The organism is Pontibacter burrus, assembly GCF_010686685.1.
GTDB lineage: Bacteria > Bacteroidota > Bacteroidia > Cytophagales > Hymenobacteraceae > Pontibacter > Pontibacter burrus.
This window is the reverse complement of sequence record NZ_JAAGWD010000001.1, coordinates 227,027-457,712: the sequence shown is the minus strand read 5'-3', so window position 1 is coordinate 457,712 and position 230,686 is coordinate 227,027. Positions and strand designations below refer to the sequence as shown.

Genomic DNA, 230,686 nt, shown 5'->3' with positions numbered 1-230,686 from the left:
ACAAAAGCCGTGGCTATACGTTATTCTTTGCCTTTCTGTCGCTGCTGCTTATCACGTTTATAGTACTCATCTGCGTGGGCTTAACCAAAGTGCTTGCCAGCGTACTTAACCTGAACGAGCTGTATGTTTGCGTAGGCATTGTAGTGTTTGTATTTGGCTACATGATGTTTGGCGGTGCCAACTCTATGGTGTATACCAACATGGTGCAGGCCGTGCTGATGGTTATAGTTGCAGTTATCTTGCTGGGCTCTGGTTACGAGCACTTCAGCGATGGCGTACATGGTTTCCTGGATAAGCTTACGGCCATAGACCCGGCCCTTACAGCCACTACCAACCCCGAGAGCTTCCTTTTCCGCGATAACTTCGAGATCATCTTCTGCCAGATCATTATTGGTATAGCCATCGTTTGCCAGCCGCATATCATCACAAAATCGCTGCTGCTCAAAAACGAGAAAGATGTTAACCTATACCTTTTTGTGGGCATCCTGATTCAGGGGCTGTTCTTTCTGGTAGTGATTGCCGGCTTGTATGCCCGCCTCACCTTCCCTGATCTGACTATAAACGGCGCAACTATTCCGGTAGACAGTATTATGTCGGCGTATGTGGTGCAGGAGTTCCCGGTATATGTGGGTTTACTTGTTGTGATTGGCTTGATCTCTGCCGGCCTTTCTACTTTAGAAGGCCTGATCCAGTCCGTGTCCATCACTATAACATCTGATATCATCGCTCCTATACTTGGCGATAAGGGCTTAGCCAACAGTGTTTTAATTAACCGTCTGGTAATTATAGCGCTGGCTATAGTTACCATCCTACTTACTTTTGATCAGCTCCTGTACCCGAACCTGAGCGTGGGCATTTTCGCGCAGAATGGTGTTTATGCCTACTTCTCAGCCGCTTTTGTGCCAGTGCTGTTCGGTATGTTCCTGAAACGTGTGCCCCTTATAGCGCCGGTGGCGGCCTCGCTTACTTCCGTAGCCGTGCATTTTGCCATTTACTATGGCGGACTTACTCCTTACATGGATGCCCCGGTGCGCAACCCGGGTATTGCTGCCGCGCTGGCTATAGTTGCCTCGGTGCTTGTGGGCTTAATTCTATACTTTACCTTCCGCAAAGCTGATGATCTGGAGAGCGCTACTGCTACAACACCTGCAAAGAAAGTAGTTTATGAAGAAGAAATTTAGAAATATAATTCTGCTGTCGGGGTTTGGCCTGCTGTTGTGCCTGCATGCACAATGCCAGGCTCCTGCGGCTGTTTCGGCAACTACCAAAACCGATGCCGTTTTCGAGAACCTGAACTATAGGTATCCGGCAAAAAAAGTAAAACTGGCCAACGGCACCACCATTGCCTACACCGACCAGGGCAAAGGAACCGAAACGCTTATTCTGATACATGGCCTTGGAAGTTACCTGCCTGCCTGGAACAAGAACATCGAAGACCTGAGCAAGAACTATAGAACGATAGCTTTAGACCTGCCGGGATACGGCAAATCATCTAAAGAAGATGTGCAGCCAGGCATGGCCAACTATGCGCAAACCGTACTGGCCCTGATGGATAAACTGAAGATCAAAAAGGCCATATTGGTCGGCCACTCAATGGGCGGGCAAATTGCGATTACAGCTGCTTTACAGGCTCCTGAACGGGTAAACAAACTGGTACTCGCCGCACCCGCCGGACTCGAAACCTTTACAGAACAGCAAAAACAGCTTTTTAAGATGACGGTAACCCCGGAAAGCGTGCAAAACACACCAGCCGACAAAGCTGCCGCCAACATTAAAATTAACTTTTACCAGATGCCTGCCGATGCGCAGTTCATGATCGACGACCGCCTGAAGATGGCTGAGTCTGCTGATTTTGGCAACTATAGTAAAGCGGTAGCAGCCAGTGTAGCAGCCATGGTGGATGAGCCGGTTTATGACAAACTACCGCAACTACAGGTACCCACACTTATCATTTTCGGGGAGCAGGATACCCTTATCCCTAACAAATACCTTAACCCGAATTTAACTACTCAGGCAGTTGCCAATATCGGGAAGGAAAAGATAAAGAACAGCCAGGTGATACTACTGCCAGAGGCCGGTCACTTTGTACAGTTTGAGCAGGCTGCCGCTTTTAACAAGGCTGTCCGCGATTTCATTAAATAAGAAACCGAAAACACACATAACCTAAAAAACACAAATTAACTGATCTACTTATGAAAAAGCTTTACTTAATCCTGCTGTCGCTGCTCTGTATTACGGGGGTGGCTATGGCGCAAGGCGGTACCATTACCGGCAAAATAGTGGGTTCCGACTCGCAGGAGCCGCTTATTGGTGCCTCTGTATTGGTGGAGCGCACTGCCAAAGGCGCTACTACAAACACAGCCGGGGAATTTACGATAACAGGCGTGCCTGCCGGCAACTATAGCCTGCGCATTACCTATGTAGGCTATTCTGATAGCAGAGTACCGGTAACTATAGCCGAAGGCGGCACCGTTAACCTGGGCACCGTTTCCATGACTGCATCGGCTATGATGAGCGATGAGATCGTGGTTTCAGCTACGCGTCGCCCTGAGAAACTAACCGAAGCACCTGCTGCCATCAGCGTTATTTCCTCCAGAGACCTGACCGAGCTACCATCTTTCAACATTGGCGAAGTACTGAACAAGGTACAGGGTGTGGAAGTAGTACGCTCTGGCGTAATTGGCGTGGGTATTAACGCCCGTGGTTTCAACAACGCCTTCAACGTGAAAATGTACCAGATGACCGACGGCCGTAACTCTATGCTGCCTGGTGGTACTGGTTTGCCAGCCGGTTTCTACAACACAACTATAAAAGAAGATATTGAGCGTGTGGAAGTTATTCTTGGCCCGTCTTCAGCACTTTATGGCCCGAACGCACACAACGGTATCATCAATACCATCACCAAAGATCCGCGTCGCCACCAGGGTACTACAGTGGTGCTGGGTGCCGGTAACCAGGATGTGCTAAGCGCCCGTTTCCGTCACGCCAGTGTTATCAGCCCTAAGTTTGCTTTTAAAGTGACCGGCGAGTACACACAAGGCAGAGACTTCGAATTCCAGGATACAGTTTACAACGCTACCTTAGGTGCACTGCCTGAGTATGATGTAGACTATAAATTTGATTCCAAGCGTTTCGGATCAGCGCTATACTATAGCCCAACCGAGAAAATCGACATTATCGCGGACTATGGCTTTGGGCAAGGCTCCAACATCGGGGTAACTAACAACGGTCGTAACCAGATCAACGACTGGACCTTCCAGTACCTGCAGGGTCGCTTTGTTACGCCACGCTTGTTTGGTCAACTATACGCCACCTGGAACGATGCAGGTGACACTTACCAGATAAATGCCCGCACCAACAACTACTATGCCCTGCTGGCTGCCGGTGCCACACCAGCTCAAGCACACCAATACTCTAAATCAGGCGCTAAAAAAGACGAGATCTATCCTGGCTCACCGGCTGTTGCCTTCCCTGGTTTTATCGACCTGAGCCACCGCCTGAATGGTGAACTACAGTACAACAACAACTTCGCTGGCTTCGACATCATCACGGGCATTAGTTACCAGCGCGATGTGGCCTACAGCCGCCAGACGTACCTAGATGACAAAGCCGGAAACATCATCCTGAACCAGATTGGCGGGGTAGTGCAGATCGAGCGTAACCTGACGGATAAGTTAAAAGCCCTAGTAGCCGGCCGTGTAGACAACCACGACAACTATGGCACACAGTTCAGCCCGAAAGCCGCTTTAACATACAATGCACTGGGCGGTACTTTCAGAGCTACTTACGGCAAAGCATATTCAGCACCATCTATCCAGTTCCAGGAGTTTTATGCTAACACCGGTGCCCTGGCTATTCTTGGTAACGGTGCAGGTCTAACTATAGAGAACACCGAAACCGGCGCTATCAGAACGATAGACAGACTGGAAGTTGAGAAAGTACAGACGTTTGAAGTAGGCTACAAAGGCACTCCGGTTAAAAACCTGTACTTCGACATCAGCAGCTGGTATGCTAAATCAAAAGACTTTATCTCGCCGCTTACTGCTATTACCCCACTAATGGGCAAAGAGCGTGTTATTAAGAAGGGCGATGTGGATGTGAGAGAATCTGCTGCTACCCTGCTTAACTATTACCTGACGTACCTGAACTATGGCCAGGTAAACTCGTGGGGTACAGACCTGGGCCTTAACTACTATTTCGACGACAACTATAGCATGGGCCTGAAATACTCTTACTTTAACTCTGACATTACCGACAAAGACAACCTGGACAACGATGCCAACGGTGACAAGAAAGTATCGGCTGCGGAAAGCAGCCTGAATGCCGCCAAGCACCGTGTAAACTTCAACATTACAGCGCGTAACCTGGCAAACAACAAACTGTTCTTGTCGCTTAACCTGCGCTACCTGCCTGAGTTCGATTTCTACTCTGGCTCACAGATAGCTGCTGAAAAAGGTGCCGGCTCGCGTGTACCAGGCTTTAACTATAACCATGGCCCGCTGGGTGGCTTCACTTCTGTTGATCTGAGCGGTGGTTACAAGCTTACGAACTGGTCTACGCTGGGTGCCAGTGTATCTAACCTGTTCAACGATGAGCAGCGTGAGTATGTAGGTTCTCCTGTTATCGGTCGCCTGTACTCTGTTGAGCTGCGCTTCGATTTTGGTGGCAAGAAAGAAAGTAAATAGATCAGTTAAAGTTTAATTTGTTCGGAGCGCTCTTTATAGGGGCGCTCCGATTTTTTATAGCACTATAGTTTACACAGCATGAAAAATGTATTGATAACCGGCGGCACCAGCGGCATTGGCCTGGGCATAGCACGCGCTTTTGCGGCACAAGGCTATAACCTGCTCCTAAATGGCCTCGAGAAAAACGGACCCGATATAGCGAAAGAAATAGCCGATACTTATAATGTTAAAGCAGTGCACTCGCCTGCCAACCTGATGCACCCCGAGCAAATACGGGAAATGGTAGCGTTGGCTGAGCAGGAACTTGGGCAGGTGGATGTGCTGATAAACAATGCTGGCATACAGCATGTGGCCCCAGTAGATGAGTTTCCGGAAGACAAATGGGATGCTATTATCTCCATCAACATGTCGGCTTCGTTTCATGCGGCCAAAGCTGTCTGGAAAGGCATGAAGAGCCGGGGGTTCGGGCGGATCATCAACATTGCATCGGCACATGCACTGCGGGCATCGGAATACAAGATTGCTTATGTTACTGCCAAACATGGCATTGCCGGCTTAACTAAAGTACTTGCCCTGGAAGGCGCTCCGCATAACATTACCTGCAATGCTATCTGCCCCGGCTATGTACGAACGCCTTTGGTAGAAGCCCAGATCGCTGACCAGGCCAAAGCGCACCAGATGTCTGAGTCGGATGTAATTGAAAAAGTAATGCTGAAAAAGCAGGCTGTAAAACAGTTTGTAACCATTGATGCCATTGCCAACCTGGCGCTTTATTTAGCTTCGGATACAGCCAGCCAGATGACAGGCGCGATGCTGCCTATAGATGGTGGCTGGTCGGCTCAGTAAAAGAACTATAGTTATAAAAAGAGCGGCATCTTTTCGGGTGCCGCTCTTTTTGTTTATTGCTATATCCTATAGTTAGTTATTACCTCGCAAGAATCTTAAATTCGGTTCTACGGTTTTCCTGGTGCAGCTCCTCAGGGCAGGTTACGCCATCGGCACATTGGTTTACCAACTGAGTTTCGCCGTAGCCTTTGGCTTCCAGCCGCTGTCTCTCAATTCCTCTCGAGATCAGGTAATCTACCGCTGATTTGGCCCTTAACTCCGACAACATTTCGTTGTAGCGGTGCGAATGACGGCTGTCGGTGTGCGAACTCAGCTCAATTCGGATATGCGGATTGTCCTTCAACGTCTCTACCAGTTTATCTAGCTCTAAAGCTGCTTGCTGTGTAATTTCTGCTTTGTCTAGCTCGTAGTAGATGTTCTCCAGTACGATCGGCCTGTTTGGTGTGTCGCGGTTAAACACCATCTCCACTTTTACCGAGTCTTCTGTCGTGCGGCAGTCCGGCGATACTCTTATAGTTTGCGTCAGGTAATTTGGCTTTGAGCCACGGATTGAATAAGTGGCACCGCCATATACTGGAAGAATAAATGTTCCGTCAGAGCTCGAGATAATTTCTATCGGGCGCTCGTTGCTGCCTACTTCGCTTATTACCAATCTTACATTACCTACAGGCACTTCACGTTTTTTACCCCGGTTCTGACTATCGGCTATGTATTCTATCGTTCTGCCAATTACCGTGCACGGAATCCTGTTTTCCTTGAACGTGAAAATATCATCCAGTCCGTCCTGCCCTAATCTGCCCGATGAGATAAGTCCTGTTTTGCCGGAAGGATCCATAGACAGACCAAAGTCGTCATGAGAAGTATTCATAGGGTATTTCAGGTTCTCTACTCCTGTCCAGTTCTTATGCGTGCCTTTGGCTATAAACAGATCCAGACCACCCATGCCCATGTGTCCGTCCGAAGAGAAGTAAAGTTCGCCATTTGGCCCCAGCGTCGGGAAGCTTTCACGACCTGACGTGTTGATCTTGTCGCCGGCGTTTACCGGTATGCCCCACTCGCCATTGGCCTGCCGCTCGCTGTAGTAAATATCTGTCTCGCCGAAGCCGCCCGGCATATCCGATACAAAATAAAGCACTTTACCATCTGTTGTAATGGCTGGATGCCCGATAGAGTATTGCTCTGTTTTGTTAAATTTAAATGGCTTAATTTTCTTCCATTTATCTTTTTTCTTAACAGCAGTATAAATTCCTAAACGGTTGATGTGGGTACCGCCCTCCGTTCCTTTAAACCAGCTGGTAGGATCGGGATTGTGCTGGGTATTTTGTCTTTTAACGGCATGTGTACGGGTAAAAAACAATGTATTGTCCTTTTCCAGAAACACAGCCGGCCCGTTGTGGTAAGCAGTGTTTATAGATGAGGGCAGTGGTACCGGGGTACCCCACGAGGTGTCTGTTTTAGCTGGGGCAAAATACATCTGGATATATCCCTGTCCGGTCCAGGCATACGTCTGGCGCTTATCTGGTCTTGTTCTATCAGAAGCAATGTAAACGCCGTCTTTGGTCCTGAACGGGCTGAATTCAGCCGCATCTGAGTTCAGGCTTCGGGAGGTTTTTATAGTATAAGGCCGCGGGTCACGCATCCACTTCATGGCTGTATCGCAGGAGGCCGCCAGTCGTTTAGCCAGTGCTGCCTGTGCGGGCACTTTCTCGCTGTACATCAGAAACAGTTGCTTAGCCTTGCTATAGTTGCCGTTCCGTTTTGCCGATTCAGCATATAAAAAGTAGTTGGCCGGGTCCGCGCCTGTAAAGTTGATGACCTGCGCATACCAGAATTCTGCTTCTTTCGAGTTATTCAGAATCCGATAGATGTCGGCAATACGCTGTACAACGGGCAGGGTTGGCTCGCCCTGTTCCAGGCTGGCTTTGTACTCGTCCAGGGCCAGGCTAAATTCAAAGTTGCTAAAGTGCTTATCGGCTTTTTGCGTGTCCTGAGCAGTAGCTGTTAGCACCACAAAGTTCAGGGCAAGCATCCATAAGCAAATAGTTCGGGTGATATTATACATCATAGGTTACGCGGAGTAATGGTTCGTCCGAGTTGCTTCCGGAAGATTGAATAGCCCAAAGATACTTCATGCGACGAATAATCGCGCATTTTGGTAAGGCTAACATCATAGGAATACCCGATCCGGAATTTTTGAGTAGCATAAACCTGTGCCATCAGCGCCCAGGCATTACGCTTTTTTATCTCATCCATATTTACATCTGTAAAGATTGGTGCTGAGGTGCGGTAAGAACCACCCAGCCACAACCTGTTATAGATCACGAAGAAGGCATTAAAGTCCAGGTTTGCAGGCCCCCTGAAGTCATCCTTTAACAGAAAACTCGGTTTCAGGCGCAGGTATGGGCCTAAATCAAACATATATCCCGTCGAGAAAAAGTAGTGCCGGCGGGGAGTGGCAATAATTCTTTTATCATCCCTGAAGGGAATCAGGTTAGCAACTGAAAGCCCCGCATAATAACGCTCTGTGTTAAAGAAGATACCCAGCTTTGCATCCGGCAGTATTTCCGATTCGCGGGTCTCTGGTATCGCAATGTCAGGCACATCATCGCCCGGGTTTAGCTTGGTGCCATCCAGCGTGTATTGTGCCACACCGCTTCCCACGCCCAGCGAGAGCTGCGACTTACGGCTCAGGTAAATGCGTACCGCTATGTTGGCATAAACCCCGGTCTGCGACTGCGCACCTGCTGCGTCGTTCATCAGATGCACGCCCCAGCCCAGGCGGTTGTTCTTAGCCGGGCCATCCACACTCAACGTCTGAGTAGATGGAGCACCCTCCAGTCCTGTCCACTGCGACCGGTAGGTGGCATTGATGTTCATAATGTCCTTGCTGCCAGAATACGCAGGGTTAATGATCAACTCGTTAAATATGTACTGCGTATACTGTGGCGCCTGCTGCGCTGCAAGTCGCTGCACTGTTGTTAACCCCAGAAGTATCAGCAGTAAAAAGGGTAATTTTGTTTTCATAAATAGTGCGGTTTATCTGACAATCATCACGTAACCCTTCAGCGCTCTGTATGATCCATCGCAGAGCTTTACACGCCCTATATAATAATAGGTGCCTTCTGATAAATTATCGCCTGTCCAGTTATTCTTGTAAGATTTGGCTTTAAACACTTCTGCTCCCCAACGGTTCAGTACAGTGATTTCATTGTCCGTAAACCGCTCGAAACTGCTTATCACCCAGGTATCGTGGTTGCCATCGCCATTTGGTGAGAACACGTTTGGCACTACTATTTCTGTATCCTGCAACGACTTGTCTGTTCTCATAGCTGCTGGCTCTGTACCGCAAACGCCGTTATCAGCTGCTACACTTATAATACCATCGTATTTGTCGGCCTGTACCATAATAATGTTCGTGCCCTCACCTGCAACTATAGACCAGCCTTCCGGCAATCTCCAGGTATAAGATGTGGCTCCCGGTACCGGATCTACCATGTATTTCAGGCCTTCGCAAGGGTTGCTCAGGTCTTTTATTTCACCCATTGAAGCAAGCTCCATCACGCGCACCTCTTTTAAAGTTCCATTGCTGGCGCCACATCCGTTATTAGCCTTCACTTCAATTTTGCCACCTACCGGGCCAACTGTAACCGTAATCTGGTTAGTGCCCTGTCCGGAGGAGATTCTCCAGGTTGGCGGTACCTCCCAGGAGTAAGAAGATGCATCTTCCACCTCAGTCACTTTGTACACTACATCACGGCCCACGCAAGCTTCGGCAGGCCCTATAATGGAAGCAGGACTAAATGGTTGGGTTGCTACCGGTTTCACAGCAAGTTCGCTGAACTCGCTCTGGGTACAGGCATTTACAGCTCTTACTTTAATAGTTCCCGGCGTACTGGTTACACTTACCAATATGGTATTCGATCCCTGACCTGCTACAAGCTTCCAGCCCAGTGGCACCTCCCACTCGTAACCGGTTGCGCCCGGTACCGGTGCTATGGCATACTGTGTAGTTGGCAGGCTGCTGCAGGCATCCATAGAACCAAGAATCTGCCCTGGCTTGGCTACCTGTGTTGGCATTGTTACTGTTAGAGTGCTGAAGTTACCCAGGCCGCAGGCATTGCCCGCCGCTACTTTTATCTCGCCGCTGTTAGTGCCTGCGTTTACTACAATGCTGTTGGTACCATGTCCGCTTACTATTGTCCAGCCGGTTGGTACGGTCCAGCTATAGTTGGTGGCACCTGCTACTGGCGTTACACTATAAGTAAGACCGTTGGTAGTACTACAGATGGCGCTGGTTCCTGTTATAGTACCGGCAGCCGGTGCACTGGTGGTAACACTTATCGTTTTGGTTGAGGCGCTGCTACTGTTACCGCACGCATTGGTAGCGCTTACCTTTATTTCTCCCTGTGTTGTTCCAGCAGTAACAGTTATTTCGGTTGTTCCCTGACCGGCGGTTATGCTCCAGCCTTGCGGCACTTCCCATGCATAACCTGTAGCACCTGTTACTGGCGCAATGCTATATTTCTGCACACTGCCGGAGCAGGCGCTGGCACTGCCGGTTATAGTTCCCGGAACAGCAGGGACCGTCGTTGTTATCTCTATTTCTCTTGATACAGTTGCCTGGCCGCAGTCGTTTGAAGCGGTTAGCTTTATAGTTCCTTTCGCTGTGCCCGATTTTACTGTAACTTCTATTGTTCCCTGTCCTGAAACTATAGTCCAGCCGGCTGGTACTTCCCAGGTATACTTACTGACATTTGAGCCAGCCGGTACCGAGAACTTCGCTGTTCCTCCCACACAGACTGCCGCATTGCCTGTTATGCCGTTTATGCCCGTAATTGCCCCTGTAATAGGTTTAACATCCAGAGTTGTTGCCGGCCCGGTGCCACAACCATTTCCGGCGGCTACACCTATAGTTCCGGCTGTTGTGCCTGCTTTCACAACAAGGGTATTGCCATTTTGAGACACTATAGTCCAGCCTGTTGGTACTGTCCAGGTATAGCTTGTAGCTCCTGCTACAACAGGCACCGTGTAAGTCTGGTCTTTGCCTGAGCAGGCTGCTGTTGTGCCGGTTATAGTTCCAGGCTTAGCTGGTATAGATTGTGTAACTACAGTTGCTAATTGGGCCGCACTTGTATTACCGCAGGCATTTTTCGCAATCACAGAGATGGTGGTTCCGGTTGATCCTGCAGTTACTGTAATGGTAGTAGTTCCCTGTCCGGAGGTGATAGTCCAGCCTGGGGCGCTCCACTCGTAGCTGGTCGCGCCGGCCACAGGCGCAATGCTGTAGCTGATGCTCTGTTCGCCTCCGCACACTGTGCCGGCTCCTGTGATGGCCCCTGGCGTGGCCGGCGCTTCGGTCGATACCTTCACGGCTTTGCTCTGAGCCGGGCTGGTGCCGCAGTCGTTGGTTGCCGTTACTGAAACCGTGCCGCCTGTTGTGCCCGCTGTTACTTTTATCGTGGCTGTGCCTTGTCCGGACGTGATGGTCCAGCCTGCCGGTACACTCCAGTTATAAGCTGTGATGCCCGCCACCGGCGTTACGCTATAGGTTAAGCTGCCCTGGCCTTTACAGATCTCATCCGGGCCCGTGATCGCAGCTGGCGCAGCAGGCAGGTTAATTTGCGGCTGCACGGTCAGGGTTCTGGCCGGGCCATCGCCGCAGCTGCCTTTGGCTTTTACCGAAATGGTACCGGAACCCGAGCCTACCTTAACTGTGATGGATGTACTGTTCTGGCCTGATACGATCGTCCAGCCAGCCGGCACGCTCCAACTATAGCCGATGGCACCCGCTACCGGATCGATGGTGTAAGTAGCTGTTTGGGTAGAGCAGCCATAAGGCGTGCCTTTGATCGCTGCAGGAGCAGAAGGAACCACATCCGTGATCTGAACCTGTTTTGTTGAACTGCTTGCATTGCCGCAGGCATTCTTTGCTATCACCGTTATAGTTGTGTTGGCAGTTCCTGCATTTACTGTGATACTGGTTGTTCCCTGGCCGGAAACTATAGTCCAGCCTGGTGCACTCCACTCATAGGCTGTAGCACCTGCAACTGGCGCGATGCTATAAGTTACTCCCTGCAAGCCGGAACAAACCGTTGCAATACCTGAAATGGCACCCGGGTTGGCAGGCGCTTCTGTCGAAACTTTTACTGGCAGAATCTGTGCAGTACTTGTTCCGCAGTCGCTGGCTGCAGTAACCGTTACGTTCCCATTACCCGTTCCGGCTGTTACCGTTATAGTTGCCGTGCCTTGTCCTGCTGTTATTGTCCATCCCTGTGGTACCGTCCAAGTATAGGTTTTTACGCCTGCAACCGGTGTTACACTATAGGTAATTCCAGCCTGTGACTTACACACATCGGCAGGGCCGTTTATAGTTGCCGGAGGATTCGGAATGCTTACCTGTGGTTGTACTGCTAAGGTCTGGGCTGGTCCGTCGGCACATGCTCCTTTTGCTTTAACAGAGATCGTACCTGAACCCGAACCTACTTTTACTGTTATCTGCGTCGTATTCTGCCCGCTCAAAATTGTAAAGCCGGCCGGCACAGTCCAGGTATAGCCTGTTGCCCCGGAAACCGGATCTATAGTATAAGTGGCAGTGTGCGTAGCGCAACCGTAAGGTGTACCCTTTATAGCAGTTGGTGCAGGGGGCGGTGTGTTGGTTATCACTACCTGCTTGGTGTTGCTGCTTCCGAGACCACAGGCATTTTTAGCTGTTACCGTTATAGTTGTACCTGAAGTTCCTGGTTTAACAGTAATGCTTGTAGATCCTTGTCCGGAAATGATGGTCCAGCCCGGCGCGCTCCACTCGTAGCTGGTCGCGCCGGCTACCGGGGCAATGCTGTAACTGATGCTCTGCTCGCCTCCGCACACCGTGCCGGCACCCGTAATGGCCCCTGGCGTAGCTGGCGCTTCGGTCGATACCTTCACTACTTTGCTCTGAGCCGGGCTGGTGCCGCAGTCGTTGGTAGCCGTTACTGAAACGATGCCGCCTGTTGTGCCCGCTGTTACTTTTATCGTAGCTGTGCCTTGTCCGGACGTGATGGTCCAGCCAGCTGGTACACTCCAGTTATAAGCAATGATGCCTGCCACCGGCGTCACGCTATAGGTTAAGCTGCCCTGGCCCTGGCAAATGTCATCCGGACCGGTGATGGCAGCTGGCGCAGCAGGCAGGTTAATTTGCGGCTGTACGGTCAGGGTTCGGGCCAGACCATCGCCGCAGCTGCCTTTGGCTTTTACCGAAATGGTACCGGAACCTGAGCCTACTCTTACCGTGATAGAAGTGCTGTTCTGGCCTGAGACAATTGTCCAGCCAGCCGGCACACTCCAACTATAGCCGATGGCACCCGCTACCGGATCGATGGTGTATGTTGCTGTTTGGGTAGAGCAGCCATACGGCGTGCCCTTAATCGCTGCCGGTGCAGAAGGAACCACATCCGTGATCAGGACATCTTTAGAGCTGCTGCCATTGGAACCGCAATCGTTTAGTGCTACTACTATTATTTTACCACCCGCAGTACCTGCCGAAACGGTTATAGCAGTCGTGTTCTGGCCAGAAACTATAGTCCAGCCGGCTGGCACGCTCCAGGTGTAGCCTTTGGCATTTGGAACCGGGTCAATACTATATTCATTTCCTGCAGAGCTAACGCATACAGCATCTGCACCTTTTATAGTGCCTGGCGTTAGTGGTGGATTCTCGACCGGGGTAACTATTAATTTCTGAGCTGTACTTTCGCCGCAATCGTTTAGAGCTTTAACTGTAATCTCGCCGGCCTGTGCAGTTGGCTTAACAGTGATAGTAGTAGTACCTTGCCCGCTCAGGATTGTCCAGCCGGCTGGCACGGCCCAGGTATAGCTGCTGGCATTATTTACTTTAGCTATAGTATAAGTGGTTGATGCGACTGTAGAACACACAGATGCCGGGCCGCTGATTGCGCCCGGTGTGTCAGGAACTTTAAGGACAGGCGTTACATCCAGTACACTTGGCTCGCCCGGGCCGCACAGGTTATATGCCGAAACGCTCAGGCGCTTGGTTCCAGCATCGCCATCAGTGGTTACCACTATAGACGTTCCGTTGTCGCTGACCATCGTCCAGCCAACGGGCAATGTCCATTTGTAACCAACTGCACCCGGCACAGGAGCTATACTATAGGTAGTGGCTTTGTTGGAGCAGAGCTCCAGCGTACCGGAGATGGGACCTGGTTTTGGTGGCACATCCTTTACCACCTCTACTGTAAGTCTGCTTGGCGCGCTGGCACCGCAAATATTGTTTACTGTAACCGAAATGGTACCCGAAGTATTCCCAACCCGTACGGTTATTTCGGATGAGTTTCTGCTGCCCGCAGTTATAACCCAATCAGATGGAACCGACCAGGTATAGGTAGCACCCGCAATCTGCTTGATTTTATACGTATTGGTACTGCCGGCACAAATTGCCGTCGGGCCTTGTATCTCGCCTGCATCCGATAGCACCACGCACAGGTCTGCATCCGATTTGTTGTTAGTCAGGTTTTCGTCTACTGTAGAGCCCGCCACGGTAGCAGTATTCACGATATAGCCGGCCATAGTAGCACGGGCCTTAATTTTCAGCACCTGCACTTCACCCACTTTCAGCTCATCCAGCACCCAAATACCAAAGGTAGGATCGTAAGAGCTGCCCGCTTTTGTGGTATTGGCAGACATAAAGCTCAGGCCGGCTGGCAACACATCGCGCACCATTACAATCTCATCATCCACAGGCCCCAGGTTTCGGATCTCGATCCTGAAAGTTACCGTATCGCCTACCGCATATTTTTTGGGCTCTGTTGTATTTGATTCTTTTGTTTTCTGGATGCTCAGGTCTGTTGGCTGCGATACAATGTTATTGTTCATCTGCACGCTACCTTTCAGGCTCATCACCCGGCCAAGTATAGCAGCATCATCCCCAAGCGTGATGTTTTTATCCGAAACTATATTGCCTTTTATGTAAGCCCCAACGCCTACCTGCACATTTCCAGCTACCACCCACAATACATTGTTAACGGTGGTGCCATTGATCAGGGCTACCGTAACATTCTGATCTACTTTCAGATCGCCGGTAACCTGGAAAACAAAAACTGCATTGGGATTAAAATTGCCGTTCAGGAAAAGCGGGCCGCTTATAGTTGCATTTCCGTTTATGCGGTACACGCCAGGGTTCAGTGCTTCGTCTGACAGGGTATTGGGAAGTGTTCTGGTAAAGCTTTTCTGGAAGTTGGTCTGGTAAATGGTGGCAAGGCTGCTTAGCGCACCCAGGGAAGTGGCGTTGTTTATATGCGTTTTGCCTTTGATGCTGCCTGCCGTAAAACCTGATATAACTGCACCGGTACCTACTCCTACATTACCCTGTACAATAGTGCTTCCGTTATTGGTTACCTTTTCGTCGGCTAATACGTTAAATGCAGAAGCAGCGCCCAGGTCCAGGCCCTGCGCCAATGTATTGGCCACAATGCTGAAGAAAGCAACTGTAAACAGTAATGCCTTCCTGACAACTCTTCCCATTTGGCTAAAAGTATAGGTTCTGCTATAACCCGATTAAGTTTGTTGTAAGATTGTATTTTAACAGCACCTGATAATTGTTACTTGCTGGTAAAAGGTATATTCTAACGTGAATCTGCTTCGCAGCAGGTAACAGGTTTATTCCTCAGGCACTTATTCACAGAAAGTTACATTCATTTTTTTAATATAGTTCTCTGGAGTGTAATTATATTAAATAAATGCAAATTTAAAATTCTATCGCCCTACAGTATCCTTACCTACAGCACACATAGATGTATACTAATATAAGAAAATTATAAATAGCTTCTTCTATCGCAATAAAGAATATTATTAAAATGTCAGTAGACTAAAATACTCTGTAAGAGCGGGTAATATAAAGACAGGAAGTAAACAAGTACATAGAATAATAAAAAAGTGCAGGCAAGGCTGCACTTCTGTAACAATTTCAATTTGTAATATAATTATATTCTACCATATCCATTGTGGGCAGAGTATACGCCGGTCGTTCAATAGCTTTATACCCACTACAACTTCATGCGTTCCGGCACTCACTTTGTTCAGGTTTGAGGTGGTAGCATCGTAAGAGTAAGAAATATCCAGCACTGGACTTACGTAGATACCAACCATACCTACCAGGGCATCATTGTGCCGATAAGCTGCACCAACCCAGAAGCGTTCATCGTAAATAGTTCTCAAACTCACATCAACCGAAGCCGGACTTGGGCTTGCCAGCTTCCACATCACAGACGGGATCACATCCAGTGTGCTGGTAGGCTCGAAGCGGTAACTGGCTGTAGCAAAATAATGCCGCTGCAGGTTCATAGCAGCTTTCTCTTCTTCGGCAGCACTAAAACTGCCTGCATCTTCCAGCAGTTGCGCACCAGCTATACCCACCGAAAAATTTCGGGAATAGAGCCAGAGCCCCAGGTTCAGGTCAACTATACTGTTATTAATTGTGCCACCGCCGATTAGCGGGTCGTTTCCGTTACCCAGTTCCAGATCGTTGGTGTTGATGGAATTACGGATAATGCCTACAGAAGCCCCACCTGAGACATTAATAGAATTGGTTAGCGGCAAATGATACGCATACGAAAAGGAAACTCCTGTACGGCGTAAAGGACCCGTTTTATCAGTATGGAAAACAGCGCCTATACCATGATGCGCCAGCGCCCGGTGATATTGCGTACTGCCTGCACCTTTATTGAGCGGCGTATGAGCTGTTAGATAATAGGTAACCGGTGCACCATCCAGACCGACCCACTGCCGACGGTTGCTCACGCGTATATCCGCATAGTCTTCGATACCGGTAATGGCAGGGTTTAGTATATAGTTGTTGAGCATATACTGGCTATACTGCGGGCGCTGCTGTGCAACTATAGTTGTCGCACACAACAGCAGCAGAAAAAAGGGCAGATATAGGTATCGCTTTTTCATAATTAACGGATGATGGTAACATTGCCTGAAATCGGCTTCTCAGACTTATTCAGGAAAATCATGTAATAGTAGGTGGCTACCGGCAGGTCTTCGCCGTTCAGGGTGCCATCCCACGGCTTGCCGTATCCATTGGAGGTAAACACGATATTGCCCCATCGGTTATATACCTCCACACGCACATCCGGGTAATTCTCAATGTTTTCTATCTCCCAGACCTCGTTCACATTGTCGCGGTTTGGGGTAAAGGCATTGGGCACTTTTATAGCCGGAATAACTGTAATCGTCACTTCATCGGTAGCTGTACAGCCTTCTTCGGTAGTTACAGTTACACGGTAGGTCGTGGTTTCGTTGGGGCGTGCGACCGGATTGGCTACGTTCGGGTTGCTTAAGCTCTCGGCAGGTTCCCACACATAGGTATCACCGCCGGTGGCGCGCAGCTCAATTGTATTCCCCTGTATTATGGTTGCATCTTCGCCGGCATCGGCTACCGGGTCAACTATAGTTACATTAACAGAAGTACGGGTACTACTGGAGCAGCCATTGGCATTTACGGCCTCCACATAATAGGTTACCGGGCCTGTCAGATTAGGTGTGCGGAACTCAGCTCCTTCAAAAATTGGCTCACCACCGGTAGCATCTGTAAACCATTGGTAAATGCCCCCATTGGCATTCTGCACCCGTAAAGTTGCCGAACCGCCAGGGCAGGTTGTAGCATCGCGCACGGTAAGTATAGGCGGTGCCGGTCTTGGGTTTACCGTAATCAGTACAGGCTCTGAAATGGCTTTACAGCCCTGGGAATCTACTATTCTGCGGAACCAAGTGTTTTGCGTTAGCGCCTGCGGTGTATAGTTCTGACCTGTGTTAGTACCTGCCGCTGAGCCAAAGCCGGCATCCGGCCCTGTAATGCTACTTTGCCACAGGTAGGTGTACGTTCCATTACCGCCAATTGGGGTTGTACCAGTAAGGGCAGCCGGCACATCGCCGGAACATATTGTTTGTGGCGAGCTGATACTATTGTTGGCTACGCCCTGGTTAACTGTAATCAGGATGGCTTCGCTTACATCGGCTTCGCAGCCCTGCGAGGTAACCGTACGGCGGAACCAGGTATTTACGCGTAGATTGCCTGGTGTGTAGCTCTGTCCGTTGTTAGTGCCTGCAGCCGGGCCAAAACCAGCAGTAGGTCCGGTAATGCTACTTTCCCATAAGTAGGTGTAAGGACCCGAGCCCCCCGTTGGAGCAGAACCGGTGAGCGGAGCAGGAGTAGTACCCGCGCAAACAGTCTGAGCTGCTGAAATGGTGTTATTGTCCAGTGCTGGCACAATGTCTATCATAACTGCTTCAGAGATAACCGTACAGCCAGCTGATGTAACTACCCTTCGGAACCAGGAAGGCTGCGTGAGCACGCCCGGACTATAGTTCTCTCCGGCGTTATTACCTGGCGCATCCACAAAACCTGTTGCCGGGCCTTCGGTGCTTACCTGCCATTTAAACGTATAGCCAGACCCATCACCACCAGTTACACGGGTGCCAACCAGTGGTTGCGGCACCTGTCCTTCGCAAATATCCTGCGCCTCTGAAATGGTGTTGTTCTGTATTTTTGGTACAGCGTTTACCAGTACCACATTACTTGTATCGGGGGTACAGCTGGCGGCACTTACTAATCGGCGGAACCAGGTTCGCTGCGTTAATGGCTGTGGTGTATAGTCTTCGTTATTGTTCACACCCGGCGCTGGCGCAAAGCCGGCATCAGGGCCCGATGTACTGCTGAGCCAGGTAAACACATAGCCACTGCCCGTGCCACCGCTAGGTGCATTTCCGGTAAGCGGGGCAGGCACATCGCCCTGGCATAAGCTCTGATCTCCCTGAATAATGTTATTCGCTAATGGCGGAACCACAGTTACTTTTACCGGCACGCGGGCACTCGGACAATCTTGCTCGCCTATACTTTCCACGAGGAACGTGGTGGTTTGGGTCAGACCTGTTACTGTAAAGTTAGGCCCTGTAAGCAGGAGCGTGCCCTGTTCGTCGTAAAAGTTATAGTTGCCACCGCCGCCAGTCGGCTCTATTGTGGCATCATCTCCATTACAAACGGTCAGGTCCTGCACTATAGGCGACTCCGGAATAGGAAGCACGGTTATCCGCTGCACAATGGGGGTAGTGCCTGTCAATTCTTCAGAAGAGCCGCATTCGTTCTCAACCACCAGCGACACTTCGTGCACCCCTATTTCTGTAAACTTTATAGTTTGGTTTTGCCCACTCAGCGTTCTGGGAGCGCCGGAAGGGCCTCTTATCGTCCAGGTGGCTTTTTGGATACGGCCGAGGTTAGGATCTACAAACACGTTACCTAAACCGGGCTGCGCTCCTATATTATATTTGTACTCGATTGGCCCGCAGGAAACCGTATCGCCGGGGAGCTGTACCTGCGGCCAGCCCACCACCACCGATTGCGAAGTGGTGTCGTCGTCGCAGCCGTTGGCAACTATAAGCTCAATCTGGTAAATGCCGCTTTCTGTAAATAACAGCGAGAGGGTATCCTGGTCGAAGCCTCCGTGCTCTACTGTAAAGCCAGTTTGGGGTTCTATAGTCCATTTATAGGTGAGACCGCTGCCTGTAGAACTATCGCCGAGGGAGACTATAATGGGTAAACAGGAGCTTGGCGTGGAGGCAGGTTGTTTGTTGAGCACAAAGTTCGCCTTGGGTTCTCTGCTAACAGTATAAACCGTATCAAACACAAACTCACATCCATTGCTGGCTCGTGCCCGGATCGAGATAGGAAAGTCCCCTTCCTCTGTATAAGGATCAGGGTTGCTGATCGGGAAATCGCTTCGTGTGTATAGTTGGTCAGGGCCGCCATCTCCCCAGTTTACAATGTACGTCCGGATATCGGACAAAAAGGGCTCTATAGTTTTGTTCTCGATGTAGGCAAATACCTTTATCTCATCATCTTCAACAGTATCAGGCAAACAGGTTATGAAACCTGATGTATCGGCAAAGGCTGCTTCTGGCATACGGGCCACACGAATTACCTGCGTTACTGTGTCTGACTGGCAACCTTCTTTGTTGGTGGCGATCACTTTAGCATCAAAATTCCGGAAACCAACACCTTTTTCTGTGTAAGTATGTTTCACCTCAGGCCCTCTGTCTGTAGCGCCATCCCCAAAAAACCATGTATAGAAAATATCAGGCTGCGGTGCGTTAATACTAAGTGTAAGTGCTGTTCCTGAACATTGGGTGCCGGCAGGATCAACAAAAAAGCTTGGGCTAGCAGGTCTCGGAGATACCGTTACATCAAACTGGCCGGATGTATTGGCCTGGCAGGCTGTACCAGTAACGCGCACTGTGTAAAAGCCATCGAGGTTAGTAGAGAAAGTAGCTGCCGTTGCTCCTGCTATCTCTATACCGTTACGGAACCACTGGAAAGAGGTGAGCTGAGCGGAGGATACTGCACGAAGTTGTATGGTTTCGCCCTGGCAGAGCGAAGGAGAGCGGTCTGACTCAATTGCAACCTGGCACGACGGCTGTGTTTGCGCAAATGTCACTTGCGACAGCACCAGGCATAGCACCAGCAAAGGCCAGGGAATAATCTTTGACAAAGGTAAGCGCATTAAGCCATTTTTAAAGGGTGAACTTCCAGTAAAGCCATTAAACTGAATGACTTGTATCTTCAGGTTATTAAAGCACCTAATCTGATCAGAGCACTGAGATACAGACTTCTTACACTATCAACGCTTGTTGCTTCCCAAAACTGCATTGGCTGCCTTTAACAGGCATATAGCAGCATTTACCTTCCTTGTTTCAGCAACAACAGGTAGAGGGCAGCTATTAGTACAATCTACATTTTAATTCGTCAGAACAGGGGTAAGCATAGTTCGCCTGACGGACTAAAGCATATAAACGCAAAAAGGCCCTGCAGGTTAGCTGCAGGGCCTCAGATAAGTATAAATTTATACCGTTATTTTGTTAACAGCACTTTACGCACTACACGTAGCTTTTTGGCCTGCACCTGCACCAGGTATAAGCCTGAAGGTAAGTGGCTCAGGTTTACTTCCAGCTCGCTTTGCAAGGCCGGTACCGAAGTGCGGTAAACTGCCTTACCCAACGTGTTGGTAACAACTATAGTTACCTGCTGTAAAGGCTCTTGTGTAGAGATACTGAACCTACCCGTAGTTGGGTTTGGAGCAACTATAACACCCATTGCCAGCTCATCTTCTATAGCCGTTGGCAGTAGCACGGCCTGGAACACATCCGAAGCTGCAGAATAACAATTGTTTGCACCTTGCACACGCACTGTATAGTTACCGGCTTCGGCTATAATTATCGTTTGGGTGGTAGCATCAGCTATCGTTACACCGTCTTTTGCCCATTCGTAAGCCTGGCCGGTTACACTTGCTGTTAGCTGGTTGCCGGTTTGGGTAATTACTGGTTTAGCCGGCACCTCATTCACAGCTATAGTTACTTTGGTTCTTGCGCTCACACACCCCGTAGCATTCACAGCTTCTACATAGTAAGCTGTATTGCTTGTTAGCGGATTTGTAGCAAAGGTTGCTCCTTCATGCACCGGGCTGGATCCTGCTTCACTGGTAAACCATCTATAGGTTACTGTAGATTCGGAGTTGCTAACCTGTACAGTTGCTGATTGACCAGAGCAGATAGTAACAGCAGAAACCACAGGCGCAGCAGGCGTTGCAGATACTGTAATCTTCACTGCATCACTGATATGCTTTTCGCTGCAACCGGAAGTTACAACTCTGCGGAAGTAAGCATCAGAGGTAAGGTTGCCCGGTGTATAGTTCTGACCATTGTTTGTACCAGGTGCAACTATAAAGTTGGTACCATCGGTGCTGATTTGCCACTCATAACTATAAGTGCCGTTGCCGCCTTTAGGCAGAGAGCCCGTTATAGTTTGCGCAAGCTGCCCGATGCAAATTACCTGTGCCTCGCTGATGATATTGTTGGTAACCGGTGCTTCTATCGTTACAGTATGCGTAGCTATTTCGCTCTCGCCACAGTTGTTAGCCACTTTCAGGCTTACTTCACCTGAGTTACCGGCTGTCGTTACAGTTATTTGCGCAGTGCCGGCACCAGCTACTATCGTCCAGTTGGTTGGTACAGACCAGATATAGTTCGTTACGCCTTCCTCAGCTGTAGCAGTATAGGTTACTGTTTCGTCAGCACAAGCAGCTTTTGGGCCGGCTATAGTTGCAACAGCCGGAGCTGCTCCGCTAATAGTTACGGTCGCTTTTGTACGGGCACTTGCAACGCCTTTTGTGTTTACAGCTTCCAAATAGTAAGAAGTAGTGGCTGTTAGCGCTGTTGTAGTGTAGGAGGCACCTGTATGCAGCAGGCTGCCATTTGTTTCGGCATCGTACCACTTGTAGGTTACACCTGAAGCAGGGTTAGTTACTTCTATAGTTGCAGTTGCGCCGGAGCAAACAGTAGCACCAGCTACTACCGGAGCAGCAACTGTCGCTGCTTCAACTATAATCGTTACTTCGTCGGTAAATGAGCAGCTTTCTTTGGTAGCCGTAACGGTGTACACATAAGTACCTGGCGTGATTAGCGTAAGGATTGGGCTAGCTATAGTTGCATCAGATAAACCAACAGCCGGAGACCAGCTATAAGTGTAACCTGTTTCCGCCGCAACGCCTATAGTTACAGTCTGGTCAGCAGAGATCGTTTTATCTTCGCCTGCATGGCCTTCCAGTTCAAACTCATCACAATCTGCCGGGGCCGAAGCTGCTGCATACAAAGCTACGTCATCTACGTTCCAAACTTCATTGCTACCGTTTGCCTTCACTATAAGTTTGGCTTTCACTAGGCTTGTTCCGTTTGGAATGGTTACGCGCAGAATAGACGGGGCTTTATCTGCCGGAAGGTCGCCTTTTTCTGTAAAGATTTTCTCGACTGACGTGCCGGCAGCAGTAGTTATAGTTGCCGTTCCATTCATGCCATAACGAATGTTGTTATCTGTAGCACTTCCAGATATTCTGATATCAGGTTTGGAAGAATAAGCTGCCCCATCAAGTGCAACATACACCTCTATATGGTCAGAGCTTTCTACACCATTTGTTGCGTTTGTAGAGATCGCAGAATTGTAAAGCTCAAAGTAGATATCCTGTCTGCCAGTGACATTCACTTCTGCAAACTCTATTTCCTTTGAAGTACTTGTATTGCCAACCTGGAAACTTTTACCTGTTCTCAGGCGCTGGCCACTCGGCACGCCTGTATTTACATCAGAGCTGCTGAAACCAGATGTTACAACCCAACCATCGTTTGCAGTTCCATTAAAGTCCTGGATTGCAATTACGGCACCATCGCCGGTTGGAGGTGTCGGGTTATTGGCTGCTGATGTGGTAACAGCTAATGACGGAACTGCAGTAGTTTCGTATTGGTTGCCGTTAGAGCAGCTCTCAAATACCTGCACAAAGTACAGGCTACCTGCCTGAAGGCCTGTAACTGTTACGCCGCTGCCTGTTCCGTTATAAATCAGTTTGCTGCCATCTGCTAAAGTTGCCGCCGAACTATAGTTTGCCGAAGCACCATTATACACTGTACCTGCCTGAGGTACAAAAGCAGGCGCTTCGTCTTTACGGATCACAACAATTCTGCCATCGCCGGAGCCGTCGGTCCAGTTCAGGGTAAAACCGTTTTGTGTAACATTTGTAGAGCTAAGTGCTGTAACAGGTGCAGGTACGCCCGTGCAGGCATAATCCGGAGTGGTTGCGCTTATAGTTGGTGCATTGGTTGTGTTGTATGCATTGTCTGATGAGCAAGCTTCGAACGCCTGCACATAGTAAGTAGTGTTAGCCTTAAGGCCGGTTATAGTTACGCTGTTGCCGCTGTTATGATAAACAATTCGCTGGCCATTGCCCTGGTCCGTTGCCGCGCTAAAGTCTGCGTTAACACCAGTATAGGTTCCTGCCGGTGTAAAGTTTACAGCACTGCCTTCGCGCACCACAATCAGTCTCCTGTCGCCGGAGCCGTTCGTCCAGTTTATAGTTAGCGATGAGGTTGATTTTTGAGAAACAGCTAGGTTGCTAAGCTGAGTGGCAGGTGAGCAGTTTACCGGAGCAAAACCCCAGGCTTTTGCCACCAGTTCAGGATAGTCGATATAGGGGTTACGGTTACCTTGCGCCACTTCCGTGCGACGGTTACGCTCACGTTCACGGTCATCAACAGGGTCCTGCAGGTGCCACTGGTACAGCGTGTTAATATCCGCTACTGCCGAAATCACATTTTTACCGGCATCAAAACGTTGCCCGGCGTGCATTGTATAAAAGTAGAAGACAGAACGGGCAAGGTTGCCTTTGTGATCTTCTCGAGGCTCGAACCTGCCTGGCGCATCCTCACTATACTCATCAATATTAGATGTTGGAATGCTGGACTGCGAGTTAAGACCACGCATCCACTTTGTTGTCTGGTTATCCGGGATCTCAGCAAACGGATCGCTGCCACGGTCGCTGTTCCACTGGGTTACGGTCGGGAAAAGGTGGTGGATATCCGAGCGCATTCGTACTGCTTCGTCAAACCACGACTGCGGCACAGTGTGCTCACAATTGATTACGCCTGCATCGGTAGATGTATTTGTCTCACTATATGGTTTGCTAACTTCATAGCCTGAATACACGCAGGTTACTTTGCTGTTATAGTTATCGACGTAGTTGTACATTTTGCCACGGGCGGTACTATAGTCCAGTACAACACGTTTGCCATCGTACCAGTTGGTACGGAGCCAGCTTTTGAGTTCTTCGCCGGAGAGGTTAGCGGGTGGGGCTGTTTGTGCAGCAAGCTGCAGCGCCGCCGACAGTAAAATACTGAGAGCGAGTAAAAATCTCTTCATGTAATGTAACTAAGGGTTGAAGCCACAAAGGTACTTTATAGCATAGGAAATATTACTTCATTTCAATATTAAGTAAAGGTTATCTTTCTGTAAGAAACAAAGCCGCAACTATAACCTATAGTTTAAGCTCATTTCATAAACCAAAAAAGCCTGACTCATTTCTAAGTCAGGCTTTTTATAGTTAGCGGGGTAGAGCATATCTTCTGTTAGTTTACCACTTCTGAAGTTGCAAACTCGTCCATTCTGGTAATAAGGTCATTTTCTACGGTGTATACCTGAACCCACTTTTGTTTCAGTTCTTTTCCTGAGCTTTTTACTCTCTGATGTTCCTGACCTAATACTACCACTTTGTTATTTTCAACTATAAACTGTTGAGGCTCAAAACTGAGGATCTCGGTATTATTGAGAATGCCACTGATAAACTTACGTGCACCGTCTTTGCCTTCGTAAGTACCTTTTGGAATAATTTGAGTACCGTGGTAAATCCAAACTGTATCGCTGGAGACGGTATCTACAAATTTCTCTATGTTACCTTCGCCGAAAGCGGCAAACATTTTCTCTACTACTGATCTTGCTGAGTTTTTCATTTTGATTTCTTTTTGATTGATACTGATGCAAACCTACGCCCCTTTAAGTTTACAAATGGTATGCGTTTCCCTTTTGAAACCAGTTCCCTTTAGGAAACTATAGGTTATTCTGTATCTTCGTAAAAAGCGTTAATAAGCAATCAGGAACATGAAGAAACAAGCCTCCCTTAATACTACAACAAGCTGCAGCTCCCGAATCACTGCTATAAAAGATACGATGGAAATACTGTCTGGTAAGTGGAAGTTTCACATTATCGGCACCTTGTTGCAAAGTGATAAAATGCGTTTCATGGATCTGATCCGGGAAGTTGATGGCATAGGTGCAAAGATGCTTTCAAAGGAACTGCAGGACCTGGAGATGAATCATTTGGTATCACGTACAGTACTAAACACCAAACCAATTACAGTAGAATATAAGATAACCGATTACGGTAAAACGCTTGAGCCGATTATTAATGAAATTGCGAATTGGGGCATGGAATACCGAAAGTTAATCTACAAAGCAGCAAACCAGGAAGATTGATCTCTTAGTTGCTTACAGTAAGTATGCCTGTCATTTTATCGCCAGAAGCTAATGAACTGTAGTTGGACGATAAGCCAAATTATAATTTGCTTACATTATTGTAGCCTTTTTAAAGCGGAAGAGGGATAGGTTTTCCAGGGTCGATGTTAGTTAACTTGCCACTGAGTAACGTGCCAGAATTTCTGAACTCGCTATAGGCTTTGCGCTTTCCTTAAACGGGAATTAGCTTACAAACATCACAGTTGCTACCTTTGAACTAAATCAGTTCTATATCCAGTGATACTTTTTCAGAATTCCTTAGTTAAACTTGACTACGATCCGGCAACTGATATTGGTGTGATTGAATATCCCGACCTGCACGATTACCTACTTCCTGAAATTAAACACAGCATTGACTTGCTGGTAGACGCTATCAGGAGTTATGACGTGAAGCGGCTGGTGCTGGATGGTACAAAGACAGTAGCAACGGTTGATATTGAGCAAGACAGGGCAATAGCAACCTACATGACAGCAGGTCTTATGCGAACGCGGATTCAAAGGTTGGCTCGTATACAGTCGCTTAATAATCTGGTTGATATAAGGGCGCAGAATAATGAAAAGTATGTTAGAGAAACACAGGTTCCTCCCTTCCCCATTCAAGCTTTCAAAAGCAGGGGAGAAGCTATTGATTGGTTATTAGAAAGAATATAATATCGTCTTCCCAGATTAAGCAAAAAGACATGCCATATATAGTAAAACAAACCGCTTTAACCTATTAACGGGCTAAAGCGGTTTGTTTTAAAGGCTTAGAAAAATTTCTTATAAAGTGCCTAATTGCCCTATCTTAAAGTTTTAAAGTAGAAAATTGCCGGATAATACTTCGCCCTACCAATAGCCATATAAAGAAGCCCTCAAATAAAGCTGACCTAACCATAATACTTGCGACAGTCTTAATTCGAAAGCAAACTTTCACTATGGATTTAGATAGCAGAAGAAAAAAAGTGATTCTACAGTAAAACTCGCGTGCTTAACTTTATTGCAACGTACTGCAGTTAGAAGAGGAATTCGGTTGCCTGTAAAACAAGAAGGGCTTGTAAATTTTCACCTACAAGCCCTTATCTTAATCTGAGGTAGCGGGAACAGGACTCGAACCTGTGACCTTTGGGTTATGAGCCCAACGAGCTACCAACTGCTCCATCCCGCACTGTTATTGTGTTACAAAAGTAGTACATCAAAACTTACTTTGCAAGTTCTTATACCAAAAAAGGGCAAAAAAAGTTAAAATTTACTGGTTATCCCAAAGTGGATTTTAGAGTATTTAAGCGAAAGTGGCTGTTGCTCAGAGCGTCCCACCGAATACACCAGCTGAAAAATTCCGGCGCCGGTACTAAAACTTATGCCGCCACCCACACCCGAAGGCCAGCCACTGGCTTTAGATTTCTCCAGTTCGCTGCGGTAATAGGCCTGATCGTAGAAAAGCAGCACGTAAGAGTCGGCGGCGGTAAACAGGCGGTATTCTATAGTTCCGATGGCGTAGGAGGACGCATAAAAGAAGTAATCATCGAAGCCACGAATGGAAGTAAGACCACCTAAGCGGTACATGTCGTTCAGGAAGAGTTGATCGTTCAGAAGTGCTTCGCCCTGCAGCCTGGCCAGTAACGCGCTGTTTTTACTTACCCTGAAGAAGTTTTCGGCACGCAGACTTATACTTAGCTGCGTGCTGCGCATGTCCAGGGTATCGTAAAAGCTTTTCTCGAGGTCGGGGTTGCGCAGCAGGGTTTTGGTGCCTGCAGCAAGGTCCAGCTCTACTAAACGCCCGCGTCTCGGGAAGTAAAAGTCGTCCAGATTGTTCCAGATGTAGTTGAAACCGTAGGTGGTGGTGCGGGCATCGGCTAAATCTAAGTTGCGCAGGCTTTGTGGGTTGGCAGCGCCCAGAATGCGGGAATTACGCCACTCGCCATACACACTAAATTTACCATACTTTAAGGTATAGTAGCCCAGCTGTAATCGTGGTTGTATCGTTATGAAGGACGAATCCTGTTTGAGTAAACTAAAACGTGTGCCTAGCTCGAACGGTGTACCAAACAGATTAGGGTGCAGGTATTCGCCATTTAGGATAACAGAGCCTTTGTTTACGCGCCGCCATTGCAGGCCCAGGCTTTTGCCAGTGCCCCGGATATTACGAATATTCAGGTTAGCTTCGCCGGTAATCAGCAGTTTATCCTGACGAGTGGGGTCGGGCAAGAAACCGACGATACCATCTACCTGGTTGGCTTGCCGGTCTTCTAAAAAGTAAATAGCACGTGCTTTGTCGCGGGCAAAGCGCACCTGTGGCGGCCTGGTTATGCGAATGTAAGGCAAGGCGGTTAGCATACGCTGGGTAGCTTCTATCTGCTCCTGGTTGTAAGGCTGGCCTGGATGAAGCTGTAGGTAACGCATCAGGAACCTAGGCTTTGTTTTGCTGCTGCCCATTACCTGTACCGAGTCGTAGGTAACTATAAAAGCTTTTTCTACCATTAGGGCAGCGTCGATTTTGCCGTTTTCTATAGTTACTGTATCCAGCCACACGCTAGCAAAAGGGTAGCCGTTGCGTTCAGCATAATCCAGTATCCGTTGCTGTAGTTTTACATACTCGGCAGGTTTAAAAGGCACATCGCGGTAAAATTTCTCCCGGAAACCAGATTCGATCAGAATACCTTCGCTCAGGTTGCCGTTACGCAGGCGGGCGTACTCAAAGCGGTCGCCGACATGAAGTTTCACGTGAAGCGTATCATTGCGCAGGTACAAACTGTCGGCAGAGGTGAGCAGGTAAGCATCCTGCTGCATCTGGTACACCAACGCTTTTACTTCTTTTGCTGCTGTTACTGAATCGGGGTGGGTGGTTTGGTAACTATAGCCTCGCAAACGGGGGGCTTCCTGCGGTGTGGTGTGGAGCTTTAGTATAACCTTAGGCTGCGGTGTAATGGGTTGCGTCTGGGCCTGCGCAAACGGCAGCCACAAAAGCAAACACCAAACTACGGCAGCTATTTTATACATTTGTGTTATTACTAGTTGAATTGTTTGATGGCTAAATTGTTAAACTATAGGTGGTCATCAAAATTGGTCATACTAAAGGGAGCTATAGTTTAAGAACAAAGGTAATGGGTTCAACTATACTTTAAGAACCGAGAATTATAGTTTCCAGATCATCAACAATTTAACAAGCCAACAATTTAGCAATTTAACCGTGTCCGGTATCTACTTACATATTCCTTTCTGCAAACAGGCCTGCCATTACTGCGATTTCCACTTCAGCACCTCAATGGGCACTAAGGAGAAAACCATACAAGCCATTGCACAGGAGCTCGAACTCAGAAAAGATTACCTGCAAGGCCAGAAAGTGAAAACGATCTATTTTGGTGGCGGCACACCATCGCTACTCACGCAACCCGAATTACAGCTTTTGCTACAAACTATAAAAAGACTGTTTATAGTTTCGGATGATGCGGAAATTACCCTGGAAGCCAACCCCGACGACCTGAAACCGGAGAAACTACAGGAGCTGAAAGCCGCCGGCATTAACCGCTTAAGTATAGGACTACAGAGCTTTCATGAGCCGCACCTACGCATGATGAACCGCGCCCATAACGCTACTGAAAGCCTGCAATGCGTAAAAGATGCCCAGGCAGCTGGTTTTGACAACATTACTGTAGATCTGATCTATGGTATTCCGGCCCCGGACCACAGCATTTGGCTGCAGGATTTAGGAACACTTTTCTCGCTGAACGTGCAGCATGTTTCCTGCTATGCTCTAACGATAGAACCCGACACGGCGCTGGGCCGCTGGAGCAAAAAGGGTAAGTTCAAACCATCGGAAGACGATTTTACAGCGCAGCAATTTGAGATTTTACTGGAACAGATGGCGCAGCATGGTTTTGTGCAGTACGAGATCTCCAACTTCTGCAAGCCAGGTTATGAATCGAAGCACAACGGCAACTACTGGCGCGGCGTGCATTACCTGGGCGTGGGGCCGAGCGCGCACTCGTTTAACGGCAACAGCAGGCAGTACAATGTGGCCAACAACCGCAAGTACATCGATGCTATAGCCCAGCAAACGATACCTGCCGAAGTAGAAGAACTAACTATAACCGACCAGGCCAACGATTACCTGCTAACCACGCTCCGCACTACCTGGGGCTGCGACTTAACCCGAATGCGCAACGTATATAAATATGATGTGCAGACAACGCACCACTTGTACCTGCAGGAGCTTCAGCAAAAAGAACTGGCTCATATAGTTGATGATGTACTGTACCTTACCGACAAGGGCAAGCTGCTGGCCGACCAGATCACGCTGGACCTGATGGCTGATTAACACTACATATATCCTGTATTATATCTGGCATTTCTAATCTTATAGTTTCTATTCACCGTATGCCTGAATTGCTATAATGCCATCACCCCGATTGTTTGACTGCTCATGCCAACGCTTCAACTTACTATAATCTATGAGTCTGATGACTTTAAGATAGAAGCCGATGACAGGCTCGCATTTATACGCACGGAATGGTTGCGCCCTCTTACCGATGAGCAATTTGTAGTTGAAACCATGCGGGCGCATGTTTTTATTTCCCAACGCAAGGCCGAGAAAGTGCTTGTTAATGCAAAACAGGTGTCGGTGCTGGAACCCAAAACAAAAGACTGGCTTTCTAACACTTATTACAAACTCTTCTCCCACACTGCTCTTAAAAAAATGGCCCGTGTTATGCCCGATAACCTGTTCAAGAAGCTGGCGCTGGCGTCGGTGGTGGCCAGGGCAGATGCCACAGGCGATATTTCGTATGAGATTCAGGATTTTGCCTCGGAAGAAGAAGCAGTTAGCTGGCTGCTGGAAGAGGAATAACTGGCATACTTTTTCCGGATAGCAAGGTTAGGCTTTCCAGATTTTAGCTTATACTTGCTAAAAGCCTGCACATCAAACTATGGAAGCTACCATCACCTACCACGATCAAGTTTATAGTTACGATCCCCTGAAACCGCTGGACATTTCGATGCCACTGCACGACCGACAGTTGCAACCAGAGTGTTTCTGGGCCGAGCCCGTTGCTTTTGATGTGATCCGGGTTGGAAATTTTGTAGGCTCTGTGGCTGACGGTGGCAGCACTAACTATAAGCGTGTGCACATAACCCCGCACGGCAACGGCACCCACACCGAGTGCTACGGCCATATCTCCGCAGATGAGCACGCCACCATCCACAACTGCCTGAAACGTTTCTTATTTGTAGCCAAACTCATAACGATAGCTCCACAAAAACAGGAAAATGGTGATGAAGTAGTGCTGCTGGAAGATGTACGAGAACAGCTACAAGGCATAAAATGTGAGGCTGTTATACTTCGCACTTTGCCTAATACTGACGACAAACTCACCCGCCACTATTCCGGTATCAATCCGCCTTACTTAGAGCATACTATAGGCCAGTACTTAGCCGAGAAAGGTGTGCAGCACTTGCTATTGGACCTGCCATCTGTAGATCGTGAACTGGACGAAGGCAAGCTTTTATGCCACCATGCGTTCTGGCAATACCCAAAGAATACCCGCTGTGGCGCAACTATAACCGAACTCATTTATGTACCGGAACATATCTCCGATGGCTTGTATTTACTGAACCTGCAGATTGCCAGCTTGCAGTTAGATGCCAGCCCTAGCAAGCCTGTGATCTATAGTTTGTCACCGGTGTTTCCGCAACTATAGTTTAGGCTATGGCCCAGATTACCGACACCATCCTGATGATCGAGCCGACCAACTTTTGCTACAACCCGGATGCGGCCGAAACAAACAAATTTCAGAAGCAGGTAGCAGGATTAACCCCAGCAGAAGTTCAGGCCAGGGCATTGCAAGAGTTCCGGCAGATGGTGCAGCAGCTACAGAAAGTGGGTGTTGATGTGAATGTGATCCTCGATGTAGAAAACTCCTGCACTCCGGATTCTATCTTTCCGAACAACTGGTTTACCTCACATCAAAGCAGCCAGTTGGTAACGTACCCGATGGCACCTGTTAACCGCCGGGCCGAGCGACGCCAGGATGTTATCGATCTGCTGATGCAGAAGTATGGCTACAGAGAACACATAAAGCTGGAGTATTTTGAGAATCTACCAGATCCAAAGTTTCTGGAAGGCACCGGAAGCATGATCCTGGACAGGGAGAACAGAATCGCCTACGCCGCTTTATCGCCACGCACAGAATTAGAACCGCTACAGGAGTTTTGTGATAAACTAAACTATAGGCCAGTTACCTTTCGCGCTTATGGTCCCACAGGAGAGCTTATATACCACACCAATGTTATGATGTGCTTAGGGGAAACCTTTGCTATAGTTGGGATGGATGTGGTGGATGATCAGGACCGTGAAAAGCTACGCCAGCAACTGGAAAGCACAGGAAAAGAAATCATCGAATTGACAGCCGACCAAACGCACCACCATTTTGCCGGTAACATGCTGCAGTTGCGTGATAAGCAAAACGAAACGATACTGGTGATGTCTGAGGCCGCTTATCGTTCACTTACAGATGATCAGCTCGCTACACTCAGAAAACACAACGATCACCTGCTATATTTCCCGATTCACCTGATCGAGCAGTGTGGTGGTGGCAGTGTGCGCTGCATGATCGCGGAGCTATTTAAGCCGGAGAAACACTAAATGGCTGGCATTCGGATACGTGCATTATCGCCCACAGAGCAACCACCCATGCACCTGCTTTTACTCGCCGATCCCAGCGAAGAGCTCGTACTTTCATATCTCCATAAAAGCCGGATTTTTGTGGCAGAAAAGGCGGGAACAATAGTTGGTGTGCTGGTACTGCAGCCACAAGGTCAGCAAGCCGAGATTATGAACATAGCTGTTGCAGAACAGCAGCAAGGCCAAGGCATAGGACGCTTGTTGCTGAAGCATGCTATTATGCAGGCCAGCAAGCAAAAAATAAAACAGTTGGTCGTGTGTACCGGCAACAGCTCCTTACCTGCTTTGTCACTTTATCAGGGTTGTGGCTTTAGTGTAGTAAGCATAGACGAAGGTTATTTTCTAAGAGCATATCCGGAACCGATCTTCGAAAATGGCTTACCGTGCACCGATAGAATAAAGTTAAGGCTGGAGCTTTAGCCCCAGCCTTCAGGTAGTTTAGTTGTTTGTAAGGGTGTTGTTTCTAAAATAAAGCCTCTGCCACTTTCCTGACAGATTCTGATTTGCCCATAGAGTAGTAGTGCAGACACGGCACGCCAAAGTCCATTAGCTCTTTCGATTGTTTGATAGCCCATTCTACGCCTACTTGTGCTGCGGCTTTGTTATCCGAGCATTCTTCAATGGCATCAGCCAGCTCACATGGTATTTCGATGTGGAACAGGCTTGGCAGTAAGGTCAGCTGCGATTTTGTGGTCATTGGCTTCAGGCCCGGAATGATCGGCACAGTAATCCCTTCCTCACGGCAGCGTTTCACAAAATCAAAATATTTCTGGTTATCAAAGAACATCTGCGTTACAATGTACTCCGCGCCCAACTCAACCTTCTTTTTCAGCCAACGCAGGTCCGATTTATGGTTTGGTGCTTCGAAGTGCTTCTCCGGGTACCCAGCGACGCCAATACAGAAATCCGTTGGGTTATGGAAGGTCTGTTCATCATCCAGGTAGCGTCCGCAGTTCATATCCACCACCTGCCCGATAAGCTCTGTTGCATAATTATGTCCGCCTGGTTCCGGCACAAAGCGTTGCTCGCTTTTTACGCAATCGCCACGCAGTACCAGCACGTTATCAATGCCCAGAAAGTGTAGATCTATCAGCGCATTCTCGGTTTCCTCTTTGTTAAAGCCCCCGCAGATCAGGTGAGGCACCGTGTCTACTTTATAGTTGTTCTGGATAGCCGCGCAAATACCTACCGTGCCTGGGCGCTTACGTGTCGTGCGTTTCTCCAACAGGCCGTTCTCCCGCTGCTTGTACACATACTCTTCGCGGTGATAGGTCACATCTATAAACGGCGGATTAAACTCCATTAAAGGGTCGATGTGGCTGAACAGGGTCTTCATGTTTTCGCCCTTCAGCGGTGGTAGTATTTCAAAAGTGAACAGCGTTTTGCCGTTAGCATTCCTGAAGTGGTCTGTTACTTTCAATTTATAGGTAAATTGTTAGATGGTTTAATTGTTAAATGGTTGGGTTAGCAACACTAGGTCCAACCACCCCTAACCCCTCCTTATCCAAGGCGGGGAATTTTCTGTCTTTACTATAGTTAATGCACAAATTTTATAGCCACTGCTTACCCCCTTCACTCAAGACCCTTTCAGGATGACAGGATAAAATGGAGGTAAAAGCTCCCCTCCTTAGCTAAGGAGGGGCAGGGGTGGTTAGAATTACACTGTCTGTGGTACTACCGGCTTCGGCTCATAGTTTAGATTTGGCGACAGCCAGCGCTCCAGCTCTTCTTTTGGCATACCTTTACGCTGCGCGATGTCAGCAACCTGGTCTTCGCCTATTTTACCTAAACCAAAATAGCGCGACTCCGGATGCGAGAAGTATAAACCACTCACCGAAGCAGCCGGGTACATGGCCAGGTTCTCGGTAAGTATCACGCCTGATGTTCTTTCAGCATCCAGCAGGTTAAACAGTGTGATCTTCTCGGTATGGTCCGGGCAGCCCGGGTAACCTGGAGCCGGACGAATACCTTTATAGCTTTCCTTGATCAGATCTTCGTTGGTGAGGTTCTCATCTGGTGCGTAGCCCCATAGTTCCTTGCGCACCTTCTCGTGCATCAATTCTGCAAAGGCTTCGGCCAGGCGGTCGGCCAGGGCTTTCACCATAATAGATTTATAGTCGTCGTGCTCGGCTTCATACTGTTCCAGCAATTTCTCTATGCCAAAACCAGCCGATACTACAAACCCACCAATGTAGTCCTGCACGCCGGTTTCCTTCGGCGCCACAAAATCCGAGAAGGCCAGGTTTGGCACGTTTGCACCTTTCTTACCCTGCTGTCTTAGTGTATGAAACTCCGTCAGTACGTTTTCACGTGAATCATCCGCATAAACTTCTATGGTATCATCAGCTTCCACGTTGGCCGGATAGAAACCAACTATAGCACGCGCCTCCAGCAATTGCTTGTCCACAATTTCCTGCAGCATCGCCTGCGCATCGTTAAACAGCTTGGTTGCTTCTGTTCCTAGTTCCGGGTCGTTCAGGATTTTCGGATATTGGCGCTTTAATTCCCAGGTATGAAAGAAAGGTGTCCAGTCGATGTAAGGCACGATCTCTGATAGCGGATAATTGTTGAACACCTTGTTGCCGATGAAGCTTGGCTGTGTAGGCTGTGTAGAGTTCCAGTCTACTTTATACTTGTTGGCGCGAGCTTCTGCTATAGTTGCAAAGGCACGCTCTTTATTCCGCCCCAGGTGGTCTTCGCGTAACTTCTGATATTCTGCTTTGATTTCGGCAATGTAGCTGTCGCGGTTACTGCTGAGCAAGCTGCTGACTACAGTTACACTTCTGGATGCATCGTGCACGTGTACTACCGGACCACTGTACTGTGGCGCTATCTTAACAGCTGTGTGTACCCTGGAAGTTGTAGCTCCACCAATCAGCAACGGAATTTTCATACCGCGGCGCTCCATTTCATGTGCCACATACGTCATCTCATCCAACGATGGCGTGATCAGCCCGCTTAGGCCAATAATATTCACTTGCTGCGCTTCTGCTTCAGCCAGGATCTTATCCAGCTGCACCATCACACCCAGGTCTATTACTTCATAGTTGTTACAGGCCAGCACTACGCCTACAATGTTCTTCCCGATGTCGTGTACGTCGCCTTTAACGGTTGCCATCAAAATCTTACCCTGTGCAGAAGTAGAAGAACCTGCTTTTTCTGCTTCCATGAACGGCAACAAATAAGCCACCGACTTCTTCATTACGCGGGCACTCTTCACGACCTGCGGCAAAAACATCTTTCCGGAGCCAAACAAATCGCCCACCACCGACATACCAGCCATCAACGGACCTTCGATCACATCCAGCGTTTTAGTTGCTTTCTGACGGGCTTCTTCTGTATCTTCCTCAATGTAGTCAACTATACCTTTCACCAACGCATGCTTCAGGCGCTCTTCTACCGGCTCATTGCGCCAGGCATTATCAGCAACAGTAGCAGTTTTTCCTTTGCCTTTTATAGTTTCAGCATAAACAACCAGCTTTTCGGTAGCATCCGGGTGACGGTTAAAGATCACATCTTCGATCAGGTCACGCAGCTCGGTTGGTATTTCGCTGTACACGCCTAACATGCCGGCATTTACAATACCCATGTCCATACCAGCCTGCACAGCATAGTATAAGAACACAGTATGCATCGCCTCGCGCACTACATCGTTGCCCCGGAACGAGAACGACAGGTTACTTACCCCACCACTTACCTGTGCATGCGGCAGGTTAGCTTTTATCCATTTTACTACCTCAATATAATCTACTGCATAGTTATTGTGCTCCTCAATACCGGTAGCAATAGCCAGAATGTTCGGGTCAAAAATAATGTCTTGCGGCGGGAAGCCCACTTCATCTACCAGTATGCGATAAGAGCGTTCGCAAATCTCTTTTCTGCGCTCCAGTGTATCGGCCTGGCCTGTTTCGTCAAAAGCCATTACAACCACGGCGGCACCGTACTGGCGTACCTTGCGGGCAAGTTTCTTAAAGGCTTCTTCGCCTTCTTTTAAACTGATGGAGTTAACTATAGATTTGCCCTGCACACATTTTAAACCAGCCTCGATAACGCTCCACTTCGAAGAGTCAATCATGATAGGTAGTTTGGCAATTTCAGGCTCAGATGCGATCAGGTTGAGGAAGTTGGTCATGGCCTGCTCAGAATCCAGCATGCCTTCGTCCATGTTCACGTCGATGATCTGCGCCCCACCTTCTACCTGCTGGCGGGCAACGGCAAGCGCCTCTTCAAACTTTTCGCCAACTATAAGGCGGGCAAACATTTTGGAACCGGTAACGTTCGTGCGCTCGCCGACATTCACAAAAAGGGTATCAGAAGTTATAGTTAAAGGCTCGAGGCCGCTGTAGCGTGGGAGTGGGGCTACCGGAGAAGGAACGTGCGGTTTATACTTTTGTACCAGATCAGCGATTACTTTCACGTGTACTGGTGTCGTACCACAACAACCACCCAAAATGTTAACCAGTCCTTCTTTCAGGTATTCTTCCACTATAGCTCCCATTTGCTCGGCTGTCTCATCATATCCACCAAAAGCGTTTGGCAGGCCGGCATTCGGGTAAGCACTTATGTAGCAGTCAGAGATGCGCGCAAGCTCTTGAATATGTGTTTTTAACTGGCGTGCGCCCAGAGCACAGTTAAATCCTACGCTCAATATCGGCGCATGTGAGATAGAATTCCAGAAAGCCTCTACAGTTTGGCCCGACAGGGTGCGGCCGCTGGCATCGGTTATAGTTCCGGATACCATGATTGGAAGCTCCTTGCCGCCATCGTTTACAAACTGCTGTATGGCAAAAAGGGCAGCTTTACAGTTGAGCGTATCAAATACAGTTTCTACTAAGAGTAAATCTGCACCACCATCTACCAGCCCGCGCACCTGCTCATAATAGGCTTCCACCAATTGGTCGAACGTAATAGCACGGTAGCCTGGGTTGTTTACATCCGGAGAAAGCGAAGCGGTACGGTTAGTTGGCCCAATGGCGCCCGCCACAAAGCGCTTATGAGAAGGATCTTTTGCTTCTATTTCGTCAGCCGCTTCACGGGCTATCTTCGCCGATTCGTAGTTAAGCTCATAAACAAGGTGCTCCAGGTGGTAATCCGCCATGGCTATAGTTGTAGAGCTAAAGGTATTGGTCTCTATAATATCAGCACCTGCTTCCAAGTACTCGGAATGAATGTTCTTGATGATATCCGGGCGTGTGATCGATAAAAGGTCGTTATTGCCTTTCAGATCGGAGGGATGATCTTTGAAACGCTCGCCACGAAAATCGGCTTCTGTGAGCTTATAACGCTGGATCATGGTGCCCATGGCGCCGTCCAGGACCAGTACTCGCTCTTTCAGTAAATTGTAAATGGGATGGTTGTTCTTCTTCATGATGGTTTCCTTCTCTCGCTTGCGTTTTACTACCGCTCATCAAGAAAGGACACCCGAAGTGAAGGATGGACTATCTTATCTTTTCCGGATAGCATGCTTCCGGAAGGGAATTAGCACCAAGTTTGCCAAGGTTGCTAAGACGTCACAGGGCCCTTTCCCTCGGTCTTTCTTGATAAGAAGCTGCAAGTTACTACACTTATCGGCAAAATGCGAACTTTTGTTTCATTAGAAAATAACTATAGTTGCAAGTTTGCCTTGCTGTTGCCTTTAAAGCAGAAAAGGACACATTAAGTGTCCCTTTCCTAAAAGAGTTTAATTGTATTAACTATAACTCTTTCTGTTTATTTATACGCAGCCTGCAGGCTATAGTTTAGGCTTTGTTCTGAAAATAAAAAAAGGGATGCTTTTGGGCATCCCTTTCGTTTCTGTGTAGCAAGAATTAAGCTTCAGCTTCTACTCTTGGAATTACAGATACGTAAGAACGGTTTTTCTTACCTTTTCTGAATTCTACAACACCATCAACCAGTGCAAACAGGGTGTGGTCTTTGCCCATACCTACGTTTGCGCTTGGGTGGTGCGCTGTACCTCTTTGTCTTACAATGATGTTACCAGCGATGATATCCTGGCCACCATAAATCTTAACACCCAGTCGTTTTGAGTGCGACTCACGACCGTTGTTAGAACTACCAGCTCCTTTTTTGTGTGCCATTTTATTTTACTATTTACTCAGGCCTTAGCCCGAAATGGTTCTACGATAAATTTCCTCTTACTGCTTATCCAATGCTCTCGATCAGAACTTTAGTATAGTGCGAACGGTGACCGATCGTTTTTCTATACCCTTTTCTTCTCTTCTTCTTGAAAATACGGATTTTATCGCCTTTCACGTTGCCAAGGATTTTACCAACCACTTTAACACCGCTTACGAAAGGAGCACCAAGTGTGATGGTTCCGTTATCGTCTGTAAGAAGAACATTGGCGAACTCAACGGCGTCACCTTCATTGCCGGAAAGCTTGTTAGCGTAGATGAACTTACCGCTCTCTACTTTGGTCTGTTGACCTGCGATTTCTACAATTGCGTACATCAGCTTCAATGTATGTTTAAAATTTAGTCTGCAAAAGTACGGCGCTTATATCAAATATGCAAACACTTGTAATTTAAAATGTTCCGCAACTATAGTTGCAGTTGTACACACTGTGGATAACCATGTTGAAATACACACCCCAAAATATTTACCACTGTTAAAAAGCCACTCAACTATAAGAATACCAACTTCTTATACAAAAACAATCTTAAACCCGTTTTCCACAACCAAGCCACTCAGCAGTAACATCAGATGAAGCAACTCCGGAATTTAGCCAGGATATTTGCACTACTCCGCCTCCTGAATTGCACACATTACGTGGATACGCAATTTTCACCAATAAAACACTGCACTTAAACTATATTTTGTAGATAAATTACAACATATCGCCTATAAAATATAGTAAAATAACTATGTTAATAACGATGTGAATTAGATCGCAACCAACAAATAATCAACCACTTAAACATTTGTGCATAAATTGAACAACTTTGCCGGCTGAATCTAAGTTCATTTGTCTATATTTGAACTCAAGATATTACCGGGCGCCAACGGGCACCCGTCAAAACAAAAGTAATTACGGGGTGTTTTCTAAGCTGACCGAACTGGTTACTTACCCCTTCAATCAATAAAACACTTATTTAAAGATTATGGAGCCAATACTGCAAGAGAACCCTAACCGTTTTGTACTGTTCCCGATTCAGCACGACGAAGTGTGGCAGATGTATAAGAAAGCTGAAGCCAGTTTCTGGACTGCCGAGGAAATAGACCTGGGGCAGGACCTGAAAGACTGGGAGAATCTGAATGATGGCGAACGCCACTTCATCAGCCACGTACTGGCTTTCTTTGCTGCATCAGACGGTATCGTGAACGAGAACCTGGCTGTAAACTTCATGAACGAAGTACAGATACCGGAAGCACGCTGTTTCTACGGTTTCCAGATCATGATGGAAAACATCCACGCCGAAACATACTCTTTACTGATCGATACTTATGTAAAGAAGCAAAGCGAAAAGGACTTCCTGTTTAATGCGCTTGAAAATGTGCCGGCTGTTGCAAAAAAAGGCGAGTGGGCTCTTAAGTGGATTGAGAGTGAGAACTTTACAGAACGCCTGATCGCTTTTGCAGCTGTGGAAGGTATTTTCTTCTCTGGTTCGTTCTGCTCTATTTTCTGGCTTAAAAAGCGTGGCCTGATGCCGGGCTTAACCTTCTCTAACGAGCTGATCTCCCGCGACGAAGGCCTGCACTGTGATTTCGCCTGCCTGCTGTACTCTATGCTGGTAAATAAACTGCCGGAAGAGCGTGTGCACGAAATTATACGTGATGCTGTAACTATAGAGCAGGAATTTGTAACAGATGCTTTGCCGGTTGACCTGATCGGAATGAACGCCAAACTGATGAGCCAGTACATTGAGTTTGTGGCAGACAGACTGCTTGTATCATTAGGTTACAGCAAGATCTGGAACTCAACAAACCCATTCGACTTTATGGAAATGATCTCGCTACAGGGCAAGACCAACTTCTTCGAGAAGCGTGTAGGCGAGTACCAGAAAGCCGGCGTGCTAAGCGACAAAGACAAAAATGTTTTTTCGCTGGATGAAGATTTTTAATAATATCAGAACTTCTCTATATTTAAGTGGCGAAGGCAGGACAAGCTCCCGCCTTGCCGCTGAATATACTTTCTAATCTTTACCGGCCAGCTACAGAAGTACAGTGTAGTCCGCATTTGTTGGTCAGGTATCAAAAGGTTTTAGCGCCACCTTTGGGATTCTATCCCTACTATATAGTAAAGGCGTTTTGCTTTATTTATAATCTATTGTACTACAACGGCTTATACCTATCATCGTATGAGCTGGCAGTACCTTACACTTTAAAATTCCGGCTTGCGGCACAAGCACAAGCTTATCAATAATATATCTGTTAAAGAACCCGGGCCCTTTAATCCCGCTAATTGTATACTTTATGTTAGTAGTTAAACGAGACGGCCGGCGCGAATCCGTTAAATTCGACAAAATTACAGCTCGTATCGAGAAGCTGTGCTATGGTTTAAATACCGATTATGTGTCGCCGATTGAGGTGGCCAAGAAGGTAATTGATGGTATTTATGATGGCGTAACAACCGTGGAGCTGGATAACCTGGCGGCAGAAACAGCTGCTTCGCTTACCACCAAGCATCCGGACTATGCTACGTTGGCAGCACGCATTGCAATCTCTAACCTGCACAAGGTTACCAGCAAGTCTTTCTCTAACACCATGAAGCGCCTGTATACTTACACTGACCCTAAGACCGGTGAAAATGCATCGCTTATTGCAAAGGACATCTACGAGATCATCCGCAAGCACGCAGCCCAGCTGGACTCAACTATCATTTACGACCGCGACTATAACTACGACTACTTTGGTTACAAGACCCTGGAGCGTTCGTACTTACTGCGCCTGGATGGTAAAATAGTGGAGCGCCCGCAGCACATGCTGATGCGTGTAGCTGTTGGTATTCACCGCGATGACATTGACGCCGCTATTGAGACATACAACCTGATGTCGGAGAAGTGGTTTACACATGCTACGCCAACTCTATTTAATGCCGGAACGCCTAAGCCACAGCTTTCTTCATGCTTCCTGCTGGCTATGAAGAACGACAGTATACCAGGCATTTACGATACCCTGAAGCAATGCGCCCAAATTTCGCAGAGTGCCGGTGGTATTGGCCTGAGCATACACAACGTACGTGCTACAGGTTCTTACATCAAAGGCACGAATGGTACATCCAACGGTATCATCCCAATGTTGAAGGTGTTTAACGATACTGCCCGCTATGTAGACCAGGGTGGTGGCAAGCGCAAAGGAGCATTTGCTATTTACCTGGAGCCATGGCATGCTGACATCTTCGATTTCCTGGAACTGAAGAAGAACCACGGTAAAGAAGAAAACCGCGCCCGTGACCTTTTCTATGCCCTCTGGACACCAGACCTGTTTATGAAGCGTGTAGAAGAGAACGGCGACTGGAGCCTGTTCTGCCCGAACGAGGCACCTGGCCTAGCTGAGTGCTGGGGCAAGGATTTTGAGCGCCTGTACGAAAAGTATGAGCGTGAAGGCCGCGCCCGCAAAACAGTAAAAGCGCAGGACCTATGGTTCCATATCCTGGAATCTCAGATTGAGACTGGCACGCCGTACATGCTGTACAAAGACCACGCAAACCGTAAGTCGAACCAGCAGAACCTGGGAACTATAAAGAGCTCAAACCTGTGCACCGAGATTATGGAGTACACCAGCGAAGACGAAGTAGCTGTTTGTAACCTGGCCTCACTGGCACTGCCGCGCTATGTAAAAGAGAACGGCGATCACAAAGTATTCGATCACCAGAAGCTGTTTGATGTAACGTACCATGTTACACACAACCTGAACAAAGTTATTGACATAAACTATTACCCAATACCAGAAGCCAAGAACTCGAACATGCGCCACCGCCCGATCGGTTTAGGTGTACAAGGCCTTGCCGATACGTTTATTGCGCTACGCATGCCGTTTGAGAGCGAAGAAGCAAAGAGACTGAACGAAGACATTTTCGAAACGATCTACTTTGCAGCTATGACAGCTTCTAAAGACCTTGCCAAGCGGGATGGTGCCTACGAGACATTTAAAGGTTCTCCACTCTCAGAGGGCAAGTTCCAGTTTGATATGTGGGGTGTAACGCCAAAGTCGGGCCGTTGGGACTGGGATAGCCTGCGCCAAGAAGTAGTAGAACACGGTGTTCGTAACTCGCTGTTAGTTGCACCTATGCCAACTGCTTCTACTGCTCAGATACTGGGTAACAATGAGTCGTTCGAGCCTTATACTTCAAACATTTACCTGCGCCGTGTGCTATCCGGTGAGTTCATGGTGGTTAACAAGCACCTGCTGAAAGACCTGATCGGCCTGGGTATCTGGAATGATAACATGAAGAACCAGATCATTGCAGCTAATGGCTCGGTACAGGATATTCCGAACATTCCGCAGAACATCAAAGATCTGTATAAAACAGTTTGGGAGATCAGCCAGCGTACAGTGATTGATATGAGTGCCGATCGTGGTGCTTACATCTGCCAGAGCCAGTCGCTGAACCTGCACGTAATGAACGTGAACTTCGGTAAGCTGACCTCGATGCACTTCCATGCCTGGAAGCGTGGCCTGAAAACAGGTATGTATTACCTGCGCACCAAAGCCGCTGTAGACGCTATTAAGTTTACAGTAGAGAAACAAGCCGCTGAAACCCTGCAGCCGGTTTATAACCAACAAGACCAAAACCGCAGCGATATGGCTTGCTCACTGGATAACCCAGACGCTTGCGAAGCTTGCGGATCGTAAATAACTAAAGAAGGAGGACCTAGTGTCCTCCTTCTTCTTTTTCCTTCCTATTATAGTTTCTTCCAACGTTACTGCTGACTCCCAATCAGCGGATGGAATACTGTTGCTTATACTTTTAGTCAATTTTAAGAAAGACTCATTGATAACAATGATAGTAGCTTCAATAAATAAAGCTGAAGAAAAGAACAAATTATCAATTCCTGGTCAAGTTTTTTGCAATCACTTCATAGCAATAAGTAAGCATCTTAAAGGAGATATAGATGCTTACGACTTAAAGAAAGTCAAATACTTTACTACTAAATTATTCAATAAGCCCGGCTATGAACTTGATCGTATAAAAAAGCTTTTATGGAATTCATGGAGCACAGAACATGCCCTGCATTTGACAGCGAAACAAGGTAACACAGACTATTGTAAATATGCTCTACATTGGTCCTTCCCTCAAGCGTATTACTCATGTTACCTTAACATGCATGCTTTTTGTTTAGCAATTGGAGATACGAGACAGACGCACTCCGATCTAATTAAAGCATTTGGTGAAAGGGTAATAAAGAACAGCTACCCGAAATCAATTAGCTTTTATGCGGATGGTAATTTTGAAGACTACACTGTTCATAATCTACCTTTACAAAACATTAAATCGGCAATTTCACAAATTAAGAGCGATGCAGATGCACAATCACAAATTGCTACTTTCTTAAAATCTACGAGAACAAACAGTGCAAAATATCACAGAGAAAAGAGACAAAACTCATCAAATCCAATAACTACAAAGGCTGGAACTTTATGCCAAAGCTTTAATAAAGAGCAATGGGAAATAATAACTAACAGGCTTGGACCCACTACTTTATTTAATATTCTTTATAGGTTGCGAATTAAAGCTAACTATAATGATATTGAATCATTTATGCATGCAGATATAAACTTTCAACAATTTCATGAATGTCTAATGGATACTGTAAGCTATTTGAACTTTGTGCACGAGAGCTATTTGGCAAAAGCTGTGGGCTTAAAAAAGTATGCAATGATTTTAAATGGATTCCCAGCACATATGTCTGACAGTTTTGTTAGAAGTCGTTATGAGCAACGTATAATACCTCTTATTAAATAACTATAACTTTAATGAAAAGGCACCTGAACTATACATCAGGTGCCTTCTTTCAACCTATAGTCTATAGTTGCTTATTTATTCCGCACCACAATCTCTACACGGCGGTTTAACTGGCGGCCTTTGTACGATTCGTTAGACGCTGCGGGTTTGGCTTCTCCAACAGAGTGAACTGTAATACGGGCTGCAGCAATATTTCCATTCTGCTCCAGCCAGTTCTTCACGGCCTCAGCACGTTTCTGGGCCAGCTCTTTATTATAACCGGCGCTGCCTTGGGCATCTGTGTAGCCATAAATGCGTACCTGGCCATCTTTGTTGCGCTGTGCAATAGAAGAGCTGATCTTTTTCAGGTTTTCCTCTGCACTTTTCTTGATATCAGACTTATCAGTGTCAAACAGGATGCGCTCTTCTAATACATACACGCTATACTTGTCATTGCCGCGTACCTTTACGTCACTGTCTTTGAACTCAGGCCAGTTCACGTCAGGCAAATTCATGTCGATGTTGTTCCAGTCGGCATCTCCGCTGGCATCAATGTCAACTATAGAGCCGTCGGCAGCTGAATCAGGTTCGTTTTCGTTCTCAAAGGCAACAGCAGTATCGGCAGTAGCTTCAGATGCCTCATTTCTATTGGCTTCTGTTTGCTTGCTCATCTTATCACAAGCAGTCATTGCACTAAGCAGTGCACATGTCAGGTAAAGTATAGTTCTTTTCATAGTTAATGTGTAGGATAGTTATAGTAGAGTAATACGCTATAGTTTAAACTATGACCACACCATGCCAAAAAAAGCTTTACCGGGCGTATAACAGCGATAACTGCTGCAGTTTGTGCTTACACAGAACCGAGTAAACTATACCGTTATGCTGAAGGATGAGAAAAGGCACTAATCTAAAATCTATGCCTGATGCTGTACAGCTATAGGTTCTGACAGCCAGAACATGGCTTCATCAACGTCTGAAAATTCTTTTACTGCCATATCGCCCAGGTTATCGGCGCGTTTTATAATCTGCTCTACAGCCATTTTATTAAACAGGTCTTCTGAAACCACGGCTGCATTACGCCGGACGCTGCTGGCTGCTAATCGAGGCACAACATATGCCACAAACCATTCCTGATCGGCCTGTCGGATTGCTCTTAACTTGCGGTTATCGCCAAGCCAGCGTAGCGGCTTATGTTCTTCAACCAGGTTAAGGCACTGCTGCACATTATCACGAAACTCCCGACCACTCAAAAAACCGTTCCAAACAGCTTTCCCTAACTGTAATTTAAAATCATACGTGATGGTTACTGCATCATTCTGGAAATACGTAATAATCATAACACTAAAAGCTAACTGGAGACAAAGTAACAAACCGTTTCAGGCATTATCAATCTAAAAACAGAGCCTTTCATAGATTAAGACTTAGCTCCTTAACTAATTAAAAATAGTAAGTATAGTTACCTAACAAGAATTTATCAAAGCTGAATGAGCTAAACAGGCGCTATACAACATCTACCAAACCTCACCTGTTTTTATTGCCCCTCTTTTTATGAATCAGAGCTATATAAAAAACCCTGGCTAAAATAACCAGGGCTTTCCCATATAGTTTAGATTAGTTTCTGAGCTTAAAATTACTGCTTCAGGAAGCGGTAAGTATGGCGTGCTTCACCATCCGAAACAGTCACAAAGTACATACCAGCTTTCAGGTTCTGAACTGGCAAAACAAGCTCTGTATCTGTTACACGGCTATACTGCGCCACCGCTTTACCCGAAGCATCCATTACCATAACCTCCGCTGACTGCACAGTTGCCTGCAGCGCAACCGTTACCTTGTCGGTAGCCATAGTTGGAAACACTTGCGCTATAGGTTCACCAGCCTTACGAGCAGCAAACGTAACAACTGCAGTTTTAGAGTAGGTGTAAGTACCATCATAATCAACCTGGCGCAGGCGGTAATAGTTTGTACCTGTTGCAGGCCTGGCATCTGTAAAACTATAGTTAAGCGCAGTGCTGCTCGTGCCGTTACCCGCAACTTCGCCAACTTTGGCAAAGCTCTTGCCATCCTGACTACGCTCTATTTCAAAACGGTCATTATCTTTTTCAGAAGCTGTCGTCCAGGTAAGTCTGGCTGCGCCATGCTGGTTCGTTGCCTTAAAAGATACCAGTTCAACAGGCAAAGGAATAATTTGTTCTTCTTTTCTCCAGGAAAGATTTTGAATAGCGAAGCCCTGACGACCACTGCTGTTTCTTATGGCCGAGGTATTACGGTAAACTATAGTTACGCGTGTAACAGCTCCTGCAAACGAAATAGTCGCATCACCTTCATTAGAAGCATTATCAACAATGTTAAGCCCAGTAAGCGAAGAAGCAGTAGCAGAAAATGAAGCGTTTGATGTTGTCTTAACCTTGCTCTTCGTCATCGGCACTCTGGTTCCGTTATTATATCCTACTATAGTTAACTCATCTATAAACTGATCTTTGGTAACATCCACATCAAAAATAGTGAAGGTCAGGTCTTCTATAGGCTTGTTCAGGTCCAGCTGAATAACTGAGCCGGCAGCAGTGGTAGCACCGGTCTGGACAAATGTAAGGCTTCTGGTACCAGGTCTGAAGGTCTTATCGTCTACCTTAGCAGTTTCAAGCACTACATTTCTGTCCAGCGTTCTGGACCAGCGCAAGGTTACGTCATCAACTTTGTACGGCGAAACAGCATTTAGCCCGGATACTACAAAGGGATCTTCGTTCAGTGGTCGGGTAGCCCAGTCAAACGTTGCAAGACCTGTTTCAGGGGTACCTGTGATCATGATATCGTCGATAGCATAGTAGGCATCCCTCCTGTTTTCCGCATTATACGTTATTCTCCAGTATATTCTCACATTCGGCATACCCATTGCCGCTGCAGGCAGCTCTATTGCCTTGCCGCCATTCACCTTGTTCCAGGCACCATTTACGTTGTTGGTAGATGTATAGAAAGTAATACGGGTTAAGCCACCATTTACGCTGTACTGCAGCTCTACAGGCTCTGTAAGATGAAATGCGGTATTGCCTGAGTTAATGTTATGAGGATTTCTGTACTGCTCCCAGGTAATAGTTGCTTTACTAAACCCCAGCGTTGAAATGTTTATGTAAGCGTTTTTCTCACCGCTTCGGCCAGCTACTGTCTGCAGATATTGCCCTTTTGAGGATTGTGGCAAATTGCTTGGCGTTATTGAAGCAACCGCCCAGGAAGTAGCAGGAACCATAAAAACTCCGGAAGGCACCCCTGTTCCTGAAAAGTTCTCCTGATATAGTATTACCTGAGCAAAAGCACCTAACGAAACAAACATTAAAACAACTAGCAGTGCGGAAATCTTCTTCATATAATTGACTTATGTGTCTATATATGAAATATCTATGCCACAACTTTTCGAGCTCTTTTTTGAACATCCGACTTTAATAAGAAGCAAATATTAAAAAAATCACCTCCTTAATAATCAGGCGATTACAACTACAGACAAGACGTTTTGTGCAAAATAAAAATAACAACAAACTATAGCGGAACATATATATTTAACTATATATTTTCCACATATGGGAATCAAGTCCAATAAATGGGAAATTAAATAAGTTTAAAGTAATAGCTGTAAAGTGGAACTATAGCAGTAAAACTTATAGTTAGGATTAATGCTCAGTAATAGAACTATAGCGGCTTAAATTTCTGACAAGCTGGCACTACAAATAAGTGCAATAGATCTGTTTAAAGCCATAATGGCATTGTTATGCTACTAAACGCTTGTTGCTTATAGTGGCACACGGTTTGCACTAATCCTCTATGAAAACGATAGAGGAGATTGAAATGAACTTGATGAAAAATAAACGCTTTCTAAAGAATATTGCGGAGCATCTTAACTTATTCAACACTATTTCCGGTGGGATAAGCGAGACGCAGGTTACTGTATCCAAATTTGAGAAAGGCGCCGTAATTAAGGTGTGGGCTGCTGGTGTTACCCCTGAATCATTTAAAGTACTGGTGCATAATAACCAGTTAACTATATTTTCGCTGCTGCATAGCGACGATAACCCAGAGCTGCACGTGCCTATGTTTAATAGGGTATTTGTGATACCGCCACAAGTAAATATAGATGAAATAGAGGCTATGTACCACCAGGGGCAACTGCAGGTGAGGCTGCCTTACCACAGCGCTGCCAACAGGCCAAAAGAGATCGAGATAAAACAACTATAAATTAAAAAGGCTACTTAACCAGTAGCCTTTTTTGTTATGCGTTATTATTAATGAATTTCGCTTTTATAATAGAGGTCATATAATCATGCACTTCCACTGTCTCCTGGTCATAGGGGAAAGTGTTATAACTATCGGCAGTGGTTTGCGAAACTCTGCAACCGTTGTTTACCATCATAAAAATAAGCTCGCGCAGGCGGTAAGGGTGGCCGGCTACATTTAAGATACAATCTGTATCGCTGGTTTCAACTCGCAGGAACATGTGTTGCACATGGTTTACATCCGACATTATCTCCTGTTCAAACATAGGCAATCTTTACTATTCGTTGGCTTTGGTTTATACTATAAACCCACAAAAGCTAAAATAGTGCCATCTGCAATGCACCTTTTACCTGATCAAAGCTACCGACGTGGATATTTTTTACGCCATCCGACCACGAATATGATTACCCAGACAGAGTAGATTGGCGAGAGCACAGCAGGTAGGTACGGATCCACAGTTAGCCAGAGTATAAGTTGTATTGCAACTGTTAAAACTGCCCCGATTACCGCAATCCTGAAGTATTTCTTTCCTGGTTCCATGGAGGTTTATACGAGCCTTAAACTATAAAACGAAACAGCAGCTCTTGCGTGAGCTGCTGTTTCTTACAAACTATAGTATAACAATTTAATTTAACCTGGCGGCAGGCATTACTTTGCCTTTGTGGTGCATCAGCATCTTAGTGATCTTGCCGTCAGCATCTTTTTCAAATGTTACCTGAGCCGGTGCTACTTTTACAAAAAACTTATCTTCAGCCTCCGGAAAAATTGCAAAGCTCTCCTGCCCTGCAGCGCCTACATAAAGCAGGTTGTCTTCCAGGGTAACTTTAAAGATCATTTTTGGGCCTACCTGGTACTCGCCAACATAAGCCCCAAGTTGCTCAGCACTTAGCTGCACCATTTTTCTGGCAACAGGCACTTCGTAAGGCGCTCCCATAACTATAGCTGTAATGTCGCTGGAGATAGGGCCATTAATCTGCTGCGATTCATAGTTACTCATTATGGTAATGGAAATGTTATGCGCTGGCAGGCGTATGAGGTTTGCTTTAAAACCATTAATAGCACCACTATGGCTGATGCGTTGTGTTTGATGCACCGAGTCGACAACCCAGCCATAGGCGTAATTCTTCATTACAGGCGTAAACATCTCTTTCTTAGAAGCCTCATTCAGCAGCTTATTCGTTTGCAATGCAGCATCCAACTTAGCCAGGTCGGCAGGGGTGGCGTACATGGCGCCGGCAGCATGGCACCAACTCATGTCTATATATCGTGCTGCTTTGCGCTCCAGACCATCGTTGTTATACCCTTTGGCCAAACCTGCTACCGGTGCACTGAACTCCAGTCCGGCGGTTTGCATCTTTAATGGCTTCAGAATCTGCCTGGCAAGCACTTTGTCATAAGGCTTTTTAGTAACCACCTCTATTACACGGCCAAGTAGGATATACCCCGTGCTGTTATACTTCCATTTGGTGCCAGGCTCAAACTCCAGGGCGTAATCTTTAAAAAATTCGATGATCTGCTGGTTGGTGGCTGGCTTAGTGTTTACGTCTTTCCACAGCATTACATAGTCTGGAAGCCCGGAAGTATGAGTTAAAAGATGCTGCAATGTAATCTTATCGCTGTTTGGGAAGTCGGGCAGGTATTTGCTTAACTTGTCGTGTACATTCAGCTTACCTTGTTCTTGCAGCTGCATAATCAGAATAGCGGTAAAGGACTTGGTAACCGACCCGATCCTGTACTTGATATCCGGACCGTTGGCTATAGTTGCTTCGTAGTCGGCCATGCCGAAGCCTTTGCTGTAAACAGTTTTGCCATGTTGCGTAATGGCTACTGTACCGCTGAAAGTGCCTTGCGCCTGGTGTGCACTCAAATAGGCATCCAGTTTGGCTGTTACATCTTGAGGAATCTGTGCTACTGCCTGGTTATGTAACAGCAGGAGTAACAGGAAAGCTGCCAGTGCTCTGAGGAGGGCAGCAGGTGTGTAGTTGATTTTTTTCATAGTTTTATTTTGTCGCTTAGTGTGCTTTTCTATAGTTTAAGAAAGGTACACGGCACAAATATAAAACACAGTACTATGCAAAACAAGGTACTATACAGCAATAACAACAATTAACCTGAAATTGTTAGTGAACGGAAGAAAATTGCTTGTAGAAATAGGGAATAGGCATAAAAAAACCCGGCTCAGGGCCGGGTATTCATTAAGCGAAAAGCTTCTGCTCGGGAGATTTTTTTCTCCAATATCATCGGTGGATCGTCCTTTTTAGCAACGACCAACGTAAACTTTCCTTTCTCGTCCTGGTAATAAACAAGCGTAGTAAGATCCTCATAACCGATGCTATAGATCTTACGCTTTTTACCAAGGAAATTATATTTATCTAACTCGTAATTCTTCAATAACCTCATATCCCTACTATCTTCTGGTATTTTAACGGTTAAACAAGGGTACATTGTTTCAAAATCCTATAGTTTTACAATGCATTCCTCTAAATAATTATACAATTGATAATGACACACTTAGCATGCAAATATGATTATATTAGCAGACTTTAGTTGTTTTCAGCCCTTGATCAGGCAGGTTTAGCCAACATAATCAATGCCAAACTATACAATCAGAGAGATAACTACTTTGCCACACATGCTGGCGCAATATCCGCTTATAAAACAGTTAAACCCGGATATGCAGGAAGCGGCGTATGAGGCGTTACTAAAGCAAATGCTACCAAACGGGTATCGCATGGCAGGTATTTTTGATGAGGATGGAGTATGCCTTGGACTGTCAGGCTTCTGGATCAATACCAAGTTGTATAGTGGCAAGTACCTCGAAATAGATAACTTTGTGATAGACGCCAGCAGCCGCTCACAGCAACTGGGCAAGCGTCTGGTTGACTGGCTACAAGTTTTAGCTATAAAAGAAGGCTGCCAGACAATTATGCTGGATGCATATTCCAGCAACCAGGCAGCGCATAAATTCTACTTCCGCGAGGGTTTCAATATCAAAGGCTACCATTTTTATAAAACACTGTAATGCAGCAACAAAGCAAATATGGGTTCTGGGTGTGGCTGCTATACTTTGTGCTTTTTGAGCTGGTGGTATACATTGGCCTGAGTTATCTGCTGTCGGGGCTGGGGGAGAGCAACCAATACCAGGAAAACAATACAGTAGTGCCTAACTGGGTGAAAGCTGTAGTATTTATTTTTTTATACCTGCTGTGCCTGTTAATAGCGGTAATGGTAGTAAGTAATATAGTGCCATCAAAACACCGGGGGCAACTGATGCGTTGGGTTTACCTGGGGCTGCTGGGCATGCCGGTTATGCTGTATATTCTTTTTAATTAATTTAGCAGTATAACACCATCTCTACGTTAGTATATAGTATACTGTAACATCATGATCCGAAAACAATTCTATCTGCTACTTATTTGCTGCTTAACCTGCGCCACAACTGCCCTGGCACAAAGAACGCAACCATATTTTATAAAGCTACATACCGGCGAAGTAATAATGGCTAACAAAATACAGCTAAAGTCGCCGCTGTTTAAGTCTAATTATTTCCTGCTGGATGACTCGCTGAGCTATAGTCCTGCTATGGTTACATCCTTCCAGAACAACGATGGCTATTATGCCCGTATAGAGCCCGGTAACCACCCAGATGCTTTTGCCAAGCGCATACTGGAGGGACCACGTATTGATAAGTTCTACACATCGCGCCTGACTTACGAAGGTTACTCTTACTCGCCTTACGGTTATGGAATGCCGCGCACCAGCCGCCGCCGGGTATATTATTTCTCTAAAGATGAAGGCCCACTTTACCACTATAACTACGAAAACCTGCAGATGGCCCTAGGCGACAACCCGTCCAGTATGGTGTTACTGCACCGATACAAGCGTGAAAAGGTAATTGATACAGGTGTAACTATAGTTGGTGCTGGACTTATGGCACTGGGCATTATAAACTCGGAACGAACTATGGAAGGCGACCTTAAACTATCGCCGATGCTGTATGCCGGAGCCGGGGTGCTTGGTGGCCAACTTGTTATTAACCTGTTCCGGAAAGATAAGCTGATGCAGGCCATACAGATCTATAACTACCAGGTAAAGCAGTAGCTGCCAGCCTTATACTTTTAGCTAACTATAGATATTGTGGAGAACTTACTATTGCTGCATGGTGCCCTTGGTGCTGCAACCATGCTGGAACCGCTTAAAAAAACCCTTTCAGGTAGCTACAATGTTTTTACCCTTGACTTTGCCGGCCACGGGGGCACTGCTTTTGCTGCTGAGCCTTTTAGCATAAAACTGTTTGCAGCAAACGTGCTTGATTTTCTGGAGCGTGAGCAGCTGCAGCAGGTACATATCTTTGGCTATAGTATGGGTGGGTATGTGGCCTTATACTTGGCAGCTGAGTACCCGGAGCGCATCAAAAGTGTGTTTACGCTGGCTACAAAATTTGCCTGGTCTGCCGAAGCTGCTGCCAAGGAGGTAAAGCTGCTGGACCCTGAAAAGATAAAAGCAAAGGTACCACACTTTGCAGCCACCTTAGCCGATCGTCATGCTCCGAACAACTGGGAAGAAGTAATGCAGCAAACAGTTGGCCTTATGCTCGGCCTGGGGCAGGAGCCACTGTTAACCCCATCAACATTGGCCAATATACAGCAGCCTGTTCAGGTGTCTGTCGGCGACCAGGATAATATGGTAACGATAGAAGAGACAACCGAAGCTTACCGCCATCTGCCCAATGCACGGTTGCTGGTGTTACCCGCCACCCGCCACCCACTCGAAACTATAAATATTAACCGCTTACAACACGAAATAAACCTTTTCATTACCAGTTTACCAGTACTATAGTTATGCTTCTGCGTTCCAAATCACCCAAATCGCTGTTTTTAAACCTTATCGTTATAATTCTAAGCCTGAGCTTGTTCTCTTGCGCTGGCAGTAAAGCAAGTTTCGGGGAGCGTGGTTATACCGAAGAGGGAAAGGCTTCTTACTATGGACGTAAGTTTCAAGGGCGAAAAATGGCCAACGGTGAGCCTTACCGACGAGGCAAATTAACAGCAGCCCACAAAAAGCTTCCTTTCGGCACAAAAGTGAAGGTTACTAACACTACCACCAACAAGTCAGTAAAAGTAAAAATCACAGATCGCGGACCATTTGTGAGAGGCAGAATCATTGACCTTTCGGAAGCAGCTGCCCGACGGGTAGGCATGATAGATGCCGGAGTGGCACCGGTTAAAATGAAAGTTATACGGCCCGCAACAAAAAGATAAATAGCGCAAACACTATACTTACTTTTTAATTTTATGCGTTAGCAGTAAAAAACCAATCATTCCCCAAAATATACAATCACATACTTGGATATCAGGGAATTAAATTTTACATTTGATCGTGGAAAAAAAGTGGCTACATAACTGTGCAGTTTTACCAACAGCAATTCTAACACTGTTGCTCGCTTTTTCATGCTCTCTGGTTCTGGCAAATAATAATGCTAACAACGGAGCCACGGCCACACAAACTCAAAACCAGCAAACCACGGTACCAACGGCTACCGTTTCAAGCACTGACCCGGCTAAGGCTAAGGTTAAAGCCACAGGTGTTCGCTCCCGCGACAAGTCTGTTCTTGATGCTGAAAGGCTTGATAGCCCGCTATCTTACTTTAAAGAAGCGTTTACTCCGGAAGACGAAAGGTCAAGCAGCGACATGATGCCGGCAATGGTAAGCACAGTAAAAGCGCTTATTGCAACGCTGCTTTCTACCGTAATGTAGCATGCGCTACTTCCCACTACTCTAAAATTTTTCCAGTTAAAGCATTCAAAGCTCTGATACCAGATCTGAAAAGGTTTTGCACGCATTTAATTCGTTATGCTGTCAGCGTTTATCTCAGCAACTATAGTTCAAGAGCTATAGTTATAGCTTCTCAACTATAGTTGTAACCGGTTCTTATAGTATCAATTTCAAACCCTGCTATAAGCCTGCACTATTTGGGTTTTCAGAGAAAGGTAGGTACACCACCTTATACTGGCATTTAATGCTCCCGGATCGGTCTACAGCAATGTGCGCTATAGTTGGTGTTAAACAAAATCGGTGAGCAGGGCCAGCACCAGGCCAAGCAGTGTAGCGATCAGCTTGTTTCGGTTAAAGCTGTGCTCCGGGCTAGTCTCGAACAGAATAGTAGTGGAAATGTGCAGGAAATTACCCGCTACCAGTCCCGTAAGTGCGGTGTACACCATACCGCCATGTGCCTCATGTGCTAGCAACGAGTTGCTTACTAAAATACCTAACGGCGACGCAACCGCAAATACCATCAGCCAGCCAAATGCCTTCTTAAAGTTCTTCAATCGCGACAGCAACACCGACATCAGCGCAAATGCAGCTGGCACGTGGTGCAACGCTACGCCCAGCAACACCGAGTAAAAACTGCCTTGATGATGCATATGCCCAACCGCGCGGTGATCCTGATCAACCAGGATACTACCTTCCAGGAAAGCATGCATGAACAAGGAGCCCAGCAACAGGTAAGGGATAGAGTCGGTTTGATGTGTGTGGGTATGGGTGTGCATGTGCCCATGCTCAATACCATGCGAAAAGATTTCCAGTATAAGCTGCAGAAAGAAGCCGGCCAGTACCCAATAACCAACTGTATGAGCATCCTGGTTGCTGATCAGAACATCAGGCAGCAGGTGTGTTATCGTTATTGTGAACAGGTAAGCCCCACTAAAAGCCAGCGCCATTTTAAGCCAGCGCACATTATCAGGAGGGAACAACTTGACCAGAAAACCAGACAGCACTACAGTAAAGAATAAGACCAGGATGGCTGCTATCATGCGGTAAGTTATTTTTTAAGAACAAAGATCATACGTTCGCTGCTTGCCGGGTTGAAAGGACGCAGGTTATAGTCGCCGAATACTTCTGCAAGCCGGAGCTGTGCCATACCAAAGTATTCTATAAAATCTTCCTGACGCAGTGCACGCACCCGCTCCTCGAATTTATAATCCTGCCCCTTATCAGTAAAGCGGATCGTTTTTACAATAAAGCCATTGTCTACGCCACGGTGTATATGGAACTTGATGCCCTCAACTATTTTTACCTCTTCTGCTACCAGGTTGGCGATGGTCAGGTCGGTATTCATAAAGTCTATAACTAGTTTGCCTCCATGTTTCAGGGCTTTGGCCATGGCATTTAAGGCTACCACATTCTCTGTCTCGTTTTCAAAATAGCCGAAACTTGTAAACAGGTTAAGGATAAAATCGAAGCTTTCAGGTTGATACACTTCACGCATGTCGTGCTCGGCAAAATGCAGGCGCTCGTTCTCGAACTGTTTGGCGTGGGCAATGCTCTGCTCCGACAGATCAAGGCCGGTTACATCGTAGCCTTTCTGGTTCAGGTATACCGCATGGCGCCCTTTGCCACAAGGCATGTCCAGTATCTTTTCGTGAGGCTTCGGGTGCAGGTAGGTCAGCAATTTATCCATAAACTGCTGCGCTTCCAGGTCATCGCGGTGCTGGTAAAGAATATGGTAGTAAGGAGAGTCGAACCAGGTACTGAACCACTCTTGTTCCTGTATGGACATTGCAATGTATTATAATGGCAAAAACGAGTGCAAATATACTTCAAAAATATTTGTTGGTGGGTAATACGCAGTTTTTGCCGTTACATACGAAACAAACTATAGTTATGAGCACAAAAAAACCTGCCGCTGCTGAAACTATAGCAACGGCAGGTTTCCGAACTTATAATTTCTCGGTTAGTCCTGATACTTAGTAGCGCCGGCAGGAGAGTTAGTCTTTACCTCTTCGGCAGTGCTGTCAGCCGGGTTAATCTCGTTTCCGCCACGCTCACGTCCCGGAATTACTTCTTCGCGTGTTTCTTCGTGCTGTACAGTACCATCAGCAGCCACTTCAGGCTTACCAGCATCCGATACGTTAAATGTGTTGCGTGTACCTGGCTCAACAAGGTCAACAGACACTTTCTCACCTGGCCTCAGGTCAGAAGGCGCACCGCAGGAAGCCATAAATAAACCGCAAACCGCGGTAAATACTGCTATTACGTTCTTATTCATTTTTGTATGATTTTATACTTTATCAGGAGCATCTTCGTCTGCTGATCTACAGACAAAACACTAATTTATAACATTTTACGTTTACCCTAGACGTTAAGGTTCCTGGGCGGCCAGCTTAAGCTATCAGGCTCTTGCGGCGCAGCAGGCTTTCCATCAGCTTCACGTCGTTGGTGCCCACAAATATACGATAAGGCAGGTGAATAAAAACCGGAGCCTGGAAAGTACGTGCCAGCCAGCCTTTAAATCCTTTCGGCATTAGATCAGCACTGGCTGGTTTCAGCCACAACAGGAATGCATCATTGCTACGCTCTGCCTTGGCTATCATATCCCAGTTCATGCTCATGCCTTCGCGCTCGTTGCGCTTCATAATGATCTGGCGCTGGTCAATCTCGTAATTCATTTTCTCAAACAGGGCAGTACCTTGCTCTACGCGTGTTACGCCTACTATTTGTGCCGAACGGATGGCCACGTAAATGATCGTCATAATTACGGCACCTACTACCCACCACCACGAGAAGCTGAATACAGCTGGTAGCATGAACAGCGCAAACGGGATCAGGGCGTACCACCACTCGCGGCGCCATACTTTGCCTAATGCTATTTTAGTAAACAGGTCTTTGTCTAACTGGTACTTTTTGGTGCGAATCGTGCCCGGAGCTGGTCCCTGTGGTGCACGAAATCTTTGGTTTAACTGCTGCATTCTTGTTTTTCTGATTTTGTTGCCCTGCTGTTTTCTTCTGCTTCGCTTCTCTGGCTGCAGGGCCTGCCAAAACTATAGTTTGTAAGCCTTCAGGCTCAGGTCAATACTTTTTATAGAGTGTGTAAGTGCACCCACCGAGATATAATCTACGCCACACTCGGCTACGGCACGAATGGTTTCTTCTGTTATGCCGCCGGATGCTTCAGTCTCATACTTTCCACCGATCATAGCCACTGCTTCGCGCATCATCTCCGGAGTCATGTTATCCAACATAATCCTATGGATACCACCTGTTTCCAGCGCTTGCTTCACTTCTTCCAGGTTGCGGGTTTCTACCTCAATGCGCAGGTCTTTGCCTTTCTCCTGCAGGTAACGCTGTGTGGCAACTATAGCTTCCTTTATGCCGCCGGCATAATCCACATGGTTATCTTTCAGGATGATCATATCGAACAGGCCGAAACGGTGATTATGCCCGCCACCTATCACAACAGCCCACTTTTCCATAATCCGGAAATTAGGTGTGGTCTTGCGGGTATCGAGCAGCTTTGCGTTTGTGCCTTTTATCAGCTCCGTCAGGTGATTTGTGTAGGTGGCAATGCCGCTCATGCGCTGCATGCAGTTTAGTACCAATCGCTCTGCTGTAAGTATGCTCTGCGCTTTCCCTTTTACGGTTAAGGCCACATCGCCATATTTTACAGCAGCACCGTCCTGCAACAGTACTTCTACCTGCAATCCGGGGTCAACGGCGTTAAATATGTAACCAGCAAGCTCAACGCCAGCCAGTATGCCTTCCCCTTTCACAAGCAGGCGCGCCTGGTTCTGCGCATCTGCCGGAATAGAGGCCAGCGAGGAGTGATCGCCGTCGCCAATATCTTCGGCCAGCGCCATCGCGATAAACTCGCTTATACTTTTTTCGGTGAGGTATGTCGGTTTCACGGTGCAAAAATAAAAAAAGGCTCGGGATAAACCCCGGGCCTTGCTAAAAATATGCTTGTATATACTTAATCTTTTATAAAATTCATGGATTGTATCTTAGATTCTTTCATTCGTACTAATACTGTGTACGTTCCGCTCTTAGAACTATAGGTACCGATGGCATATTGCTGCCCCTTGTCGGAAGAACCCTGGTGGCTGTAAGTAAAATCTACAGGAGCGTTTTTGCTGAAGAAGTTCTTCATCACGAACTCAGCCTGTGTACTACTATAGCTGGTAGCTTCCTTGCCGTTTAGCGTAAGCTCTACGGTACTGTTAAAGCTGCGGGCCAGGTCTTTGGAAGATCCGGCCTTCATTGCCGACTTAACGCTTTCCATTACACCACCCTGTGCCATGGCTTGCCCTACTGACATAAACGCCACAACCAGAACCAAAGAGAAAACGAAGGCAAACTGTTTAAAATTTTTCATAATGTTGTTTGTAACCTACAGACCTAGAGCTAAAACTATGCCAACAACTATACAATGCGTATAACACCAGAGATTGCGGTGGTTAAGTTATATATAAAATTCAGAACTTACCTGATACACCTTTAAAATTATACTTTACCAACACAGCAGCAGGAATGTTATAGTTGGAGCACGGGATAAGTATACACAAGATTATAGCTATATTTGCAGCATGAACAAGCAGGTACTTTTAGTGATCCTGGACGGGTGGGGAATTGCCACTAATCCAGCGGTCTCGGCCATCCAAAAGGCCAACACTCCTTTCTACGATTCTATTATCGCAAAATATCCACATACCAGGCTGCAGGCTTCCGGCGAAGCCGTAGGCTTACCAGAGGGCCAGATGGGTAACTCCGAAGTGGGCCACATGAACATTGGTGCCGGCCGTGTAGTGTACCAGGACCTGGTATTGATTAACAAAACCATTGCCGACAAAAAGCTGGGCAGTATGCCGGCACTGGCAAACGCTTTTGCCTATGCCCGCGAAAACAAAAAGCCAGTGCACCTTATCGGGCTGGTTTCGGATGGTGGCGTACACTCGCACCTCAACCACCTAAAGGCACTCTGCACTGCTGCTTTCGACGAAGGCCTGCAGCAGGTATACATCCATGCCTTTACCGATGGCCGCGATACCGACCCGAAAGGCGGCGTAAAATACATGAACGACCTGAGCGAGCACATAGACCGCACCACCGGAACTATAGCTTCCGTAATCGGGCGCTATTATGCCATGGACCGCGATAACCGTTGGGAGCGCGTAAAGCTGGCGTACGACCTGATGGTGAAGGGCGAGGGCAAGCCATCATCTAATGTTATCAGTGCCATACTAGAGTCTTACAATGCAGGCGTTACCGATGAATTTATAAAGCCTATCGTTCGTGTAGACAGCAACGGGGAGCCAGTAGCAACTATAAAGGATGGCGATGTAGTGATTTGCTTTAACTTCCGGACAGACCGTGGCCGCGAGATAACGCAGGCTTTGACGCAGCGCGACTTTCCGGAGCAGAACATGCATAAGCTCAACCTGCATTATGTGACCATGACCAACTACGACGATACATTTGAGAACGTATCGCCGATCTTTGATAAGGATAACCTGAACAACACGCTGGGCGAGGTGTTAGAGAAAGCTGGCAAAACTCAGATACGTATTGCCGAAACAGAAAAATACCCGCACGTAACTTTCTTCTTCTCAGGCGGCCGCGAGACCGAATTTGCCGGAGAGAAGCGTTTGCTGTGCCCGTCGCCTAAAGTAGCGACTTATGACCTGAAGCCCGAAATGAGTGCTTACGACCTGCGCGATGTACTGGTGCCCGAACTACAGAAGAAAAGTGCAGACTTTGTTTGCCTTAACTTTGCAAACCCCGACATGGTTGGCCATACGGGCGTATTTGAAGCAGCTGTAAAAGCCTGCGAAGCTGTGGATGAATGTGCCGCCGCTGTGGTAACCACTGCTCTTGAAAATGGCTATGATACTATAGTTATAGCTGACCATGGCAACGCCGACTGCATGATAAATGACGACGGCACACCAAACACCGCCCATACCACAAACCTTGTTCCGTGCGTATTGGTAAGCAATACCTTTAAAGGTGAACTGCACGAAGGTAAGCTGGGAGATATTGCCCCAACTATACTGGAGCTGATGGGAGTTCCGCAGCCACCTGAAATGACAGGAAAATCACTGATAAACCACTAAACCTGGTGAGAAACTATAGTATAGCTTGTATTGTAATGGCCGTAGTGGCACTGGTAGCTTGTGAGCAGCCGGCGCCACACGCTGCCAGTGCTTCTAACTTTAACGTTGCTGCTTACGTGCAGCAGGAAGCAAAGCGCCTGCAGGCAGCACAACCGGCTATACTCAAAACCGTGAAAACGGAGCATGCCCCAACCGAAACCATACAACTTAACCACGTAAACTGGGGTGATGAACTGGCCGTTTTTGAAGACGCCGATATTACCAAGCCCACATTGCAGGAATACTACAGCCGCCAGGAACAAGAGTTACCGGACGGCAGCAAGGCCGTCAGTTACCAGCGTATACCAGATGCCAAAGCACCTGTATCACGGCTGCTTCTGCAAATAAGTCCTTCAGGTAACCTGCAGCGCTTGGAAGCTACCATGCACGACGAAAATCTTCTTTTCTATTCTGAACGTAATGCAATATTAGAGGCCAACCCACAAAACGGGCACCTGCAGAGCTATCGCATAAACGGAGTACAGAAACTGATCTTCAGCGATTCGCTACACTACAGCATCCACGTTAATTTATAGTTTACCCCTGCTACACAGGCAGTTGTAAGGCATAAATTCAGTAGTTTTGTAAGCATTTCTCTTTACTGCTAAAGTTTTTGCTATTTCATACTTTTACTACCTGCTTTTATGCGCTTCTCTGCTCTTTTAAGCTTCGCGCTACTACTGCTTGCGCCTGCCTATGGCCAGCCAGGCAAATACCGGGTTTGCGCTACCGACCAGTACCAGGAGACGCTGGAGCGCCTGGAACCGGGCACTAAACTACAGCAGCAGAAAGCCCGCGATGCAGCGCAACTTTACATCAGCCAGCAGAAGAGCCGAGGCAAAGCCATGCGAAGCGCGGAAATCATCTCTATTCCGGTTGTCTTTCATGTGCTTTATAACAGACCGGAACAAAATATCTCAGATGAGCAGATCCTTTCGCAGTTAGCCGTACTCAACGCTGATTTCAGGAGAACCAATGCAGATAAAATAAATACGCCGGTACATTTTGAAGCTTTAGCAGGTGATGCAGGTATAGAGTTTTGTCTTGCATCTATCGGCCCGGATGGCCTGCCAACTAACGGTATTACCCGCACATTTACCACAACCAGAAGCTTCAACCCGTCAAATAACCGCATTAAACGCGCTGAAGAAGGCGGAGCTGCAGCCTGGGACCGGGACCAGTACCTGAACATATGGATTGGCAATATTGAGGAAAATGTGCTCGGCTGGGCTACTTTTCCGGGTGCACGTATCAGCCCTCAGAACGATGGCGTTGTGCTCCATTTTCAGGCAGTAGGCACTACTCCTTACAACAAAGCCGGCACACAATATAATAAAGGCCGCACTGCCACCCACGAAATCGGGCATTGGCTTGGCCTGCGCCACATCTGGGGCGATGGTAACGCAACCTGCTCCGATTCGGATGGCATCGATGATACGCCTAACCAGCGTGGCCCGACGTACGAATGCCCTTCCGGGATTGAATTATCTTGCAACAATGGTCCCTATGGCAACATGTGGCAGAACTACATGGACTATAGTTACGATGCCTGTATGAACCTGTTCACTAATGGCCAGATTGAATTTATGCAGGCCGTGCTGAGTTCTTCCAGGTCCAGAATCCTGCTCTCGCCAGCGTGTAGCGGCGGGTTGCTTGCCGATTTTGAAGCTGCTACTGATACACTTGTGCGCCGCGATCGTAAAGTTACATTTAAGGATACATCAGTAGGAGTGAGGCCCACAAACTGGCTTTGGGAATTTGAAGGTGGCACGCCTTCTACCTCTACAGAGCAGCACCCTACGGTAAGCTATTTTAAACCGGGTAAGTATAAAGTTTCGCTAACCATAACCAGAGGCAATTTAAGCAGCACCGAAACCCGCGATCAGTATATTGAAGTTACGCCAAACGACCTGACCGTTTACCCTGTTCCGGCATCAGGTTATGTTATAATTGAGCAACCTGCCGCCGTAACGCTGCGTCACGTGGAACTTATAAACCGTTTAGGCCAGGTAGTGCTGAGCGAGGAAGTAACTACCCGTGTGGCCGAACTAAATACAGCAGGCCTGCCGAGTGGTGTTTATTTCCTGCGGGTAAGCGGCACCGAAGGCATTCAGACCAAAAAGATTACCATCATCAGGTAAACTATAGTTTAGTTGCCCGTCAGAGTTACTACAATCCAGCGCTTGGAAGCATGGTTGCGGTGCTCGCACAGGTAAAGGCCCTGCCAGGTGCCCAGGTTAAACCTTCCGTTTGTAATCGGTATAGTTACCGAGCTGCCTAGTATAGCCGCTTTCAGATGTGCAGGCATATCGTCCGGACCTTCGGAAGTGTGTTGGTAGTAAGGCGCGTTTTCAGGCACCATCTTATTAAAATGGCTTTCAAAATCCTGTCGTACGGTCGGGTCTGCGTTCTCGCTTATAGTTAAGCTGGCCGAGGTATGTTTGATAAAGATATGTGCCATGCCCATGCTTATCTCTTCCAGCTCCGGCAACTGCGACTCGACCAGATCTGTAATCAGGTGAAAACCCCGCTGAACAGCAGGCAAACGTATCTCTTTCTGGAACCACATAGTTTTATAGTTTGGGAGTTGGGAAGTTTAGGAGTTTGAGAGTTGAGAAGTTAGAAGGTTAGAAAGTTTTTATAGTTTAAGATCTAACAAATTGTATGTTCTGAAATCTAAATCAGAAAGCTCAAAGAACCATGCACGCTGCAGGCCTTTACTTTTTAACTTATACTTTTCTAACTTTCTAACTATAGATCAGTCTATAGTTCGTTCGTAGGCACCTATATCGGGGTTTGTAATGCTTCGCAATTTGCCTTTCAGGTCCTGGTCTATAGTTTGCAACCTGCGGGCTGCACCACTTGCCGGCGACAACGTATCGAGCTGGAAATTATACTTGCCGGGCTCTTTAAACTTTGGCTCTTGGTTCAGTATGTTACTATTCGTGCTCAGCAGATTGGTGTATCTGGCAGAGCGCAAAAGGTTATTGGTTATCTCCAGGCTTGCGCCAGTTCCCGCATCCAGAAGCAATTCGTCCTTCGCACCGAAATCATCTGAATAAACTATAGTATTGATGAGCCGCAAGCTGGTTGGCTTATCCCGTATCTCAGTGTCCGGTATGTAGTCTGTTATCACGAAAGCGGGGGTTGGCCGTGGCAGCGTGTTATTATAGTTTACAATAGTGGAGTAGAGCACCTCATAGTTGCCGCCACCTAAACCGCCGAAACCAAACTGACCGCAGTTATAGATCAGGGTATTCACGACACGTACATCCGAAGTAAAGGCAACTAAACCATCCAGAAAAGCATGCCCGATAACACACCCTTCTACCAGTGTACCACCTTGCCCGGGATTACCGATCCTTAACCCAAAAGTCGTATTCAGGATATCAGTATACTTGATAGAGTTATTGCTGCTTTGGGCAAGTATCCGGATGCCCTCCCACTGGCCTGGTGCACGCACATATTCTGCTTCGCGCCGGTAACCGCTAAAAGTTACTCGCTGCTCTGGGGTGCCGTTTACGTTCAAAGTTCCGTTTACTAACAGCACTCCCTTACTGCCTGCATAAACACGGGTACCTGGTTCTATAGTTAGCGTAGCTCCCTTATCCAGTAAAACAGTATCTAACAACACATGCGGTAAATTGCTCGTCCAGGTTGTGGTGCCAATCGTTTTCTTCCGGTGAAAGACCGCATTCTGGCCATATGCCACCAGTTTTATAGTTTGCCGCTTCCCGTTTGTATCAAATAAGATAGAGTCTGCTACAAGAAAAGGCAGATTCGTGTCATTGGGGTTTATGTTGACCTTTACCAGAATGTAGAGGCTGTCCTGTCCACGCAGTTCCAGGTTATTACGCACTGGTGTTTCCTGTCCGTTGATGATCAGGTTATAGGCCGAAGAGTTGGCGCCAGCCAGTGTAATGCTGCTGATGCGTACAGCTTTGTCGTTGCGGTTATATACTTTCAGGCGTTTGGTCACGCTGCCCCGCGAAACAAACACCGTATCAAACAACACCGTATCCTGCGAAAATTGAAGCACCGCACCCGGATCTGTAGTCAGCACTTCATCCTTAGGGTCGCAACCAACTATAGACAGCAGGCAGAGCAGTGGCAGTATGGCGAGCAGGTATTTCAAGTTTGATTGTTGGTTATTCGTTATCCGCTTTAGAAAAGAGTGTAGTTAAGCTGATCACTGCGAGTCGTTATACTCACAAATAGTTAAACAGTTCAGCAATTTACCCATTTAACCATTAAACAATTATGCATCCGCAATAAAAAAGGATGCAGTGGTAGCTGCATCCTTTATATAACTTGTTAAGCTTTTGCTTTATTATTCAGCTGTTGCGCCTTCTTTCAGTCTTTCGGCGTTTTCAGCAATACGTAGCTCTTCTACGAAATCATCAATACCGCCATCCATTACGGCAGGCAGGTTATATACTGTGTAACCAATACGGTGGTCGGTAACGCGGCCCTGCGGGTAATTGTATGTACGGATCTTATCAGAACGGTCGCCGCCGCCTACCATGCTTTTACGCTGGGCACCTTCGGCTTCGTTTTTCTTGGCTAATTCTACTTCATAAATACGCGAGCGAAGTACTGCCAACGCTTTATCAAAGTTCTTAAGCTGCGACTTCTGGTCCTGGCACTGCGCCACAATACCAGTCGGGATGTGCGTTAAACGAACAGCCGAGTACGTAGTGTTTACCGACTGACCACCCGGGCCTGACGAACAGAAAAGGTCTTTGCGCACATCGTTCATATCGATTTCCACGTCAAACTCTTCTGCTTCTGGTAATACTACCACAGATGCAACCGATGTATGGATACGGCCCTGCGTTTCGGTAGCCGGTACACGCTGCACGCGATGCACACCCGATTCGAACTTCAGCTTGCCATATACATCTTCGCCGGATACACCAACTATAATCTCTTTGTAACCGCCTGATGTACCTTCTGTAGCATCCATCAGTTCCATTCTCCAACCCTGCTTTTCAGCAAAGCGGCTGTACATACGGTAAAGGTCGCCGGCAAAAATAGAAGCTTCGTCACCACCAGCACCCGCACGAATTTCCATGATGATGTCTTTGCTATCGTTCGGATCTTTCGGGATAAGCAGTTCCTTCAGGGCATCTTCCATAGCTTCGCGCTGCGGGATCAGCTCATCCAGTTCTTCCTTCGCCATTTCACGGAAGTCTTCGTCTTTCTCTGTCGCAATCACCTGTTTGGCGTTGTCGATGTTGCTCAGGATGTTCAGGTACTTTTTATATTCTGTAACGATCTTATCCAGATCCTTATACTCTTTGTTCAGCGCTTTAAATTTCTTCATGTCGCTGGCTACATCCGGCTGAATGAGCAACTGGCTAACCTCTTCGAAACGCTGATTAATAGCTTCTAACTTATCTAACATTGTGTTATGCTGGTTTTAGGCTGCAAAGATACAAAATTGGCTTCTAGATTTGATATTCCTTTTTGCCACTCGTGTATAATTCTGTCGCCTTAATTAATTCTAAACTATAACTTTAAAGCTGTGCGTATAGTTTCAGATAGAGTGGCCACTATTAAAATAAGCCACATTATAGATTTTACCTATAAACGGATAAATTAAATCTATCCAAACTATAGCCCGACTGTCGCCCGAAACATTTACTTTTGACAGTAGTTAATACAGGAGACATTATTATAAACGTACATATCAAATTAAAATAATATGGCTGTAATACTAGCAACCGATAACGATTTTACACAAGTACTGAACTCTAACCAGAGGGTAGTAGTGAAATATTATGCCGACTGGTGTGGCAGCTGCCGCCTGTTTTCGCCCAAGTTTAAGCGCATGTCTGACGACGAAGCATTTGATGGAATAGCGTTTGTGGATGTGAACGCCGAAACCAGCCCTGAGGCACGTAAGCTGGCTAACGTAACCAACCTGCCTTTTTTTGCCGTGTTTAAGAACGGACAACTTGTAGATTCAGTAGCGGCCAGCAAAGAGGAAGCCGTTCGTGAACTGATCCATAAATTAGACGCTTAATTTTAGTAATAAGAATGAAAATACCTGCAATAAAAAAACTGGTTGAAAACTATAAACTGGATGAGCTGATTGCCGCTGAAACAGCTATAGTTGAAGAGCAGCCTTTAGCGATAGAAGTAGAAGGCGACGACGAGGGTGAGCAGCTGACACATGTGTTGGCCGCAGTCTGGATTCTGAACGAAATGAATGACAACGGAGCTGATTTTAAAACAGCCCTTCGTGCATATACTCAGAAAGTGCGTGTATCTATCAGCTAAAGCTATAGTTTGAGCAAAAACAAAAGGCCTGGCTTAGCTGCCGGGCCTTTGCTTTTTATATAACTCAGATGTTATTCTTTGAAAAGAATTCTTCGGCTAACCTGCCACCTTTGTCGGTACAGATGCCCCGCACATAGTACAGGTAAATGCTGCGAAATACTTCGGCCAGGTTATATTTTGCCGGCGGGAAAACGGCAGGGTTTACCAGCATAAAGAACTGCTCCAAAATAATTTTAGTAACCAGTTGCAGGTTTATGTCTTTTCTGAAGTACCCTTCCAAAATACCCCGGTTCAGAATTTCGGCATTCACTTGCTGGTTGTTTTCACTAACGTACCTGATACTGGCATTCCAGGCCTCCGGGTAAAGCTGCAGATCAGTAATAAAAACAGGGTTTATATCTCGCAGACGTATAATGCCGTCCTGTAATAACAGCATAATCTGCTCCACAGGGTTACTCGCTTTGTCCAGCATCGCGGCCTGCTCTTTTTGCTGCTGGGCAATGTCATAACGAACGACCTGCATAATCATGTCCTTTCTGTCGGCAAACAGCTCCTGGTATGTAGGCTGCCTGATATCCAGCTTCCGGACTATTTCTGAATCGGTATTTGCTTCAATCCCCTCGTGCTTAAACAGTTGTAAAAGCTCCTCCAGTATCGTTTCTAAAAAGGTCATGTATTTGCTTTCATATAACAGGCAGTTACCAGAGCAGTACGAAACTATAATTTTGGAGCACTGGCAATACCAAAAATCCTGTAAAAGTATGGATACTTTTTAGTACCTACAAGCAATTACATTACCAGAAATAAGTACAGGCCAATAAAGAAAAGTAGTTGCACAACATAAACCCATGGTGCTAGCGGGTTCTGTTTCCAGGTGTCTGTTCTATGAAAAAAGAGCTGTAGCACAAATGCAAGCCCAAGCCAGCCCAGGTAATTAGAAAGGGGAATCTGATCGTTTTGCCAGCTCCAGAAATCGTACTGCATGGCCACAGGCTCCATAAAAAAATCATAAAGCACCATTAACCCCGCACCAGCAGCTGCTTTTATCAGCAGGTTTTGGCTTAACCTGTTAACTATAGTTCCGGTGGTATAAACCAGCAGCAACCAGTTAAGCCCTATAAGCAGGGGCACATCCCATAGTTTTAAACCAAGAGCAGCGCCATAGTTATAGTTCCCGAAAAGCAGGCCGGTATGAATCCCTAAAACCTCTGCCAGAAAACCTACGACGACTGTTGTTACAGCAAAAGCTATGAAAGGCCAGTTCCAGTGCCTATGCAGACTAAAGAGCAGGACATTGGTAAGCAACAGGTTCAGTGGGGTCAGCTCCTGGAAGTATGTGGGTCGTCCGCTGAACTGCAAGCCCCAGAACCCTACGGCATGAAAAATCACTATCACCAACAAAGCCGCCCAAAAACTAATACGGCGTTGAGGGGGTGTTACAATACGAGGAGCTTCTTCTGTTAAACTTCTGATCATTTACACATGTACGTTAGGTTCGGGCACCAGCTCGCCAACTATTTTAGCCGAAAGCAGGCACAACGGTATTCCACCGCCAGGGTGCACACTGCCACCACAAAAATACAGGCCTTTTATGCTACTGCTATAGTTTGGGTGGCGCAAAAAGGCAGCCATCCGGTTATTGGAGCTGCTGCCATATAAAGCCCCGGCATACGACGATGTACGCTCTTCTATCAGCAAGGGGTCCAGTAGCTGCTCTTCTTCTATCAGGGGTTCTATAGTTTTGCCTAGCCTGTTACTTAGTTTCCGAAGTACTGCCTGCCGGGTTTCAGAGGTTAGCTGCTGCCAGTTCTGCCCCTGGTTATGTGGCACGTTCACCATCACAAACCAATTCTCTGCGCCAGCTGGTGCATCCTGCGGATCAGCTTTAGAAGTAATATTGATGTAAACAGTTGGGTCGGGGCTTATCGTTTTGTATTTAAAGATGTGCTCAAATTCAGTTTTATAGTTCTCGCTGAAGAAGATGTTATGCACATGCAACTGCGGAAAATCTCTTTTAATGCCCCAGTAAAAAATCAGGGCTGAACTTGAACGTGGTTGCTGTAACGTACGCTCCGGTGCTTTATGGTTTGGCAGCAACCGCCTATAGGTTGGCACAATATCCATGTTGCTCACCACTACGTCTGCTTTATAGTTTGCCTGGCTGGTTTCCACCCCGTTTATAGTTTTACCCGATGTCAGTATCTGTTGTACGGGCTCATTAAATTTGAATGTGACACCCAGTTCTTCTGCCAGCTTCACCAGGCTTGCGGCTATACTATAAATACCGCCTTCGGGGTAAAAAGCGCCAATGCCATGCTCCAGGTGCGGAATAATGTTGAGCGTACCGGGTGCCTGGTAAGGATCAGAACCATTGTAAGTAGCAAACCGATCGAGCAGTTGCACAAACCGGTGATCTGAGAACTGCGCCGTATTGGCCTCATGCATTGTGGTCGTTAACCCCAGATCGGGAAGGCATTGCAATGATTTCAGCACATCAGCACTCAAATACGTATCCAGGCGGTGCAACGACTTGTGCAGAAAAGTATCTGCCGTGCCTTTGTAAAGCCGCTCGCTGCGGGCCAGCGCTTTTAAAACTGCCTGCTGCGGCACACCCAGCTGTTGGTTTACCTCGTTTGCAAACCTGCTGGCATCGGCATAGGCTTTCACATGGCTGCCATCCGGCCAGAAGTAATGAGTAATGGGATCGAGGCGGTTATAGGTAAAGTAATTGGCTGGGGTACGGCCAGCTAATGTAAACAGCTCATCTACTAAATGCGGCAATGTGAAAAGCGAGGGACCGGCATCAAACCTATAGTTACCCAACCAGAACTGCTGCATTTTGCCACCAAAAGTATCAGCTGCCTCAAAAACAGTTACGCTATAGTTCTTCAGGGCTAAGCGTATGCTTGTCGCTATACCACCGATACCTGCTCCTATAACTACTGCATTTGCCATTGCTGTTTACTTTACTTGTGCACTTAACTCAAATCGGGCAGAAAAGTTTAGGGAAACAATCTTACCTGAGTGTTCATAGTAAAATGTAGTTATCCTATCATCTCTATAATTGCACCATATATATTCTATTTCCAGTGGGGAAACAGAGCTTACACTTTCCCGAATATTCTCCTGTAAACAGGGCCACGCATCCCAAAACCTGCCAGCATAAACGGGTAAAGCAGTAAATCCAGCAGCTTAGAGCTGGTTTGGTATGTGATGATATCGTGAATGACAGCGTCTGAACCAGCTTTTGTTACCAGGTGTTTGTGGTGCCATAGTTTCAGAGGAGGTGGCAACACTTGTCCCTGATCTATAAAATATGCTTCGGTGTCGGTTATAGTTCTTTCTGTAATCAGGCTGGTCCAGCGGAAGGATTTGACACCCGTCCGTAATTCAACTTCCACCACATCGCCGGGCTCAGAACCGTCGAAGCGCAGCAACTTTAGTTTAGGATAGGGCGGGGCAAGTTTCCGGAACAGCTGTTCATCAAATGCATCAAACACCTGTCTATAGTTTTGTCTTACGTTCGTTTTAAGATGCAGCCGCACGGTTTGATTGTTAGTTGATGGTTGTTGATTTTTATTCAAAACATACTTTGTCATTTCGAGCGCAGCGAGAAATCTAATACAGCTTAAAATCGATCTCTCCTAACACAAGGATGACAAATTGTTACATGAAGAATAACCTCTTCCAACTATAAAAGTTATAGCACAGGCAAACAAAAACGCTGCTATAACTATAGTTGCAGCAGCGTTTTTGTTTAGAATTTCAGCAATCAACGATTAGCAATCATTAGCTCAACAGATTGTCTATATCTTCTTTTGTCAGGCTCTTCATTATAGTTTCATCGGTGCTTATCAGGTCAGTTACCAGCTGTAGCTTACGGTTCTGTAGGGCCAGTATCTTCTCTTCTACCGAATCTTTAGTAATAAACTTGTAAGTAAATACCGTATTCTGCTGCCCGATACGGTGTGCACGGTCTACGGCCTGCGCTTCTACAGCCGGGTTCCACCATGGGTCCAGGATAAACACATAGTCTGCTGCTGTTAGGTTAAGCCCCACACCACCAGCCTTCAGCGAGATCAGGAACACCTGTATCGTTTCATCCTTCTGGAAACGTTCTACCTGCTCGTGGCGGTTTTTGGTATTACCATCCAGGTACGTATAGCTAATATCCCGCTTATCCAGCGAGCGCTTAATTATTTCCAGGTGCTTCACAAATTGACTGAATATCAACACCTTGTGACCCTTGCTTACCACATCCCTGGTTTTGTGAATCACTTCCTTCAGTTTACCGGAACTACCTTCGTACCCAGGGTCGGTCATGAGTGGGTGGTTGGCGATCTGCCGTAGTTTGGTAAGGCCCTGCAAAAGCATGAACTGGGTATTCCCCGGCCCGTTCTCTTCCAGGCTCTTCAGAATTTTATTTCTATAGTAGGACTTGGTTTCTTCGTAGGCAAGCTCCTGTTCCTCTGTCATCTTACAGAAGGTGGTATGCTCTATTTTTTCAGGCAGTTCTTTTGCCACCTGCGACTTATGCCTGCGCAATATAAAAGGTTTTATTAGTGCATGCAGCCGGCGTGTCTTATGCTCATCCTTGTCCTTTTCAATCGGTTTCAGGAATTCATTCCGGAAGAAGTGCTGGTTGCCAAGCAGGCCCGGGTTAATGAACGACATTTGCGCCCACAGATCCATAGTGCTGTTCTCTACAGGCGTACCGGTTAGTATAAGACGGTGCCGTGCTTTCAGTTCCCTCACCGAGCGCGATGTAGTAGAGTCCGGGTTCTTGATAGCCTGCGACTCATCCAGGATGATATAATCGAAATAGTACGTTTTGAGTAGCTCTGCATCCAGACGCATAATGCCATAAGAGGTAAGTACGACATCATATTCAGAGAATAGAGCCACGTTTTTCTCGCGGTAAGTACCTGTATAGTTCAGGATGCGCAGGTTAGGCGTAAACTTCTGTGCCTCATTCAGCCAGTTATAAACCAGTGAGGTAGGCATCACCAGCAAAGATGCGCTTTCAGCTCCGTTCTCTTTGCGTCGCTGCAGCATGGCCAGCGTCTGCACGGTTTTACCAAGGCCCATGTCATCGGCCAAACAACCGCCAAACTTATAGTTTTGCACAAAATGCAGCCAGTTGTATCCTGCCTTCTGGTAAGGGCGCAACTCACCTACAAAGCCTGCCGGCATTGGTTGATCTTCTATAGTTTCGAACTCGCGCAGCTTCTCCAGCTTTCGGTTCATGGTTACGGTAGCCAGGTTACCGTTCTGCAGGTCGTTTACCAATGCCATGTGGTGCCTGCGTAGTTTTAGCTGCTCGTCGCCTTCAGCAAAGGCAAACAGTTCTATGTATTGCGTAAACCACTCATCAGGTATAATACCCACCTGCCCGTTAGGCAAAATAAACTCATTGTTTTTGGTCAGAATGTGGTTTTTGAGTTTAATAAACGGTATCTCAAACTCACCGAAACGAACTATACCATAAATATCGAACCAGTCATTATTCTCGGTTATGCCTACTTCAACGGCTACATCACCTATAAAGTAATGTTTGCCGCTCTTATCTGATTGTTTGATTGTATAGTCCTTGCTTTCCAGTTCAGGTAAATTAGCAGCCAGCCAGGCTACGGCAGCCCCCTTTTCCATCACCGTTCTGCCTGCCTTCAATTCAAGCCCGCGTTTACCAAGCTCCTTGCATATTTCCTTTTCACGTGTTGTATCGCGCGTAAGCCTATGAAAAATATAAGACTCTGCTGTTTTCTCAAGGTCAACGCTCACCTTTTTAGCTTCGGCGGCTGATACTATACTCTTACCATAAACATAACTCAGCTCAAACAAGATCTTGTCCGGCTCACGGTCTGTTATAGCATCTGCAAATAATTCCGGCACGTTCGCCGCTTTTATATTAGAGAATAACAGTTGTGGTTTAGGGGTGTACTTATCAGTCCGGATTTCAAACCCTTTGGCATACACATCAGCTGTTTCAACCAGTTGGGTAACAAATACGCGATAGTAGTTTTCTTCAATGCTGCGTGGTATCGCTATAAACTTCCTGTTCAGGAACGGTTGCAGCTTTTTGCCGTCAATTCCCTTTTCAAAACTGTAGATTATGTCGTTCAGCATCAGCCAGGCAGGTTCGTAGCAGATCAGCGCTGCATTTTTGTACATGAACTCCAGCTTCTGGCCGGCATATTTTATAGTTGGGAAGTAATGGGTATTGTCTTCGTTACGACGGAAGTGGAAGAGTACTGAGGCTTTTTCAGGAGCGAAAGAAAGCTTTTTCCAGGTAGGCTCTCCGTCTTTGCCCATTACAAAAACCTGCTTGTCGCGCAACAGCTCCATTATCTTACCCATGCGCGCCTGCACATATTGGTTTATCTTTTCCTGCAGCGGCTTATCGCCTTTTTCAGCGTCATACACTTTCAGGAAAAAATCAACAACAGATAGTCGTTTGGGAGAGAACTTCTTTATAACAGCATCCTGCTGTATCTGGTCAATGAGCTGTATCAGTTTAAAATCATCTGCATCAAGACGGGATGCAAACTCATCCGCATTCTTACTAGAAACGTTCTGGTGCTGGAAAGTTAGCTGTCCACGTGTATTAATCTGAACTACAAAAGATTCAAAAAGGAAGCCGAGGTACTCATGCTCAAATAAGGAATAAACTACCTGAAAAGGCTGTGTGGTGCTAACATTCATGCCAGATACAATTTCGGACTACGAATTTACCCAATTTTCCGGTCAGAACCTATTGAAAAGGGGCTTTTCGAAGGTATGCTTGGATAATTTATGCCAATAACAGGAATGAGCAGGCCAATGTTTATTAACACCAGACATACTACAGTCTTTCTACCACAAGTGCCTTATAGTAGTATCTATAGAAAGTATAAATTCAGTAGAGAGGGGAGGGGTTATATATTTTCGGTAACAGACATGGCAGCTGCCTTGTTAGCCGGCCTGATAGAAACAAGCAGCGTGATGACGATAATGGCCACACCTGTGAGGATAAAATCTTCTATCTCCATTTTAACGGGATATGCCTCGATCAGGGATGTGGCCATGCCCATGCTTACCAGGCCAAAGGTTTGCTGCAGGTTACATACCAGCATCCCCAGCGATAACCCATAAGCTGCGCCGATAAACGCGACAAGCGCACCTTCAAATAGAAAGATATTCCTTATAGTTGTAGCTGTTGCGCCCATCGAGGCAAGTATGGCAATGTCTTTCTTCTTGTCTATCACCAGCATCGAGAGGGAGAAGAAAATATTAAGCGAAGCGATAAAAAGAATAAAGGCAAATGTTACGAATACAAACAGCTTCTCAACTTTTACAGCACGCAAAAGGCTGGTATGCTGTTCGTCGCTGTTCTGTACCCTGAACTTTGGCCCAAGCAACTCCTGCAGCGAGCGCTTTACCTGTTCAATACGATAGCCTTCCGCTACCTTTATTTCAAGGGCTGTACGTTTCCGGCCGTATTCCATTAGTTCGGCTGCATAGTTGAGCGGCACAAACACATAGGCATCGTCATACTGTCGCTCAATTGCAAAAACACCTCCCGGAAGTATAGGCAAACTGTTAAAGGCACCTTCTGGGTTCATAGGGTTGAACTTGGTGTTGCGCGGATACAGGAATTGCATCGGCACAAACTGGCTGCCCGTTTTAATCGAGAGCTGGTATTGTACGCCACGGCCTACAAGCGCATAGTAGTTGTCGTTATGAATCAGCTGGTGGCTACCCTCCACCACTGAAGTATCAATATCGTTTTGCTGGAAGAAGTTCTCACTTACACCTTTCATCTTAACGACCATTTGCCGGTCGTTGTAGCGCAGTAAGGCATTATCTTCTATCACTTCAGAAACTACAGCTACTCCCGGCATCTTACGAATGCGGTTCATAAACTCCGTATCTGTCTCAAATGCTTTCCCCTCAACTATAGAGATCTTCAGGTCCGGATCGAAGCTGGAGTAAATCTTCCGTATCAGGTCTTCCAGGCCGTTGAATACAGATAAAACAATAATGAGCGCCATAGAACCCACAGCTACGCCTATCATCGCAATATTGGAAATAATGCTGATGATGTTCCGCTTCTTTTTAGAGAAGAAGTACCGCTTTGCTATGAGAAAAGGGACGTTCATTTTTAGCTTTTATTGCTGATTGTTCATCATTCTCTGTTTTATGTTAGACCGAACTATAGCTAATACTAAAACAGCAATCAACAATTTAACAATTAACAATCAATTACTTCCAGGCTTTTACAATTAACCCGGTACCTGATTTATGGTGGTTGTTTACATCCATCCAGTTTAGTACAAGGCTGAACGGGAAGGTAAGCAGGTAATAAAACGGTAGCACGATAAAGAACAGTTTGGAAGTATTCAGCATCAGCATCGGGTACTTCATAGACAGTCGCCAGGAGATTTGCCCGGGCTTGCCATACGAGTAGCGTGCATCTATTTTGCTAAAACCCGCACTGCGTAGTTTCTCCTGTATCTCGTTTATGTTGTATCCGTCGCGTACGTGTTCCTCAATAAAAGATGTTTCGTCGTCGCCATGCACATCAGAGCCACCCTGGTCTGACGGGGTCGAGATAACAAGCATTCCACCTTTACGCAACGATGCATGAAAGTTCTCGAACACTTCCACATCTTCCAGAATGTGCTCCATCACATCCACTGAAAGAATAAGGTCATAGCTATCAGGCTGACGGAAATGGACGAGGTCAGCAATTTTGAATTGCACGTTCTGTCGTCCAAGTGCACGCATGAACTGGTTATTATCTGAAACCTGTTCTTCTTTTACATCTACCGCCAGTATGTTCCACTTCGGGCTCATTCCGGACAGATGGTACGTGTACTGCCCGAAGCCGGCACCAGCATCTAAAATGCAATGCTCCTGTCCACGGCGTTTTGCAGCCCACTGCCGCAGTTCTTTGTGCACATGCCAGGTTCGCAGTAGCAACAGGTCCAGTAAGTTAAAAAATACACGACGCAGGAAAGGCGTTTTGTTAAAAACATCGCCCAGCACCCGCTTTATCGGGTCGTATTGCATAAGGGTGAAGCGAAACTATGGCTATTTATGATCGTTGTCGATGTCTTCGATATAATCGTCGGTATCGTAGTCTTTATCGGCTGGCGGAATTTCAATTCCATCAAAAAGTTTATCAATGTTTGCAGCATATTCTGCTGTATCATCCATATAAAACACCAGCTCCGGTATTATGCGAACCTGGCTTTTAATGCGCTGCGCCAGGTGGTGCCGTATTGTTTTTAAATTTACCCTGATTTCCTGAAGCAGTTCTTCCTTATTTGGGGTCATCATCAGGCTCAGGTATACACGTGCCAGTCCCAGGTCCGGCGAAACCCGAACCGCACTAACCGAGATATAAGAGCCGCCAAAAAGGTGTGTAGTCTCTCTCTGGAATACTTCAGCCAGTTCCTTTTGTATCAGGCGTGAGAATTTCTGTTGTCTTTTACTTTCCATACCAAGATGCAAATATCATATTTATTTCGCATTTTTACCCCAAAAGCGCCTTATTCATTTCGGGTGCTATTGGTTTATAGTTCTCTCTAACTCACTCTTTCCTTGGTAAGTTACTTCAGAAGCATTCTGCCTTCCCGTTTATTCCTGCTGGTGTTGCTCTTTCTGGCTATTCAGTTGCCTCTTTATCTGATGCTTACAGCAGGCACAATGCAAGAGTTTTACTTCATGTTGATAGGGGAGCGTCTTGCTGATGGGTTTACCATGTATAAGCAGCTTTACGATGATACAGCCCCGCTATCTGCCATGGTATACTGGCTGATCGATCTTGTGTCTGGTCGCTCGGTACTGGCTTACCGTATCGTTGCCATTTCGCTGCTGTTGCTTCAGGCACTGGCATTAAATTCTATTCTCAACCGGTATCAGGTTTATGCTAATAAAAGCTACATTCCGGCTCTGCTATACCTGCTAATGGGAAGTGTTACCTATGAGTTAAGTATGCTTACACCTTTATTGATAGGGCATACATTTGTTATACTTTCGCTACCTTACCTGATTACTGTTTCGCGTGAGGGGATTGAAAATAACCGTTTATTTGTTGGGGGTTTCATTCTTGGTCTGGCAGCAATGTGCTACCTGCCTCTGAGCCTGTACATGCTGGTAGGTATTTTCGCGGTTGTACTGTTTGCATCCAATACCTTCAGAAGCATTCTGTTGATGTTGTGCGGCTTCCTGTTCCCTTATGCCGTACTGCTAACCTTTTACTTTTACACAAACACGCTGGATGAATTTCTGGCTCTACACCTGTTCAGGCCATGGCAGTTTAATGTAGCGTTTGCGCTACCACCTGCCGACCTTGCCAAGCTTATGCTACTGCCTCTTCTTGTGCTGGTGTTTTCTGTGTTATCATCGTTGTCACTACCACAGCGCCTGGTTTTTCAGGTTAAATTTCAGCAGGTAATGTGGGTATGGCTTTTGGTGGCTCTACTTTTATGTATCTCCAGCGAGGAGATTTCAGCCAACATTTTTGTGCTCTTGCTCCCGGCCATTGCCTATTTCAGCGAGTACCTTTTTACAGGCAACATGAAGCGCTGGATGATTAATCTGGCATTTTCTCTTTTACTTGTTGCCACGCTGCTTGTGCGTTACCGGGATGTATTGGGCTTAAATCCTATCCTTCAGCTAGCCGATACGCAGCTCATTACCGACACTGACATTCCTGAAACCATTCGCAATGAGCGTGTATTGGTTCTTGGCCCTGATACGCGCTATTACCTGCATAACAAGCCAGCTACTCCGTACCTGAACTGGCAACTTGCGCAGCGGCATTTTGGCAGGTTAAATGAATACGATGCTGTTTACCAGATCTATCAGAACTTCAGAAACGAACGACCCACTTATATTATAGCTGATGATACCCTGATGCAGGAGCTACAGTATAAGCTGCCAACCGTATTTGATGGATACAAGTCTGCGGGATTGCCTAACACCTATACCCTGAAACAATAATTGCCGCTTAGCAGGCGGCAATCTTGTTTACTCTGTTCTGGTGGCGACCACCCTCAAATGCTGTACTTAAAAAGACCTTTACCATCTCTTCAGCTACTTCTTCTGATACAAAGCGGGCTGGTATGCAGAGTACGTTAGCATCGTTGTGCTCTCGGGCAAGCTTTGCCAAATCGGTTTGCCAGCAAAGGGCTGCTCTTATTTCAGGATATTTATTCGCTGTCATAGCAACACCATTGCCGCTTCCGCAAATAAGAATACCAAAATCAGCCTCCTTGTTCACAACGGCTTTTGCCAGCGGGTGCACATGGTCCGGATAGTCTACCGAAGCCTCTGAACCCGGTCCGAAGTCCTGCACCTGGTGCCCTAACTCTTTTAAAAGCTTTATCAGCAGGCTTTTGTATGTAAATCCGGCATGGTCGCCGCCTATTGCAATGTTATAAGCCATCAGATCGTGTTGTTTTGATTAAGTTTCTTTATATCGCTTTTACGGATTGAACGAGATACTATTATACTTGCTTCGTACAGCACCATCAACGGAATAAAGATCAGCATCTGACTGACTACATCCGGAGGAGTAATAATTGCTGCTACAATCAGTATTACGATGATTGCATGTCTGCGGTACAACTTCATCACTTCTGGCGTCAGTAAACCCGCTTTTGTAAAGAAGTAAACTATAACCGGCATCTGAAACATAAAAGCACACGCCAGGCATAGGGTAGTGAGCGTGGATATGTAAGATGAAAGGTCAAATTCGTTTATAATAGATGGGTCTACCTGGTATCCGGCCAGGAAATTGATGGATATAGGAGACACAACATAGTAACCGAACAGCAGGCCCAACATAAACAGCACCGACACGAAAAAAACAGCACCGCGTGAGTTCTTACGCTCCTGCGGGTATAAGCCCGGGCTCACAAAACGCCAGATCTCCCAGAACGCATAAGGGAAAGCACACGCCAGACCAAGTACTACCGATACCAGCATGTGCATCGCAAACTGACCACTCATTTGGCGGCTTTGTATGGTAAACCCTAACTCATCTATGCAAAAGGCCTCCGTACCCAGCGCATTTCCCAGTTCACACATTACCCTATAGCTCAGGAAATCAGTGCGAGCCGGAGCAAGAATAATATCGTGGAATACGAAGCCTTTTGCTAAAAAAGCAATAATAGAAAATACAAAGATCGAGGCTACTGCACGTATAAGATGCCACCTGAGTTCTTCCAGGTGATCAATAAAGGACATCTCTTTTGCTTCTCCGCCCTCTTCCAGAAAATGTTGATCCATCAAAAGAATCTCGTATTAGTAGGCAAACAGCTGATACTGCTGCATCCAGTTATTAACTTCTTTTCTTACTGAAGCTATTTTAGTTTCGTTATCGTGATTAGTCAGCACATCGTCGATAAGCTCTACTATGCGCGCCATATCATTTTCTTTTAAGCCTCGTGTTGTGATAGCAGCTGTTCCTACACGCATACCTGATGTTACGAATGGCGACTTGTCATCAAAAGGAACCATGTTTTTATTGATCGTAATATCAGCTTTCACCAGCGTGTTTTCTGCAAGCTTTCCGGTTATACCTTTTGAGCGCAGATCGATCAGCATCATGTGGTTATCCGTACCACCTGAAATGATGTTATAGCCACGTTCAACAAATGCGTTTGCCATTGCCTGCGCATTTTGCTGCACTTGTTTTACATAACCAAGGTAGTCATTTGTCAGCGCCTCGTAGTATGCTACAGCTTTTGCTGCAATTACGTGCTCCAGCGGCCCGCCTTGTGTACCCGGGAATACAGCGCCATCCAGAATTGAGGACATCATGCGTGTTTCACCTTTTGGTGTTTTAAGTCCGAATGGGTTTTCGAAATCTTTACCCATCATGATCATACCGCCACGTGGCCCGCGAAGGGTTTTGTGTGTAGTAGTAGTTACAATATGGCAATGCTCAAACGGGTTATTTAGTAAACCTTTCGCAATCAGCCCGGAAGGGTGGGAGATGTCGGCCATAAGTAATGCACCTACCTCATCGGCGGCAGCGCGCAGCTTCTTATAGTCCCAATCGCGGCTATAGGCAGAGGCTCCACAAATGATTAATTTCGGTTTTTCACGTCGCGCAGTTTCAACGACCTTATCAAAGTCGATCAGACCAGTTTCCTGTTCTACACCGTAAAACGACGGCTGGTATAGTTTACCAGAGAAGTTTACCGGCGACCCATGCGTTAAGTGCCCACCATGCGACAGGTCAAAACCTAAAATTTTATCACCTGGCTGAAGTACAGCAAGCATAACAGCTGCATTAGCCTGTGCACCAGAGTGCGGCTGTACGTTTACCCAGGTTGCTCCAAAAAGCTCTTTTGCTCTATCTATAGCCAATTGCTCCGATTGATCTACAATTTCGCAACCACCATAATAGCGCTTGCCGGGTAGGCCTTCAGCATATTTATTGGTCATCACACTGCCCATAGCTTGCATTACCTGCTCCGAAACAAAGTTTTCAGAAGCGATAAGTTCCAGGCCGTGCATCTGGCGTTCTTTCTCTTTAGCAATCAGGTCGAATATAGCGGTATCTTTCTGCATCATGATAAGTAAATTATAATAGTTCAAATTTAAGCTATGCCCCTTAATAAACCAATGATTGATTAGTTTATATAGTTTTCGACACCATCGCTACAGTTTACATACGATTAAAAGAAAAGCCAGGCACTGCTATAGTACCTGGCTTTTCTTTTATAAGCTATAGTTTAAATCAATGCTTCATAATTCTAAAGAACTCCTGTTTACCATCAAGTTCTATAGTTACAATATAAATACCTGACATCAGATTATTGTATTTACTTAAAGGTAGCGCGTTCTCCCCAACCTGTACTTGTACTTGCTCAACATAAATCTGCTTCCCACGGATAGAGCTTACTTTAATAAGAGCTATGCCGTTTTGCTGTGCTGTCAGGTAAATTTTAGAATCTGTTGTGATCGGGTTTGGTGCAACCTGCGTTGGCTTAGTAGCCATTACTGGTCTTATAGCCACTGGTCTGCTATATGTAGCAGTACCATCTATATCCACTTGCTTCAGTCTATAGTACTCTGTTTGGCCATTGCCACTATAGTTAATTGTGTAGCTGTAATGGGTAGTTAAAGAACTTGTACCAACTTTACTATCAACCCTGGCCACTTTTCTATAGTTATTCGCATTCCCACTCGACATCTCAATATCAAAGTGCGAGTTATCTTTCTCAGAAGCTGTACTCCAATCTAAATGGATGGCACCATTGATAAGCTTTGCTGTAAAGGATTTAAGTTCTACGGGAAGAGGCGTTATGGCTTCAACTCTTATTTTTCTTTCCGCAGTTGTTCCCTGCACATGCACTATCTCGGCTGCGGTTGTAGTGTTCGCCTCGTCCGGAGTATATTTTACATAAATGGCAGTTGGGACTAATCTGTGATTAACAACATTATTTAGCGTAACAGATTTCCCAAAACCAGACCCAGCATTAGTTGATATCTCAAAAGGGCTATTTGCTGCAACATTTATAGTTACTGACTCTCCATTTTTGAGACCTAAGCCATCCACATTATATTCTTCTGTAGCTGCCTGCCCAAGTTTGAAGGTGACTTCAGGTTTTGTGGTTGAAAGGTAAGCTGGAGATAACTTATACGTTACAGTACTTGTTACTTGGCCATTTGCTGTACGAACAATCAAGCTTCCATTACTAGCCGTAGCTGGCACTATCACTTTTAGCTGTGTATCACTTACGACAGTGAAACCAGTTGTAGTATTTCCACTGCCGACGTAAACCCTATTGGTTCCCGTGAAATTCTCCCCTGTAATAATGATCTCGGTGCCTACAGGACCACTTATAGGGGTAAAAGAAGTGATAGCAGGTGCTCCTGACACGGTAAAGTAACCAGAAGAGTTTGCTCTACCATTTGGCGTGCGCACCTGCACTATTCCCGTAGAAGCTAAAGCAGGTACTACTGCCTTAATTTCTGTATCGCTAACCACTGTAAAGTTCGTTGTTGTGCCACTGCCAAAGTACACCAATGTAGCGCCTGTAAAGTTGATGCCTTTTATCGTTACAGTGGTATTGACCGGGCCAGCGGCAGGGGTAAAGGAATGGATTTCCGGAGCGCCCGTCAGGGTAAAGGTCTCTTTGCTTGTTACCTGGCCCGTAGCTGTGCGCACAATCAGTTTCCCGGTTGTTGCTGTAGCGGGCACCATCACTTTTAACTGCGTATCACTTACGACTGTAAAGTTGGTCGTTGAACCGCTGCCCACATAAATTAAATTTGTGCCCGTAAAGTTCTCCCCTGTGATGGTGATCTCGGTACCAGTTGGACCGGACGTAGGGGTAAATGTAGAAATAACAGGGGCTCCGGTTAATGTAAAGTTAGTAGATGAGTTAGCCCTTCCACTAGGTGTATAAACTCTTATTATTCCTGTAGCTGCGGTAGTAGGCACCACAACCTTAATTTCTGTATCGCTAACCACTGTAAAGTTCGTTGTTGTGCCACTGCCAAAGTACACCAATGTAGCGCCTGTAAAGTTGATGCCTTTTATCGTTACAGTGGTATTGACCGGGCCAGCGGCAGGGGTAAAGGAATGGATTTCCGGAGCGCCCGTCAGGGTAAAGGTCTCTTTGCTTGTTACCTGGCCCGTAGCTGTGCGCACAATCAGTTTCCCGGTTGTTGCTGTAGCGGGCACCATCACTTTTAACTGCGTATCACTTACGACTGTAAAGTTGGTCGTTGAACCGCTGCCCACATAAATTAAATTTGTGCCCGTAAAGTTCTCCCCTGTGATGGTGATCTCGGTACCAGTTGGACCGGATGTAGGGGTAAATGTAGAAATAACAGGTGCATTATCAAGCGTAAATTGACCCGAACTTAGTGCGCGACCGCTATTTGAATATACCCTAACTATACCAGAGGAAGCTACTGATGGAACAACTACCTGTATTTCTGAATCGCTTACAATTGTAAAGTTAGTTATACTAGCGCTACCTATAAGAACAGTGGATGCATCATTAAAATTACGTCCTCTTATTGTAACAACTGTACCAACTGGACCAGAGGTAGGAGAGAATGAGCTGATAACAGGAGCTCCTTCAACAGCAAAATTGTATATGCTTGTCACACGTCCCTGTGATGTATAGACCTGAACCTTACCTGTTGTTGCAGTATTAGGTACTATAGCTTTTATTTGAAAATCATTAACTATTGTAAAATCTGTAATAGAGCCGCTGCCAAAATAAACTCTATCTGCAGTTGTAAATCCGGAACCATTAATTGTAACTTCTGCCCCTGCACGCGCAGAGGCGGGAGTAAAAGATGTTAAGGAGGGAGTACCATTTACAGTGAAGCTGGAAGAGCTAATGCCTGTACCTGTATTCGTATAAACGCGCACTGTCCCACCAATAGCATTAGCTGGTACTTTAACTCTTATCTCCGTGTCATTAACAATAGTAAAATCTGTAGTAGTACCGCCTGCTATATTAATTGAAGTAGCATTATTAAACTTGGTACCATAAATTCGAACTGCTGTACCCACAGGCCCTGAAGGGGGAGTAAAATTAGTTACAGTAGGCAAGTCTGTGACTTCAAAGTTTTGAGCACTGGTTGCTGAACCATGGTTTGCAGTTACGCGAGCAACTCCTCCATATGCTGTTTCCGATATTACGGCTTTAATTTCAGTATCACTAATTACTATAAAATCTGTAACAGAGCCTCCTGCAATACTAATAGAAGCTACACCTGTAAACTTAGAGCCGGATATTGTTACTTCAGTGCCTACTGGACCAGTGGTTGGACTTATAGAACTTATAATTGGAGCACTTGTTACTGTGTAGTTTGTTGTACTTGACCTGGCCCCGAAGCTATTGTGTACCTGAATTCTGCCGGTAGAAGCAGATGCTGGTACATTTACTTTGATCTGACTATCGCTAACGATGGTAAAATCCAAGGTAGACTCGCTACCCACATAAACCATATTAGCAGTCAGAAAACCCGAACCCTGTATAATAATCTCATCACCAACTTTTCCAGAAACTGGAGAAAAGCCAGAAATTGTAGGCGCTGACTGCCCTTGTACCTGCAAAACAACAATTAGTGTCAATATTAATTTTATCAGCAGCGTTCTTATAAGTAGAGCACTATAAGGGTGAGCGTAGAAACGTGCCATAGCTTGAAATTGGGTAGCCAGTATTAATTTATTGTAAGTTAGCTTCTTGCGACATGAAAGTTACCTGCAAAATAAGATAATTTATTCCTTATGATCACAATTATTTATAACTATTTTTTTATAGAATCTAAACCCAAAACGGCAAATTACAATATTATATATAGTTTATACAGCATATTATTAAAACCTTTTCACCAATGTCAGTTGCACATGCAAGCACTTAGTTTTCTGAGTTTTACAACTTATATCATTAAGAAACTGGTCTTAGCAACACCTTCGTTAAATTGAATAAAAAAAATATATTAGACAATATGAAACATTTAAAATCCAATTTTAGGGCATATTTGCTTTGCACTATATGTAATTGTAGAATAAAGAGTTAGTGCAATCAAGCATTTTTGTCTTTTTTGCCTAGTTATTTACCTATTTCTGAGTATTGCTTCTTTGAATTAATCATACCCGAGCTTTAAATTGGACTAATATTCTTATTGAATCTACTTAGCAGAAGAGCTGCTTGAAATAAATTAACTCTTGCGGGCAACAGGGTATGGGCGATCCTGATTTTGCTGTACGAATAATTCTTGTGAGTCAAGGTCAAGCGCAACAAGGTTGCCATAGCTGGCATTTTTGTAGTACACACAACCCGCATCCAGGTTCACTTTATAGTCTGTGTGTGAAACAGATTTTTTAATGCTAAATAAAGCAGTTGGAGTATGACCGTGCAGCAGTCGTTTATAGTTAAGTTTAACCGGGTCCGGATTGTAACCTCTGATGTTGAGCATGGCATCTTTGTCTTTAAAGATATCAGACTGCTTAAAATCAAAACCGGCATGTACTAAAAAATAATCAGGAAGTTCTAAGTAATAAGGCAGCTCTTTAAGAAAAGCTATGTACTTGACTGGCAAGTGCGCTAGATCGCGGATATCGAAACTTTGTAACAGTAGCTCTTTTTCGGTAGGAGTAAGGTTTAAAGCGGCATCGCCCTTTTTGGCAGCATTCAGTAGCATCTGGTCATGGTTGCCACGCAGACACTGCACATTATAATGCTGCTTCTGCAAGTGAACTATAAAATCAATAACGCCTTTACTATCCGGGCCTTTATTTACCAGATCGCCTAAAATGTATAGCTCGTCGGTTTTCTGCAGCTTAAGTTGGTCCAGCACCAGTGCCTTCAGGGTTTGGGAGCAGCCATGAACATCGGTAAGGGCGTAACGGGCCATGAAGATCGGGTAAAGTGATGCTCAGCAAATGTATCAAAAAAATAGCACCTGTTTGATGCAGGTGCTATTTTTATAGTTGATTTTGAAAGTTAGTTATACTTCCCTTTGTCTAAATCAGGTTTATTGGTATTACGGTTATCGTTGTTCTTTAGCACGTTACCGGTGTTTGCCGGGTTTTCATTCTCCCCTTCCGTATACTTGTTTCTTAATTCTTCATTTGTCTCCCCAGTAGGTTTTACACCGGCCTTATCCTGGCCACGACCAGTTGGATTTCCTTTGTTCTCACCGCCTGGCTGGGTGTGCTTATATGATGGCATCTTATCCTCCTTTTCTTAAATTATAAAACAACTTCTTGCCACTTTTCAGCAAGTAAAAAACTGCACTTGTTATCAGGTACCGCGCCCTTCGTCTTCGGTGCGCATGTTATCTGGTGGCGGCGTGCCGTCATCAGAGTAATCATTTACCCCGATAGCTGATGGACCATTACCTGCAGTGTCGCTACCGAAGCCTTCTTTACCATCGCGGTTACCGAAGCCACCACGCTGGTGCTCGTTCTTAGGCGGATCTGCGCCAGGTATAATGTGCCCTTCACGCATTTCCAACTCACTTGTATCTTCTTCAATCACCCGCACCGGGCGCTCATTCGGAGCCTGGCCCTTCAGCGAGTTCATATCTTCTTTATTTTCAGCCATAATTATAAATAGTATAGGTGTCTGCTCACAGGTAGCATTACCCTTTTTACTCCATTTCTATAGTTATGGTTGGGCAATTGCTACGAGCCTACCTGCTTGCCACCGTTTACATGTATCACTTGTCCAGTAACATAAGAGCCATCTTCAGACGCTAGAAAAACATAAGCAGGCGCTACTTCAGATGGCTGCCCCGGGCGCTTAAGCGGTACATTCTGCCCAAACTCCTTTACCTTTTTGGCATCGAACGAAGCCGGAATAAGAGGCGTCCAGATAGGGCCGGGAGCTACTGCGTTTACGCGTATTTTTTTCTCAGCCAGGTTAGCCGACAATGATCTGGTAAAAGCAGTAATGGCTCCTTTGGTAGAGGCATAGTCCATAAGATGATCGCTGCCGCGGTAGGATGTAACAGATGTGGAGTTAACTATAGCACTACCTTCCTTCATGTGCTCCAGAGCAGCTTTCGTGATGTAGAACATCGAAAAAATATTGGTCTGAAAGGTGCGTTGAAGTTGGTCTTTTGAGATATCTGTCAGATCAGTTTGTTCGTGTTGCTCGGCGGCGTTGTTTATCAGAATATCCAGCTTGCCCAGCTCTTTTATAGTTTGCGCTACAGCTTTCTGGCAAAACTTTTCATCTCCTATATCACCGGAAAGTAACAAACATCTGCGGCCTTCCTGCTCTATTAGGTCTTTTGTTTCTTCGGCGTCACGGTCTTCGTTCAGGTAAACTATAGCTACATCGGCACCTTCGCGGGCAAAATGCACAGCTACTGCTCTGCCAATGCCGCTGTCGCCGCCAGTTATCAGGGCTACTTTGCCTTTCAGTTTGTCACTGCCTTTATAGTTATCCCTGATATACTCGGGCTTTGGAGTCATTTTATGTTCTTTGCCGGGCTGAGTTTTCTGTTCCTGTGCCGGCAACGATTTCGGTTTGTTTGCCATAGTTTTAGTAGCTTTATCTCGATTTAATTTTGTGTTAAACTATACGCCTTCAGGTTTCAGGCGTTGCTATACAACAAACTATAGCCTTCGGGTTTAAGCCAAATAACGATACAAACTATGTGGAAAGAAGAAGACAACAAGCTGCGTCGCAATCTTACGTTTAAAGACTTTAAACAGGCCATGCACTTTATGCAACAGGTAGCCGATGTGGCCGAAGAAATGAACCACCATCCGTGGTGGAGCAATGTGTATAACAAGATAGAAATCGAGCTCACTACCCACGATGCAGGCAATATTATTACTGATAAAGATATAAAACTGGCCCAGCGCATCGACCAGATCTATGACCAGATAACAGCCTCCGAAGAATAAATCTGAACATTATAACTATAGTTTGCTGTTGTGGATAAGTGTCTGTAGTTACGGCTATAGTTTACATGGCACAGCAAATCAGCAAGCAATTAAAGTAGTATCTTTGCAGCATGCAGGAACCTGAAAAAACAAACCTATACCTGGTGCCCACACCCATTGGCAACCTGGAAGATATAACGCTGCGTGCCATCCGGATACTGAAGGAAGTTGATGTGATTCTGGCGGAAGATACCCGTACCAGTGGCAAACTGCTGCAACACCTGGGTATAGAAAAGCGCATGCACAGCCACCACCTGCACAACGAGCACAAAGCCACCGCTCATATAGTGGATAGGCTGAAGGCCGGCGAAGTAATGGCGCTGATATCGGATGCAGGTACGCCAGGCATATCGGATCCGGGGTTTTTCCTGGTGCGTGAGTGCCTCAAAAACAACCTGAAGGTAGAATGCTTGCCGGGTGCCACCGCTTTTGTGCCGGCCCTGGTAAAATCCGGCTTCAGCACCGATAGGTTTACATTTGAAGGATTCCTGCCTATAAAAAAAGGCCGCCAGACGCGCCTACAAAGCCTGGCTGAAGAAGAGCGCACCATGATCTTCTACGAATCGCCGCACAGGCTGCTTAAAACGCTGACGCAGTTTAAGGAATATTTTGGCGGCGAACGCATGGTTTCTGTTTCACGTGAAATATCTAAAATGTTCGAAGAGACCCTGAATGGAACACTCGACGAACTGATACAAACTTTTACAACCAAAGCAATCAAAGGTGAATTCGTCATTGTTGTACAGGGTAGTAAATAGCCCTTATATACTTCCTTTCTCAGCCACCCTGACTGGGCTTTTACTGTGGCTGGGCTGGCCTACCAAACCGCTGGCTTTTTTCCTGTTCATCGGTTTTGTGCCCTTGCTATACATGGAGAAAGCTATAGTTGAGAGCGGCAAGCATAAATCGCCGGGATATACCTTCTTTAAGTGGGCTTACCTGGCCATGCTGCTCTGGAACGCCTTTACTACCTGGTGGGTATCGCATTCAACGTTGCCTGGAGGTATAGCGGCTGTGGTGTTTAACTCCGCTCTGATGAGCATTCCGCTGATGGCCTTTTACTTTACCCGCAAATATCTGGGCAACACCATTGGCTACATCTCTTTTATAGTTTACTGGATAGCGTTTGAGCAGTTCCACCTAAACTGGGACCTAACCTGGCCGTGGCTAACGCTGGGCAATGGCTTTGCTACGCTTAACACTTGGGTGCAGTGGTATGAGTATACCGGCTTTTTAGGTGGATCGGTGTGGGTGCTACTGGTAAATGTGCTTATCTTTTTAGTGATCAGGAATTACCCACAGCAGCGTGTAGAGCTGAAGAAACTATGGCTGCCGCTTGCGCTTATAGTTGTGCCTATCGTTATCTCATTTGCTATTCTGGCTACTTACGAAGAAAAAGGCACACCAACCGAAGTGGTGGTCGTACAGCCAAACATCGACCCATACCAGGAAAAATTCTCTGGCCATGAAAACTTCATCTCTTACGAACAACAACAGCAACGCCTGATTAGTCTATCAGAGCAGAAGATCACACCAAAAACCAAGTTTGTTGTGTGGCCGGAAACAGCTTTAAGTCAAGATGGTGGCTACTGGGAAGAGCAACTGAAACAATATCGCTCTATTACCGAACTTGAAAACTTTGTACAAAGCCATCCTAACATAGAGTTAGTTACAGGTATCAGCACCTATACTTTTTATGGGGATAACGGAGACGCCAGCCCGACTGTCCGCCACCTAGAAGGCTTTGGTTACTACGATTCCTTTAATACGGCCATGCACATCAACCGAAGAGGCGAGATCGATATTTACCATAAATCGAAGCTGGTGCCTGGTGTTGAGAAGTTACCTTACCCGCACATCTTTAAGTTCTTAGGCCCATTGGCGATAGATTTAGGTGGCACCGTAGGCAGCCAGGGCAGCCAGGACACGCGCGATGTATTTTATCATTCGCTGGATAGTACCTTTAGCGCCGCACCGGTTATTTGCTACGAATCTATTTATGGCGAATATGTATCGGAGTATGTAAAGAACGGCGCCAACCTGATTTTTGTGATCACGAATGATGGTTGGTGGAGCGACTCGCCAGGTTACAAACAGCACCTGCAATACGCTACGCTACGCGCCATTGAGACCCGCAGAAGCATAGCCCGCTCGGCCAACACCGGTATTTCAGGCTTCATAAACCAGAAAGGGGAGATAACCGACCGTTCCGAATGGTGGGTACAGGATGTGCTGTCACAAACTCTGTTGGCTAATACTGAGCTTACTTTTTATACGCGCCACGGTGAATACATTGGCCACTCCAGTTTATGGTTAGCGTTGCTAGTATTTACAGGCGCGGTTGGGTCAGCCATTATCAACAGAAAAAAACAGAAACCCACAGTAAAAGTAGCGACCCGCGCGTAACTATAAACTTTGCCATCTAACTATAAACTATGGATTTGCAGCAACTTTGCCAGCGTGTAATAGAAATAGCCCGCAGCGCAGGAGATTTTATAAAACACGAAGCCGGGAACTTCGATCGTTCTAAAATAGAACTGAAAGGCTTTAACAACCTGGTGTCGTACGTGGATAAGCAGGCAGAAGAGCAACTGGTAAACGACCTGCGCCAAGCCCTGCCGGAAGCCGGATTTATAACCGAAGAAGAAACCGCTACAGAACGTGGCGATACTTATAACTGGGTAATCGACCCGCTGGATGGTACGACCAACTTTACACACGGCCTGCACCACTTTGCTGTAAGCATCGGTCTGATGGAAGGCGACGAAATAGTGCTGGGCGTGATCTATAACCCGATGCACAATGAGTGCTTTTATGCAACCAAGGGCAACGGCGCTTATCTGAACGAGAAACAGATAAAAGTATCGGAAGCACCAGCGCTGAAAGATTCTCTGATAGCAACCGGCTTCCCGTATTATGACTTTGACCTGACACAGCAATATTTACAGGTATTGGGCGCTTTTATGGGGACCTCGCATGGAGTACGCCGCATTGGTTCTGCTGCACTGGATTTGGCTTATGTAGCTGCTGGTCGTTTCGAAGGCTTTTTTGAGTACAACCTGAATGCCTGGGATGTGGCTGCCGGTGCAGTTATAGTTCAGGAAGCTGGCGGAAAACTGTCTAAATTTACCGAAGGCGGAGACTATATTTTCGGTCGTGAGATTGTGGCAAGCAACAGCAATATCCATAGCGAGATGCTGCAAACTATAGCGCTGCACTGGAAACAACTGCTTTCTTAAACTTTTTATACCCGCTTATAGTTCTTACAGCATATGGTACAGCAAATCATTATTCTTCTTCTTTTTGTAGCGGCAGTGGCATATATAGCCCATATACTATACCGCACCTTTTTTGTTAAAACTGATGGCTGTGCTAAAAGCTGCGGTGCCTGCGGTGGCATCGATTTTAAAAAGATAGAGCAGGAAATGACGAAACGAAAGAATGCTGCCCTGCCCAAAATATAAACTATAGTACGCAACTATAACCTATAAAGCGTTACCCAACCGGTAGCGCTTTTTTTATGTCTGTACCTGTCTGTCTTATCTAAAAGTTATCGTTCAGTATAAACCAAACCTGCTTTTTGCGTATAGTTCTATACCCCTTATCAAATCAAGAAAATATAAAAGAAAGGTATTATGCAAGATAAAGTAGAAGAAAGATCTCTCGTAAACGTACTCAACCGCCTGCGCAATGATGGTTATAAGTGCGATTTTAAAGTATCCGGAGAAGGCAGGCTATGCAACATGGAAAGCCAGGAAGAGTTTGCGCCAGAACAGGTACGCATTGTAGACTTTTACCGCTTCGAAGGTGAAAGCGATCCGGATGACATGTCGATATTGTATGCAATAGAGACCCACAATGGCCATAAAGGCACTATTTCCAACTCCTATGGCCCTTATGCGGACACAAACGTAGACAGCTTCCTGAAACAGGTAGAAGACCTGGGAAAGAACCTCGATAAACGAGATAAATAACAAAGAGCCGGCTGCAAAAGCCGGCTCTTTGGTTTTACAACTATAGTTTATAGTTAGCCGGTTTGTCAGGCATCAGTCCCCGGCAACCTGTTTTCATTTCTTATAGCTACTTTTATAGCTCCCAGCTGGTCGGCTATTTTATCGTCGGGCTTTGTATGGAAGTCGAGCTTGCGCATCGGCAGCGGAATAACAATACCACATGAGTCGAATGCCTTTTTAATGCGGATAATGGCGTCGCTTTTCGCACTCACATAGTCAAACTGCCTGCTGTAGGTTACCCAAAAACGTACTTTAAAATCAATAGAGCTTTCGGCAAATTTATCATACATCACTTCCACGTCGCGGGTTTTTACACGGTTTTTCACTTCCTGCAACGCTTCAATTACAACCTGCTGCACCATTTCCAGGTCTTCGTTATAAGATACACGCACATCCAGGTCGATGCGCCGAATGCCATGGAAGGAGTAATTGGTAACCGGATTCTCAAAAACCATTTTATTTGGCAGCTTTACCAGCTCGCCAGTGACTTTCCGGATATCTACCGTTCTTAAAGAGATGCGCTCAATTACGCCAAAGTAATCGTTGGTTTCGATCATATCGCCTACGCCAAACGGTTTTTGCACGGCTATAATGGTACCGGAAATAAAGTTGGCTGCTATATCCTGAAAGGCAAAACCCAGCGCCAGACCAGCTATACCCACACCAGCCAGCAACGATATTACAATGTTATCCAGCTTAAGCACACTGAGCACCAGCAGGAAACCCACCATTACGATAGACAGGTGCAGCAGGGTAGAGATCAGGTTGTTTAGTGCAGGGCTGTGCGAGAAACGGGCTATTACTTTATCCAGGCCGTTCCGGATAATGCGGGCAACCACAAAGGTAATTACCAGCAGAACCAGCGCCAGAATAAGGTTAGGTAGCATCAGCACCAGGTGATGGCCCCATTGCTCTAGTTTATTGAAAAGCAGCTCAAAAGCTTTATCGATGTCGTTCATAAAGTCTGATTCTGTACCAGGACTAGAAACTAGTATTTATGCCCATACTCTGGTTCCTTCAGTACAGTTGCGGCACATCTCCACTTCTGCCCTGGAGCGCAGCACTGCCTGTCTGAACCGGCTATAGTTTGCACCTTGCCAAACTGCTTTAAAAGCTTCCTCTTTCAGATCACCAAACCTGTACTCAGCATCTTTATCGAAACAGCAGGGTACCACCAGGCCATCCCAGGTTATCACGCAGGAGTGCCACATTTTCCAGCAGTGGTTCAGCAGTTTGTTTTTAATGCTATAGTTGCCGTTGCCGTTGTTTTGGTAGCGGGAGTAGTAATCTATAGTTGGGATGAGCGGTGAGCCGTTTTGGTAATCGTAGATCTGGGCTGTTTTGAATACCACCTCATCTACACCTAGTTCTTTGGCCAGTGCTTTCACATCTTCCAGTTGGTGTTCATTTGGCCGAACCACCAGAAACTGGAACATAATATGTGGCGTTTTCGACTTCAGCTCCTTCTTCCACTTCACCACGTTGCGCGTTCCTTCCAGCACCTTATCCAGTTTGCCGCCAATGCGGTAAGCACTATAGGTTTCCTGGGTAGTGCCATCTATAGAAACTATAAGCCTGTCTAACCCGGATTCCACTGTTTTGCGGGCCGTATCATCATCTAAGTAATGCGCGTTGGTAGATGTAGCCGTGTAAATTCCCTTTTTGCTGGCATAACTCACCATCTCCAGGAACTGCTTGTGCAGGTAAGGCTCTCCCTGAAAGTAAAAGATCAGGTACAGAAGTTTATCATGCAGCTGGTCGATGATGTGGCGGTATAGTTCGGATTGCAGCATGCCGGTAGGGCGGGTAAACGACCGTAAACCGCTTGGGCACTCCGGGCAGCGCAGGTTGCAGGATGTGGTTGGCTCCAGCGAGATACTTACCGGCATTCCCCAATGCACAGCCTTGCCTGTTACGCGCGCATACAAGTAGCTGCTAACCACCTGCACCGCATTAAACGCACGTTTCCACGTCATCTTCGACAAAAAATTCAGTCCGTCTGTGAAGTGTGGTTTCATGTGGTGCGTTTAAGCAGGCTGCAAAAGTTAGGGGCAACCAAAGCCGGCTGCCCCTAAGTTATACGTTATAGCTAAAAAAGCCTAAACTATAGTTTTATCTGCTAATACCTGAAAAGTGCTTTTACATTAGCGCTACCATCTGCTGCTGCTTCGCTAAGGCCATTGTAGCTGCTCACAAACACGCGGCCACCCTGCGCTAGTGTTTTGGTTGCGGCCAGGTTTATCAGGTCGTCATCGCCGCGGTGGTATTCATCGTGTATCACAGCTGTGGCGTTCTTTGCATCGTATCTACCCCAAACTGGCTGCCCCGGAGCAATAAACAGCGTTTCCACACGACCATGCACGGCTTCGGCAGCTACTGTGGCAATGTCTTCAGAGGTAACGCCTGTTCCAGCCACGTTCTCGTAATGCGACAGCGACTCAGTATGCGCTTGCTGCATCAAGGGTTTTACCACTGCCAGCGCTTTCTCGTGTAGTCCATTGCCGTTAGCGGTATCGGCATTTTCATTCACGTTTACATTCTGAGGCACTATATTTTTATACTTGCTATGGTTCCGGAAAATACTGCAGTAATGGTCGACGCCAGCCAATACGAGCGGCACATGCTCGTCGTGCAGGATCTGCTGCAACCCGTTATCTACTTCTATCATAAATTCACGCACGCGCTCATGCTCTTCGTCACCTTTGGTTGCGCCAGCGCCATGCACAATGTTGGAGCCGTTTACTGTAGTAGTTGAGTTTGTAAAATCCTGGTCTTTGCCTTTAACATCAAACTTGAGCGCTTTGGTCATGGTTTCCGGTACAAAAGCAGCTACATCAATCGCCCGGAATTTATCCAGTGTAGCTTCGTAAAAACTGATCTTCTCGCGGTTCAGGCATAGTATAAAGAAGCGGCCATTCTGGCTCAGTAACGGGATAACCGGTGTAAAATAGAACTGATCCAGTACATAAACCACATCCGGCATGGTAATAGGTAATGAATAATGAGCCGAAAATCCTTTTGTAATAAATACAGCAAGTCCTTCGGCTTGGTGTCGCCAGAAGTTGTTGTCTGCTAACAGGTCTTCGGCTGGCTTCACATATTCGTTTATTTCTGCTTCAGGCACATCGTGTCGGGCTAATAAAGCTCTGGCTTCCCTTATCTTGTTTTTAAATAGAATCTGATCATTGCCGTTCAGTGTTTCGTGCCCGGCGCGGTGTGTAGGTATGAATATTGAAATGCACAGCGCATTCTGTGTGTTGTTCTGCACATTGAGCAGTTTCTCAATGTCTTTTTTGTGGATTAATGCCATATGCTTTGCCTTTTAAGTATTTATTAGGTAATCGTTTGTTTTCAAAATCACCTTATTTTTAACGGAGGTGTGATTTTAAAGTACGCAGTAGCTTTGGCAACGGTTATTTTGGGTGATATCTGAGAGGTTTAGAGTTGTTGTCTGGATAAGACTGCAATCCTATAGTTTGCTTTCTCATTTAGAACTATAGTTTGAGAGATCAATCTCAGACTATAGTTAATTCTTTGTCATGTCGAGCGTTAGTCGAGACATCTTATATGTCCTATAGTTGGCTATAGTTGCACCTTGAAACAAGCAGTTTCTTTTATAGTTAGTTCTAATCCTGGGAGCTTTACTAGCTTATAGTTGTCATAGTTGCTTTGGTGCGCTCACGGCCGCGAGGCCTCATCTTCGGGCATCGCGCGGTGTACCTTTCTTTTGCTCGTGCCTCGCAATGGCTGCGCCACCAGAAATCTACAAGGCGCTCAACCCAAAGACTGTGATCTTTCGATAGCTACAACTATAGTTTTGTTTAATAGCTATAGTGCTGTAGCTTTTCCGTAGTTATAGTTCCTTGTGCCAGGCTGCGCCTGCCTGTTCGTGGTTTGTAATTATTGCACTATGGCTCCAACTATAGTAGTAGCAAAGTCCCCCTTCGAAGGGGTAGGGGGATGACAAACTGTAACTATAAAACTATAGCTTCCAACTATAGCAATGGCCAAAAGTCCCCTCTCGGGAGGGGCAGGGGTGGGTTAAAATGTCAACTATAGAACTATAGCTCCAACTATAGCAACAGAAGAAAGCTAACATAAAAACCGCCCGACACCAAAGGCACCGGGCGGTAAAACGGGGTAAGGGTTAGTTGGGATTATTTTGTGCTGGCCTGTCCTTGATTCAGGTAGCGCAGAATATCGTTAGCCGCCTCGCGATCGTTGGGGCGACGGGCTTTTGTTGTTAAAAACCTGCCTTCCTCATCCAGCAGGAAATAAGCCGGCACATCTTTCAGGTCATAACGTTTTACCAGCTCTGCATCCAGTCCTTTTAAATACAGGTGCGTGCCCTGCAGCTGTTTTGTTGTGACTGTCTTGCGCCACTTTTCCTCGTCTTCATCTAGGCTAATATTCACAAACCCTACATTTTTACCCTGCAGCTGTTTGGTAAGTGCCTGCACATGGGGAAGCTCGATCATGCACAAGCCACAGCCAGCCTGCCAGAAGTTCAGGTACACTACTTTGCCCCTGAAATCAGAAAGTGCTACTTCGGAGCCATCTATGCTTTTCAGTTTAAAATCGGGGGCCAGGCTTCCTAAGGCATTTTTGCTGTTTGCTGCCAGGTAGTTTTCCAGATAGGTTATCACTTCCGGGTTTGCACCGCCGGTTTTATAGTTGTTCATCATCTCTTCAGAATAACCGATGTGGCCTTTCTCTATAGACTGTTTCAGGATATGTGCCTGTGCCAATAAGCGTGCTTTGCCTTGCAGTTTCTCGGTAGCCAAACTATAGCTCTTTTTATAGTAAAGCCTATCAGTCTCGGTCAGGCCAGTGGCTTTTGCCAGGTGGGCGGCGTAGTTGCGCAGGAATACCACATAAGCCGGACTTATCGCTAATCCTTTGTTCAGGTCCAACTCGTTTAGGAAACTATAGAAACCTGTTGATGGTGCTACATAGTTTTTACTGGCTCCCACACGCTGGCGTAAAGTTGGGTAGCTCACCTTATCGTTGGCATAACTATAGTCTATCTCCGAAAGGGCAAAGGCTTTAAACTTATCCGAGACCGGGTTCTTGCCTGTATACTTCTCCAGGTTTTTAAGCTGATCTTTTTTGCGGTAGTCCAGAAACTCAGTAAACTCCTTTTCATTCAGCTTGATGTTGTCGGGCAGAACCTGGTAGTCTTCCACTTCATCAAAACGGCGGGTGTATTGTGCCAGGTAATTGTTCTCGTTGGTGCCTTTACCTTCAAACTTTATCGTTTTCAGAAATTTATCGCCGTTAAAGCTCAGGGTTAAACTATAGCCGGGCTCCAGGTAAACCGGCACTACCTCATTTCCATGCACCAACTCAGCCAGCGTCGTTTCAGTTACAGGCACTTCCAGCTTAAAGGTAGTACCAGTAAGTTCTACAGTAGTTTCTTTCTCCTGCGGAATAAGCGGGTTTGGGTACGTGATAACGGTAATATCATCAGAAAGCGGGTTGGTAATTTTGCCGGTAATAATTGTTTTACCTTGCCCAAATGTATCGTTTACCAGCAGCAACGCGACCAGCAGTAACAGTGATTGGATTCGCTTCATAGAAAAGGTCAGAAAATGAAATGTTCAGCTACAGTAGCTCCTTTTTAAGAACTATGTAGCTGAACATCAAATTACTAACTATAAATTCCGGAGCAAACAAATTATTTCAGAAAACCGGCAATGCTCCGTTTTATAGTCCTTCAAGCCTCTTATCCGAAAAGCTCTCCAAAAACATCTTCCAGTTTACTGAAGGCATGCACCTTAATATTGAATTTACTGAAGTCGAGCCCTTTCTTGTTGTATTTGGAGATGTAGATGTCAGTAAAGCCCAGTTTTTCAGCTTCGGAAATGCGGTTTTCCACCCTGTTTACAGCCCGAATCTCGCCACCCAAGCCAACTTCTGCAGCAAAACAGGCTGTACTTGGTATGGCCATATCTTCGAACGACGAAAGGATAGAGGCACACACCGCCAGGTCCAGGGCAGGATCTTCTACTTTCAGGCCACCGGCTATGTTCAGGAACACGTCCTGCGCACCTAATCTATAGCCGCCGCGCTTCTCTAACACAGCCAGCAGCATGTTCAGGCGTTTGCCGTCAAAACCGGTGCTGGTGCGTTGGGGCGTGCCATACGTGGCTGGCGTTACCAGGCTTTGCACTTCAATCAAAAGTGGGCGGTTTCCTTCCAGTGTTGCGCCAATTCCAATGCCACTAAACGCATCTTCACGCTGCGAGATCAGGATCTCCGACGGATTGCTTACTTCGCGCAAACCGGCACCCATCATCTCGTAAATTCCCAGCTCAGAAGTTGAGCCGAAGCGGTTTTTAGTAGTGCGTAAGATACGGTAGGTCATGTGGCGGTCGCCTTCAAACTGCAGCACCGTATCTACCATGTGCTCCAGAATCTTAGGCCCAGCCAGGTTACCTTCTTTTGTAATGTGCCCGATCAGAAAAACCGGCGTGCCGCTTTCCTTTGCAAACTTCAGGAGCTCTGCCGTACACTCACGCACCTGGCTCACGCTGCCTGCACCGGCTTCTATAAACGACGAGTGCAAGGTCTGGATAGAGTCAACTATAAGTACCTGAGGTTGCAGCTGTTCTATTTGCTTAAAGATGTTCTGCGTACCGGTTTCGGTAAGGATAAAGCAGTCTGAAGTAGCAGTTCCAATGCGCTCGGCACGCATTTTTATCTGCTGCTCACTCTCTTCGCCGCTTACGTACAGTACACGCATGCCGCGCAGACTAAGTGCAATCTGCAGCATCAGGGTAGATTTACCAATGCCCGGTTCGCCGCCGATCAGCACCATAGAGCCCGGTACTATGCCGCCACCCAGTACACGGTTCAGTTCCTGGTCTGTGGTGTTAATGCGTTGTTGCTCCTGAAAAGAGATCTCGGCAATAGGCTTAGGTTTGCTTGCTACCTGGGCTGAGCTGCTGCCCACTTTCCAGATGCTGGTAGGGGTGAGTTCTTCGCGTTGTACTACTTCTTCTACGTAAGTGTTCCACTCGCCGCAGGCCGGGCATTTGCCTATCCATTTAGCTGATTGGGCGCCGCAGTTCTGGCAGAAGTAAGATGTTTTTATTTTAGCCATTAATGTTGTTGTTCGTTTTTCCGGATGGTTTATTCCTATCAGTTTAGAACAACTTTAAGGTATAAAACGGTCATTAAAATCGGGGTTTGTGGCACTAAACTTCTGCCGCTACGGGCACTTCCTTAAAGTACACTTTAAAGGTGGTTCCCACATTGTATTCGCTCGATACGGTTATTCTGCCGCCGTTATTTTCGATTATACGTTTTACAATGTAAAGGCCAATGCCTGTACCCTCTACGTGCTTGTGCAGGCGCCTGAACATGCTGAAGAGTTTGTGCAGATGCTCTTTCCTGATTCCCAACCCGTTGTCGGCAATTTCCATTACTACGTAGCCTTTTTCGCGGTAGGTGTTCACTTTAACAACCGGCTGGCGATGTGGTGAGCGGTATTTAATGGCGTTTGAAACCAGGTTGTAGATAATACTGCGCAGGTTTTTGCGGGCATACAGAATGGCATCTACATCAAAGTTAACTTCAAGCTTGGCGTCGGTTTCTTTTAGCATACCACTTATATCCGAGAGCACGTCCTTCAGTACCTGCTCAAACTTAAGCGGCTCCACCTTCGATTGTAGCTCTTTCTGCACCTTCGTAATTTCGGTCAGGTCGGCTATAGTTCCTTTCAGTTTATCGATAGATTGGCTTACTCTGTCCAGCAGCTGCTCGTCTTCTGCATCCAGTTTGCCCTGCACTATATCGCGCAGCAGGGTTATCAGGCCTTCCATGTTCGCAATAGGCGATTTCAGGTCATGCGAGGCAGTGTAAACAAAGTTATCGAGGTCGCTGTTGATGCGGAGCAGTTCATCGTTCTTCTCGCTCAGCTCTTCGTTTGCCGACACAAGTTTGGTGCGGGCTGCTACCAGTTCTGTTACCTCTATGGCAAATATCAGCACTGCTTCAACCTGCCCCCTGCTGTCCAACAGCGGTTGGTATACCGTGTTAAAGTAAGAGGTCTCATCTTTGCGCAAGCCATCAATTTCTATTATAACAGGCACTTCTACGCCAACATATGGCTTGCCTGTAGCAAACACTTCATGCAGCTGGTTAAAGAAGCTTACGCCCTCTGCTTCGGTATGCGCTTCGTAAATAGTTTTGCCTACCAGCGGACGATTACCGTATAGTTTGCGATAAGGGGGGTTGGCCAGCACATACTGGTAGTCGGGCGCACGAACAAGGCCTACCACCGCCGGAACCTCCAGGAAGAGTTTCTGCAGCAGTTCTGCGTTCTGTTTTACCCTGCGGTCGGCTTCCTTAATTTCTGTAATATCAATTATAGAACAGATGTGGCCTAGAAACTCGCCATGCCCTCCAAAACGTGGCGTATTGGTGCCTACCACGCTACGGTATTCGCCATCGCGGCGAAGCAGGCGGTACTCCGTCCTGAATGCTGCTTTGTTAGCCAGTGCCTTCGCATACATTTCTTCAAACATTTCCCGGTCATCGGGGTGTAATGTATGCTCCCAGCCGTGCCTCACAACATCTTCAAACGTGATGCCCGTAAAGTCTGTCCATTGCTTGTTTACATAAGTTACCTGCCGGTCTGCATCTGTTATCCGGATCATTACCGGCGCATTGTCGGCCATAGTTCTGAAGCGGGCTTCGCTTTCAATTATAGTTTGCTGCGCGCGTTTTTCTTCGGTTATATCGCGTACTTCGATAATTGTATAGGTCGGAACTCCACTTTCTATAATCGGGCGAGCTGCTACGGTTACATCGAAGAAAGTACCGTCTTTGCGGATGAACATATCTTCATAGGCACGCATATCATTGTTGGTTGGCAAGGCCCTGTCAATCGGGCATTCATCGATTGGAAATGGGCTGCCATCCGGTCTTGTATGATGGATCATATGATGCAGCGGCTTGCTGCTGATCTCTTCAAAAGTAAAGCCTGTCATTTCTTCGGCAGCAGGATTCATAAACGTACAATAACCGTTTGCATCCATTATAAACAGTGCGGCTGTGGCGTTGTCAGTAATGGTTTGCTTCAGGCGGTTAGAACGCCTCGTGCTCGATAAAGACCAGATAATAAAGAACATCAGGAAGCTGATGATGCTACCGCCTAACAGTATAAAATAGGGAAGGCCGGCATCTGAGGTCTGCGCGAAAGCAGGCTTGGCTGTGCTGTGTATGCGCCAGGTATGGTTGGCAACAGTAATGGTATTGGTTTTACTTAGTTCGCGGCTTTTGTTGTTCAGATGCATTACCGAATCTGTACTGTACAGCAGCGATTCTTCTGTCATGTCGGCGCCATCGTATAGTTCAATGTCAATGTCGTCGTAATCATTGCCCAGGACGGCTTCCACGAAGTCTTTCGCCCTGAATGGACTATACACAAAGCCCTTTATAAGCCGCTGTCGTTCCTTTATCGATTCGGGGTCGGCGTTATCCTGGTAAACAGGAAGGTAAATCAGAAACCCGGACTGCAGGTCATAGCCCGTTTCCTGCACCAGCCGCACCTTACCAGACAAGGCTGGTTGCTTGGTGTCGCGCGCAATCCGCATAGCCGACTGCCGTATCGGCTCACTGAACATGTCGTATCCGAATGCCCGCAGATTGCGGTCTGTAAATGGTTCCAGGTAAACTATAGCACTATAGATAGGCCGCTCGCCTTCCGGGGTAATTTTGTAATCTTTAAACCCCTCCGCTCGGATCTGCTTTAAGTGGCTCTCCATTTCGGCTGGCCTTACAAAATGCGTATAGCCTAAGCCCTGTATACCTGGGTAGTTTGCTTCAAGGTTCAGGGTTTCATAGTACTTCCGCCATGCTTTCCGTTCTACCGTATCTGAGGCAACAAACATAGCCTTTGCGCCTATCAGCACCTGTATATAATCATTCAGCCGGAGCTTAATGTCGTTTGCTGCCTGATTGGCCCTTAACTCAAATAATTTACTGGTGCGTTCTGCGGCCTTGTTACGGGTTTCGGAATACAGGAATAAGGTTACCAGAAAAATCAGCAGGAAAGAGGAGACAGCTATTAAATGATCCTGAAGAAAAGAAGCAATTTTAGCAGGTCTCATAGTTGTAGAGAGTATAAAGGCAGGTTAAAATAAGGGCAGATAGAAGCTAGAATTATAGTACGCTAACCGGCAGAATGTAGCCAAATATACAAAAAACCCATTGCACATCAAGCAAAGGGCTGCACTTTTACACAAGCTTTATATTGTAATATTTAAATAACAAACGTAGCCTGTTGATAATGAAAATTTCACATCTATTATAGTTAAGCAGGCCGTTGAGCGTAAACCAATTTCACAACTATAAGTGCCCTTTTAATGATATAAGGGTATATTTTAAGAAATCAGGCTTAGGCAATTCTGCTACCTAACTACATGCAACAAAAGGCAGCATTTTAAGAAGATTTCCACTGCTGGCTGACTGCTTCTTACCTGATATCAGGATTTAAATTCCGGAAATTGAACATACCCTGTTACCTTTGCAGAAAATTACTGATTATGCTTGATATCTTACGAACCCTGTTGATCAGCTTTGTTGCTGTGCTTGTGCTGCTGCCTGTTGTTCGTTACGCCATCAGACGCCTGTTAATGGGCCACCTGCAACACGTACTAACCCCTGAAGAAGCTAAGTATATGCAGAAGCAGGAATGGAAACTGATCTGGTTGTACTTTATTTTCGCCTGTGTACTAACTGTTTTCAGCGCTGGCATACTGGCCATGATATCCAGTATTATCCACTCAGCTGGCAGTAATTTCCTGCACTTGCTCACGCCTAACTTTGATGCCCTGATTGCGCCGGGCCTGCTACTGGGCTTTACCCTTGCGCTTGTACCCCTGCGCTTATCGCAACGGGCTATACTTAACCACGACTATGACCTGTACAAAGATTACCTGGCGCAGGCAGAAGGCCATCATTCCTTGCGCTTCTGGCGGGTGGCATTCCTGGTAATGCTGGTGTTGGCTGGTACCCTGTCGGCGTTTGCCCTGAAGTGGCAGGTAACTATTTCTGAAAACCATATAACTGTAACCGAACCATTTACTGAAGAGCACAAATACCAGTTCTCAGATATTAGCCGCATCGAGTACCTGGGTAATGAAGGAGAATACATTATCACCTTCAACGACAATGCTCATATCAATACTACCTACCTCAAACCCGTAAAACTCGAGTTGATTGCATTTCTTTCGGAGAAGTCAGGGAAGAAAGTGATTAGATAACAGGATTATAGTTTTAATCTGTTGTATAGAGCTATAGGTAAAGGGTCTTTGTCCTGTAGTTTTTCTTCCTGTCATCCTGAGCATTATCCTGAGCATTCTTGAGACGAGGGTCGAAGAGAGCCAGCGTAGCTGTGAAGGATCTTATATGCCCTTTAGCTAACTTCTATTGTCATTTCGAACGAAGTGAGAAATCTATATCAGCTTATAGCTAACTATAGTTGCTACTGGATACAAGAGTTTCTTTCATAGCTACCTTTTATCCTGGGAGCTCTACTGGCCTACCGTTGTATAGTTGCTTTGGTGCGCTCACGGCCGCGGGGCCTCGTCTTCGGGCATCGCGCGGTGTACATTTCTTTTGTTCGTTCCTCACAATGCCTAACGGCACCAGAAATCTACAAGGCGCTCAACCCAAAGACTGAAATCTTTCGATAGCTACCACTATAGTTTGTTGAGTAGCTATAGTTGCATCGCCTTTTCATGGTTGTAGCTCCAAAGGGACAGGTAAACCTGCCCTGTTCGTGGTCTGGAACTATAAGACCATAATTTAAACTATAGGAACGGGAGGAAAGTCCCCCTTTGAAGGGGGGAGGGGGATGACTAACCCTAACTGTAGGACGATAGCCGCAACTATAGCAATAGCCGAAACTGTCCCCTTGAGGGGACTACAGGGGTGTTCATTCAGCAACTATAGAACTTTAGCCTCAACTACTGCCATGGCGGAAATTCCCCGCCTTAGACAAGGAGGAGGTAGGGGTGGTTGGACTAACGCCAACTATAGAACTATAACCCAAACTATAACATCAAAGCTCCTGTTCTGGATGTAAGTGCACCCGATAAAAGGAGCGATTTGGGCTGGGGAAATCCCCGTTCAGACAAAATCGCTACTACTGATCATTCTCCATTTTAACATTCTGAAAGCATCCCTGTTGGTGATAATAGGAGTTCCACTTCTCTCATTCAATCTATAGTTTGCAGGACACACCGTTTACTATTATTGCCGTATGCCGAAACTATGTGCCTGTAACTTCTGAAGTAATTCGTAACTCTGAAAAGTTTTGTAATTTGCCACAGTTAAACTGATCCTTTAAACCAAACATAAATCGATATGCAAGTTCGCGTAGAGAAAGACACGATGGGCCCGATTGAGGTGCCTGCAGACAAATACTGGGGCGCACAAACGCAGCGCTCGAAAGAAAACTTTACCATTGGCGGCCAACTGATGCCGAAAGAAGTGATCGAAGCTTTTGCTATCCTTAAAAAATCGGCCGCACAGGCTAACGCACAGCTTGGTGTTCTGGCTCAGGACAAAGCAGACATTATCTCTCAGGTTTGCGACGAGATTCTGGAAGGCAAACTGGCTGACGAATTCCCGCTGGTAGTTTGGCAGACAGGATCAGGTACACAGTCGAACATGAACGTGAATGAGGTGGTAGCTAACCGTGCACACGTATTGCTGGGCGGCGACCTGATGGATGAGAAAAAGAAGATCCACCCGAACGACGACGTAAACAAGTCACAGTCTTCGAACGATACCTTCCCGACAGCGATGCACATTGCCGCTTACAAAAAAGTGGTAGAGCACACGCTGCCGTTGGTACAGAAACTACGCGACACACTGCACAGCAAAGCCGAAGCTTACATGGATGTGGTGAAGATCGGCCGTACGCACCTGATGGATGCTACGCCACTTACGCTGGGCCAGGAGCTTTCGGGTTACGTAGCGCAGCTGGACTATGGCATGAAAGCGCTTCGCAACACCTTGCCACACCTGAGCACACTGGCGCTTGGTGGCTCTGCAGTTGGTACAGGCCTTAACACGCCAGCCGGTTACGATGTATTGGTTGCCGAGAAGATCTCTCAATATGCCGGTCATGAGTTCATCACGGCCCCAAACAAATTCGAGGCGCTTGCTGCACATGATGCTATAGTTGAAACTTCCGGCGCGCTGAAGCAACTGGCTGTTTCTTTAATGAAGATTGCTAACGATATTCGTTTACTGGCTTCTGGTCCACGTTCTGGTATTGCTGAGATCCTGATTCCAGAGAATGAGCCAGGTTCGTCTATCATGCCAGGTAAGGTTAACCCAACACAGGCTGAGGCTATGACAATGGTTTGCGCGCAGGTTATCGGTAACGACGTGGCTATCTCGGTTGGAGGCATGAACGGCCATTTCGAGCTGAACGTGTTTAAGCCGGTGATGATCTTTAACCTGCTGATGAGCGCCCAGCTGATCGGCGACGCCTGCGACTCGTTCGACAAGCATTGCGCAATTGGTATCGAGCCAAACACAGCCCGCATTAAAGAGAACCTGGAGAACTCGCTGATGCTGGTAACGGCCCTTAACCCGCACATCGGTTACGACAACGCAGCCAAGATCGCGAAGAAAGCCCACAAAGAAGGCACAACCCTTCGCCAGGCAGCTATCTCCCTTGGTCTGCTAACCAACGAGCAGTACGACGAGTGGGTACGCCCAGAGGACATGATCGGCAGCTTGAAAAAGTAAGAACTGTAGTTTACAGATAAAGGAAAAGCAGCTCCGTTTGGGGCTGCTTTTTTGTTTTGTTCTTGAACAGAGTTATACATATTACTTTACGTATATTTAGTGATTGATTTGATAAGGCGTGGAAAATATATACGAGATTTTATTAACAATCCTACTCTCAGCTGGTGGGGTAGGTGCTATTATACTATCTTTCTCAAGATATATAGCTCAAATTTTTATTAAGAGATATGAGGAAGAGCTTAAAGCTAAATTTCAGAATGAAATAAATCATTACCAATCTCAGTTAGAGATAATTAAACAAACTTCACTAAAGTATAATGATAAGCAATTTGAACATTATAGTCTGTTATGGGCTAGTTTGTATGACCTCAAAGTTCTCGCTGATTCATTATGGAGTATAGCAAATTCAGTTAACCTTGAAAAGTTTTCTAAACAGTTAAGTATTACTCGTACAGAGATTGAAAGATCTTCCCTCTTTATTGAAGATTCACATTATGATGAGCTCATTAATATAATTCATTCATTTTCAGAGTATCAAATTGGAAAATCAAGCTTAATAAAATATAGATCGAACCAGAGTTTTGATGAATTTCAAGTAGGACAAATGATAGATCAAAATGCTAACCATAAAAGCAATTATGAGATTCTAATTCGAACAATAAAAGCTGATTTAAAAAGACAAATGGGGGGTAATTAAACGAGTTATATAAAGAGTAAGCCTAAAACGAAATGAAATATCTTAGAGGAACTATATTATTAATTTGTCTTATCTTGTTTTCTTGTACAGATACTTCCAAATTAAAAGAGCAGGAAGAACAAATTGCAGACCTAAAGGCTCAATTAGAAGCTGCTAATACGAATGATAAGTCTAAAAACATTATAGATCAAACTAGCACAAAATATACTTTAGCTGTTATACAATATAAAACCGGTCCTTACACCTCCATGTCATCATCCGGTGAAACAGGTTTTCTAGATGGTGTAAACAAGTATGTTTATTTATCTGAAATAGAAGAAATTGAAGATCGATATCTAACTGATATCTTTGAACACAAAACTTTAGATAAACTTGAGATCAGCTTGAGAAATGAGTATGAATATATACATTCCGTTACTTCTCGAAAGTTTTATAAGTTTAATACTTATGTAGAAGCGAGTAAATTCAGACGAACTTTAGTTGATTAATTCTTACTGAATAGATATTAATCCCAATAGTGCGTGCTTGTGACTCTTAATTCATTCTCTAAACGTCAAACTATAGTTAGCTCCACCGGAAACCCACCTTCCATCGTATATTCCATATTTAACCTACTCCGCTAGTGCGAGCTTGTAGCTCGTACTTAATTTATACTATGAAAGTAAGACACGAGCTGCAAGCTCGCACTAGCAAGAGGCCAGCAAGACAAATACTTTTCATAGCTGCACAACACTATCTCCAAACATCCAACTATAGTTAGCTCCACCACCAATCCACCTTCCATCGTATAATTCATACATCTCTGCTTCCCTTCATCACCCCAGGTTTTTTAAGCTTTTATATTGTTCTTCTGAAAAGCAGATAAAAGGAGCCTGCCATACTTACCGAGTTCTACATCAAACTATAAGCTACTATGAAAACATTCGACCAGAAATCTATCATTATCACGGGTGCTGCCATGGGCCTGGGGCTGGCGGCAGCGAAAGAGTTGGCAAGCCAGGGGGCTAACCTTACCTTGATGGATTTCAACGAAGCCCAACTCTCTGATGCAGCCGATAACTTAACTAGAGAGTTCTCTTCAGCAAAGATCATTACAGTGGTGGGCGACGCCTCCAATGAAGACGATGTGAAACGCTATGCTTCGGAAACAGAGAAAGCATTTGGCCGCATAGACGGCCTGTATAACAACGCCGGGATAGAGGGCAAGCAGGCACCCATGATCGAGTACGACATCAAGATGTTTAAAAAGGTGATCGACATTAACCTGATGGGTGTGTATTACGGCATGCGCTATGTAATTCCGGTTATGCAGAAGCAGAAGTACGGGCGTATTGTAAATGTGGCATCGGTGGGCGGCATTCGGGGCGTACTGAACCAGGTAGCCTATGTGGCCAGCAAACACGCCGTTTCCGGCATGACAAAAAACGCTGCTCTCGAGTATGGCAAGGACGGCATCATAACCAACGCCATTGCCCCGGGAGCCATCCTGACGCCCATGGTGGCCGAAGCCTTCAGAGAAGTTAATCCTGATGACCCCAAAGCTGCAGAAGCCGAATACGCCAAACGAAACCCAACCAGGCGTTTAGGCTTACCTGAAGAAGTGGCCAAGGTAGTGGCTTTTCTGCTAAGCGAAGCGGCCTCTTATGTTAATGGACAAACTATAGCTATAGATGGGGGTGAGTCGAATATGTATGGAAACCCTTAGCACTAAGAACAGAATTGCTTTCTCATACGGTCATCGCTTCGGGAGCATCCAACATCGGCTTGAAGAAAAAAATGTCGGATAGCGGACTTGGGAAACTATATCCGGATTATTTATAACAAAGAAGCAGCTCCGTTTGTGGCTGCTTCTTTGTTATTCATCTAATTTTAAGCCAATATGCTAAGATAACTATGCAGCAAGTACACTATCTGATTAAATTTGCACGCGAAAAGCCTTTCTTGTAACAAACATCTTATAAGAATTGTAACTAACAAACACTAACGAACACTTATGGAAGTAACCGCCTCATTCTGGATTGGCTTTAACGTATTTGTACTTCTCATGCTTGCGCTCGACCTGGGCGTATTTAACCGGAAGGCGCATGTTGTATCAGTAAAAGAAGCACTGACCTGGTCAGCTGTCTGGATAAGTCTTGCCCTGGTTTTTAATGCCTTAGTGTATTACTGGTTCGGCGAGGCCAAAGCAATTGAGTTCCTGACCGGTTACCTTATCGAGAAATCGCTGAGCATAGATAATATATTCGTGTTTGTGCTTGTTTTCGGCTATTTCCAGGTGCCTGCCATCTACCAGCACAAGATCCTGTTCTGGGGTATTCTTGGGGCATTGGTCATGAGGATAATCTTTATCTTCGCCGGTGTTGCCCTGATCGAGAAATTCCACTGGACCATTTACATTTTCGGCGCTTTCCTGATCTATACCGGTTACAAAATGTTTACAGAGAAGGGGACCACGATCGATCCGGAAAACAACCCGGTTATGAAGTTTGCCAGAAGAATAATGCCTGTTACAAATGAGTTGCATGGGGATAAGTTCTTTGTGAAAGTAGATGGCAAAAAGTATGCTACGCCGCTGTTTCTGGTGCTTATCCTGATCGAAACTACCGACCTGATCTTTGCCGTTGACAGCATTCCGGCAATACTTGCCATTACACAAGACCAGTTCATCGTCTATACTTCAAACGTATTTGCCATCCTAGGTTTGCGTTCGTTGTATTTTGCCCTCGCCCACGTAGTAGACCGCTTTGTTTACCTATCGTACGGACTGGCCATTATACTGGTATTTGTAGGCTCTAAAATGCTATTGGTTGATATCTTCAAGATTCCTACGTTTATATCGCTACTGGTAATTGCGATGGTCCTGATCTTCAGTATTGTCCTGTCTTTTGTGAAAACCAGAAGAGACAATAGAATGAACAATCAGGGGCAATAAGTCTTTCAGAATTTTTAGTGATAGCGCAACTATAGTTTATCTGAAACTATAGTTTGTAGTTAGCAGAACCAAACTCCTTATAAACAAGAGAAGCTACTGGTGAAGTAGCTTCTCTTGTTTATAGGCTATAGTTAAACTATAAGCCTTACTGCGTTTTCGAAGTTTCTTTAAGCGCTTCTGCTACGGTCTCTTTCATAGGTGTGGTCGGGTGACCAATAAGGGTAGAAAGCTGGCGGCTATCGTCATACAGATCGCCTTTAGATGCGGAGATATCCCAACCGGCAATGGCCTGCGCCAGCCCTTCAGGCAAACCGAAACCAGCGAGAGCAGCAGCATAATCGGCCTCAGGCAGATTTTTGTAAGGGATGTCTTTGCCTGTCTGTCTTGAAATTTCTGCAGCCAGATCGTTTAGCGTGTAAGCTTCATCGCCGGCCAGCTCATACACTTTGCCTCTGTGGCCTTCACCTGTCAGAACCGCAACCGCCGCGTCAGCATAATCGGCACGGGCTGCCGAAGAGATTTTACCATCCCCTGCACTGCCAATAAAAGCACCACCGGCAAGAGCACCCTGAATAGAGCCGGTATAGTTTTCGGTGTACCAGCCGTTACGCAAAAATGTAAATTGTATACCCGATGCTCTCAGCATTGCTTCCGTTTCGCGGTGTTCGGCAGCGAGGCTCAGCGACGACGTATCAGCATGAAGCAGACTGGTATACACGATCCATTCTACGCCGGCTTCTTTTGCTGCCTCTATCACGTTTTTGTGCTGGGCCGCACGTTGTCCCACTTCGCTGGATGAGATAAGGAGCAGAATGTTTATCCCCTCTAAAGCACGGTTAAGCGTTTCCGGTTTCGTATAGTCCGCTTCGCGCACCGTTACGCCCAGGTCAGCACCCTTTTGTTGCGAGCGGGCAAGCGCCACAATGTTAGCTTCTGATGTTCGCTCTTTGAGCTTGCTGATTACAAGGCGGCCAAGCTGCCCTGTAGCTCCGGTAATTCCAAATTTCATATGATTTTATCCTTTCCGTTTTAGTATCTTCGGTAGTAATTTATACAACTAATAAGAACTGAGAAGGTTATCAGATGTGAGGTAGTATCTCAATAGTATCGCTGATACCTAAAGGATTAAGGGCAATTTCATACATTCGTGAGGCAGAGGGGTTGAATATAGTTTTAATTCTACACGCTTATACATAATACACCGTATGCTTCAAACTATAGTTTTCGAAACCCGCTGGTTTGGGAGATCCTTTAGCAAGGGCAGCTGGCTGTATGTTGTCCCGTACAAAAAAATAGCGCTCCTCTTCCTGCTGATAATCCACATCGGTAGCTTAAATGCTGCACCCGGGCCCACTGCACCCTCCGGCAGTGCTGTCGCAATAGATAGGCTACCCATCTCTTTTAAAAGCGGGCAATACACCCTGCAGGGCAAACTACTGGTGCCAAAGCATATAGCACAGACTACAGCCAAAATACCGGCTATTGTGTTCTGTGTTGGCTCGGGTGCCGGCTCTACGACCTCCAGCTACGCAAGCTTTGTAGATTCTTTGTTTACAAATCAATTACCGATGGATAGCGTTGCCATTCTGTATTTTGATAAAAGAGGCATAGGCGCATCAGAAGGGAAATGGCACACAGCCGATTTCGAGAGCAGGGCTGCCGATGCAAAAGCTGCTGCTGATTACCTGCAGTCGCTTCCCTTTATAGACAAGAACCGGATAGCGATAGCAGGGCATAGCCAGGGAGGCTGGATAACCCAGATCTGCGTTTCGAAATATCCGGAAACATTTGTCGGAGGCATCTCGCTGGCAGGGCCAACATTTAACGTATGGGAGCAGGTACGAAACGACTACACCAGCACCCTGATGTGCAAAGAGCAGCTAACCGAAGAAGCAGCACGACAAAAGGCGACCAAGAAAACAAAGGTAACTTTTCTTGTGGCGACAGCTTTACCTGTTAAGCCCCAATGGAAACAGCTTAAAGTTATCGGGAAGTTTGAGCCGGGTAAGTATCTTTCTAACATACAAAGGTCATTGCTGCTCATATTCGGCGAAAACGATGCGCTGGTATCTCCTAAATACAGCTTGGCGGAGCTGCAAAAGCTTTACCCAGGCGGCATACCTGCAAACATCCAGACCGCAACTATAGCAGGTGCCAATCATTCATTTAAACTCACAGATCTTTGTCATGAGGGATCAACCAAAGGAATACCTTATGCGGCTGCGACTAAAAACCAGATCAGAGATTGGGTAAGAATAAACCTTCTGAAATAGGCATAAAAAGCAAGATCTTGTATTTCTATAGTTTAACGCTATGCATGAACCTCTAACCGATAAAGCTTACCTGCTGGAGAAGTTTCCCGGCAAAGGCGGCTGGACCTATGCAGCTATACCTGAAATTGCTCCGGACAAACATACCCATTTTGGTTGGGTTAGGGTAAAAGGAACTATAGACGGTTACGAAATAAAAGGCTTCCACCTAATGCCGATGGGCAATGGCAAGCTTTTTCTGCCGGTAAAATCCGAGATCCGGAAAAAGATAAAGAAGCAGGCAGGCGATTGGGTGCAGGTAATACTTTACTCCGACAACACCCCGCAGGAAGTACCTGAAGAGCTGCTGCTTTGCCTGAGAGATGAACCCGCAGCTTATGAGAAGTTTCAGAACTGCACCGATGGCGAACAGAAAGCCATAACTGACTGGATCTATAGTTCCAAAACCGACGAAACCAAGGTAGAGCGCATTGTGCAAACTATAGACAAGCTGCTAAATAACCGGAAGCTGCACGAAAAGTAATCCATCTTATCCCTGAACCACCAGGCAGCGCAGGCAGTATGTAACTATTGATTTTAGCTTAACTCAGGCTGAGAGCATTAGCATACAAACAATTATCTATGGACAAACTTAAAGGAAAAGTAGCGCTGATTACAGGCGCAGATTCGGGTATTGGCAAAGCCACCGCCATTGAATACGCCAGAGAAGGAGCTGATGTGGTTATCTGTTATCATTCTGACAAAGCAGGCGCTGAAGGAACACTTAAAGAAGTGGAGAAGCACAACAGCAAAGGCGTAATATTACAGGTAGATATCAGTGATGAGCAAAAGGTAGAACAGCTGTTTGGGCAGGCACTGAAGCAGTTTAAAACGATCGATATACTGGTGAACAATGCCGCCGTAAATGGCTCAGGCATTAACGTGGCCGATATGAGCACAGAAGTTTTCGACAAGACTATCCGTACCAATCTGTATGGTACCTTCTTTTGTTCCAGGGCTTTTATAAAGCACCGCAAACAGCAGGGTGGCAAAGGCAAGATCATCAACGTATCGTCGGTGCACGAAGAGATTGTTGCTGCCGGCACAGCAGATTATTGCGCTTCTAAGGCGGCAGTTCGTAACCTTGCCCGCACAATGGCCCTGGAATTAGCTGAAGATGGCATTAACGTAAACAATATCTGCCCGGGCATGATTTTAACGCCCATGAACCAGGAAGCCATAGACAATAAGAAAGTGCGTGAAAAAGCTGAACAGAACATCCCAATGAAAAGGGCTGGTAAACCGGAAGAGATTGCCAGGGTGGCGGTTTTCCTGGCTTCTGCTGATGCAGATTATGTTACCGGATCAAGTTACTTTATGGATGGTGGCCTGTCGCAGAACGTGGGGCAGGGTGCATAGGTATACTATAAGTTGGTGCCGGATAAAACGGCCAATATGTCATCTAAAACTTTAAGGTGCGTTATTTGTTTTAGTACAACTTTAGCAAAATATTTAACTCATGAAAATCGCAAAAGATCCATCAGAATATAACAAGCTTACCCCTGAAGAGGAGCGTATTATAGTTCACAAGGGCACGGAATACCCGGGCACAGGCGAGTATGAGCATAATAAAGCAGAAGGTGTTTACTTATGTCGCCGCTGCAATGCCCCGCTTTATACTTCGGAATACAAATTTGAGTCGCATTGCGGCTGGCCTAGTTTCGACGATGAGATAACGGGCGCTGTAAAACGCATACCGGATGCCGACGGCCGACGTACCGAAATTGTATGTGCTAACTGCGGCGGACACCTGGGCCACGTGTTCGAAGGCGAATACCTGACACCAAAGAATATCCGCCATTGCGTAAACTCGCTTTCTATGAAGTTTGTGCCTGTAGAGGAGCTGGAGAAGGGAAATTAAATACACCATGTTCAGGCACAGGGACAAAGTAGAGGAGAACCGGCGGGAAAACGGCAATTATACCTGCTCCAACTGCGGCCTGGTGCTATTCAGCGCAAACTATAAATTTGATGTCGGTTCTGGTTTCCCGAGCTTCTGGGCACAGGTAGGGGAGAACGTGCAGCATAACCCGCTTAACACGTACGGGCGTGAGCGAATACAGCTTTTGTGCAGCCAGTGCAGGCAGCATCTGGGCCATCTGTTTGATGATGCCCGTACACCAACCAATGTGCGCTACTGCATAAATGCCGGGGCGCTGAATTATAAACTATAGCTTACTTAAGAAGACAGATAAATGGAAACAGCAACGTTCGGGAATGGATGCTTCTGGTGTACAGAGGCAGTTTTTCAACAACTGAAAGGTGTGGATAAAGTGGAGTCGGGCTATGCAGGCGGCCATGTGGAAAACCCTACTTACGAGCAGGTATGCAGCGCTACAACCGGCCACGCAGAGGTGTTACAGATAACTTACGACCCGAAGCAAATAAGCTACGAGGAGCTGCTGCGCGTGTTTTGGGAAACCCATGACCCCACTACACTAAACCGCCAGGGCAACGACGTTGGCCCGCAGTACCGCTCCGTTATTTTCTACCACAACGAAGAGCAAAAGCAGCTGGCCGAAAACTATAAACTGGCTTTAGATCAGTCCGGTGCTTTCGATGATCCTATCGTTACAGCTATCGAGCCTTTAACCAATTATTACCCCGCCGAAAAGTATCACCAGGACTATTTCCTGAGAAACGGCAGCCAACCATATTGCGCTTTTGTAGTCCGCCCAAAAGTGGAGAAGTTCCGGAAAGTGTTTAAAGACAAGCTAAAGCCGGAGTATAGTTAATTTGGTTGTTGGTGTTTAGAGGTGTAGATTGAGAATCTATAGTTGATCGGAAAAATTAATTCATAATTCAGCATTCATAATTCACCTTTGGACAGCTATTTCAAGAAACGCTACAACAGCTTTAAATTTGCCTTGCAGGGTATAAACTCGGCGGTGCGTTCTGAGCCACACATGCGCCTGCACGTGTTGTCGGCTATTGGCGTTATTGTTGCAGGCTTCCTGTTTCAGGTTACAAAGCTGGAGTGGTGCCTGCTAGCAGGTAGCATCGGTATGGTTATTACAGCCGAGATCTTCAATACTTCTATCGAAACACTGACAAACCTGGTATCGCCGGAACGGCACCCGCTGGCTGGCAAAACCAAAGACCTGGCAGCAGCGGCAGTTTTGGTAGCGGCCATCACGGCGGCTATAGTTGGGCTTATCATTTTTGTGCCTTATGTGCTTGCCCTTCTCTGATCATGCTTATTTTATCTCCCGGCAGCTAATTGCTATAGTTCAGCAGTACCTCTCTATTCAGAATTAAAATAGTTACCTTTGCAGCCGCTTCGAAAAAAACGGACATGTATACAACGCTGACCCGCATCTTAACTATAGTTTTGCTCTGCCTGGCTGCATCGTGCAAACCAGCCAATACGCCAGAAAAAGCAACAACTCCGCAGGCTCCCTGGTTATCAGATCTTATTCAGCAACTGAAGCAGGATGCACCCGCAAATCCGCCTGCTAAAATCTACCGTTATAGCTATAACAACCAGGAAGTGTATTACCTGACCAGCCGCTGCTGCGATATACCCAGCAAATTATTTGATGCGCAGGGAAACCAGCTATGTGAGCCGGATGGTGGCATAACGGGCAGGGGAGATGGCCGCTGCACCGACTTTTTTGAGAAGCGCCAGCACGAGACTTTAATTTGGGAAGATAAACGAGAAAGATAATTAGAAATGACAGGAAACGACGTACTCAAGAATCTATCGGAATATAACATCTGGGCCAACCAGACCATGCTGGATGTGTTCAGCAGCCTGCCGAGCGTACCAAACAATGCTGCCCGCTTAATGAGCCATGCCCTTAACGCACAGGCCATCTGGATTGCCCGTATTACTGGCACACAAAGCCCGGTAAAAGTGTGGCAGGAGCATAACCTAGAGCAGTTAAAGGAGCTGCACAAATCAGCATCTTACAAAATTGCCGAACTGGTAGCTAACGCCGACGAAGCAGAATTTAACCGCCTGATACACTATACCAACAGCCAGGGCAACGAGTACAGCACCCGCGTACTGGATATTTTAACACATGCGTTTAACCACGCTACTTACCACCGCGCACAGGTTGCCACCGACCTGCGCAAAAATGGCTTCACACCACCTAACACCGATTACGTAACCTACGTGCGCGAGCTGATGGGCCAGGTGTTTTAGGTAGTTAGAATTTTTGACAAACGACGGCTTGATAAAGGATAAATAGCTCAACCCACCCCTAACCCCTCCGAGGAGGGGAATTTTTTCTCAAGTTATAGTTTGGCTATAGTTTATTAGTTCCTGTAGAAGTCAACTATAAAACTATAGTTTGAATAAAACGCCAAGCTGTAATTCCCCTCCTCGGAGGGGTTAGGGGTGGGTTCAATTATAAGAAGCTTACCCCTATACACAAATAAAAAGGAGCTCCAGAAAGAGCTCCTTTTTACATGGAGGGGTTCACAATTTAATTCTTTTATTAACTATAGTTTTTCCTGATGCTTACTCAGGCAGCTCGATAGTCCCAAGGTCTTTGATGGCATTCTGCGATACCGTTACGTTATCAACCTGTTTGTCGTGGGCGCCACCTTCAGTATAGAACTTAACAGTATAGGTGCCTGCGGGTACGCCTTTAATCAGGAAATCGCCGTTGTCATTTGCGAAGCCGCCCAGCGTATCGTTCTGTGCAGAAATCACATAGATGCCCGGCTTATACTCGGCAGGTGTTACCGTACCCTTTATACCACCAGCCACGGCCTGCGAAATCACACGGATAACCGGCTTCAGGTTATAGCCGCCATTGCCTTTTGGCACTACTGATCGGGCTGCATCAAAATCCAGCAGCATCACATAAGTTACATCAGCTTCCAGGTTTGCATTTACTTGTAGTTTTACACCGGATGTTTGTCCGCTTGGCGTTTTCAGGTTAACTATATTTCCGTTTTTAAGCTTTACAGTATTTTCGTCGCCCAGAATAAGCCTGATCTGTGAAATTCTGCCGGCAGGTAGTTCTGCGCTGGCCAACAGGGTGTCTCTTCCGTTTGCAAAGTCCAGCAGGTTGTAAATACCCGGATTGATTTCATCCAGCGTTACCCATCCATCTTCGCCACCATTTGCCTCTCTGTGTACCTGCACCGATTCAATCTCTACATTCACTTCTTCATAGTCGCCGGGAGCATCGGTCATGCGTACCTGTAGTTTTGAAGTTCCTGCACCATTGCTTTCGTTATCGCTTTCGCAGGCACTGAACCAAACAAGACCGCCTAACAGGAAGGGGATGATAAGTTTTCTTTTCATAAGTATTGTATTTAAATGTTTAGGCTCAAATATCTGCGACCAACATGAAGACAACATGAAGGATTGATTCTGCGCTGATTTTTATAGTTTGAGCCCTGTACTTTTGTTGTCGTACCTCTGTGGCACTTCGGGTATAGAACGCCCGTAACAGCCGGAAATTACGTTACCCCTTATATGAAAGATGCCCGAAGTAGCTACTTCGGGCATCTTTCTTTAAATACAACAATTGTATATTATGGATATGCTATAAATTACATTATTTCGTCCCGACTTTGGTGGTATCGGTAGTGGCTGGCTTGGCGGCAGGTTTGGTTTTTGGTTTCAGGAAATCTGAGATCTTATCTGTTGCCTGCTTTTTAATATTCTGCTCGGCTTCCTTGCGTTTCTTCTCCAATTCCTCGCGTGCCTTTTGCTCGGCTTCCTCTTTCTTGCGGTTGAGCTCATTTTTAATGCTGTCGGCAGCCTGAGTTTTACGCTGCTCCAGCTTTATTTTAGCATCATCCAGTTTGCTCTGCACCACATCTTTAACCAGGTTCGTTGCCTGCTCTTTTACACTGCCACTGGCCAGGCTCACACGTGGGTCTGCTAAGGTACCACCTATCTTCAGGTTTAGGGTTACACGCTCCGCTGCCTGTAGTTGCGTTCCGCCGATCATGCTGGCCAGCCTGGTGTTTATTTCCTTGCCTACTTTGCCGGTCGGCACGTTCAGGGCTGTTACATAGTCCAGTTGGCCTTGCATGTTATTACTACCGCCTACACTCATCTGTACATCACCAATCTTAAGGTCGAATGGTTTTATCACCAGGCTGCCATCTATAATCTGTGCATCGATCATCTTATTCTCGATTACAAAGTTCTGTATCTCTTCCAGGTGAGTGAGGCTGGCAATTTTATCTACAATCTTCACATCGCGAACGGCAGCTTTCAATACTTTAATTACGCCTGCACCATCCAGCGTTTTAAATACCGGTGTCATATCCTGCGCCAGTTCGCCGGCAAACTTAAAGTTGGTAGAGAAAGTCCCATCCAGCACGCCAGCAATAGGGGCCAGTACCTTTATCGTGTTAAAGGCATTAAAGGCCTGTTGGAAATTCAAGTTCTGCACATCCAGCGCCATATCGAAAAGCGGCTTACGCAGGTCCTGTGTATTGTAAGTACCGCTGGTAGCAAATGTGCCGCCTAAGGTGTTAAAGGTAACTTTATCCAGGCGCGCTACCTTGTCTTTTACCAGCACACGGCCATTCACATTGTTCAGTTTCAGGTTATCGTAGGCTACCTGTTTTGCATTTACATTGAGCGTAATATCCAGGTTAGCCGGAATCTCTACCACACCTGCCTCTTCGGTGCTGGCAACCGGTTCGCCAGTTTCTTCCACCATCCACTCATTCACATTAAAGTTATTCGAGCTCAGGTTAAAGTTACCGCGCAACGCCTGGTTATCAGCCAGGGCATACCCCAGGTAGTTCGAGATGGTGCCATTTGCCTGAATATCGCTTTTGCCCAGGTGACCGCTCATGTTCTTCAGCTCGATGCGCTCGTTATTGAAAACCGCATTGGCTTTATTTATTTTAATGCCCTGCGGTAGGTCGGTGCTCACAAAATTCAGGTTGCTTACATCCATGGTACCGTTAGCCGTAATGTTATTGTACTTCTCTGCTTCCACATCACTCAGCTTTCCTTTAGCCGCCACATTAGCATTTATTCTACCCGAAACAGTCATGCCTTCCTGCGGGAAGATCTTGGTCAGCTTGGTCAGGTCGAGGATACCTTTAATGTCAAAGTCAAAAGCAGGTTTATCTATCCCTGCTATCAGCGCACGGCCGGAAAGCGGTTCTCCTTCCAGGGTCATGTTAAAGTTCTGAATGTTTATGCGTGTATCGTCGGTGTTTCCTGTCTTGTTCAGAATGTTGGCCACCATGTTCAGGTGCTCGATCGGAGCCGGGAAGTCCTTCGATTTGATATAACCGTTGGTTAGGCGCATGTCGGCATCAATTACCGGCATACTGGTTTTAGAGTAAACTCCTTTGGCGTCGGCATCTACTTTGAGTAAGCCCTGCAAGGCCATGCCCTCAATCGGGAATACCTTCGTCATTTCGGTCAGGTCGATGCTTGCTTTTACATTGCCATCCACTTTCATTGGCTCAAGACCCTCTACCAGCACTTTGGCGTCTATCGGGTTTTTGCCCAGGTCTAAGTGCAGCTGGCGCACATTAACTATCGTGTTATTCGGGTTGCCATCTTTATTATCGATGCGCATATCCACGTTTATGTTGCGTGCAGCCTGTGGCAGGTCCGGATATTTGAACATCCCGTTTATGATCTTCAGCTCCGTACCAAAACCCGGCATCAAAGTATCAACCATGCGGCCTTTAAAATAACCGTCAAAACTCAGCTTACCTTCTGTACTAATATCCTTAAACTGCTCTGTATACATGCCCGGCACTACCGACAACACATTTCTGAAATCAGTTTCGGTGGCTTTAAAGGTCAGGTCGAAGTCAATGGCTTCATCAGGCATCAGGATGGTTCCTTCAAAAGTAAAGGGCAGCTCGTTCAGCCTGATGTTGTTGTCTTTAAAGGTGTATAGCGACTTGTCCAGGTCCATAGCCATCGTTACATCGGCGTTTAGTTTACCATTCTCTATGTAGTTCACGCCATCGTAGGTCATGGTAAAGCGGTCTGAGGTGGTCTTGGAGTCCATGTCGAACACGTCTTTGGCAAAGTCGCCGGAGCCAGTGTGGTTTACATTGTAGGCCGCCATCCCAAAAGGAATACTCAGGTCATCGTAAAACATCGTACCGTTGTTGATCTCCCATTTCTTGATAGCCATGGCAAAATCGCTGGCTACAGTATCGGCTGGCAATTGGGCAGTAGTATCAGGCTTCATGATGTCCCAGTTGGCTTTACCGCTTTTCAGCACGATCAGTCTAACTTTGGGCTCATCCAGCGTAACCGAATTTATCTTCAGCTCATCACCGGTAATCACGCTCATCAGGTCCAGGCCCATCCGGAAGGAGGGGATCTGTGCCAGCGTATCGGTAGCAAAAGAGTCTACACCAACTATAGCCAGGTTCTCCACGCTAAGCGATACATCCGGAAAATCACGGAAAAGCGACAGACTTACATCATCGGTCTGGTAAATAACGTTGGCATTAATATTCTTTGCGATCTCTTTGTCCAGGGTCTGTTTGATTTTATCTTTGAACAGAACAGGGACCAGTGCCGCTACTGCCAGCAGCACTGCCAGAAAGACAAAGAAGCCAATAACTACTTTTTTCATATAGTGATAGATAAAAGGTATCTTATTAAAAATGTATGGTTAAATTTCGTTGTTGAGCCACTAAGCCGATGTTTAACCATTTATTAAACTGGTGATCTGCAAAAGTATAGCCAAAACTATGCAAAAGTTTAAACGCCGAGTAGCATAGCGGGTATTTTTTTAGTCTGGCTTATACTTTATTTATTACTGTATGCTTTCAAAAAAACAGATTCTGTGTATTGCGTTATGGCTTTGTGGCTTTACAGCCACTGCGCAGGATGTACTTTTTTCGCAGCAGTATGCCAGCCGCCTGTACTATAACCCTGCTTTTGCAGGCCTCGGCCACGACTGGAGCGTAAGCCTGCACCACCGAAACCAGTGGCCTGCCCTAAACGGAGCCTTTGTTACCAACCAACTCTCTGCCGATTTATTGTTGCCAAATACAAAAAGTGCAATTAGTCTGCTCGTTCAGCAGGACAAGGCCGGTATTGGCGGATTACAAAAATTACAGGCTGCTGCCGGTTATGCCTACCATACACCTTTAACCGACCGCCTTGCTTTATCGGCAGGCCTGCAGACAAGTATAAACTCGCTGAGCATAAACTATAACAACCTTGTTTTTGGCGATCAGCTTTCGGATAATGGCCAGGTAGCGCTAACATCGGCAGAGGCCAGCACTTTCGAACCTGTTCGTTATCTGAGTTTTAGCACCGGTTTACTGCTTTATACCAACCAGTTACTGTTTGGGGTTGCTGCCTCTCATTTAAATAAACCCGAGTATGGCTTTGCCGAAAAAACCCGCTTACCCATACGGTTTACAGCAAACGCTGTTTATAAATTTTATCTGGATGGATCACCCAATGGCAACAGCTTTGCCGAAAAGAGCGTATCCCCGGCTGTTACCATCATTCATCAGGAAAATTTTACACGTCTGGATGTTGGATTACACACTAATTACACACCGCTATCGTTAGGATTAGTATATAAAGGAGTACCGGCCACGGGCGGTGCAAACCAGGAACAGGCCCTTACCGTAATAGCAGGGCTACAGCTGAATCAGCTTAAAATTGGCGTGAGCCACGATGTAGGTATTACAGCATTTACCCGGCAAAACGGGGGCGCTACAGAAATTTCTGTGGTTTTTGAACGACTTACATCTGATAATATGTTCCGGAGCCGTTCTCGGTCAAAAATAAGCAGACGCATTGTTTGTCCGGCATTCTAATTTTATTTATAATTGCACATTAAATTACGTTACAAGAACCTTATCTAAATTGGGTGCTATTTTATGAGATTTGCTAAGTATTTATCGGCTGCTGTGTTGGGAGGCTTGCTCCTTACGGCCTGTAACAGGGGTGGTAACCCTACCAGCACTAACCCCGGCGACTACAGTACTGCTACCGGTATTGAGTACGGCGAAGATGAAAAAGCCTTTGCTGTAGAGGATTACGCCAATATACAGGGTGGTCCTGGCCTTATATTTATCGAAGGTGGCCGTGCAGTTTTAGGTTCGATGGAAGAGGACGTTGCCATGACGCGTGATAATATTGAGCGTACAGTAACGGTAGCATCTTTCTATATGGATGAGACTGAAGTGGCAAACATCCACTGGCTGGAGTACCTGCACTACATTAAGCAGGATTCTGTTCCTGAAGTTTACCAGGCTGCTCTTCCTGATACGACGGTATGGTCTCGCCAGCTGTCATTCAACGACCCTTATGTAACGTACTACCTGCGCTATCCTGGCTTCCGTTTCTTCCCGGTGGTGGGTGTGAGCTGGTTACAGGCTAACAACTATGCCATCTGGCGTACGGCCAAGGTTAACGAAAACCTGGCTAAAATGGCTAATGGCGGAAACAAAAGAGGCCTGTTTGGCAGAAGAGGCGGAAGTGATTCTCCTGCTGAAGGCGAAAAACCATCTATCGAATCTGGCTACGTGCTACCAAACTACCGTCTCCCAACAGAGGCTGAGTGGGAATATGCAGCACAGGCTATGATCGGTACACAATACTCAGAAGACGAAAACCAGAACAACCGCAGACTTTACCCTTGGGACGGACACCAGGTACGTAACCCGTATGGCAGACAGATGGGTAAGTTTATGGCCAACTTTAAGCGTGGCCGTGGTGACTACGCCGGTATTGCAGGTGCCCTGAATGATGGAGCCATGATCACGGACTATATCTATAGCTATCCGCCAAACGACTTCGGTTTATACAATATGGCTGGTAACGTGAACGAGTGGGTACAGGACGTATACCGTCCGCTGTCTTACCAGGATATGGAAGACCTGAACCCGTTCCGTAGAGATGGTTACCTGGATGAGAAAGAGAACTATGCAAACGCTGATGCCCGTGACTTCCACTCACTGATTAATGACGAGGTTCGTGTTTACAAGGGTGGTTCATGGAAAGATGTGGCTTACTGGTTATCTCCAGGTACACGCCGTTTCATGACACAGGATTCATCTACAGCAACTATCGGTTTCCGTTGCGCCATGATCAACGCTGGTTCAAACAGATAAAAATATACCTAACTACTATTATTTTACCTTTAAAGCCCGGACCAACATCCGGGCTTTAAGTTTTTATAGAACATATGACTACAGAAAATACCGAACACGCACAAATCATAGTTAAGAGCTACAGCGACTTACTGGAGCAGGAGATAGAGGAAGTACTATGGGCTTTTGTACTGGATAAGGAAAACCGCCTGTATCAGATAGACAGTATCCCATTCTACACGTCGCTGATCGCATCAAACGACATTGTATTTGCAGATATAGATCCGGAAACAAAGCAGTTGATTTACCAGAAAACCATAAGCTATTCCGGCCACTCTACGATACAGGTTGTAATGAACTCCGAAACTATAGCAATGGATGAAGTACGGAAAACTTTTAACAAAATGCGTTGTGTTTCAGAAGCAGTCAATGAAGATTTCTTTGTACTGGATATCCCGGACGATGTAGACTATAAGCAGGTGAAAGCTGAGCTCGACAGGCTGGAAGCCGAAGAGATTTTGGAATATGCAGAGCCAAGTTTATCGGATGTACACCGTAAACAGAAAGAACTATAGTTTGGGTTTTTAGACAAAAGACTGTTTGACAATGGACGCCACATATAACCATAAGCTATAGTTCTATATTTTAGCCAGATGCCGTTGGATAGCTCATACTCGCGGGACGCGAGCGAGAGTATCAGAAAAAGACTTGATTAAGATTTCAGTCCTATGTCCTTTGTCTAAAATTCCTTTGTCATAAAACCTACGCCGCAGCTATAGTTACTACACTTACTTCGGAGGCACCGGCATTAAACAGCGCAACAGCGCAGGCTTCCAGTGTGGCCCCGGTAGTAAGCACATCGTCAACTATAAGCACATGCTTACCAGCTATAGTTTCTGGTTTCTTCACTTCAAAGACCTGCTCCACATTTTGCCAGCGGTTAAGCCGGTCTTTGCGGGTTTGCGTGGATGTATTTATAGTTCGTACCAGAATATTTGAAACTGTAGGCACTTCCATAGCGGCAGCTAACCCTAAAGCAAAATGAGCAGATTGGTTATAGCCACGCTTGCGTTGTTTCTGTTTATGTAGCGGCACCGGAACTATCAAATCAAACTGCTCGTGGTAATGGTGATCTTGCAATATACTTCCGTACCGTTGCCCCAGGTGCACGCCCAGCTCTTTGGCACCTTTATACTTTAACTGGTGCAACAGGCGCTGCACGCTGCCTTTATTCTGGAACGTGAAATACGAAAACGCAAACCTGACCGGCACCTTACCCCAGAACCTGCGCTGCAAAGGGTTTAACTCCGTAGCGCCATGCACATGAAAGTCGGTGTAGGGCAACTTTACATTGCACTTTGTGCAGATATATTTCTCACCGCGCGCCAGAACGCCATCACAGGCAAAGCAGCTTTCCGGGAAAAATAAAGCCAGCAGGTCATCAAACATAGTAGCGCCTTCGGGGTTAAGGTTTTGTAATTTTTTTGCCGTAATTTTATAACTATAGTTAAGCTATTTCAGCTAATCAATTCACAACAATGAGTCAGATAGAAGAATTCAACGAATATCGCTCGCGCATGAACGAGCGCATTATGTCTTACGACAATAAAGTAATTAAACGCTTTTTTAACCTGGATACAAACGCTTACGCAGAAGGTGCCCTTGATGTAAAAACAAAGGAAATGCTGGGCCTGGTTGCCTCTATGGTACTGCGCTGCGACGATTGCATTAAATACCACTTAGGTAAAAGCTTTGAAGAAGGCGTTACCGACGAAGAAGTATTTGAAGTGTTCTCTATTGCCAACCTGGTAGGTGGTTCCATCGTGATCCCGCACTTCCGTAGAGCTGTAGAGTACTGGGAAGAATTAAAAGCGCAAAAAGCTTAATTGTTTAATGGTTGTATGGTTAAATTGTTGATATACTTTATAAGAGTAACCATTTAACAATTTAGCCATACAGCAATTTAACTTATGATAGAAGAATCAGATAATTTAGATCATAGATGGACGCAGCTGCGGGCTTTGCTCATGAAGCAATTCGGAAAAAAGCCTGATCTGAATGCCATTCTCTTTCTGATCGGAATACAGGAACTGGGCAAGGGCATTACCGAATTCACCAAAGAAGAAAAGCAGGACCTGATGCACATCGCTACCTGTAAGGTGTTCAGCCTGTCGGGGTATTATGAACTGGAGAGTGTTGACGAAGAAGGCTGGCCGCATTATAAAGCGGTAAAGCCAATTCCGTTTGCCAACCTGAAAGAGCAGGAAAAAATGCTGAAGTGGCACATCCTGGAGTATTTCAATCAGCTGGATTAATTTTTAGGACAAAGGAATTTTTGACGAAGGACAAACGAGTTATAGTTGAAAGTCCTTTGTAAATCGGTCCTTTGTCACATAGTCAAAGTATATAATGAAGATAATTACCTACAATGTTAACGGCATTCGGGCTGCTATAAGTAAAGGTTTTCAGGATTGGGTGAAAGCGGCTAACCCCGATGTATTGTGTCTGCAGGAAATAAAAGCCGACGAGTCGAAATTTGACCGTGCCATTTTTGAAGACATGGGTTATAATGTTTACCTGCACCCGGCCGTGAAAAAGGGCTATAGTGGTGTAGCTATACTTTCGAAGAGCAAACCTAACCATGTGCAGATTGGCTGCGGTATGGATTGCTACGATTTTGAAGGCCGCGTAATTCGTGCAGACTACGATAACTACTCGGTGATGAGCGTTTACATGCCTTCCGGCTCAAGCGGGGAGGAGCGCCAGGGTTTTAAGTTTCAGTGGATGGATGACTTTTATGGCTACATCGGAGACCTGAAACAGACATTGCCCGGCCTTATAGTTAGCGGGGATTATAACATCTGCCATCAGCCAATTGATATCCATAATCCGAAATCGAATGCCAAAAGCTCAGGCTTTTTGCCTGAAGAGCGTAGCTGGATGGGCAAATTTATAGAAAGCGGTTTTATCGATTCGTTCAGGCACTTTAACAAGGAGCCACACAACTATACCTGGTGGAGTTACCGGTCCGGAGCACGTAACAAAAACCTGGGCTGGCGTATTGATTATAACATGGCAACAGATAACCTGAGTGACCGGTTAAAACGTGCCGCTATACTTACAGAAGCAAAACATTCGGACCATTGCCCTGTGTTGTTAGAAATTGACTAACAGCAACATACGAAAATACCCGATTTTATAGTTATATTTAAGAGCACCTGATTTAGATCTTATAGTTTCATATACAGATAATTAGGTGCTCTTGCTTTACGTATAGCTGTAACCGCCCGGCCCCGACAGCGTTAAAGTAGCAAACACCTATGAAACAACAGGATGCACTTACTCAATTAATGCATCAGCTGCAGGAGTTCAAAAAGAAATTTTACCTGAACCTGTTGCTGCGTGGTAGCTTATTTGCTATCGGTCTGTTGCTTTCTATCTACATCATTTACAGCCTGTTAGAGTACGTTTTTTACTTTCCGCAAGCTGTTCGAGCTATCCTTCTCTTTTCCTTCATCGCTATAGTTGTTTATGCTTTTATCCGCTGGATTGTGCAGCCGGTTGCGGCATTAGCAAACCTGAGCAGGTTGTTGTCTGATGAACAGGCAGCGCTGCGCGTTGGTCAGCATTATCCTGAAATAAAAGATAAGCTTCTAAATGCCATTCAGTTAAATAACCTGGATCGTACAAATGAGCTGATAGCGGCAAGCATAAACCAACGTTCAGGCCACTTACTACAGTTTCGTTTTACTGATGCCGTTACATACAAAGAGAACAAACCAATCTTGAAGTATGTTGCCCTGCCTGCTATAGTTGCCCTGCTTATTGCATTGGTTTACCCAGCCATTTTTGTGCAGGGCACTGAGCGTATCATTAACTATAGAAAAGCCTACGCACCGGTTGCTCCTTTCAGGTTTGAAGTGCAGAACGACCAACTGCAGACTTTCCGTGGCGAAGATTTTGAGTTGAAAGTAGCAGTAGAAGGGGAGATGTTACCCAAAGAAGTCTTCATTAACTATAACGGCCGTAGGCAACCAATTCAAAAAACCGCTAATGGGAACTATAGTTATACTTTTAAGCAACCGCTAAAATCAATAAACTTTGAACTGGAAGGTTCCGGGTTTAGCTCCGATAGCTATACTTTAGAGCTGCTGTCGCGTCCAAATCTGAAAGATTTCGAACTACAGGTTCAATATCCTTCCTACTTAAATCGCAAGCTTGAGCTCATCCAGAATACCGGTAACGCTACCGTACCAGAAGGCAGTACCCTCACGTGGAACTTTAAAGCCTCTGAAACCGAAACGATAGCAATTGCTTTCGAGAAGCCGGCTCAGAAACTTCAGGCGAAAAAAACAACTAATGCTTTTACTGCAAGCAAGAAAATTAACGAGAGCCTGAACTATAGTATTCAGTTAAAAAACCAGTACAGCACCAACAAAGAGAACATCAATTACCAGATCACAGCCATTCCGGACAAACACCCTCTCATTACTTTAGAGCAGTTCCAGGATACGGCACTGTATAGTTTCCTGGTGTTGGGTGGCGATGTATCGGATGATTATGGTTTGTCTCGTTTGGCCATTCATTACCGCATCAGCAATCAAAATAACCCAAAGGCAAACTATAAAACTATAGCGCTCCCGGTTGCTCCAAGCCAGGTTAGCCAGACGTATTATTACCAATGGAACACAGCTGCTCTTAACATGAAGCCAGGCGACCAGCTGGAGTACTTTGTGCAGGTGTGGGACAACGATGGCATCCGTGGGCCGAAAAGTGCCCGAACCCGTACGTTTGAATTAAAAGTTCCCAGCAAACGCGACCTGGAGAAAGAACTTGATAGCAATGCGCAATCGGTAGGCAGCCAGATAAGCAAATCGTTGGAGAAGGCAACCAAATTACAGGAAGAACTAGCCAAAAACGAAGAAAAACTAAAAACCAAACGCGACCTGAACTGGCAGGATAAAAAGCAGCTGGAAGACCTGGTAGAGAAGAAGAAGCTACTGGAGCAGGACCTGGCGGCCATGAAGGAAATGTTTGATGAGCTCAACAAAAAGCAGAACATGCTGACCGAGCAGGACAAAGAACTGGCTGAAAAAGCACAGGAACTGCAAAAGCTTATGAATGACCTGCTGGACCCTGAAACCAAGAAACTATACGAAGAACTCGAAAAGCTACTACAGCAGAAGCAAGCCAACGACCTTGAACTACAGAAACTGCTGAGCAAACTCGATAACCGCGAACGCAACCTGGAGCGCGAACTGGAGCGAGCACTGGAGCTATTCAAGCAACTACAGTTCGAGCAAAAGCTGGACAACATTACCGAGAAGCTGAAAGAAATGGGGGAGGAGCAGGAGAAACTGGCTCAGAAAACTGAACAGAAACAGGAAGATAATCAGAAACTGCAGGAGCAACAGAAAGAATTGCAGGAGCAGTTTGAAGAAGTGAAGGAGCAGATGGACCAGCTAAAAGAGATGAATGACATGCTGGAGAATCCTAATTCGATGGATGAACAGGAGCAGGGTGAGCAGCAGATAGAGCAGAACATGCAGCAAAGCCAGCAGCAATTACAAAAACAGCAGAACAAAAAAGCCAGTGAAAGTCAGCAGAAGGCAGGCCAGCAAATGAAGCAAATGGCGCAGAACATGGATCAGATGATGAACTCTATGAGTATGTCCGGCATGCAACAGAACCTGGACAACCTGCGCGACATTCTGGAAAACCTGATCAAGTTATCATTCGACCAGGAAGCTTTGATGAAGTCTTTCCGTACAGTAAACCAAAGCGATCCGCGTTTTATCTCCCTATCGCAGGAGCAGCTTAACCTGCGCGACAATGCCAAAGTGATTGAAGACAGCTTGTTCTCATTGGCTAAAAAGGTATTCCAGATCCAGTCGTTTGTTACCCGCGAAGTGGCTGCTATGAACCAGAGCATGGACAACAGTATGAAAGAACTCCGCGACCGGAACGTAGGCAGAGCTACCGCACAACAACAGCTTGCCATGACGAGCATGAACAACCTGGCCCTGATGCTGAACGATGCCCTGAAGCAAATGCAACAGGCCATGCAGAATATGCAGGGCGGAATGGCCGGCAAACAGAAAGGAAATCAGAAAAAACCTGGCGGTTTAGGCGAAATGCAGGACGCTTTGAATAAAAAAATTGAAGATTTGAAAAAAGGTGGCAAATCAGGTAAGGCACTGTCTGAAGAATTAGCTAAATTAGCTGCGGAGCAGGAGGCTCTCCGGAACGCTCTCCGTGAAATAGAGAAACATGGTACCAAACCCGGCGAAAATGGCAAACAGGGCGAACTGGGAAATATTAGCCGTATGATGGAACAAAGCGAGACTGATCTCGTTAATAAACGGTTGACTGAGCAAACGATCATGCGCCAGCGCGAGATCCTGACTCGTTTATTGGAAGCTGAGCGGTCTATGAAAGAGCGGGAACTTGATAATAAACGAGAAGCCAAAACCGCACAGGACATTACACGTAAACTTCCACCATCGTTCGAGAAGTATAAAAAAGCAAAAGAGAAACAAACAGAATTACTCAAAACTGTACCACCCGCTTTGTCTCCGTACTATAAGCAAAAGGTAAGTGAGTATTTCCAAAACGCTAAATTTTAGTAAACACCTATAGTTACACACGTTAGATTAAAATATGAATCAAGTTAAAATTCAGATTCCTTCCTTAATCGAAAACATCCGCGTAATTGAAAGTTTTATAGACAACTCCAAGGAAGAATTCGAGTTTGAAGATGATATCTATGGCAACATTATGGTTGCTGTTACAGAGTCTGTTAATAACGCTATCCGCCACGGTAACAAGTTCGATAAAGAAAAGAACGTTTACCTTACTTTGCAGGTAGAAGAAAACCAACTGCTATTTGAGGTAGAAGATGAAGGACCGGGTTTTGACTACGAGAACCTGCCAGACCCTACTGCTCCAGAAAACCTGGAAAACCCGGGTGGCCGTGGCATCTTCCTGATGCGCAACCTTTGCGACGAAGTAAACTTCTTTGACCAGGGTAAAAAGGTACAGTTGAAATTTAATATCGCTCCGAGCCAGAATGGATCATCCAATTGAGTTTTATAGCGAAGACGTAGAGTTTTCGCTATCGAACCCGGAGCAGGTTGCAGATTGGATCGCATCTATAGTTGAGCAACACGAGTACGAATTAGCAAACCTTACCTACATCTTCTGTTCTGACGATTACCTACACCAGATAAACGTTGAATACTTAGATCACGACACCCTTACTGATATTATCACTTTTGACAATGCCGATGAAGAAGGCGTAGTTGAAAGTGATATTTTTATTAGTATAGAGCGGGTGCGTGATAATGCCCAAACCTTAGGAATACCTTTCGAGGACGAACTCCACCGCGTTCTCATTCATGGCGTATTGCACCTACTCGGTTATAAAGACAAGACCGAAGAGCAGGAAGTACTTATGCGCAAACAAGAAGATTCTTGCTTATCTTTGCGAAAATTTTAATCGCAAAAGGAATTACCAATCTCTTGTAGATGTTTCACGTGAAACATCTCTAATTTCAGAAATACATGTTTCCAGAATATGATATTATAGTAGTAGGGGCAGGCCACGCAGGTTGCGAGGCCGCCGCTGCCGCTGCCAAAATGGGTTCTAAGGTTTTGTTGGCCACTATGAACATGAACACCATTGCCCAGATGTCGTGCAACCCGGCAATGGGTGGCGTGGCTAAAGGTCAGATCGTTCGTGAAGTGGATGCACTGGGTGGTATGAGCGGTATCATTACCGACGAGACCATGATCCAGTTCCGCATGCTGAACAAATCAAAAGGACCAGCCATGTGGAGCCCACGTGCCCAAAGCGACCGCATGCGTTTTGCCGAAGCCTGGCGCCTAAGCTTAGAGCAAACGGAGAACGTAGACTTCTGGCAGGAGATGGTTACAGCCATTGAGGTAGAGCAGGGGAGAGCCGTAGGAGTACGTACTAGCCTGGGGATAACTATATGTGGAAAGGCCGTTATCTTAACGAATGGCACATTTCTGAATGGTATTATCCACATCGGCGAAAAGCAATTGGGCGGTGGTCGCTCAGCGGAAAAGTCGGCAAAAGGACTGACAGAACAGCTCGTAAGTTTAGGTTTTGAAGCCGGCCGCATGAAGACCGGAACACCGCCACGCGTAGATGGTCGCTCACTGGACTATAGCCGCATGGAAGAACAGTTCGGAGACGAGAATCCTTCTAAATTCTCTTATACCGAAACTACTCCGCTTGCCAAACAACGCAGCTGCTTTATTACCTATACCAATTCTGATGTACATGAGATCCTGAAGACCGGCTTCGAAAAATCGCCGATGTTCCAAGGTCGTATCCAGGGTTTAGGTCCGCGTTACTGCCCAAGCATAGAAGATAAGATCAATCGATTTGCTGACCGTGATCGTCACCAGATTTTTGTAGAGCCGGAAGGATGGAGCACAGTGGAAGTTTATGTAAATGGTTTCTCCAGCTCTCTGCCGGAAGATGTACAATTAAAAGCGCTGCGTAAGATTGTAGGCTTTGAAAATGCCAAAATGTTCCGTCCGGGTTATGCAATTGAGTACGACTTTTTTCCGCCAACACAGTTGAACCTGACACTGGAAACAAAGCTGGTAGAGAACCTGTACTTTGCCGGCCAGATAAATGGAACAACCGGTTACGAAGAAGCAGCTTGCCAGGGATTGATGGCAGGTATTAATGCACATAACAAGATAAACGAAAAAGCTCCGTTTATACTGAAGAGATCAGAGGCATACATTGGCGTATTGATCGACGACCTGGTGAACAAAGGTACCGAAGAACCATACCGTATGTTTACGTCGCGCGCTGAGCACCGCATTTTGCTACGCCAGGACAATGCAGATATACGCCTGACAAGACTTGGATATGAGCTGGGACTGGCTGACGAAAGCAGACTGAAAGCTGTGGATAAGAAGATAGCCGAAACAGCAGAAATCATTGCGTACTTAAATAATAAGCCGATTGAGCCTGGAGATATCAACAGCATGCTGGAGAGTTTAGGTTCGGCCCCTATAGTTGAAAAGCAACGTGCCGGCCAGCTGATCAAGCGACCAAACATTGAGATTCAACATATAGCCGAAGCAGTGCCTGCCATTAAAGAATATTTGAGTAAGTTTAAAGCAGATAGTGTAGAGCAGGCCGAAATTGCAGTGAAGTATGAAAGCTACATCGAGAAGGAAAACACGATGGCAGCAAAAATGAGCGAACTCGAAAACTATATCATTAAAGATAAAATCAACTACCGTAACATACCGGCCTTATCAGCAGAGGCAAAAGAAAAGCTACTGAAGGTGCAGCCTGAAACTATAGGTCAGGCATCCAGGATAAGTGGCGTATCTCCGGCTGATATTTCGGTACTGATGGTATACCTTGGAAAATAAATGAGCTACGAAAGACTGAATAACTGCCCGGTCTGCGGCAAAGAAGAATTCAAGAATTTTTTAGTAGTAACAGATAACTCAGTTTCAAAAGAAAGCTTTGTGATTGTAGAGTGCGAAAACTGTACATTCAAGTTCACAAACCCACGCCCGGATGAAGAAAGTATCGGGAGCTATTATGAATCGGAAGATTATATCTCGCATACCAATACCAAAACCGGCATCATTAACAGAGCCTACCATGTGGTGCGCTCCATCACTACAAAACAGAAAGTAGAACTTATAAACCGTTGTTCACCGGGCAAAGGAGCCATCTTAGACTATGGTTGTGGCACCGGCGTATTTCTGACAGCTTGTAAAAAAGACGGCTGGCAGGTGAGGGGAGTAGAACCTAGTACCCGTGCCCGGGAGCAGGCTGCAGAAACAATAGGGCAAACTATAGCTACCAATCTTAGTGAGCTGCCTGATGAAAAATACCAGTTAATCACATTGTGGCATGTGCTGGAACATATTCATCAGCTGAACGAAACGATAAAAGAACTGATCTCACATTTGACTGATGATGGCACGCTGATAATTGCAGTACCAAATGCAGACTCGCATGACGCAAAACAGTATAAGGAGAACTGGGCAGCCTATGATGTTCCGCGCCACCTGTATCATTTTACGCAGCAAACCATGAAGCGCTTTTTAAAGAAACATAAAATGACTCTGCAGGAAGTGCTCCCGATGAAATTTGATGCCTACTATGTGAGCATGCTGAGCGAGAAACATAAAGAGGGAAAAACAAAAATGATCAGCAGTGTAGTAAACGGATTTAAGTCTAACAACTATGCTGAGAAAAATGGCAACGATTACTCTAGTCTGATCTATGTTGCCAAACGAAAATAAGGATGCAAATAACTGTAAACATACAGTGGAAAAGGCAAGCGCAAGTTTGCCTATTTTCATTTTAAAGGCCTATTCTATGAAAATTATCAACATATCGCTGGCAGCAACTATAGCCTTAGTATTTGCAGGATGCGCCAGCGTAGGGAGCCCCGAAGGTGGAGCAAAAGACACTACGCCACCTACACTTGTAAGAAGCAATCCGGCAGACCAGCAACTGAACGTAAGCACAAAAACTATAACCTTAGAGTTTGACGAGAGTGTGCAGCAAAATAACCTGCAACGCGAACTACTGATAACGCCGAATACACAGAACAAATACCAGGTCAGGTACAAGAACGATGTAATGAACCTGATTTTTGAACAGCCACTGCAAGACAGCACAACCTATATTTTCAACTTCCGGGACGGAATAGCGGATATAACAGAGAAAAACCTGGCCAAAGGTTTAAAGCTATCCTTTAGTACCGGCAACTACATCGACTCCAGCAGAGTAAGTGGAACAGTTGTAAAAATGCTGACACAGGAACCGGAGAAAGAAGCAGTGGTAGCACTCTACAGAGCAAAAGATACGTTGGACATCCGGAAAAGCAGACCTTATTACCAGACACAGGCGGACGCAAACGGAAACTTTACGCTGGAAAATATAAAAGAAGGTAGCTATAGAATTTTTGCCCTGCAGGATGCCAACAAGAATAGCTTGTACGAAGAAATCGAACGCATCGGGTTTAAGGCAGAGCCTATCAATATTACGTCGGACTCACAGCAGGTTAAATTACAAACGGCCATTATAGATACTAAGAAACCAATATCGCTACAGCGCCAGAAACAATTAGACCGTTTTACCCTGACATATACCGAAGGCCTGAGCAGTTTTGTAGTAACATCCACAAACAGAAGAGATACTATAGCAACTAAAATTACCCCAGATGGTAAGACAGCAGAGCTGTTCAGAAGTCAGAAATTCAGTAGTGGAAAACTTCTGGTTGCCGCACTGGATTCTGCCGGAAACAGCAGCGTAGACACCCTTCAGATAGATTTTGGAACAGATTATACACAACGCATACAAGGAGCGCAACTGAAAGTTATCAACGGAAACCAGCAGGCACAAACTTACAGGCCCGGGCAAAGATTGACAATTGAATTTCAGGGGCAGGTAACTATAAAAGGAACTACGCCAATACTGATACAAGCAGATACTGCTAACAGAACACCGCTGCGTTATCCGCAGGACCTGAGACTCGACCGAACGCAAACGGAAATCAGTTTTACAGTACCAAAATTAGCCAGCCGGCAGCAGCCCTATTTAATTGTATTGGACAGCACACAAATAATTCCTGTGCATGACAAAAAATTTCCGATGCAGCCGATTCAGATCACGATAGCAGAAGCGCAAGGTTTAGGAAGTGTACGCGGAACTATAGCACCCAGAACACAAACACATTTTATACTACAGTTGCTGAACGGACAAAACAAAGTAGTAAAAGAACTAAGAAACCAACGCAACTTCATTTTCAGGGATCTGTCACCTGGCACCTATAAATTCCGGGTAATACTGGATAGCAACAACAACGGCAGGTGGGACAGCGGAAGCCCCGACTTTAAAAAAGAACCTGAACAAGTGTACATGCACCCAGACCAGATAGACATAAGAGCAAACTGGGATCTGGAAGATATCAGAATCCAACTATAGAAAAAAGGAGGCCAACGCGGTCTCCTTTTTTTATGCCCTTCTCACATTTCCACGGCTTCCGGGTAAACTATAGACCTTATGTTCCACTGCTTAAAAAGGCATTAGGCGGCACCGAAATAAGGTCAAAATCAAAACAAAATCTGAAAAACGAAAGTTGGTAATAGAAATCCACACGAGGCAGGGGTATAACTGTGGAAAAGCGTGGGTAAAATATTGAAAACATAACAAGCCCGATCAGCGCAACCACTAAAAAGGGGCAAGTTCCACGCAAAAAGTGGAAACAGGTTCATAAATCAACCCCGAAAAAAGAGTTTTCCACGCGTGGAACAAATGTGTAAAAAGAAATGCACATAAATCAGCAAATCGTGGAAAAACCATTTAACAAACTGAACAAGAAAATGATGAAGGAAAATAAACTGTGGAACACCTGTGGAAGGAAATCAAAAGCATAAACAAGTTATAAAACCTGGCCGTGGAACAGCCAACTTATTAACTTATAAACAGCCCTAATGATGAAAAGAGAAAGGATTTAAAATTTAATCTTTTTAAAATAATTAGAAGGTTGAAAGTGTGGAAAGGTGTGGAACATGAAGAAAAATTGGCCTGAAAAGAATTATAAGGAATATATTTAAGGAGAAAATATAAAGTACACGAATGAATTTAGCCCTGAAACTGACACTGCCGTTCGAAGATCCGGTAATGATTTTTATGGTGGTGCTGCTGATAATTTTGGTAGCGCCCATTATACTTAACAGATTACGAATACCCGGAATTGTTGGTCTTATACTGGCAGGCGTCATAATCGGTCCGAACGGATTCAATATCCTGACACGGGATTCAAGTATCATTTTATTCGGAACGGTGGGGCTCTTGTACATCATGTTCCTGGCAGGGCTTGAGATCGATATGTTCGATTTTAAGAAGAACAAAAACAAAAGCCTTGTGTTCGGAGCTTTAACCTTTTTCATCCCGATTATAACAGGTACAGCAGTCTTTCATTTTTTTCTGGACTACGAGCTGATGTCGGCTATCCTGCTATCCAGTATGTTCTCATCGCATACACTCATCGCATACCCGATAGCCAGTAGACTGGGCATAGCCAAAAATGAAGCAGTAACCGTAACAATCGGCGGAACTATAGTTACCGATACAGCGGTGCTCTTGGTGCTGGCAGTAGTAGCCGGATCTGCGGAAGGTAACATAGACATGTACTACTGGATAAAACTGGCGGTATCGCTGGCCATATTCGGAACTATAGTTATGGTGGGTTTCCCGTACATAGCGCGTTGGTTTTTCAGAAATATTGAAGGCGAGAAGGGAGCACAGTTCATATTTGTGCTGACGATGGTTTTTGCTGCGGCTGTGTTATCAGAGCTGGCGGGTGTAGAGGCTATTATCGGAGCTTTCCTGGCAGGCCTGGCACTTAATACCCTGATCCCGCATACATCTGCCCTGATGAACAGGATCGAGTTTGTAGGAAACAATATCTTTATTCCGTTCTTCCTGATCAATGTAGGGATGATCGTGGACATGAGGGTACTCTTCGGTGGAACAGGAGCCTTGCTGATAGCCGGAACTATAGTTGTAATAGCGCTGGTCACTAAATTTCTGGCAGCCTGGGCAACTCAAAAAGTATTTAACTACTCATCCGTACAGCGGGATCTGATATTTGGTTTGAGCAGCGCACACGCAGCAGCCACACTGGCCGTGATACTGGTAGGCTTTAACCTGGGTCTGATAAACGAAGAAGCGCTCAATGGTACAATCCTATTGATTCTGGTATCGTGCCTGGCAAGCTCGTTTATAACCGAAAAGAGCGCTAAGCGACTGGCCATTATTGAAAGCAGGAAGAAACCTGACCTGAGCGAGAAACCAGACAGAATACTCGTACCAATATCAAACCCGAAAAACATCGAGAACCTGATAGACCTGGCCGTGATGCTCAAGAATCCGGATTTTCACGAGCCGATCTATCCGTTGGCGGTGGTAATTGATAACGAGCACGCGGAGGAAGAAATATTTAAGAAGAATAAGATGCTGCAGGAGGCCATTACGCATGCCTCAGCTACAGACAATGATGTGCAGCTGGTATCGAAGCTGGATGTGAACGTGGCAAGCGGTATATTGCGGGCCATTAAAGAGTTGATGATTACAGAGGTAATTCTAGGATGGAACGCGAAGATCACCACGAAAGACAGGGTGTTTGGAACAGTACTCGACAACCTGCTTGAGAATACCGAGCAGATGATACTGGTGAGCAAAATAGCACAGCCACTCAATACTACCCGCAGGCTTATAGTTATTGTTCCGTTAAACGCGGAACTGGAACGTGGCTACCTCAGATGGCTCAGAACAGTAAAAGCTTTATCGGTACAACTGGGCGCAAAAATTGTGTTTGGTGGCAGACGCCGTACGCTAAATAAGATCAGACAATCGCTCATAAAGGGCAAACCTGCAGTAGAAGCTGAATTTGAACCACTAAGTGATTTCAAAGATCTGGAGATCATAAAATCAAAGCTGGCGCAGGACGACATGATCCTGGTGATATCAGCCAGAAAAGGCACTATCTCATATAACAACCAGATGGATTATGTGCCAAGGCTGCTGTCCAGAACCTATAAAGAAAACAGCTTCATTATCATTTACCCGGAGCAGAACCCAGGCGTAACCCAGGACCAAAGCTACGTGAACATCAGCTATACTACAGAAGCATAAAGTAATGCACGAAACTATAGTTTAGGAAAGACGTGGAAGGAAATAAACTATAGCATAGAACGAACTATAAGATCAAGGTTATGGCAGAGCAGAAACAACAGAACAAAGCTTTTAACTATAGCCTTGATTTTAAAAAAACAGATTTCAGGAAACATCCTGAACTATACAGGGTAGGCAAGGGCGAGCAAGGTGTGTTACTGGTAGAACCCTATAAATCGGAAATATTACCGCACTGGCGCTTCAAAACTACTGACATAGCAAAAGAATCGTCGGAGAAGATCTATAGTTTGTTTCTGGATTACCTGGAGCAGCAGGATTTTGTGGGAGCTGACATGGCGCGTAAATTTCTGCAGATGGGCTACACGCGCTCAAGACGTTATGCCAACCATAAGTCCGGAAAGAAATACGACGGACCGGTACCAGACGACAAAAAGGGGCAGAGCGGGGCACATGGCCGTGAAGAACTGCCACGAGAGCTTGATCCGGTTAAGGCCGAGTCGGCGGCAATATTTAAAGCGAAGTGGGAACAGGCTAAAACAAATAAGACCTATATCAGCTTAAAAAAAGCTTTCCAGGAAACTTATGAGAGATGAAATTTATTTAGATGTAACCGTATCATCTCTAATACAGTAATTCACATATCTTTGCATAAAAAGAAACACATCTTAAAGAAATGATCAACAAAGACATCAGGTTAGGAAAAGGACTTGGTAAGATCAGGTTTGGCCTGACAATGAAAGAAGTAGAAGATCTACTTGGCGAGCCAGAAGAAATTGAGACTTCGGATGAGGAGGATGAATTTGAACATGAGGCCTGGAACTACTGGGAAGAAGGTTTTTCGCTATACTTCGATAAAGAGGACAACTACCGTCTGAGCTGCATCGAAACAGCAAACCGCGAGGTGCAACTATGGGATGAGCGCATTTTTGAGATGAGCCAGGATCAACTGAAACAACTGTTCTCTGACCATAACATCGAAAACCCGGAAGAAGAAGAAATGGAAACCGGTGAAACGCGCATCTCGTTCGAAAAAGAAATGATCGACATGTACTTTGACGACGACCAGTTGATTGCTGTAAACTTTGGCGTGTTTATAGATGATAACCTGGAAGTAAAGTGGCCTGAAAAGTAAGCCAATAGACTATAGAAAAGCCCCGGCCGCATAAAGTAGCCGGGGCTTTTAGTTTATAGTTACCAGCTGTAAACTATAGTTAGGAGTTGTTTCGATCTGTGGAAGGCGATAGCTATAGCAGATTGAAATTCTATAGTAACCATAAAAAAAGCCCGGCATTAAACCGGGCTTTTATATTTATTCAATCACTATCCTATTTAAAGAAGAAGCTCTTCAATTCGTCCTGCATGACAGGGTTAATGGCAATTGCCAGAATAAGTGAAATGATCAGACCTATTGTTACAGAGAGAACATCTTTACCGATCAATCTGAACGTTTTGGCAAATTTTTCTCCGCTATCGTGGGCACGCAGGCGCATACCTAGTTCACGGCCGGCCAGCAAACCAACAAATACCCAGGTAGTACTCATCGGTACATTGTTTACTTCTTTAAAGTAGAAAAGTATAAGCGAGTAAACCAGGTCAATAATAGTGGCGCTGCGCACATCGCGTACTTCAGATTTCTCGTTGATCACGTTCTGAATTCTGTCGCCTTTTTTATAGAAAAGGAATCCTAAGCCCAGGAAGATAAAGCCAGTGAAAACAAGGAATTCGTAAATGTTTAGCTGACGTGGCAGGTAAACAGCAATGTTGGCCAGATCCTGAGCAAGCCAGGTGTACCACAGAAAACCACTGATTATCCATTGTGCCCAAACCCAGAACGCATGCGCTTCGCCTTTAATAAAGCGCTTGATTAGTTTGGAAAGCGTGACGTAGATAATGAAAGCTGATACAAAGGCAAGAAAATAACCCGATATACTTTTGCTAAGCATGCTAACTATAGTTCCGGATGTAGCCGAGAATACACTAAGCAGCATAAAGGTGGTAGAAACCGGAATACGGAACCTTGTAAGCAACAACAGAATAATAGGGGAAGCTAACTGCAGGTAAACAAAGCTGGTAGGAGTTTTTTCCAGCCCCGGCGTAGCAAGGCGCTCATACGATACGTCTCCGTTAAAGGCAACCCAACTATAGGTTACAGTTCCGACAAATATCAAACCCATAAACAACCATTGCCAGTACCATTTCTTGTCTTCGTTAGAACCAATAAAAGTACCGATCGTTTGAATGCTGTCGTTGGCAATAGCGGAGTAGCCTGCAAAGGCAAAACCAACCCACATGGCAATGTTAGGGTAAGGGTAAACAGCACCCGCAACTATAAGCGAGAAGGCAATGAAGTATAAGAACTTTTTTTCTTTTTGAAGAACTACATCAACCAGGCTGTAGCGTTTAACAAACTTGTGCGGCTGCGCAGGTAAAACGTGCTTCGCGTGTTTTTTGGTCTTAGGCATCAGTGTGTCTAAAGTGAATAAAAAATAAAAAGTTGCGCAAGTTAGGGAGAATCAAATGTTACGGTAATGTTACCTATGTTATCAAATTGTTAACAAAAAGAAAAAAGCGCATTGTGGGCCAGGAGAGCACATCATGCTGTTATCAAATTCTGTAAATCACCAATGGCACAAGCAATGCTAAAAAAGCTATCTTTGCACTATGGCTACAAAAGAGAAAACTACCGAAGAAAATACCCAGTTAAAAGACATCATTTCGCACGCTAAAGAGTACGGTTTCGTATTTCCGTCGAGCGAAGTGTATGATGGTTTGCAGGCTGTTTATGATTACGGCCAGATGGGCGTGGAGCTGAAAAACAACATAAAGCAGCTCTGGTGGAAATGCATGACGCAACTGAACGAGAACGTGGTTGGCCTGGATGCAGCTATCTTTATGCACCCGCTTACCTGGAAAGCGTCGGGCCACATCGACAGCTTTAACGATCCGATGATCGATAACAAAGACTCGAAGAAGCGTTACCGTGCCGATGTACTGATAGAAGAGAAAGCCGCCCAATACGAAGCTGAAGGCCATTATGAAAAAGCCAGCGAATTGCTTGTGGAAATGGGTAAACTGCTGGGCGCTGAAGACCTGGATGGCGTACGTGAGCTTATAGTTCGGGAAGGTATCAAATGCCCGATCTCGGGTACCACCAACTGGACCGAAGTACGCCAGTTTAACCTGATGTTCTCTACGCAGGTTGGATCAGTAGCTGAAGAGTCGAGTACCATTTATTTAAGACCTGAAACGGCACAAGGTATTTTTGTTAACTTCCTGAACGTGCAAAAAACCGGCCGCATGAAAGTGCCTTTCGGTATTGCGCAGATCGGTAAAGCCTTCCGTAACGAGATTGTTGCGCGCCAATTCATTTTCCGTATGCGCGAGTTTGAGCAAATGGAGATGCAGTTCTTCGTTCGCCCTGGCACTGAGATGGAATGGTACGAGAAGTGGAAAGCTGCCCGCAAGACGTGGCACGAAGCCATTGGTATTCCGGCTGAGAACCTGCGTTACCACGACCACGAAAAGCTGGCGCACTATGCCAACGCTGCTGTTGATATTGAATATAAATTTCCGTTCGGCTTTAAAGAAGTAGAAGGTATACACTCGCGTACGGACTTTGACCTGACGCAGCATCAGGAGCTGAGCCGCAAGAAAATGCAGTACTTCGATAACGATCTGAATGCTGATGGCAAACCATATGGTAACTACATTCCTTACGTGATCGAAACATCGGCTGGTGCTGATCGCCTGTTCCTGATGATACTTTGCAACGCCTACCAGGAAGAAGAGATTACCGAAGGAGATGCGACCAAAACCCGTACATTCCTGAAACTGCATCCTGCCTTGTCTCCTGTTAAAGCTGCCATTCTTCCACTGACTAAGAAAGACGGCCTGCCAGAGAAAGCAACCGAGATCTTTAACTCGCTGAAGTTCGACTTCAACATGATCTACGAAGAGCGCGACAGCATCGGTAAGCGTTACACCCGTCAAGACCTGATCGGTACGCCGTTCTGTATTGCTGTGGATCATCAGACGCTGGAAGACAACACCGTTACAGTGCGTGATCGCGACAGCCGCGAGCAGGTGCGTATGCCAATAGCAGACCTGAGAAATTATATAGATAAAGCTGTTAACTTCCGTAGCATCCTGGAAAAACTGGCGTAACTATAGAACTATAGATAAAGCAAAAGCCGAAGGTTGTAAAGCCTTCGGCTTTTTTGTTTTAGCAACTATAGCCCAAATGTTCCCTGTGGAAAAACAACTATAGAATGCCCTCTTACTGTTTCTAAACCACATTTTATAGTTCAGCTCTCCACCAAACTATAAAGCAGAACTCAACCTAAGTATAGTTTTTTCTGGATTTAAACCCCAACCTTTTAACACAGCTTAAGTTACAAGGCATAAACCCTTAAAATCTTTAGTCTTTATTACTATGAACAAATGGATTACCTATGCCCTGGCATCGTTGTTGATTTTTCAGGTTGGATGCAAGGACGATGACGAAACAACCCCACCCGATGTAGAACTAACCGATGCAGTGTTAGCTGATAAAGTGCTTGTTGAAAACCTGACCTTGCCATGGGAACTGGCCTGGGGTAATGATAACCAGATCTGGTTTACAGAACGCAACGGTAAAGTGAGCCGCTTAAACCCTGAAACTGGTGCTGTAACTATAGTTGCCACGCTGGATGAAGTAGATGCAAGGGGAGAAGGTGGTTTACTGGGCATGGCGCTGCACCCTAACTTTAGCGCTACTCCGGAGGTTTTTCTGGTGTACAACTACAACAAAGCGGGCACCTATACCCAAAAGGTAGTAAAGTTCAAATACAATGGTACTACCTTAACTAACCCGGTGGTACTGCTCGATAACATACCCGCCGCAAACGTGCATAACGGTAGCCGCCTGCTGATTTCTCCGGATATGAAGCTGTTTATAACTACCGGGGATGCCTTTAACTATTTTGCGCCACAGGACCTTAACAACTTAAACGGAAAGGTGCTGCGCATTAACCTGGATGGTTCTGTACCTGCCGATAACCCGATAAGCGGAAACCCGATGTGGAGCTTTGGTCATCGTAATGCGCAGGGGCTGGTTATGGTAAACAACATTCTGTACAGTTCGGAGCACGGCCCAGACATTGACGACGAAATCAACATCATCCAGAAGGCACGCAACTATGGCTGGCCAGACCTGAGCGGCTTCTGCGACCCTAACGAGACAGCCGTTTGTGAAGAATACAATATGGTAGAACCCCTGAAGAGCTTTACGCCAACTATAGCTGTAAGCGGCATGGACTATTACGATAACCCTCAGATACCACAATGGAAGAACTCGCTACTGGTTGCTACGCTAAAAGACAAAACGCTTTACCAGTTTAAACTGAACGAAGCCGGTGACGCAATCACAGAAACAAACGAGTTCTACCGTTCGGCCCATGGCCGCCTGCGCGATGTGCTTGTAGCACCTAACGGCAAAGTATACCTGGCAACCAGCAATGGCTCTAACGACAAAATTGTAGAGATCAGCCGTTCTAATTAACTGTTGATAAACCGGGTAGTTTTTGCTTCTAAACTGCAGTTAAGGCCATTTTATAGTTTGCTTTTCAACTATAGCTGCTGCTCCGTTCCACAAGGAACAAAACCGCAGGCAATATAGAATTGCTGTTTTGACAAACTATAGTTTTTACATGTTTAAGAAAAAGCCCCGGCAAAATCGGGGCTTTTATTGTTGTAGCACTTTTATACTATAGTTATTGTTTGTTTTAACAGATGCCGGTGAGCATTTTGAGTTTATAAGAATGCCCAAAATTGCCTAACTTTACCGGCTTATAAGTAAACTACCAACTATAGCTACAAAACTTATAGTTTATAGTTTAAATATCAGTGATTTCGTGAGATAAAGATAAACCTGAAAACGGTGAAGTATAACGAGTATAAAAATCTGAATTACGCCAGGCTTGGCGAAGACGTGCTGGCTTTCTGGAAAGAGCATAACATCTTCCAGAAGTCTGTGGCGACGCGTGAGGGCAACGATAACTTCGTGTTTTACGAAGGACCGCCATCTGCAAACGGTACGCCGGGTATTCACCACGTAATGGCCCGCGCTGTAAAAGATATTTTCTGCCGCTACAAAACCCTGAAAGGCTTCCAGGTAAACCGCAAAGGCGGCTGGGACACACATGGCCTTCCGGTGGAGCTGCAGGTAGAAAAAGAGCTGGGTATTACGAAAGAAGATATCGGCAAGAAGATAACGGTAGAGGAGTATAACCAGCGCTGCCGCGAAACAGTAATGCGTTTCAAAGATCAGTGGGACGACCTGACCGAGAAAATGGGTTACTGGGTAGACCTGGACAATCCGTACATCACTTTCGAGAACGAGTACATCGAGTCTTGCTGGACACTGCTGAAGCGCCTGTACGATAAGGGTTATCTGTATAAAGGCTATACGATCCAGCCATATTCGCCGGGTGCCGGTACAGGTTTGAGTTCGCACGAGCTGAACCAGCCGGGCTGCTACCAAATGGTAAAAGACACGACAATTGTAGCGCAGTTCGAGCTCAAGAAGATTACCCGCAACATGTTCCTTTTCGAGAACGAAGGGGAGAACGTATACTTCCTGGCCTGGACGACTACCCCTTGGACGCTTCCGGCTAACACGGCATTGGCCGTAGGAAAAGGCATCAAGTACGTAAAGGTGAAAACTTTTAACCCGTATACTTACGCGCCAATCTCAGTTATACTTGCCAAAGACCTGGTAAGCCGCTACTTCAACGATAAAGCCAAAGATATTGCCCTGGCAAACTATAACCCGGGCGATAAACTGGTGCCGTTTAAAGTGGTAGGAGAGTTTGTGGGCGCAGACCTGGCAGGGGTGGAGTATCACCAGCTGATGCCATACGTGCAGCCGGATAAGCCAGCTTTCAGAGTTATAGTTGGCGATTTCGTGACTACGGAAGATGGTACAGGTATCGTGCATATCTCACCTACATTTGGTGCCGACGACTTTAGAGTTGCTGCCCAGAACGACATACCTGCGCTGCTGGTAACCGACGAAAATGGCAAACAAGTACCGATCGTAGACAAGCAAGGTAAGTTTGTGAAAGAGATCACCGACTTTGCGGGCATGTACGTGAAGAACTACGACGGTCAGGATGAGTCTGCTCCGGACTATAAGCCAACCGACGTACTTATCGCTATTAAACTAAAGGAAGAGAATAAAGCCTTTAAGGTAGAGAAATACGAACACACCTACCCGCACTGCTGGAGAACCGATAAGCCGGTACTTTACTATCCGCTGGATAGCTGGTTCATCAAGACAACGGCCGTAAAGGAAAGAATGATCGAGCTGAACAAAACGATCAACTGGAAACCGGAATCTACGGGTACTGGCCGTTTTGGTAACTGGCTCGAGAACCTGGTAGACTGGAACCTGTCGCGTTCGCGCTACTGGGGTACACCGCTGCCGATCTGGAGAACCGAAGACGGTGAAGAAGAAGTTTGTATTGGCTCTATTGCCGAGCTGAGCGAGCGTATAGATGTGGCTGTTAATAAAGGGTATATGGATGCGGCTGTTGAGATAAACGACCTGCACCGTCCTTATGTGGATAACATCGTATTGGTAAGCCCGTCTGGTAAGCCAATGTACAGAGAACCAGACCTTATCGACGTTTGGTTCGACTCTGGCGCGATGCCTTATGCACAGTGGCATTACCCGCTGGAGAACAAGGATATCTTTGAGCAGAACTTCCCGGCAGATTACATTGCCGAAGGTGTTGACCAGACACGCGGTTGGTTCTTTACGCTGCACGCGCTTGCTGTAATGCTGGAAGATAGCGTGGCGTACAAGAACGTAATTGCAAACGGCTTGGTGCTGGATAAGAACGGAAACAAGATGAGCAAGCGCTTAGGCAACGCCATCGATCCGTTTGATATGATTGGCACCTATGGCCCGGATGCCGTGCGTTGGTATATGATCGCGAATGCGCCACCTTGGGATAACCTGAAATTCAATGCCGATGGTGTAGTAGAAACGCAGCGCCGTTTCTTCGGAACGCTGCAGAATACATACTCTTTCTTCGCGCTGTATGCTAACCTGGATAACTTCACGTATGCCGAAGCCGATGTGCCGTTAGAGCGCAGAACAGAAAGCGACCGCTGGATCATCTCGAAACTGAACACGCTGGTACAGGACGTAGACGCTTATTTCAATGATTACGACCCAACCAAAGCTGCCCGCGCTATCCAGGATTTCGTGACCGATGATTTGAGTAACTGGTACGTGCGCCTGAACCGCAAACGTTTCTGGAAAGGCGAGTACAACGAAGATAAGATTGCCGCTTACCAGACACTTTATACGTGCCTGGAAACTATAGCTAAGTTGGCTTCGCCGATAGCGCCGTTCTATACCGAGCAACTATACCGCGACCTGAACCACGTGAGCCGCAAGCACAAGGAAGAATCGGTGCACCTGGCATACTACCCTGAGGTAAGTACATCAGCTATAGATAAAGACCTGGAAGAGCGCATGGCGCTTGCGCAGTCGGTATCGTCGCTGGTACACTCGCTGCGTAAGAAGCACATGATCAAGGTGCGTCAGCCGTTGCAGCGTATCCTGATACCTGTATTGAGCGAGCACACGCGTCACCAGATACAGGCTGTAGAAGACCTGATCATGAGCGAAGTGAACGTGAAGCACATCGAGTACATTGATGATACTTCTGGCATTTTAGTAAAGAAGATAAAGCCTAACTTTAAAAAGCTGGGTCAGGTATTCGGACCGAAAATGAAACTGGTAGCTGCCGCAGTGCAGCAAATGAACCAGGACGACATTGCCAGGCTGGAGCGTGAAGGTGGATTTGAAGTATTGATCGGAGACGATGAAACAGCTTTGCTGACGCCGGATGATGTGGAAATCTCTTCGGAAGACATACCGGGTTGGTTGGTAGCCAGCGAAGGCAAACTAACCGTGGCATTGGATATAACGATAACCGAAGGGTTGAAGCAGGAAGGTATCGCCCGTGACCTGGTAAACCGTATCCAGAACCTGCGTAAGGACACTAACCTGGAAGTACAGGACAAGATCCATATCCTGATGCAGCCATCGGCACCTGAAGTGAATGCTGCCGTTGAGAATTTCAGAAACTATATCTGCACTGAAACGCAGGCCCTGAGTCTGGAGATTGTAGAAGGACTGGCCGACGGCACCTTGCTGGAAATGGACGAGTACCAGATCTACATGCAGATTCGTACTGAAACTGTAGCAGTTTAAACCATAAACGCACCCGTTTGTCTAATACTAACGGGTGCGTTTATTTTTATTAAGTATACTTGCAGCTTAAAAATTATAGCAATTTTAGGTATAAAAGATGTCTACTATCTAAGTACTAATGTCTTAAAACGCTGCTTACCCTACACACATGAAATACTGGAAATTCTACCTGCTCAGCCTTGTTGTGATCCTGATTGACCAGGCCGTGAAGCTGATCGTGCATTACAACATGGAAATGGGCATGCCCGGCGAAATCCATGTGATAGGCGATTTTTTTAAGCTGCACTATACCCTGAACCCTGGCATGGCCTTTGGCGTGGAGCTGGGCTCGGAATATGGTAAACTGATGCTGACGCTGTTCCGCCTGGCGGCCATGTTTGGTATCAGCTATTACCTGTACTACCTGGTAAACCATAAAGCTCCAACGGGATTGATCTGGTGCATTGCCCTGATATTGGGTGGCGCAGTAGGTAACCTGATCGACAGTACATTCTATGGCGTGTGGTTCGATAACGCACCGTATGGCTCATCTACACCATGGTTCCATGGACAAGTAATTGATATGTTTTACCTCGATATCTGGGAAGGAATTGTACCAAACTGGATCCCTTTGTTAGGTGGTAAGCCAATGTCGCTGTGGCCAATCTTTAACGTTGCTGATGCTGCCATCTTTATAGGCGTAATGCTGATCCTATTTAACCAGAAACGCTTCTTTGGCGAACACGAAGAACCAAAGCACGAAACAGTACAGCAAGGCTTCTAAACTAGATAACTATAGACTATAAAAACAGCGGTTGTTCCATGTGGAGCAGCCGCTGTCTGTTTTAAAATCAATATAGAAGTATGGGTTCAGGAGGACCTACTGTTACATACAGTCTTATTAAAACGCTTTTTCAAAGAATTAGAATATCAGACTATAAGCAGCATCCCAATTAAAAAACTTCCACTTAATTTCGTGCTGTTTTGCCATTTTTAAACTTTCAACTATAATCCTTATGAAGTTTTATAAACTTTTAGCAGCCCTAATTCTGTCATTTAGCTTATACTCCTGCTCCTGCGATGATGTAAACCTTGGTAAGCTGGAACATAATGGAGAGTTAATGTCCTTTTTGCCAGCAAAGGGTAAGCGTTATTTCGTGAAATATGAAGAGGTTAAGTTACCATTGGCCTACCAGGCTGCAGATGGCGTTTACCCAATAGTGGTTCCTGTAGAAAAGACGGGCAAAAAACAAACAACAGGCAAGGGAGGCACTTCTGATTGTATAGAGTATTTTACAACAGAAGGGAAAGAATATCCGGGTTACATAGACGGCCAATGTCCGTTCAGCATTAACCAGATGTACACAAAGGATGTGAACCAATATGGTTTTAACAGCATCAGCGATAAAAACCAGGTAGCTGATGTAATTGAGTACATAGTTGGCTTTAATAACAAATTCCCGACTATAATAACCCGGGGCATGAGCAACTACGAAAATTATATGCCATACAGGGTGTTTACGCTCGCCAAAGACCGGGAGAAGCTGCGCCACAAAAAGAATGACATAACGCAGGAATTTCTGGCAACCGTTACACTAAATGGCGTGCAGTACCAGAATGTTTACCACCTATACCTGAACAGCCCGCAATTTACTGAAGACGAAAAGTTCTTTAACCAGCATTACCCGCTCGACTATCCGCAGGGTGTTTTTGTAAAAGAAGGGGTAGGCATTATTCAGGCTTATACAGCCAGTGGCAAACAGATAGATATAACAGTTGAGTAGCTAATACGGCAAAAACTCTTATTTTTACCTGAAGCAAAAACCTGATTTACCTTGACTACGCCAACCCCTATACTTAAAGTCACCGACCTGGAAACGGTTTTCTCCACGCACCGCGGCACTACTAAGGCTGTGGATAAGGTATCGTTTGAGGTATACCCCGGCGAGACGGTGGCTATAGTTGGGGAGTCAGGTTCAGGAAAGTCCGTAACGTCGCTGTCGGTAATGCGGCTTATTAATACGCCGCCGGGCCGGATAGCAGGGGGTACAGCTATTTTCCAGTCAGAGAAGTTTGGGGAAGTAGACTTGTTTCAGCTGCCTGAAAGGCAGATGCAGCAGATACGCGGCAACGATATCAGCATGATTTTTCAGGAACCGATGTCGTCGCTGAACCCGGTTTATACCTGTGGAAAACAAGTAGCCGAAGTGTTGCTGTTACACAGAGATATTTCGGAAAAAGAGGCCAAAGAGCGAACTATAGCGCTTTTTGAGAAAGCAAAGCTGCCCCGACCAGAGAAGATTTACGACGCTTATCCACATGAAATTTCGGGTGGACAGAAGCAACGCGTGATGATTGCGATGGCTATGGCCTGTGAGCCCAGCATACTGATTGCCGACGAGCCAACTACTGCCCTGGACGTAACAGTGCAGGCCCGTATGCTGCAGCTGATTGACGAACTCAGGGTGAAAGAAAACACAGCCGTCCTGTTCATCACCCACGACTTAGGTGTGGTAGCCGAAATTGCCGACCGCATTTTGGTCATGTATAAAGGCAAACTGGTAGAGCAGGGCAAGGTGTTGGATATCTTTACCAATCCGCAGCACCCGTACACCAAAGGATTGCTGGCATGCCGGCCAAAACTCTCTGCAAAGCCGCAATCTATATTGCCTACCGTGTCGGATTTTATGCTGGAAGATGAAAACGGCAACATTATAGAGCGAACGAGGGAAGTATACGAGCCATCGCTGGTAGATGTGGTTAACAACTATGTAAGCACTGTTACGGATATCAAGCATGAACAGGAAAACCGCCAGAAACCACCGCTTATTGAAGTCGAGAACCTGAAAGTTTACTTCCCGATAAAAAAGGGATTTTTTGGCCGCACCACCGATTTTGTAAAAGCGGTAGATGGCGTAAGCTTTACAGTTAATCCTGGCGAAACGATAGGTTTGGTAGGCGAATCGGGCTGTGGAAAAACTACGCTGGGCCGGGCACTCCTCCGATTGGTAGAGCCAACCGAAGGCAGTATTATTTTCAAAGGCCGTGATATTGCCCAGCTTAGTTCTGAGGAGCTTCGCAAAAGCCGTCGCGATTTCCAGATGATCTTCCAGGACCCATACGCGTCGCTGAACCCGATGCACACCGTAGGGGAGGCTATTATGGAACCGATGCGTGTGCATAAACTATACGCTAACGACAAAGAACGCAAAGCTAAAACAATGGAACTGCTTGAGAAGGTAGGACTTACGGCTGAGCACTTCCAACGTTATCCACACGAATTTTCGGGCGGGCAGCGGCAGCGCATCAGTATAGCCAGAGCCCTGGCACTGCAGCCAAAATGTATTATCTGTGACGAATCCGTTTCGGCGCTGGACGTATCGGTACAGGCGCAGGTACTAAATCTGCTGAACAAGCTGAAACACGAGTTCCAGATGACTTACATCTTTATCACACACGACCTTTCTGTAGCAAAATACATGTCAGACCGGATTCTGGTGATGAGCAAAGGCCAGATCGTAGAAAGCGGTACGCCAGAGCAGCTGTACCTGAACCCGAAAGAAGAATATACCCGCACCCTCATAAGCGCTATTCCGAAAGGCGAGGTAGAAGACATTCTGCAGGCCCAGCAAAAACGGGAAATGCTGAAAGCAGGACAACTATAGTTTGTCTTAACCGCACATTAAGGGCAGTTTCCTGATTTACAGGATTGGGCTATTACTATAGTTGGGACCATAGTTCTATAGTTAGTGTAGTAGTGTATTTCGCTGCCGCAAGTTTGCAACCTGTGTCTAACTATAAAGTTGAACTTGTAACTCAACTGCCCGATAAAGGCAGAGAAGTAGTAGCTGTGGCTATAGTTCTATAGTTGCAGTTATCCAACCACCCCTTTATCCCCTCCTTGACTAAGGCGGAGAATTTCTTCTGTTACTGCTATAGTCTGAGCTATAGTTCTATAGTTAACTCTAACCCACCCCTGCCCCTCCCAAGAGGGGAATTGCGGCTGTTGCTATAGTTGATCCTATAGTTTTATAGTTACAAACTACGGACAGGCAGGCGCAGCCTGCCCCTCGGAACTACAACCACAGAAAGGCGATGCAACTATAGCTTATCACACTATAAGAACTATAGCTATTGAAGGATCACAGTTTTTGGGTTGAGCGCCTTTGACTTGTTGCGGTGCCGTCAGGCAACCCGAGCGCAGCGAGGGTAGCAAGAAGGCAGCAGCGCGATGCCCGAAGACGGGGCCCCGCGGCCGTGAGCGCAACAAAGCAAACTATAACACTGTAGGTGAGTAGAGCTCCCAGGATAGGTCGTAACTATGAAAGAAACTGCTTGCTTCAAGGTGCAACTATAGTTAACTATAATACGATAGTCTGAGATAGATTTCTCGCTTTGCTCGAAATGACAGGAGTTGAAACTATAGGACATATAAGATGTCTCGACTACGCTCGACATGACAAATAGGCAACTATAGAACATCTAACATATCCCTCATTCTAATTCACAACATTAACTTAATTTCAAACAAAGTACATTATATAGCGCTTTATCTATAAATTACCCCATAATTGCAACTATAGATTAGCCAAACCACTATATGTGGCGTATAGTATCAAATCTATAAAGGCTAAAAATTACCGGATGCAGCCAAAGAAGCTGTATACCCACAAAATAAAACATGAGAAGTAAACGAGATACAAGAGGCGGCAGAGGAAAAGGTCGCAGCGAAAAAGGTGGCTCCCGCCGTGGCGAGTCATCATCGAGAAGAGAAGAGACTCCACGTGGAAGCTCATCCAGAAGAGAAACAACAGGTGGCGGCAGCCGCAGATCAGGTGATAGGAGAGAAGGATCGGGCCGCAGAGACGGTGGTCGCGACAGATCAGCTAAAGGCATGGTGCTGGAGCTGTTTTCCAGAAACCCTGATACAGAATTTACACTTCGCCAGATTTACCGCCGCTTAGGGGTGGTGGATAAAAAAGGCCGCGAGCTGGTGAACGACATGCTACGTGTATTGCAGCGCGAGAACCGCGTTATAGTTATAGACGAAGACAAGTATACCCTGAACCTGAAGGTAGATATAATTACCGGCAGGGTAGACATGGCCAATAACAAATATGCTTACATTGTAGCCGAAGGCATAGAAGACGATGTGCGCGTGTTCCGGGAGCACCTGAATTACGCTATGGACGGAGACCTGGTAAAAGTAGAAGTACTGCCAACCTACCAGGGCGGGCGTGCCGAAGGCATAGTAGTAGAAGTACTGGAGCGCAAGCGCGAAGAACTGGTAGGCATTCTGCAATTATCGAAAAATTTCGGTTTTGTAGTACCCGACTTTAAAAAGCTGTACTTCGATGTTTTTGTAGGCGAACGCGGCCTGAATGGAGCGGAGAATGGCGACAAGGTATTGGTAAAAATTACCGAGTGGCCTGATAAACCAGGTAAAAACCCAATTGGTGAAATAACGCGGGTATTTGGCCCGGCTGGTGAGCACGAAGCCGAGATCCATTCTATCATGGCGGAATTCGGTTTGCCATTCGAGTTTCCGGAGTCGGTGGAAGAAGAAGCCGAAAGCATTTCAGATAAGATCACGCAGGCCGAGATCAACAAGCGCCGAGACTTCCGGGATGTAACCACCTTCACCATTGACCCTGCCGATGCCAAGGACTTTGACGATGCCCTCTCGATACAGAAGCTGGAGAATGGCAACTGGGAAATTGGCGTGCACATTGCCGATGTAACGCATTATGTAGACACCAGAAGTTTGCTGGAGAAGGAAGCTTTTCACAGAGCAACGTCGGTTTACCTTGTGGATAGAACAGTGCCGATGTTGCCTGAGCGCCTCTCAAACGGCCTTTGTTCGTTGCGCCCGCAGGAAGAAAAGCTGACGTTTTCAGCAGTTTTCGAGCTGGACGATGAAGGCAAAGTATACAGCGAATGGTTTGGCCGAACGGTCATTTACTCTGATCGCAGATTCACCTACGAAGAAGCCCAGGAACGTATTGAATCCGGCGAAGGCGACTTTGCAGAAGAGATCAACATCATGAACAGCATCGCCAAAAAGCTGAAAGACAAACGCTTTAAAAACGGTGCCATCAGTTTCGAAACGATAGAAGTTAAATTCAAGCTCGACGACAACGGCAAGCCACTCTACATTTATGTAAAAGAGCGCAAAGACGCTCATAAACTGATTGAAGAGTTTATGCTGCTGGCCAATAAAAAGGTGGCAGAGTTTGTATACAACTTGGGCAAAGGTAAAAAGCGGCCAACTATGGTTTACCGCACGCACGGCGCCCCGGATCCTGATAAACTGAGCACCTTCTCTATTTTCGCGCGCAAATTTGGCTATAAAGTAGACCCGGAAGGCAACATTTCATCAGAGCTGAACAACCTGGCCGAAGAAACCGAAGGCAAACCGGAACAGAGCGTGCTGCAGAACCTGGCAATCCGGACGATGGCTAAGGCAAAGTACAGCACCGAGCCAGAAGGGCATTTTGGTCTCGCGTTCGCACACTATTCGCACTTCACGTCACCTATTCGCCGTTACCCCGATATGATGGCGCACCGCCTGCTGCAGCATTACCTGGATGGCGGTCCGTCTACAGATAAAGACGAATACGAAGCCCGTTGCCAGCATTCTTCTGAAATGGAGAAACGCGCAGCCGATGCCGAGCGCGCCTCTATTAAGTACAAGCAGGTAGAGTTTATGAAGGATACCATTGGCAACCAATACAAAGGAATAGTGTCTGGTGTCACAGAATGGGGTATATTTGTGGAGATTGAAGAAAATAAGTGCGAAGGCATGGTACGCCTCTCTACCCTGAACGACGATTACTACGAGCTGGATGCCGACAACTATAGAATTATAGGCCGCCAGAACAAGCGTATCATTTCGTTTGGCGACGAGGTTATAGTTGAAGTTGTAAGCGCCAACCTGGCCGAGCGCACCATCGATCTAGAACTGATTGAGACACTGAAAAAATAGAAATACCTCGTGGATATTAGCATCCTGTCCGAAAAATTAAACCATACGTTAGCAACGCTTCGCTACGGCGAGCAACCATCCGAACTATACGAGCCCATTCGCTACATTATGTCGCTGGGTGGCAAACGCATCCGGCCCATGCTGGTGCTTTTGTCGGCTCAAATGTTTGATGATGATATTGAAAAGGCACTTTTGCCAGCTGCAGGGGTAGAGGTTTTCCACAACTTCACGCTCATGCACGACGACATCATGGACAAGGCGCCACTGCGTCGTGGGCAGCAAACCGTGCACGAAAAATGGAATGCCAACATTGCCATACTGAGCGGCGATGTGATGCTGGTGCGCGCTTACCAACTGATGGCGCAAGCTGAGCCGGACAAACTGCCGCGGGTACTGGAGTTGTTCAGCAATACAGCTGCCGAGGTTTGCGAAGGCCAGCAGCTCGACATGAATTTTGAGCAGCGCACCGAGGTAAGCATACAGGAATACATCCGGATGATCACGCTGAAAACTGCCGTGCTGGTAGGGTTTAGCCTGGAGCTGGGCGCTATTTTACAAGGCGCACCCGATGAGGATGCCGAGCACCTGAGGCTGTTTGGTAACAACATTGGTATTGCTTTCCAGCTGCGCGATGACCTGCTGGATGTGTATGGTGATAAAGATAAATTCGGCAAACAGGTAGGCGGCGATATACTGTCCGATAAAAAAACCTTCCTGATGCTGACAGCGCTGGAACAGGCAACCGGAGAGCAGCTGGAAACTATAAAAAGCTGGCGCAACATTACCCAGAATCATACTTCCGAAGCCAAAGTGCAGGCCATTACCACTGTGTACGACCAACTAAGCATCCGTCAGCAGACCGAGCAGGAAATAGACCGCTACTTTAAAGAAGCCCTGCGCCACCTCGATGCCATTGCTGTAGCTGACGAGCGCAAAGCCACCCTGCGCGGCCTGGCCCTGCAGCTAATGGAGCGGGATTCTTAATTGCTGATAGTTAATTGTCAAATTGTTGATAGTTGCATTGTTAAATGGTTAGCTCTGCTATAGTTTAAGACACAAAATATTGCGTCTCTATAACTTTCTTTATTTTTAACTCTTCAACTTTCTAACTTCCAAACTTTCTAACTCTCTAACTTTAAACATGAGCGTTACCATTATTCTGATCATCCTTACTGCGGTTATCTCGTGGTATGCCTTTAGTAACCACGACCTGATGAATAAGTGGATATTTTATCCGTACACGGTTAACCGCGATAATTCCTGGTACCGCTTTATTACGTCAGGTTTTCTGCATGCCGATTTCACGCACCTGTTCTTTAACATGTTCACGCTGATCTTCTTCGGCAGAAACGTGGAGTACACCTTTATGGCCACCTTTGGGGAGACGCCCGGCATCCTGATTTTCCTGCTTATCTACATTGGTGGTATCATTGTTTCGGATATTCCTACATACATCAAGCACCGCCATAACCCGGGTTACAGAGCCCTGGGAGCCTCTGGTGGTGTTGCTTCTGTAGTTTTTTCAAGCATCCTGTTCTATCCTACAAACGATATCTGTTTGTATGCCGTGCTTTGTATCCCTGGCTTTATACTGGGGGTTCTGTACCTGATCTATTCATACTACTCAGGCAAGCGCATGGGCGATAATATAAACCATGATGCCCACTTCTATGGCGCACTGTATGGTGTGGTAATCACCCTGGCCTTTGTGCCACAGGCAGGCCCTTATTTTATCGATCAGATTGCTGGCTGGAGGCTTCCTTTTTAAAACTATAGTTTCCGAGTATAGCTAAACTATATATTACTTTGGAAGGGATCATACGTATAAGGGTTTGAAAACAAACTCTTTTACATATGCGCCCCTCTAAAGCTTTTATATTATTCACCCTGCCCGCCTTTCTGCTTTTAATGCTAAACGTACAGGCCCAGGAACTGGCAGCTGCCACAACTACCCGTACAACTATTCTGGAGAATGTGGTAAAGGAGCGTCCGTTGCTGGGAGAGCTTCTAACTACTGCAGGTTTGCTTCCTGTGCTTTCGGGAGATGCGCCTTACACCTTGTTTGCCCCACCGGAAGCAGCGTTACAGGAGCTTAAAGGTCAGTCGGCGGAGCAGATAAGAACCGTGCTGGCAGGGCATATTGTGAAAGGCAGATACACCGAAAAGGATTTGAAAGACGGCGCAACACTACAAACGCTGAGTGGGCAGTCGATTACCATCTGCCGGAAAAATAATACACTCGTAAACGGAGTAACTATAATCAAGGCCGATACAGAGCTCAAAAACGGGGTAGTGCATGCCCTGAGCGGTGCGTTAAACTACTAACAGATGGCCCGGATCATAGAAGTGCACGGGCACAGAGGGTGCCGCGGCCTTTTACCTGAAAACACCACTCCATCCTTTCTGAAAGCTGCCGAACTGGGCGTGCATGCGCTGGAACTGGATGTAGTGATAACAGGAGATGCACAGGTGCTGGTATCGCATGAGCCGTGGTTTGCCGCCGAGTACTGCCTGAAACCCGATGGCACAACGATAGCTCCCTCCGAAGAGCTGGAACATAATATCTACAGGCTGCCTTACCAAACTATAAAGCAGTACGACTGTGGTTCCAAACCGCATCCGCGCTTCCCGAAACAGCAAAATCAGCCCATGCATAAACCACTCCTTTCTGAAGTTATAGTTGCAGTGAAGGAATATTGTGCGCAGCAAACGATAGCTTGTCCTTATTTCAACATCGAGATAAAATCAACTATAGCCGGCGATAAGATTTTCCACCCAAGGCCGGAGCTGTTTGTAGAGTTACTGCTAGAGGTGCTGGTAAACTATAAACTGACAGAGCAGGTAATGGTGCAGTCGTTTGATGTAAGGCCGTTGCAGGTGCTGCACCACTTAAAACCAACTATAAAACTGGGTTTACTTACCGAGGACAACACGCCGCCCGAGCAGCGCCTGGAACAGTTAGGATTTACCCCTTATGCCTATAACCCCAACTATAGTTTGATTGATGCCAGCCTGATGCTTCTGCTGCAGGAGCAACAAATAAAATGTTTTGCCTGGACAGTGAACGACGAAGCAACAGTGCAAAAAGTGCTGACAATGGGCGTAGATGGCATTATTACAGATTACCCGGATATGGTACAGGAGCAGGTAAAAAGTTTATTGGGGGCTAATAAAACTTTATAAAGTATAAGGCGCTATAACTATAAAATCGTACAAAGCGATAATGTATAGCGTCACTCTACATAGCGGAACCCCGGAAAGCTCCTATGAAAAGGTAGCTAAGAATTCTTGTTATGAGATGATCGTAGATAAGGCCAAGAACCGGGTGTACTTTACAATATTGGGTTACTGGAAAAACAAAACCGCAGTAGAGTCGCTGCTCAAGGACTGGAAGAAAGCGGTGTCGTTTACGCAGCCAAATTTTACGGTACTAACCGATATGCGCACCATGATCACGCACCCGCAGGAGCTGAATGAGCTACACCTGGCCGCACAGCAATTTGTGATAGATTCGGGAGTGAAGCAGGTTGCCAATGTAATGCCTACCGATAAGATAGCACACCTGCAGTTAAACTCCTTTACCTCTAACTCCGAATTACCTTACCGCAACTTCGATTCTATGGACGAGGCCGAAACCTGGCTCAATCAACAGAACAAACCATCACTCAACTAAGCAACTATGTTCCACGTGGAGACGATTGATTGCTGATTGATAATAGTTAATTGTTGGGGTCAGAATTTATATCTCTGACTATAGTTTTCCGCTCAGTTAATCGTAATTAATCGGTTAAATCTTTTTAATCACTGGTCTATAGATACCCTTTGGCCTGCAGGTGAAACAGTTCGGCATATTTACCATTCTGTGCCAGTAGTTCGTCATGAGAGCCTAACTCTTTTAGCTGCCCTTGCTCCAGGAATAAAATTCTGTCGGCCATGCGCACTGTAGAGAAGCGGTGGGAGATTAGCACAGCTGTTTTGCCTGCTATCAGTTCCGAAAAGCGCAGGAATACCTCATGCTCGGCGCGGGCATCCAGGGCAGAGGTTGGCTCGTCCAGTATCAGAAGCTGCGCATCGCGCATGTAGGCACGTGCCAGAGCCACTTTCTGCCACTCGCCACCTGATAGCTCCACCCCTTTGTTAAAGCGCTTACCGAGCACCTGGTCGTACTTATCGGGCAGGCGTTGTATAACCGGGTCGGCCAGGCTTTTTTGTGCTGAGCCCTGTATGCGGTCTTTGTCGCGGATGTTGCTGATCTGACCAATGGCAATGTTATCGGAAGCCGACATCTGGAACCGCACATAATCCTGGAAAATAATGCCTACCTGGTGGCGCAGGTCGTTCAGGTCATAGTCCCGCAGATCGATGCCATCCAACAGAATGCGGCCTTCTGTGGGTTCGTATAATCTGGCCAATAGTTTTACCAGTGTGGTTTTACCGGCACCGTTTTCGCCAACCAAAGCTAGCTTTTCGCCCGCTCTCAGGTGGAAGCTCAGGTTACGCACCGCCCATTTTTCGCTGTTCTGGTACTTAAAACCCACTCCTTCAAACGTAAAGCCATGCTGTATCGGGCGTGGTATAGGTAGCGGGTTGGTTGGGGGCGTTATCTGGGGTTTCAGCTCCAGAAAGTCGAACAGGTCCTGTAAGTACAACGCACTTTCTGCTATCTGCGAGAACCTGGTCATGATGCCCTGCAGCAGGCCGCGCATGTTGCTGAATGAGCCCGCCAGAAAGGTAAGACTACCAACTGTTATGGCTCCTGCCACGGTTTGCACCAGTATAAACACATAAGCGCCATAGTATGCCAACGTACCCAGACCAGACAAGGCGCTTCCCCATACAGCGCGCCTAACTATAAGCGTTTTATTGAGCAGGTAATATTTATCCGAAAGTACCCTGAACCGGTCGGCCAGAAAGCCGGAAAGGTTAAAAGTCTTGATTTCTTTGGCAGTTTCGTCGGAAGCACCAATGTAACGCAGGTAGTCCAGTTCGCGGCGTTCGGGTGTCCAGGAACGGGAGAGAGAGTAGGTTCGTTCGTTAAAGTGTGTTTCGCCGAGGAACGACGGAATAACAGCAATAAGCAGAATAAGGATCAGCCACGGGTTAAACGCGATCAGACCAACTGCCAGGAAGCCTATCGTTACAATATCCTGCAACTGCGACAGCACCTGCGACATGAGCACCACCCGCGTTACCGTTTGCCGCCGTGCCCGTTCCAGTTTATCGTAAAAGGTAGCATCCTCAAACTGTGTCAGGTCCAGCGTAGCGGCATGCTCTATCAGTTGTACCGATGTTTTATTGGAGAACAGGTCGCCCAGCAAACTATCGAGCAGGGTAATACCGCGGCTTATCAGGTCTGAAACTACAGCCAGGCCCAGTTCTGCTGCTATCAACATCCACAGAAAAGACAGGTCTTTCTCGCCGGTTACATCTATCAGCCGGATCACTTCATCAATGATCAGTTTACCGATATACAGCATCGAGAGGGGCAGGGCCGACTTTATCAGGCGAAGCACCAGGTTACCGATCGTCATGGCCGGGCTGGTGTCCCAGATCAGGCGGAAAAATTTAGGCAGATTCTTTAGCGCGCCTACCTGTTCTTTAAGTGTTTTTTTGTCTTCAGCTGCCTTGGGTTGGGCAGCAGGTTTATTTCTGAATAGCTTCATGTATTAATCAAAACTCAACAATAACTATACCATTGGTGGGACATAATGTTTAGGTGGTAGCAACAAGGTGAAAATTGCACAAAAATTTCAGTAGCAGGCAGATATATAAACTATAACACAAAATGTACTATATTTAAAAGTTTATTAAGTATAGAATATGAGACACTTTTACCCTGAAAACAAACTTAGAAAACTTTCTGTTGCACTTCTTTTTCTGGCCCTTATCTGGCAGCACGCAACTATAGCTGCACCACGTAATGTCACGAAGGCGCCCGAACCTACCTGGATCACAAAGCTCCCGCACCGCATTGAAACCAATATTAACATAAATGAAGTAAACGGAGGCTACCATTTTCTGCTGATGGATCAGCAGTACGAGGTTGCCCGGCAGGAGGTGTATTCACACAACATCTATAAATTTACCACCGAAGAGGGCGTACAGAACTCATCAGAGATTCGCATTTCTTTTGATCCGCACCACGAGCAGCTGCAGTTCCATAAAGTAATTGTGTGGCGCAATGGCAAACCCATCGATAAGCTGAACCTGAACAAAGTGAAAGTGCTGCAGCGCGAAAGCGGCATGGACAAAGGCATTTACGACGAAAGCCTGACAGCCGTGCTGGTGCTGGATGATATCAGGGTGGGCGATGTAGTAGAATATGCCTGTACCATAAAAGGAGGCAACCCGGTATTTGGTGGCCGCTTCTTTAACTCGTTTAACCTGCAGGGCTATGACCCTATGGATGAGCGGCTGCTGCGCATTGTAATGCCCGAAAACCGCAAACTCAACTATAAACTATACCTGACTGAGAAAAAGCCAGCCATTAAAACTGTTAACGGCAGCACAACTTACACCTGGCACCTGAAAAACCTGCCGGGTACGGTAGTAGACGATGGTACCCCATCCTGGTACGACCCTTACCCGGGTGTGTATCTATCGGAGTTTAACTCGTGGGCCGAAGTAGTGGACTGGGCGCTGCCGCTTTACGAAATTAACCAGAAGCTAAGCAAACCGCTGTTAGCCAGCATAGACAGCATAAAAAATACCTATGGCAGTGGCGAAGACCGTGTAGTGGCCGCTTTGCGTTTTGTGCAGGACGAAGTACGGTATCTGGGTTTTGAAGCTGGCATAGGTGGTTTTAAGCCCCGGCCGCCTTCAGAAGTGTATGCCAACCGTTTCGGAGATTGTAAGGATAAAGCGTTGCTGCTTTGCGCGATGCTTCGTGAGATGAACATTAAGGCTTACCCGGCGCTGGTAAACTCAAGCACGCAAGAGCATATTGCAGAGCTGTTACCGTCTCCATACGCCTTTAACCATTGCATTGTGCAGGTAGAGTTGCTGGGCGGCAAAACCTATTGGTACGATGCTACCATCAGCAAACAGCGCGGCAACTATAAAAATATTTACCTGCCCAACTATGGCAAAGCCCTGCTGATAAAACCAAACACCAAAGCACTTGCTACTGTTACAGGCCCTGCCACCGACAAGCCGGAAGTGAAGGTAAAAGAGATATTCTCTATAAGTGATTTTACAGGCGATGTGGAGCTGGAAGTACGTACGGAATATGCCGGCTCAGAGGCAGATTACCAGCGCCGCCATTTTTCAACTACTAGCATCAAAGACATCGGGAAAAGCTACCTGAACTTTTATGCCAACTCTTATCCGGAAATTGAGCACAACGAAGAGATCAGGTACGAAGACGATGCATCTGGGAATATCTTCACTGTTTTTGAAAAGTACACAATCCCGAATTTCTGGACTGAACAGGCAGACAACGAGCAGATGCTGGAAGCCTGGTTTACACCGCAGGTACTGCGTAGCTACATTAACCAGCCAAAAACCTCCAAGCGCACTATGCCCCTGGCGGTTGGCTACCCAGTGCATGTAGAGCAAACTATAACGGTACTTCTACCCGAAACCTGGACCATCAGCAACGATGAGCTGACAGTAGAAGATGAGGCTTTTCTTTTCACAAAATCAGAAAAGTATAGCAGTTCGGGCAAAGAGCTGAACCTGGTCTATACATACAAAACCAAGCAGGACCACGTAACAGCCGAAGCTACCAGCCAACACATACGCAAGCAAAAAAGCGTGCTCGATGCCCTGTCATACGGTCTTACTTACCATAAAGGCATAGGAGCAAAGGGCGATACTGCCTGGCCTGTGGTCGCGTTTACACTTATAGTACTGCTGGCAGCAGCCTTTGGTGCCTACAAACTATACCATTGGGACCCTGAACTGCCGGAGAGCTATACAATTGAAGATGGCAGAACTATTGGAGGCTGGCTGATATTGGTCGCTATTGGTTTAATAGCCACACCGTTCAGGTTACTTTTTGGCATACTCAGCGAGCGCTATTTTGATTCTGCCGTGTGGAACAATATACTGGATGCTTCTTCCGGAATTTACTCACCGGAGCTGGCCGGCATACTGATAATGGAGCTGATAGTGAACACGGGATATCTGGTGTTCAGTGTACTGCTTATTTTCATGTTCTTTAAGCGCCGCAGCAGTGTGCCAAGGCTCATGACAATTTATTACGCCGCCAGCCTGGTATTTATAGTTCTCGACTACGCCTTGATCAGTATGCTGGGTTTGGAAGCAGGCAGCGGAGCCGATTCAGCAAAGGAAATCTGGCGGGCTTTTGTAGCAGCGGCTATCTGGGTGCCATACTTCAATCTGTCGCACAGGGTAAAAGCTACTTTTGTGGAGCGCCTGCACCCAGCCGAGCACTACCAGCCTGAGCCGGAAGAAGCAGACGAAGAAGTTGAAGAGAACGTAATAGCATAGCTTACCATTCATGAAATCAGTTTTACTTACCGCATTTTTTATCCTTTTTACGCTTGGTTACACCTCAGCACAAACTATAAAATACTATAGCAAAAGCGGCAGGGTAGAAGTACCAGCTGCAGAAGCGCACTATTTTGAAGTTGAAGAGAAAAACAAGCAGGGATGGGGAGGCATGCGCACACGCTACCTTATATCCGACAGTTCGAAAGTTAGTCTGTTTAACTATAGTAACTTAAACGGAGGCCTTTTTGGGCGGGGTAATTTGGAAGGAATGCATTACGAGTGGCATCCTAACGGAAAGCTTAAAACAGAAGCCGTTTATGTGGCCAACGAACTGCATGGTCCTTATAAAAGCTGGTACGAGAGCGGCCAGCTACATTACATCCAGCACTACCAGAACTATAAACTACAGGACACCCTGAAAGCCTATTACGAAACAGGGGAACTACGGCGCATAGAAGTTTACGATCAGAATGAGCTGGTTTCGGGTAAGTTGTTTGATAAAGAAGGCAAAGAACTGGAGTTTTTCAGAATGGTGGAAATGCCCGCTTTTAAAGGTGGCGAAGAGCAACTGATGAGGCACCTCGCCCGAAATACGGTTTATCCTAAGTCGGCATACAAAAGAGGGGCAGGTGGTTTTGTGATCGTAGCATTTGTGATCAGTAAAACCGGCACTATAAAAGACATTGAAGTAGTGCAAAGCGTAGCTCCTGAACTGGATGCAGAAGCAGTGCGTGTAGTGCAAAATATGCCAACCTGGGAGCCCGCCCTTATAGAAGGCGAACCCGAAGACATGGCATTTACCCTGCCATTCCGGTTCCATGCCAGCACCAAATGGAATAATAAACTATAGTTGCTGAACAATGAGCTTAACCAATACACCGCAGATGGCAGTTTTACTTTCAGCATTAATTATGGTTGTTGCTGTAAACTGTGTCTTAGGCCAATCAAAATCAACAATACTCTTAGACAAGAGAGGAAAAGAAGTACAACTCCATTCAGATGCGCACTATTATGAAGTTGTTAATATAAATGAATCAGGAGGTGGAACTCGTGTCACATATCTAATGGAAGATAGTTCTAAAGTGAGTTTATATACTTATAGTGATCTAAATGGCGGAAGGTTTGAGGGAGGTATTTTAGAGGGACCCTACTATAAGTGGTACAAAAATGGAGAATTAGAATTTCAAGCAGAATATCAGAGAGGCAAATTAACAGGAGCATATAAAAGCTGGTATGAAAACGGACAACTTCGTTACAAAATTGGGTACTTAGATGGTGAAAAGCATGACTCGCTAACAGCTTATTATGAAACAGGAAGACTCCGCAGGATCGAAGTTTATTCATTAGGCAAATTAACTACCGGGCATTTATACAATGAACAAGGCGAAGAAATAGATTTTTTCCCAATGGAGCAGATGCCCGAGTTCAAGGGGGGCGAACAGAGAATGATGAAATGGATTTTTCAGCATGTTAATTATCCCCGTAAAGCTTATAAAGATAACGTAGAAGGTATTGTAATTGTCTCTTTTGTGATTGAAAAGAATGGACGAGTTGATGAAGCCGAAATCATAAGAAGTGTGCATCCGGAAATAGATGCAGAAGCATTAAGGGTAGTAAAGTTAATGCCTAGTTGGAAACCAGGATTACAGGAAGGTAAGCCAGCAAGGGTGCGTTATACATTGCCACTTAAATTCTCCTTGAAGAAATAAACTCTATTCTACTATGAAAAAACTACTGCTCTCTCTTATGCTTAGCGCTTCTGTAACTATAGTTGCCCAGGCGCAAATTAAACTAACGCCTGCCGAGGTAGGAACTATAGAAGCCATAATAGCCACCGGGCTAAAGATCATTTCGGGGCCGAAGGGGCAGCAGCGGGATATGGAAAAGTTTAAGGCGCTTTTTCTGCCAAATGCACAAATGGGTGGCGTATTTTACAAAGGCGACAGCAGTTTTGTGCGGATAACGACTGTAGAGAATTTTGCCACACGCAATGGGCCTGTGTATGCAGAACTAGGCTTTTACGAGAATGTGCTCGGCCTGCGCATCGAGCGGTTCGGTAACCTGGCTACTGCCTTCCAGACCTATGAGACCCGCTATGGCAAAGACGGCAAGGTAGAAGCACGCGGCGTTAATACTTACCAGCTGGTGTATGATAAGGGACGATGGTGGATAGCCAGCCTGCTTTTTACACCCGAAACAGAAAAGAACCCGATACCTGAAAAGTACCTGAAGTAAAAACCATAAACCTATAAAATGAGAAAAGCCCCGTCAAACTGACCGGGGCCTTTTCTCACCTTAAAACAAACTAAACTAATCTAACTTTAACTAACCTTATCTTTATCCCCGAGGGGTATTTTTTAACTTCAGAATTATTGGAATAAAAGAACATGTTTTAGCAGCCACGAAAAAAATCGTAGTATAATTTGGAAGCTTAAATTTTTGTTTCAATATTAGCTTTCCAAACTTATGTCCTTCTCAATTCGGGTGCAAAATTATGATTCCTGTTTCCTAATAGCAAGCAAACAGGCAAATATTTTTTTGTATTTTTCTAAAAGCTCGTTTCCAGCTCACAAAGGCACTTTTTTAGACAATCTATAGTTGCGCACGGCAGCTGTTTCAGGATAATATTATCTGATTTTCTATAATTTAGTTTGGTTTTCAGGCACTGGCTTTGCCGTTGGGTGTAACACAGGCTGCAGCAACAGGAACTATAGTTTTATGCTGTAGCAGATACTGATTTATAGTATCTTTATAGTCTAATCCTGATACCGATGGAAACTACTTACGCCAGCCAGGCCGCAACCCTGACCACCCACGATTTACTGGCCATACTTCAGACTCCGGAAGAATATGAACCCGAAGCCATACTTGCTGTAATAGCGGTATTGGAAGAACGTGGCGTGCAGACTCTGGACCTAGAAGAAAATAAACAGCACGCACAAGCTGTTCTGAATGCAAAACAGGAGCTGGAAGCACTACCTAAAACACCCGCTGAGCGGCTCCGCGGTATGTTGCAGTTGTTTATCCCCCAGCCCGGCTACTACGTTACGCCTATTCTGCTCAACATCAACCTGGCGATCTTTATCTACATGCTGCTCATCGGCATTAGCTTTATCAGTCCGCAGGCAGGGCAGCTTTTCGCGATCGGTGGCAATTACGGACCCTATACTTTATCGGGGCAGTGGTGGCGTCTGCTTACAAGTACCTTTCTGCATGCCGGTATACTGCACCTTTTGTTTAACATGGTAGCGCTGGTTAGTGTGGGCCGTCAGCTGGAATTAATGATCGGGCGCTCCACTTTTATTATAGCTTATCTGCTTTGCGGTATTGCTGGCGGACTGGCCAGTATCTGGTGGGATGGAACTAGAGTAGGAGTGGGAGCCTCAGGAGCCATTTTTGGTATGTTCGGGCTGCTGCTGGTACTCATGGCACTGGAGCGCAAACTTACCTGGGCCGAAAAGCGCGCCATGATGGGCAATATGGGCCTGATTATAGGCGTGAACCTATTGTTTGGCATGAAAGACGGTATCGATAATGCTGCACACGCCGGCGGGTTAGTAGTTGGCATGGTGCAGGGTGTCGTATTAATGCTGCGCTCTGAGCGCCTTATTGCGCCAATCTATAGTTTAAAAGGGAATATAATTACAGCTATAGTTGGGCTTGTGCTGTTTGTTACCGCCTATAACCTGATACCGATTACTGGGCAAATGCGCTACCAATACCTGATGGAGCAGGTTGCCGAAAAAGAAATAGCCGCCATGCAGGTTTTTTACGAAATGGCCGAAACTGATGAAAGCAACATTGATGAACGCTTTGTGCCGAGAATTGAAGCAGCGACAGAACTATGGAGCGAAAGCGAAGCCCTGCTTGAAAGTCTAACGGAGGTAGAAGGGAAAGATAAAGACCATGTGCTTGCCATGCTGGACTATGTGCGCCTGCGGAAGAAATCATACGAGCTGTTTAGCTACGACCTGCAGCATGGTCGCCCTCCTATGAATGAGAGACAGGAAAAAGTTTTATGGGCAGTAGAAGGCTATATTAACGCAATACAGCAAGGTAGGGAAAGCCAGATCGTAAACGCAAATTACCGCAATGTGCAGGAGCTGTTGCAGCTGCACCCAAAAGACCATACTATGGAAGTTGATGGCGAAGCGAAAGAAGGTATGCTGGTTGTGATAGATGGTATTAAGGCTGGTTTTACGCAGGATGGCGCATTAGACGGAATAACAGCTGACCTGGATAAGGACAACATAGAAAGCACTACTATACTAAAAGGAGAGCAGGCAAAAGCTATTTATGGAGAAGATGGTGCCAATGGCGCATTGCTAATCACAACTATGAAATAAGCTATAGTTAGCTCAGATGAGAAATAGTTTATAGTTGCAGCCGCAGTAATGTTAGTTACAGCTATAGTTTGATAAAATCCTGCCGTAGTTCCGTGGCTAACTATAGCATAGTCGCTGCACAATCGGCATGACAACTATAAAAGCAAAACGGCAGGAGCTCTGCTTTAAGCACCTGCCGTTGCAAACAACAAACAACACTCGTTCACTAAACTTTTATAGCTTTTGCAGCAAGCTATTCTCTTTTCAAAACGCCTGCGCTTATAATTTATTATCGTAATTGCTGCTGCAAAACTATTACATAAATAAGCTACAAGGCACTATTGTTTAGGTTATTAGATGAACGGTCGTTCATACGTGCCTGAAAGCCCGGATCCCTCCCTCAACAGTTTATGGAAAAAATCTGCAGCACGAAAAAATAATTTCAGAAGCAGGCAACCTTTCTATAATTGTTGCATCTTTTAGTCAGAATCAGGAAAAGAAAATCAGAAATCAATAAAAATAGAACTATGAAAAACTTTACCAGACACACATCCCTTATCTGTGCCCTGTTACTGGCCTTTCTGTTTGTAAATAGTGCTGCGCTGGCGCAGATTAAAGGCAATGGCAACCTGCAAACGCAAGACAGAAAAGTGTCGAACTTTAACGGCGTTAAAATAAGCGGCGGCTTTGCTGTAGAAATTAAACAGGGCAACAATGCAGGTGTAACTATTGAGGCAGAAGAGAATCTGATGGATAACATCAGAACGGAAGTAAAAAACAACGTGCTGCACATTTACACCGAGGGAAGCATAAACACCAGAAAAGGGCTGAAAGCTTATGTAACAGTAAAAGAGCTGAACAGAATAGACATCAGCGGTGGTGTAAAAGTAGTTGGTCTGTCTAAGTTTAAGGCCGATGATTTCCAGCTTAATATGAGCGGTGGCTCTAACGTTAAACTGGATATTGAGGCTAAAAAGATATTTTCGGATATGAGCGGTGCCAGCAAGGTAACTTTAACCGGCCGTGCCGATGAGTTAAAACTGGATATGTCCGGAGCATCGTCGGTGAATACGCAGGAGCTGGTAGCTAAGCGAGTAAAAGTAGGTGCCAGCGGAGCCAGCAGCGTAAAAGTACATGCTACCGAAAACCTGGTGATAAACGCTTCAGGAGCATCGCACATAGCATATGCAGGCTCTCCTAAAATAGAAGCAGAAACTTCGTCAGCCAGCAGAATATCAAAATTATAAAAGAGAATACAACCACATAAACCTTGAAAAGAGCAGCCTGTTATGGCTGCTTTTTTTATGCTGTCAGGTTTACTGTTTTTCCAGGAGCTGCAGTGTGTTGGTTAGGGCGGCTTTTGAGCCCCACGGGCCGTGACTCGGAACTATAGTTCTGGCTTTCGGGAAGCGTTGCTGCACGTTTTTAATAGCTTTTGGCCAGTTGGTTAGGTCCGCGTCGGCAGTATTGCCCAGGTTAGTGGCTTTTGCATCTTTTACCAGGCATCCGCCAAATAATATCTTCTGTTTGGGCAGGTATACTACCAGGTTATCAGGGGTATGGCCGGCACCCGGGTAATAAACCACTAGTTTCTGATTGCCTATAGTTAGCTCCTGGTCGAGTGGCAGAGTTGTGTCTAAAGTTACTTCACCTTGCGCTGCGGCCAATGCTGCGGTCTGTTCAGAGCCAAAAACAATAATGTTGTTTTGCTGCAGTACCTCAATGCCACCAATGCGGTCGTCGTGCGCATGTGTAACGATACTAAGCTTTACAGGCTGTTTCAGGTTGGTTTTTATCCAGTGCAGCAGCTGTTCGGTTGGTTCGTTTCCCCAGCCCGAATCAATTATCACCGCGCCGTCAGTTGTAGAAACCAGCAAGCCATGTGAGGGGAACCGTACACTGCCCAGCATTTTGTAGGAAGTGTGCACGTAAATATCAGGGGCTATTTTGGTAACCTGTAGTTGTTGTTCCTGCGCCAGCAGTGCATGCAAGGGCAGCAGGAACAACAACAGGTATAGTAACCGCCTTGTCATCTAACTATAGTTAGCGCACCGGCACCGGGAAAACAGGCAGGCTTTCGTGGCCTTCGGCATCAACGGCCTGCACGGCAAAAAAGAAGTTGTCTTTAGAGTAAGGCAATGTAACCTTGGTGTCCTTCACAAAGAATTTTTTCTCCCACATCGGGCTGCTGGTGTCGCGCATCAGCACATAATAACCAGCCGGGCGCTTGCCTTTGGCCGGGGCTTCCCACTGCAGATCGGTTTTGTTTGTCAGGTTTCTGATGTTTACGCCTACTTTGGTTGGTGCATACGGTGCCCAGGCCAGGTTTGCCAATGAGGCCAGGTTAAGCGCTGCATTTTTGCGCATGTATTCATAATCGATAAACTCAGGCAGGTCACCGTACTGGATGCCATTTTCTACGCGCACGTTCTGGTGCTGGTATCTATAGTTCTCGTTCATTTCGCAAACGCGTATGGCCGGGAAACCATTCTGGCTGAAAGGGGTATGGTCGCCGCCGCGCAGGAAACGGTCGTTGCGGTACACCAGTTTTACTTCCAGCTGATCAACATAGCGTTCGCCGGTTTCCTTCATGTAGCGGGCAAGCTGGCGGCTTTCGCTGTCGTTTTCGCGGTTGGTAGAGCGGCGCATGCGAGCTTGTTCTTCGGTTTCAAGAGCTGGTATGCCTTCGCTGAAAATGCGTACCTGCATGTTGTTGCGCAGTTCGGTTTCGTCGGATGAGGAGTTACCGATCATGTCGTTGTTCAGCATCGCGATCAGGTTCCAGTTTTGTGCTTTGGCTTTCTCGGCCAGGTGGCGTGCTCCCATTAGGCCTTGCTCTTCGCCGGTTACGGCCACAAAAATGATCGTTGCCGGAAACTGACGGGATGCCATAATACGGGCCAGTTCCATCACTGCTGCTACGCCAGAGCCATCATCGTTAGCGCCCGGTGCTTTGCCTTTCGTGTCCATGATATCGGTATTGCGGGAGTCCAGGTGTCCGCTGATGATCATCACACGATTGTCGTTCGGGTCGGTGCCTTTGAGGGTAGCCATTACGTTAGCCAGCTCCACATCCTGCGGAATGCGCTGTCCGTTGGCTTTTACAGTATATTTATCCAGCTCTACGGTCATACGGCCACCGGAAGCCTGGGCATATTTCTCGAATTCGGCTTTAACCCATTCCTGGGCAGCGCCAACGCCTTTTTTCTTGTCTTTTGTGGTGCTTAGGGAGTGGCGGGTGTCAAAAGAGGCCAACTTGCGAACCAGCGCTTCCAGGTTTGCGGCAGATATTTCATCCACCATCTTTTTGATTTCTTGGTCCTGCCGAACTATAGTTTGAGCTGTGGTAGTAGCTATAGTTGTAAAGTATAGGCCGGCTATAGTTAGCAGAGCCAGCATACGGGTGAGGTTAAGTTTTAAGGTCATGATAAAGAATAGGTGTAGACCCTAAATATAGATAAGAATATTAAAAAAGCATTATTTGCTTTGTGAGGCTATCGTTTATACTGCTTCCCGGCAAGTCCAGAACTATAGTTTGTAGGCTAGTTTGCAGCGTTCGCCTTTCAATTTGTATAGTTCCTGCTCAACCGAAAGTATTGTTTTGGCCTCTGTAAATTCGGATTGGTAGCGTTGTGACAACTCGCGGCGCTTAATAGCTTCCAGAAAACGGCGGGTATCGTCTTGGGTTTCCAACAGAAGGCCGGGCACTTGGGTGGGTTTGTCGTCTTCGCCTTTGGCTACCATGGTAAAGTAAGAAGTATTAGTATGCTTTACCAGGCCGGTTTTTACATTCTCAGCAATCACTTTTATGCCCACCATCAGTGAGGTATTACCCACATAATTTACCGACGCCATCAACGACACCAGTTCCTGCACTTCTACGGGTTGTAAAAAGTGCACACCATCCACCGTAACCGTAACGCAGTAATTACCAGCATGCTTGGCTGCGCAGGCATAAGCCACCTTGTCCATTAAAGAAAGCAGAATGCCACCATGTATTTTACCGCCAAAGTTGGCATAGCTCGGAATCATGAGCTCCGTCAGGGTAGTGCGCGAGTAGGAGACAGGCCGGTAAGCGGGTGTGGTGGTCATAGCTTATATTTTTCGAAAAGATACGGTAACTATAGCACCATGTTCAAACTATAGAAACACCACATCTTTAACAACCTCGTGGCCGGCAGCGCGGTTCAGTAATTCCACCACCTTGCTTTTGCTCATATTGAGTTCGTGCTTAAGCGGGGCAGAGGTTAAACGTACAAACAGTTTCCCGTCTCTAAAAAACAGTTCCTTGGTTTTAAGGGCGATGGGCTTGCCCATAAACTCTTCCCAGCGCTGAATCAGGTTTACTTCGTTTAGTTTGCCCTCGAGGCGGTAAGCTTGTAGCAGCGCTTTTATACTGTCCCCGATCGGCTGTGTGTCCGCCTTTCGCTTCGCAATCTCTTCCTTCTTCTTGTAGTAGCGCACTTTTGGTAATTATGAATTAGTAATGATGAATTATGAATGGGTGGTTGAATAAATTTAGTAATTAGATTTTTATAGTTCGTTGTTCTTTGCCGTTCTTTCGGATTGCAAATCCTAAAGAACATATTTTTCTGACATTCTTAATTGGCTTGTTTTCTATATAGCTCAATTATTTCCGGCTTAAGATTTTCAGGTTCTCCCAATTTAAAAGTTATACCTAAGTGCTGCTCTATATGCTTCATTTGGTCTTCTCTGCATTTAATCTCGCCCTCAAACCAATTGTCCCAAGCAAATAATATTTCTTCACTATCCTTTTTAAGGATTATGAAATCGAAGTCAATACCAGCATCAAAGTTATCATACTTATAAAGTACCTTCCAGCCTTCATTTCGGAGCATTCTTATAATTCTGCTCCATAACTCTGTTTCGATACCTATAGCTATAACCATGAGTCGGGCTGATAAAATTAATAAATCAACAATTTAAAAATTTAACCATCAGCAATCACCTTCACCACCCCATCCTTTACATCAAATCTACGGATACTTTCTGAGAGGCCTTCGAGTATTTTGTCTGTGCGGTCTAAGTGGGTATCGGTTAAAAAGATCTGGCCGAAGGTATGGGCGGCTACCATTTGCATGAGTTTGGTGATACGCTTCTCGTCGAGGCGGTCAAAGATATCATCGAGCAGGAGCAGGGGTTTGTGGTGCTGGCGTTCGGCCATTACTTCAAAATGCGCCAGTTTCAGGGCAATTACATAGCTTTTCTGCTGGCCCTGTGAGCCAAAGTGCTTCACTGGGTTGCCATCCATCAGAAACACGAAGTCATCTTTATGCGGACCTATAGTTGTGCGCTGCATGGCCATGTCCTTGCGCTCGTTTTGCAGCAGTTGCTGAGCAAAATCTGAACCTAACAGCTGGCTTTTATAGGTGAGCGTAACGGTTTCGGAGCTGTCGGAGATGTGGCGGTAATGCTTCTGGAAAACAGGTACGAACATTTCCAGGAATTTTTCGCGCTCCTGTGCCAGTTGCTGGCCCAGCGGTACCAGTTGCTCGTTTAGTATATGCAGGTAATCGCGGTCGTAGTAGTTGCGCTCGGCAAATTGCTTTAGCAGCGAGTTGCGCTGTTTCAGAATATAGTTGTACTGTATGAGCTGTTCCAGGTAGGTATGGTCCAGCTGTGAGATCAGGCTATCAAAATACTTGCGGCGCTCTTCGCTGCCTTCGCGTATCAGGTCGGTATCATAAGGCGAGATCAGTACCACCGGGAAACGACCGATATGCTCGCTCATCTTCTCATAAAGGGCTTTATTATGCGTTACCGTCTTCTTCTGGCCCTGCTTCAGGCTTACCTGTACGGTGTGTTTGGTGTCATCAACTATAAAGCGGCCTTTTACCATAAAAAACTCTTCGCCCTGCTTTATGCTTTGCGCATCCGAGCTGTTAAAGGCGCTTTTGGTAAGTGACAGGTAATGGATGGCATCGAGCAGGTTTGTTTTGCCGCTGCCGTTGTCGCCAATAAAACAATTTATATGCTCCGAGAAGGCCAGGGAGGCATCGTCGTAGTTCTTGAAAAACAGCAGACTCAGATTTTCGAGGAGCATTGAGTTTCTAATTGATTTCTTTTTCCTTAATTTCGCAGCTAAACCCGTTGTGGGCTGTTGCCCAAGCTGCCAGGTGCTTTTTCTGCCTGAGCGCATAACGGATAAAACTCAGATTAGATATTTACCATGGCTACGAAAGAAAAGGCAAACGCGAAGTCGGCGAAAGCAAAGGTACAGGCTGAACCAAAGTTTTCAAAGGAAACATACATGTGGTGGTTTGAGTCGATGAAACTCATGCGCCGCTTCGAAGAAAAATCAGGTCAGCTTTACGGTCAGCAAAAAATAAAAGGCTTTTGCCACTTGTATATCGGACAGGAGGCCTGTGTGGCTGGTGCCGTTACAGCGCTTACCAAAGACGATAAGTGGATTACAGCTTACCGCGACCACGCACACCCGTTAGCACTGGGCACTGATCCGGGCGCTATTATGGCAGAGATGTTTGCCAAAGTAACGGGTTGCTCTAAAGGTAAAGGCGGCTCTATGCACATGTTCGACAAGAACGTGAACTTTATGGGTGGCCACGGTATAGTTGGTGGTCAGGTGCCACTTGGTGCTGGTATTGCCTTTGCTGAGAAGTATAACAAAACAGGCAACCTGTGCATTTGCTACATGGGTGATGGTGCTGTGCGTCAGGGTGCTTTCCACGAGGCGCTTAACATGGCCATGACCTGGAAACTGCCGGTAATTTTCGTGATCGAGAATAACGGTTATGCCATGGGTACTTCTGTACGTCGTACCTCAAACGTGCAGGATCTGTATAAACTAGGTTTAGCCTACGATATGCCATCTTTCCCGGTAGATGCAATGGAAGTAGAAAACGTGCATACTGCTGTAGCTGAAGCTGCTGAGCGTGCCCGTGCCGGCGAAGGCCCAACCCTGCTGGAGTTCAGAACTTACCGCTACAAAGGTCACTCTATGTCTGACCCTGCTAAGTATAGAACAAAAGAAGAGCTGGAGGACTATAAAGGCCGCGACTCTATAGAAGCTGTAGCAGCTACTATCCTTAAAAATGGCTGGGCTACCGAAGAAGAACTGGACCAGATAGATGAGAAAGTGAAGCAGCAGGTTGCTGATGCGGTTAAATTCGCTGAAGAGTCTCCTTATCCGGACCCATCTGAGCTGTACACAGATATTTATGTAGAGCCGGACTATCCTTACGTGATGGACTAAAATAATTTAGAATTAGGAATTAAAAATTATAAATTTGGTGTTCGGAAAGTACAGGACATAGATTTAAATCCAATTTTTAATTCCTACTTTTGAATTTCTAATTCAATTATACTGATGGCAAAAGAAACAGTACAGAAGCACAGCGAGTTTGAAGAGCTGGTTGAGAACCCGGATGCATTGGCACAGCGCCTTACGCAGTCTGAGGATTTCGTGAAGAAAAACAAGTCGAAACTACTCGGTGTGTTTGCCGCCATTGCTGCCCTTATTGTAGCAGGATTCTTATTTTTTAACTACCGCACTACTCAGAACCAGGAAGCGCAGGATGCGATGTTCCAGGCAGTGTACTACTTCGAAGCAGATTCTCTGAACAAAGCCCTGAACGGTGATGGCCAGTACAAAGGCTTCTTGGCAATTGCCGATGAGTTTGGCAGCACAGATGCTGGTAACCTGGCTAATTTTTATGCTGGTGTAGCCCTGCTTAAAACAGGTAAATTTGCTGAAGCACAGCAGCACCTGCAGAAATTTAAGTCTGATGATTACCTGATGCAGGCACGCGCCTACAGCCTGATTGGCGATGCGCTACTGGAGCAGGGAAAAAATAAGGAAGCTGCTGACCAGTATATGAAGGCTGCTAACCACAATGCGAATCAGTATTTTTCGCCACAGTATATTATGAAGGCTGCCGTAGCTTATGAAGAAGACGGTAACTATAAAGCAGCTGTTGAGGCTTACGACAAGATTGTAAGGCAGTACGTAACATCAGCTGAACTGAACGACGCTAAAAAATACAAGGCACGTGCTGAGGCACTGGCCGGAGGCGCTAACTAATTAACGCTATAGTATAAACTATAAAAGCGCTTTTGTCTTTAACTATAAGGCAAAAGCGCTTCTGTTTTTAACTGCCTTAAACTATAACTATAGTTGTTTGGCTATAGGCAGCATTTAACTATCAACGAATAACGAGTAAGAACAATAAGATTAAAGATGGCAACAGCTTTAAAAAACCTGGACGACTATAGCACGGCCTCCTTCGCCGATATGTCGGATAAGAAATTTGGCCTTGTAGTAGCAGAATGGCATAAAGACATAACCGATGCCCTGAGCAATGGCGCTATCGAAACACTGTTGAAACATGGTGCAAAAAAGGAGAACATCTTTAGAAATACCGTACCGGGCAGTTTTGAGCTTACCTTAGGAGCGCAGTTCCTGGCACAACACGAAGAGATAGATGCTGTGATCTGCATTGGGGTAGTTATTAAAGGCGATACCAAGCACGACGATTATATTAACCATGCAGTAGCGAATGGGCTTACCAATGTGTCGCTTAAATACAACAAGCCGGTATCTTTTGGTCTGGTAACCACCAATAACCTGGAACAAGCACTGGACAGGGCAGGCGGCAAGCATGGCAACAAAGGCGTGGAGGCAGCGGCAGCCGTTATTCACATGCTGAGCTTCTGATTGCTTTTATAGTTATAGTTTTGGCACACAGTAAGTTGGACTGGTTTTTGCAACTTATCAACTATAAATCCGGCAGAAGTAGGTATTAACACGCAAAACCTATGCTTATTTTCCGGAAAGTACTGATACTGTGAACTGAAAAATTTTAAATAAGGTAGTATAGGTAGTAAAGTATAAATTTTACTATTATTTTTGCACAAATTTTAACAAAAGCCGCTTTCTGAGCAGATACAGCAGGGCGTGAGCAGCTTAGCTCATAATAAACTTTAAAGTAAGCCCGGCTGTTAAGGCCATAGTTAGGATAACTTAAAAACGAAATCCAAGCAAGTATACTTAAACGATACAATGAATACGAACGAAGAAAGACAGCGCTATTCCAGAGAAGAGCTGATGGAGTTTGAAGGCATTATTAACGAAAAGCTGACAAATGCTAAAAAGGAAGTAGCGTTTATTAAGGAAACCCTTAGCCGCCGCAACGATACTGGTACTGATAACACGGCATCTCCAACAAAAGTACTGGAAGATGGAGCCGATACAGCAGAAAAAGAAAGCTTGAACCAGTTGGCTTCCCGTCAGATGAAGTTCATCCAGCAGCTGGAGAATGCGCTTATCCGTATTAAAAACGGTACTTATGGCGTTTGCATCGTTACAGGTAAGCTTATACCTAAAGAAAGACTGCGCGCTGTGCCGCATACACAGCATACTATAGAAGCTAAACTACAGCGTAACGACTAGTACTTTTACTCCCTTGAATATTCTGCAGCACCATATACAGGCACTGGTTTTTTGTGCCCAATCTCCTATCAGCATAGAGGAAATACAGCGTTGCTTAACGGAAGCGCTGCAGATGGAAGTGCTGGTAAGCGATGTGCTGGAAAGTATAGAAGCTATAAACGAGCAACTGAACGATGCTGGTTTTGCCTTTCAGATCTACGCGATCGGGGGTGGTTACCAGTTTCTGACGAAGCCGGAATACCAGGAAACAGTAAGCGTTTACCTGAAACAGAAATCAAAGAAAAAATTGTCAGCGTCTGCACTCGAGACGCTGGCAATTATTGCCTATAAGCAGCCCATTACCCGCAGTGCCCTGGAGCAGATACGCGGTGTTGGCTGCGATTATGCCGTCCAGAAATTACTGGAAAAAGACCTCATTGAGATTAAAGGAAAAGCTGATACCATCGGAAGACCGGTGCTTTACGGTACTTCACAAAAGTTTATGGATTACTTTGGTATCAACCACATAAAAGACCTCCCACAGCTGAAAGACTTTGCCACTGAAGAAAACGTAATTGGCGAAGTTGCAGATTAGCGACCAACACAACGAACAATCAATTTTACTGCATATAAGGTACAGTAGCGATACTGCATCAAAAGAAATTAACAATGGCAAGAGATAACGAAAGACCTGCGCGCGGCAATGCCGGAGCAGGAAGAAGAGAGAATAACCGATTCTCGTCTGACCGCCCACGCAACGACCATGGCGAGAAAAAGATTTTTAACAGAAGAGATAAATACGAAGATACAGACCGTCGCTCTTTTAGAGGTGAGCGAGGTGAAGAAGGCGAAAGAAGATCATTTACAGAGCGCCGTGAAGGTGGCGAAAGACGTGATTTTAACCGCGAAGACCGTGGTGAAAGACGCAGCTTTAACCGTGAAGGCGGTGCGCGCAAATCTTTTAACAATGACAGAAGAAATGGTGAGGGCCGTTCTTTTGGTCGTGATAGTGAACGTCGTTCTTTTAACAGAGAAGACGGTAACGAAGGTGGTGAAGTAAAAAGATTCAGCTTTAAGCGCGGAAACGAAGACCGTGAGGAGCGTAGCAGCTTTAAACCACGTCGTGAAGAAGGCGAAGAGCGCAACTATAACCGCGAAGAACGTCGCTCATTTAACTCTGAGCGTGGAGAGCGCAGATCATTTAACGATAGAAGAGAAGGTGGCGAACGCAGATCGTTTGGTGACCGCACCGAAAGAGATGACCGCCGCAACCATAGCTCCGACAGACGTGATGACCGTCGTGCTCCAAAAGAAGAAGGCGGCGAAGAAAAGCGCTCTTTCAGAAACGACCGCGACGATCGCAAGCCGTTCAACAGAGAAGAACGTGGCGAAAAACGCAGCTTTAACCGCGAAGACCGTGGCGAACGCCGAAACTATAGTTCGGACAGAAACGAAGGTGGCGAGCGTCGCTCATTTAAATCAGACAGAAGAGATAACCGCGAAGAAAGGCCTTTCAGAAGAGAAGAGCGCAGCTTTGATGGTGAAAAGAGAAATTTTAAGTCTGAGCGTGGAGGTAAATTCGGAAACAGAGACCGCAAAACGAGCTTCTCTAACCGTGAGGAACTGGGCGAGCCGGAAACGCCAAACTATAACACCAAGCGCTACGAGAACAACCCGCGCATCAAGAAAAGCAACCGCAAAGAAGAGAGCGACGGCACAATCCGCCTGAACCGCTTTATTGCGAACGCCGGCATCTGTTCACGCCGCGAAGCAGATACCCTGATCGAATCGGGCGAGATAAAAGTAAATGGCCAGGTAGTAACCGAAATGGGCTTCAAAGTTCGTCCGGAAGACACCGTGCAGTATGGCAAAAAGATCCTGAACCGCGAGAAACTGGTATACGTGCTGCTGAACAAGCCAAAGGATTTTCTTACTACGACAGACGATCCGGAAGGCCGCAAAACAGTGATGAGCCTGGTAGAGAAAGCATCTAACGAGCGCATCTTCCCGGTTGGCCGCCTGGATAGAAATACAACTGGTTTGTTGTTGTTTACGAACGATGGCGAACTGGCTCAGAAACTGACGCATCCATCAAACGGCGTGAAGAAAATTTACCAGGTAGAGCTGGATAAGCAGATCACGAAAGACGACTTCCTGAAAGTGGCAGAAGGCGTAGAGTTGGAAGATGGCAAAGCGGAAGTGGATGACGTGGCATTAATAGGCGATACAGGCAAGTTCCTGGGCCTGGAGATACACATTGGCCGTAACCGTATTGTGCGCCGCATTTTTGAGCACCTGGGTTACGAAGTTGTATCGCTGGACAGAGTGCAGTATGCAGGCCTTACCAAAAAGGATCTGCCACGCGGCAACTGGCGTTATCTTACTGAGAAAGAGCTTATCCGTCTGAAATACTTTATGTAAGAACCTATGCAGAGCATTGCGGTTGACGTAGGCAACACTGGCACCAAGTACGGTATTTTTGAAGGCGATAAGCTTATAAAGCAAGGCTATTTCCAGGGGGTAAATAACATTTCGGAAGAAATAACAAACTGTACTTTTGCGCATGCCATAGTTGCCAGCGTAGCTGCCGATGCTGCAAACTATAGTTCAAGGCTGTCTGTAACCGGTAAAACAGTAATGTTATCGGGGCAGACAGCCTTGCCTGTTTTAAACCACTACCAAACACCCCAGACATTAGGGGCCGACAGAATTGCAGCAGTTGTAGGGGCAAACTATTTTTTCCCGGGGCAAAACTGCCTTGTGTTTGATGCGGGCACCTGCATTACCCATGATTTTGTAAGTGCAGATGGCAAATATTATGGCGGCGGAATTGCACCAGGTTTAAGAATGAAATTTAAGGCGCTGCATACTTTTACTGAGCGCCTGCCGTTAATAGACCAAATTCCGGATGATTTTCCACTAACAGGGCAGACTACGCAAGAGTCTATTCTGAGCGGCGTTTTGGCGGGTACTATAGCCGAACTTAACGGTTTTATACAAGCTTACACCAAAAAAGCACCGGATTTAACTGTTATACTTTGTGGTGGCGACGCAGGATTTTTTGAAAGTAAATTAAAAGGACGCATCTTTGTAATTCCTGAATTAGTCTTAATCGGGCTTCACAGAATTTTGATTCATAATGTATAAAACTCTTCGCGGTCTGGTTTGCGCTGCTGTCCTATGCTTCTCGTATAGTGCACAGGCACAGAACATCGGTAATGCTCCATATTCACGCTACGGTTTAGGCGAGTACAACTATAACACAGGCAATATCCGGAATGCAGGTATGGCAAATACAGGTGTGGGTGCTGCAAACGTGTTTCAGATAAATACGGCTAACCCGGCATTGCTCTATTATAACGGTATTACTGCTTTTGAACTGGGGCTATCCAGCCAACTGAAAACGCTGAAAAACACAAATCAGTCGCAGACCGACGGAACAGCAAACCTGGCTTCAGTGTCGTTGGCAATACCAATCTCATCCCAGCGCTGGACGGCAGCTCTGAGCCTGCGCCCTTATTCGGACGTATCTTACGATGTAATCTCCAGAAACAGAGTATCCGAAAATGTGACATTCACGCAGGAGTACAAAGGCGAAGGCGGTATCTCTGAACTATACTTTGGTCATGGTTTCCGAATTACGAAAGGCTTAACCATAGGGGCAAGCGCCTCGTATCTGTTTGGTAATATTACCAAAGAATCTATAACATCTGTGCTTGATGGCAGCTTCTCAGACTCAACGGCTTTTACCAACGAGCAGGTAGCATACAGCGAGAAGACCCAATACAATGGCTTGCTGTTTAAAGCAGGAGCAAACTACCGCGGCAAGATCACCGACAAACTATACTTTGGTGCAGGTGCTGTTTACAGCCTTAAAACAGATATAGATGCCGATCGTGATGCTGCTTATGAGCGCCGCACAACTTTCGGAAGCGTTTTGCAGGACAGCCTTTATGCCAGCTCCGCAACAGGCATAGCAACAATCCCGACAAGTTTCACGGCAGGTATCAGCCTCGATAATGGCTCCAACTTTACTGTTGCCGCAGACTACCACGCACAACAGTGGTCAAACTTCAGAAACTTTGACAACAAACAGGAACTTGTAGATAACTATCGTGCCAGCTTAGGTGCTGAATACACGCCGAATGCCAATTCAGTGGGTAATTACTTCGAGCGTATAACTTATCGTGGAGGTCTGTATTATGGTACTACCCCAGTTGAAGTTAACGGTGAGCAGATAAAAGACAGAGGTGTTACTTTTGGAGCTACATTGCCAATAGGCCGCTCTACAATGTACGATCTGTACCTGCTGAATACATCGTTCGGCTACGGTATCAGAGGCACAACCGACAATGGCTTGGTTCAGGAGAATTACTTCCAGTTTAACATAGGCGTAAGCATCAACAGCCGCTGGTTCATCAAACGCAGAATAGAATAAACTATAGCGCTGAATAGAGTTAAATAAAAGGCCGTTGCAAAGCGGCCTTTCTTACGTTATAAAAGGCAGTAAACTATACGGGTGTACAGGATTCGCACAAAATTTGCTAACTTCACCAAAACCACTAACCGGATAATGAAGCTAAACCGCTGGAAATATATACTACTGCTGACACTGGCTATAACAGGTATAGGTTGCCGCGAAGATCTGAAAGATCCCGACAAGGAAGTAAAGTACACAGGTCCGGTAATGGAGAACAAAGACGTATTTACCTTGTACAGCGATTCGGCCAAGCTGATGATCCGGATGAAGGCCCCTGTACAGCAGGAATTTGAGAACGGGGATGGCGTGTTTCCGAAGGGCTTTTATGTGGAGTTTATGCAAACACCCGGTAAAGTTACCTCAACAATGCGCGCCAACTTTGGCCGTCAGGATAAAGGCAAGGAGATATACTTTGCACAGGGCGATGTAAAAGTCCATAATATCCTGAAAAACGAAATTCTGGAAACGGAAGAACTATACTGGGATCGTAGGCGCGGTACAATATATACAGATAAGTTTGTGAAGATCACTACCCCAACGCGGGTAATAACCGGGCATGGCCTGCGCTCTGACCAAAGTTTTGAGAACTATACGATACAAAAAATAACAGGTATGTTTGACCTGGAAGAGTAATGAACCAAAAGCTTTTAAATACCATTTTATTATCATTGGCTTTTGTTGCGATGGTTATAGGCGCGCACAGGAGCATTGAGGAAAAAGATATTGCTGCCAACTACTGGATTTTTATGATTTCGCTGGGGCTGTATATTTTATACAGTTACCTGAAAAGAAAGAGCGGCCCCAAGTAGTGGTGTAACGTTATTATGATAGAACCCGATCAGATAATACTTTTAGTAACAGGCCTGTTGTTGTCCGCATTCTTTTCGGGCATCGAGATTGCCTTTATGTCGGCTAACAGGTTGCAGATAGAGCTTAATAATAAGAACGGTGTGTTATCGGGGCGTATCTTGTGGCACCTGCTGCAGTATCCGTCACGGCTGATGGGTACTACCCTGATAGGTAACACGCTTGCGTTGGTACTATATGGCTTTGCCATAGCGGGCGTCATACACAACGTACTGGATGCTACTTTTCCAAATCAGCTGCAATACGACCTGCTGATACTGTTTGTGCAGATCGTGGTGGCATCGGTATTGGTTTTGCTTACAGCAGAGTTCTTGCCGCGCAATCTTTTTGCAATAAATCCGAACCGGATGCTGCAAATACTGGCGTTGCCTATTTTGCTGTTTTATTACCTGCTTTATCCGGTTGTATTTGCTATAGTTGGCTTAAGTAAACTGGTGGCCGAGAAACTGTTTAAAGTAGAGTTTCAGGACCAGAAACCGGTTTTTGGCTATACTGACCTGAATACTTACATCAAAAGCCGGCTTTACCACTCAACTAAAGAAGATGCGCCTGATGTGAACCCGGAGATATTCCATAATGTGCTGGAGTTTAAGAATGTGAAGGTAAGGGAGTGCATGGTGCCGCGCACCGAAATAGAAGCCGTGGAAGAGAACGACCCGGTAGACCTGCTGCGCCAGACCTTTATCGAGACAGGCCATTCCAAAATACTGGTGTACCGCGATAACATCGACAACATAATTGGTTACTGCCACCAGCTTGATATGTTTAAGCAGCCGAAGAATATCACAGATATACTAGCACCTGTAAGTTTGGTGCCTGAAAGTATGCTGGCCAGTGAGCTGTTTGTAAAGTTTGTAGCAGAGCACCGCAGCGTGGCCGTAGTGCTCGACGAGTTTGGCGGCACAGCCGGTATTATCACCGTGGAGGACGTGATAGAAGAGATTTTCGGAGAGATTGAAGACGAATACGACCTGGATGATACGCTGGAGCAGGCAGCACCTGAAAAAGGCATATACATGCTGAGCGCACGCCTGGAAATAGATTACCTGAACGATAAATACGACCTGGGCTTGCCGGAAGGCGACTACGAAACACTGGGCGGCTTTATTTTCTCGGAAGTAGGAGAGATCCCTTCGCCTGGCGATATAGTGGAACATCCACCGTTCCAGATCACTATCCTGACGATGGACGAGAACAGGATTAATACTGTAAGACTGGTGAAAGTATCAGATTTACAGGGAGAACCGAAGTATTAAACAGAATTGCATAAAATTTTGAATTTTAGCGCGATTAACCTTATTTTGCACAACCTTTTTATAAGTAAAACAAATAATGGCATTAATTAACAAGATTAGAGAGAAGTCTGGTTGGGCGGTAGGCGCTATTGCCATAGGGCTTGGTGTATTTGTAGTAGGTGGTGACCTACTCGGGCCAAATTCAAGACTTCTTGGAAACAGCGCCACAGAGATTGGTGAAATAGCTGGTCAGACAATCGACTACCAGGAGTTTGATAACGTGCTGCAGCCACTAAAGGCCAATTATGAAGCGCAAACAGGACGCTCTGCAAATGAGAACGAAATGGCGATGCTTCGTGAGCAGGCATGGAACCAGCTGATCTTTAAAATTGCCTTAGAGAAAGAATACGAGCGTTTAGGCATAGAGGTATCGGAAGAGGAGCTGTTTGACATGGTACAGGGTAACAACATTCACCCTGCCGTACGTCAGGCATTCACAAACCCGCAGACAGGCGAGTTTAGCCAGGCACAGGTTGTAGAGTACCTGCAGAACATGACGCCGCAGGACAGACCAATGTGGGTAAACTTTGAGCAGGGCCTTGCTACAGAGCGTGTTCGTACCAAGTATAGCAACCTGTTAAGCAAATCTGTTTACGTAACAACAGCTGAAGCAAAGAAATTCTTTAACGCGCAAAGCTCTACAGCTTCGGTTAAGGTAATGTATGTACCATACTTTACAGTTTCTGATTCTGCTATATCTGTTACAGATGCACAGCTTAAGGACTTTTATGAGCGTAACAAGGAGCTTTATAAAATAGAGGATGGCCGTAGCATTGAGTATGTAACAATACCTGTTATGGCATCGGATGAAGACAATAAGCTGTATGAGGAAGAAATGGCGGCAATTACAGATCAGTTTGAAGCTGCAACCAACGATTCTGCCTTCGTAAACGCTAACTCGGATGTGCCTTTCAATGGTGCTTACCTGAACCCGGGCCAGCTACCAGAGCGTCTTCGTAACGAAACGCTTAATAAAGGTGAAGTTTTCGGCCCTTACACAACACTTGATTCTTATACGCTTTATAAGGTAGTAGATGTTAAAGAAGGAAATAAGAGTGCCGCTAGAGCCAGCCACATCTTAATTCAGCCAACTGCTGATACACCGGAAGCTAAGGCAGAAGCCAAAGCAAAAGCTACTGATGTACTGAACCAGATAAAAAAAGGCGCTGATTTTGCCCAGATGGCAAGACAGTACGGATCAGATGGTACTGCCTCTACAGGCGGCGACCTAGGATGGTTTGAATCTGGCCAGATGGTAGCTCCTTTTGAGAAAGCAGTATTTGGTGCCAAATCAGCGGGCTTATTGCCAGAGCTGGTTGAGACAGAATATGGCTACCACATTGTAAGAGTTACAGCTCCTAAAACTAACCGCACTTATAAAATTGCCACTATAGAGAAATCTACAGAACCAAGCGAAGCTACACGCGATGCGGCCTACGCTTTAGCGGATGAGATTTCTGGTACAAGCGAGAATCTGGAAGGGTTCCGTGCTAAAGTAGCAGAGCATAAAGATCTTGTGAAGCAGGATGTGAAAGATATTGGCAAGAACAACATTGTAGCCGGTAGCCTGACAAACGCACGTGAGTTGGTACGCTGGACTTACGACCGCGAAACAAAAGTTGGTGATGTATCGCCTGTATTTGAAATTGGTGATGAGTATGTTGTAGCTGTTCTGACTGGCAAACGTGAGAAAGGCTATGCAAAAGTTCAGGATGTGAAAGATGAGCTTACTGCTGCAGTTCGCAACGAACTAAAAGCAAAACAGATCATCGAGAAAATAAATAAGACCAAAGGCACAGTAGACCAGATGGCAGCGGCTTATGGCCCAGACGCAATGGTTAGATCAGCTGAAGACGTAACATTAGCTTCCGGAACTATACCTGGTATTGGCCTGGAGCCGGTTGCAGTTGGTAAAGCTTTTGCACTGAAGCCAGGCACACGTACTGCTCCTTTCGAAGGTAATGGCGGTGTGATGGTTGTTGAGCTTAATGCCCTTAGCAACGCGCCTCAGGCAGCCGACTTATCAGGTGTGCAGCATCAGCTGGTGAACATGCGCTCTGGTAACGAAGAGAGCAAAGCTTTCGAAGCAATCAAAGAGAAATCTAACATTGTAGATAACCGCGTTAAGTTCTTCTAAGCCGCAGGTTACCGAATTATAAAACGAGCCACTCCGCACAGAGTGGCTCGTTTGCTTTTATAGGATATCTCACGTATAAACTTTACCTTATAACTATAGTAGCAGAACAGGAACTATATCAAGTTCAGGTAAAGGCACGTTGTAAATACACGTATGGCTCAGATCAGAAAAAAATACTTATTACTGGCGCTATGCCTGGGCATGTTGGTAAGCTTGGTTCAGGCACAATCGGCTCAGGACCTGGAGCTGGCACGTGAGTATTTCAGGAAAGGCGATTACCAGAAAGCAGAGGGCTTGTATGAGAAACTGGTAAACGAAAGGCGCTTTTTTGCTGCAGCTTACCCCGACTATCTGAAAACACTGTTGGCACTCCGCAACTATAAGGAAGCAGAAAAGCTGGTAAAGAAAACTATAAAACAGAACCCCGGAAACTATAGCTATGAGGTAGATCTGGGGCTTGTATACCAGGCTGCAGGAGATAAAGCCGCTGCCGAAAAGCATTTCAATAAGATTATAGCACAAACCACACCGGAGTCAACTATAGCAGTAGCCAGCGCCTTTATTCAGAATGAGCTGTTTGACCAGGCCGAGAAAACTTATTTACATGGCCGGGAACTGAGCAAAAACCCACTGGAGAATAATCGACCGCTAATTGCACTTTATACCTACCGACAGAAGAACGAGGCCTTAATTCCGGAAGTGCTGAACCTGTTGCAGGAAAATGAAAGTGAGTTAGGCTATGTGCAGAACATGCTGCAAAACAGCCTGCGCGATGATAAAGCGCTTGATGAGCTGGAAAAGGAACTGATTATGCGTGTGCAGCAAAACCCGGACAAGCTTGGCTATAGTGAGCTGTTGATCTGGCTATATGTGCAGCGAACAGAGTTTTATAGTGCGCTGATGCAGGCCCGGGCAGTAGATAAGCGCACTCGAAGCGGTGGCTCAAGGGTTATGGATTTGGGTGCGATCAGTGCCAAAAACAAAGATTACCAGAGTGCGATTGAAGCTTACGAATATGTGGTAAAGGAGTACCCGGAAGGACCTTATTACCTGGTGGCCCGGCAACGCCTGATCAATGCCCGTGAAGAGCAGGTGCAGAACACCTACCCGGTGGATGTAGAAAAAATACGCGCATTGATAACTGATTATGATGCCTTGCTGACAGAAGTAGGGCGCACGGCTGGTACTGTAGAAGTGCTGCAGCACATGGCCAATCTATATGCATTTTACCTAGATGATAAAGAGAAGGCTATAGCACTGCTACAGGAAGCCATTGCAATGCCTCGCGCTAATCCGAACATGGTTGCAGAAAGCAAGCTGACCCTGGGTGATATTTATTTACTGAAGGGCGAGCCATGGGAAGCTACGCTGCTTTATTCACAAGTGGAGAAATCGCATAAAGAAACAACTATAGGCCACGAAGCAAAACTGCGCAATGCCCGGCTAAATTACTTTAAGGGAGATTTTGAACTGGCGCAAGCACACCTGGATATTCTGAAACTGGCCACAAGCCGGGAAATAGCGAACGATGCCATGGACCTAAGCCTGTTAATAACAGACAATACCGGATTAGACAGCACAACAACTGCGATGGAAGAATATGCAGCAATAGAGTTGTTGGTGTTTCAGAACAAAACACAGGAAGCGGCGCTTAAGAGCCTAGACGCGATGCTGCAAAAGTATCCAGGCCATAGTTTAACCGATGAGATTTACTTTCAGAAAGCAGGTATACAGGAACGTATGGGCAATTTTACGGAAGCCGTCGCCAGCCTGCAGAAAATAGTGGATAATCCACAAATAGATATTCTGAGTGACGATGCTCTTTTTCGGATGGCCTATATTTATGAAGAGAACCTAAAAGACACAAATAAAGCACAGCAATTATACAACGACCTGCTCGTGAAGCACCAGGGCAGCATTTTCGTGGCCGAAGCCCGGAAACGTTTCAGAAAACTTCGGGGTGATGCCGTTAATTAGGATTGGGTTTTGCTATCGTTGAAGCAAAAGTCTATAGTTCAGGTTGTCCAACCACCTCTAACCCCTCAGAGTTACGCTACCTTCGAAATCGCTTCTCGGTAGTCTAAGGCAGAGAATTTATTCTACTACTGCTATATTTAGAACTATCGTTTTATAGTTAGCGTTAGTCATCCCCCTACCCCCTTCGAAGGGGGACTCTCTATCATTGCTATAGTTGGAGTTATAGTTCTATAGTTACAATAGTTATAGACAACGAACAGGCAGGCGCAGCCTGCCCCAAGGAGTTAATGCCACGAAAAGGCGATGCAACTATAGCTATCCATTAACTAAAGTTTTGCTATCGATTGATTTCAGTCTTTGGGTTGAGCGCCTTTGACTTGTTGCGGTGGCGCAGCCAACCCGAGGCACGAGGGTAGCAAGAAGGCAGCAGCGCGATACCCGAAGACGGGGCCTCGCGGCCGTGAGCGCACCAAAGCAACTATAAAACGATAGGTGAGTAGAGCTCCCAGGATCAAAAGTAGCCATAGTACAAACTGCTTGTGGCAAGTTGCAACTAGAGTAAGCTATAGGACATATAAGATGTCTCGGCTAACGCTCGACATGACAAAGGAATAACTATAGTTTGCGATAGATTTCTCGCTTTACTCGAAATGATAACAGAAAAACTTTGACACATAAAGTCCTAAGACAAATGCCCAAAATGAGAGATTGGAAACTATAAAATAGATGTTGCCCTTCGGCTTAAACTAAAGATGAGCAAACCATTTAGCTAATGTTATCAGCTAAAAAAGATGAACAGGATCAAAATAAAAAGAATAAAAAAACCATACATAACTAAATCGAGGGAGTAATCTTTATACTTATTAAAAGTATCTCTGAATCGTTTCATGGTGCAGGGTGTTGTATAAATGCAAAAGTACAAAATTACGAGCGAACACAGGAAGGAAGCAGGCGAAACGCAAACTAAAACCTGCCTAAATTAGTTACCTTTGCAACCGAACAGATAGAGGCACAGCAACACATATGGAGAAAAGGTGGGTATACAAACAGGAAGCTTCCGAAGAGGTAGTAACTAGCCTGGCAGAGAGCTTGAAATTGAGCAAAACACTTGCTAGTATACTTTGCCAACGAGGAATCTGCACCTTCGATGAAGCCCGTACCTTTTTCCGACCATCCCTTGATCATCTGCACGACCCCTTCCTGATGAAGGACATGCACTTTGCCGTTAACCGGCTGACAGAAGCCCTACATCTCTCCGAGAAGATAATGGTTTATGGGGACTATGATGTTGATGGTACCACCTCGGTTGCTTTGATGTATGGTTTCCTGCGCAACTTCACGCATCAGATCGAATTTTACATACCTGACAGGTATAAAGAAGGCTATGGCGTATCAACAGATGGTATAAACTATGCTGCTGAGCAAGGGGTAGGCCTGATCATAAGCCTGGACTGTGGTATTAAATCGGCGGATAAGGTGGCTTACGCAAATAGCTTAGGCATTGACTTTATTATCTGTGACCACCATTTGCCCGATAACGACATACCGCCGGCAGTAGCTGTACTGGACCCAAAACAAATTGATTGTCCTTATCCTTATAAGGAACTGTCGGGTTGTGGAGTTGGATTTAAACTGTTGCAGGCTTTCTGCTTACAAAACGGAGTAGAACTGGAACAACTCTATAGTTACCTGGACCTGGTGGTGGTCAGCATTGCATCCGATATTGTGCCTATTACAGGCGAGAACAGGGTGCTGGCTTATTACGGTTTGCAGCTGCTCAACGGACCTCAGCCCATGCGCCCGGGAATAGATGCACTGAAGGAACTGGCTGGCATTACCAGTGAGATAGATATAAACAGCATTGTTTTCGGCTTTTCGCCGCGCATAAATGCAGCTGGCCGTATGGGCGATGCCAAGAACTCGGTACGTATGCTGTTGGCACAGACTAAGGAAGACGCCTTCCGAATGGCCGATATCATCAACGAATCGAATAAGGAGCGCCGCAGCAAGGACAGCAACATTACCAAAGAGGCCCTGCAGATGATCGAAGAAGACGATTTTTTGCGGAATGCCCATTCAACGGTGTTGTATAAAGAGAACTGGCACAAGGGTGTGATTGGGATTGTAGCCTCGCGGTGCATCGAGAAATACTACAGACCTACTATTATACTTACGCATTCCAATGGCAAAGCGTCTGGCTCGGCGCGTTCGGTGCATGGGTTTAATGTACACAGTGCCATAGAGAGCTGCTCCGACCTGTTGGACCAATATGGCGGCCATATGTATGCAGCTGGGCTAACGTTGCCCATTGAGAATATTCCGGCTTTCAGAGAGCGCTTTGAGCAGTTTGTTGCCAACTCTATTACCGATGAGCAGAAATGCCCGCAGATAGAGATTGATGCCGGTATTCAGCTATCGCAGATAACACGTAACTTCTTTGGCATTATTAAACAGATGGAACCGTTTGGGCCGGGCAATATGCGCCCTGTGTTTGTGTCGGAATGTGTGTATGACACCGGTAGCCTGCGTGTGGTAGGTGATTCGCATTTAAAGCTGCGACTTACTCAAGATGGCTATGCCGCTTTTGACGCTATCGCCTTTGGTTTTGGAGACTTATATCACCGCATTTCGAAAGGTATTCCGTTTGATGTTTGCTATACGATAGAAGAGAACATTTACAGGGGCAACATCACGCTTCAGCTCTCGATAAAAGACATCCGCATTAAATAAAAAAAGCAGCCTCTGGGGCTGCTTTTCTGTTTAAACTAATCTTATAGATAGCTATAGTTATGGTTGCGGTACTCTGTGCTTAAACTGTTGCAGTGGGCTTTGTTCGCTTGCAACTGGCATATCCGGCAGGCAAAGTTGTGTTAGCTGATCCCAATCGCCGGCAAAGAAGTTAATATCCACAGCGGAGTTTATTCCTGCCACAGAGCCACTGTCAGTGTATTGCCAGAACATCCAGTTATCGGTGTGGTGTACTTCGGGCTTTACGGGGCTATAGCGTGCAATCCAGAAATGATAATCCGGAAAATGGCCTTTTAACCATTTTTTGTAGTAGTTCTGGTATGTATAGATAATCGGCTTAACGCCATAATACTTTGTTACAGCCTCAAGCCAGGTTCTGATGTTGGCGCGTAGTTCCTCGCCACTCATGCCGGGTTTTACAACCTCTATATCTAGCACAGGAGGCAGATCGCCGGGCGCAAGCGAAACAGTACTTGTAAAAAGCTTGATCTGGTCTTCTACAGGAGCTTCGGGTTTAAAGAAATGATACGCACCGCGCTTGATGTCGTGGCGCCTGGTTTCTTCCCAGTTACGGGCAAAAAACGGATCGATCCGAAAATCGCCTTGCGTAGCTTTTACGAATGCAAATTTCACCCCAGATTCTTTTACCTGCATCCAATCCACTTCTTTCTGCCACCGCGATACATCAATTCCTTTAAGTGAAGTACTGCTGCTGGCTGTTCTGGCGTCGTTATTGGTTTCGGTAGTTAATACAATAGAGTTGCGTGCCGTAGCAGAGTTAAAACCGGCTGTAGTAACAAGGCAAAGGAGGCCGGTTAGCACAACACGACGTTGTAGAGATTGGAGTAAAGTAAGCATCATAAAAAAAATAGTCGGCTAAAAGTATTTTAATTTATATAACTATCTCCTGAGTTACAAGTCCGTATAGCAACTTTTATACATATTATTACTTAAGTTGAATTGTACAAAAGCTGGGTCCGGACACTTGCAACAACAGGGTGGCCGTTATAGTTGCACTTTGCAGCATGAACCGATTATCCGTAACTTAGCCAAATGATACTGAGAGCAGAACACCTGTTTAAAAAATACAAGGCGCGCCACGTAGTAAACGATGTGAGCGTGGAGGTAAACCAAGGCGAAATTGTTGGCTTGCTGGGCCCGAACGGGGCTGGTAAAACCACGTCGTTTTATATGATTGTAGGCCTGGTAAAGCCGAACTCCGGGAAAATATTTTTAGATACAGAAGACATTACCGCACTGCCTATGTACCAGCGCGCTAAGCGCGGTGTGGGTTACCTGGCGCAGGAGGCTTCTGTTTTCAGGCAGCTGACAGTGGAAGAAAATATCCAGGCTGTGCTGGAAATGACAGATAAAACCAAGCAGGAGCAGCAGGAGAAAGTAGAAGAATTGCTGGAAGAATTCTCGCTGACGCACGTTCGCAAAAACAAGGGGATTGTATTGAGTGGGGGAGAACGCCGCCGAACCGAAATTGCCCGTGCCCTGGCCGTAGATCCGAAATTTGTACTGCTGGACGAGCCTTTTGCCGGTGTAGACCCCATTGCGGTTGAGGAGATCCAGAGTATAGTTGCCAAGCTCAAGAGCAAGAACATTGGCATCCTTATAACTGACCACAACGTAAACGAAACCCTTTCTATTACCGACCGTGCCTATCTGCTATTTGAGGGCAAGATTCTGAAAGCCGGAACCGCTGAAGAACTAGCCGCAGATGAGCAGGTTCGCCGCGTATACCTGGGCAAACACTTCGAGCTGAGGCGTAAAATTTGATCAGTTAGCAGTAAACAGTAAACAGAATTTAGAACCTTCTGATCTTTATTCCGATAAGTATAGCTCTTTTGTATTTTCGGGATGAATGATAACAACCTTTATAATAAATGCTATGCCTTTGCAATCAGAATTGTAAAAGCTTATCAGCATCTTAGTTCAGAGAAAAAGGAGTTTATACTTTCAAAACAACTGCTGCGCAGTGGCACATCTATAGGTGCAAATGTGGCAGAAGCTAATGGGGGTATTTCTACTGCTGATTTTTCTTCAAAGATTTCGCTGGCTTATAAAGAGAGTCTTGAAACAAAATATTGGTTAAGTTTACTCAGAGATACTAATTATTTAGATGGCTTAGTTACTGAAAGTATGTTAAAGGATGTTGATGAACTAAGTAAGATTCTGTTTTCAATTTTGAAATCCACAAGGATCAACCCAAAACATTTAAAGCCTTAGGCTGATTACTGTTTACTAATAACTGTTAACTGATAACTGAATTTGTGGAAATAATAAACTCTATAGTTACCTGGGTAATGAAGAAGCGGATACATGATATTGATCTGTTTCGGAAGTACCCGCATGAGGTGCAGCAGGAACTGTTCCAGAACCTGATAACAAAGGCGAAGGGAACGGAGTGGGGCAAAAAGTACGGTTACGCTGATAAACTGACGGTTCGTGAGTTTCAGGAGCGGGTGCCTGTTAGCACTTACGAAGAACTATACCCCTACATAGAGCGCGTGATGATGGGGGAGCAGAATATACTATGGCCTACCAAAACAGAATGGTTTGCCAAATCGTCGGGTACCACCAATGCCCGCAGCAAATATATACCTGTTAGTCCCGAAAGCCTGGAAGATTGCCACTATAAAGGCGGCAAGGACATGCTCTCTATTTATGTGAACCTGTTCCCGGAGACCAAACTTTTTACCGGCAAAGGCCTGAGCATAGGCGGCAGCCACCGGCCAAGCGAGCTGAATGCTAAGGTAAACTGCGGCGACGTGTCGGCAGTAATTATGCAGAATCTGCCGATCTGGGCCGAAGCTATGCGTACGCCACCGCTTAAAGTGGCCCTGATGGATAAGTGGGAAGAGAAGATTGAAAAGATGGTGGAGCTGACTGTGCAGGAAAACGTGACCAGCATGAGCGGCGTTCCTACCTGGACCTACGTGCTTCTGAAGCGCATTCTGGAAGTTACCGGCAAGAACAACATCCTGGAAGTTTGGCCAAATCTGGAACTGTTTACCCACGGTGCCGTTGCTTTTGGCCCGTACCGCCAGCTGTTTAGAGACATCATCCCTTCGGATAAAATGAACTATCTGGAAGTTTACAATGCTTCGGAAGGGTTTTTTGGGATACAGGACCAGCCGGGCACCGAAGATGAAATGCTGCTGATGCTGGACTATGGTGTTTTCTACGAGTTTATACCCATGGACCAGTTTGACGAAGAGAACCCCAAAACACTAACGCTGGACCAGGTAGAACTAGGCAAAAACTATGCGCTGGTGATCTCAACCAATGCCGGCCTGTGGCGCTATAAAATTGGTGATACCATCCGTTTTACAAACCTGAGCCCATACCGCATTAAAATTTCCGGCCGTACCAAGCACTTCATAAACGCCTTCGGCGAAGAGGTTATAGTAGAGAATGCTGAAACCGCCATCACAAAGGCCTGCAAGGCCACAAATGCTGTTATCACCAACTTTACGGCAGCCCCGGTTTATATGGAGAGCGGCAAGCGTGGCGGGCATGAGTGGATTATCGAGTTCGAGAAAGAGCCGGACAACCTGAAGCAGTTCACATATTTGCTGGACGAAACGCTTCGGGAGGTAAATTCTGATTACGATGCCAAGCGGCAGAATAACATTGCACTACAAGAACCTATTGTTCACGTTGCCCCGAAAGGCACATTTATGAACTGGCTCCGCGATAAAGGCAAACTAGGCGGGCAGAACAAAGTCCCGCGCCTGAGCAACTCGCGCGAATTTTTAGAAGAGATGCTGCATTACATAAAACTATAAACAAACAGCCCCGGCAGGTTTATAACTTGCCGGGGCTGTTTGTTTATAAAACTATACTATTATAAACTATAGTTATAGCCCATTCATAATTTATAATTCCTAATTCATAATTGGGAGCGCAGCGACCCTCTACTCCAGGAAGTTGCTCAGCAGGCTGCCCTCTTTGCGGGCATTTTCGCCGTTTGGCATCAGCGCCTGAATCAGTTTCTTAACCGGCATAGACTGTAGCCACACACGGCCCGTGCCGCGCAACGTAGCTAAGAACAAACCTTCACCACCAAAGATCATCGACTTCAGGCCACCAGCGCGCTGCACACTGAAATCTATACCATCTTCAAAGGCTACCACGCAACCAGTATCTACACGCAGTGTCTCGTTGTTCAGTTGCTTCTCAACTATAGTCCCGCCGGCATGTATAAAGGTCATGCCATCGCCCTGCATCTTTTGTAGTATAAAGCCTTCTCCACCGAAAAAGCCTGCTCCTAAACGCTGGTTAAAATGGATACTCAGCTTGGTACCAAGTGCGGCAGCCAGAAATGCATCTTTCTGCGTGATCAGGGTTCGGTTGCGCACGGTGGTTAGGTCTATGGGTAGGATGGTGCCTGGGTAGGGTGCAGAAAAGGCAACGCGGCTCTTGCCATGGCCCATGTGGGTAAAGTGCGTCATAAACAACGATTCGCCCGTGATCATGCGTGAACCTGCCGATACAAGTTTACCAAAAAAGCCTTGACTGGGATTAGAACCATCGCCCATTTTCGCTTGAAAATCAATGCCTTCTTCCATGTAAACCATGGCGCCTGCTTCGGCAATTACTGTTTCATGCGGGTCCAGCTCTATTTCCAGCACTTGTATGTCGTTACCAAAAATTTTGTAGTCAATTTCGTGAGAGTTTCTCATAGTGTAGATTCAGATTAGTTATAGTGGCAAGATAATAAATTGGCATAAACTATAGCTTTTGAAGCAAGCGTAAGTATAAACTATAGTTAATCTTCTTCCTCGTCATCGTCTGCATCCTTTTTCTTACGCAGCTTCGGCAGGTCCTCCTCGTCGTCAGATACCGAGCTGGTGCCGCGCACAAAGTCCTCGTCGGTTTCTTCCACTTCTTCACTCTCTTCCACGTGATACTCTTCTTCCTCTTCGCGCTTGGCTTTTTCTGCAGCATCTCGCTTCATCAGTTTCTTGTCGTCCACGTTCTTGTTCAGGAACTCGTTAATCTTATCAATGCTATAGTTGGAGATGATCTCGCCGTGCTCATTTACCTTTATTTCAAAGCCTTCCAGGTCTTTGTGCACTTTCGATTTCTTTTTACTCTTATCGGGTTTCTTATTTCTGGCCATGCTATTTTTCATTTAAACTCCCTGATGTATAAGTATAAAAAGCCAAATAGTTGCGATAAAGCCTGATAGCTATAGTGTAAATACTGCCAACTTAAGGCGTTTCACTTCATAAACTGTCATTTCGAACATGCCTGAGACGGGAGTCGAAAGGGACCAGCGCAGCTGTGAGAAATCTATCCAAGATATACAGCGGAATCCTAAATAGATCTCTCCTTTCGTCGAGATGACAGGTTCTGATTAAATTGAAGGCATTGGCTATAGTGTGGACCAACAAAAAAGGCTGACCCTGGTAAAGGGTCAGCCTTATAGTTTATAGCTATAGTTACTTACTGAGCAGTAACGTACTGGCTCAGTTTTGCAATTGCTGTTTCGATGCGAGCTATAGTTTCGTCGTGACCAATGATCTCGATGATCTGCATCAGGTCCGGGCCAGCTTCGGCGCCGGTTACAGCAAGGCGAAGTGCCTGCATTACCTGGCCAATCTTCATGCCGTGGCGCTCCAGTATACTTACCAGTAGTTCTTTTACCGTATCGGCGTTAAAGTCAGCTATAGTTGGCAGTTCATTCTTAAACTCCTCAAATACCGCTACCGACTGTGCATTCCACTTTTTAGAAGCTACTTTCTCGTTATACTCTTCCGGTGCAACAAAGAAATAAGCGGCTTCTTTCCAGAATTCCTGCGGGAAGCTAACACGCTCCTTCATCAGGCCTGCCACCTTCTCTGCTTTTTCAGGTGTGCAAGAGATGTTGTGCTCTTCCAGGGCCTGTAGTAAGTAAACTGCCAGTTCGCTGTCCGGCTTGGCACGCAAGTATTGTTCGTTAAACCAGCGGGCTTTCTGAATATCGAAACGTGTGCCGGATTTTCCGATACGCTCAACTGTAAACTCGTTTGCCAGTTCTTCCATCGAGAAGATCTCCTGCTGCGTGCCCGGGTTCCAGCCCAGGAATGCCAGAAAATTGATGAAAGCCTCAGGCAGGTAACCACTCTCGCGGTAACCAGACGCTACTTCACTTGTAAACGGATCTACCCAACGCAGCGGGAACACCGGGAAACCTAACTTATCGCCATCGCGCTTGCTCAGTTTACCATTCCCATCCGGCTTCAGCAGCAGTGGCAGGTGCGCAAACTCCGGCATGGTATCTTCCCAACCTAAATAGCGGTACAGCAACACATGCAGCGGCGCAGATGGCAACCACTCCTCCCCACGGATCACGTGCGTAATCTTCATCAGGTGGTCATCCACAATATTTGCCAGGTGGTAGGTTGGCATACCATCCGATTTCATCAATACTTTATCATCAATAGAAGAAGAGTGCACCATAACCCAACCACGGATCAGGTCTTTCAGGCGTACTTCTTCTTTGCGCGGTACTTTTAAACGGATCACATACGGTGCACCAGAGTCGAGTAGCTTCTTTACTTCATCTTCGGGCATGGTAAGTGAGTTACGCATGGTCATGCGTGTAATGGCGTTGTACTGCGGCGTAGCCACTTTAGCAGCCTTCAGGCGCTCACGCATAGCATCCAACTCTTCAGCCGTATCAAAGGCATAGTAGGCGTGGCCGTCGTTAACCAGTTGCAGGGCATACTGCATGTACATTGGCTTACGCTCCGACTGGCGGTATGGCGCATACGGGCCGCCGTTCCATGGGCTCTCATCCAGCTCTATACCACACCACTCCAACGACTCACGAATATAGTCTTCGGCACCTGGCACAAAGCGGTTCTGGTCCGTGTCCTCAATACGCAATATCATTTTGCCACCTGTTTTGCGGGCAAGCAGGTAATTGTAAAGGGCCGTGCGCACACCGCCTATATGCAGTGCCCCGGTTGGGCTTGGTGCAAAGCGTACTCTAACTTCTCTTTCCATGTATGGTTATGTATCTCTTATTCTGGCCGCAATTTACAAAATAAACTATGGAATAGTAAGCTAAAATGGCTGGTTTGCCTGCAGGCTATTCTTTAATAGGAGTAGGGCAAGTACAAACAATATCAGGCATTTGCGTATCTGCTTAGTATGCAGTTTTAAAAGCTACCCGCATGGTACGTAAGCGGCTACACATGGTTTGGTGCCTGCTCCAGGAAACATGGCTTGAGTTCCTAGATAACAACTCTTTTCAGAAGGGGGCCGCACTAGCCTACTATACCATTTTCGCGCTTCCGCCCATGATCATCATCATTATCAGTGCCGGAAGTTATTTTTTATCGGAGCAGGTGGTTTCGGGCGAGATATACTATAGGATTAAGGAGCTGATTGGAGCGGAGGGCGCTTATTCGGTACAGAAAATGGTGGAGAACGTAAATGCCTTCGGCAACTTTAACCTGGCAGCTATAGTTGGTGGTGCGGCCTTGTTTATTGCAGCTACAGGCGTTTTCGTATCGTTACAGGATTCACTCAACGAGATCTGGTCTGTAAAACCAAAGCCGAGGCGCGGATTCTTGAAGCTCGTTTTAGACAGAATACTCTCTTTCGGGATGATCCTGACGATTGCCATTATCCTGCTGCTCTCTTTGCTGGCGAATACGGTGCTTGTTATAATAGGCGATTTTTTGACTGTGCGCCTCTCGGGATGGGTAGTCTATATTCTGCACCTCGCTAACCTGGTGTCTGCCTTGGTAATGATGACTTTCCTGTTTGGCTGTATCTATAAGTTTTTGCCCGATGCCAAAATTAAGTGGCGCGATGTGTGGGTGGGAGCTATAGTTACAGCTGTACTTTTCTCGCTGTTTAGGGGCTTGATCGGTTTTTACCTGGGCAAGAACGATGTGGCATCGGTTTACGGGGCGGCTGGTTCGGTAGTGCTGATCTTAACCTGGGTGTTCTTTACCTCGCAGATCATTTTTTTCGGGGCTGTTTTTACGTTTGTGTACTCCCGCAAGTACGGCCACAACATTTACCCGGCTACTTATGCGGTGCGCGTCATCAGGCAGGAAATAGAAGTAGGTAACTCAGCTGTAAACGCAGAGCCCGGAAAACATACCAAAGATGTGTATGGTGAAGAAGCTATTTCCGAAGCAGCTACAGAAGTGGATGAAAATGAAGCAACCCAGGGAGCCAATATTTAAGAGTTTGAAAGTTCGGAAGTTAGAAAGTTTATAAGTTATAAAGCTCTGAGAGAACTATAGTTAAAACAGTGAAAAGGCAGTGATTCCCCTCTTGGGAAGGGCAGGGGTGAGTTAAAATGCAAACTATAAAACTATAATCTCAACTATAGCAGTAGCAGAGGAAATTCCCCGCCTTAGACAAGGAGGGTAAGAGGTGGTTGGACTAACGTCAACTATAGAACGATAGCCAGCACTAGCGGAATTGCCTGTCCCTGTCGGGCCAGTTGGATTGCAAATCCAACATGGTAGGTAAGTCACGGATCGCAGATCCGCGGCAGCAATAATGAAGCAACTATAGAACTATAGTTTGAACTACAGCAAAGGCCTAAATCCTGCAAATCCATTAACCCTGTAAATCCCGATTTAGACAAAAAAGGACAAAAGACGCAGAATTATAGTTCGCTCGTCTTTTGTCCTTTGTCACAATATCTTTTGTCTATAAGACCTATTTCACCGCAATGCAGGAAATCTCTACGTTCACATCTTTTGGCAGGCGGCTAACTTCCACGGTTTCGCGGGCAGGTGGGTTGCTGGTAAAGTAGCTGCCGTAAGTCTCGTTTATCTTACCGAAGTTGTTCAGGTCTTTTACAAAAATGCTGCATTTAACTACGTTGCTGAAATCCATGCCAGCTTCGTTCAGGATGTATTGCAGGTTTTTCATGACCATGTGCGTTTCGTCTTCGATGCTGCCGCTTACCAGCTCGCCTGTCTGCTGGTTTAGCGGAATCTGGCCGGAAACATAAAGTACGCCGTTGGCCATAGTTGCCTGGCTATAAGGCCCGATCGGAGCCGGAGCATTTTGTGAGTTAACGATAGTATGTGCCATTCTGAATAAGTTAAATGTTTATCTTTACCATCAAAAGTACAGATTTATGCGCATACTTGTTTTGGCCGGCCCACAGATGGCCGAAGAGTTCAGGCAAAAGTTTCCGGATACGGGTGATGGCATCCACTATTCGTTTCTGCAGAGCCACAACATTACCGACGAACAGTTAGAGCCATCGGATGTGGTTTTCGACTTTTTGCTGCACGAGCAGCCTGAACGCTTGAGTATGTATGCCCCTGAGCAAGTTGTTTTCTGCAATGCTGCCACCATACAGTTAGCTGCACTCGTTAAGGAATCAGGCGTAGAAAAGCCCTGCACATTAATTGGCTTTAATGGGCTTCCGTCTCTTTTCAACCGGCCGGTGTTGGAGGTTAGCCTCTATAACAAGCGCTCCGAATCAAAGCTGATAGAGATCTGCAACGAGCTGGAGACAGAGTTCCTGGTTGTAAAAGACCGGGTAGGTATGGTTACGCCTCGCATTATCTGCATGATCATTAACGAAGCCTGCTATACCCTGCAGGAGCGCACTGCCAGCAAAGAAGATATTGACCTGGGTATGAAACTAGGGACCAACTACCCGAAAGGCCCTTTTGAATGGGCTAATCTTATCGGCATAGACAATGTGTACAACGTACTGCAGGCCGTGTACAACGACACAAAAGAAGAGCGCTACAAAGTTTGCCCGCTGCTGAAAACTAAATTCCTGAAAGGGGAGAAGTTTGAACTATAGGCCACCTCGATTTTTCAAACTTAATTTTATATGATCAAATTTTTACTTTCTACCTGCCTGTTTTTCTCTTTTGCTACCTATTGTGCTGCACAGGAGTCATCAAATTACCAATTGCTTATTAATGGTAAAGCCGTAGACATTGACCTTGGGAAACCCGTTGACTTCAAAACTGCAAAAGGTGAACAGCTTAAGATCGAGCTGAAACAAAAGGATGTTCTCTTTTATAAAGACGATGTTGTCTCGCTCAATTACCCAAAGGAGTTCTCTGTTTCGAAATCTGTTCCGGATAATAATATTGAGCAATTAGCTATTATGACTGCACATGGCAGCGGTGTGTTGATTCAGAAATATAATGGCCTTAACCCGAGCATTTTAGTAGATATGATGCTGCAGGAAGTTATTAAGGAAAGCATAAACTATGGCTATACCCAAAAAGATCAAAGCTTTGAGAAAAAACTGGTATCGGGTCAGGTGCTGAAAGGTAAAATGGCTACGCTACACTATAAGGGGGATGAACAGACCTATGTGGTAGCTGCTTATGGTGCTAAAGATGAAGGCATACTGGTTTTAACTATGATCAACAGTACCTATGTTGAGCAAGACCAGAAGCTTTTAGATATGGTTTTGAATACATTAAGCTACAAATCACTCTAACCTAAACTATAGCGCATAAAAAAAGGAGACCTGTTTGGGTCTCCTTTTCTGTTTTATAGTAAGTGTAAATTACTCCACTGTTACTGATTTGGCCAGGTTACGTGGCTGGTCAACGTTGCAACCGCGCATTACCGCAATGTGGTAAGACAGCAACTGCAATGGAATAACCGATAACAACGGCATCAGGTGCTCGCTCGTTTCCGGAATCTCGATCACGTGGTCGGCCATTGCAGGTATAGTTGTATCGCCTTCTGTAACAACAGCAATCACTCTGCCTTTGCGGGCACGAACTTCCTGCACATTCGATACGATCTTCTCATAAGAGCTGTCTTTTGTAGCAATTACTACAACCGGCATGTGCTCATCAATAAGGGCAATCGGACCGTGCTTCATTTCAGCAGCCGGGTAACCTTCTGCGTGTATGTAAGAAATCTCTTTCAGTTTCAGGGCGCCTTCCAATGCAACCGGGAAGTTATAACCACGGCCCAGGTACAGGAAGTTAGTTGCATCCTTATAGATAGCTGATATCTCCTGAATCTGTGCATCTAACTGCAGTGCCTGCTCTACTTTAGCTGGTATCTGCTCCAGCTCAGCCATTAACTGGTGCAGCTTAGAAGTTTCCACAGTTCCGCGCTTGCTGGCAATAATCATGGCAATAAGCGTAAGAACTGTTACCTGTGCTGTAAAAGCTTTTGTAGATGCCACCCCGATTTCAGGGCCAGCGTGTGTGTAAGCACCTGCATCAGTAGCGCGTGCTATAGAGGAGCCAACTACGTTACAAACACCGAAAATAGTGGCACCCTTCGACTTAGCCAGTTCTATAGCTGCCAGTGTATCCGCTGTTTCACCAGACTGAGAAATGGCAATTACAATGTCGTTCTCGTTTACAATCGGATTGCGGTAGCGGAATTCTGAAGCATATTCCACCTCAACCGGGATGCGTGCCAGGTCTTCTATCAGGTACTCAGCCACAAGGCCGGCGTGCCATGAAGTACCGCAGGCAACTATAAGTATGCGGTTTGCATTTGCAAATTTGTTCTCGTACTCACGAATACCGCCCATCATCAGGTGGTTGCTTTCCGCAATCATACGACCGCGCATGCTATCCAGGATAGAGCGTGGCTGTTCGTAGATCTCTTTCAGCATGAAGTGCTCGTAGCCTCCTTTTTCTATAGATTCCAGTTCCATTTCAAGGCGCTGGATGTAAGGCGTCTGCTTTACGTCTTCTTTAGTGCGTATGTCCAGTTCACCATCTTTAACTACTGCGATCTCATAATCATTCAGGTAGATCACATCGTTCGTGTACTCTATAATGGGCGTTGCATCAGAAGCAAAAAAGTACTCTCCTTCGCCCACACCTACCACTAGCGGACTGCCTTTACGGGCTGCTACCAACTGGTTCGGATCGTCTTTTGACAATACAACTATAGCATAAGCACCTACTACTTCATGCAGGGCAAGGCGCACAGCCTCAACCAAAGTACAGTTTATAGTGCTACGAATATCTTCAATCAGGTTAATGAAAACTTCAGAGTCAGTATCAGACTGGAACGTATGCCCTTTCTCGATCAGGAGCGTTTTAAGGGATGCATAGTTCTCAATGATACCGTTGTGGATGATGGCGATTTTACCAGAAGTAGAATAATGCGGGTGTGCATTTACATCATTAGGCTCACCGTGTGTTGCCCAACGTGTATGTCCCATCCCGATGTTGCCGTGCACGTCCTTGTCAGCGATAAACGCTTCCAGGTCACTTACTTTCCCCTTCTTCTTGTAAACATTCAGGTCACCATTCATCAGGGCAACACCAGCGCTGTCGTATCCTCTGTACTCCAGTCTTTTCAGGCCCTTAATTACTATCGGACAAGCTTCTCTATGTCCTACGTATGCTACAATTCCGCACATAAGTCTGTTGTGTAAATACTATAATCGATACTGCAAAATAATGGTGCCCGCAAAGGTACCTGATAAAAATATTTAATGGTAAATTATCTAGTCTAATTTAGAGAAATAGATGCGCAGTTTCATGCCTCTTTCAGCAGTATTGCTAAGTACGGCTCTGTAGGGTACGATTTCTCTTGATACAGAAGCTGCCCCTGTGGTGCCTGCAGCAGAGAATCTGGCCGGTGCAACTATAATGCTACTATTAGGTAGCTGGCCAAGCAGGATAGCCTGTACATAAGCAGTTAGGTTAACTGTGTACTGGTTTAGCTTGGTGTTATATGTAAGTTCCGCCGGGTAGTTATTAGAGTTTACGGCAAATGCCAGGTCTTTGGGTACAGTTAATTCTATTCCGGAAGAATTTTCTTTGATGCGGTTGCCATTAGCATAGTACATAGCCAGCTTGGATGGCGGCTTTATGGTGTTGGTCGTGCCGTTCTTAATTGGCAGCACCAGTTCTGCACGGTTTATCACAATGTTGCCATACTTTTCTTTCAGCTTATCCAGATGCGGAATAGTAAGCTTGGTTAACAGTTGCGTGCTGGACTGCAGATACGTCTCGCCATTAACAGCTTCTGATGGAAGAAATGCGTTTTTCTGCAGGTTTTCCAGGGCGGTGCCGGTACGGTCTGCGGTAATGCGTGAAAAGTCTCTGGCTCCGTTGCCGCTAAAGAAGAAAGTATGCGATTTACGGGTAGTGTCGGTACCGTTTTTAAAATAAAGCACAACTTTTGAGTTGCTGCCTAGGTTTGCCGCTATTAGTACACGCGGTGATGCTTCTGTCGGAACTATAGCTAGGCCCTTCAGGTACTGAGAAAACTTTACCTGGTTTTTAAGCGGATCCTTGTTTGACTGGTTCAGCAGTTCCTGCCCGAATGCCCGGTCCAGGTGCAGTTTAGGCAGTCTGTAAAATGATCGCTCTGTTTTATTAGCTGTATCTACAATTTCAGTTAAAAGTTCCGGCTTAAAGGTTATGCTACCCAGCGAGCTGCCGTATGGGATGGATGAGTTTGTAAAATAAGATGCTTTTTCCTGAAAGCCTTCTGTTAAGCGGTGCACGCTAAAAGAAAGCTGCTGGCCCACGCCACCGTAGATTAGATCATAATCAAGTGTAAGGGTAACAGAGTCAAGCAGCGGGTTCTCACCAAAGTTTAGGTCATTCCCTCCCAATGCAAGCTCTGTAAATATAGCAGCCTTTACACTTCCTGCAACCGGGTCCAGGTAACCACCCAGCACAGCACGATCCTGGTTAAACGACAGGATAGAGTCTGTTTGCAGCACAGTGCCGGAGTTTATGGTTAAGGTGTCGGTATAAAAAGTTCCGATCTGGTTTTCGTCTTGTAGGTCTAAGCCTATGTCAGATGGGTCTTCGCAGGATGCAAGTAAAGCAAGTGAAAAGAAGAATAAGGTAAATCTTCTAACGGCTGAGTTCATTATACAGGTTATAGTATGAATCTAAAAGGGTATCGTCGGCACTAACTGTACTAATGTTCTTTGAATTAAAGTCGCTGAACAGTGCATTGATATTTTCGCTGAAATCTTCGTTTGTTTTAATAACAGAGTCAGCATACTCCATACCAATCTTAATAAAGCTGTCGATATCGGCAGACTCCAGGTGGCCCAGCATGCTGTCGTCAATATCCAGCATTTTTACTTTCTCAGCCAGGTCGCCGTCAAATTTATGGGTATAGTTATGGTTATACACCGTAAACATCGACTTAGAGTCTTTAAAGATCGGGTCTTTTTTATAAGTTGTTTTCAGGTACATTGGTATTAAACCGGTCATCCAGTCGTTGCAATGCACAATGTCCGGAGCCCAACCAAGTTTTTTCACCGTTTCCAGCACGCCCTTACAGAAGAAGATGGCACGCTCGTCATTATCCTGGTGAAATTTGTTGTTCTTGTCAACGAAAACGGATTTTCTATGGAAATAGTCTTCGTTGTCGATAAAATATACCTGAAGTTTGGCATTCGGAATAGAAGCCACCTTGATTACCAGTGGTTTCTCATCGTCGCCAACGGCAATGTTAATGCCCGAAAGGCGCACGACCTCATGCAAACGATTCTTACGCTCGTTGATGATACCGAATCTCGGCACAAAAATACGGATTTCCATACCTCTTTCCTGCATAGCCTGTGGCAGCGTATTCAGAAACTCTGCTACTTTTGTGGTTTGAAGGAAGGGAAGGATCTCGGTGGCCGCGTAAAGGATTCGCAATTTAGACATGAGTTTGTAATTAAAAATTAAAAAGCAACAGTATTGGGACGTGCAAAATTAGTATTTTTTATTCTGATTTTCAATTTTATCTGCTGTGACTTACTTTTGCCGGCTTTTACAGTTTCAACACTGAACCACAACATATGCAAGTAATTACGCAGGTAAGCGAGCTTCGCGAAACAATGCAGGCATTGCGCTGCAGCGGCAAAAGCATAGGCTTTGTGCCAACTATGGGTGCCCTGCACGAAGGCCACCTGCAACTGCTGCGTGCATCAGTAAAAGATAACGACATTACGGTGTGCAGCATTTTTGTTAACCCTACGCAGTTCAACAACCCCGAAGACTATAAACTATACCCGCGCACATTAGATGCCGATATAGAGCTGCTGCAAACCACCGGTTGCGATTTTATCTTCTCTCCAAGTCCGGAAGCTATATATCAACAACACACTATGTTGCAGTTTAGTTTCGGTAAGCTGGAACAGGTAATGGAAGGGGAGATGCGCCCGGGGCATTTCAATGGCGTGGCAACTATAGTTGGCAAGTTATTTAACATGGTGCAGCCGCACCGGGCCTACTTCGGGCAAAAAGACCTGCAGCAGGTAGCTATAGTTCGGCAGCTTATACTAGGGCTTGGCTTTGATATTGAGCTGGTATGTTACCCAACTGTGCGCGAAGCAGACGGGCTGGCCATGTCGTCGCGTAACAAGCGCCTGAATGTAGCGCAGCGCGAAACCGCCGTTAGCCTGCACGATGTACTGGAACTGGCAAAATCTCAGCTCAGAACACAGCCTGTCGCAGCTATAAAAGCAACAGTAGCGGAGTACTTAAAAGGCAAACTTGAAGTAGAGCTGGAGTATTTCGAAATTGCCGATCCGCTTACCCTGCAACCCGTAGAACAGATAACCGAAGGAGAGGTAGCTTTATGTATTGCTGCTTTTGTGGGGCCGGTACGCCTGATCGATAACCTGGTAGTGAATCTTAGTGAGGTATGAATTGTTAAAAGTGAAGTAAGGGAGGGCAGGCTTATAGTTTCATAGAATATCTGCTGCCAATTACCTAACTTTGCGCTTTATTTTAGTTACAAACCATGTATATTGAGGTTTTAAAATCCAAGATTCACCGTTGCAAGGTAACCCAAGCTGAACTGCACTATGTGGGCAGCATCACGATTGATGAAGATCTGATGGATGCCGCCAATGTGGTGGAGAACGAAAAAGTTACCATCGTAAACATCAACAACGGCGAGCGCTTCGAGACCTATGTAATAAAAGGTGAACGCGGAACCGGTACCGTTTGCTTAAATGGCCCTGCCGCACGCAAAGTGCAGGTAGGCGATATTGTAATTGTGATCTCTTATTGCAGCATTCCGTTTGCGGAAGCTAAAGCGCATAAACCAACCTTAGTTTTCCCGGATCAGCATAATCGCCTGGTTTAACATGCCTGCATGAAAAAACTGCTCTCTTTTCTCAAGTACGGCTTACTGCTTGGTGTGTCTGCATTTTTAATGTGGTATGCCTTAAAGGAGCTTGACTTTGAGAAACTATGGGCAGAGCTGCAGAATGCCAACTATGGCTGGGTGCTGCTGTCGCTGCTTACTGGCGTAGCTGCCTATCTGAGCCGTGCCTACCGCTGGCAAATGCAGATACGGCCTACCGGCTACAATCCTTCTTTAGCAAATACTTATAATGCCATGATGGTGGGCTATGTAGCCAACCTGGTGTTGCCACGCATGGGAGAAGTAGTGCGTTGTAGTATGTTGCGCCGCTCCGATGGCCTGCCGGTAAACAAAGGGTTTGGTACGGTAATAGCCGAGCGTTTTGTTGACCTACTCATGCTGCTGGCCGCCCTTACCATTACGCTTCTTTCCGAATTTAACCAGATTAAAGATTTTTTCTGGGGCCTTCTCAACGACAAGTACAGTAACCTGGAGCAAACAATGCAGTCGCTTTACTGGCTGGCCTCTATTATGCTGGTTATGACTATAACTTTGCTGCTGATCGGGTTGCGTTACCTAAGTAAGCTGCGCAGCAATGTATTTATCCAGAAAGCGGTGCAATTTATAAAGGGCATGCTGCAGGGTATACTTAGTATAACCAAGCTTGATAACAAGACTGCTTTCTGGGGACATACAATTTTTGTGTGGCTGATGTACTATTGCTCGAGTCTGGTCGTTTTTTATGCGCTGCCAGGTACAAGTCACCTGGGCTATGGCGCTGCGCTATCTGTATTGGTAGTAGGTAGCCTGGGCATGGCGGCACCGGTGCAGGGCGGAGTTGGGGTATACCATTTGCTGGTGCAGGCCACTTTGTTGCTTTATGGCGTGCCTAAAGAGGCCGGTATGGCTTATGCGCTGCTGGCACATACTTCTCAAACGCTTTTGGTAGTTTTAATGGGAGTGCTTAGTTTTATAGCAGGCATGTTGCGTAAGCCAACTATGGCAGCAGCTACCGAACCCGAAACTATAACAAAGCATGAACTCAACCGATAAGATTTATAGTTTACCCGGCCTTTTGGAGCAACTACAGGCTTGGCGCAGCCAGGGGCAGAAGATCGTTTTCACTAACGGTTGTTTCGACTTGCTGCACCTCGGGCACGTAGATTATCTTGAAAAAGCACGACAACTTGGCGATAAATTAGTACTTGGCCTGAACACAGACCGCTCAATTAGCAGTATTAAAGGTCCCGACCGCCCGCTACAGGACGAAATGTCACGTGCGCGGGTTATGGCATCGCTTTTGTTTGTAGATGCAGTAGTGCTTTTCGATAGCGATACTCCCTTAGAGTTAATTAAAGCCGTGCAGCCGGATGTGCTGGTCAAAGGTGATGACTATAGTGTGGAGCAAATCGTAGGGCACGATGTAGTGCAGGCAGCCGGTGGGCAGGTAAAAACAGTTCCGCTTGTTACCGGTTATTCTACTACAAACATTGTAAAGAAAATAGAGAAACAATTAAAACAACCATAGACTAACGAACCATGATCTGGATTATAATGATTGCCATGATGCTTGCAAGCTGGCTTGTGAGTTGGCGATTAAAAAGTAAGTTTCAACAATATTCTCAAATACCGTTAAGTTCTGGCATGAGCGGCCGCGAAGCTGCCGAGCAAATGCTTGCCGATAACGGCATTACCGATGTGCGTGTAATATCCGTAGCCGGTAAACTGACAGACCATTACAACCCTGCTGATAAAACAGTAAACCTGAGTGAGTACGTGTACGATGCCCGAAGCGCAGCTGCTGTAGCTGTGGCAGCACACGAGTGCGGTCACGCGGTGCAACACGCCAAAGCATATAGTTTCCTTAAGTTCCGTTCGGCAATGGTGCCGGCGTTAAGCATCGCCTCACGTTATATGCAGTGGATCCTGTTGATCGGTATCCTGATGCTGCAGACGACTCCTGTTCCGCTGGCAATTGGTGTGGCATTGTTCGCGCTAACAACTGTGTTCAGTTTTGTAACGTTGCCTGTAGAGTTTGATGCCAGTAAGCGTGCACTTGCCTGGATCAGTTCAAACGGAATTGTAACGCAGAAGGAATATGGCATGGCAAAAGATGCACTGAAATGGGCCGCCATGACCTATGTAGTAGCAGCACTTGGTTCATTAGCCACCTTATTATACTATGCGTCTCTGTTAATGGGCCGCCGCGACTAATGAACTATAGTTTATAATATATAAAACGCCACCTCTACTTATGGTATGGGTGGCGTTTCTGTTTTACAGGCGTATAGTTGAATATCATGGCCACAGAGCCGCTGGTTCTGAGTGCTATTTGTGGCAAACACAGCTAAATGTTATCCCCTCTGCAGTATAATTGCATCGTTATAAACAATTATTACCATTCATGTTAAAATTATATTGCTGTATTTTATAGTTTTGCACCCGAAAAGTTATCGTTTTACCTTAATCTGATATATAAAAATATGAACTTTCAGTTAACAGAAGAGCACCTAGCAGTGCAGGAAGCTGCCCGCGAATTTGCACAAACAGAGCTATTGCCTGGTGTAATTGAGCGCGACGAGCATCAGAAATTCCCGGCAGAGCAGATCAAAAAGATGGGTGAGCTGGGTTTCCTGGGGATGATGGTAGACCCTAAGTATGGCGGCGGCGGCATGGACACAGTTTCTTATGTGCTGGCTATGGAAGAAATCTCTAAAGTAGATGCTTCTGCTTCTGTGGTAATGTCGGTGAACAACTCGCTTGTTTGCTGGGGTCTTGAGAAATATGGTAGCGAAGAGCAGAAGCAGAAATACCTGACTCGCCTTGCTACCGGCGAAATCATTGGTGCATTCTGCTTATCGGAGCCGGAAGCAGGTTCTGATGCTACATCGCAGCGTACTACAGCTATAGATATGGGCGACCACTACCTGCTGAATGGTACCAAAAACTGGATCACGAACGGTAGCACAGCTTCTGTATACCTGGTAATTGCCCAGACAGATGTTGCAAAAGGCCACCGTGGTATTAACGCGCTTATAGTTGAGCGTGGCATGGAAGGCTTCGAGATCGGTCCGAAAGAAAATAAGCTTGGTATCCGTGGTTCTGATACGCACTCACTTATGTTTACGGATGTAAAAGTGCCTAAAGAAAACCGCATCGGCGAAGACGGCTTCGGCTTTAAGTTTGCGATGTCTACGCTGGCTGGTGGCCGTATTGGTATTGCTTCGCAGGCGTTGGGTATTGCTTCAGGTGCTTATGAGCTGGCTGTTAAGTATGCTAAAGAGCGTAAAGCATTTGGTGTAGAGATTGCAAAGCACCAGGCTATTCAGTTTAAACTGGCGGATATGGCTACAAACATCGAAGCTGCCCGTTTGTTATGCTTACAGGCTGCTTACGATAAAGACTCTCACGCAGACTATGGCAAGTCGGGAGCTATGGCGAAACTTTTTGCATCAAAAGTGGCGATGGAAACAACTGTTGAAGCCGTTCAGGTTCACGGTGGTTACGGATTCGTGAAAGAGTACCATGTAGAGCGTTTAATGCGCGATGCAAAAATCACACAGATATACGAAGGGACCTCTGAAATACAGAAAATAGTAATTTCGAGAGAACTGCTAAAGTAGATTTAGCTGTAAAAATGTGTTTGTGTGCAGCTTAGGCTATTTATAGGTTTTCTCGAATTAAAATTTATTTTAAAAATTAATTTGAATTTTATAAAGATTAGTCTTAGCTTTAAGCCAAAATTAACGGGTTTATAGTATAAAAAGTTAGTTGGTTACACAATGGAAGATTACAATAAAATTATTGAATCGCTTGGGGTGCGGTTCATTAAGGCTAAGAATCTGGTGTTGCAACAACCATTTACGGTTCGCAACTACTACGATGTTGGCAACAACCTGATACTGCTCCACAAGGGGAGTATAATTTACGGCGAAGAGGAACAACAGGTAGAAGAGGGGGAACTGCTGTTTATTCCGGGTGGCCGTAGCACACGCGTTAAGTATGGCTCTGGAGATGGGAAGGTTATCTCTAACGACGACCTGATCACGAATAAAGAGAAATTCTTTAAGAACAACAGCGACCTTGACCTGATAGGTGATGCGGAAGAAAGTCACAGCTTTGTGAGCTTCGAAGCAAAAGTGTTCGATTCAGTAAACTTCTTTGCATCATTAGACGTGCCTGCATTCCTGATCTCAGGAAACAACAAGCTGGCCAACCTGGTGATTAAAGTGGTGGAAGAGAGCATGCAGGAGCTGCCAGGTAAAGAGCGTCTGATCAATATCTACACAGAGAATATTGTAGTTGAGATCGTGCGTCACATCCTTCGTAACAGAATGTTTGTGGAGCAGCTGGCAACCAACAGCACGTACTTCAAAGATCCACGCCTGATAGACCTGTTCAACTACATTAAGGAGAACTTAGGTGGCGATCTTTCTAACAAGGTGCTTTCTAACGTTGCGAACGTATCTGAGGATTATGTAGGCCAGTACTTCAAAATGCTGACCGGTATTAACCCACAGGATTACATCGAGTACCAGCGTATGGAGCGTGCCGTGTTCTTGTTAAGAACTACCAAGAAGAGCATCCGTGAGATTGGTAAAGAAGTTGGTTACAAAGATACGGCTTACTTCTGCCGCAGATTTAAGATGATGTTCGGTATTCCTGCCGGTAAGATGCGTCGCCGCGAATCAGCGATGAATATCTAAAGCAAGATTATACGTATTGATTACAGAAGAAACCTCGGCCAGAAAGCCGGGGTTTTTTTCTATGTGGTTGCCTACTACAATTACATCGGCGCCGGCATCGAGCGCTATTTTAGCCCTTTCTGGTGTATTAATGCCGCCGCCAACTATAACCGGCACTTCTACGGATTCGCACACGGCAGTAATCATCTCCGCACTTACTGGTTTAGAGGCACCGCTGCCACCATCCAGATACATGTACTTTAACCCAAGCAACTCACCAGCCATGGCAGTGCAGCTGGCTATAGTTGGTTTGTCGTAAGGGATGGGCGTAGTGCCACTCATATATGATGCTGTTGTCTGGCGGCCACAATCTACCAGCATGTAGCCGGTAGGATACACTTGCAAATCACTGGCTTTAAGTATGGGAGCGGAAAGCACGTGCTGGCCGATCAGGAAATCGGCGTTGCGGCCGGAAATTAAAGAAAGCAACAGAATGCCATCGGCTTGTTTGTCGATGTGCAGGCTGTTGCTCGGGAAAAGGATAACCGGAATGCGACTATGCTGTTTTATAAGTTGAATGATGGTTGCCTGGTTCTCGGTTGTAATCAAACTGCCACCTACAAAAAAGAAATCAACGTGGCTGGCTTCGCTAAGCTGCAGCAGGTGCAGGCAACTGGCTTCGTTTAAGTTATCAGGGTCCAGTAAAACGGCAAAATGCTTTCTGCCTGTGCGTTTGCTTTGCTGCGGTTGGTTAAGGTTGTTAAATGGCATGCTTTTCTGAGGCGCTTTTTACAACTGGGTCTGCTTCGGTAGCCGGAACAGCCTTTGCTGCAATATCGTTATTTTCAGGTTCAGATTGCATGCGGTCTGCTGCCTTTTTAGCTATGTAAGCAACAAGTAAAGTTACGCCCTGCTGCATCATCTGGCGGGCAAACGGTGAATCCATAAAGGTTTTAACCAGCCCCGACCCTGCTTTCTTTTGTTTCTTTTGCTTGCCGGTTTCCGTTCTGAACTCTTCCGAAGCAGTGTGCTCAGCAGTAAAGTCTGTTACTGTTCTGTGGGCAACAGGGTCATAGTCCGGAATTGGGTGCGACACCGGTATAGTTCCTGCGCTTTTGGCATTGTCTTTAGCAGTGGTTTTACCTTTTTTTGCCTTTGCTACCTTTGGGGCTTTTTTTTTACCGCCACTAAACATGCGTCTCAGCAGTAAGCCTGCTACAACAACGCCACCGGCAATGGCTACTTTCTTGCCTATCTGCTGCCCCTGGGTTTTGATCTGTTCCACATCACCCATCAGGGCATTTTTATATTCCTCTTTCTGGCGCTCCAGAAACTCCCGTTGGTTATCGAACAAAGGATTGTTAACGTCGCTCATATAGATTCTTCTCGTTTATCGGTCTTATAAATTGTGTTGTCAAAAGTTTTATCGGCCATGCCCTGGAACATCTTTTTATCTAAGCCAACTACAAGTATTACCAACAGCACAATGTAAAATAAAGCGATGATGCCAAAACCCCAGAAAGAGCTGTCCAGAAGGTGGTTTAGCAACAGGCCAAGGAAAATGCTCAGAAATATAAGGCTCAAAAAAGCAAAAAAACCAAGCAGCACACCATGCACCACATTCACAAACGTAGCCTTCAGCTTTTCCTGTATCTCCAGTCGTATAATATCGATGCGGGTATCAATATAACCCATCAGGTTCTCTATAATATTGGTGCTTTTTTCTCGTGTACCGTTATCTTGCATTGCCATAGTTTTATTGTGCTTTTTAGTGCTTACAGTGTATACGCAGGTAGATTCAATTATTTACGTAAAGTATAACTACATTGCTGCCTTATATACCTTAAAGGCCTGAAATGTGTTTTAATTACCTTTGTACATAATTTTTATACTTTGGAGCAGAACTTTTATACCGTACTTGGCATTGCCCCCGCAGCTACACCGCAGGAGGTAAAACAGGCGTATAAACAGCTCGCTATAAAGTACCACCCCGATAAAAACCCCGGAAATAAAGCTGCTGAAGATCGTTTTAAGCTGGTAAATGCAGCGTACCAGGTCCTCTCTAATCCGAACAAACGTGCCCGTTACGACCTTAAGCTGCAGTACCTGCGCGAACGTGAGCGCGTAGTGCAGCAGCAACAGGCCTATTACAACGAGCGCTACCGCTATACCCGCCATCCGGCTCCTGTATCAGAGCGTTATTACCGGCCCATCCGTACCGAAGACCGCAAGTTCGTTCGCAAAGACCTTTATATAACTATAGGTTTTATAGCAGGAATCCTGCTGTTTAGTGTGCTCCTTAAAACGGTTATGGACCACATTGCAAGCGAAGATAAGTATAAAACAGCTTTAAGCTATATAGCTGATGGTAAATATAGTAGCGCTCATAGTTTGTTGTCGGATGCCATTAATTTTAAACCGGAACATTCTGCCGCTTACAAGGAGCGTGGGCGCATTGAGCTGAACGTTTTTGAAGATTACGAAGCTGCACTGCAAGACTTTAACCAGGCCATCGCATACGAAAAGCAGCCATCAGCCGAAGTGTATTTTATGCGGGGTGTAAGCCGGCAGCACCTGGCAAGCTATCAGCAAGCTGAAGAAGACCTTTCTACTGCCATTGTACTTAATGAGAAACTATGGGATGCTTACCTTTCGCGGGGCGAGGTGCGACTGTTCTACCTCAAAAAGTATAAACCTGCCCTCAGCGACCTTTCTACTTACCTGCGCTATGGCACCGATACCAAGAAGCGGGTAGAGGCTTTGACTTACCGCGGTTTTGGTTACTATAAAATTGAGGCCTGGAAGCTATCGGAGGACGACTATCGTCGTGCCCTGGCCCTAGATGAGAAGAACGGCAGGCTACATTGGCTGATGGGTAGGACCAAGATTGAACTACAGGAACCGGACTCTGCCTGTATCTACTTTAACCAGGCTAACGACCTGGGCTACTCTGCAGCGATTCTGGACCTCAGGGCAAATTGTTATTAACTATAGTTAGACTATAGATCGATTTACATCAGCTGTTGCCAGTTTATACTTTCGCTTATAACGCCGGTACTGGTACCAGAAAAATGCAGTGATAGCCGGGGGCAGTATCACAAACAAAATGACATTGAGCTGCTGATAACTGATGCCTAACAACTTGGCGCCCATCACCATCAGTTGCACACATATCCAGAAGATTGTTTCCATAGCTATAGTTGTAAAATGCCTAACTGCATCCAATAGTCGTAAACTATAGTATAGATGCAGGAACAATATAAGAAAAAAGCTATAGAATAGGATAGGGATAACTATAGGTGCGAACTATAAGTCCGGGAAGGGTATAAAAACAGAAAACCCTTGCTGTGCTAGCAAGGGTTTAAGCTGGTGGTGATGATTGGAATCGAACCAACGACACAAGGATTTTCAGTCCTTTGCTCTACCAACTGAGCTACATCACCAGCTCTGTTGTTACCCCGTCTTCCGAAAGGGTATGCAAAAGTAGTAACTAACTTTTAAGTAGCAAACATTCGGCAGAAAAATATTTTAAAAAAGTGCGCAGGTATACATGTTTCTTAATATCCTGCTATCTTTAGCTATAAATTGGTATGTATAACGAATAATTTACCGTGATAGGAATTTCAAACATTATCTTCCTGATTGTGGCTGCCCTGGGCATTGGCCTGTTTGTGTGGCAGATCCGCAAAATCCGAAAAAACATACAGATGGGCCGCGACCTCACCCTTGAGGATAACCCGTCGGAGCGTATCAATAAAACATTGCTGGTAGCTTTTGGGCAGCAGAAAATGTTTAAGCGCATGCTGCCGGCTGTGCTGCACCTTTTTGTATACGTTGGCTTCCTGGTGATCAACATCGAAGTACTGGAAATCATGATCGACGGTATTTTTGGTACGCACAGGATACTGGGTATTATGGGGCCGTTTTATGATGCCCTGATGGCGATAAACGAGATACTAGGTGCACTGGTAATTATTGCCTGCGTGATGTTCCTGTGGCGCCGTAACGTTACCAAAGTGCCGCGCCTGGCAACTGGTGTAGAGATGCGTGCCTGGCCAAAAATGGATGCCAACGTTATTCTGGTTACTGAGATCGTACTGATGCTGGCGCTGTTTGCCTTTAACATCTCCGACCTGAAACTGGCGCAACTGAAGGGAGAAGAATTGGCTGGAGCTTTCCCGATAAGCAGCATGTTTGTAGATGCTTTTAGCTCTGATGCCGGTACGCTGGCAACTATAGCCAGTACAGGCTGGTGGATACACATCATCGGTATTCTGGCGTTCATGAACTACTTGCCAAGCTCCAAGCACTTCCACATCATCATGGCATTCCCGAACGTGTACTTCTCTAAACTGGCACCAAAGGGCAAGTTCACAACTAACCCGGCCATCACACACGAGATCAAAGCTATGCTGGACCCAAGTTACCAGCCACCGGCTCCGGAAGTTGATGCTGAAGGGAACCCTATCATACAGCGCTTTGGGGCAAAAGACGTGGAAGACCTGACCTGGAAACAGTTGATGGACTCTTATACCTGTACGGAGTGCGGTCGTTGTACGTCGGTTTGTCCGGCCAACATTACGGGTAAACTGCTCTCGCCGCGTAAGATTGTAATGGACACCCGCGACCGCATGGAGGAAAAAGGCGAACACCCTGCTATTTTTGATCCGGCTCAGTATGGCAAAGATGCCGGTACCGAGCGCGTGAAGGCGGATACTGAAGAGCGTACCTTATTGCGCGGTTATATTACGCCTGAAGAACTATGGGCTTGTACTACCTGCAACGCCTGCGTAGAATCCTGCCCGGTAAACATCGACCAGCTTTCAACTATCATGGACCTGCGCCGCTACCTGGTGCTGGAAGAATCTGCTGCCCCGGCTTCGCTTAACGCTATGTTCACAAACATTGAAAACAACGGAGCACCATGGGCGTTCCCGGCATCCGACCGCTTTAACTGGGCCGACGAACTGTACTTGCCTTCGAAAAATTAGACAAAAGAATCTTTAGACAATGGACAAAAGATTACATGATAAAGGATTAATAAAAGTCCTTTGTCTTTTGTCAAACTGTCCTTTGTCACAATAAATACTCAGATGGAAGAAAATAAAAGATTAATAAAAGTACCTACCATGGCCGAGATGGCTGCTAATGGCCAGGAGCCGGAAGTGCTGTTTTGGGTAGGTTGTGCCGGTTCTTTCGACGACCGATACAAAAGAGTAACACGTGCCTTTGTGCAGATACTGGAACACGTAGGCGTTAAATATGCTGTATTGGGCACAGAAGAAAGCTGCACCGGCGAGCCGGCCAAGCGTGCTGGTAACGAGTTCCTGTTCCAGATGCAGGCCATTACTAACATCGAAGTACTGAATGCTTACAACATTAAAAAGATCGTAACAGCGTGCCCACATTGCTTTAACACGATTAAAAACGAGTACCCGGACCTAGGTGGTAACTATGAGGTGATTCACCACTCTACGTTCCTGCAGCAGCTCATTAACGAAGGCAAGGTTAAGATAAAAGGAGGTGGCGAGTTTAAAGGCAAGCGCATTACCTACCACGACTCTTGCTACCTGGGCCGTGCCAACGATATTTATGAGGCACCACGCGATGTATTAGCTGCCCTGGATGCCGACCTGGTAGAAATGAAGCGTAGCCGTGCCAATGGTTTGTGCTGCGGAGCCGGTGGTGCCCAGATGTTTAAAGAGCCGGAACCAGGCCGAAAAGATATTAACGTAGAGCGTACCGAGGAAGCCCTGGCTACCCTTGGTGGTGGCAACGGTGTAATTGCTACGGCATGCCCGTTCTGTATGGTTATGATGAACGATGGCGTTAAGAACAAGGAGCAGGAAGATAACGTAAAAGTTTTCGATATCGCAGAACTGATCGCGCAGGCTGAAGGGCTTACTAAATAAATTGCTGCATTGTTAAATTGTTTAATGGCTGTTTACCGGAACAGCTATAAGTAGATCTGATTGCAGAAACTATAGTAAATCGGTACTACTGATAAACAATTTCGTGGATCAACAATTTAACAATCAACAATTCAACCAATAAAGAAATGTACATTCCGTTTGACGAATTGCCGCCCCAGGCGCGCATTTGGATATACCAGGCTAACAGACCTTTAACTGCAGCAGAGCAGACTGAAATAAAGCCACTACTGGAACGTTTTGCTACTGAGTGGAGCAGCCATGGCAAAGGGCTTCAGGCTTCGGCAGCATTACTGCACAACCAGTTTCTGGTGCTGGCAAATAACGAAGATGCGACAGCCGCAAGTGGCTGTTCTATTGATGCCTCGGTAAGGTTTGTGCGGGAACTGGAGCAGCAGTTTAATATTGCGTTCTTCGACCGGACACAGCTGGCTTTTTTGAGGGATGGAGAGGTGCAACTGGTAAGTATGAACCAGTTAAAAGACAGCATAGCCGCCGGCGATATAACGAAAGATACCTTGTATTTCGATACTTTGGTAAATACCTACGGCGATCTGCAGTCTGACTGGCCACGACAGGCGCAGCAAAGCTGGCTTAACCGTTACTTTTAATACAGCGTGATCATACTTAAGCTCATACGTAGATGCTACACATCAGCCGATTACCCCACACTTTAAAGCACCTGTGCCTACTGGTGCTTGTTGCCATGTTTGTAAGTGCCTGTGGTGCTACACAGCAAATAGGCAAAGGCGATAAGCGGTTTGAAATGGAGCAGTACGAAAAAGCGATCGAGTACTATAAAGGTGCTCTTGCCAATTCCAAAAATCCGGGCGAGGTAAACTATAAGATCGCAGAATCTTACCGCCTCTCCAACAGGCTAGCCCAGGCAGAGCCGTTTTACAAAGCTGCTTTAGATGCCGGGTTTAAAAAAGAAGATGCCTATTACTACTATGGCATGGCGCTAAAAGCCAACGGCGACTATGAAGAAGCCCTCAACCAGCTGCAGGATTATGCCCGTATCGGCACTAACTCCAGGTTAAAAGGACTGGCCAGTCGCGAGGTAGAAAACTTTGGCCAGCTGAGCGATATTATGCGCAGCGCACAAGCCTATGAAGTGCAAAACCTGACAGCCCTGAATACGGAGGGCTCTGAATTTGCCCCTTACATTCTGAACGACGAGCTTGTTTTCTCATCTACCCGCGACACCAAAAAACAATACCTGGGCAATGGCGAAGGCTTTATTGATATTTATGCCACACCACTTACTGATTCGCTCTCTACGCTGGGGAGCACAGTACGCAAGTTCGAAAACGTGAACCTGGAAGGCATGCACGATGCCATGGCGACTTTTGCCAACGAAGGCCGCACCATGGTTTTCGCACGTGGCAATGAGGGCACCAAGAAAGGCCGCCAGAACGTAGACCTGTTCGTAACTTACTTTCGCTCCAACGCCTGGACCGAGCCAAAGCTACTGCCTATCAGCGATCCCCGCGCCTGGGATTCTTCACCAGCCTTCTCGCCCGATGGTCGGACCTTGTATTTTTCATCTGACAGAAAAGGAGGTTTAGGTGGTAACGACATCTATAAAGTAACCGTGGATGAAAATGGCCGTTTTGGCTCGCCTGAAAATCTTGGACCAGACATCAATACGCCAGGTAACGAAAGCTTTGTGCACGTAGCGCCCGATGGCACCTTATATATTGCTTCGGATGGCTTGCCAGGCTTGGGTAACTTAGACCTGTTCCGCGTGGAAAATGGCAAGCCTGTAAACATGGGTGCGCCTGTAAACTCGCCCGGCGACGATTTCAGCATTTACTTTCAGAATACAACACGTGGCTTTTTCTCGTCGAACCGTGATGGCGGAAAAGGCGGTGATGACCTGTATGGCTTTGTTAAATCGCAACGCAAGCAGGTTAATTTCTATGTAGATGGTACCGTGTTCCTGCGCCGCGAAGGAGCAAGGCAACAAACTATAGTTCCGAACCAGCTGGTGGTACTGCAGAATGAGCGTGGCCAGAAAATAAAAGAAACTACTTCCGATGCCGAAGGTAAATTCTCTTTCAGCCTTGATACAGCTGCAACCTATTCGCTGATAGCCGAGCGACCGGGCTTTTTTACAGCACGTCAGCGTATTACTACAGTAGGTAAAATGCCATCGCAGGACCAACTGCTCGAAGATGTAACCGATGTGCGCCTGACAGCTACGCTGCTGCTGAACGAGATCGTAAAAGAGAAACCAATTGTATTAGAGAACATCTTCTACGACTTCGATAAAGCTAATATCAGACCGGATGCAGCCATAGAACTGGATAAGTTAGTTGAGATACTGCAGGATAACCCGAACATCTCGATAGAACTGAGCTCTCATACCGATGCCCGCGGTTCTGACATTTATAATCAGGACCTGTCGCAGCGCCGTGCTGAGTCTGCTGTAGAATACATTATTTCGAAAGGCATTGACAGAAGTCGTATCACTGCCAAAGGCTATGGCGAGAGCCGCCCGGTGGTACGAAATGCTAAAACTGAAGAAGACCACCAGCGCAACAGACGTACCGAATTTAAAGTGGTACGTATACAGGAGTAATCAGTGTAGCGCTATACAAGAAAGGCAGCGGGAGTGTATACTTCAGCTGCCTTTTTTCTTTACTTTGATTTGCGCTTTGCATTAGTCAAGTAATCTTAGCAATTCTATAATTTCTTTTTCTGTCCTATACTCACTTTTCTGTCATTTCGAGTGCAGCGAGAAATCTATCTCAGCCTACAGTTCTCCTTTGTCATCCTGAGCGTTAGTCGAAGGATCTTATATAGCCTATAGCTAACTATAGTTGGTGAATTAACACAAGCAGTTCGTGCTATAGCCACTTCCAATCCTGGGAGCTTTACTCACCTATTGTTGTATAGTTGCTTTGGTGCGCTCACGGCCGCGGGGCCCCGTCCTGGGGCATCGCGCGGCTTTCGCTTCCTTCACTCCTAACGTCGCAATGCCTGACGGCACCAGAAATCTACAAGGCGCTCAACCCAAAGACTGATATCACTCGATAGCTACAACTATAGTTGATTGAATGGCTATAGTTGCATCGCCTTTTCGTGGCAGTAACTCCTTGGGGCAGGCTGCGCCTGCCTACTCTCATGCTATAAGACCATAGTTGAACTATAGTAATGACTAAATTCCCCTCTTGGGAGGGGTAGGGGTGGGTTAAAATGCTAACTATAGAACTATAGCGCAAACTATAGAAATAGCACCAGTTTCATCTCCTGTTCTTAGACGAGGGCAGGGGTGCTAATTTTAACAAGGAAGGGCTAGGATGGCTGGGCCAGCAGCATCTATAGAACTATAACTCCAATTATAGCCAACAGTCTCCAGCCTAAAGTATCTACTCTATAGTATATCGGTTGTGCAATAGTTGGCGTTATAGTTAGTTGAGTGGTTAGTACTGAGCATTGCTGTACATGTATGCTTTTTATTTCGGCCAGACTACTACAATCCCGCCTGCTTTGTTAAATTTGTAGGCAAATCATCCCGAACAATGGAAAACAGATATTTGCGCCGTGGCGTGTCGGCTTCTAAAGAGGATGTGCATAATGCCATCAAGAACATCGACAAAGGTATTTTCCCGAAAGCTTTCTGCAAGATCATCCCTGATATTTTAACTGGCGACCCGGACTACTGCAACATCATGCACGCCGATGGGGCTGGTACTAAGTCATCGTTGGCCTACCTCTACTGGAAAGAGACCGGCGACCTGAGCGTTTGGAAAGGTATTGCCCAGGATGCAGTAGTTATGAATACCGACGACCTGCTATGCGTAGGCGCTACCGATAACATCCTGCTTTCGTCTACGATTGGCCGTAACAAGCACCTGGTGCCTGGCGAGGTAATAGCTGCTATTATAAACGGCACTGAAGAAGTTTTACAGTTGCTGCGCGATAATGGCGTGGGTATTTACAGTACCGGCGGCGAAACAGCCGATGTAGGGGACCTGGTACGCACTATAATTGTAGATAGCACCGTAACGGCCCGCATGCGTCGTGACGAAGTGATCAGCAACCACACCATACAGCCCGGCGATGTAATAGTTGGGTTTGCCTCTTACGGGCAAGCTACTTACGAGACCGAGTATAACGGCGGGATGGGCAGCAACGGCCTTACATCTGCCCGCCACGATGTGTTCCATAACTATATTGCCGCATCGTACCCTGAAAGCTTTGACCCGGAATTGCCAGCCGATTTGGTTTATTCGGGCAACTATAAGCTAACCGACGTAGAGCCTGAAACCGGCCTGGAGATGGGTAAACTGGTGCTCTCGCCAACACGTACCTATGCACCTATAGTTAAAGCCATATTGGAGCAGCACCGCCAGCACATACATGGCATGGTGCATTGCAGCGGCGGCGCCCAGACTAAAGTGCTGCACTTTACCGAGAAGGTACACATCATAAAAGATAACCTGTTCCCGACACCACCACTGTTCCGCATTATTCAGGAGCAAAGCCACACCGACTGGAAAGAAATGTACAAGGTGTTTAACATGGGCCACCGACTGGAGATTTACCTGCCCGAGCAATACGCGCAGGAACTGATTGCGATCTCCAAATCCTTTAATGTGGATGCCCAGGTAATTGGCCGCGTAGAAGCTAGCAGCAGAAACGAGCTAACTATAAAAAGCGCCCACGGCGAGTTTTATTACGAAGGATAAGTAGTCGTAACTATAACCATATAAGAGAAACCGCAGGTAAAAAGCTTGCGGTTTTTTTTATATATTTCATTCACGCTATAATTCTTGCGCCCTTAACCTAATCCTTATGAAAACACTTTTCCTATTTCTTCTGCTTTCACTCTCCACAATAGCCGCCGTTGCTCAGGTTAACTCTGATTCAACCCATAAAAATGAACAGCAAAGGAGGGTAACCATTGGTGTAAATGTAAATACCATTTCCTTTCATATTTACTATGAAGCAGATAAAACTCCTGGTGCAGTTAGGGCAGGATATTTTGTGCCGGTTTCTTTAAATGTGGGTTACCAACTCACCGACAGGATAAAATTGCAGGCAGGTTTAGGTTTGGGTGGGGATACGCATGAAGTCACGGAGCAACTCCAAAATGGAGAGCATAACTATAGGTCGAGAACTGTAGCCTTTGCCGTGTCTGTTTCCGGTTATCTTACGTTGCTGAACCTGTATAAAAAGCTGCCAGTGTATGGTATATTGGCTATAGTACCAGCTTATGGAGTTACCACAACCCATGTTACAGAAACAGATGATGAAGGCAGTAGAAACTATATTATAGCAGATAGTGGCTCTGATGTTTTTGCTATAGCTGGCTTAGGCTTTAACTATAAAGTAAGTGAGCGCATTTACGGTAATGTGTCCTACTTCTTCTATAAAACAAACCTTACCGGACCTAATTCCACCTTCTACGATTGGGACTATGGATACCCAGGTGCAAGGAGCTTTATAAAATCTTTAGAATTAGGGATGAACTATAGGCTATAGATATGAAGCGGCTTACTTTCATGTTTCACAAATCTAACCTACCCTTTATGAAAACATTATCCCTATTTCTTCTGCTTTCACTCTACACTTTAGCCGCCATTGCACAAGTTAATCCTGATACAGCTGCCCGGACTTCAAAGCATTTTTATGTAGGCTTAGGACTGACAACAATTACCTATCACATATATTATGACGAACAAGAGAAGTTAGGAGATAGTAAGACAGGGTATTTTACGCCGGTAACGCTGCATGTTAGTTATGCTATTACCGACAGGTTAAATATACAAGCAGGCATAGGTTATGGAGGCAGCAAAGCAAAAAGGGAATGGTCGCCGAATCATAACCCCAACGATCCGGTAAAGTACAAGGACCGCTCTGTAACGCATGTACTGTCAGTGCCTGTCTCTGCAAAGTTCATTTTCTTTAAAGCACTCAGGCGTTTTCCAGTGTATGGCACTTTCACACTGATGCCCTCTTTTGGGTTTTCAAAAGCTGAATCTGAGGAAATAACAGATACTAACACCACAACCACTGTTGTTAAAGTTAACGACATGAATGTGTTTGCAACAGGTGGCTTGGGTTTTAACTATAAGATAAGCAACAGGTTTACTGGCTATGCAGAGTATCTGTTTTATAAACATAATCTAACCGGCCAGAACTCATTCGACTATGATTGGGAGCAGGCATCAACTATAGGGCGAAGAATATTTAAATCCTTGGCTATTGGAGTAAACTATAGTCTGTAACAGCATCTTCTATAGTTGCTTATTTAAGCCGCGGATAATAGACCTTCGGCTTTTTTTATTGCTCATAGTAAAGGCTACAGTTCAGTAAATAAGCAGGTTAAGAAGCTGTGGTAACTACAGTTTCAAACTATAACAGTAAAAACCTATATAACTGGCACAGTAATTGGTTGTGGTAAAGTATAGCGTTTAAACTATACTACCATGAGAAAGCTTCTACTTCCGCTCCTGCTTGTGCTGCTGGCGATGCCGGTACTGGTACAAGCTTCTGTGCTTACCTTTCGGGCACCTGCCGGCGAGCCTTTTTACCTGAAACTGAATGGTAAACTGGTAAACCACAAGGCATCAAACTTTGTGCGCGTCGATCACCTGCGTCCCGGTAAACACCACGTGGAAGTAAAAGTGCGCGATCGTTACCGCGATTACCAGTTGGCTACTAACGTATATGCACGAAATGGCTACGAAACCAACTATAGCATTGATGTAAACCAGCGCAAAGGCAAAATAAAACTTAGGCTGTTAAGCGAAGTGCCGCTGCTGCCACCGCCACCGGTTGTAGTGCCGCGTGTGCCGTATCCGCCTGCAGAGCCTTACCGGCCAGCCCCACCGCGTTACGACGACCGTTATGATAGACGCGATGACCGCTGCGACTACCTGATGAGCCGCCAGGATGTAGACCGATTAGCTGATGCCATGAAGAGCCGCAGCTTCGAGAGCACCAAGTTAACTATAGCCCGCGAAGCCCTGCGCAACAGCAGCATACTGGCCGAAGACCTGAAATACATCCTGCAGCAATTCGACTATGAAAGCACCCGCGTAGAGTTCGCCAAATTCGCCTACGACTACGTCTGTGACCGAGAGCGCTTCTACTACGTGTACGACATCTTCAAATTCGATAGCAGCGTGCGCGAGCTGGAAGAATACACCAGCCGGCGCAGGTAGTTAGAAAGTTAGAAAAGGATAAGTTAGAAAGTTGTAGCAGACCTCACAGTGTCTTGAAGACCTGTGAGTGTCTTGCCAACTATAGAACTATAAGATTTTGTGTTAAAGTTAAAGTGTTAAACAGTTTGTGTAGTTAAAAAGCCGCTCCCGGAAACGGAGAGCGGCTTTTTCTATTTCTGTCGGTTGCCTATATCCAGGTTTCTATAGTTCGGAGCATAGTTGGTTTGATAAGTTACTATGGAGCGAGGGTCCACGCTCGTGCCGAACTACAGTTTGGGCCTCAGGCCCGGTAGGGTTGTAAATCCAACTTTATACATAAGTCATAAATCACAAATCCGCGCCAGCAAGGCTTTCAAGTAAGCGCTAACAACCCACCCCTGCCCCTCCGAGGAGGGGAATTGCTTCCTGCGTGATAGTTTAGCTACCGGCTATAGTTCCCATAGGAGACCAACTATAAAACTATAGTTTCATCAAATCTCAAGTTCGAAATTCCCCTCCTCGGAGGGGCTAGGGGTGGGTTTCAGTTGATCTATCTGTAATAAAAAAAGCCGCTCCCAGAAATCTCCGGAAGCGGCCTTATAGTTTATAGCTCAGAAGTTACCTTTTCTAACTTTTTAACTTCCCAACTTTCTAACTTCGAAACTTACCTCAGTCTGTCTGCAGATCGTACCAGGTCTTCGTCGCGTTTGATGAAGCGGTTGGCCAGGGCATTAAGCAGCAGGGCCAGCATGGGCATATAAAAGCCAGCTTGGTAAGAACCATTGTCGGTGCCGGCAATTAGTGGGTTAGCAACATACGCTGCGTAATAAAACGATGTTCCCAGAAGGGCGGCCAGTACAAGCGAGTTCAGCAGGCCCAGTTTCATCTGGTTCAGGCGGTTGCGGAACTGGAAGATCTCCACCAGCGCTACTACAGCTGCAGCTATAGCCAATAAGCCAATAGCAATGGCGCTTTTAGAGGTTGTGCTTCCAGCAGATGCGGCATCAGCATTCAGTATTTCAGATTTAACTTCCCAGGCAGTAAGTATTACAGTTTCGCCGGTGGCAGCATCGGTTTTAGACCATAGCGGTAGGAACAGCATCGAGATGACAGCTGCTGCCAGCAGAAACAGAAATACGGATTGAATTCTTTGTATCATGTGTAGGTTAATTTAACTTGCAAAGAGATGCAAAATTAGACAAAGACCTGTAAAACTAAAATAATGAATTCAGCTTACATCATAGATATAGTTAGAACACCGGTTGGTAAGTTCGGCGGCAGCCTGAGCACGGTTCGCCCCGACGACATGGCCGCCTTTATTTTGAAGGAACTGATGGCCCGCAACCCGCAGGTGGCCCCGGAACTGATAGAAGACGTGGTGATGGGCGCTGCAAACCAGGCTGGTGAAGATAACCGGAACGTGGCCCGTATGGCTCTGCTGCTGGCTGGCCTGCCCCTGGAGATTGGTGGCATAACCGTTAACCGTTTGTGTGCATCCGGGTTGCAGAGCATTATAGATGCCAGCCGCGCTATTAAAAGTGGCGATGGCGATGTGTACCTGGCTGGTGGGGTTGAGAGCATGACCCGTGCCCCGTTTGTAATGGCCAAAGCCGAAACTGCCTGGTCGCGCACGCCGGAAATTTACGATACAACCATAGGCTGGCGTTTTACCAACCCAACTTTATCAAAACTACACCACCCGTTTGCCATGGGCGAGACAGCTGAGAATGTGGCCGAACGCGAAGGTGTTTCACGTGAAGCGCAGGACGAGTTTGCTCATGGTTCGCAACTAAAGTATAAAGCAGCACACGAAGCTGGTAAGTTTAAAGACGAGATCATCGCTTACCCGGTGCCACAGCGCAAAGGCGATCCGATCATTTTCGATACCGATGAGCATCCGCGTTTATCAACTATAGAAAAACTGGCTACACTGGCGCCGGCCTTTAAAAAAGGAGGAACTGTAACGGCTGGTAACTCATCGGGCATTAACGATGGCGCAGCTGCCTCGCTTATCGTGAGCGAAGAAACTGTAAAACGCCTGAACCTGACCCCAATGGCACGTGTGGTAAGTGTGGGCATAGCCGGCGTAGACCCTGCGCACATGGGCATGGGCCCGGTTCCGGCAACCTTGAAAGCGCTAAAAAGAGCAGGCTTAACTATAAACGATATCGGGCTGGCCGAAATAAACGAAGCCTTTGCCTCGCAGGCGCTGCCATGTATGCACCAACTGGGCATCGATCCGGCTATAGTTAACGTGAACGGGGGCTCTATTGCCATTGGTCACCCGCTGGGGGCGAGCGGCACGCGTATTTCGGCTACGTTACTGCACGAAATGAAGCGCCGCGAAAATGTGCGCTATGGCCTTGCGACGATGTGTGTAGGCGTAGGACAGGGTGCAGCCATTATTTACGAGAAAGTGTAGCCAAAAAAGTAAGTTTAATGCAGCAGGTCTTAGGTTACTAAAAGCATAAGCTGCTCATTTTACTTGAATACGCTATTGCAAAGCACGTTTTATACATGTTGCCATAAGGTGCAGGTGCGGCTAAGGTAAGATGTTTGTTGTGTAAGTAACCAAGCGATTTGTTGAGTCTTATAATCGTTGTGTAAATAGCAGACAGCTATAAAGTGAGTCGAAAGTACCTTTTAAAGCTGTCTGCTATGGAGTATATTTTTTTATGATAAGTTCTACTGCCCGGGCGTTTTTGAGCGCTTTATTTTTTGTCGTTAGTACTGCCTCTTACGCACAAACGCTACCTGTTGGCACTCCTCTCTTAGAAGAAAGGGCAAGGCTACATCAGTTAAGGGGAGAGTTAAATGAGAATATCTCTTTTTTGATAAGACCTTTATATTCCACAGGTGCACCAGTGTCGGATTTTCTTGCATTAACTGCAGATAGTTCCGGCTTTAGCATAAATCAGAATGTACTGTATACAAAAGGCAAGGTTTCTATATCGTTGCTTCCGCTAACATTAAAACAGCAGTATAACTCTCATCATCCGTTCGGCTGGAACGATGGAGCTATGATACCTGCAAAAGGTTACCAGAGCCTGTTGTCTGCAGGGGTATATACTAAAGTTGGCCCGCTAAGCATTCAGCTTCAGCCAGAACTTGTGTTTGCGCAAAACAGTGCTTTTACTACCTTTCCTACCTCCCTGGACGACGATATCTGGAAGAGTTACTATTATGTGTTAAACCGTATAGATGCACCCGAAAGGTTAGCAGAAGGTGTTTACAGCAAGCTTCTGCCCGGGCAGTCCAGCGTACGGTTTAACTATAAGAAACTGTCCTTGGGGGTGTCCACAGAAAATTTGTGGTGGGGACCCGGAGTCAGAAACTCTCTGGTTATGAGCAATACAGCACCAGGCTTCGCACATTTTACTTTTAATACTACTGCTCCGGTAAAAACAAAGATAGGTTCGTTTGAATGGCAGGTGGTAGGCGGCTTTTTGGAAGGCTCGAATATTTTACCGCCCGATACAGCCCGCACTTTTCAGGGACAAAAGTTGTATAACCCAAAACCCGATGGCGACAGATACTTAAATGGCATGGTGGTTACCTGGAATCCGAAATGGACAAAGGGATTACACCTGGGTGTGAGCAGAGCTTTTTACCAATACAGCCATAATGTGACTTCCGACCTGAACGGCTATCTGCCGGTTGTCTCGGCGCTGTTTAAGAGCAACGCAAAAAAAGAAGATGAATTTGGCCGGGATCAGCTTATTAGTCTCTTTGCACGGATGGTTTTGCCAGAAAGCAGAGCTGAGTTCTATTTCGAATATGGCAGAAACGACCATGCCCAGAACATAAGGGATTTTATACTTGAGCCAGAGCACGCAAGAGCTTATTTAATTGGCGTAAAGAAACTGTTCCCAACAGCTACAGGAAGAGAGGTAGAGTTGTTTGGAGAGATTACCCATTTACAAAGCCCTTCCACGCAAAGTGTAAGACCATTAGAAGGTTGGTATACACATTATCAGGTAAGGCATGGGTATACGCACGAAGGGCAAATGTTGGGTGCCGGAATTGGCCCTGGAGGCAGCAGCCAAACTATTGGGCTGAACTGGTTGAGGGGTGCGAACAAGTTTGGTGGAGTAATAGAAAGAATTGTGCACAACAACGACTTCTATTATGATGCCTTCGCAAATCAGAAGGAATATGAGAGGCATTGGGTTGATTTAGCTTTCAGCTTAAATAAGAGCTGGATGAAAAAGCGCCTTATTTATTCCGCCAATCTTGGTTTAGTACGCTCCTTTAATTACAAGTGGCAGTACAACACAATATCAGATGAAGAAGTGAATGCGACTAATGTTCATGCTGCTTTTTCTGTGTCGTTTCTGTAAATCATCATTCAAAAAAATTAGTAAATCCGGGAGCTATAGTTTCAGGTCTGAAAGCTCTTACCAATATTCAGAAGCCTGTTCTGTTAACAGAACAGGCTTCCTGTTTGTAGGTGCATACTTGAAAGAAGATATTTATAACAGTAAATGCGTTTTTGGCACTGCCTTTGTATATAGCAAAACAACATATTAACTGTAGCTTATGAAAAAGGTATTGACAATTGCATTGGTAGCAGTGCTGACGATAGTTGGACAGGCAGCCATAGCCCAGGGAAACAGCCACGCGCAGAGTAAAAGACCTGAGTTTGTAAATGAGAAACACCGCGCCCACGCCGAATGGAAACGCGAAAAAGAGAACGCCAAAAAACATAAAAAGCATAACAAGAAATACAAAAAACACGACGACGATGACCGCTGGAGACGTGATGACGACCGCAGAAGAAGAGACCATGACCGCGACCGCGACAGAAGAGTAAGTGACAGAAGAGATGAAACCTGGGAAAGAACTACCGAACAGCGCCGTGCAGAAGAGAGACGCCGTGTGGAAGAGCGCCGCAGAGAGCAGGATCGTAAGCCAGGCACAGTGCGCGACGTGATCCTGAAAAGAACAGGCGGAAATATTTAACCGCAATAACTGCCTGGGCTGATGCGGCAAGCTAAAAGCTCAGACATTTAACTATAAAATATACCAACAGTGCCCAAAGCCCGGCTATACTTTGTTTAGCCGGGCTTTTTCATGAACTATAGTTTGGGGAATTCGACTATAAACTATAGTTCTATAGTTGCTGTGCATGGGCAATCATATATCGTTGATTTAATATGGCTATAGTTTGGTGACGCATTAAATGGAAATGATAACTTTGTTGCATGCGGTATTTTTTAGAGATCGCCTACGACGGCACACGTTTCCATGGATGGCAGGTACAACCCAACGCCCTATCGGTGCAGGAAGTGCTGGACGACAGCCTGAGTAAAATTCTGCGCGAAACTATAGTTACTACCGGCAGTGGCCGCACCGATACCGGCGTACACGCCAGCCAGCAGTTTGTACACTTTGATTGCAGCCAGCCACTGGACCCGCAACAGGTCGTTTACCGCCTTAACCGCATTTTACCCGACGATATCTCCGCTTACAATTTATATTTAGTACTCGACGAGGCGCATGCCCGTTACGACGCTTTTGCCCGCACCTATCATTACCACATTACGCTCCGCAAAGATCCGTTTAAACGCTACTATGCCTGGTACCACAGCAAGTCGCTGCATGTAGCCAGCATGAACGAAGCAGCTGCTATACTGCTGAAGTATGAAGATTTTACTACATTTAGTAAAGTAAAAGGCGATACCAAACACTACCGCTGTAACCTATACGAAGCTGTGTGGGAGCAACAAGGAGACGAGCTGATGTTTACCATTCGGGCTAACCGTTTTTTGCGTGGCATGGTGCGGCTTATAGTTGGCGCGTTAGTAGATGTTGGGCGTGGAAAGTTAACTATAGCACAGTTCGAGCAGATGATCGCCAGCCAGGACCGGAGCCAGGCCAGCGGTGCTGCACCATCCGAAGGCCTTTACTTAGCCAGGGTAGAGTACCCGGAGCACTTATTACAGAACATCACCCAAAACAAACTATAAATTCTATGCAGTTAGAAGAAGATCATCTGGGGCCGCATTTAAATGGTAAACACCTGCGGCCGGAAAGTTTAATGATGAGTTACGGGTACAACCCCGAGTGGTCAGAAATGGCCGTAAAAGCTCCCATCTACCAAACATCAACCTTCGTTTTTAAGAACGCCGAAGAAGGCAAAGCATTTTTTGAACTGGCATATGGCCTGCGCGACAAAGGTGCCGAAGAGCAAATGGGCCTGATCTATAGTCGCCTGAACAACCCTGACCTGGAGATACTGGAAAACCGCCTGCGTTTCTGGGATGGTGCCGAAGATGCGGCTGTGTTTGCAAGCGGAATGGCCGCCATCAGTACCATGCTGCTGGCCCTGCTAAAGCCCGGTGACGTTATCCTGCACAGCGAGCCTATTTACGGTGGTTCTGATTACTACATCAAAAACATCCTGCCTAAATTCGGTATCCAGAGCATCGGTTTCAGAGCCAATATGGAAGCCGACGAGGTAGCAGAACTGCTCGAGCAATCGGGTGTAGCCGATAAACTGGCGATGATCTACATCGAAACACCTGCCAACCCAACGAACCACTTAGTAGACATCGAAGCCTGCGCTGCCCTGGCTAAAAAACACTCTACCGACGATAAGAAAGTTATAGTTGCTGTGGATAACACCTTCCTGGGCCCACTGTTCTCGCACCCACTGAAGCACGGCGCTGATTTGCTGGTTTACTCTGCAACCAAATACATTGGCGGCCACTCCGACCTGATCGCAGGGGCCTGCTTAGGCTCGGCTGCCATCATGAAGCAGGTGAAAGCCATGCGTACGTTTATGGGATCGATGGCCAGCCCGTGGACTGGCTGGATGCTGATGCGAAGCCTGGAAACGCTGAAGATTCGTATGGAAGCTATGGCGCGCGGCGCAGAAACCGTAGCCGAGTACCTCAAGAACCACCCGAAAGTAGAGCGCATTTACTACCTGGGCGATTTACAGGACAACCCGCAGCAGCAGGCTATTTATGAAAAGCAGTGCTTGTCGGCGGGGTCGATGATCTCGTTTGACATAAAAGGCGGCGAGAGAGAAGCCTTCAAGTTCCTGAACAGCCTGCGCCTGATAAAACTGGCTGTAAGCTTAGGCGGCACCGAATCGCTGGCTGAACACCCGGCCTCCATGACCCACTCCGATATCTCTCCAGCCGACCGCGCTGTGATGGGCATTGGCGAAGGCATGGTGCGTATTTCGGTAGGTGTGGAGCACCCGGAAGATATTATAAATGACATAGAACAAGCACTGGAAAAAGTGCAGGTTAGCGTAAGCAGTTACGCTTAAGGTTCGATTTCAGCTAACGTCAACCCACCCCTAACCCCTCCAGGGAGGGGAATTGCCGAAATTGACTTTTCATAAACTATAGGTCTATAGTTAGTTGTTTAACTGTAACTATAGGATTAGGAAGTGAACTATAGGCTAGAAGGAATTCCCTCCCTGGAGGGGTTAAAGGTGGGTAAAATAAGAAAAGTTTAATTATCGGTAAAAGAGTCGCAGGTGTATAGTTGCGGCTCTTTTGTTTTAGGGGAAATTGATAAATATAGGTATAGTTAAATTTTAGGTGAAACCTGGGTTGGTTATCCGCGTTGAAGTATAGACAAAGTATAATATAGCTTGCTTTTGGCCGCCTTACAAAGCCTGTTGTTAACTGGTCTACAAACTATAGTTGCAGCAGGAGAAAAATCTAAATCCATTGCTATAACAGACCTATAACCTAATGCCTATGCAGGCACCTTTACACCCTGAAACTGCCATCCGGATTCTGAAATCGCTGGTGCGACTAATAAGCTGCCACCGGGCTACAAAGCTATTTTCAGTAACTATAGCTATGCTGCTTGTGGCAACTATAGCACAGGGCTCGCACTTCAGGTATGGCAACGTGAGCTGGCACTGGGTTAACGGCAACACCGTAGAGTTTAAGGTTAGCCAGTCGTGGCGCTACACGGCTTTCTATGCTGAGGTAGGGCAAACGGTAAACCCCGGCGATTTTAATTTTGGCGATGGCACTGCAGCTGCTATTCCGCTTAAAGTTACGGCTGTAAATAAGGTTGACGACTGGATGTACGGAGAAGCGATCATTACCAAAACCTACAATTCTACAGGCAACTATAAGGCTAATTTTACAGGCTGCTGCCGCGTAAGCGAACTCAAAAACAACCCCGAAGGCAGCTGGAACCTGCAAACTATAGTTACGGTGGGTAACGGCAACAGCGCACCGGTAACCACACTACCGGCCGTCGTAAATCTACCACACAGCAAACCCGACGCATCGTTCCAAATGCCGGCCACTGACCCCGATGGCGACGCACTGACTTACCGATTAGCCAGCAAAGAAGAGATGGGTGGTGGCGTCAATCCCGAGGGTTTAACAGTAAACGCAACAACAGGAATTATATCATTCAGCACGGCAGGCAAAGCAGCAGGCGAACTATACAATGCCGCCATAACCGTTACCGACAGTCGCGGCGCCAGCGTTACCACCGATTTTGTGATCCTGATAACCGAGCAATCTACACCGCCTGTATTTGACTATAGTATTACACCGGCACACCAAACCGTATA

Annotated in this window: 198 protein-coding genes, 2 tRNA genes and 1 riboswitch (2 of these 201 cut by a window edge); of the genes, 123 read left to right on the top strand and 77 right to left on the bottom strand. The window is 46.2% G+C overall.

The window, feature by feature from the left end; translation table 11 throughout:
- From GXP69_RS02120 to GXP69_RS02105, 4 genes are all read left to right on the top strand, one after another.
- Window positions 1-1,181, top strand: the 3' portion of a protein-coding gene (locus GXP69_RS02120) for a sodium:solute symporter family transporter (protein ID WP_163911763.1). The gene continues 370 nt to the left of window position 1, outside the view; 1,181 of the gene's 1,551 nt are visible here — the last part of the coding sequence; its start codon lies off the left edge, out of view; its stop codon occupies window positions 1,179-1,181.
- Window positions 1,165-2,142, top strand: coding sequence for an alpha/beta fold hydrolase (locus tag GXP69_RS02115; protein ID WP_163911760.1), 978 nt, complete (start codon window positions 1,165-1,167; stop codon window positions 2,140-2,142). Before GXP69_RS02120 ends, GXP69_RS02115 begins: the two co-directional genes overlap by 17 nt.
- A 50-nt stretch (window positions 2,143-2,192) precedes the next feature.
- The gene (locus GXP69_RS02110) at window positions 2,193-4,685 is read left to right on the top strand and encodes a TonB-dependent receptor (RefSeq protein WP_163911757.1); all 2,493 of its coding nucleotides are present in this window, start codon (window positions 2,193-2,195) and stop codon (window positions 4,683-4,685) included.
- A gap of 78 nt (window positions 4,686-4,763) precedes the next feature.
- Entirely contained in the window at window positions 4,764-5,531 is a 768-nt protein-coding gene (locus GXP69_RS02105) for a 3-hydroxybutyrate dehydrogenase (RefSeq protein WP_163911754.1), read from the top strand.
- 79 nt (window positions 5,532-5,610) lie between these two features.
- On the opposite strand, the gene GXP69_RS02100 is transcribed toward GXP69_RS02105, so the two are convergent.
- The 7 genes from GXP69_RS02100 to GXP69_RS02070 form a co-directional block, all read right to left on the bottom strand.
- Window positions 5,611-7,596: an OmpA family protein gene (locus GXP69_RS02100; RefSeq protein WP_235925528.1), complete on the bottom strand. Its 1,986-nt coding sequence runs from the start codon at window positions 7,594-7,596 to the stop codon at window positions 5,611-5,613.
- Entirely contained in the window at window positions 7,593-8,555 is a 963-nt protein-coding gene (locus tag GXP69_RS02095; RefSeq protein WP_163911751.1) for a PorP/SprF family type IX secretion system membrane protein, read from the bottom strand. The genes GXP69_RS02100 and GXP69_RS02095 overlap by 4 nt, the downstream gene beginning before the upstream one ends.
- A 12-nt stretch (window positions 8,556-8,567) precedes the next feature.
- Window positions 8,568-15,044, bottom strand: a complete 6,477-nt coding sequence (locus tag GXP69_RS02090; RefSeq protein WP_163911748.1) for an ice-binding family protein — start codon at window positions 15,042-15,044, stop codon at window positions 8,568-8,570.
- Window positions 15,045-15,509: 465 nt separating this feature from the next.
- Window positions 15,510-16,475 carry a PorP/SprF family type IX secretion system membrane protein gene (locus tag GXP69_RS02085; protein ID WP_163911747.1) on the bottom strand — a complete coding sequence of 322 codons (966 nt, stop codon included), beginning with the start codon at window positions 16,473-16,475 and terminating at the stop codon, window positions 15,510-15,512.
- A 2-nt stretch (window positions 16,476-16,477) separates the two neighbouring features.
- Window positions 16,478-20,068 carry an Ig-like domain-containing protein gene (locus tag GXP69_RS02080; protein ID WP_235925527.1) on the bottom strand — a complete coding sequence of 1,197 codons (3,591 nt, stop codon included), beginning with the start codon at window positions 20,066-20,068 and terminating at the stop codon, window positions 16,478-16,480.
- Between the two features lie 359 nt (window positions 20,069-20,427).
- Window positions 20,428-24,315 (bottom strand): Ig-like domain-containing protein, encoded by a 3,888-nt coding sequence (locus GXP69_RS02075; RefSeq protein WP_163911741.1) that lies wholly within the window; start codon window positions 24,313-24,315, stop codon window positions 20,428-20,430.
- A gap of 206 nt (window positions 24,316-24,521) precedes the next feature.
- On the bottom strand, window positions 24,522-24,902 hold the full coding sequence (locus GXP69_RS02070) for a nuclear transport factor 2 family protein (RefSeq protein ID WP_163911740.1): 381 nt from the start codon (window positions 24,900-24,902) through the stop codon (window positions 24,522-24,524).
- 148 nt (window positions 24,903-25,050) lie between these two features.
- On the opposite strand from GXP69_RS02070, the gene GXP69_RS02065 reads away from it, so the two are divergent.
- Window positions 25,051-25,425, top strand: a complete 375-nt coding sequence (locus tag GXP69_RS02065; protein WP_163911737.1) for a winged helix-turn-helix transcriptional regulator — start codon at window positions 25,051-25,053, stop codon at window positions 25,423-25,425.
- 276 nt (window positions 25,426-25,701) lie between these two features.
- Window positions 25,702-26,115, top strand: a complete 414-nt coding sequence (locus GXP69_RS02060; RefSeq protein WP_163911734.1) for a hypothetical protein — start codon at window positions 25,702-25,704, stop codon at window positions 26,113-26,115.
- Window positions 26,116-26,535: 420 nt separating this feature from the next.
- Here GXP69_RS02060 and GXP69_RS02055 read toward each other — a convergent pair.
- A tRNA-Met gene (locus GXP69_RS02055) sits at window positions 26,536-26,608 on the bottom strand.
- Window positions 26,609-26,682: 74 nt separating this feature from the next.
- Complete coding sequence (locus tag GXP69_RS02050; RefSeq protein WP_163911731.1) at window positions 26,683-28,440, bottom strand: BamA/TamA family outer membrane protein; 1,758 nt, start codon at window positions 28,438-28,440, stop codon at window positions 26,683-26,685.
- Window positions 28,441-28,630: 190 nt separating this feature from the next.
- On the opposite strand from GXP69_RS02050, the gene hemW reads away from it, so the two are divergent.
- From hemW to GXP69_RS02025, 5 genes are all read left to right on the top strand, one after another.
- Complete coding sequence (gene hemW / locus GXP69_RS02045; RefSeq protein ID WP_163911729.1) at window positions 28,631-29,758, top strand: radical SAM family heme chaperone HemW; 1,128 nt, start codon at window positions 28,631-28,633, stop codon at window positions 29,756-29,758.
- Window positions 29,759-29,863: 105 nt separating this feature from the next.
- Window positions 29,864-30,286 (top strand): hypothetical protein, encoded by a 423-nt coding sequence (locus GXP69_RS02040; protein ID WP_163911726.1) that lies wholly within the window; start codon window positions 29,864-29,866, stop codon window positions 30,284-30,286.
- Between the two features lie 79 nt (window positions 30,287-30,365).
- On the top strand, window positions 30,366-31,136 hold the full coding sequence (locus GXP69_RS02035) for a cyclase family protein (protein ID WP_163911723.1): 771 nt from the start codon (window positions 30,366-30,368) through the stop codon (window positions 31,134-31,136).
- A gap of 8 nt (window positions 31,137-31,144) precedes the next feature.
- On the top strand, window positions 31,145-32,080 hold the full coding sequence (gene ctlX / locus GXP69_RS02030) for a citrulline utilization hydrolase CtlX (protein ID WP_163911720.1): 936 nt from the start codon (window positions 31,145-31,147) through the stop codon (window positions 32,078-32,080).
- On the top strand, window positions 32,081-32,539 hold the full coding sequence (locus tag GXP69_RS02025) for a GNAT family N-acetyltransferase (protein ID WP_163911717.1): 459 nt from the start codon (window positions 32,081-32,083) through the stop codon (window positions 32,537-32,539). It abuts the gene before it with no gap.
- Between the two features lie 43 nt (window positions 32,540-32,582).
- Here GXP69_RS02025 and metF read toward each other — a convergent pair whose 3' ends face one another.
- The 4 genes from metF to rplU all read right to left on the bottom strand — a co-directional run bounded on the left by metF (window position 32,583) and on the right by rplU (window position 38,569).
- Entirely contained in the window at window positions 32,583-33,539 is a 957-nt protein-coding gene (gene metF, locus GXP69_RS02020) for a methylenetetrahydrofolate reductase [NAD(P)H] (RefSeq protein ID WP_163911714.1), read from the bottom strand.
- Window positions 33,540-33,776: 237 nt separating this feature from the next.
- Window positions 33,777-37,487, bottom strand: a complete 3,711-nt coding sequence (gene metH / locus GXP69_RS02015; protein WP_163911712.1) for a methionine synthase — start codon at window positions 37,485-37,487, stop codon at window positions 33,777-33,779.
- 72 nt (window positions 37,488-37,559) lie between these two features.
- A riboswitch (SAM riboswitch) is annotated at window positions 37,560-37,666 on the bottom strand.
- Between the two features lie 260 nt (window positions 37,667-37,926).
- A complete protein-coding gene (rpmA, locus tag GXP69_RS02010; protein WP_163911710.1) occupies window positions 37,927-38,196 on the bottom strand; it encodes a 50S ribosomal protein L27 in 270 nt (89 codons plus the stop codon).
- Between the two features lie 64 nt (window positions 38,197-38,260).
- Window positions 38,261-38,569 carry a 50S ribosomal protein L21 gene (rplU, locus tag GXP69_RS02005; protein WP_163911707.1) on the bottom strand — a complete coding sequence of 103 codons (309 nt, stop codon included), beginning with the start codon at window positions 38,567-38,569 and terminating at the stop codon, window positions 38,261-38,263.
- 650 nt (window positions 38,570-39,219) lie between these two features.
- Between rplU and GXP69_RS02000 the strand changes: the two genes are divergently transcribed.
- From GXP69_RS02000 to GXP69_RS01990, 3 genes are all read left to right on the top strand, one after another.
- On the top strand, window positions 39,220-40,179 hold the full coding sequence (locus tag GXP69_RS02000) for a ribonucleoside-diphosphate reductase small subunit (RefSeq protein WP_163911705.1): 960 nt from the start codon (window positions 39,220-39,222) through the stop codon (window positions 40,177-40,179).
- A 352-nt stretch (window positions 40,180-40,531) separates the two neighbouring features.
- Window positions 40,532-42,913: a ribonucleoside-diphosphate reductase subunit alpha gene (locus GXP69_RS01995; RefSeq protein WP_163911702.1), complete on the top strand. Its 2,382-nt coding sequence runs from the start codon at window positions 40,532-40,534 to the stop codon at window positions 42,911-42,913.
- Window positions 42,914-43,061: 148 nt separating this feature from the next.
- The gene (locus tag GXP69_RS01990; protein ID WP_163911700.1) at window positions 43,062-44,024 is read left to right on the top strand and encodes a hypothetical protein; all 963 of its coding nucleotides are present in this window, start codon (window positions 43,062-43,064) and stop codon (window positions 44,022-44,024) included.
- A 71-nt stretch (window positions 44,025-44,095) separates the two neighbouring features.
- Here the strand turns inward: GXP69_RS01990 and GXP69_RS01985 are convergent, their stop codons facing one another.
- The 3 genes from GXP69_RS01985 to GXP69_RS01975 all read right to left on the bottom strand — a co-directional run bounded on the left by GXP69_RS01985 (window position 44,096) and on the right by GXP69_RS01975 (window position 47,361).
- The gene (locus tag GXP69_RS01985; protein ID WP_163911696.1) at window positions 44,096-44,737 is read right to left on the bottom strand and encodes an OmpA family protein; all 642 of its coding nucleotides are present in this window, start codon (window positions 44,735-44,737) and stop codon (window positions 44,096-44,098) included.
- 180 nt (window positions 44,738-44,917) lie between these two features.
- Window positions 44,918-45,340 (bottom strand): STAS/SEC14 domain-containing protein, encoded by a 423-nt coding sequence (locus GXP69_RS01980; RefSeq protein WP_163911693.1) that lies wholly within the window; start codon window positions 45,338-45,340, stop codon window positions 44,918-44,920.
- Between the two features lie 293 nt (window positions 45,341-45,633).
- Window positions 45,634-47,361: a T9SS type A sorting domain-containing protein gene (locus GXP69_RS01975; protein ID WP_163911690.1), complete on the bottom strand. Its 1,728-nt coding sequence runs from the start codon at window positions 47,359-47,361 to the stop codon at window positions 45,634-45,636.
- Between the two features lie 452 nt (window positions 47,362-47,813).
- Between GXP69_RS01975 and GXP69_RS01970 the strand changes: the two genes are divergently transcribed.
- On the top strand, window positions 47,814-48,224 hold the full coding sequence (locus GXP69_RS01970; RefSeq protein WP_163911687.1) for an Hsp20/alpha crystallin family protein: 411 nt from the start codon (window positions 47,814-47,816) through the stop codon (window positions 48,222-48,224).
- 34 nt (window positions 48,225-48,258) lie between these two features.
- On the opposite strand, the gene GXP69_RS01965 is transcribed toward GXP69_RS01970, so the two are convergent.
- The 3 genes from GXP69_RS01965 to GXP69_RS01955 form a co-directional block, all read right to left on the bottom strand.
- Window positions 48,259-48,528, bottom strand: coding sequence for a hypothetical protein (locus tag GXP69_RS01965; RefSeq protein ID WP_163911684.1), 270 nt, complete (start codon window positions 48,526-48,528; stop codon window positions 48,259-48,261).
- Window positions 48,529-48,888: 360 nt separating this feature from the next.
- Window positions 48,889-50,259 carry a serine hydrolase gene (locus tag GXP69_RS01960; protein ID WP_163911681.1) on the bottom strand — a complete coding sequence of 457 codons (1,371 nt, stop codon included), beginning with the start codon at window positions 50,257-50,259 and terminating at the stop codon, window positions 48,889-48,891.
- Between the two features lie 182 nt (window positions 50,260-50,441).
- Entirely contained in the window at window positions 50,442-50,663 is a 222-nt protein-coding gene (locus GXP69_RS01955) for a hypothetical protein (protein ID WP_163911678.1), read from the bottom strand.
- Between the two features lie 190 nt (window positions 50,664-50,853).
- Here GXP69_RS01955 and GXP69_RS01950 point away from each other — a divergent pair, with 190 nt between their 5' ends.
- The 6 genes from GXP69_RS01950 (at window position 50,854) to GXP69_RS01925 (ending at window position 54,020) form a co-directional block, all read left to right on the top strand.
- Entirely contained in the window at window positions 50,854-51,285 is a 432-nt protein-coding gene (locus GXP69_RS01950) for a GNAT family N-acetyltransferase (protein WP_163911675.1), read from the top strand.
- Window positions 51,285-51,596 (top strand): hypothetical protein, encoded by a 312-nt coding sequence (locus GXP69_RS01945; protein ID WP_163911672.1) that lies wholly within the window; start codon window positions 51,285-51,287, stop codon window positions 51,594-51,596. Before GXP69_RS01950 ends, GXP69_RS01945 begins: the two co-directional genes overlap by 1 nt.
- A 51-nt stretch (window positions 51,597-51,647) precedes the next feature.
- The gene (locus GXP69_RS01940; RefSeq protein WP_163911669.1) at window positions 51,648-52,364 is read left to right on the top strand and encodes a hypothetical protein; all 717 of its coding nucleotides are present in this window, start codon (window positions 51,648-51,650) and stop codon (window positions 52,362-52,364) included.
- A 36-nt stretch (window positions 52,365-52,400) separates the two neighbouring features.
- On the top strand, window positions 52,401-53,102 hold the full coding sequence (locus tag GXP69_RS01935) for an alpha/beta fold hydrolase (protein ID WP_163911666.1): 702 nt from the start codon (window positions 52,401-52,403) through the stop codon (window positions 53,100-53,102).
- A 2-nt stretch (window positions 53,103-53,104) separates the two neighbouring features.
- Window positions 53,105-53,524: a septal ring lytic transglycosylase RlpA family protein gene (locus tag GXP69_RS01930; RefSeq protein ID WP_163911663.1), complete on the top strand. Its 420-nt coding sequence runs from the start codon at window positions 53,105-53,107 to the stop codon at window positions 53,522-53,524.
- 175 nt (window positions 53,525-53,699) lie between these two features.
- Entirely contained in the window at window positions 53,700-54,020 is a 321-nt protein-coding gene (locus GXP69_RS01925; RefSeq protein WP_163911660.1) for a hypothetical protein, read from the top strand.
- A 305-nt stretch (window positions 54,021-54,325) separates the two neighbouring features.
- Here the strand turns inward: GXP69_RS01925 and GXP69_RS01920 are convergent, their stop codons facing one another.
- The 6 genes from GXP69_RS01920 to GXP69_RS01895 all read right to left on the bottom strand — a co-directional run bounded on the left by GXP69_RS01920 (window position 54,326) and on the right by GXP69_RS01895 (window position 58,416).
- Window positions 54,326-55,078 carry a ZIP family metal transporter gene (locus GXP69_RS01920; RefSeq protein WP_163911657.1) on the bottom strand — a complete coding sequence of 251 codons (753 nt, stop codon included), beginning with the start codon at window positions 55,076-55,078 and terminating at the stop codon, window positions 54,326-54,328.
- 8 nt (window positions 55,079-55,086) lie between these two features.
- A complete protein-coding gene (locus tag GXP69_RS01915; protein WP_163911654.1) occupies window positions 55,087-55,824 on the bottom strand; it encodes an SAM-dependent methyltransferase in 738 nt (245 codons plus the stop codon).
- A 174-nt stretch (window positions 55,825-55,998) separates the two neighbouring features.
- The gene (locus GXP69_RS01910) at window positions 55,999-56,313 is read right to left on the bottom strand and encodes a hypothetical protein (protein WP_163911650.1); all 315 of its coding nucleotides are present in this window, start codon (window positions 56,311-56,313) and stop codon (window positions 55,999-56,001) included.
- Window positions 56,314-56,428: 115 nt separating this feature from the next.
- Complete coding sequence (locus GXP69_RS01905) at window positions 56,429-57,013, bottom strand: hypothetical protein (RefSeq protein ID WP_163911647.1); 585 nt, start codon at window positions 57,011-57,013, stop codon at window positions 56,429-56,431.
- A gap of 72 nt (window positions 57,014-57,085) precedes the next feature.
- On the bottom strand, window positions 57,086-57,949 hold the full coding sequence (nadC, locus tag GXP69_RS01900; protein ID WP_163911645.1) for a carboxylating nicotinate-nucleotide diphosphorylase: 864 nt from the start codon (window positions 57,947-57,949) through the stop codon (window positions 57,086-57,088).
- A gap of 65 nt (window positions 57,950-58,014) precedes the next feature.
- The gene (locus GXP69_RS01895) at window positions 58,015-58,416 is read right to left on the bottom strand and encodes a DUF4783 domain-containing protein (protein ID WP_163911642.1); all 402 of its coding nucleotides are present in this window, start codon (window positions 58,414-58,416) and stop codon (window positions 58,015-58,017) included.
- A gap of 211 nt (window positions 58,417-58,627) precedes the next feature.
- Here GXP69_RS01895 and gpmI point away from each other — a divergent pair, with 211 nt between their 5' ends.
- From gpmI to GXP69_RS01880, 3 genes are all read left to right on the top strand, one after another.
- A complete protein-coding gene (gene gpmI, locus GXP69_RS01890; protein ID WP_163911640.1) occupies window positions 58,628-60,154 on the top strand; it encodes a 2,3-bisphosphoglycerate-independent phosphoglycerate mutase in 1,527 nt (508 codons plus the stop codon).
- 5 nt (window positions 60,155-60,159) lie between these two features.
- Window positions 60,160-60,729 carry a hypothetical protein gene (locus GXP69_RS01885; protein WP_163911637.1) on the top strand — a complete coding sequence of 190 codons (570 nt, stop codon included), beginning with the start codon at window positions 60,160-60,162 and terminating at the stop codon, window positions 60,727-60,729.
- Between the two features lie 108 nt (window positions 60,730-60,837).
- The gene (locus GXP69_RS01880) at window positions 60,838-62,334 is read left to right on the top strand and encodes a M43 family zinc metalloprotease (protein WP_163911634.1); all 1,497 of its coding nucleotides are present in this window, start codon (window positions 60,838-60,840) and stop codon (window positions 62,332-62,334) included.
- 8 nt (window positions 62,335-62,342) lie between these two features.
- Here the strand turns inward: GXP69_RS01880 and GXP69_RS01875 are convergent, their stop codons facing one another.
- The 3 genes from GXP69_RS01875 to prfA all read right to left on the bottom strand — a co-directional run bounded on the left by GXP69_RS01875 (window position 62,343) and on the right by prfA (window position 65,600).
- Window positions 62,343-62,762 carry a secondary thiamine-phosphate synthase enzyme YjbQ gene (locus tag GXP69_RS01875; RefSeq protein WP_163911632.1) on the bottom strand — a complete coding sequence of 140 codons (420 nt, stop codon included), beginning with the start codon at window positions 62,760-62,762 and terminating at the stop codon, window positions 62,343-62,345.
- 189 nt (window positions 62,763-62,951) lie between these two features.
- Window positions 62,952-64,328 carry a hypothetical protein gene (locus GXP69_RS01870; protein WP_163911629.1) on the bottom strand — a complete coding sequence of 459 codons (1,377 nt, stop codon included), beginning with the start codon at window positions 64,326-64,328 and terminating at the stop codon, window positions 62,952-62,954.
- Between the two features lie 195 nt (window positions 64,329-64,523).
- On the bottom strand, window positions 64,524-65,600 hold the full coding sequence (prfA, locus tag GXP69_RS01865; RefSeq protein ID WP_163911626.1) for a peptide chain release factor 1: 1,077 nt from the start codon (window positions 65,598-65,600) through the stop codon (window positions 64,524-64,526).
- Window positions 65,601-65,900: 300 nt separating this feature from the next.
- Here prfA and GXP69_RS01860 point away from each other — a divergent pair, with 300 nt between their 5' ends.
- Entirely contained in the window at window positions 65,901-66,221 is a 321-nt protein-coding gene (locus GXP69_RS01860) for a thioredoxin family protein (protein WP_163911624.1), read from the top strand.
- 14 nt (window positions 66,222-66,235) lie between these two features.
- Entirely contained in the window at window positions 66,236-66,478 is a 243-nt protein-coding gene (locus GXP69_RS01855; protein WP_163911621.1) for a DUF6952 family protein, read from the top strand.
- A gap of 64 nt (window positions 66,479-66,542) precedes the next feature.
- Here the strand turns inward: GXP69_RS01855 and GXP69_RS01850 are convergent, their stop codons facing one another.
- The 8 genes from GXP69_RS01850 to rbfA all read right to left on the bottom strand — a co-directional run bounded on the left by GXP69_RS01850 (window position 66,543) and on the right by rbfA (window position 75,961).
- The gene (locus GXP69_RS01850) at window positions 66,543-67,151 is read right to left on the bottom strand and encodes a TetR/AcrR family transcriptional regulator (RefSeq protein WP_163911617.1); all 609 of its coding nucleotides are present in this window, start codon (window positions 67,149-67,151) and stop codon (window positions 66,543-66,545) included.
- A gap of 116 nt (window positions 67,152-67,267) precedes the next feature.
- The gene (locus GXP69_RS01845; RefSeq protein ID WP_163911614.1) at window positions 67,268-67,954 is read right to left on the bottom strand and encodes a carotenoid biosynthesis protein; all 687 of its coding nucleotides are present in this window, start codon (window positions 67,952-67,954) and stop codon (window positions 67,268-67,270) included.
- Window positions 67,955-69,433, bottom strand: a complete 1,479-nt coding sequence (gene crtD, locus GXP69_RS01840) for a 1-hydroxycarotenoid 3,4-desaturase CrtD (protein WP_163911611.1) — start codon at window positions 69,431-69,433, stop codon at window positions 67,955-67,957.
- A gap of 149 nt (window positions 69,434-69,582) precedes the next feature.
- Window positions 69,583-70,023, bottom strand: coding sequence for an SRPBCC family protein (locus tag GXP69_RS01835; RefSeq protein ID WP_163911609.1), 441 nt, complete (start codon window positions 70,021-70,023; stop codon window positions 69,583-69,585).
- Window positions 70,024-70,267: 244 nt separating this feature from the next.
- Complete coding sequence (locus tag GXP69_RS01830) at window positions 70,268-73,180, bottom strand: DEAD/DEAH box helicase (protein WP_163911607.1); 2,913 nt, start codon at window positions 73,178-73,180, stop codon at window positions 70,268-70,270.
- Between the two features lie 212 nt (window positions 73,181-73,392).
- Window positions 73,393-74,616: an ABC transporter permease gene (locus GXP69_RS01825; RefSeq protein WP_163911604.1), complete on the bottom strand. Its 1,224-nt coding sequence runs from the start codon at window positions 74,614-74,616 to the stop codon at window positions 73,393-73,395.
- 103 nt (window positions 74,617-74,719) lie between these two features.
- Window positions 74,720-75,529 carry a class I SAM-dependent methyltransferase gene (locus GXP69_RS01820; protein WP_163911601.1) on the bottom strand — a complete coding sequence of 270 codons (810 nt, stop codon included), beginning with the start codon at window positions 75,527-75,529 and terminating at the stop codon, window positions 74,720-74,722.
- Window positions 75,530-75,550: 21 nt separating this feature from the next.
- Window positions 75,551-75,961, bottom strand: coding sequence for a 30S ribosome-binding factor RbfA (gene rbfA, locus GXP69_RS01815; RefSeq protein WP_163911598.1), 411 nt, complete (start codon window positions 75,959-75,961; stop codon window positions 75,551-75,553).
- Between the two features lie 102 nt (window positions 75,962-76,063).
- On the opposite strand from rbfA, the gene GXP69_RS01810 reads away from it, so the two are divergent.
- Window positions 76,064-77,467: a hypothetical protein gene (locus GXP69_RS01810; protein ID WP_163911595.1), complete on the top strand. Its 1,404-nt coding sequence runs from the start codon at window positions 76,064-76,066 to the stop codon at window positions 77,465-77,467.
- Window positions 77,468-77,474: 7 nt separating this feature from the next.
- Here GXP69_RS01810 and rpiB read toward each other — a convergent pair whose 3' ends face one another.
- The 8 genes from rpiB to GXP69_RS01770 all read right to left on the bottom strand — a co-directional run bounded on the left by rpiB (window position 77,475) and on the right by GXP69_RS01770 (window position 86,498).
- A complete protein-coding gene (rpiB, locus tag GXP69_RS01805) occupies window positions 77,475-77,912 on the bottom strand; it encodes a ribose 5-phosphate isomerase B (protein WP_163911592.1) in 438 nt (145 codons plus the stop codon).
- On the bottom strand, window positions 77,912-78,757 hold the full coding sequence (gene tatC, locus GXP69_RS01800; RefSeq protein WP_163911590.1) for a twin-arginine translocase subunit TatC: 846 nt from the start codon (window positions 78,755-78,757) through the stop codon (window positions 77,912-77,914). The genes rpiB and tatC overlap by 1 nt, the downstream gene beginning before the upstream one ends.
- A 15-nt stretch (window positions 78,758-78,772) precedes the next feature.
- The gene (locus tag GXP69_RS01795; RefSeq protein ID WP_163912903.1) at window positions 78,773-80,047 is read right to left on the bottom strand and encodes a serine hydroxymethyltransferase; all 1,275 of its coding nucleotides are present in this window, start codon (window positions 80,045-80,047) and stop codon (window positions 78,773-78,775) included.
- 169 nt (window positions 80,048-80,216) lie between these two features.
- A complete protein-coding gene (locus tag GXP69_RS01790; RefSeq protein WP_163911587.1) occupies window positions 80,217-83,645 on the bottom strand; it encodes an IPT/TIG domain-containing protein in 3,429 nt (1,142 codons plus the stop codon).
- Between the two features lie 524 nt (window positions 83,646-84,169).
- On the bottom strand, window positions 84,170-84,865 hold the full coding sequence (locus GXP69_RS01785; RefSeq protein WP_163911585.1) for a metallophosphoesterase family protein: 696 nt from the start codon (window positions 84,863-84,865) through the stop codon (window positions 84,170-84,172).
- Between the two features lie 89 nt (window positions 84,866-84,954).
- Complete coding sequence (locus GXP69_RS01780; protein WP_163911582.1) at window positions 84,955-85,182, bottom strand: hypothetical protein; 228 nt, start codon at window positions 85,180-85,182, stop codon at window positions 84,955-84,957.
- Window positions 85,183-85,254: 72 nt separating this feature from the next.
- Window positions 85,255-85,557 (bottom strand): hypothetical protein, encoded by a 303-nt coding sequence (locus tag GXP69_RS01775; protein WP_163911580.1) that lies wholly within the window; start codon window positions 85,555-85,557, stop codon window positions 85,255-85,257.
- A gap of 80 nt (window positions 85,558-85,637) precedes the next feature.
- Entirely contained in the window at window positions 85,638-86,498 is an 861-nt protein-coding gene (locus GXP69_RS01770; RefSeq protein ID WP_163911577.1) for an SDR family oxidoreductase, read from the bottom strand.
- Between the two features lie 117 nt (window positions 86,499-86,615).
- Here GXP69_RS01770 and GXP69_RS01765 point away from each other — a divergent pair, with 117 nt between their 5' ends.
- From GXP69_RS01765 to GXP69_RS01740, 6 genes are all read left to right on the top strand, one after another.
- Window positions 86,616-86,870: a 4a-hydroxytetrahydrobiopterin dehydratase gene (locus GXP69_RS01765; protein ID WP_163911574.1), complete on the top strand. Its 255-nt coding sequence runs from the start codon at window positions 86,616-86,618 to the stop codon at window positions 86,868-86,870.
- 110 nt (window positions 86,871-86,980) lie between these two features.
- Complete coding sequence (gene rsmI, locus GXP69_RS01760; RefSeq protein WP_163911571.1) at window positions 86,981-87,667, top strand: 16S rRNA (cytidine(1402)-2'-O)-methyltransferase; 687 nt, start codon at window positions 86,981-86,983, stop codon at window positions 87,665-87,667.
- Window positions 87,633-89,315, top strand: a complete 1,683-nt coding sequence (lnt, locus tag GXP69_RS01755; protein ID WP_317164554.1) for an apolipoprotein N-acyltransferase — start codon at window positions 87,633-87,635, stop codon at window positions 89,313-89,315. Before rsmI ends, lnt begins: the two co-directional genes overlap by 35 nt.
- A 29-nt stretch (window positions 89,316-89,344) precedes the next feature.
- A complete protein-coding gene (locus GXP69_RS01750; protein ID WP_163911568.1) occupies window positions 89,345-90,148 on the top strand; it encodes an inositol monophosphatase family protein in 804 nt (267 codons plus the stop codon).
- Between the two features lie 33 nt (window positions 90,149-90,181).
- A complete protein-coding gene (locus GXP69_RS01745; RefSeq protein WP_163911565.1) occupies window positions 90,182-90,373 on the top strand; it encodes a FeoB-associated Cys-rich membrane protein in 192 nt (63 codons plus the stop codon).
- A 171-nt stretch (window positions 90,374-90,544) separates the two neighbouring features.
- Window positions 90,545-90,883, top strand: a complete 339-nt coding sequence (locus tag GXP69_RS01740) for a hypothetical protein (RefSeq protein ID WP_163911563.1) — start codon at window positions 90,545-90,547, stop codon at window positions 90,881-90,883.
- Between the two features lie 65 nt (window positions 90,884-90,948).
- Here the strand turns inward: GXP69_RS01740 and GXP69_RS01735 are convergent, their stop codons facing one another.
- From GXP69_RS01735 to GXP69_RS01710, 6 genes are all read right to left on the bottom strand, one after another.
- Window positions 90,949-91,881: a mechanosensitive ion channel family protein gene (locus GXP69_RS01735; protein ID WP_163911560.1), complete on the bottom strand. Its 933-nt coding sequence runs from the start codon at window positions 91,879-91,881 to the stop codon at window positions 90,949-90,951.
- Window positions 91,882-91,917: 36 nt separating this feature from the next.
- Complete coding sequence (locus GXP69_RS01730; protein ID WP_163911556.1) at window positions 91,918-92,940, bottom strand: SPASM domain-containing protein; 1,023 nt, start codon at window positions 92,938-92,940, stop codon at window positions 91,918-91,920.
- Between the two features lie 101 nt (window positions 92,941-93,041).
- Window positions 93,042-94,232, bottom strand: coding sequence for a baeRF7 domain-containing protein (locus tag GXP69_RS01725; RefSeq protein ID WP_163911554.1), 1,191 nt, complete (start codon window positions 94,230-94,232; stop codon window positions 93,042-93,044).
- Between the two features lie 847 nt (window positions 94,233-95,079).
- Window positions 95,080-96,498, bottom strand: a complete 1,419-nt coding sequence (locus tag GXP69_RS01720; RefSeq protein WP_163911552.1) for a TlpA disulfide reductase family protein — start codon at window positions 96,496-96,498, stop codon at window positions 95,080-95,082.
- A gap of 149 nt (window positions 96,499-96,647) precedes the next feature.
- Window positions 96,648-98,027 carry a DNA repair protein RadA gene (gene radA, locus GXP69_RS01715; protein ID WP_163911549.1) on the bottom strand — a complete coding sequence of 460 codons (1,380 nt, stop codon included), beginning with the start codon at window positions 98,025-98,027 and terminating at the stop codon, window positions 96,648-96,650.
- Window positions 98,028-98,121: 94 nt separating this feature from the next.
- A complete protein-coding gene (locus GXP69_RS01710; RefSeq protein WP_163911546.1) occupies window positions 98,122-101,040 on the bottom strand; it encodes a CHASE domain-containing protein in 2,919 nt (972 codons plus the stop codon).
- A gap of 435 nt (window positions 101,041-101,475) precedes the next feature.
- Here GXP69_RS01710 and GXP69_RS01705 point away from each other — a divergent pair, with 435 nt between their 5' ends.
- The 6 genes from GXP69_RS01705 to GXP69_RS01680 all read left to right on the top strand — a co-directional run bounded on the left by GXP69_RS01705 (window position 101,476) and on the right by GXP69_RS01680 (window position 108,327).
- Complete coding sequence (locus tag GXP69_RS01705) at window positions 101,476-102,195, top strand: hypothetical protein (protein ID WP_163911543.1); 720 nt, start codon at window positions 101,476-101,478, stop codon at window positions 102,193-102,195.
- Between the two features lie 1,105 nt (window positions 102,196-103,300).
- Window positions 103,301-104,698 carry a class II fumarate hydratase gene (gene fumC / locus GXP69_RS01700; protein WP_163911540.1) on the top strand — a complete coding sequence of 466 codons (1,398 nt, stop codon included), beginning with the start codon at window positions 103,301-103,303 and terminating at the stop codon, window positions 104,696-104,698.
- 118 nt (window positions 104,699-104,816) lie between these two features.
- Window positions 104,817-105,395: a hypothetical protein gene (locus tag GXP69_RS01695; RefSeq protein WP_163911537.1), complete on the top strand. Its 579-nt coding sequence runs from the start codon at window positions 104,817-104,819 to the stop codon at window positions 105,393-105,395.
- Window positions 105,396-105,427: 32 nt separating this feature from the next.
- Window positions 105,428-105,883, top strand: a complete 456-nt coding sequence (locus GXP69_RS01690; RefSeq protein ID WP_163911533.1) for a hypothetical protein — start codon at window positions 105,428-105,430, stop codon at window positions 105,881-105,883.
- Between the two features lie 425 nt (window positions 105,884-106,308).
- Entirely contained in the window at window positions 106,309-107,100 is a 792-nt protein-coding gene (locus tag GXP69_RS01685; RefSeq protein ID WP_163911531.1) for a glucose 1-dehydrogenase, read from the top strand.
- Window positions 107,101-107,388: 288 nt separating this feature from the next.
- Window positions 107,389-108,327: a TerC family protein gene (locus tag GXP69_RS01680; RefSeq protein WP_163911528.1), complete on the top strand. Its 939-nt coding sequence runs from the start codon at window positions 107,389-107,391 to the stop codon at window positions 108,325-108,327.
- A 145-nt stretch (window positions 108,328-108,472) separates the two neighbouring features.
- Here GXP69_RS01680 and GXP69_RS01675 read toward each other — a convergent pair whose 3' ends face one another.
- Both GXP69_RS01675 and GXP69_RS19265 read right to left on the bottom strand, forming a co-directional pair.
- Window positions 108,473-109,336, bottom strand: a complete 864-nt coding sequence (locus GXP69_RS01675) for an SDR family oxidoreductase (protein ID WP_163911526.1) — start codon at window positions 109,334-109,336, stop codon at window positions 108,473-108,475.
- Window positions 109,337-109,514: 178 nt separating this feature from the next.
- Window positions 109,515-109,649, bottom strand: coding sequence for a hypothetical protein (locus GXP69_RS19265; protein WP_317164562.1), 135 nt, complete (start codon window positions 109,647-109,649; stop codon window positions 109,515-109,517).
- Between GXP69_RS19265 and GXP69_RS01670 the strand changes: the two genes are divergently transcribed.
- The 9 genes from GXP69_RS01670 to GXP69_RS01630 all read left to right on the top strand — a co-directional run bounded on the left by GXP69_RS01670 (window position 109,596) and on the right by GXP69_RS01630 (window position 114,786).
- Window positions 109,596-110,600 carry an alpha/beta hydrolase family protein gene (locus GXP69_RS01670; protein WP_317164560.1) on the top strand — a complete coding sequence of 335 codons (1,005 nt, stop codon included), beginning with the start codon at window positions 109,596-109,598 and terminating at the stop codon, window positions 110,598-110,600. The two genes, GXP69_RS19265 and GXP69_RS01670, sit on opposite strands and share 54 nt — an antisense overlap.
- Before the next feature lie 40 nt (window positions 110,601-110,640).
- On the top strand, window positions 110,641-111,120 hold the full coding sequence (locus tag GXP69_RS01665; RefSeq protein WP_163911521.1) for a YdeI/OmpD-associated family protein: 480 nt from the start codon (window positions 110,641-110,643) through the stop codon (window positions 111,118-111,120).
- A gap of 98 nt (window positions 111,121-111,218) precedes the next feature.
- On the top strand, window positions 111,219-111,995 hold the full coding sequence (locus GXP69_RS01660) for an SDR family NAD(P)-dependent oxidoreductase (protein WP_163911517.1): 777 nt from the start codon (window positions 111,219-111,221) through the stop codon (window positions 111,993-111,995).
- 100 nt (window positions 111,996-112,095) lie between these two features.
- On the top strand, window positions 112,096-112,497 hold the full coding sequence (locus GXP69_RS01655) for a methionine-R-sulfoxide reductase (RefSeq protein ID WP_163911514.1): 402 nt from the start codon (window positions 112,096-112,098) through the stop codon (window positions 112,495-112,497).
- Between the two features lie 7 nt (window positions 112,498-112,504).
- Window positions 112,505-112,810: a peptide-methionine (R)-S-oxide reductase gene (locus GXP69_RS01650; protein ID WP_163911511.1), complete on the top strand. Its 306-nt coding sequence runs from the start codon at window positions 112,505-112,507 to the stop codon at window positions 112,808-112,810.
- Window positions 112,811-112,831: 21 nt separating this feature from the next.
- Window positions 112,832-113,371 carry a peptide-methionine (S)-S-oxide reductase MsrA gene (gene msrA, locus GXP69_RS01645; RefSeq protein WP_163911508.1) on the top strand — a complete coding sequence of 180 codons (540 nt, stop codon included), beginning with the start codon at window positions 112,832-112,834 and terminating at the stop codon, window positions 113,369-113,371.
- Window positions 113,372-113,458: 87 nt separating this feature from the next.
- Entirely contained in the window at window positions 113,459-113,827 is a 369-nt protein-coding gene (locus GXP69_RS01640) for a diacylglycerol kinase family protein (RefSeq protein WP_163911505.1), read from the top strand.
- 104 nt (window positions 113,828-113,931) lie between these two features.
- Complete coding sequence (locus tag GXP69_RS01635) at window positions 113,932-114,303, top strand: DUF6970 domain-containing protein (protein ID WP_163911502.1); 372 nt, start codon at window positions 113,932-113,934, stop codon at window positions 114,301-114,303.
- A 6-nt stretch (window positions 114,304-114,309) separates the two neighbouring features.
- Window positions 114,310-114,786, top strand: coding sequence for a DinB family protein (locus GXP69_RS01630; RefSeq protein WP_163911500.1), 477 nt, complete (start codon window positions 114,310-114,312; stop codon window positions 114,784-114,786).
- A 318-nt stretch (window positions 114,787-115,104) separates the two neighbouring features.
- Here the strand turns inward: GXP69_RS01630 and GXP69_RS01625 are convergent, their stop codons facing one another.
- Together GXP69_RS01625 and GXP69_RS01620 are read right to left on the bottom strand one after the other, a co-directional pair.
- Window positions 115,105-115,899: a DUF4382 domain-containing protein gene (locus GXP69_RS01625; RefSeq protein WP_163911497.1), complete on the bottom strand. Its 795-nt coding sequence runs from the start codon at window positions 115,897-115,899 to the stop codon at window positions 115,105-115,107.
- 256 nt (window positions 115,900-116,155) lie between these two features.
- Window positions 116,156-119,179 (bottom strand): AsmA-like C-terminal region-containing protein, encoded by a 3,024-nt coding sequence (locus tag GXP69_RS01620; protein WP_163911494.1) that lies wholly within the window; start codon window positions 119,177-119,179, stop codon window positions 116,156-116,158.
- 190 nt (window positions 119,180-119,369) lie between these two features.
- On the opposite strand from GXP69_RS01620, the gene GXP69_RS01615 reads away from it, so the two are divergent.
- The 3 genes from GXP69_RS01615 to GXP69_RS01605 all read left to right on the top strand — a co-directional run bounded on the left by GXP69_RS01615 (window position 119,370) and on the right by GXP69_RS01605 (window position 122,236).
- Window positions 119,370-120,383, top strand: a complete 1,014-nt coding sequence (locus tag GXP69_RS01615) for a PorP/SprF family type IX secretion system membrane protein (protein ID WP_163911491.1) — start codon at window positions 119,370-119,372, stop codon at window positions 120,381-120,383.
- Between the two features lie 63 nt (window positions 120,384-120,446).
- Window positions 120,447-121,682: a gliding motility lipoprotein GldJ gene (gene gldJ / locus GXP69_RS01610; RefSeq protein ID WP_163911488.1), complete on the top strand. Its 1,236-nt coding sequence runs from the start codon at window positions 120,447-120,449 to the stop codon at window positions 121,680-121,682.
- A 74-nt stretch (window positions 121,683-121,756) separates the two neighbouring features.
- Window positions 121,757-122,236, top strand: coding sequence for a DUF4265 domain-containing protein (locus tag GXP69_RS01605; protein WP_163911485.1), 480 nt, complete (start codon window positions 121,757-121,759; stop codon window positions 122,234-122,236).
- 187 nt (window positions 122,237-122,423) lie between these two features.
- Here GXP69_RS01605 and GXP69_RS01600 read toward each other — a convergent pair whose 3' ends face one another.
- Window positions 122,424-123,110 carry a ComF family protein gene (locus tag GXP69_RS01600; protein ID WP_235925526.1) on the bottom strand — a complete coding sequence of 229 codons (687 nt, stop codon included), beginning with the start codon at window positions 123,108-123,110 and terminating at the stop codon, window positions 122,424-122,426.
- Window positions 123,111-123,199: 89 nt separating this feature from the next.
- Here GXP69_RS01600 and GXP69_RS01595 point away from each other — a divergent pair, with 89 nt between their 5' ends.
- The 12 genes from GXP69_RS01595 to GXP69_RS01540 all read left to right on the top strand — a co-directional run bounded on the left by GXP69_RS01595 (window position 123,200) and on the right by GXP69_RS01540 (window position 137,512).
- Window positions 123,200-123,547 carry a carboxymuconolactone decarboxylase family protein gene (locus tag GXP69_RS01595; protein ID WP_163911482.1) on the top strand — a complete coding sequence of 116 codons (348 nt, stop codon included), beginning with the start codon at window positions 123,200-123,202 and terminating at the stop codon, window positions 123,545-123,547.
- Between the two features lie 84 nt (window positions 123,548-123,631).
- Entirely contained in the window at window positions 123,632-123,976 is a 345-nt protein-coding gene (locus GXP69_RS01590; RefSeq protein ID WP_163911480.1) for a hypothetical protein, read from the top strand.
- Window positions 123,977-124,070: 94 nt separating this feature from the next.
- The gene (locus tag GXP69_RS01585) at window positions 124,071-124,832 is read left to right on the top strand and encodes an exodeoxyribonuclease III (protein ID WP_163911477.1); all 762 of its coding nucleotides are present in this window, start codon (window positions 124,071-124,073) and stop codon (window positions 124,830-124,832) included.
- A gap of 149 nt (window positions 124,833-124,981) precedes the next feature.
- Complete coding sequence (locus GXP69_RS01580) at window positions 124,982-128,287, top strand: DUF4175 family protein (protein ID WP_163911474.1); 3,306 nt, start codon at window positions 124,982-124,984, stop codon at window positions 128,285-128,287.
- 34 nt (window positions 128,288-128,321) lie between these two features.
- Window positions 128,322-128,747 (top strand): ATP-binding protein, encoded by a 426-nt coding sequence (locus tag GXP69_RS01575; RefSeq protein ID WP_163911471.1) that lies wholly within the window; start codon window positions 128,322-128,324, stop codon window positions 128,745-128,747.
- On the top strand, window positions 128,731-129,159 hold the full coding sequence (gene ybeY / locus GXP69_RS01570) for an rRNA maturation RNase YbeY (RefSeq protein ID WP_163911468.1): 429 nt from the start codon (window positions 128,731-128,733) through the stop codon (window positions 129,157-129,159). Before GXP69_RS01575 ends, ybeY begins: the two co-directional genes overlap by 17 nt.
- A 65-nt stretch (window positions 129,160-129,224) precedes the next feature.
- On the top strand, window positions 129,225-131,087 hold the full coding sequence (gene mnmG, locus GXP69_RS01565; RefSeq protein WP_163911465.1) for a tRNA uridine-5-carboxymethylaminomethyl(34) synthesis enzyme MnmG: 1,863 nt from the start codon (window positions 129,225-129,227) through the stop codon (window positions 131,085-131,087).
- Complete coding sequence (locus GXP69_RS01560; protein ID WP_163911462.1) at window positions 131,088-131,975, top strand: class I SAM-dependent methyltransferase; 888 nt, start codon at window positions 131,088-131,090, stop codon at window positions 131,973-131,975.
- Window positions 131,976-132,051: 76 nt separating this feature from the next.
- Window positions 132,052-133,665, top strand: coding sequence for an Ig-like domain-containing domain (locus GXP69_RS01555; RefSeq protein ID WP_163911459.1), 1,614 nt, complete (start codon window positions 132,052-132,054; stop codon window positions 133,663-133,665).
- Between the two features lie 654 nt (window positions 133,666-134,319).
- A complete protein-coding gene (locus tag GXP69_RS01550) occupies window positions 134,320-136,380 on the top strand; it encodes a cation:proton antiporter (RefSeq protein ID WP_163911456.1) in 2,061 nt (686 codons plus the stop codon).
- 80 nt (window positions 136,381-136,460) lie between these two features.
- Window positions 136,461-136,973, top strand: coding sequence for a DUF4385 domain-containing protein (locus GXP69_RS01545; protein ID WP_163911453.1), 513 nt, complete (start codon window positions 136,461-136,463; stop codon window positions 136,971-136,973).
- Window positions 136,974-137,053: 80 nt separating this feature from the next.
- Window positions 137,054-137,512: a hypothetical protein gene (locus GXP69_RS01540; RefSeq protein WP_163911450.1), complete on the top strand. Its 459-nt coding sequence runs from the start codon at window positions 137,054-137,056 to the stop codon at window positions 137,510-137,512.
- A 193-nt stretch (window positions 137,513-137,705) separates the two neighbouring features.
- Here the strand turns inward: GXP69_RS01540 and GXP69_RS01535 are convergent, their stop codons facing one another.
- The gene (locus GXP69_RS01535) at window positions 137,706-138,842 is read right to left on the bottom strand and encodes an inorganic phosphate transporter (RefSeq protein WP_204281879.1); all 1,137 of its coding nucleotides are present in this window, start codon (window positions 138,840-138,842) and stop codon (window positions 137,706-137,708) included.
- A gap of 199 nt (window positions 138,843-139,041) precedes the next feature.
- Between GXP69_RS01535 and GXP69_RS01530 the strand changes: the two genes are divergently transcribed.
- From GXP69_RS01530 to GXP69_RS01475, 12 genes are all read left to right on the top strand, one after another.
- Window positions 139,042-140,544, top strand: a complete 1,503-nt coding sequence (locus tag GXP69_RS01530; RefSeq protein WP_163911447.1) for a glycine--tRNA ligase — start codon at window positions 139,042-139,044, stop codon at window positions 140,542-140,544.
- Between the two features lie 268 nt (window positions 140,545-140,812).
- A complete protein-coding gene (locus GXP69_RS01525; RefSeq protein ID WP_163911444.1) occupies window positions 140,813-141,919 on the top strand; it encodes a PQQ-dependent sugar dehydrogenase in 1,107 nt (368 codons plus the stop codon).
- 378 nt (window positions 141,920-142,297) lie between these two features.
- Window positions 142,298-145,648: an isoleucine--tRNA ligase gene (gene ileS / locus GXP69_RS01520; protein ID WP_163911441.1), complete on the top strand. Its 3,351-nt coding sequence runs from the start codon at window positions 142,298-142,300 to the stop codon at window positions 145,646-145,648.
- A gap of 148 nt (window positions 145,649-145,796) precedes the next feature.
- Window positions 145,797-146,411, top strand: a complete 615-nt coding sequence (locus GXP69_RS01515; RefSeq protein WP_163911439.1) for a lipoprotein signal peptidase — start codon at window positions 145,797-145,799, stop codon at window positions 146,409-146,411.
- A gap of 232 nt (window positions 146,412-146,643) precedes the next feature.
- Window positions 146,644-147,411 carry a hypothetical protein gene (locus GXP69_RS01510; RefSeq protein ID WP_163911436.1) on the top strand — a complete coding sequence of 256 codons (768 nt, stop codon included), beginning with the start codon at window positions 146,644-146,646 and terminating at the stop codon, window positions 147,409-147,411.
- 51 nt (window positions 147,412-147,462) lie between these two features.
- The gene (locus GXP69_RS01505) at window positions 147,463-149,292 is read left to right on the top strand and encodes an ABC transporter ATP-binding protein (RefSeq protein ID WP_163911433.1); all 1,830 of its coding nucleotides are present in this window, start codon (window positions 147,463-147,465) and stop codon (window positions 149,290-149,292) included.
- 1,016 nt (window positions 149,293-150,308) lie between these two features.
- Window positions 150,309-152,612, top strand: coding sequence for a ribonuclease R (gene rnr / locus GXP69_RS01500; RefSeq protein ID WP_163911430.1), 2,304 nt, complete (start codon window positions 150,309-150,311; stop codon window positions 152,610-152,612).
- Between the two features lie 9 nt (window positions 152,613-152,621).
- Complete coding sequence (locus GXP69_RS01495; protein ID WP_163911427.1) at window positions 152,622-153,596, top strand: polyprenyl synthetase family protein; 975 nt, start codon at window positions 152,622-152,624, stop codon at window positions 153,594-153,596.
- A gap of 157 nt (window positions 153,597-153,753) precedes the next feature.
- Window positions 153,754-154,380: a rhomboid family intramembrane serine protease gene (locus GXP69_RS01490; RefSeq protein ID WP_163911424.1), complete on the top strand. Its 627-nt coding sequence runs from the start codon at window positions 153,754-153,756 to the stop codon at window positions 154,378-154,380.
- 86 nt (window positions 154,381-154,466) lie between these two features.
- Complete coding sequence (locus GXP69_RS01485) at window positions 154,467-154,937, top strand: fasciclin domain-containing protein (RefSeq protein WP_163911421.1); 471 nt, start codon at window positions 154,467-154,469, stop codon at window positions 154,935-154,937.
- A gap of 3 nt (window positions 154,938-154,940) precedes the next feature.
- On the top strand, window positions 154,941-155,795 hold the full coding sequence (locus GXP69_RS01480; protein WP_163911419.1) for a glycerophosphodiester phosphodiesterase family protein: 855 nt from the start codon (window positions 154,941-154,943) through the stop codon (window positions 155,793-155,795).
- Window positions 155,796-155,910: 115 nt separating this feature from the next.
- Complete coding sequence (locus tag GXP69_RS01475) at window positions 155,911-156,285, top strand: hypothetical protein (protein ID WP_235925525.1); 375 nt, start codon at window positions 155,911-155,913, stop codon at window positions 156,283-156,285.
- Window positions 156,286-156,421: 136 nt separating this feature from the next.
- Here the strand turns inward: GXP69_RS01475 and GXP69_RS01470 are convergent, their stop codons facing one another.
- On the bottom strand, window positions 156,422-158,275 hold the full coding sequence (locus tag GXP69_RS01470) for an ABC transporter ATP-binding protein (protein WP_163911414.1): 1,854 nt from the start codon (window positions 158,273-158,275) through the stop codon (window positions 156,422-156,424).
- Between the two features lie 157 nt (window positions 158,276-158,432).
- Here GXP69_RS01470 and GXP69_RS01465 point away from each other — a divergent pair, with 157 nt between their 5' ends.
- The 6 genes from GXP69_RS01465 to GXP69_RS01440 all read left to right on the top strand — a co-directional run bounded on the left by GXP69_RS01465 (window position 158,433) and on the right by GXP69_RS01440 (window position 166,641).
- Entirely contained in the window at window positions 158,433-161,066 is a 2,634-nt protein-coding gene (locus tag GXP69_RS01465) for a DUF3857 domain-containing protein (RefSeq protein WP_163911411.1), read from the top strand.
- Window positions 161,067-161,076: 10 nt separating this feature from the next.
- A complete protein-coding gene (locus GXP69_RS01460; protein WP_163911408.1) occupies window positions 161,077-161,919 on the top strand; it encodes an energy transducer TonB in 843 nt (280 codons plus the stop codon).
- 10 nt (window positions 161,920-161,929) lie between these two features.
- Complete coding sequence (locus tag GXP69_RS01455; protein WP_163911405.1) at window positions 161,930-162,778, top strand: energy transducer TonB; 849 nt, start codon at window positions 161,930-161,932, stop codon at window positions 162,776-162,778.
- Between the two features lie 13 nt (window positions 162,779-162,791).
- Window positions 162,792-163,304 (top strand): hypothetical protein, encoded by a 513-nt coding sequence (locus tag GXP69_RS01450; protein ID WP_163911402.1) that lies wholly within the window; start codon window positions 162,792-162,794, stop codon window positions 163,302-163,304.
- A 536-nt stretch (window positions 163,305-163,840) separates the two neighbouring features.
- Entirely contained in the window at window positions 163,841-165,415 is a 1,575-nt protein-coding gene (locus GXP69_RS01445; RefSeq protein WP_163911399.1) for a rhomboid family protein, read from the top strand.
- 506 nt (window positions 165,416-165,921) lie between these two features.
- The gene (locus tag GXP69_RS01440; protein WP_163911397.1) at window positions 165,922-166,641 is read left to right on the top strand and encodes a head GIN domain-containing protein; all 720 of its coding nucleotides are present in this window, start codon (window positions 165,922-165,924) and stop codon (window positions 166,639-166,641) included.
- 69 nt (window positions 166,642-166,710) lie between these two features.
- Here GXP69_RS01440 and bla read toward each other — a convergent pair whose 3' ends face one another.
- The 6 genes from bla to recF form a co-directional block, all read right to left on the bottom strand.
- Entirely contained in the window at window positions 166,711-167,427 is a 717-nt protein-coding gene (gene bla, locus GXP69_RS01435) for a subclass B1 metallo-beta-lactamase (protein ID WP_163911394.1), read from the bottom strand.
- Between the two features lie 10 nt (window positions 167,428-167,437).
- The gene (locus GXP69_RS01430; protein WP_235925524.1) at window positions 167,438-168,820 is read right to left on the bottom strand and encodes a M20/M25/M40 family metallo-hydrolase; all 1,383 of its coding nucleotides are present in this window, start codon (window positions 168,818-168,820) and stop codon (window positions 167,438-167,440) included.
- Between the two features lie 102 nt (window positions 168,821-168,922).
- Window positions 168,923-169,486 (bottom strand): acyl-CoA thioesterase, encoded by a 564-nt coding sequence (locus GXP69_RS01425; protein WP_163911392.1) that lies wholly within the window; start codon window positions 169,484-169,486, stop codon window positions 168,923-168,925.
- A gap of 48 nt (window positions 169,487-169,534) precedes the next feature.
- Window positions 169,535-169,858: a DUF721 domain-containing protein gene (locus tag GXP69_RS01420; RefSeq protein ID WP_163911390.1), complete on the bottom strand. Its 324-nt coding sequence runs from the start codon at window positions 169,856-169,858 to the stop codon at window positions 169,535-169,537.
- 137 nt (window positions 169,859-169,995) lie between these two features.
- Complete coding sequence (locus GXP69_RS01415) at window positions 169,996-170,304, bottom strand: hypothetical protein (protein ID WP_163911388.1); 309 nt, start codon at window positions 170,302-170,304, stop codon at window positions 169,996-169,998.
- A 41-nt stretch (window positions 170,305-170,345) separates the two neighbouring features.
- Window positions 170,346-171,458 carry a DNA replication/repair protein RecF gene (gene recF, locus GXP69_RS01410; RefSeq protein ID WP_163911386.1) on the bottom strand — a complete coding sequence of 371 codons (1,113 nt, stop codon included), beginning with the start codon at window positions 171,456-171,458 and terminating at the stop codon, window positions 170,346-170,348.
- Window positions 171,459-171,584: 126 nt separating this feature from the next.
- Here recF and pdhA point away from each other — a divergent pair, with 126 nt between their 5' ends.
- The 14 genes from pdhA to recJ all read left to right on the top strand — a co-directional run bounded on the left by pdhA (window position 171,585) and on the right by recJ (window position 188,289).
- Complete coding sequence (gene pdhA / locus GXP69_RS01405; protein ID WP_163911384.1) at window positions 171,585-172,628, top strand: pyruvate dehydrogenase (acetyl-transferring) E1 component subunit alpha; 1,044 nt, start codon at window positions 171,585-171,587, stop codon at window positions 172,626-172,628.
- A 114-nt stretch (window positions 172,629-172,742) separates the two neighbouring features.
- Window positions 172,743-173,456: a tetratricopeptide repeat protein gene (locus GXP69_RS01400; protein ID WP_163911382.1), complete on the top strand. Its 714-nt coding sequence runs from the start codon at window positions 172,743-172,745 to the stop codon at window positions 173,454-173,456.
- Between the two features lie 156 nt (window positions 173,457-173,612).
- On the top strand, window positions 173,613-174,089 hold the full coding sequence (gene ribH, locus GXP69_RS01395; protein ID WP_163911380.1) for a 6,7-dimethyl-8-ribityllumazine synthase: 477 nt from the start codon (window positions 173,613-173,615) through the stop codon (window positions 174,087-174,089).
- Window positions 174,090-174,434: 345 nt separating this feature from the next.
- Window positions 174,435-174,824, top strand: coding sequence for a TraR/DksA family transcriptional regulator (locus tag GXP69_RS01390; RefSeq protein ID WP_163911378.1), 390 nt, complete (start codon window positions 174,435-174,437; stop codon window positions 174,822-174,824).
- A 13-nt stretch (window positions 174,825-174,837) separates the two neighbouring features.
- The gene (gene scpB, locus GXP69_RS01385) at window positions 174,838-175,398 is read left to right on the top strand and encodes an SMC-Scp complex subunit ScpB (protein ID WP_163911376.1); all 561 of its coding nucleotides are present in this window, start codon (window positions 174,838-174,840) and stop codon (window positions 175,396-175,398) included.
- 74 nt (window positions 175,399-175,472) lie between these two features.
- Window positions 175,473-177,224: a pseudouridine synthase gene (locus GXP69_RS01380; RefSeq protein ID WP_163911374.1), complete on the top strand. Its 1,752-nt coding sequence runs from the start codon at window positions 175,473-175,475 to the stop codon at window positions 177,222-177,224.
- Window positions 177,225-177,230: 6 nt separating this feature from the next.
- Window positions 177,231-177,950 carry a type III pantothenate kinase gene (locus GXP69_RS01375; protein WP_163911371.1) on the top strand — a complete coding sequence of 240 codons (720 nt, stop codon included), beginning with the start codon at window positions 177,231-177,233 and terminating at the stop codon, window positions 177,948-177,950.
- Complete coding sequence (locus tag GXP69_RS01370) at window positions 177,943-179,241, top strand: OmpP1/FadL family transporter (protein ID WP_163911369.1); 1,299 nt, start codon at window positions 177,943-177,945, stop codon at window positions 179,239-179,241. Before GXP69_RS01375 ends, GXP69_RS01370 begins: the two co-directional genes overlap by 8 nt.
- Window positions 179,242-179,376: 135 nt before the next feature.
- Window positions 179,377-179,916, top strand: a complete 540-nt coding sequence (gene lptC / locus GXP69_RS01365; protein ID WP_163911368.1) for an LPS export ABC transporter periplasmic protein LptC — start codon at window positions 179,377-179,379, stop codon at window positions 179,914-179,916.
- Complete coding sequence (locus tag GXP69_RS18925; protein WP_204281878.1) at window positions 179,916-180,092, top strand: hypothetical protein; 177 nt, start codon at window positions 179,916-179,918, stop codon at window positions 180,090-180,092. The genes lptC and GXP69_RS18925 overlap by 1 nt, the downstream gene beginning before the upstream one ends.
- Window positions 180,093-180,107: 15 nt before the next feature.
- Complete coding sequence (locus GXP69_RS01360) at window positions 180,108-181,406, top strand: hemolysin family protein (RefSeq protein ID WP_163911366.1); 1,299 nt, start codon at window positions 180,108-180,110, stop codon at window positions 181,404-181,406.
- A gap of 76 nt (window positions 181,407-181,482) precedes the next feature.
- Window positions 181,483-183,582 (top strand): peptidylprolyl isomerase, encoded by a 2,100-nt coding sequence (locus tag GXP69_RS01355; RefSeq protein ID WP_163911363.1) that lies wholly within the window; start codon window positions 181,483-181,485, stop codon window positions 183,580-183,582.
- Between the two features lie 153 nt (window positions 183,583-183,735).
- Window positions 183,736-185,559: a tetratricopeptide repeat protein gene (locus GXP69_RS01350; RefSeq protein WP_163911360.1), complete on the top strand. Its 1,824-nt coding sequence runs from the start codon at window positions 183,736-183,738 to the stop codon at window positions 185,557-185,559.
- Between the two features lie 1,023 nt (window positions 185,560-186,582).
- Window positions 186,583-188,289 carry a single-stranded-DNA-specific exonuclease RecJ gene (gene recJ / locus GXP69_RS01345; protein WP_163911357.1) on the top strand — a complete coding sequence of 569 codons (1,707 nt, stop codon included), beginning with the start codon at window positions 186,583-186,585 and terminating at the stop codon, window positions 188,287-188,289.
- Between the two features lie 57 nt (window positions 188,290-188,346).
- Here the strand turns inward: recJ and GXP69_RS01340 are convergent, their stop codons facing one another.
- Window positions 188,347-189,168 carry a glycoside hydrolase family 25 protein gene (locus GXP69_RS01340; RefSeq protein ID WP_163911353.1) on the bottom strand — a complete coding sequence of 274 codons (822 nt, stop codon included), beginning with the start codon at window positions 189,166-189,168 and terminating at the stop codon, window positions 188,347-188,349.
- Window positions 189,169-189,360: 192 nt separating this feature from the next.
- On the opposite strand from GXP69_RS01340, the gene lptB reads away from it, so the two are divergent.
- From lptB to GXP69_RS01325, 3 genes are all read left to right on the top strand, one after another.
- Window positions 189,361-190,092: an LPS export ABC transporter ATP-binding protein gene (gene lptB / locus GXP69_RS01335; protein ID WP_163911351.1), complete on the top strand. Its 732-nt coding sequence runs from the start codon at window positions 189,361-189,363 to the stop codon at window positions 190,090-190,092.
- A gap of 81 nt (window positions 190,093-190,173) precedes the next feature.
- The gene (locus tag GXP69_RS01330) at window positions 190,174-190,542 is read left to right on the top strand and encodes a four helix bundle protein (RefSeq protein ID WP_163911348.1); all 369 of its coding nucleotides are present in this window, start codon (window positions 190,174-190,176) and stop codon (window positions 190,540-190,542) included.
- Between the two features lie 77 nt (window positions 190,543-190,619).
- The gene (locus GXP69_RS01325) at window positions 190,620-192,104 is read left to right on the top strand and encodes a GH3 auxin-responsive promoter family protein (RefSeq protein WP_163912893.1); all 1,485 of its coding nucleotides are present in this window, start codon (window positions 190,620-190,622) and stop codon (window positions 192,102-192,104) included.
- 129 nt (window positions 192,105-192,233) lie between these two features.
- Here GXP69_RS01325 and GXP69_RS01320 read toward each other — a convergent pair whose 3' ends face one another.
- The 3 genes from GXP69_RS01320 to gltX form a co-directional block, all read right to left on the bottom strand.
- Complete coding sequence (locus tag GXP69_RS01320; protein ID WP_163911345.1) at window positions 192,234-193,001, bottom strand: TIGR00266 family protein; 768 nt, start codon at window positions 192,999-193,001, stop codon at window positions 192,234-192,236.
- Between the two features lie 86 nt (window positions 193,002-193,087).
- Window positions 193,088-193,441, bottom strand: coding sequence for a hypothetical protein (locus GXP69_RS01315; protein WP_163911342.1), 354 nt, complete (start codon window positions 193,439-193,441; stop codon window positions 193,088-193,090).
- A gap of 326 nt (window positions 193,442-193,767) precedes the next feature.
- Window positions 193,768-195,312, bottom strand: a complete 1,545-nt coding sequence (gene gltX, locus GXP69_RS01310; RefSeq protein WP_163911339.1) for a glutamate--tRNA ligase — start codon at window positions 195,310-195,312, stop codon at window positions 193,768-193,770.
- A 170-nt stretch (window positions 195,313-195,482) separates the two neighbouring features.
- Between gltX and GXP69_RS01305 the strand changes: the two genes are divergently transcribed.
- Window positions 195,483-196,508 (top strand): YihY/virulence factor BrkB family protein, encoded by a 1,026-nt coding sequence (locus tag GXP69_RS01305; protein WP_163911337.1) that lies wholly within the window; start codon window positions 195,483-195,485, stop codon window positions 196,506-196,508.
- 484 nt (window positions 196,509-196,992) lie between these two features.
- Here GXP69_RS01305 and GXP69_RS01300 read toward each other — a convergent pair whose 3' ends face one another.
- A complete protein-coding gene (locus tag GXP69_RS01300) occupies window positions 196,993-197,373 on the bottom strand; it encodes a RidA family protein (protein ID WP_163911334.1) in 381 nt (126 codons plus the stop codon).
- A 46-nt stretch (window positions 197,374-197,419) separates the two neighbouring features.
- On the opposite strand from GXP69_RS01300, the gene GXP69_RS01295 reads away from it, so the two are divergent.
- Together GXP69_RS01295 and GXP69_RS01290 are read left to right on the top strand one after the other, a co-directional pair.
- Entirely contained in the window at window positions 197,420-198,103 is a 684-nt protein-coding gene (locus GXP69_RS01295; RefSeq protein ID WP_163911331.1) for a 3-hydroxyacyl-CoA dehydrogenase family protein, read from the top strand.
- A gap of 30 nt (window positions 198,104-198,133) precedes the next feature.
- A complete protein-coding gene (locus GXP69_RS01290; protein WP_163911328.1) occupies window positions 198,134-198,757 on the top strand; it encodes a hypothetical protein in 624 nt (207 codons plus the stop codon).
- Window positions 198,758-198,826: 69 nt separating this feature from the next.
- Here the strand turns inward: GXP69_RS01290 and glmS are convergent, their stop codons facing one another.
- The 3 genes from glmS to GXP69_RS01275 form a co-directional block, all read right to left on the bottom strand.
- Window positions 198,827-200,662, bottom strand: coding sequence for a glutamine--fructose-6-phosphate transaminase (isomerizing) (gene glmS, locus GXP69_RS01285; protein ID WP_163911325.1), 1,836 nt, complete (start codon window positions 200,660-200,662; stop codon window positions 198,827-198,829).
- Window positions 200,663-200,749: 87 nt separating this feature from the next.
- Window positions 200,750-202,132 carry a DUF4270 family protein gene (locus tag GXP69_RS01280; RefSeq protein ID WP_163911322.1) on the bottom strand — a complete coding sequence of 461 codons (1,383 nt, stop codon included), beginning with the start codon at window positions 202,130-202,132 and terminating at the stop codon, window positions 200,750-200,752.
- Entirely contained in the window at window positions 202,116-202,925 is an 810-nt protein-coding gene (locus GXP69_RS01275) for a glycogen/starch synthase (RefSeq protein ID WP_163911319.1), read from the bottom strand. Before GXP69_RS01275 ends, GXP69_RS01280 begins: the two co-directional genes overlap by 17 nt.
- Window positions 202,926-203,059: 134 nt before the next feature.
- On the opposite strand from GXP69_RS01275, the gene panC reads away from it, so the two are divergent.
- The 7 genes from panC to GXP69_RS01240 all read left to right on the top strand — a co-directional run bounded on the left by panC (window position 203,060) and on the right by GXP69_RS01240 (window position 209,060).
- Window positions 203,060-203,911, top strand: coding sequence for a pantoate--beta-alanine ligase (panC, locus tag GXP69_RS01270; protein ID WP_163911317.1), 852 nt, complete (start codon window positions 203,060-203,062; stop codon window positions 203,909-203,911).
- A 95-nt stretch (window positions 203,912-204,006) separates the two neighbouring features.
- Window positions 204,007-204,354: an aspartate 1-decarboxylase gene (panD, locus tag GXP69_RS01265; RefSeq protein WP_163911314.1), complete on the top strand. Its 348-nt coding sequence runs from the start codon at window positions 204,007-204,009 to the stop codon at window positions 204,352-204,354.
- A 9-nt stretch (window positions 204,355-204,363) separates the two neighbouring features.
- Complete coding sequence (locus tag GXP69_RS01260; protein ID WP_163911311.1) at window positions 204,364-205,407, top strand: lysylphosphatidylglycerol synthase transmembrane domain-containing protein; 1,044 nt, start codon at window positions 204,364-204,366, stop codon at window positions 205,405-205,407.
- Window positions 205,391-205,882 carry a D-glycero-beta-D-manno-heptose 1-phosphate adenylyltransferase gene (rfaE2, locus tag GXP69_RS01255; protein WP_163911308.1) on the top strand — a complete coding sequence of 164 codons (492 nt, stop codon included), beginning with the start codon at window positions 205,391-205,393 and terminating at the stop codon, window positions 205,880-205,882. The genes GXP69_RS01260 and rfaE2 overlap by 17 nt, the downstream gene beginning before the upstream one ends.
- Window positions 205,883-205,893: 11 nt before the next feature.
- Window positions 205,894-206,568 carry a zinc metallopeptidase gene (locus tag GXP69_RS01250; protein ID WP_204281877.1) on the top strand — a complete coding sequence of 225 codons (675 nt, stop codon included), beginning with the start codon at window positions 205,894-205,896 and terminating at the stop codon, window positions 206,566-206,568.
- A 269-nt stretch (window positions 206,569-206,837) separates the two neighbouring features.
- Window positions 206,838-207,977 (top strand): acyl-CoA dehydrogenase, encoded by a 1,140-nt coding sequence (locus GXP69_RS01245; RefSeq protein WP_163911306.1) that lies wholly within the window; start codon window positions 206,838-206,840, stop codon window positions 207,975-207,977.
- 159 nt (window positions 207,978-208,136) lie between these two features.
- Window positions 208,137-209,060 (top strand): AraC family transcriptional regulator, encoded by a 924-nt coding sequence (locus GXP69_RS01240; RefSeq protein WP_163911303.1) that lies wholly within the window; start codon window positions 208,137-208,139, stop codon window positions 209,058-209,060.
- Here GXP69_RS01240 and GXP69_RS01235 read toward each other — a convergent pair.
- The 3 genes from GXP69_RS01235 to GXP69_RS01225 are packed head-to-tail and all read right to left on the bottom strand — an operon-like array spanning window position 209,043 to window position 210,791.
- The gene (locus tag GXP69_RS01235) at window positions 209,043-209,810 is read right to left on the bottom strand and encodes a geranylgeranylglyceryl/heptaprenylglyceryl phosphate synthase (RefSeq protein WP_163911300.1); all 768 of its coding nucleotides are present in this window, start codon (window positions 209,808-209,810) and stop codon (window positions 209,043-209,045) included. The genes GXP69_RS01240 and GXP69_RS01235 overlap by 18 nt on opposite strands.
- Complete coding sequence (locus tag GXP69_RS01230) at window positions 209,800-210,414, bottom strand: hypothetical protein (protein ID WP_163911297.1); 615 nt, start codon at window positions 210,412-210,414, stop codon at window positions 209,800-209,802. Before GXP69_RS01230 ends, GXP69_RS01235 begins: the two co-directional genes overlap by 11 nt.
- Window positions 210,411-210,791, bottom strand: coding sequence for a phage holin family protein (locus GXP69_RS01225; protein ID WP_235925523.1), 381 nt, complete (start codon window positions 210,789-210,791; stop codon window positions 210,411-210,413). Before GXP69_RS01225 ends, GXP69_RS01230 begins: the two co-directional genes overlap by 4 nt.
- 141 nt (window positions 210,792-210,932) lie before the next feature.
- Here GXP69_RS01225 and GXP69_RS01220 point away from each other — a divergent pair, with 141 nt between their 5' ends.
- Window positions 210,933-212,027, top strand: coding sequence for a tetratricopeptide repeat protein (locus tag GXP69_RS01220; protein ID WP_163911295.1), 1,095 nt, complete (start codon window positions 210,933-210,935; stop codon window positions 212,025-212,027).
- Between the two features lie 6 nt (window positions 212,028-212,033).
- On the opposite strand, the gene GXP69_RS01215 is transcribed toward GXP69_RS01220, so the two are convergent.
- Both GXP69_RS01215 and GXP69_RS01210 read right to left on the bottom strand, forming a co-directional pair.
- Complete coding sequence (locus tag GXP69_RS01215) at window positions 212,034-212,231, bottom strand: hypothetical protein (protein ID WP_163911291.1); 198 nt, start codon at window positions 212,229-212,231, stop codon at window positions 212,034-212,036.
- 175 nt (window positions 212,232-212,406) lie between these two features.
- Window positions 212,407-212,482 (bottom strand) — tRNA-Phe (locus GXP69_RS01210).
- A gap of 168 nt (window positions 212,483-212,650) precedes the next feature.
- Between GXP69_RS01210 and GXP69_RS01205 the strand changes: the two genes are divergently transcribed.
- The 8 genes from GXP69_RS01205 to GXP69_RS01170 all read left to right on the top strand — a co-directional run bounded on the left by GXP69_RS01205 (window position 212,651) and on the right by GXP69_RS01170 (window position 222,147).
- Entirely contained in the window at window positions 212,651-214,030 is a 1,380-nt protein-coding gene (locus GXP69_RS01205) for a 4Fe-4S dicluster domain-containing protein (protein ID WP_163911288.1), read from the top strand.
- A gap of 102 nt (window positions 214,031-214,132) precedes the next feature.
- Window positions 214,133-214,951 (top strand): (Fe-S)-binding protein, encoded by an 819-nt coding sequence (locus GXP69_RS01200; protein WP_235925522.1) that lies wholly within the window; start codon window positions 214,133-214,135, stop codon window positions 214,949-214,951.
- 146 nt (window positions 214,952-215,097) lie between these two features.
- Entirely contained in the window at window positions 215,098-215,580 is a 483-nt protein-coding gene (locus GXP69_RS01195; protein ID WP_163911286.1) for a hypothetical protein, read from the top strand.
- A gap of 32 nt (window positions 215,581-215,612) precedes the next feature.
- Window positions 215,613-217,553, top strand: coding sequence for an OmpA family protein (locus GXP69_RS01190; protein ID WP_163911283.1), 1,941 nt, complete (start codon window positions 215,613-215,615; stop codon window positions 217,551-217,553).
- A gap of 943 nt (window positions 217,554-218,496) precedes the next feature.
- A complete protein-coding gene (locus GXP69_RS01185; protein WP_163911280.1) occupies window positions 218,497-219,666 on the top strand; it encodes an AIR synthase related protein in 1,170 nt (389 codons plus the stop codon).
- Between the two features lie 106 nt (window positions 219,667-219,772).
- Complete coding sequence (locus tag GXP69_RS01180; protein ID WP_163911277.1) at window positions 219,773-220,462, top strand: outer membrane beta-barrel protein; 690 nt, start codon at window positions 219,773-219,775, stop codon at window positions 220,460-220,462.
- A gap of 47 nt (window positions 220,463-220,509) precedes the next feature.
- Complete coding sequence (locus GXP69_RS01175; RefSeq protein WP_163911273.1) at window positions 220,510-221,208, top strand: outer membrane beta-barrel protein; 699 nt, start codon at window positions 220,510-220,512, stop codon at window positions 221,206-221,208.
- Between the two features lie 201 nt (window positions 221,209-221,409).
- Window positions 221,410-222,147, top strand: coding sequence for a DUF4476 domain-containing protein (locus GXP69_RS01170; protein ID WP_163911271.1), 738 nt, complete (start codon window positions 221,410-221,412; stop codon window positions 222,145-222,147).
- Between the two features lie 643 nt (window positions 222,148-222,790).
- On the opposite strand, the gene GXP69_RS01165 is transcribed toward GXP69_RS01170, so the two are convergent.
- Complete coding sequence (locus GXP69_RS01165) at window positions 222,791-223,285, bottom strand: DUF4293 domain-containing protein (protein ID WP_163911267.1); 495 nt, start codon at window positions 223,283-223,285, stop codon at window positions 222,791-222,793.
- 63 nt (window positions 223,286-223,348) lie between these two features.
- Between GXP69_RS01165 and GXP69_RS01160 the strand changes: the two genes are divergently transcribed.
- The 6 genes from GXP69_RS01160 to GXP69_RS01135 form a co-directional block, all read left to right on the top strand.
- The gene (locus GXP69_RS01160) at window positions 223,349-224,548 is read left to right on the top strand and encodes a thiolase family protein (RefSeq protein WP_163911265.1); all 1,200 of its coding nucleotides are present in this window, start codon (window positions 223,349-223,351) and stop codon (window positions 224,546-224,548) included.
- Window positions 224,549-224,990: 442 nt separating this feature from the next.
- Window positions 224,991-226,466, top strand: coding sequence for a capsule assembly Wzi family protein (locus GXP69_RS01155; RefSeq protein ID WP_163911262.1), 1,476 nt, complete (start codon window positions 224,991-224,993; stop codon window positions 226,464-226,466).
- Window positions 226,467-226,665: 199 nt separating this feature from the next.
- Entirely contained in the window at window positions 226,666-227,088 is a 423-nt protein-coding gene (locus GXP69_RS01150) for a hypothetical protein (RefSeq protein ID WP_163911259.1), read from the top strand.
- A 242-nt stretch (window positions 227,089-227,330) separates the two neighbouring features.
- Complete coding sequence (gene truA, locus GXP69_RS01145) at window positions 227,331-228,095, top strand: tRNA pseudouridine(38-40) synthase TruA (protein WP_163911256.1); 765 nt, start codon at window positions 227,331-227,333, stop codon at window positions 228,093-228,095.
- Window positions 228,096-228,100: 5 nt separating this feature from the next.
- Entirely contained in the window at window positions 228,101-229,408 is a 1,308-nt protein-coding gene (locus GXP69_RS01140) for a cystathionine gamma-synthase family protein (RefSeq protein WP_163911253.1), read from the top strand.
- Between the two features lie 439 nt (window positions 229,409-229,847).
- On the top strand, window positions 229,848-230,686 hold the 5' portion of the coding sequence (locus tag GXP69_RS01135) for a putative Ig domain-containing protein (protein ID WP_163911250.1). It continues 1,270 nt past the right edge of the window; 839 of the gene's 2,109 nt are visible here — the first part of the coding sequence; it begins with the start codon at window positions 229,848-229,850; its stop codon lies beyond the right edge, outside the window.

Excerpts from the sequence above, each read along its gene's own strand:
- GXP69_RS02115 (WP_163911760.1), top strand. The coding sequence starts at position 1,165 with ATGAAGAAGAAATTTAGAAATATAATTCTGCTGTCGGGGTTTGGCCTG.
- GXP69_RS02110 (WP_163911757.1), top strand. The coding sequence starts at position 2,193 with ATGAAAAAGCTTTACTTAATCCTGCTGTCGCTGCTCTGTATTACGGGG.
- GXP69_RS02105 (WP_163911754.1), top strand. The coding sequence starts at position 4,764 with ATGAAAAATGTATTGATAACCGGCGGCACCAGCGGCATTGGCCTGGGC.
- GXP69_RS02100 (WP_235925528.1), bottom strand. The coding sequence starts at position 7,596 with ATGATGTATAATATCACCCGAACTATTTGCTTATGGATGCTTGCCCTG.
- GXP69_RS02095 (WP_163911751.1), bottom strand. The coding sequence starts at position 8,555 with ATGAAAACAAAATTACCCTTTTTACTGCTGATACTTCTGGGGTTAACA.
- GXP69_RS02090 (WP_163911748.1), bottom strand. The coding sequence starts at position 15,044 with ATGGGAAGAGTTGTCAGGAAGGCATTACTGTTTACAGTTGCTTTCTTC.
- GXP69_RS02085 (WP_163911747.1), bottom strand. The coding sequence starts at position 16,475 with ATGAAAAAGCGATACCTATATCTGCCCTTTTTTCTGCTGCTGTTGTGT.
- GXP69_RS02075 (WP_163911741.1), bottom strand. The coding sequence starts at position 24,315 with ATGAAGAGATTTTTACTCGCTCTCAGTATTTTACTGTCGGCGGCGCTG.
- GXP69_RS02070 (WP_163911740.1), bottom strand. The coding sequence starts at position 24,902 with ATGAAAAACTCAGCAAGATCAGTAGTAGAGAAAATGTTTGCCGCTTTC.
- GXP69_RS02065 (WP_163911737.1), top strand. The coding sequence starts at position 25,051 with ATGAAGAAACAAGCCTCCCTTAATACTACAACAAGCTGCAGCTCCCGA.
- GXP69_RS02050 (WP_163911731.1), bottom strand. The coding sequence starts at position 28,440 with ATGTATAAAATAGCTGCCGTAGTTTGGTGTTTGCTTTTGTGGCTGCCG.
- GXP69_RS02040 (WP_163911726.1), top strand. The coding sequence starts at position 29,864 with ATGCCAACGCTTCAACTTACTATAATCTATGAGTCTGATGACTTTAAG.
- GXP69_RS02035 (WP_163911723.1), top strand. The coding sequence starts at position 30,366 with ATGGAAGCTACCATCACCTACCACGATCAAGTTTATAGTTACGATCCC.
- ctlX (WP_163911720.1), top strand. The coding sequence starts at position 31,145 with ATGGCCCAGATTACCGACACCATCCTGATGATCGAGCCGACCAACTTT.
- GXP69_RS02025 (WP_163911717.1), top strand. The coding sequence starts at position 32,081 with ATGGCTGGCATTCGGATACGTGCATTATCGCCCACAGAGCAACCACCC.
- metH (WP_163911712.1), bottom strand. The coding sequence starts at position 37,487 with ATGAAGAAGAACAACCATCCCATTTACAATTTACTGAAAGAGCGAGTA.
- rpmA (WP_163911710.1), bottom strand. The coding sequence starts at position 38,196 with ATGGCACACAAAAAAGGAGCTGGTAGTTCTAACAACGGTCGTGAGTCG.
- rplU (WP_163911707.1), bottom strand. The coding sequence starts at position 38,569 with ATGTACGCAATTGTAGAAATCGCAGGTCAACAGACCAAAGTAGAGAGC.
- GXP69_RS02000 (WP_163911705.1), top strand. The coding sequence starts at position 39,220 with ATGGAGCCAATACTGCAAGAGAACCCTAACCGTTTTGTACTGTTCCCG.
- GXP69_RS01995 (WP_163911702.1), top strand. The coding sequence starts at position 40,532 with ATGTTAGTAGTTAAACGAGACGGCCGGCGCGAATCCGTTAAATTCGAC.
- GXP69_RS01990 (WP_163911700.1), top strand. The coding sequence starts at position 43,062 with ATGATAGTAGCTTCAATAAATAAAGCTGAAGAAAAGAACAAATTATCA.
- GXP69_RS01985 (WP_163911696.1), bottom strand. The coding sequence starts at position 44,737 with ATGAAAAGAACTATACTTTACCTGACATGTGCACTGCTTAGTGCAATG.
- GXP69_RS01980 (WP_163911693.1), bottom strand. The coding sequence starts at position 45,340 with ATGATTATTACGTATTTCCAGAATGATGCAGTAACCATCACGTATGAT.
- GXP69_RS01975 (WP_163911690.1), bottom strand. The coding sequence starts at position 47,361 with ATGAAGAAGATTTCCGCACTGCTAGTTGTTTTAATGTTTGTTTCGTTA.
- GXP69_RS01970 (WP_163911687.1), top strand. The coding sequence starts at position 47,814 with ATGAAAACGATAGAGGAGATTGAAATGAACTTGATGAAAAATAAACGC.
- GXP69_RS01965 (WP_163911684.1), bottom strand. The coding sequence starts at position 48,528 with ATGTTTGAACAGGAGATAATGTCGGATGTAAACCATGTGCAACACATG.
- GXP69_RS01960 (WP_163911681.1), bottom strand. The coding sequence starts at position 50,259 with ATGAAAAAAATCAACTACACACCTGCTGCCCTCCTCAGAGCACTGGCA.
- GXP69_RS01955 (WP_163911678.1), bottom strand. The coding sequence starts at position 50,663 with ATGAGGTTATTGAAGAATTACGAGTTAGATAAATATAATTTCCTTGGT.
- GXP69_RS01950 (WP_163911675.1), top strand. The coding sequence starts at position 50,854 with ATGCCAAACTATACAATCAGAGAGATAACTACTTTGCCACACATGCTG.
- GXP69_RS01945 (WP_163911672.1), top strand. The coding sequence starts at position 51,285 with ATGCAGCAACAAAGCAAATATGGGTTCTGGGTGTGGCTGCTATACTTT.
- GXP69_RS01940 (WP_163911669.1), top strand. The coding sequence starts at position 51,648 with ATGATCCGAAAACAATTCTATCTGCTACTTATTTGCTGCTTAACCTGC.
- GXP69_RS01930 (WP_163911663.1), top strand. The coding sequence starts at position 53,105 with ATGCTTCTGCGTTCCAAATCACCCAAATCGCTGTTTTTAAACCTTATC.
- GXP69_RS01920 (WP_163911657.1), bottom strand. The coding sequence starts at position 55,078 with ATGATAGCAGCCATCCTGGTCTTATTCTTTACTGTAGTGCTGTCTGGT.
- GXP69_RS01915 (WP_163911654.1), bottom strand. The coding sequence starts at position 55,824 with ATGTCCATACAGGAACAAGAGTGGTTCAGTACCTGGTTCGACTCTCCT.
- GXP69_RS01910 (WP_163911650.1), bottom strand. The coding sequence starts at position 56,313 with ATGAATAAGAACGTAATAGCAGTATTTACCGCGGTTTGCGGTTTATTT.
- GXP69_RS01905 (WP_163911647.1), bottom strand. The coding sequence starts at position 57,013 with ATGCAGCAGTTAAACCAAAGATTTCGTGCACCACAGGGACCAGCTCCG.
- GXP69_RS01895 (WP_163911642.1), bottom strand. The coding sequence starts at position 58,416 with ATGAAAAATTTTAAACAGTTTGCCTTCGTTTTCTCTTTGGTTCTGGTT.
- gpmI (WP_163911640.1), top strand. The coding sequence starts at position 58,628 with ATGAACAAGCAGGTACTTTTAGTGATCCTGGACGGGTGGGGAATTGCC.
- GXP69_RS01880 (WP_163911634.1), top strand. The coding sequence starts at position 60,838 with ATGCGCTTCTCTGCTCTTTTAAGCTTCGCGCTACTACTGCTTGCGCCT.
- GXP69_RS01875 (WP_163911632.1), bottom strand. The coding sequence starts at position 62,762 with ATGTGGTTCCAGAAAGAGATACGTTTGCCTGCTGTTCAGCGGGGTTTT.
- prfA (WP_163911626.1), bottom strand. The coding sequence starts at position 65,600 with ATGTTAGATAAGTTAGAAGCTATTAATCAGCGTTTCGAAGAGGTTAGC.
- GXP69_RS01860 (WP_163911624.1), top strand. The coding sequence starts at position 65,901 with ATGGCTGTAATACTAGCAACCGATAACGATTTTACACAAGTACTGAAC.
- GXP69_RS01855 (WP_163911621.1), top strand. The coding sequence starts at position 66,236 with ATGAAAATACCTGCAATAAAAAAACTGGTTGAAAACTATAAACTGGAT.
- GXP69_RS01850 (WP_163911617.1), bottom strand. The coding sequence starts at position 67,151 with ATGACCTTTTTAGAAACGATACTGGAGGAGCTTTTACAACTGTTTAAG.
- GXP69_RS01845 (WP_163911614.1), bottom strand. The coding sequence starts at position 67,954 with ATGATCAGAAGTTTAACAGAAGAAGCTCCTCGTATTGTAACACCCCCT.
- crtD (WP_163911611.1), bottom strand. The coding sequence starts at position 69,433 with ATGGCAAATGCAGTAGTTATAGGAGCAGGTATCGGTGGTATAGCGACA.
- GXP69_RS01830 (WP_163911607.1), bottom strand. The coding sequence starts at position 73,180 with ATGAATGTTAGCACCACACAGCCTTTTCAGGTAGTTTATTCCTTATTT.
- GXP69_RS01825 (WP_163911604.1), bottom strand. The coding sequence starts at position 74,616 with ATGAACGTCCCTTTTCTCATAGCAAAGCGGTACTTCTTCTCTAAAAAG.
- GXP69_RS01820 (WP_163911601.1), bottom strand. The coding sequence starts at position 75,529 with ATGCAATACGACCCGATAAAGCGGGTGCTGGGCGATGTTTTTAACAAA.
- rbfA (WP_163911598.1), bottom strand. The coding sequence starts at position 75,961 with ATGGAAAGTAAAAGACAACAGAAATTCTCACGCCTGATACAAAAGGAA.
- rpiB (WP_163911592.1), bottom strand. The coding sequence starts at position 77,912 with ATGGCTTATAACATTGCAATAGGCGGCGACCATGCCGGATTTACATAC.
- tatC (WP_163911590.1), bottom strand. The coding sequence starts at position 78,757 with ATGGATCAACATTTTCTGGAAGAGGGCGGAGAAGCAAAAGAGATGTCC.
- GXP69_RS01795 (WP_163912903.1), bottom strand. The coding sequence starts at position 80,047 with ATGCAGAAAGATACCGCTATATTCGACCTGATTGCTAAAGAGAAAGAA.
- GXP69_RS01790 (WP_163911587.1), bottom strand. The coding sequence starts at position 83,645 with ATGGCACGTTTCTACGCTCACCCTTATAGTGCTCTACTTATAAGAACG.
- GXP69_RS01785 (WP_163911585.1), bottom strand. The coding sequence starts at position 84,865 with ATGGCCCGTTACGCCCTTACCGATGTTCATGGCTGCTCCCAAACCCTG.
- GXP69_RS01780 (WP_163911582.1), bottom strand. The coding sequence starts at position 85,182 with ATGCCATCATATAAGCACACCCAGCCAGGCGGTGAGAACAAAGGAAAT.
- GXP69_RS01775 (WP_163911580.1), bottom strand. The coding sequence starts at position 85,557 with ATGGCTGAAAATAAAGAAGATATGAACTCGCTGAAGGGCCAGGCTCCG.
- GXP69_RS01770 (WP_163911577.1), bottom strand. The coding sequence starts at position 86,498 with ATGGCAAACAAACCGAAATCGTTGCCGGCACAGGAACAGAAAACTCAG.
- GXP69_RS01765 (WP_163911574.1), top strand. The coding sequence starts at position 86,616 with ATGTGGAAAGAAGAAGACAACAAGCTGCGTCGCAATCTTACGTTTAAA.
- rsmI (WP_163911571.1), top strand. The coding sequence starts at position 86,981 with ATGCAGGAACCTGAAAAAACAAACCTATACCTGGTGCCCACACCCATT.
- GXP69_RS01750 (WP_163911568.1), top strand. The coding sequence starts at position 89,345 with ATGGATTTGCAGCAACTTTGCCAGCGTGTAATAGAAATAGCCCGCAGC.
- GXP69_RS01745 (WP_163911565.1), top strand. The coding sequence starts at position 90,182 with ATGGTACAGCAAATCATTATTCTTCTTCTTTTTGTAGCGGCAGTGGCA.
- GXP69_RS01740 (WP_163911563.1), top strand. The coding sequence starts at position 90,545 with ATGCAAGATAAAGTAGAAGAAAGATCTCTCGTAAACGTACTCAACCGC.
- GXP69_RS01735 (WP_163911560.1), bottom strand. The coding sequence starts at position 91,881 with ATGAACGACATCGATAAAGCTTTTGAGCTGCTTTTCAATAAACTAGAG.
- GXP69_RS01730 (WP_163911556.1), bottom strand. The coding sequence starts at position 92,940 with ATGAAACCACACTTCACAGACGGACTGAATTTTTTGTCGAAGATGACG.
- GXP69_RS01725 (WP_163911554.1), bottom strand. The coding sequence starts at position 94,232 with ATGGCATTAATCCACAAAAAAGACATTGAGAAACTGCTCAATGTGCAG.
- GXP69_RS01720 (WP_163911552.1), bottom strand. The coding sequence starts at position 96,498 with ATGAAGCGAATCCAATCACTGTTACTGCTGGTCGCGTTGCTGCTGGTA.
- radA (WP_163911549.1), bottom strand. The coding sequence starts at position 98,027 with ATGGCTAAAATAAAAACATCTTACTTCTGCCAGAACTGCGGCGCCCAA.
- GXP69_RS01710 (WP_163911546.1), bottom strand. The coding sequence starts at position 101,040 with ATGAGACCTGCTAAAATTGCTTCTTTTCTTCAGGATCATTTAATAGCT.
- GXP69_RS01705 (WP_163911543.1), top strand. The coding sequence starts at position 101,476 with ATGCTTGATATCTTACGAACCCTGTTGATCAGCTTTGTTGCTGTGCTT.
- fumC (WP_163911540.1), top strand. The coding sequence starts at position 103,301 with ATGCAAGTTCGCGTAGAGAAAGACACGATGGGCCCGATTGAGGTGCCT.
- GXP69_RS01690 (WP_163911533.1), top strand. The coding sequence starts at position 105,428 with ATGAAATATCTTAGAGGAACTATATTATTAATTTGTCTTATCTTGTTT.
- GXP69_RS01685 (WP_163911531.1), top strand. The coding sequence starts at position 106,309 with ATGAAAACATTCGACCAGAAATCTATCATTATCACGGGTGCTGCCATG.
- GXP69_RS01680 (WP_163911528.1), top strand. The coding sequence starts at position 107,389 with ATGGAAGTAACCGCCTCATTCTGGATTGGCTTTAACGTATTTGTACTT.
- GXP69_RS01675 (WP_163911526.1), bottom strand. The coding sequence starts at position 109,336 with ATGAAATTTGGAATTACCGGAGCTACAGGGCAGCTTGGCCGCCTTGTA.
- GXP69_RS01665 (WP_163911521.1), top strand. The coding sequence starts at position 110,641 with ATGCATGAACCTCTAACCGATAAAGCTTACCTGCTGGAGAAGTTTCCC.
- GXP69_RS01660 (WP_163911517.1), top strand. The coding sequence starts at position 111,219 with ATGGACAAACTTAAAGGAAAAGTAGCGCTGATTACAGGCGCAGATTCG.
- GXP69_RS01655 (WP_163911514.1), top strand. The coding sequence starts at position 112,096 with ATGAAAATCGCAAAAGATCCATCAGAATATAACAAGCTTACCCCTGAA.
- GXP69_RS01650 (WP_163911511.1), top strand. The coding sequence starts at position 112,505 with ATGTTCAGGCACAGGGACAAAGTAGAGGAGAACCGGCGGGAAAACGGC.
- msrA (WP_163911508.1), top strand. The coding sequence starts at position 112,832 with ATGGAAACAGCAACGTTCGGGAATGGATGCTTCTGGTGTACAGAGGCA.
- GXP69_RS01635 (WP_163911502.1), top strand. The coding sequence starts at position 113,932 with ATGTATACAACGCTGACCCGCATCTTAACTATAGTTTTGCTCTGCCTG.
- GXP69_RS01630 (WP_163911500.1), top strand. The coding sequence starts at position 114,310 with ATGACAGGAAACGACGTACTCAAGAATCTATCGGAATATAACATCTGG.
- GXP69_RS01625 (WP_163911497.1), bottom strand. The coding sequence starts at position 115,899 with ATGAAAAGAAAACTTATCATCCCCTTCCTGTTAGGCGGTCTTGTTTGG.
- GXP69_RS01620 (WP_163911494.1), bottom strand. The coding sequence starts at position 119,179 with ATGAAAAAAGTAGTTATTGGCTTCTTTGTCTTTCTGGCAGTGCTGCTG.
- GXP69_RS01615 (WP_163911491.1), top strand. The coding sequence starts at position 119,370 with ATGCTTTCAAAAAAACAGATTCTGTGTATTGCGTTATGGCTTTGTGGC.
- gldJ (WP_163911488.1), top strand. The coding sequence starts at position 120,447 with ATGAGATTTGCTAAGTATTTATCGGCTGCTGTGTTGGGAGGCTTGCTC.
- GXP69_RS01605 (WP_163911485.1), top strand. The coding sequence starts at position 121,757 with ATGACTACAGAAAATACCGAACACGCACAAATCATAGTTAAGAGCTAC.
- GXP69_RS01600 (WP_235925526.1), bottom strand. The coding sequence starts at position 123,110 with ATGTTTGATGACCTGCTGGCTTTATTTTTCCCGGAAAGCTGCTTTGCC.
- GXP69_RS01595 (WP_163911482.1), top strand. The coding sequence starts at position 123,200 with ATGAGTCAGATAGAAGAATTCAACGAATATCGCTCGCGCATGAACGAG.
- GXP69_RS01590 (WP_163911480.1), top strand. The coding sequence starts at position 123,632 with ATGATAGAAGAATCAGATAATTTAGATCATAGATGGACGCAGCTGCGG.
- GXP69_RS01585 (WP_163911477.1), top strand. The coding sequence starts at position 124,071 with ATGAAGATAATTACCTACAATGTTAACGGCATTCGGGCTGCTATAAGT.
- GXP69_RS01580 (WP_163911474.1), top strand. The coding sequence starts at position 124,982 with ATGAAACAACAGGATGCACTTACTCAATTAATGCATCAGCTGCAGGAG.
- GXP69_RS01575 (WP_163911471.1), top strand. The coding sequence starts at position 128,322 with ATGAATCAAGTTAAAATTCAGATTCCTTCCTTAATCGAAAACATCCGC.
- ybeY (WP_163911468.1), top strand. The coding sequence starts at position 128,731 with ATGGATCATCCAATTGAGTTTTATAGCGAAGACGTAGAGTTTTCGCTA.
- mnmG (WP_163911465.1), top strand. The coding sequence starts at position 129,225 with ATGTTTCCAGAATATGATATTATAGTAGTAGGGGCAGGCCACGCAGGT.
- GXP69_RS01560 (WP_163911462.1), top strand. The coding sequence starts at position 131,088 with ATGAGCTACGAAAGACTGAATAACTGCCCGGTCTGCGGCAAAGAAGAA.
- GXP69_RS01555 (WP_163911459.1), top strand. The coding sequence starts at position 132,052 with ATGAAAATTATCAACATATCGCTGGCAGCAACTATAGCCTTAGTATTT.
- GXP69_RS01550 (WP_163911456.1), top strand. The coding sequence starts at position 134,320 with ATGAATTTAGCCCTGAAACTGACACTGCCGTTCGAAGATCCGGTAATG.
- GXP69_RS01545 (WP_163911453.1), top strand. The coding sequence starts at position 136,461 with ATGGCAGAGCAGAAACAACAGAACAAAGCTTTTAACTATAGCCTTGAT.
- GXP69_RS01540 (WP_163911450.1), top strand. The coding sequence starts at position 137,054 with ATGATCAACAAAGACATCAGGTTAGGAAAAGGACTTGGTAAGATCAGG.
- GXP69_RS01535 (WP_204281879.1), bottom strand. The coding sequence starts at position 138,842 with ATGCCTAAGACCAAAAAACACGCGAAGCACGTTTTACCTGCGCAGCCG.
- GXP69_RS01530 (WP_163911447.1), top strand. The coding sequence starts at position 139,042 with ATGGCTACAAAAGAGAAAACTACCGAAGAAAATACCCAGTTAAAAGAC.
- GXP69_RS01525 (WP_163911444.1), top strand. The coding sequence starts at position 140,813 with ATGAACAAATGGATTACCTATGCCCTGGCATCGTTGTTGATTTTTCAG.
- GXP69_RS01515 (WP_163911439.1), top strand. The coding sequence starts at position 145,797 with ATGAAATACTGGAAATTCTACCTGCTCAGCCTTGTTGTGATCCTGATT.
- GXP69_RS01510 (WP_163911436.1), top strand. The coding sequence starts at position 146,644 with ATGAAGTTTTATAAACTTTTAGCAGCCCTAATTCTGTCATTTAGCTTA.
- rnr (WP_163911430.1), top strand. The coding sequence starts at position 150,309 with ATGAGAAGTAAACGAGATACAAGAGGCGGCAGAGGAAAAGGTCGCAGC.
- GXP69_RS01490 (WP_163911424.1), top strand. The coding sequence starts at position 153,754 with ATGAGCGTTACCATTATTCTGATCATCCTTACTGCGGTTATCTCGTGG.
- GXP69_RS01485 (WP_163911421.1), top strand. The coding sequence starts at position 154,467 with ATGCGCCCCTCTAAAGCTTTTATATTATTCACCCTGCCCGCCTTTCTG.
- GXP69_RS01480 (WP_163911419.1), top strand. The coding sequence starts at position 154,941 with ATGGCCCGGATCATAGAAGTGCACGGGCACAGAGGGTGCCGCGGCCTT.
- GXP69_RS01475 (WP_235925525.1), top strand. The coding sequence starts at position 155,911 with ATGATCGTAGATAAGGCCAAGAACCGGGTGTACTTTACAATATTGGGT.
- GXP69_RS01470 (WP_163911414.1), bottom strand. The coding sequence starts at position 158,275 with ATGAAGCTATTCAGAAATAAACCTGCTGCCCAACCCAAGGCAGCTGAA.
- GXP69_RS01465 (WP_163911411.1), top strand. The coding sequence starts at position 158,433 with ATGAGACACTTTTACCCTGAAAACAAACTTAGAAAACTTTCTGTTGCA.
- GXP69_RS01460 (WP_163911408.1), top strand. The coding sequence starts at position 161,077 with ATGAAATCAGTTTTACTTACCGCATTTTTTATCCTTTTTACGCTTGGT.
- GXP69_RS01455 (WP_163911405.1), top strand. The coding sequence starts at position 161,930 with ATGAGCTTAACCAATACACCGCAGATGGCAGTTTTACTTTCAGCATTA.
- GXP69_RS01450 (WP_163911402.1), top strand. The coding sequence starts at position 162,792 with ATGAAAAAACTACTGCTCTCTCTTATGCTTAGCGCTTCTGTAACTATA.
- GXP69_RS01445 (WP_163911399.1), top strand. The coding sequence starts at position 163,841 with ATGGAAACTACTTACGCCAGCCAGGCCGCAACCCTGACCACCCACGAT.
- GXP69_RS01440 (WP_163911397.1), top strand. The coding sequence starts at position 165,922 with ATGAAAAACTTTACCAGACACACATCCCTTATCTGTGCCCTGTTACTG.
- bla (WP_163911394.1), bottom strand. The coding sequence starts at position 167,427 with ATGACAAGGCGGTTACTATACCTGTTGTTGTTCCTGCTGCCCTTGCAT.
- GXP69_RS01430 (WP_235925524.1), bottom strand. The coding sequence starts at position 168,820 with ATGACCTTAAAACTTAACCTCACCCGTATGCTGGCTCTGCTAACTATA.
- GXP69_RS01425 (WP_163911392.1), bottom strand. The coding sequence starts at position 169,486 with ATGACCACCACACCCGCTTACCGGCCTGTCTCCTACTCGCGCACTACC.
- GXP69_RS01415 (WP_163911388.1), bottom strand. The coding sequence starts at position 170,304 with ATGGTTATAGCTATAGGTATCGAAACAGAGTTATGGAGCAGAATTATA.
- recF (WP_163911386.1), bottom strand. The coding sequence starts at position 171,458 with ATGCTCCTCGAAAATCTGAGTCTGCTGTTTTTCAAGAACTACGACGAT.
- pdhA (WP_163911384.1), top strand. The coding sequence starts at position 171,585 with ATGGCTACGAAAGAAAAGGCAAACGCGAAGTCGGCGAAAGCAAAGGTA.
- GXP69_RS01400 (WP_163911382.1), top strand. The coding sequence starts at position 172,743 with ATGGCAAAAGAAACAGTACAGAAGCACAGCGAGTTTGAAGAGCTGGTT.
- ribH (WP_163911380.1), top strand. The coding sequence starts at position 173,613 with ATGGCAACAGCTTTAAAAAACCTGGACGACTATAGCACGGCCTCCTTC.
- GXP69_RS01390 (WP_163911378.1), top strand. The coding sequence starts at position 174,435 with ATGAATACGAACGAAGAAAGACAGCGCTATTCCAGAGAAGAGCTGATG.
- GXP69_RS01380 (WP_163911374.1), top strand. The coding sequence starts at position 175,473 with ATGGCAAGAGATAACGAAAGACCTGCGCGCGGCAATGCCGGAGCAGGA.
- GXP69_RS01375 (WP_163911371.1), top strand. The coding sequence starts at position 177,231 with ATGCAGAGCATTGCGGTTGACGTAGGCAACACTGGCACCAAGTACGGT.
- GXP69_RS01370 (WP_163911369.1), top strand. The coding sequence starts at position 177,943 with ATGTATAAAACTCTTCGCGGTCTGGTTTGCGCTGCTGTCCTATGCTTC.
- lptC (WP_163911368.1), top strand. The coding sequence starts at position 179,377 with ATGAAGCTAAACCGCTGGAAATATATACTACTGCTGACACTGGCTATA.
- GXP69_RS18925 (WP_204281878.1), top strand. The coding sequence starts at position 179,916 with ATGAACCAAAAGCTTTTAAATACCATTTTATTATCATTGGCTTTTGTT.
- GXP69_RS01360 (WP_163911366.1), top strand. The coding sequence starts at position 180,108 with ATGATAGAACCCGATCAGATAATACTTTTAGTAACAGGCCTGTTGTTG.
- GXP69_RS01355 (WP_163911363.1), top strand. The coding sequence starts at position 181,483 with ATGGCATTAATTAACAAGATTAGAGAGAAGTCTGGTTGGGCGGTAGGC.
- GXP69_RS01350 (WP_163911360.1), top strand. The coding sequence starts at position 183,736 with ATGGCTCAGATCAGAAAAAAATACTTATTACTGGCGCTATGCCTGGGC.
- recJ (WP_163911357.1), top strand. The coding sequence starts at position 186,583 with ATGGAGAAAAGGTGGGTATACAAACAGGAAGCTTCCGAAGAGGTAGTA.
- GXP69_RS01340 (WP_163911353.1), bottom strand. The coding sequence starts at position 189,168 with ATGATGCTTACTTTACTCCAATCTCTACAACGTCGTGTTGTGCTAACC.
- lptB (WP_163911351.1), top strand. The coding sequence starts at position 189,361 with ATGATACTGAGAGCAGAACACCTGTTTAAAAAATACAAGGCGCGCCAC.
- GXP69_RS01330 (WP_163911348.1), top strand. The coding sequence starts at position 190,174 with ATGAATGATAACAACCTTTATAATAAATGCTATGCCTTTGCAATCAGA.
- GXP69_RS01325 (WP_163912893.1), top strand. The coding sequence starts at position 190,620 with ATGAAGAAGCGGATACATGATATTGATCTGTTTCGGAAGTACCCGCAT.
- GXP69_RS01320 (WP_163911345.1), bottom strand. The coding sequence starts at position 193,001 with ATGAGAAACTCTCACGAAATTGACTACAAAATTTTTGGTAACGACATA.
- GXP69_RS01315 (WP_163911342.1), bottom strand. The coding sequence starts at position 193,441 with ATGGCCAGAAATAAGAAACCCGATAAGAGTAAAAAGAAATCGAAAGTG.
- gltX (WP_163911339.1), bottom strand. The coding sequence starts at position 195,312 with ATGGAAAGAGAAGTTAGAGTACGCTTTGCACCAAGCCCAACCGGGGCA.
- GXP69_RS01305 (WP_163911337.1), top strand. The coding sequence starts at position 195,483 with ATGGTACGTAAGCGGCTACACATGGTTTGGTGCCTGCTCCAGGAAACA.
- GXP69_RS01300 (WP_163911334.1), bottom strand. The coding sequence starts at position 197,373 with ATGGCACATACTATCGTTAACTCACAAAATGCTCCGGCTCCGATCGGG.
- GXP69_RS01295 (WP_163911331.1), top strand. The coding sequence starts at position 197,420 with ATGCGCATACTTGTTTTGGCCGGCCCACAGATGGCCGAAGAGTTCAGG.
- GXP69_RS01290 (WP_163911328.1), top strand. The coding sequence starts at position 198,134 with ATGATCAAATTTTTACTTTCTACCTGCCTGTTTTTCTCTTTTGCTACC.
- glmS (WP_163911325.1), bottom strand. The coding sequence starts at position 200,662 with ATGTGCGGAATTGTAGCATACGTAGGACATAGAGAAGCTTGTCCGATA.
- GXP69_RS01280 (WP_163911322.1), bottom strand. The coding sequence starts at position 202,132 with ATGAACTCAGCCGTTAGAAGATTTACCTTATTCTTCTTTTCACTTGCT.
- GXP69_RS01275 (WP_163911319.1), bottom strand. The coding sequence starts at position 202,925 with ATGTCTAAATTGCGAATCCTTTACGCGGCCACCGAGATCCTTCCCTTC.
- panC (WP_163911317.1), top strand. The coding sequence starts at position 203,060 with ATGCAAGTAATTACGCAGGTAAGCGAGCTTCGCGAAACAATGCAGGCA.
- panD (WP_163911314.1), top strand. The coding sequence starts at position 204,007 with ATGTATATTGAGGTTTTAAAATCCAAGATTCACCGTTGCAAGGTAACC.
- GXP69_RS01260 (WP_163911311.1), top strand. The coding sequence starts at position 204,364 with ATGAAAAAACTGCTCTCTTTTCTCAAGTACGGCTTACTGCTTGGTGTG.
- rfaE2 (WP_163911308.1), top strand. The coding sequence starts at position 205,391 with ATGAACTCAACCGATAAGATTTATAGTTTACCCGGCCTTTTGGAGCAA.
- GXP69_RS01250 (WP_204281877.1), top strand. The coding sequence starts at position 205,894 with ATGATCTGGATTATAATGATTGCCATGATGCTTGCAAGCTGGCTTGTG.
- GXP69_RS01245 (WP_163911306.1), top strand. The coding sequence starts at position 206,838 with ATGAACTTTCAGTTAACAGAAGAGCACCTAGCAGTGCAGGAAGCTGCC.
- GXP69_RS01240 (WP_163911303.1), top strand. The coding sequence starts at position 208,137 with ATGGAAGATTACAATAAAATTATTGAATCGCTTGGGGTGCGGTTCATT.
- GXP69_RS01235 (WP_163911300.1), bottom strand. The coding sequence starts at position 209,810 with ATGCCATTTAACAACCTTAACCAACCGCAGCAAAGCAAACGCACAGGC.
- GXP69_RS01230 (WP_163911297.1), bottom strand. The coding sequence starts at position 210,414 with ATGAGCGACGTTAACAATCCTTTGTTCGATAACCAACGGGAGTTTCTG.
- GXP69_RS01225 (WP_235925523.1), bottom strand. The coding sequence starts at position 210,791 with ATGGCAATGCAAGATAACGGTACACGAGAAAAAAGCACCAATATTATA.
- GXP69_RS01215 (WP_163911291.1), bottom strand. The coding sequence starts at position 212,231 with ATGGAAACAATCTTCTGGATATGTGTGCAACTGATGGTGATGGGCGCC.
- GXP69_RS01200 (WP_235925522.1), top strand. The coding sequence starts at position 214,133 with ATGGAAGAAAATAAAAGATTAATAAAAGTACCTACCATGGCCGAGATG.
- GXP69_RS01195 (WP_163911286.1), top strand. The coding sequence starts at position 215,098 with ATGTACATTCCGTTTGACGAATTGCCGCCCCAGGCGCGCATTTGGATA.
- GXP69_RS01190 (WP_163911283.1), top strand. The coding sequence starts at position 215,613 with ATGCTACACATCAGCCGATTACCCCACACTTTAAAGCACCTGTGCCTA.
- GXP69_RS01185 (WP_163911280.1), top strand. The coding sequence starts at position 218,497 with ATGGAAAACAGATATTTGCGCCGTGGCGTGTCGGCTTCTAAAGAGGAT.
- GXP69_RS01180 (WP_163911277.1), top strand. The coding sequence starts at position 219,773 with ATGAAAACACTTTTCCTATTTCTTCTGCTTTCACTCTCCACAATAGCC.
- GXP69_RS01175 (WP_163911273.1), top strand. The coding sequence starts at position 220,510 with ATGAAAACATTATCCCTATTTCTTCTGCTTTCACTCTACACTTTAGCC.
- GXP69_RS01170 (WP_163911271.1), top strand. The coding sequence starts at position 221,410 with ATGAGAAAGCTTCTACTTCCGCTCCTGCTTGTGCTGCTGGCGATGCCG.
- GXP69_RS01165 (WP_163911267.1), bottom strand. The coding sequence starts at position 223,285 with ATGATACAAAGAATTCAATCCGTATTTCTGTTTCTGCTGGCAGCAGCT.
- GXP69_RS01160 (WP_163911265.1), top strand. The coding sequence starts at position 223,349 with ATGAATTCAGCTTACATCATAGATATAGTTAGAACACCGGTTGGTAAG.
- GXP69_RS01150 (WP_163911259.1), top strand. The coding sequence starts at position 226,666 with ATGAAAAAGGTATTGACAATTGCATTGGTAGCAGTGCTGACGATAGTT.
- truA (WP_163911256.1), top strand. The coding sequence starts at position 227,331 with ATGCGGTATTTTTTAGAGATCGCCTACGACGGCACACGTTTCCATGGA.
- GXP69_RS01140 (WP_163911253.1), top strand. The coding sequence starts at position 228,101 with ATGCAGTTAGAAGAAGATCATCTGGGGCCGCATTTAAATGGTAAACAC.